This is a genomic window from Micromonospora sp. NPDC005171 (assembly GCF_040608575.1).
Taxonomy (GTDB): domain Bacteria; phylum Actinomycetota; class Actinomycetes; order Mycobacteriales; family Micromonosporaceae; genus Micromonospora.
Genome location: NZ_JBEXIM010000002.1, coordinates 56,367 through 282,624 on the forward strand (window position 1 = coordinate 56,367; position 226,258 = coordinate 282,624).

The following is a 226,258-nucleotide window of genomic DNA, read 5'->3' on the forward strand; positions in this document are numbered from 1 at the left end:
GGTGGGCCCCGACCTGGCGATCGCCGACGCCTACGCCACCGCGCTCTACGCGGCCGGCCCCACCGGCCTGGCGTGGTTCCGGGGCAACTCCGACTATCGCGCACTCTTCGCACACCGTCGCTGAACGGAACGTCGCCGTGGTCGGGCCCGCGATCGGCCCCCACGGTCTCGGCAACGACAGTGGGGGCCGGTCAGCGACGAGTGCGCGTGGCTCGCACAACCGAGGGGTGCGGACCGGTCGGGCCGGACGTCGACCGCGCCACCCGAAGACGGGCCGGCGCCTCGAACTCGGCCAGTGACCGCAGTGCGTACGCTAGCGAATCGACGCAACTCGACGCAAGAGTCTCCACACCGGACCGTCCCGAACGGAGACTGCGACGATCGGCGATTGACCGACGGCGAGGCAGTTTCGACATGGTGAACGGCGGATGGCACGCTATCGGCCGTGAGTTTCGATCTGAGCGTGTGGGCCCTGGAGGACGGGGCGACGCCTGAGGACGTGCGGACAGCGGTCGACGGTTGCCGGCAGGGGCGGCACGTGGACCGCTACCCGGACCCGCGGGTGGTCGGCTTCTACCGGGCGATCACCGCCTCCTATCCGGACCGGCACCCCGGCCCGAACAGCCCGTGGGCGGTGGCGCCGCTGCACGCGGCCCACGACCACGTCGAGCTGAACCTGCACCCGACCTGCGCGGACCAGGTGCTACTGGACATCGAGCGGTTGGCCGGCGAGCACGGGCTGATGCTGTTCGACCCGCAGGACGGCTCGGTCTACCCGCCCCCGGCGCGACTGCCCGGCTGACCGACCGGCGGCACGGATGGGAAATGACGAGGGGCCCGGCGGATCGCCAGGCCCCCCAAGGTATTTGCCGTCTACTACTCGTCGCGCAGGTCGGCGGCGCTGGCCGCGGTGGCGCCGATCGACTCGGCGGCCGAGGTGAGCAGGTCGGCGCCGAGCGCCTGGTCGACGGTGAGCGTCATCAGCGTCTCGCCGCCCGCCTCCCGACGAGCCACCTGCATGGCGGCGATGTTGATGCCCGACTCGCCGAGCAGGGTACCGACAGTGCCGACCACACCGGGCCGGTCGGCGTAGCGCAGGAAGAGCAGGATGCCCTCCGCGCCGATCTCCACGTCGAAGCCGTCCACCTCGGTCAGCTTCAGCACGTCCCGAGCGCCGGAGTGGGTGACCGTGCCGGAGACACTCACCGTCCGGCCGTCCGGCAGCGCGCCGCGCACGGTGACCAGGGTCGGCTGCTCGGCCGTCTCGGCCAGGGTGGACAGGGTGACCTCGACGCCACGCTCGGCGGCCAGGTGCGGGGCGTTGACGTAGGTGACCTGCTCCTCGACCACGGAGCTGAACAGGCCCTTGGTGGCGGCGAGCTTGAGCACCGACACGTCGTGGCTGACGATCTCACCGCGGACCTCGACCGTGACGCTGGCGGCTACCCCACCGGCGACCGCGGTGAACGCCCGGCCCAACTTCTCCGCCAGCGGCAGCAGCGGCCGAACGTCCTCGGCGACCACGCCGCCGGCCTGCACGTTCACCGCGTCCGGGACGAACTCGCCCTGCAACGCCAGCTTGACGCTCTTGGCCACGGCGAGACCGGCCTTGTCCTGCGCCTCGTGGGTGGAGGCGCCCAGGTGCGGGGTGGCCACCACGTTGTCGAAGGCGAACAGCGGCGACGAGGTGCACGGCTCCTTGCTGTACACGTCGACACCGGCGCCGGCGACCCGACCCTCGGCGATCGCGTCCGCGAGCGCCTGCTCGTCGACCAGCCCACCACGGGCGGCGTTGACGATGCGAACGCCGGGCTTGACGATCGCCAGCTCCTTCTCACCGATCAGCCCCACCGTCTCCGGGGTCTTCGGCAGGTGGATGGAGATGAAGTCGCTCTCCCGCAGCAGCTCCTCCAGCCCGACCAGGCGTACGCCGAGCTGCGCCGCACGGGCCGGCTGGATGTACGGGTCGTACGCGATCAGCCGGGTGCCGAACGCGGCGATGCGCTGCGCGAACAGCACCCCGATGCGACCGAGCCCGACCACGCCGACCGTCTTGCCCTGCACCTCGACGCCTGTGTACTTCGACCGCTTCCACTCCCCCGCCTTGAGCGCGGAGCTGGCGCTCGCGGTGTTGCGGGCGACGGCCAGCAGCAGTGCGACGGCCTGCTCGGCGGCGGAGACGATGTTGGAGGTGGGCGCGTTGACGACCATGACGCCCCGCGCGGTGGCGGCCGGCACCTCGACGTTGTCCAGCCCGACGCCGGCCCGGGCGACCACCTTGAGTCGCGGCGCGGCGGCGACGGCCTCGGCGTCGATCTGGGTCGCGCTGCGCACGATGACGGCGTCGGCCTCGGAGAGCGCCGAGAGCAGGGCCGGACGGTCGGTGCCGTCGACGTGACGGACGTCGAAGTCGTGGGCGAGCACCTCGATGGCGGCGGGGGCGAGTTCTTCGGCGATCAGTACGACAGGATTCATCGGTCCTCGTAGAGGTCGTGTTTGCGATCGGCCCGGGCGGCCGGGCGCCGCACTGCGCCCTGCGCTGATCCGTGCCGTGGCCGTCAGGTGCCGGCTGCTGCACCTACAGGCGATCGTAGGGGCCACGCTGGTCGGCGTGTTCCGGTCTTCGGGGTGAGGGCCCTCACACGCCCGGTCGAGCGACGGACATCGGCCGTTCACCGGACCGACACGGTTGCCCGAGCCCGCTACAACCGGAGGCACACCCCTGCGGGAGGATCCGCCCTTGTCGCTCGCCGTGCGCATCACGCTGCTCCGCCAGCTGACCCGCGTCGATCTCGTGCGGTTCGGTCCAAAGCTGGCCGAGGCGTTGGTCACCCGGTCCCATCAGGTGAAAACTCGACGCAGCTTCGTGCCCCGGCGCACCGCCGCCGCGGACGAGGCGGTCGCGCTCTACCGGCGGCTGGTCCAGGACCGGCCGGGCCGGCACGAGGTGGGGCTGGCGCGGGCGCTCGTCGCGCAGGGTTCGGTCCCGGACGACCGCACGGTCGAATCCGCGCTCGCGCAGGCCCGGGAGGCGATCGGGTACGTCGAGAACGCGACCGACCGGGACGGCCTCGTCGTCCTGGCTGCGGCGCAGCTGATGGTGGCCATGCAACTCCGCTCCGACGCACCCCGCGACGCGCTGCCGCTCGCCGACCAGGCCCGGGAGACCTGGCTACGGTGCGCGCCGCTCGGCGCCCGTGAGCGGATGGAGTTGGCCCGGTCCCTCACCGTGCTCGGCTACTGCCGGGCGGTGCTGGGCGACTCGGCCGAGGCGCTCGCCGCCCGGGAGGAGAGGCGGTCGAGTTGTTCCGGCGGCTTCCCCTCTGGACACGGCTGGAGTACATGCCCGCACGACTGGAGGCGATGAGCGGGCTGGCGGACTCCCTCGTCTCCCATCGTCGGTTTGCCGAAGCACTGACGCTGACCACGGGTGCCCGCGAGGACCTGACCTTCATGAGCCGTTGGGAGCCACTGCGGTTCCGGCCGACGCTCGGCAACCTGTTGTTCGTGATCGCCCGGTGCCACCTGGGGCTTCGCGAACAGGACGCGGCCGTGGCGGCGGTCGAGGAAGCCGTCGGGCACTACCGCTGGCTGGCCGAGCGAGACCCCGTTCGGTATCAGCCACGGCTGGTCGTCGCGCTGCGCACGCTCGCCGGCACTCTCAAGGCCCTCGGGCTGTACGAGAAGGCCGCCTGGGCAACCGATGAGGCCGAGGCGATGGAAAGCCGCTGACGGAGGGGCTGCGGCCAGCGGCCGGCGGCCCGCGCCGGGGAGAGCGCGGGATCGCCGGCCGCTGGTGGACCGTTCTGTGTCGAACGGGTCAGGCGGTCTCGGTGATCGGGCGGTCCACCCAGCTCATCATGCCGCGCAGCTTCTTGCCGGTCTCCTCGATCGGGTGCGCCGCACCCTCGGCCTGCCACTTGGTGAAGTTGGGCCGGCCGGCCTCGTCCTCGGCGACCCACTCGCGGGCGAACTCGCCGGACTGGATCTCACCCAGGATCTTGCGCATCTCGTCCTTGACCCGGGAGTCGATGATGCGCGAGCCACGGGAGAGGTCGCCGTACTCGGCGGTGTCGGAGATGCTGTAGCGCATCTTCGCGATGCCGCCCTCGTACATGAGGTCGACGATCAGCTTCAGCTCGTGCAGGCACTCGAAGTAGGCGACCTCCGGGGCGTAGCCCGCCTCGGTGAGCACCTCGAACCCGGTCTGCACCAGCGCCGAGGCGCCGCCGCAGAGCACCGCCTGCTCGCCGAAGAGGTCAGTCTCGGTCTCCTCGGTGAAGGTGGTCTTGATCGCGCCGGCCCGGGTGCCGCCGATCCCCTTGGCGTACGCGAGGGCGAGCGCGAGCGCGTTGCCGCTGGCGTCCTGCTCGACGGCGACGAGACAGGGCACGCCCTTGCCGTCGCTGTACTGGCGGCGGACCAGGTGGCCGGGGCCCTTGGGCGCGACCATCGCGACGTCCACCTCGGCCGGCGGCTTGATCAGGCCGTACCGGATGTTGAAGCCGTGGCCGAAGAAGATCGCCTTGCCGGGGGCGAGGTGCGGGGCGATCGACTCCGCGTAGATCCCGCGCTGGGCGGTGTCCGGTGCGAGCACCATGATCACATCGGCCTCGGCGGCGGCCTGCGCCGGCGTGAGCACCCGCAGGCCCTGCTCCTCAGCCTTCGGACGGCTCTTCGAGCCCTCCGGCAGACCGATCACCACGTCGACGCCGGAGTCACGCAGCGACAGCGCGTGGGCGTGGCCCTGGCTGCCGTACCCGATCACCGCGACCTTCTTGGCCTGGATCAGGCCGAGGTCGGCATCGTCGTCGTAGTACACCTCAACGCTCATGAGAATTTCCCTTTCGTACGACGGCCGGGGCGGCCCGTCGTGATCTGTGCGGATGGATTCCGGGACGGCCCGCAAGGGCCGACCGGCGGCAGGTCAGGCGGCCCGCAGGGCGGGACCGGCGGTGATCGAACGCGAGCCGCGCCCGATGGCCACCAGCCCGGACTGCACCATTTCCTTGATGCCGAAGGACTCGAGGTCGCGCAGGAGCGCGTCGAGCTTGTCCGGGGTGCCGGTGGCCTCGATGGTCAGCGTGTCCGGTGCGACGTCGACCACCCGGGCGCGGAACAGGTTGACGGTCTCCAGCACCTGCGATCGGGCGGACCGGTCGGCGCGAACCTTCACCAGCAGCAACTCCCGGGCAACCGAGACCTGCGGATCCAGCTCAACGATCTTGAGCACGTTGACCAGCTTGTTCAGCTGCTTGGTGACCTGCTCCAACGGCGACGACTCCGCGTTGACCACGATGGTGATCCGGGAGACGTCCGGGTTCTCCGTCTCGCCGACGGCGAGACTGTCGATGTTGAACCCGCGCCGGGAGAACAGGCCGGAGACCCGGGCGAGCACGCCGGGCTTGTTCTCCACCAGCACGGACAGAGTGTGCATCGTCATGCCACGGCCTCGCTTCGCTCGGTCGTGTCACGACCATGAGAAGTGCTGAGATTGCTGATTCGTTCGCTGCGCTCACTCATGCCACGGCCTCGCTTCGCTCGGTCGTGTCACGACCACGGGTAAGACTGAGCCTGCTGGTTCGTTCGCTGCGCTCACTCATCACATGTCATCCTCGTCGAAGGCCGGGCGGACGCCACGGGCGAACATGATCTCGTCGTTGCTGGTGCCGGCGGCGACCATCGGCCAGACCATCGCGTCCTTGCCGACCACGAAGTCGATCACCACGGGCGCGTCGTTGATCTCCATGGCCGCGGCGATGGTCTTGTCCACGTCAGCCGCGGTCTCGCATCGCAGCCCGACGCAGCCCAGGGCCTCGGCGAGCTTGACGAAGTCGGGGATGCGGTGCTTGTGGGTGCCGAGCTCGGTGTTGGAGTAGCGCTCGTTGTAGAACAGGGTCTGCCACTGTCGGACCATGCCGAGATTGCCGTTGTTGATGACGGCGATCTTGACCGGGATGCCCTCCAACGCGCAGGTGGCCAACTCCTGATTGGTCATCTGGAAGCAGCCGTCCCCGTCCACCGCCCAGACCACCGTATCCGGCTTGCCGACCTTGGCGCCCATCGCCGCCGGCACCGCGTAGCCCATCGTGCCGAGGCCGCCGGAATTCAACCAGGTGTACGGCTTCTCGTAGGAGATGAACTGCGACGCCCACATCTGGTGCTGGCCCACCCCGGCCACGAAGATCGCGTCCGGGCCCACGATCTCACCCAGCCGCTTGATCACGTACTGCGGGGACAGGGTCCCGTCGACCGGCTCGTCGTAGCCCAGCGGGTAGCGGTCGCGCAGGTCGTTCAGCTGCGTCCACCAGTCACCGAGGTCGGCGGTGTGCCCCGCCGACCGCTCGGCGGTGACCGCGGTGATCAGCTCGTCGATGACGTGCTTGGCGTCACCGACGATCGGCACGTCCACGTGCCGGTTCTTGCCGATCTCGGCGGGGTCGATGTCCGCGTGCACCACCGCCGCGTCCGGGGCGAACGAGTCCAGTTTGCCGGTGACCCGGTCGTCGAAGCGTGCGCCCAGCGCGACGATCAGGTCAGCTTTCTGCAGGCCGTAGACCGCGGCGACGGTGCCGTGCATGCCGGGCATCCCCAGGTGCTGCTGATGCGAGTCGGGGAACGCGCCGAGCGCCATCAGCGTGGTGACGACCGGGATGCCGGTCAGCTCGGCCAGCCGGCGCAGCCCGTCGGTGGCACCGGCCTTGAGCACCCCGCCACCGACGTAGAGCACCGGACGCCGGGCCGCGGCCATCAACCGCGCCGCCTCCCGGATCTGCTTGCCGTGCGGGTGCAGGGTGGGCCGGTAGCCGGGCAGGTCCAGCGTAGGCGGCCAGGAGAAGGTGGTCGGCGCCTGGAGCACGTCCTTGGGGATGTCGACCAGCACCGGGCCGGGTCGCCCACTGCTGGCCAGGTGGAACGCCTCGGCCAGCACCCGCGGGATCTCCTCGGCGTTCTGCACGAGAAAGTTGTGCTTGGTGATCGGCAGGGTGATGCCCTGGATGTCCGCCTCCTGGAAGGCGTCGGTGCCGATCGACGGGCGGGCCACCTGCCCGGTGATCGCCACCATCGCCACCGAGTCCATGTACGCGTCGGCGATCGGGGTGACCAGGTTCGTCGCACCCGGGCCGGAGGTGGCGATGCAGACGCCGACCTTGCCGGTGGCCTGCGCGTAGCCGGTCGCCGCGTGCCCCGCGCCCTGCTCGTGCCGCACCAGGATGTGCCGGACCGTCGAGTCGTAGAGCGGGTCGTACGCCGGCAGGATCGCCCCGCCCGGAATGCCGAAGACGACGTCGACGTCGAGCGCCTCAAGGGACCGCACGAGCGAGCCGGCCCCGGAGACCTGGGTCGCGGCGGTGGGCCGTACCGCCGGAACGGCCGGGGTGGCCGTGCGCGGGGCGGCCTGGTCGACGTCGAGGGTCGGGTCGGCGGCCGCGCGGGCCCGGCGGGCGGTGTGGGCGAGGGTCTCGGGCGTGGGTCTCGTCATGGCGGTTCTGGCCTTCGGCTGGAGTGGCTGGTGGCTAGTCAAGCGATTGCGACGCGGGCGGGGCCCGCCTCGCCAGGTTCCGATGGCAATAAAAACGGCCCTCGTGCAGATGCACGGGGCCAGCGCACTCTCGGTGAGGGAGAGTGCGCTCAGGTAAGTACTCGCAGCGACCGGTACGACGACATGCGGCTAAGCCTGACGCATCTCACGCGATGAGTCAACTGATCCCACATGTTGGTTAACGGAGGTCGGCGCGTCGGCCGGCGACGCGCCATCCGCAGGTGGGGTGAGCTGCCCGGACCCGCCCGGAACGCGACGTGGCGCGGGCACCGGAGTGGGACGCGCACCGGGTGACGTGGCCGCCTCCAGCATCGCCTCCAGGTGCTCGGCCGGCACCCCCCAGCCGAAGAGCGCGCCCTGGCCGAACCGGCAACCGGCGGCCACCACCGCGGCCAACTCGGTCGGGGTGGTCACCCCCTCGGCGATCACCTCCAGCCCCAACTGGTGGCCCAGTCGCATCACGATGTCGACCATCGGGGCGAACGCCGGGCCGTCCTGGTCGACCGGGCGGACCGGCTCGTGTTCGGCGACCAGACTGTGGTCGATCTTGAGGATGTCGATCGGCAGCCGGCGCAGCTGCCCCAGCGACGAGTAGCCGGCGCCGAAGTCGTCCAACGCGATCCGGACCCCGGTCAACCGCAGCGCGGTGAGCCGCCGGATCAGCTCGTCCAGGTCGGTGGCGACCGCGTGCTCGGTGACCTCCAGCACCAGCCGCTGCGGCGGCACGTGGTGCGCGCGTAGCGCCTCGGCGACCTGGACCACGTACGCCGGGGCGTGCAGCTCGCGCGGGGAGACGTTCACCGACACCCAGACGTCGTGCCCGTCCGCCAACCACCGGGAGAGCTGGTAGCAGGCCTGGTGCAGCACCCAGGCGCCGAGCGGGGCGATCATGCCGCACTCCTCGGCGAGCGGGATGAACTCGTCCGGACGCACGTTGCCCAGCTCAGGATGGTGCCATCGGAGCAGCGCCTCGGCGCCGACCGGCCGCACCGACGGCAGCGACGCCACCGGCTGGAAGGCCAACCGCAGCTCGTCGCGGTCGATCGCCCCGCGCAGCTCGTGCTCCACAGTCGTCCGGCGGCGCAGCAGCTGGTCGTACGCGGCGTCGTACCGCTCGATCCGGTTCTTGCCACGCTGCTTGGCGTAGCGCAGCGCCAGGTCGGCGTGCCGCAGCAGCAGCTCCACGTCCGGCTCGTCGGCCCAGTCGGCCACCCCGATGCTCACCGACAGGAAGACCGGCCCCTCGGGCTGGTCGTATGGCCGGTTGAGCACCCCGAGGAGCCGTTCGGCGACCCGGTCCGCCTCGACCGACCGGCCCTGCATGAGCACGGCGAACTCGTCGCCACCCAGCCGGGCCGCCACGTCGCCGGGGCGCAGGTTGCCGCGCAGCCGCCGGCCCACCTCGGCCAGCACGGCGTCGCCCACGTCGTGGCCGCGCATGTCGTTGACGTTCTTGAAGCCGTCCAGGTCGAGGCCGAGCAGCACGCAGGGGTTGCGGTCCGCGGCGTTCTGGTGCAGCGCTCGGAGCAGCCCGCGCCGGTTGGCCAGCGACGTCAGCGGATCGGTGTGCGCCAGCTCACGGAAGTGCGCCTCCCGCTCGGCCAGGCGGCCCGCGTATCCCCGGACGTCGCGAAGGGTGAGGTACTGCCGTGCCACCAGGGCGAAGCCCTCCACGCTGCCGGCCACGATGCCCGCTGCGGTGAACCGGCCGTCCTGGACGAGGTGGTACATCGCCGAGGCGGCCATGGCCAGCATCGGAGCGATGGCGTACTCACCGTCGCTACCGACCAGGTCCAGGTCGACCTGGCCCGGCCGGTCGGCCTGGTACACCACGAGGGCGACGGTCAGCAGGCCGGCGGCGAGCACCACCGCACCGGTCAGCGCCATGGTCGGCCCGGCCTGGCAGAGCCCGGCGCTGAGACCCAGCCCGCCGCAGGTCACCGCGCTGATGCCGGCGCCCAGCGCGGCCAGCCGTCGACGTGGCGTGACGGCCCGGAAGACGACGATCACGACGAGCCCGGCACCGAGCGCGGCGCTCACCGTGGCCACCAGAATCGCCGGGCAGGCCATCGGGGTGGCGGCACCGAGCAACCGGGTGGGCTCGGAGAAGAGCACCCAACCGACGAACCACAGCGCCGCCGCCATGACCAACCCGTCCAGGGCGAGCCGGGCCGTTCCCGCCACGGTGGCGGCCACCCCGGGCAGCCGGAGCAGACCAGCGGCGAAGGCCAGCCCGGCCACCGCCGTGCCGATCGCCACCGCTGTCGCCCAACCGATGCGCTGCCCCTGCTCGTGCGCCCAGTGGTCGTTCGCGCTGAGCGCGGCGAGCACCCCGGCCAGGAGACTGATCAGGGCCACCCCGGCGGCCGCCGCGAGCAGCACGTGCGCCGGTCGGCGCGGCCCCGTCCGCCGCCGGACGACGACGGTCAGCAGCACAGCGGCCACCGTGGCGACGAGGCCACTGAGCGCCGCGACAGCGACCATGCCCGGTGGAAGATGCACCCTCCAAGAGTGCCGGATGGGCGCACCCCATGGGGGGCTGAGTGTGCATCTGTTGGGACACGGGAGATACCCGGGTGGGCCGGCGGGTCGACGGTGTCATGCTGGTATGCATGCCTGAGCTGCGGTCGAGGACCTCCACACACGGTCGGACGATGGCCGGCGCCCGGGCCCTCTGGCGGGCCACCGGGATGACCGACGACGATTTCGGAAAGCCGATCGTCGCCATCGCCAACAGTTTCACCCAGTTCGTGCCTGGTCACGTACACCTCAAGGACATGGGTGGCCTGGTCGCCGACGCGGTCGCCGAGGCCGGCGGGGTGGGCCGGGAGTTCAACACCATCGCCGTCGACGACGGCATCGCGATGGGCCACGGCGGCATGCTCTACTCGCTGCCCAGCCGTGAGCTGATCGCCGACGCGGTCGAATACATGGTCAACGCGCACTGTGCGGACGCCCTGGTCTGCATCTCCAACTGCGACAAGATCACCCCGGGGATGCTGCTGGCCGCGTTGCGGCTCAACATCCCGACCGTCTTCGTCTCCGGCGGCCCGATGGAGGCCGGCAAGACGATGGCGATCGAGGGCGTCGTGCACAGCAAGATCGACCTGATCGACGCGATGATCGCCTCCTCGAACGAGGCGGTCACCGACGAGCAGCTCGGTGAGATCGAACGCTCCGCCTGCCCGACCTGCGGCTCCTGCTCCGGCATGTTCACCGCCAACTCGATGAACTGCCTCACCGAGGCGATCGGGCTCGCGCTGCCCGGCAACGGTTCGACGCTGGCCACCCACGCCGCCCGCCGGTCACTCTTCGTCGAGGCCGGCCGGACCGTCGTGGAGATCTCCAAGCGGTGGTACGACGGCGACGACGATTCGGTGCTGCCCCGTACCGTCGCCTCCAAGGCCGCCTTCGAGAACGCGGTCGCCCTGGACGTGGCGATGGGCGGCTCCACCAACACGGTGCTGCACCTGCTCGCCGCCGCCCGCGAGGCGGAGATGGACTTCGGCGTCAGCGACATCGACGCGATCTCCCGGCGGGTGCCGTGCCTGGCCAAGGTCGCACCGAACTCGCCGAACTACCACATGGAGGACGTGCACCGGGCCGGCGGCATCCCGGCGATCCTCGGCGAGCTGGACCGGGCCGGGCAGCTCAACCGGGACGTGCACGCCGTGCACTCCCCCTCCCTGGCCCAGTGGCTGACCGACTGGGACGTTCGCGGCGGCTCCGCCACCCCGACGGCGATCGAGCTGTTCCACGCCGCCCCCGGCGGGGTGCGCACCACCGAGCCGTTCTCCACCACCAACCGGTGGTCGTCGCTGGACACCGACGCGGCCGGCGGCTGCATCCGGGACCTCGAGCACGCCTACTCGGCCGACGGCGGGCTGGCCATCCTGCACGGCAACCTGGCCCCCGAGGGCAGCGTGGTGAAGACCGCCGGTGTGCCGGACGACTGCCTGACCTTCCGCGGCCCGGCGAAGGTCTACGAGTCGCAGGACGACGCGGTGACAGCGATCCTCGCCAAGCAGGTGGTCGCCGGGGACGTCGTGGTGATCCGGTACGAGGGGCCCAAGGGCGGCCCCGGCATGCAGGAGATGCTCTACCCCACCTCGTTCCTGAAGGGGCGCGGGCTGGGCCGCTCCTGTGCGCTGCTCACCGACGGCCGTTTCTCCGGTGGCACCTCCGGGCTCTCCATCGGGCACGTCTCCCCCGAGGCGGCCTCCGGCGGGCTGATCGCCCTGGTTCGCGACGGCGATGAGGTCGTCATCGACATCCCGCGCCGGTCGATCGAGCTGAACGTGCCCGCCGAGGAGTTGGAGGCGCGCCGGGTGGCCGAGGAGAAGCGCGACAAGCCGTACACCCCGACCGATCGGCAGCGGCCGGTGTCGGCGGCGCTGCGCGCGTACGCCTCGATGGCCACCTCGGCCAGCGACGGCGCCTACCGCCGCGTCCCGGAGTAATCACCCGCTCCCGCCCGCACCGCCGACATCCGCGATGTCGGGGTATCCCGTCGAACCGGATACCCCGACATCGACGATCGGGCGGCGATCACTGGTGGATCGGCGAAACGCGGTGCCCCCCGATCGACCACGTGGGCTAGCGTGTCGTCGGTCTACTGGGGATCGCCCCAGATTCCTACGGGGGAAGGCGTGTACGTGTCATTTTGGAAGAAGCCGGCTCTGGTGGCGGCCGCGGCGCTCACCGCGTTCGCTGTCTCCGCCTGCGGCGTGACGTCCGACGAGCCGAACCAGCCGAAGCAGCCCAGCGTCCTGGAGCTGCTGGCCAGCGATCTCAAGGGGTCGCTGCTGAAGACGGCCGAGGCCACCGACAAGACCGACTCGGTGACCGTGGCGATGACGGGCACGATGGGCGGCCAGAAGATCTCGATGCAGGGCGTCCTGGACCTGGGCGACCCGCTCAAGGCCGAGATGACGATGACCGACCCGAAGGGCGCCAAGACCACCGTCCGGATGTTCGGTGCGGTGATCTTCGCCGAGATCCCGGCGGAGGGCCGCGCGGCTTCGGGCGGGAAGCGCTGGATGAAGATGGACCTGACCGGTCTGAGCGAGATGGCAGGCACGGGTTTCAGCAAGCAGTTCGAGGACGCCGACCCGGTCACGCAGGTCAAGACGCTGCTCGCCCTGGAGGGCACGACGGTGGTGGGGCAGGAGACGGTGAACGGGGTGCCGACGGTGCACTACACGGTCACCACTCCAGTGGCGACCTACCTCAAGCAGATCGACGCCATGCGCCGTGACGCCACCGAGCAGACGCTGGCCACCCAGGGCGTCAAGGAGCTGACGATCGACCTGTGGGTCGACGAGCAGTACCGGCCGCGTCGGGCCGGCCTGATCATGGGCAAGATGGGCGACATGGTGATCGACTACTCCGACTACGGCAAGGCGGTGACCATCGAGACGCCGCCGCCGGCGGAGACCGCAGACTTCGCCGAGATGCTCAAGGGTCTGAGCACCGCCAGCTGATCAGTTCCGCGTTCGGGCGGGCTCGGCGTCACGCCGGGCCCGCCCGTCCCGTTCCGGTGCTGCCCGGTGCACGTGGCGACTCTCTCGACCGAGCGGCGGCCACGGAGAAGGAATCACCGGCTCAGGACGGCGCCCACGGTCCGTTGACGAACTGGCCGTTGGCGGCGAACGGGCTGACGTTGGGCAGGCACCCGCCCAGGTCGATCGTCTGGGTCATCATGACCGGGGCCGGCCTGCCGCGACCGCCGCACTTCATGTGGGCGAAGCCGAGGAAGTGACCGAACTCGTGATTGATCACGCCGGCGTGGTACTCGTCGATGCTGACCGGGTATCCCGGTGAGCCCTGGAGCCAGCGGCGCAGATTGATCATGATGGTCCTGCCGTACTTGCAGGAGTAGACACCCTCGGTGTCGACGCCGCTCGCGCCGCAGAGTCGGTCCACTGTCCTCGGTGTCGCGAGCCGCACGTCGACGTCGACAGTCGAGGTGCCGACCCGCTGGAACGACCACGACGCCCGGGTCAGGTTCACCGCGGCGTTGGTGACCGGGTGCTGTGCGGACGTGGCCCATCCGTTCGGCGCCGCCAACACCTGCTCGATGCTCGCGGCGAACCGATCCGGCTTCCAGGCGGGGATGTCACCCCAGGCGATGCCCTTCTCCACCGAGACGCTGTAGCGCACCCGCCTCTTGCCCTTGCCGATCACGCGACCGTTGCCGCTGGCGGTGGTGAAGGTGCCGGAGGCCCTGGTGGGGATCTGCGCGTCGGTCGGGATCTTCGGAGTCGGGCTGGAGGTGGGCGTGTCTCTCGGGCTCGGAGCTGAGCCATGCAGACCCGGGTCGGGGGGTGGGGCTTCGGCCTGCCCGGAGGCCGGTGTGGACAGGCCACAGGCGGCGGTCGCCAGCACCACTGCCAACGAGATCGGCACGAGCAGCCGTCCGTTGATCCGCACGTCGAAACCTCCAGGAGCGATCACGGGTCGGTGAGGAACACCGGAAGGCTATGTGACTGCCTGTAAGGAAAATGTCAAGACGATCGGGGCCTGAATGCGGGCCAAACAGCTACATTCCCCGCGCACCGCGCCAAGGCGAGTCACCTTGGGTGACCGCTGCGGCTGGTTTGAGCGAGGTCAGGAGGCGGCTACGACGTGGTCGATCACCAGGTGGGCGGCACCGGTGATGCCGACGTCCTGGCCGGTGGCGACCCGCTCGATGAGCAGGCTCTGGGTGGCCAGCGGGAGGCACCGCTCGTAGAGGGTGGCCCGCATGCTGGCCAGCAGCGGCTCGCAGTCGGCGAGCCGACCGCCGATGGCCACCACCTGCGGGTTGAAGAAGTTGACCACCACGGCCAGGATCTCGCCGACGGCCCGGCCGGCCTGCCGGGCGAGGGCGGTGGCCTGCCGGTCACCGTCGTCGATCAGACGGATCACACCGGTCAGGTCGGAGACCTGCACGCCCTGACCCCGAAGCGCGGTGACCAGCGCGGCGCCGCTGGCCACCGCCTCCAGGCAACCGGCGTTTCCACAGGTGCACGGTGGCGCGGGATCGGCCACCACCCGGCAGTGACTGATGTCCCCGGCCGAACCCTGGGCACCCCTGTGCAACCGTCCACTGGAGATCACACCGGAGCCGATGCCGGTGCCGGCCTTGATGTAGACGGCGTGGTCCAGCTCGGGATGCGCGGTGCGGTGCGCGCCGAGCGCCATCAGGTTGGCGTCGTTGTCCACAATGACCGGCACGTCGACCCGGCCGGCGCAGAACGCGGCGACGTCGAAGCCGTTCCAGCCGGGCATCCGCGACGGGCTGACGATCCGCCCGGTGGCGTGCTGCACCGGACCGGGGATCCCGATGCCGATGCCGCGCAGCGCACCTGTCGCCGAGCCGCCGGGCGAGGCCTCCGGATCGTCGCCCACAAGCGTGGCCACCTCGGCGAGCAGCGCGCCGAGCACCGCCTCCGGGCCGTCCTCGATGCGGACCGGCAGGGTGCGGGCCTGGACCACCCGCCCGGACAGGTCCAGGGTGCCGACGCGGGCGTGATGGGCGCCGAGGTCGACGGCACCGACCACCGCGCCGCCGGTGGGCACCGCGAGCTGGCGCGGCCGGCGTCCACCTCGGGACCGCCCGGCGCCGGTCTCCTCCAGCAACCCCTGGCTGATCAACGCCTCGACCCGCTGGGAAACCGTCGACGGAGACAGCCCGGAGAGCCGGGACAGGTCGGCACGACTGACGGCCGCTCCGGTGGCCACCCAACGCAGCAGCTCCCGAGGGCCGCCCCGGAGGGCCTCGCGTGGCGCGTCGTCAATCGTCACGTCAGCTTCTTAGCACCCGCAGTTTGTTCAAGCAACCGGTTGACTTAGTTTCCTGGCTACCTTTAGATGGCGCTGTTGGTTCGATATGAAGCCGACTTGATTCGACGATCGAAGAAAGTGGGGTCGTCTGGTGGCACCGGAGACGACGGGTGCGGACCGACCGATGGTGTCGGTACGCGGCCTGAACAAGTGGTTCGGTCCGCTGCACGTGCTCAAGGACATCGACCTCACGGTGGCCGCCGGCGAGGTGGTCGTCGTGGTGGGGCCCTCCGGCTCCGGCAAGTCGACACTGTGCCGCTGCCTCAACCGGCTGGAGACCGCCGGGCAGGGCAGCATCGAGATCGACGGTGAGCCACTGCCCGCCGAGGGCCGCGCGCTGGCCCGACTGCGCGCCGACGTCGGCATGGTCTTCCAGTCCTTCAACCTCTTCGGCCACAAGACGGTGCTGGACAACATCACCCTCGGCCCCACCCGGGTCCGCAGGATCGCCCGGCCCGAGGCACGGCAGCAGGCGATGACCCTGCTGGAACGCGTCGGTATCGCCGACAAGGCGAACCACCACCCGGCCCAACTCTCCGGCGGGCAGCAGCAGCGAGCGGCGATCGCCCGCGCGCTGGCGATGCAACCGAAGGTGCTGCTCTTCGACGAGCCGACCTCGGCCCTCGACCCGGAGATGGTCAACGAGGTGCTCGACGTGATGGTCTCCCTCGCTGCCGAGGGGATGACCATGATCGTGGTCACCCACGAGATGGGCTTCGCCCGCCGCGCCGCCGACCGGGTCGTCTTCATGGACGACGGCCGCATCGTCGAATCCGGCGCCCCCGACGACTTCTTCGCAGCTCCGCGCACCGAGCGGGCCCGCGACTTCCTGTCCAAGATCCTCCAGCACTAGCCCCCAACGGGAGGGTGTCATGTCAATCCTCAAGATGAGCTTCACCGGGCGGCGGTCGCTCGCCCTCACCGCCACCGCCGTGGCGGTGGCCCTCGCCGCGACCGGCTGCGGCGGTGACAGCGGCAGCAGCGCACCCACGCTGCCCGGCAACCCCGGCCTGGGCGGCGACGGCGTGGTCGCCCAGTCGGTGTACGACGCCGCCCCGGTCGCCACCGACGCGGACATCCCGGCGGGCTCGACCATGGACGCGATCCGCAAGCGCGGCTACCTGAACATCGGTGGCTCCCTGGACGCGCCGCTGCTCGCCCAGCAGAACCCGGTCAGCGGCACCATCGAGGGCTTCGACGCCGACATGGCGAAGCTGCTCGCGAAGTACATCATCGGCAAGCCCGAGGTGAAGACGACGACCATCGGCACCCAGACCCGGGAGGCCATGCTCCAGGCCAAGTCGGTGGACGCGGTCTTCCAGACGTACACGATCACCCCGCAGCGGGCCACCCAGGTCGCCTTCGCCGGGCCGTACCTCACCTCCGGCCTCGCCGTCGGGGTCCGCAAGGACGACACCTCGATCAAGAGCGTCAAGGACCTCGCCGGCAAGACCGTGATCGTCGGGGCGAACACCCCCGCCGTCACCGCGCTGCCCTCGGCCGCGCCCGGCTCGAAGCAGATCGCCTTCGGCACCGACCCGCAGGCGTTGCAGGCGCTGCTGCAGAAGCGCGGCGACGCGTACGTGCAGGACTTCACACTGCTCGCCTCGGGCGCCAAGGCGAACCCGGGGATGAAGGTGGTCGGCGAGCCGTTCACCACCGAGGCGTACGGCATCGGCCTCAACAAGGAGGACGCGCAGTTCAAGGAGTTCGTCAACAACTGGCTGAAGAAGATCCAGGCCGACGGCACCTGGGCGAAGGTCTGGGAGGGCACCCTCGGCTCGGTGGTGGAGGGTGGCGCGCCCACCCCGCCCGCCCTCGGTTCCGCCGACGGCTCCTGAGCAGTCTCTCCTACCGATGGAAGCCCTCACCGCCCACCTGAGTCAGCTTGGCCACGGCCTGGTCACGACTGTCGAACTGACCGTCGTGACCACCGTCGGCGCGATGCTGCTCGGCATCGTCGTGGCCACCCTGCGGATCGCCCCCGTGCCGCTGCTGCGCGCCATCGGCACCACGTACGTCGAGGTGTTCCAGAACCTGCCGCTGCTGGCGCTGCTGGTGCTCTTCGTGTTCGCGCTGCCGACCATCGGCATCACGTTCCCGCTGTTCACCTCCGCCGCCATCGTCATCGCGGTGTACGAGGGGGCGTACCTGGCCGAGGCGATCCGCGCCGGGATCAACACGGTCGGTGTGGGCCAGGCCGAGGCGGCCCGTGCCATCGGGCTCACCTTCGGCCAGTCCCTGCGGCACGTGATCCTGCCGCAGGGACTCCGGGCGGTGATCCAGCCGATCGGCAACATCTGCATCGCGCTGCTGATGAACACCTCGCTGGCCGCCGCCGTCGGCGTTGTCGAGCTGACCCAGGCGGCCAACAACGTGAACCTGGTCGAGGCCCAACCGATCGCCGTCTTCACCGGCGCGGGCCTCGCCTACATGCTGCTGGCGCTGATCATCGGTCAGGTCACCGGCCTGCTCGAACGAAGGCTGGCGATCGTCCGATGAACAAGACGCAACAGATCCTCTTCGATGAGCCCGGCCCCCGCGCCCAGCGGCGGATCCGGATCGCCACAGTGCTGGGCGCGATCCTCCTGGCCGGCGCCCTGGTCGCGGCCGTCTACCAGTTCGCCAGCCACGGCGAGTTGGCCGCCGCCCGGTGGGAGCCGTTCACCACCTGGCCGATCTGGCGGTACCTGCTCAACGGCCTGTGGGCGACGCTGCGCGCCGCCGCCGCGACCGCAGTGCTCAGCGCCGCGCTCGGGCTGCTGCTGGCGCTCGGTCGGCTGTCGACGCATCGAGCGCTGCGCTGGCTGGCCGGCGCGTACGTGGAGGTCTTCCGGACCGTCCCCACCCTGCTGCTGATCTACGTGACGCTGTTCGCCCTGCCGCAGTACGGGCTGAACTTCCCGCTCTTCTGGAAGCTCGTGGTGCCGCTCGTGGTCTCCAACTCGGCGGCGTTCGCGGAGATCTTCCGGTCCGGCATCCTGGCGCTGGACCGTGGGCAGACCGAAGCCGGCCTCGCGATCGGCCTGCGCCGTGGGCAGGTGATGGCGCTGGTGGTCCTGCCGCAGGCGCTGCTCCAACTCGCCCCGTCCCTGGTCAGCCAGCTGGTCGGGCTGCTCAAGGACACCTCGCTCGGCTTCGTGGTCAGCTACACCGAGCTGCTCTACAGCGGGCAGGTGCTCGCCTCGTACACCCACCTGCTGATCCAGACGTTCCTGGTGGTGGCGCTGATCTACCTCGTGGTCAACGCCTCGCTGTCGAAGTTCGCCCGCGTACTCCAGGCCCGCAACGGCCGCTTCGGCGGCCGGCGCGGACGGCGGACCGCTGAGCTGCCCCCGCCGCTTCTCGAAGGGAACACCCCCCGGTGACCATCTTCCGCTACGCCGAACTGGCCCGGGTCGTGCGCAACGACTTCGTCGAGAGCCGGCACTACGGCAGCGTCGTGGTGCTCGCCCCGGACGGGACTGTCGCCCTCGCCGCCGGTGTGCCCGACGAGCCGGTGCTCCCCCGCTCCACCCTCAAGCCGGTGCAGGCGTTGGCCTGCCGGATCGCGGCCGGCGACGAGCTGACCGGCCCGGCGCTGGCCCTCGCCGCCGGCAGTCACACCGGCGACGACAGGCACGTCGAGGTGGTTCGGGCGATGCTGGCCGGGGCTGGCCTGACCGAGGACGCGCTCGGCTGCCCGGTGGACTGGCCGGAGGACGAACCGACCCGGGACCGGCTGATCCGCGCCGGCGGACAGCGCGACCGGATCCGGATGAACTGCTCCGGCAAGCACGCCGCGATGCTCGTCGCGTGCGTCGCCCAGTCCTGGAGCGTCCACGACTACCTCGACCCCCACCACCCGCTCCAGCGGGAAACCGCCGCGACCGTCGCCCGGCTGGCCGGCACGCCGGTCGCGCACCACGCTGTCGACGGCTGCGGCGCACCGCTGTTCGGCCTGTCGCTGACCGGCCTGGCCCGCACCTTCCAGGCGTTCGTCACCGCGCCCGCCGGAAGCGACGCGGCACTTGTCGCGCAGGCCATGCGCCAACACCCGGAGTACGTCGGCGGCTGGAACGGGCACCCGAACACCGACCTGATGCGGGCGCTGCCCGGTGTCCTCGCCAAGGGCGGGGCGGAGGGCGTGCTCGCGGTGGCCGCACCGGATGGTCACGCGGTCGCGGTGAAGGCGATCGACGGTTCACCCCGAGCCACCACCGCCATCGCCCTCGCCGCCCTCGACGCCGTGGGCGTACCGGTGGGTGGGGCCGACGCGCTGCGCCAGGTGCCGGTGCTCGGCGGCGGCGTACCGGTGGGCGCCGTAACGGCCGTCATCGACTGACCACAGCATCGTCTCGGACCGAAGCGGCATCGCCTCGCACGGAAAAGGAAGAATCATGAACACATTCGAGATCTGCATCGACAGCGTCGAGGGTGCGGTCGCCGCCGAGGAGGCCGGCGCCGACCGGGTGGAGCTGTGCTCCGCGCTCTTCGACGGCGGGCTGACCCCCAGCCTGGGCACCATCGAGACGACAATGCGCGCGGTCAGCCGGATCCGGGTACACGTGATCGTCCGCCCCCGGGCCGGCGACTTCATCTACTCGCCGTTCGAGATCGAGGCCATGGAGCGGGACGTGCGGGCCGCGGTGGCGGCCGGCGCGCACGGCATCGTGATCGGCGCGTTGACCGCCGAGGGTGACGTCGACGTGCCGACCACCCGCCGGCTGATCGCCGCCGCGGGCGACGCCAGCATCACCTTCCACCGGGCGTTCGACATGACCCGCGACCCGCACGCGGCGCTGGAGCAGCTGATCGAGCTGGGCGTGCACCGGGTGCTCACCTCGGGTCAGGAGGTCAGCGTGCTGGAGGGTGCTCCGCTCATCGCCGACCTGGTGCGCCGGGCCGCCGGCCGGATCGTCATCATGCCGGGCGGTGGCATCACCCCGCGCAACATCGCCCGGATCGTCGAGGCGACCGGCGCGGACGAGTACCACTTCGCGGCCCTGGTCAGCTCGGACAGCCCGGCCGTGCACCGCAACCCGGCGCCGCTGATGGGTGGCAGCCTGAACCGGCCCGAGTACGAGCGCTCGGGCACCTCGGGCGCGCTGGTCGGCCAGGTGCTCGCCGCCGCCCGCGCCTGACCGCCGGGTCGCGCCCCCGGGCGTGATGATCGTGCTCGAACATGGAAGTAGTGGCCTCCCCACCGTGGGAGGCCACTACTTCATGGATCGAGCACGATCTTGGGGCGCCAGGTCGTTGACGCAACGCAGCACCGGGCGCGCGGTGAGGGCCCCGGCGTCCAGCAACCCGTCCGCGCGCACGGTGAAGGTCGTCGACTCGCCGGGCAGCAGGGTGACCAGGGCAGCGTCCACAGTGGCGAAGGCGTCGAGGCGGTCGGCGAACAGCGTCAGGTCGCGCAGCACCGTGCGGGCCGTGACCCGGACCCGCTGCCCGCCGTCGAACGGCTCGACCGTCGCGTCCCAGGCCGCCGCCGGCCAGTCCACCTCCCGGTCCTCGGCGAAGAACCACAGCGCGCGTTCCGCGGTGCCACCGGCGTCCGCGACCAGCAACTCGCGCCGGGCGTCGTCCGGCCACGCCAGCTCCGCCGGCAGCGCCAGCACCACCGAGGAGTACGCCGGAACGTCGAGGTCGACCGAGGTCTTCGCCCTCGGCTCCCCGGTCAGCGTGAACCGGGTGATCGCAGCAGGTGCGGTCCACGCCTCGGCGGTCTCGTTGACCGCGACCAGGGCCAGGCCGCCGGCGCGGGGCTGCACGGTGAGCAGTCGGTCGGCGTACGCGTGGCGCAGCGCGTACCACAGGGGTTTGCGGCGGCCGTCGCCGTCCACCGCCGACCAGGAGGTCACCGGCCAGCAGTCGTTGAGCTGCCAGACGATGGTGCCCGCGCAGACGCCCCGGTGGGAGCGGAAGTGTTCCACCCCGAGCTGGATCGCCCGGGCCTGGTTGAGCTGCGTCAGGTAGTGCCAGTCGTCGAAGTCCGCCGGGGCGGGCAGGTGCGCGTCGAGGCCACGCTGGAGTTTGGCGTCACCGCCGGCCGCCTTCTGGTGGTGCGCCATACCCGGCGAGTCGTGCGCCAGCGGTTCGTCACTCAGCGCCCGGCGCAGGGTGGCGTACGCCGGTGGGGCCTGGTAGCCGAACTCGGCCACGAAGCGCGGCACGTACTCCCGGTATTTGGTGTAGTCGTCGGTGTTCCACACGTCCCAGATGTGGGTGGTGCCGTGCGCCGGGTCGTTGGGGTGGATCGCCTCGCTGCCCGACCAGGGGCTGCCCGGCCAGTACGGGCGGGTCGGGTCCAACTCGCCGACGATCCCGGGCAGCACGTCGAGGTAGTAGCCACGTCCCCAGGTGCGCCCGGCGAGCGCCTGCTGCCAGTCCCAGTCGTGCCAGCCCCAGATGTTCTCGTTGTTGCCGGTCCAGAGCACCAGCGACGGGTACGGCGCCAGCCGGGTCACCTGCTCGCGGGCCTCGGCGGCCACCTCGCTGCCGAACGGCTCCTCCTCCGGGTACGCGGCGCAGGCGAAGAGGAAGTCCTGCTGGACGAGGAGACCGCGCTCGTCGGCGAGGTCGTAGAAGTCGGCCGACTCGTACCGGCCGCCGCCCCAGACCCGCAGCAGGTTGATGTTGGCCGCGATCGCCTGGTCGAACCGCTCGGCCAGCCGGGCCCGGGTGATCCGGGTGGGGAACGCGTCGTCCGGGATCCAGTTGACCCCGCGGACGAAGACCGGGACGTCGTTCACCGACAACGCGAACGGGGTGCCGTGCTCGTCGGGTGTGGTGTCCAGGCGGACCGAGCGGAAGCCGATCCGGTGCGACCAGTTGCCCAGTGTGTCGCCGTCCGGGGCGTGCAGTGTCACAGCGATCGGGTGGCGGGTCTGGTCGCCGTACCCCCGGGGCCACCACAGCGCGGGCTCGCGGACGGTGAGGGTCAGCACGGCCGTGCGCTGCCCGGCCGGGACGACCACCTCGGCGCGGACGCCGGCCACGGCGGCGCGGACGGTGAGCGGGACGTCCGCGACCCGCTCGACCTCGACGTGCACCTCGACCCGACCGTCGCGACCGTCCATGGTGACGAGTGGACGGACGGTGGCCAGCCGGGCGGTCGACCAGGCGTGCAGGCTGATCTCCTGCCAGATGCCGGCGGTGACCAGTGTCGGCCCCCAGTCCCAGCCGAAGTTGCAGGCCATCTTGCGGATGAAGTGGAACGGCTCCGGGTAGGCGTTCGGCCGGTCGCCCAGCCGCTCCTGCTGCGCCTCGGCGTAGCGGTACGCGGAGTCGAACGTGACGACCAGGTCGTTGTCCCCGTCGCGCAGCAACGGTCGGACGTCGAACCGGTAGCCGCGGTGCATGTTCGCGGTGCGGCCGACCTCGACACCATTGAGGGTGAGCGTGGCGACGGTGTCCAGGCCGGCGCAGACCAGGTCGACGCGCTCGTCGTCGCCCGCCCGGTGCACGAAGGTGGTCTGGTAGACCCAGTCGGTGCGCCCGATCCAGGCCAGCGACCGCTCGTTGTCATCGAGGTAGGGATCTCCGATCAGCCCGGCGTCGAGCAGATCGGTGTGCACGCAGCCAGGCACTGTCGCCGGCACGGACCGGTCGGCGACCTCCTCGGGCACCTGCGCTCCGGGGGCCGCTCGCACTGTCCAACCGTCGTAGAGTGCCTGTCGGCTCACGATTTTCCCCGCACCTTCTGCATCGAAAGATGCTGACTGAACCGGATAAGCTGAGCCACCGTACGGTTCGGAATCCGGGCTGTCAACGGCCAGGGAGCTAAGGAGCACGCCGGTGAAGCGGCCGACAATCGCCGACGTCGCCCAACGCGCCGGGGTGTCCAAGGGCGCCGTGTCATACGCGCTGAACGGGCAGCCCGGCGTCTCCGAGGCCACCCGGCAGCGCATCCTGGCCATCGCCACCGAGATCGGCTTCAGCCCGAGCAGCGCCGCCCGCGCGCTGTCGGCCGCCGCCGCCGGGGCGATCGGCCTGGCCCTTTGCCGACCCGCCCGGACCCTCGGCGTCGAGCCGTTCTTCATGGCGCTGATCAGTGGCGTCGAGGCCGAGCTTTCCGCCCGCTCGTACGCGCTGACCCTGCAGGTGGTGGCCGACCACGACGCCGAGATCGCTGTCTACCGGCGCTGGTGGGGCGAGCGACGGGTGGACGGGGTGCTCGTCTGCGACCTGCGCACCGACGACCGGCGCATCCCCGCACTGGAGCAGCTGCAACTGCCGGCAGTGGTGATCGGCGGCCCCGGCGGCACCGGTGAGCTGGCGAGTCTCTGGTCCGACGACGCCGCCGCGCTGACCGAGACGGTGGAGTACCTGGTCGCGCTCGGGCACCGGCGCATCGCCCGGGTCGCCGGCCTGCCCGACCTGCGGCACACCGAGATCCGCACCGACGCCTTCGCGGCGGTCCGCCAGCGGCTCGGCCTGGCCGACGCGGTCACCGTGTGGTCCGACTACACCGGCGAGGAGGGCGCCCGGGCCACCCGCCGGTTGCTCAGCTCGGCCCAACGGCCCACCGCTGTCATCTACGACAACGACGTGATGGCCATCGCCGGGCTCTCCGTCGCCCAGGAGATGGGCCTGACCGTGCCGGGCGATCTGTCCATCGTGGCCTGGGACGACTCGCCGTTGTGTCGCCTGGTGCACCCGCCGCTGACCGCGCTGGGCCGGGACATCCCGGCGTACGGGGCGCACGCCGCCCGGCAACTGCTCGCCGTCGTCGCCGGGCAGCCGGCCGGCCGGGTGCAGGACGAGACGCCCCACCTCACCCCGCGCGGCAGCACCGCACCACCCCGGGACAGATGAACCGGTTCAGCGCGACGCTGAGGGAAACTCCTCGAAGTACGCCTCGACCCGCTCGGCCGTCGCTGGACGGGCCAGCGCGAACCCCTGCCCGTACCGGCAACCGCCCCGGCGCGCCCCCTCGACCTGGGTCGACGACTCCAGCTCCTCGGCGACGATCTCGACGCCCAGCCGCTCGCCCACGTTCACCACCACGTCGATCAGCGGTGGCTGCCCGTCCGGTCGGGCGCCCACCAACTCCGGGCCCACCTTCAGCAGATCGATCGGCAGTCGGCGAAGCTGGGCCAGTGAGGCGTGCTCGGCCCGGAAGTCGTCCAACGCGGTGCGGACGCCCAGCGACCGGAGCCCGGCCAGCCGAGCCACCACGGTCGGCAGGTCACCGGCGACCCTCGGCTCGCTCACCTCCACCACCAGCCGCTCCGGCGGCACCCCGTACGCGGCCAGCACTGCCGCGAGCCGCTGGACGAAGTCCGGAGTGGTGAGCTCCCGGGTCGTCACGTTGACCGCCATCCACAGCTCCCGGACGCCCACCGACCAGTCGGACAACTGCCGGCACGCCCGGTCCAGCACCCACCACTCCAACTCACCGACCAGGTCCAGATCCTCGGCGACCGGCAACAACTCGGCCGGGAGCACCGTCCCGAGCACCGGGCTGCGCCAGCGCAACAGCGCCTCCGCGCCCACCGGCTGCCCGTCGGCCAGGTCGACCACCGGCTGGTAGACGAGGTCCAGCTCGCCGCGCGCCACCGCACCGGGCAGCTCGCGCTCCAGGTCGAGCCGACGCACCAGCTGTTCCTCCAGGAACGCGTCGTACCACTCCACCCGGTCCCGGCCCAGCTGCACGGCCCGCCGTCGGGCCAGCTCGGCCTGCCGGAGCACATCCGCCGGCCCGGCGCCGCCCACCTCGGCCAACCCGATGCTCGTCTGCACCCGCAGCATCGCGCCGGCCAGTCGGTAGGGCGGGCTGAGCGCGCTCAACAGTCGGGTGCCCAGCGCGTACGCCAGCACCGGGCCGGCGGCGGTGACCACAGCGAAGCCGCTACCCGTGCAGCCGGCGACCAGATCGTCGGGGGCGATGACCGCCCGGGCCCGATGCACCGCCTCGGCCAGCACGTCCTCCCGGGCTGTCGGGCCGACCCCGTCGGTGCCGTGCAGGTCCACCAACAGCAACGCGCCGGCCGGCGCCGGGACGTCGCCGATCGCGGCCAGGGCGTCCAGCAGGGCAGCCCGGTCGCCGGTGCCGCCGCTCGCCGCCGCCGGTCGCCGGTTGAGGCCCGACCACGCGGAACCGTGATCAGGCGACCAGGTCGGCCCGGCACCCATCGCGGTGGCCGCGCCCTCCGGGACGCCGGGCTCCCGCTCGGGCGGCGGCTCCGGCGCGCCCGGCCATCGTCCCGAGGCCGCCCGGCGGTGCTGCAGCGCCCGACCGGCCGGTCGCCGATGAGCGGCCCGTCGACCGGACGTGGCCGCGTCATTCGCCCGCAGCAGCTCACGCAGCACCAGGGGCGGCACCGCCGCCAGGGCCAACAGCACGCTCGTCCGGTCCGGTGCGCGGCCGGCGCCCAGATGCAGACCCGACGCCAGCAGCAGCACCGCCGCCGGGAGCACCGCCCTCGGCCAGGCCGCGGCGACCGGCTCCGCCGGCTCCGCGTCGTCCGCCGCATCCGCCGCACCGACCGCGACGAGCAACATCCCGAACACCAACGGGGGTACGGCCAGCAGGGCCACCCGCCCGGCCGGCGCGGGCGGCAACGTGGCCAGCAGCACCAGACCACCCACTGTGAGCAGGACGCCGCCCCGGCAGACCGCCGCAGCGGAGCGCCGCCGCGGCCCCGCGAACGCGTTCAGCGCGGCCATGCCCAACCCGCCGAGCGCCAACGCGCAGACCAGCCGAACCGGGACCGGCTGGCCGTTCCTGGGCAGCACCAGCCAGCCGGCGAGGGCTAGGCCGACGGCCGGGCCGGCCGACTCGACCAGCCAACGCAGCCGGGCCGAGGCCGCCGGCTGGGAGCGGCCGGGGAGCCGACACAGACTGGTCGTCGAGAGGACCGCCACGACCAGCGACCCGATCAGCACGGCGGGGGTGTGCCCGATGTCGGCCAGGGGCAGCACGACGGCGGTGAGGCCCGCCGCGACCACCGCCGCGTCGAGCAGCACGCCCACCACACGCGGTGTCGGGTCGGTGCCACGCCTGGTGGCGAGCCGGGAGAGGCGCAGCCCGGCGAGCGTGGCGCCGGCACCGGCGGCCAGCGCGATCACCACCGACGTCGGGACCAGGTCGGCGGCACCGGCAAGGAGGAGCAGCGCCACCGCCATGGACGTGGCGGCCTCGGGTGCCGCACGGCGGGGGACGAGGACGCGGAACGGGTACGCGAGGAGCACGGCGGTCGCCTTCGTGAGGGGGCACGGGGGCGGTGCGGCGGTGCGGGACATCGGACGTTGCGAGTCCGCTACCCACGATTGGCAACGATGGACGGCCGAATTGGTTACTTGCCGGTCACTCAGGGGAGACAACGACCCGTGTCACTGTACGGCGTACCGCACGCTGCTGGCACCGCCCGCCGCGAGCCGAAACGACACGGAGTGGGATCATCGGAGGGTGAGTAAGCCCGACACGGTCCGCTTCCGGTACAACCAAGCCATCCTGGTGGCCGCGATCATCGCCTTCGTCGGCGCCCTGCCGCTGGCCAACGCCTCGGCCTACCTGCTGCCGGTGCTGCTCGTCCCGCTCGCCGTCGCGGTGTGGGCCTGGCGGGCCGGCACCGACGCCGACGCGCGGGAGCTGCGCATCCGGGCACTGGCCGGGCAGCGTCGGATCGACTGGGACCAGGTCCTCGAGCTGACCACCGACCAGCGCGGGCGCGCGGTCGCCCGGCTCGACGACGGCCGCCAGGTCATCCTGCCGGCCGTCCGTGGGGCGGATCTGCCCCGGCTGATCGCGGCAACCGGTCACCCGCTGCCCGACGCTCCGGCGGACGCGCCCGGTCAGTAGCCGTCGACCACCGTGTTGATCAGCGGTTGCCCGGCGGCGAACCGGCGAACCTGATCGCCCACCAGACGGTAGGCCCGGGGCAACAACCCGCGCACCGACCCCGCCACGTGCGGGGTGAGCAGCACGTTCGGCATGACCCAGAGCGGCGAGTCGGCGGGCAGCGGCTCCGGGTCGGTGACGTCCAACGCCGCCATGATCCGGCCGGTGCCCAGCTCGGCGACGAGCGCCTCGGTGTGCGCCACCGGGCCCCGGGCCGCGTTGACCAGCAGCGCCCCGTCCGGCATCGCGGCCAGGAACGCCTTGTCGATCAGGCCACGGGTCTGGTCGGTGAGCGGTACCAGCACCGCCACCACGTCCGCGTCGGGCAGCAGGCGGGGCAGCTCCTCGACCGCGTGCACCCCCTGCTCCGGACGGGCCGTCCTGGCGACCAGGGTGAAGCTCACGTCGAACGGGGCGAGCCGGTCGCGTACCGCGGTGCCGATCGAGCCGGCGCCGACGATGAGCACCCGCTTGCAGGTCAGCTCGTCGGTCGGGGCGTTCCCCGCGTACGCCCAGCGCCGCTCGGCCTGCGCGCGGACGAACGCCGGAAACGCCCGCAGCTGGGTGAGGATCGCTGTGACGACCCACTCGGCGGTGGACGGGTCGTGCACTCCCCGGGCGTCGCAGAGCATCACAGTCGGCGGTGTCCGGCCGGCCCAGGCGTCCGCCCCGGCGGAGAGCAACTGCACCACCGCCAGGTCGGGCAGCTCCCGCAGCACCGCCGTCGCGTCCGAGCCGCCCAGGAACGGCGGCACCCAGAAGCGGACGTCGGCCGGCTCGGACGGCATCCGGTCGGTGTGCTCGAAGACCTCCACCGTCACGTCCGAGGGCAGCTCGCCCAGGAGGTTCACGCCGGCCGGGTGCGGAATCCATACCTTCACGTCCGCCGACGATAGTCCCCGCCGCCGCAGCCGGTGTGGGCACTGCGGTGAACCGGCGTCCCGAGCGGTGGCTGACAACGTCGCGGCGGGCGAGACTCAGCACACCGAGGTTCGACCCGGGCCCTGGCGAGGTATAAGGAAGGGTCGGAGGGCCGTCCACCTCCGCCCGGCAGACAGGTGCACGATGACCGACGGCTCCCCCGCCTCCCCCCGGCGTTCGATCGCGCCACCGATGGCGCTCGGCGACCCAGCGCGGTTGCGCGCGCTCGCCGACACCGGGCTGGACGCCGCCCCGGACGAGGCGTTCGACAGATTCGCCCGGCTGGTCAGTGACCTGCTGGACGTGCCGGTCGCGCTGGTCTCGTTGGTCTCCGCCGACCGGCAGTTCTTCCCGGGCGCGGTCGGGTTGCCGGAGCCCTGGTCGCAGCGCCGGCAGACCCCGCTGAGCCACTCGTTCTGTCAGCACGTGGTGGACATCCAGGTGCCGATGGTGCTGCCGGACGCCCGGCTCTACCCCCGCGTCCGGGACAACCTGGCCATCGACGACCTCGGCGTGGTCGCGTACGCCGGGATGCCGCTGACCGACCTCTCCGGCCGGGTGCTCGGCTCGCTCTGCGCCATGGACAGCAAACCTCGCGCCTGGACTGCCGCGCAGCTACGGACCCTGGCCGATCTGGCCGCCGCCTGCTCGTCGGAGCTGCGACTGCGGATCGCGCTCGACGGCGCACAGGAGGCCCGGCGGCGGGTCGTGCAGGCGCACGAGCGGCTGGAGCTGCTCGCCGGGGTGAGCGAGACGCTGGCCGGCACCCTGGACGTGGGCACCGCGCTGCGCCGGCTCGCCGCCACCATGGTGCCGCTGCTCGCCGACTGGTGCCTGCTCACCCTGATCGGGCCGACCGGCCTGCCTCGCGAGGTGGTCTCGGTGCACCGGGACCCGGCCCGCGCGGCGGACGTCGACCGCTTCGGCGAGCTGCTGCGCACCGGGCTGAGCCCCGAGTCGATCATCCGGGCGGTGCTCCGGACCGGCCAGCCCCGGCTCGGCAGCGTGGCGTCCCTGGCCGACGTGACGCGGGGCACCACCCACCCGGAGATGGCCTCCATCGCCAGCCGGCTGGGCATCGCCTCCTACCTGACAGTGCCGGTGCGGGGCGTCGGCGGCACGGTGCTGGGGGCGATCACCCTCGTCAACGGCGGCCAACGTCAGCAGTTCGACGACCGGGATTTGCTCACCGCTGTCGACATCGGCCGCCGGGCCGGTCAGGCCGTCGGCAACAGCTCGATGTACGGCGAGCAGCGGCACGTCGCCGAGGTGCTGCAACACAGCATGCTGCCCCGGCTGCCGATGGTGGCGGAGCTGGAGTTGGCGGCCCGCTACCAGCCGGCGGCCGACCGGGTGGAGGTGGGCGGTGACTGGTACGACGCCTTCGTGCAACCCGACGGCGACCTGATCGCCGCGATCGGGGACGTGGCCGGGCACGACATCGAGGCGGCGGCGACAATGGGCCAGCTGCGCAACCTGGTACGCGGCAACGCCTTCGGCCGCCCGGACGCGGTCGGGTCACTGATGAGCAACCTGGATGGCGCCATCCGTGGTCTGCGGCTGCCGATCGCCGCCACCGCGACGCTGGTCCGGATCTGCCCGCAGCGCGCCGGTGTGCACGAGGTGACCTGGTCCAACGCCGGGCACCCGCCGGCCCTGGTGGTCCGCGTCGGCGGGGCGGTCGAGGTCCTGGAGGCGACGCCGGAGCCGCTGCTCGGCCTGGCCCGCCCGTCGCCCCGGAGCAGTCGGTCGACGAGCCTGGCCACCGGCGACACCCTGCTGCTCTACACCGACGGGCTGATCGAACGGCGGGACCGCTCCATCGACGAGGGGTTGGCCGAGCTGGTGGGCCGGCTGACCGGCACCGACACGCTGCCCCTCGACGACCTGTGCGACCTGCTGCTCGCCTCGATCCGGCACCGCGAGGACGACACCGCGCTGCTGGCCGTACGGGCCCGGTGAGCGGTCCACCGCGGACCATCGAGCGGGTGCATCGCCACCCGTCGGATCTCGACGGGCCCGGCCGGGCCGCGCGGCGGGCTACCCTGGGCCGGGTGAACGCCCGTCCCCCGTACCCTCGCATCCGCCGCCTCCGGGTGGTCCTCGCGGCGTCCTGCGCGGCGCTGCTGTTCACCGCCGGTTGCAGCTTCGGTGAGCCGGATCCCGACCCGGCTGGCGAACCGCCCAACCTGCCGACCCCGTCCGCGTCGGCGAGCCCCGGCGGCGCCGGCCAGCAGGCGGTGGCGACAGTGCTCGCCAAGGGCCTGCGGGTGCCCTGGGCCATCGCCTTCCTGCCGGACGGCGGCGCGCTGGTCACCGAACGGGACAACGGCCGGATCCTGCAGGTCGGGCCCGAGTCCGGGCCGGACGGGCTGCGGGTCCGCCCGGTGCAGACCATCCCCGACGTGGCCGCGGCGGGCGAGGGCGGCCTGCTCGGCATCGCCGTCTCCCCCGACTACGCCCGAGACCGGACGGTGTTCGTCTACTACACCGCCGAGCAGGACAATCGGGTCGCCCGGCTGCAACTCGGCGGGCAGCCCACCCCGATCCTCACCGGCATCCCCAAGGCCAATGTGCACAACGGCGGCGGGCTGGGCTTCGGCCCGGACAAGCAGCTCTACGTCAGCACGGGCGACGCCGGTCAGCGCCCCCTCTCCCAGGACGTGAAGAGCCTCGGCGGCAAGATCCTGCGGATCACCCCGGACGGCAAGCCCGCCGCCGGCAATCCGTACCCCAACTCCCCGGTCTGGTCCATGGGGCACCGCAACGTCCAGGGTTTCGCCTGGGACGCCGCGAAGCGGATGTACGCCGTCGAGTTCGGCCAGAACACCTGGGACGAGATCAACCAGATCACCAAGGGCGGCAACTACGGCTGGCCGGAGGTCGAGGGTCAGGCCGGCGACAATCGGTTCACCGACCCGATCGCGCAGTGGGCGACATCGGACGCGTCCTGCTCCGGTCTGGCCGCCACGGACCGGCTGCTGGTCACCGGCTGCCTGCGTGGCAAGCGCCTCTGGGTGATGGAGCTGACCGACACCGGCACGCTGCTCGGTCAGCCCAGTGAGCTGCTCACCAACCGCTACGGTCGGCTGCGCGCGGTGGCCGCGGCACCGGACGGGTCGCTCTGGGTGAGCACCTCCAACCATGACGGGCGGGGCAACCCGGCGGGCGACGACGACCGGCTCCTGCGGGTGGTGTTCGCGGGCGGTGACGGCGGACGCAGCTGATTCCGTCACCATCCGCCCAGGTTTACCAAGATCTTTCGACGGGCAGGTCAGACTTTCAGCATGGACGGGCAACGCGACGAGCGGCACGACGACGCCGATGACCGGGACGACCCGGTGACCGGCGACGATCAGTCGCGCCCGGCCGGTTGGCGGGTGGCTGCCGCCGGCCCGCTGCGCCGCCTCGGGTTGATCGTCGCCGTCCTCGCCGTGGCCCTGGGCGGGGCGGTGCTCGGGGTGCTGGCCGGTGGCCAGGTGAGCACCGACATCGGGCCGTTCCGGGCCAACCTCAGCATCTCCCCCGCCCGGGACGGCGGCACCACCGTCGACATCCCGCCGCTCGGCGCGCTGCTGCTGGACAGCCACGACGGGCCGACCCACCTCACCGTCCGGCTGGGCGCGCTCGACCAGGGGCGCACCGAGGCCCTGATCGACGACCCGGCCAGCATCAGCCGGGCCAGCCAGAGCGCCGTGGAGGACGTCCGCTCCGGGGTGATGCGCCTCGGCCTGCGTACCCTCGGCGCGTCGGTGCTGGTCACCCTGATCCTGGCCGGGCTGATCTTCCGCAACGTCCGGCGCACCGCCTGGGCGGGTGGGCTGGCGCTGCTGGTCACCGCCGGCAGCCTCGGCACGGCGGCGGCGACAGTGCGCCCGCAGGCCATCGAGGAACCCCGCTACGAGGGGCTGCTGGTCAACGCGCCGGCCATCGTCGGTGACGCCCGGCGGATCGCCAACGACTACACCAAGTACGCGGAGCAGTTGCAGCGCCTGGTCGGCAACGTCAGCCAGCTCTACACGACCGTCTCGGCGCTTCCGCTGTTGGAGCCGACCCCGGGCACCACGCGGGTGCTGCACGTCTCCGACATGCACCTCAACCCGACCGGCTGGCAACTGATCCGGACGGTCGTGGAGCAGTTCGGCATCGACGTGGTGATCGACACCGGGGACATCACCGACTGGGGCAGCGAACCGGAGGCCTCCTTCGTCGCCTCGATCGGCCTGCTGAAGAAGCCGTACGTCTTCATCCGGGGCAACCACGACTCCGGCAAGACCGCCGCCGCGGTGGCCCGCCAGCCGAACGCGATCGTGTTGAACAACACCACAACGACCGTCGCCGGGCTGACCATCGCCGGCATCGGCGACCCGCGCTTCACCCCGGACAAGAACACCTCCCCGGCCGGCAGCGGGCTGACCCAGCAGGTGGCCGACCAGGTGATCGGTGCCGGCAACCAGCTCGCCACGACGATCCGCAACTCACCGCGACCGGTCAACATCGCTCTCGTGCACGACCCGGCGTCGGCCGGGCCGCTCGCCGGCACCTGCCCGCTGGTGCTGGCCGGGCACACCCACGCCCGGCAGGTCTCCAAGCTGCCGCAGGCACCCGGGCAGCAGCCCACCACGCTGATGGTGGAGGGGTCCACCGGCGGCGCCGGGCTGCGGGGCCTGGAGGGCGAGAAGCCCACCCCGCTGTCGATGAGCGTGCTCTACTTCGACCAGCAGAAGCTGCTCCAGGCGTACGACACGATCACCGTCGGCGGCACCGGGCAGGCCCAGGTGAACCTGGAACGACGCCTGGTGGAGAACCCGACCGGCGGTGTCCCCGCCACGCCCACACCCACGCCGAGCGGCGGCGTCCCCGCCACACCCACGCCCACGCCGACGCCGACCGGCTGAGCCGACGCCCACCAGCGGACCGGCGGGCGCGGCCGGGTCAGCGGAGGGCGATGGCGGCCAGCGCGGCGTTGACGATGCTGCCGGGCAGCAGGTCGTGCAGTTCGTACAGCTCGGCGACGCTGCCGGACTGGCCGAACTCGTCCACGCCGAGCGGCACCGCCGGTGCGCCGACCGCCGAACCGAGCCAGGCCATCGCGTGCGACGCGGCGTCGTGCACTGTCACCACCGGCACCCGATCGGCGAACGCGGACCGCAGCGCGCCCGGCACGCTGGGCACCGTGGCCGTCCGTACGCCCTGGCGCAGGGTGCGCTGCCAGGCCCGGTAGAGCCGGTCCAGCGAAGTCACGTCCACCACGTGCGCGGCGATGCCCTCGTCGGCCAGCTCCGCCGCTGCGGCCAGCACCTCGGGCAGCACCGCGCCCGAGGCGGCCAACTGCACCACCGGGGCGTCGACCAGGTGCGGGTACGCCTGGTGCGCGTCGACCAGCCGGTACGCCCCGGCGACGACCTGCCGGCGCAGCACCGCGTCGCCGAGCCGCGCCCGGGCCGCCTCGAACGGCGCCTGATCCAGCGGTCGGGTGCTCAACCGGAAGTAGTACGCGCCGTCCTCGCCGGGTGCGGCGGTCGCGGCCGGGACCGACCCGCCGGCGATCTGCCCGAGCGCGTCGCAGAGCAGCCAGTCGAGGGTGGCCGCGTACGCCGGCTCGACGAAGGTCACGCCAGGCAGTTCCAGGCCGACCGAGGCGGTGATGGTGGACTGGTGGGCGCCGCCCTCCGGGGCGAGGGTGATGCCGGACGGGGTGCCGGCCACCACGAACCGGGAACCGGAGTAGGTGCCGTACAGGAACGCGTCGAGGCCGCGCAGCACGAACGGGTCGTAGACAGTGCCCACCGGCAGCAGCGGCTGCCCGGACAGGTCCCAGGACAGCCCAAGCTGACCGAGCAGCAGGAACAGGTTCATCTCCGAGATGCCCAGCTCGATGTGCTGCCCGGCGGGGCTCTCCGTCCAGCGCAGCATCCGGTCCTCGGTCCAGGAGCGCTGCTCGGTGGGGGCGAACACCCCGGTCTTGTTGATGAACCCGGCGAGGTTGGTGGAGGTGGCCACGTCCGGGGCGGTGGTGACCAGGTAGCGGCCCACCTCCCGGTCCCGCGCCAGGTCCACCAGCACCCGACCGAAGACCTCCTGGGTGGAGATCGGCTTGTTGGCGCGTACTCCGGTGCTCTCCGGAACGGTGACCCCCAGCGCACGCTCGCGCGGCGCGCGGGACAGCGCCTCCCGGCGGGCGCCGGCCTGGATGCCGGCGGGTGACGCCGGGTCGAGGCGGTCCCACTCGGTCTCCGCGGTCAACCCCTGCGCGGCGCGCAGCGTGTCGACCTGCTCCGGGCTGAGCAGCGCGGAATGGTTGCGCGGATTGCCGGCGATGGGCAACCCCCAACCCTTCACCGTGTACGCGAAGACGACGCTGGGCCGGTCGGTGACCGCGTCGCACTGGGCGTACGCGTCCAGCATCGCCGCCAGGTCGTGCCCGCCCAGGTCGGTGACGAGCGGGCCGAGTTCCTCGTCGGAGACGTCGGCGATCAGCTCGGCGATGCCGGTCGGCGCGCCGTCCAGGAACTGCTTGCGCAGCGTCGGCCCGGTCAGCCCGAACAGCGACTGGTACTGCTCGTTGGGCATCGCGTCGATCCAGTCCCGCAGCGCCTCGCCGCCCGGCCGGGCGTACGCCTCGGCGAGCCGGCGGCCGTACTTGACCTCCACGACGTGCCAGCCGGCCGCCTCGAACTGGCCCCGCCACTGGTTGATCCGGATGCCGGGAACCACCCGGTCCAGCGACTGCCGGTTGAAGTCGACGAGCCACATGACGTTGCCCAGCCCGGTGGTGGCCGGGTCGGCGACCGCCTCCCAGATGTTGCCCTCGTCCAACTCGGCGTCACCGATCAGCGCCACGAACCGGGAGTGCGGGCGGGCCCCGAAGTGCGCGTCCACGTATCGCCGGGTGGCGGCGGCGAAGAGCGGCGCCGCCGCGCCCAGGCCGACCGAACCGGTGGAGAAGTCCACTGCGTCCGGGTCCTTGGTGCGCGACGGGTACGACTGGAGGCCGCCACGGGCCCGCAGCCGGGGCAGATACGAGCGGTCCAGGTTGCCGAGCAGGTACTGGATGGCGTGGAACACCGGGGACGCGTGCGGCTTCACGGCGACCCGGTCCTCGGCGTCCAAATGCGCGAACCAGAGCGCGGTCATCGCGGTGACCAGGGAGGCGCTGGACGCCTGGTGGCCGCCGACCTTCACACCGTCGCCGGTGGCCCGGTCATGGTTGGCGGCGTCCACGATCCGGGTGGCGAGCCAGAGCACCCGCCGCTGGATCTCGTCGAGAACATCGAGGTCGTGCTCGGTCACGGTGGCTCCATCCAGGCGTCGCCGTTGACGCCCTCGCGAGGGGTGCGGGGTGGCCGCGTGGTCGACAGGGGGTGGCGGAAGGCCGCCGCCGGGTTACGGCGACGGCCTGCTCCGGGTGGATCTCAGCCCTGGACGCCGAGGCGCTCCAGGATCAGCTCACGCAGGGTCTTCGCGTCGGCCTGGCCCCGGGTGGTCTTCATGACCGCGCCGACCAGGGCGCCGACAGCAGCGACCTTGCCGCTGCGGATCTTGTCGGCGATGCCGGGGTTCGCGGCGATCGCCTCGTCCACGGCGGCGGTGAGCGCGCCGGTGTCCGAGACGACCTCCAGGCCCCGGCTGGTCATGATCTCGGTGGGCGAACCCTCACCGTCGACCACGCCCTCCAACACCGTGCGGGCCATCTTGTCGTTGAGCTTGCCGGCGTCGACAAGCCCCTGCAGCTCGGCGACCTGGGCGGGCGTGGCACCGATCTCGGCCAGCTCCACGCCGCTCTCGTTGGCCCGGCGGGACAGCTCACCCAGCCACCACTTGCGGGCCGCGGCCGGGGTGGTGCCGGCGGCCACGGTGGCCTCGATCAGCTCGACCGCGCCAGCGTTCAGCACCGACTGCATGTCCAGGTCGGAGAGACCCCACTGCTCCTGGAGCCGACGCCGGTGCACCCGGGGCAGCTCCGGCAGGGCGGCCTTCAGCTCGGCGACCCAGGCCGGGTCCGGGGCGATCGGCACCAGATCCGGCTCGGGGAAGTACCGGTAGTCGGTGGCCGTCTCCTTCGAGCGACCCGGCGTGGTGTCGCCGGTGTCCTCGTGGAAGTGGCGCGTCTCCTGGGTGATCCGGCCGCCCGCGTCCAGCACCGACGCCTGCCGCAGCATCTCCGAGCGGACCGCCCGCTCCACCGACCGCAGCGAGTTGACGTTCTTGGTCTCGGTGCGGGTACCCCACTCCTGACCCGGCAGGTTGAGGGAGGTGTTCACGTCACAGCGCAGCGAACCCTCCTCCATCCGCACGTCCGAGACCCCGAGGGTGCGGATCACGTCGCGCAGCTCGGTGACGTACGCCTTGGCCACGTCGGGCGCGAGCGCACCGGTGCCGGTGATCGGCTTGGTGACGATCTCGACCAGCGGGATGCCGGCCCGGTTGTAGTCGACAAGCGACTCCGTCGCGCCGTGGATGCGGCCGGTGGAGCCGCCGACGTGCAGCGTCTTGCCGGTGTCCTCCTCGAGGTGCACCCGCTCGATCTCGATCCGCACCGTCTCGCCGTTGACCTCGACGTCCAGGTAACCGTCGACGCAGATCGGCTCGTCGTACTGGCTGATCTGGAAGTTCTTCGGCATGTCCGGGTAGAAGTAGTTCTTCCGGGCGAACCGGCACCACTCGGCGATCGAACAGTTCAATGCCAGACCGATCCGGATGATCGCCTCGATGGCCGCCTTGTTGGCCACCGGCAGCGAACCGGGCAGCCCCAGGCACACCGGGCAGACCCGGGTGTTCGGCTCGCCACCGAAGTCGGTCGGGCACCCACAGAACATCTTGGTGTTCGTGCCCAGCTCGACGTGGGTCTCCAGGCCGATCACCGGTTCGAAGCGCGCAACGACCTCGTCGTACGCGGGCAGTGTCGTGGTCATCGGGGCTCCTGCCTCACAGTGCCGGTGGAGTGAACGTGCCGACGGCGGACTCCAACGCGGCGGCGACCCGGTACATCCGGTCGTCGGCCATCGTCGGGGCCATCACCTGCAGACCGACCGGCAGCCCGTCGGAGAGCCCGCAGGGCACCGAGATGCCCGGCCCGCCGTACAGGTTGGTCGGGATGGTGAACAGGTCGGCCAGGTACATCTGGTACGGGTCGGCGGTGCGGGCGCCGATCGGGAAGGCCGTGAACGGGGTGGTCGGCGAGATCAACGCGTCGACCCGCTCGAACGCGGCCGTGAAGTCCCGGGTGATCAGCGTACGGACCTTCTGCGCCTGCCCGTAGTACGCGTCGTAGTAGCCCGACGACAACGCGTACGTGCCGACCATGATGCGGCGCTTGACCTCCGGGCCGAAACCGGCCTCCCGGGTCAGCGACATGACCTCCTCCAGCGACCGGTTGCCGTCGTCGCCGACCCGCAGGCCGAACCGGACGCCGTCGAACCGGGCCAGGTTGGAGGAGCACTCGCTCGGGGCGATCAGGTAGTACGCCGGCAGCGCGTACGCGAACGTCGGGCACGAGATCTCCACGACCTCGGCGCCCATCTTGGTCAGCGCGTCCACCGACTCGCGGAACGCCGCCATGACGCCCGGCTCGGCGCCCTCGCCGACGAACTCGCTGACGATGCCGAGCCGCACGCCGGTCAGGTCACCTGTCGCGCCGAGCTTTGCCGCCGCCACCACGTCCGGCACCGGCTGCGGGATGGAGGTCGAGTCACGCGGGTCGTGCCCGGCGATCACCTGGTGCAGCAGGGCCGCGTCGAGCACGTTGCGGGCGCACGGGCCGGGCGTGTCCAGCGACGACGAGAACGCGACCAGCCCGTAGCGGGAGGTGCCGCCGTAGGTGGGCTTGGCACCCACAGTGCCGGTGACCGCGCCGGGCTGGCGGATCGAGCCGCCGGTGTCCGAGCCGATCGCCAGCGGCGCCTCGTACGCGGCCAGCGCGGCGGCGCTGCCACCACCCGAGCCACCCGGGATCCGGCTCAGGTCCCACGGGTTGTGCGTCGGACCGTACGCGGAGTATTCGGTGGAGGAGCCCATCGCGAACTCGTCCATGTTGGTCTTGCCGAGCATCACCGTGCCGGCCTCCCGCAGCCGCTGCACGATCGTCGCGTCGTACGGCGGGCGCCAACCCTCGAGGATCTTCGACCCCACTGTGGTCGGCACGCCACGGGTGGCGAGCACGTCCTTGACCGCGACCGGCACACCCGCGAGCGGGCCCAACTCCTCGCCGGCGGCCCGGCGCTCGTCCACCGCGCGGGCCGCGGCGAGCGCGCCGTCGGTGTCGACGTGCAGGAAGGCGTGCACCCGCTCGTCGACCGCGGCGATCCGGTCCAGGTGCGCCTGGGTCACCTCGACGGCCGAGGTCTCGCCCCCGGCGACCAGGCTCGCGATCTCCGTCGCGGTCAATCTAGTCAGATCGCTCATGCCGTCACTCCGCTTCGCTCCGCGACGCCATGAGGCACCACCGCGCTGCACTGCTGATTCACTCGCTGGCGCTCGCTCATGAGGCCACATCCTCGGTCAGGATCCGCGGTACGCGGAACCGCTGGTCCTCGGCATCGGGCGCGCCCGACAGCGCTTCCTCCGGGGTCAGGCACGGCGTGACGACGTCCTCGCGGAAGATGTTCGTCAGCGGCACCGAGTGCGAGGTCGGCGGGATGTCCGCGGCGGCGACCTCGCCGACCTGGGCGACCGCCTGGAGGATCACATCGAGCTGGCCGGCGAACGTGTCCAGCTCCTCCTCGGTGACGGCGAGCCGCGACAGGCGCGCCAGGTGCGCGACCTCCTCGCGGGAGATGGCGGCCATCCGTGCCCCCTTCTGAATTCCTGCTGTTCGGGCGGTGTGCCGGCCGCGCGACAGGTGGAGCGTGACACGCGGTGACCGGAGCGAGTCTATTGTTCCGCTCCGGTGCCGCGTCCCCGACTCCCCCTCCGGCGGCCCTCGTGCCGGCTCAGCGGGTGGGGCGGCGAGCGACGTCCGGCTGTGGGAGCCCGCCCGTCGGGCGGACCGGCCGGTACCGGGCCAGCCAGGTCACCAACTCCTCGGCCGGCATCGGCCGGGCGTAGAACCAGCCCTGAGCGGCATCGCAGCCGGCGGCGTGCAGCATCCGCCAGGTCCGCTCGTCCTCGACACCCTCGGCGACCACCCGCAGCCCCAGCGCGCCGGCCAGCTCGATCATCGACCGGACGATCGCCGCGTCGTCGGCGTCGTCGGCCATCCCGAGGACGAACGACCGGTCCACCTTCACCTCGGACAGCGGCAGACGGCGCAGGTGCTGCAGGGAGGAGTAGCCGGTGCCGAAGTCGTCGAGCGAGATGGCCACCCCGATCCGGTGCAGCCGGGAGATGGTGGCCAGCACCCGGCGCGGGTCGGCCATCAACGCGCCCTCGGTGATCTCGACCTGCAGCCGTTCGGCCGGTACCCCGTAGCGGGCCAGCCGGTCGGCGATCTGGTCGGCGATCTCGCCGGTGTGCAGGTCGCGCACGCTCACGTTCAGCGCCGCGCGCAGGCCGACACCGGCCGCCGACCACTTGGCGAGCTGCTCCACCACGTCGTCGACGACACGACGGGTGAGCAGCCGCATCACGGCGCTCTGCTCGGCGACCCGGATGAGTTCCTCCGGGTCGACCATGCCCCGCCGGGGGTGCCGCCACCGCAGCAGCGCCTCGACCCCGACCACCTCGCCGGTCGCGATGGCGATCTGCGGCTGGTAGTACATGGTGATTTCACCGGCGTCGTCGGCCGGCTCCTCGTCGGCGTGCGCCCACCCGGTCGGTTCGACGGGTTGCCCAGGCGTACCCGGCCCGACGTCCCGCCGCGCCCCTGTGCGACCCCTGCCCACAGCGCTCCCGTTCGGGGACCGCCGACCGTTTCCGCCCCCGGCGCGCCTGGCCGGCCCGGAACGGGTGCCGGCGACAGTGGCCCGGGAGTTACGCCCCCGGATCGGGTCGGCTCCGGTGGCGATCCGGTTGATCAGCTCATCGGAGTGCGCCAACTCGGCGTCGGTGCGCCGACGACGGGGCCACCACCGAGCAACTCCCGGCGGTGCCGTGGCGACCGCCGGCGCCGGGTCCGCCGCTGGCGCGGGCCGGCCCGGAGCTGCGGTGGGCAGCGCGGCACCGTCACCGCCGCGCACCTCCGCCGAGGCGACGAGGGGTACGTCGGCCGTCCGCTCGCCTTCGCCAGACGCGACGACGGGTACGTCCGCCGACCGCTCGGCGTCGCTCGGCACGCCGTGCCGGCCGTCCCCGTCCGGCTGCGCGACAACACCCTCGCCTTGCCTCTCGCCCTGGCCCTGACCTGCCGACTCGGTGCCGAACGGCAACTCGGCCGTTGGGGTGGCCTCCAGGACGCGGCGCAGGTCGGCGAGGAGGCCGAGTCGCTCGGCGGAGTTGTGGTCGGACTCCGGGGCGTACACGGCCACCGTGTCGTTGCGGTGCTTGGCGTCGTACATCGCCACGTCGGCGTGGCGCATCAGGGTGGCGAAGTCCTCGCCGTGCTCCGGGAAGAGGGCGATCCCGATCGACCCGCCCACGTCCAACGGCAGCCCGTCGAGCGGCACCGGCTCGGCCAGCGCCTGGACCACCCGGTCGGCCAACTCCCGCGCCTGAGCGACGTCGGTCAGCCCGGTCATCACGATGGCGAACTCGTCACCACCGAGCCGGGCGATCATCTGTGGTCGCGGCTGCACGTCGGTGAGCCGGGCGCTGACCTCGACCAGCAGCCGGTCACCCACGGCGTGCCCGAGGGCGTCGTTGACGTTCTTGAAGCGGTCCAGGTCGATCAGCAGCAGCGCCAACTGCCCGTCGGGTTCACCGCGGGCGGTCCGCTCCGCGTGCAGGTGCACCTGCTCCGCCACCTCCGCCAGCAGGGCCTTGCGGTTGGGCAGCCCGGTCAGCGGGTCGGCGGCGGCGAGGTGCTGCTGTTCGTTCGTCAACCGCGCCATTCGGTAGACGGCGAAGAGCGGCACCAGCACCAGCGGGATCAGCGCGGCGCTGACCCGCGCCGCGGCGACCAGCACCGGGGCGAGCAGCAGCAGTGAGCCGGTGGAGAGCAGTTCGAAGCCGAGACCCTGGCGGACGGTGGGCCACCACCGATCCTTGAAACGCAGCCGTACCGCCCAGCTGACCAAGCCGTAGTTGACGACGAACCAGGCCAGCGCGGCGCCGCCGACGGCGGCCACGTCCGTCCAGTGCAGCCGCCCGCCGGAGAAGATGGTGCCCGAGCCGAGCTGGATCACCCCGTACGCGGCGGCGAGGGCGCACGCGTACTGGCCGACGTTGAAGGCCGTGCGCCAGGCGGCGTGCCCCATCCGCCAGCCGGATACGACCACTCCCACCGCCTGCACCACCACCGCCGGGCCGAGACCCCAACCGAGCAGGATCGCGAAGGTGAAGCAGGTGGACGGGAACACCGCCGACGTCTGCCGACGCCCCGGCGGCACGAACGGGCGCGCGTCGCAGACCACGGCGAGCACGGCCATCGTCCAGAACGCCACCGGCAGCTCGGACAACTCGCCGGGGAGCGTCGCGAGTGGGACGGCAGCGGTCAGCGCGGCGACCGCCAGGATGCTGGCGACGAAGGCAGCGAACGGTGCGACCCGTCCCGCAGGAAGCGAGTTGCGTGGGTCGGCGACCTCCACCACACCTCCCGACCGACCATCGGCGTGCCGGTGCGCGCGCCGTGACCCAATGAAACGCCCTCGCCCCCCAGTTTCCCGGTATGACAGTCACGAATCGGTCGTAGTCGTAATTAAGTTGGTATACGCGGCCAGCCGCCGTGGCCAGCCGCCTGCGGGGTCAGCCGCCCAGCTGAGCGACGTCCCGGGCGGCATCCGGGCCGGCGTCCAGCAGGAGCCGGAACCCGTCCTCGTCGAGCACCGGCACCTTGAGACTGGCGGCCTTGTCGGCCTTCGAGCCGGGGTTGTCCCCCACCACCACGAAGCTGGTCTTCTTGGAGACCGACCCGCTGACCTTGCCGCCCCGGCTCTGCACGGCCTCGGCAGCCTGGTCGCGGGAAAAACCGGCGAGGGTGCCGGTCACCACCACTGTCAACCCCTCCAACGGGCGCGGCCCCTCGTCGACCGCTTCCTCGGCCATCCGTACGCCGGCCTCGGCCCACTTGCGGACCACCTCGCGGTGCCACTCCACCGCGAACCACTCCCGGATGCTGGCGGCGATCGTCGGCCCGACCCCGTCGACGGAGGACAGCTCCTCCTCGGTGGCCGCGTCGATGGCGTCCATCGAGCGGAAGTGCCGGGCGAGGGCCTGCGCCGCGGTCGGGCCGACGTGCCGGATGGAGAGCGCCACCAGCACCCGCCACAGGTCCCGTTCCCGGGCGACCGCGAGATTGTCCAGCAACTTCGTGGCGTTGCTGCCCAGGCTGCCGTCCTTGTTGACGAAGAACGGCGACCGGGACAACTGCTCGGCGTCGAGCTGGAAGAGGTCACCCTCGTCGCTGATGATCTCCGCGTCGAGCAGGGCGGCCGCGCCCTTGTAGCCGAGCACCTCGATGTCGAACGCGCCCCGGCCAGCGAGGTGGAACACCCGCTCCCGCAACTGCGCCGGGCAGCTGCGGGTGTTGGGGCAACGGATGTCGACGTCGCCCTCCTTCGACGGCGCGAGCGGGGTGCCGCAGGCGGGGCAGCTGGTCGGCATGACGAACGGCCGGGCGTCGGCGGGCCGCAGGTCGACCACCGGGCCGAGCACCTCGGGAATCACGTCGCCGGCCTTGCGCAGCACCACCGTGTCGCCGATCAGCACGCCCTTGCGCTCGACCTCGCGGGCGTTGTGCAGGGTGGCGAGCGCGACTGTGGAGCCGGCCACGCGCACCGGCTCGAGCACGGCGAACGGGGTGACCCGGCCGGTGCGCCCCACGTTGACGTCGATGTCGAGCAGCTTGGTGGTGACCTCCTCCGGCGGGTACTTGAAGGCGATCGCCCAGCGCGGGGCCCGACTGGTCGACCCGAGCCGGCCCTGGATGGAGACCGGATCGACCTTTACCACCACGCCGTCGATCTCGTGCTCGACGTCGTGCCGGTGCTCGGCGTAGTAGGCGATGAACTCCGCCACGCCGGCCAGGTCCGGTACGACCCGCCACCGGTCGCTGGTCGGCAACCCCCACGACTTCAGTGCGGCGTACGACTCGGACTGCGCCGTGGGCCGGAACCCCCGACGGGCGCCGATGCCGTGCACCACCAGGCGCAGCGGCCGGGTGGCGGTGATCCGTGGGTCCTTCTGTCGCAGGCTGCCCGCGGCGGCGTTGCGGGGGTTGGCGAAGGGCGCCTTGCCCTGCTCCACCAGACCGGCGTTGAGATCGGCGAACGCGGCGATCGGGAAGTAGATCTCGCCCCGGACCTCCACCAGCTCGGGAATGTCCGGGAATTCGGCGGACGGTGCGAGCTGACTGGGCACGTCCCGGATGCTGCGCACGTTGGCGGTGACGTCCTCGCCGGTGCGCCCGTCGCCCCGGGTGGCGGCCCGGACCAGCCGGCCGTTCTCGTAGGTCAGGTTGATCGCCAGCCCGTCGACCTTCAGCTCGCACAGGTAGGGCACCGGACCGCCCGCGTCCCGTTCGACCCGGTCGGCCCAGGCCGCCAACTCCTCGTCGGCGAAAGCGTTGTCGAGCGAGAGCATCCGTTCGGCATGGGTGACCGGGGTGAAGTCGGTGGAGAACGTGCCGCCCACCCGTTGGGTCGGCGAATCGGGCGTCCGCAGCGCCGGAAACTCCTCCTCCAACGCCTCCAACTCGCGCAACTGCCTGTCGAAATCGGCGTCGGGGATGGTCGGCGCGTCCAGGACGTAGTAGCGGTACTGGTGCTCGGTCAACTCCTGGCTGAGCGCGGCATGCCGCTCCCGGGCCTGCGGCGTCGGCTCAGCCCCGGCCGCCGCCTCCTGCGCCGGGCTGACCTGCTGACCGATCTGTTCCTCGGACACACCGCCACCTTCGGACACGCCTGCGACCTCCCTGATCACGCTACTCCGGCACGGTATCGGGCCGGTGGGACAATCCGCCGCCCGCCCGCGCCCGGAGCGACCTCGCCCTCAGCCGGATCAGTGATCAGTTGATGCTCAATGGTGGTCAACGGGCCGATCCAGCTACCCACCAGCAGGCGCTCAGGGTGACCGTGGCTGGCTCAGCCGCGGTGTAGTTGGCGGGCGGCACGGGCGGCGACGTGCAAGGATCGCCGGACGGCGCGACCGGCGGGTCGCCGGGACGCGGAGGTACGGATGCGCGCGGCACTGCTCTGGGCGGCGGCCATCCTGCTGGCGGTTGCCGCCGGCTGGGCGTGGAACAGTTGGCGGCACCGGGTGGCCAACCGGCGTCCGGAGACCCGGCCAGGTCGGGGTGGCAGCGATGGCCGTCGTTCCGCCCCGCCTCGGCCCCGGGGCGCGGAGCGGCCGTCCACCAAACCGCGCTCACGCGACACCGACCGGCGCGGCGACACCCCGGCGCCCGGTGAGATCTGGTGGGCCGACGTGCCGTACGCCGACGGCACCGGGTCGAAGGTGCGCCCGTGTCTGGTGCTGCGCGCCGACTCCCGGGGCGCCGACGTCTTGAAGATCACGAGCCAGGACAAGAGCGACCGGGACGACCACGTCCGGATCCCCACCCGGGACTGGGACCCTGGCGCGGAGCACGACAGCTACCTCAGCCTCACCGAGCCGATCCGGCTCAGCTCGGCCGCCTTCGCCGACCACGCCGGCCGCTGCGACGCCGACCTGTGGCGGAAGGTGCGCAGCCTGCGCCACCTCCCCACCTCCTGACCGCCCAGGCGCGCGGCCTGCGTCACCTCCGCATCTCCTGACCGCCCTCGACCGCCAGTCGACCGCCCTAGTGGCCACTCACCGGCGACGATGGGTCCCGGCCGTTCCCGCCCTCGAACGCCGCCATGATCGACTCGGGTTCCTGAAAGTCGCGGTGTCCTGAGGCCTCGGACACCCCGGTTTTCATGAACCCGAGTCGATCATGGCTGGCGGGCCGCGCCAAAGACACGCCTGGCCGGCCGGACCAAGACACGCCGGGCCGGCCGCGCCAAGACACGCCTGGCCGGCCGCGCCAACGCACGGCTGGCGGGTCGCGCCGGGTCAGTCCCAGGCCGCGCCGAGCGTGGCCAGCTGGTCCGCGTACTCGATGCGGTCGGCCCACTCGCGCGGCCAGGCGGTCATGCCGACGGCCGCGCCCACGAAGGCCCCGGCCAGGGCGGCGATCGAGTCGGAGTCGCCGGCGGTGGTCGCGCCCCGGGCCAGCGCCGCGACCGGATCGTCGGCGTGCCGTACGGCGCAGAGCAGCGCGGTGGCCAGCGCTTCCTCGGCCACCCAGCCCTCCCCGGTGGCCTGACACGGGTCACCGCCGTCGTCCGGCCGCGTCAGGGTGTTGGTCAGTCGGCCCAGCACCGCCAGGCACTCGTCCCAGCCCTGGACGATGAACTCCTCCGGTGTGCCGAACCCGGCGCGCTGCCAGAGATCACCCAGCCACCGCTCCCGGTAGACCAGGCGCTGGGACAGTGCCCGCTCGGTGAGAACCCCAGGCAGCTCAGCAAGCGTGGCACCCGCGCGCAGCGCGTGAACCGCGTACGCGGTGAGTTCGCTGGCGGCCAGCCCGGTCGGGTGGCCGTGGGTCAGCCCGGCCTGCAACTGGGCCAACCCGGCGAGCGTGTCGACGTCCACGTCGAGCAGGCCGACCGGGGTGACCCGCATGTTGGCCCCGCAGCCCTTCGAGTCGACCACTGTCGCCTCCTGCCAGCGCACCCCACGGCTCAGCTCCGCACAGGCGCGCAGGCAGGTCATCCCCGGGGCACGGTTGTTGTCCGGGCTGACCGCCCAGGCCAGGAAGCGTCGCCGCAGCAGCGGCTCCACCACCTCCGGGGTGAACGACGGCGCCTCGTGCAGCGCCCAACCCACCGCAAGCGCCATCTGCGTGTCATCGGTGACCAGCGCCGGCTCGCCGGCCAGCTCACGCGGACCGGCCGGGCCGTACCGGCGCTCGATCTCGGCGACGGTCAGGAACTCGGTCGGCTTGCCCAGCGCGTCACCGTAGGCGAGGCCGAACAGCGAACCGGAGGCGCGTAGCGCAGAGGTGTGGATCACGGCGGCCATCATGCCCGGCCGCCGCAACCCACAGCGATGTCAGTCCCAGCAGAGGCAGAACGGGTGGCCGGCCGGATCCGCGTAGACCCGGAAACCCTCGCCCTCACCCGGCAGCCGCCGAGCCCCCAGCGCGAGCGCCGCCTTCTCCGCGGCCTCGATGTCGTCCACCGTCACGTCGAGGTGGAACTGTTGTGGGCGCTCCGGATCCGGCCAGGCCGGTGGCCGCAGGTTGAGCGCCCGCTGGAAGGCGAGGCGCGGCTGGTGACCGGGCGGGCCGCCCAGCACCACCCACTCGTCATCGTCGGTGTCTTCCTCGACGAGAGGCAAACCGAGCAGCTCGGCGTAGAACGCCGCCAGCGCCCGCGGATCCGGGCAGTCGATCACCACTGAACGCAGCTGTCCAATCATGACCGCCATCCTGCCCACCGGGTACGACAGGAAACCTCAGTCCTCGGCGAAGCGCCGGCCGGCGTCCCGGCACGCGGCGAGCACCGCCCGCACGTACTCCGGCGTCGCACCGGCGAGACCGCAGGCCGGGGTGACCACCACCTGCTCGGCGAGCTGCCGACGGGGAAAGCCGAGGCGGTCCCAGAGCTGGCGTACCCGGTCGGCGATCTGTACGGACGTCGGCGCGCCACCGGCCGACGGGGGCCGGGTCGGCGCGGCCCCGGCCAACAACCCGAGGCCAGCGTCGATCGCCTCGCCCAGCGGGTCCAGGTCGGTGACGAGGTCCAGGTCGAGGGCGACCGCGACGGCGTCCGTGGAGCGGATCAGCTCCAGCGGCACGTCCGGGGCGCAGCAGTGCACGAGCGTCGGCACGCCGACCGCCTCGACGACAGTGCGCAGCAGGGCGGCGGCGTCCACCGACTCGACAGCCCGGTACGCGCCCAGCCCGCTCTCGGTCGGCACCCGCCCGGCCAGCACGGTCGGCAGTGACGGTTCGTCCAGTTGCAGCAGTACCGACGCCCCGGGCAGCCGGCGGGCGACCGCCGCCACGTGCGCGCGCAGCCCCTCGGCGAGGGAGCCGGTCAGGTCGCGGACCGCACCGGAATCGCGCAACAGTCGACCACCGATCGGCAGCTCCAGGGAGGCGGCCAGCGTGAGCGGCCCGGCGGCCTGCACCTTGATCGGCCCGGCGTACCCCTCGGCCTGCTCGGCGAGCTGGTCCAGGTCGCGTTCCATCAGGTCACGGGCCCGGCGCAGGTCGCGGCCCGGGCGTGGGGCGACCCGCCACCGCCCCGCGTACACCTCGACGGGCAGCTCGACGAGCAACCCGGCGGATCGGCCGATCATGTCCGCTCCGGGTCCACGGGCCGGCAACTCGGGCAGGTGGGGCAGCTCGGGAAGCTCACCGAGGACCACCCGCTGCGCCTCGCCGATGTCGGTGCCGGGCAGCGAACCAATTCCGGTTGCCGCGCCCGCCGGCCAGGGCCACGCCTGATCTGTCACGGGCGAAGGCTATCCCGCGGACACCCCGGCCGTGCGGTCAGCCGGTGATGGTCGCGGAGCCGAGGACGACGTCGCCGGCCGGGTCCGGTCGGTACGCCACCACGGCCTGACCGGCGGCGACGCCGCGTACCGGTCGGCGCAGCTCGGCGTGCAGCCGGTCACCGTCGAGGGCGACGGTCGCCGGCACCACGTCGCCGTGCGCGCGCAACTGCACCTCGCACTCGACCGGCGCGTCCGGACGGGCGCCGCCGGTCCAGACCGGACGTACGGCGTGCACGTCGGACACCTCCAGCGCCTCAGCCGGGCCGACCGTCACCGTGTTGGTCTTCGGGGTGATGGAGAGCACGTAGCGTGGCCGCCCGTCCGGGGCGGGCCGGTCCAGGTGCAGCCCGCGACGCTGCCCCACCGTGTACGCGTACGCGCCGGTGTGACTGCCGACGACCGCGCCGGTGGAGGCGTCCACCACGTCGCCGGGCGCCTCACCGAGCCGGCCGGCGAGGAAGCCGCGGGTGTCCCCGTCGGCGATGAAGCAGATGTCGTGCGAGTCCGGCTTGTCGGCCACGGCCAGGCCACGCTCGGCAGCCTCGGCGCGGACCTGCGCCTTCGTCGAGTCGCCGAGCGGGAAGATCGAGCGGTCGAGCTGTTCACGGGTGAGCACGGCGAGCACGTACGACTGGTCCTTGGCGAGGTCGACGCTGCGCCGCAGAAGCCCGTCCGCGCCGAGGCGGGCGTGGTGCCCGGTCACCACCGCGTCGAAGCCCAGGGCCACCGCCCGATCCAGCACCGCCGCGAACTTGATCTTCTCGTTGCAGCGCAGGCAGGGGTTCGGCGTACGGCCCGCGGCGTACTCGGCGACGAAGTCGTCGACCACGTCCTCGTGGAAGCGGTCGGCCATGTCCCACACATAGAACGGGATGCCGATCACGTCGGCCGCCCGCCGGGCGTCCCGGGAGTCTTCCAGGGTGCAGCAGCCGCGCGCCCCGGTCCGATAGGTCTGTGGGTTGCGGGCCAGCGCCAGGTGCACGCCTGTCACCTCGTGCCCGGCCGCCACCGCCCGCGCCGCCGCCACGGCCGAGTCAACCCCACCTGACATCGCCGCCAGAACCCTCACCGACCCACTCCCCTTCCCGTCCCCACAACCAGCCTACCCACCCGCCCCGCACCCCCTCGCCAGGCCGCAAAGCAACCCCCGTCACCCACGCCGTCGCCCCCGAACAGCGTCGATCATGGACTTGTGGTGGGCAACAAAAGCCACTATTCGCCACCTTTAAGGCACCACAACTCCATGATCGACCACAGGAGGGGCGGGCGCGGGGACGCGGGGACGCGGGGTGGCGGGAGGAGAGGAGCTAGCGGGGGGTACGGAGGGCGGCGGCTCGGCGGGCTCGGTCGACTGCTGCCGGCAGGGCCGCGATGAGGGCGTCGATGTCCGCCTGGGTGCTGGTGTGACCCAGGGTGAAGCGCAGCGAGGAGCGGGCGCGGTCGTCGTCGGCGCCCATCGCGAGCAGCACGTGCGAGGGCTGGGCCACCCCGGCCGAGCAGGCGGAGCCGGTCGAGCAGGCGATCCCCTGCGCGTCGAGCAGGAGCAGCAGCGCGTCGCCCTCACAGCCGGGGAAGGAGAAGTGCGCGTTGCCGGGCAGCCGGTCCGTCGGGTCGCCGTTGTAGATCACCTCGGGCACCGCCTGACGAACCCGCTCGATCAGGTCGTCGCGGAGCGCGGCCACCCGGGCCGCGTACTCCTGCTGGCCCTTCACGGCCGTCTCGACGGCGACCGCGAAGGCGACGATGCCGGCGGTGTCCAGGGTGCCGGAGCGGATGTCGCGTTCCTGGCCGCCGCCGTGCAGCAGCGGCGTGGCCGGAACGTCCCGGGCGAGCAGCAGCGCACCCACGCCGGTCGGGCCGCCCAACTTGTGCCCGGTGACGGTCAGCGCGGCGACTCCGCTGGCCCCGAAGTCGACGGGCACCTGACCGACGGCCTGGATGGCGTCGGTGTGGAAGGGCACACCGTGTTCGGCGGCGACGGCGGCCAGTTCGGCCACCGGCTGGACGGTGCCCACCTCGTTGTTCGCCCACATCGCGGTGACCACGGCCACCTGGTCGGCATGGGCGGCCAGTTCGGCGCGCAGGGTCTGCGGGTCGAGCCGACCGACGGCGTCCACCGGCAGCCAGCCGACCTCGGCGCCCTCGTGCTGGGCCAGCCAGTCGACCGCGTCCAGCACCGCGTGGTGCTCGACGGCGCTGGAGACCACCCGCCGGCGGTCGGGCCCGGCTCCCTCGCGGGCCCAGAAGATGCCCTTGACCGCGAGGTTGTCGCTCTCCGTGCCGCCGCCCGTGAAGATCACCTCAGAGGGCCGGGCGCCCAGCACCGCGGCCACCCGCTCCCGTGACTCTTCGACCCGGCGGCGGGCACGACGGCCCGCCGCGTGCAGGGAGGACGCGTTGCCGACCTCGCGGGCGGTAGCGACGTACGCCTCCAGTGCCTCGTCGAGCATCGGGGTCGTCGCCGCGTGATCCAGGTAAGCCATCGCCGTTCAGCGTACGGCCGACACCTTGGGGACCGGATGCCGGAGGGGACCGCACGCAACGGCCGGGGTGGAACTCCACCCTGACCGGATCCGCGCGGACCCGGTCAGGCGGGCACCGCGGTGACGACGATGTTGTCGCGGTACTTGCGGGCCTTGGCGTCGAACGGCCCACCACAGGTGATCAGGGTCAGCCGCGGCTTGCCGTCGCGGGCGAAGTACCGGTCCAGCGGGAACCTGCTCTTGGCGTACTCCTCCCGGGCGACGACCCGGTAGCGCCGCACCTCGCCGTCACTGCCGGTCGCGGTCACCGTGTCGCCCTGGTCCAGCTCACGCAGCCGGAAGAACGCCCCCTTGCCCTGTTTGGCGCTGTCCACGTGACCGGCGATGACCACCGAGCCGGCCTCCGCCTCCAGGCCGGGGCCGTAGCGGTACCAGCCGATCTGGTCGACGCTCGGCGGCACCTCGAACTCGTTGGTCCGGTCGTTGATGCCGACCGCGTTGACGGTGGCGGTGACGTCGATCTCCGGGATCAGCAGCCGTACCGGCGGGATGATCTTCGGGCCGGCGGGCAGCTCACCGGCGGTCACCGGCACCGACGGGGCGCTGGCGGCGGTCGGAGCGGGGCTGGCCAGCGTGCTCGCCTCCTCGGCTCCCACGGTCCCGGTCGGCTGGTTGGCGCACGCCACCAGAGCGGCGACGGTGAGCGCGGCAACGCCGGCGGCCAGGGCCGCCAGCGCGCCGCGATTGCGCACCGTCACTTGCGGCCAGCGACGCCGAGGACGTCACCCAGGCGACGTTCGTCGCCGCCTGGTTGGGTCGCGACACGTTCGACCCGGCCAAGGGGTCGCTGATCGGTTGGTTGCTCGGCATCGGCCGGCGGAAGGTGATCGACCGGATGCGCGCCTCGGCCCGGGAGACCCGGGTGGTGGAGACGGTCCGACAGCTGCCCGAGCCGGCGCCCACCGAGCCGGACCCGGACCGTGTGGTGGACCGATTGGTGATCGCCGACGAGTTGGCTCGTCTCCCGGACGACCAGCGGCGCATGCTGGAGTTGGCTTTCTACGACGACCTGACACATCAGCAGATAGCCACTGTGACCGGTGTGCCGTTGGGCACCGTGAAGAGTCACATCCGACGCGGCATGGCGAGCTTGAAGCGCAGATGGGAGGTGGACGGTGCAGCACCTGGACCACGACCGGCTGGTATTTCTGGCGCTCGGTGAGAGCGAGGCGGACAACGGGGAGAGCACCCACCTCGGCACCTGCGCGCTCTGCCGTGCGGAGGTGGCGAGCCTTCAGCAGGTGGCGGGGCTCGGCACCGAGACGCAGGGCCTGGCCGATCTGCCCGACCCGCCGGAGCACATCTGGCAGGGCATCGAGGCCCAGGTCAGGGCCGCGGAGGCCGGGCCGTTGCTGACCGAGACCCGTCGACACCGGGTGCCCGAGCAGGCCGACACGACGACGGGCGAGCAGGTGCCGGGCGCGGCGGCCGAGTCGACGGTGACCCGACTGGACCCGGCACGGCGATCCCGCCGGGGTCGTGGCTGGTCCCGGTGGGCGGCCACCGCGGTGACCGCGGCCGCCGCCGCGGCGGTCGGGGTGGTGGGCACCGTCTCGGTGCTCCGACCGGACGACCCGACGCCCACCCCGACGCCGGTGGTGGTGGCGACCGCGCCGCTGGCGGCGTACGGGGCGACACCGCCGGCGGCCAAGGGCGACGCCCGGGTTTTCCAGGGCGGCCAACTACATCTGCATGTGGCGAATCTCCCGAGCGTCCCGGGGTACTACGAGGTCTGGCTCATCAACCCGACGACGATGGAGATGTTCTCGGTCGGCACCCTGGGGGGCGGCTCGGATGCCCTGCTGCCCCTGCCGCCGAATGTCGACCTCAAGAGTTACTCGGTGGTCGACGTCTCCGCCGAGCAGTACGACAACAACACCCGCCACTCCGGCGACAGCCTGCTGAGGGGCACCCTGACGGGCTGATCGGCGGGCCGGCTCAGCTCCCCGGCTCGCCGATCAGCTCCCCACATGGCAGTGGCCGCCCGTGCGAACGGGCGGCCACTGACATGTCGCACTGTCACTTGCGCTTGCGGATCTCCTCGGCGGCCTGCGGGACGATCTTGAACAGGTCGCCCACCACACCGAAGTCGGCCAGCTCGAAGATCGGCGCCTCGCCGTCCTTGTTGACCGCGACGATGGTCTTCGAGGTCTGCATGCCGGCCCGGTGCTGGATGGCACCGGAGATGCCGAGCGCGACGTAGAGCTGCGGGGAGACCGTCTTGCCGGTCTGGCCCACCTGGAACTGGTGCGGGTAGAAGCCGGAGTCGACGGCGGCCCGGGATGCGCCGACGGCGCCGCCGAGCAGGTCGGCCAGCTCCTCGACCAGCTTGAAGTTGTCGGCGTTGCCGACACCGCGACCCCCGGAGACGACCACGCCGGCCTCGGTCAGCTCGGGGCGGGAGCCCTTCTGCTCGGCGACCCGCTCGACGACAGTGGCCAGCTTGTCGGTGTCGGTGACCGACACGGTGAGCTGCTCGATCGCCGGGGTGGCCGCCGCCGGGGCGGGGGTGACCGAGTTGGGTCGGACGGTGACCAGCGGCAGGCCCTTGGTGACCTTGGACTTGACGATCGTGGAGCCGGCGAAGGCGACCTGGGTCGCGGTGCCGTCGGCGTCCAGCCCGAACACGTCGGTCAGAATGCCGTTGTCGAGCTTGACGGCGAGCCGGGCGGCGATCTCCTTGCCCTCCTGGGCCGACGCCAGCAGCACGGCGGCCGGCTGCACCCGCTTGACCAACTCGGCCAGCACTGTCGCCTTGGGGGCCACCAGGTAGCCGTCGATCTCGTCACCCTCGGCGGCGTAGATCTTCTCCGCGCCGTACTCGCCCAGCTTGCCGCTCAGCGCCTCGGCGGTGCCGGCGCCACCGAGCACCACCGCGCTCGGGGTGCCCAGCTCACGCGCGAGGGTGAGCATTTCCAGGGTGACCTTCTTGACGCCGAATTCCTTGGTGGCTTCGACGACGACGAGAACCTCAGACATGTCAGGACCCCCCTCTCACACGAACTTCTCGGTGGCGAGGAACTCGACCAGCTTGACGCCGCCCTCGCCCTCATCAGTGATCTTGGCGCCGCCGGAGCGCGGGGGGCGCTTGGTGTGCTCGACGACGGCGCTGGTGGCCCCGTCGAAGCCCACCTCGTCGGCCGCGACCCCGAGGTCAGCCAGCGAGAGCGTCTGCACCGGCTTCTTCTTGGCGGCCATGATGCCCTTGAAGGAGGGGTAGCGCGGCTCGTTGATGGTGTCCCAGACGGAGACCACGGCCGGGGTGGAGGCGGTGACCACCTCGTAGCCCTCCTCGGTCTGCCGCTCGACGGTCAGCGTCGCGCCGTCGACGGTGAGCTTGCGGGCACCGGTGAGCGCCGCGACGCCCAGCCGCTCGGCGATCATGTGCGGCATGACCTGGACCCGGCCGTCGGTGGACTCTGCGCCGCAGATGACCAGGTCGGCACCGAGCTGACCGAGTGCGGCGGCGAGCACCTTCGAGGTGGCGACGGCGCACGAGCCGTGCAGGGCGTCGTCCAGCACGTGCACGGCCTTGTCCGGGCCCATGGAGAGCGCCTTACGGATCGACTCGGTCGCCCGGTCCGGACCCATGGTCAGGATGGTGACCTCGCCGCCGTGCGCCTCCTTGATCTTCAGGGCCTCCTCGATGGCGTACTCGTCCATCTCATTGATCACGTTGTTCGCCGAACCGCGGTCGACGGTGTTGTCGTCATTGCGCAGGTTGCGGTCCGCGCCCGAATCAGGCACCTGCTTGACGAGTACGACGATGTTCATCGCGCTTCGACGACCCTCCTGTGTGGTGTTGCGATTCGCTCGCCCGGTCTGGGGCGCAGCGTCGCGCGTCGGTCGACGCCAGGTCAACCGCGGGCGGTTGTGCAGTTGCCCACGGGGCAATGTTACCTGCCAGTAGGTTGCGTCCCCGCAGCACTCAGGGTGACACAGCTCACCGACACGTGGCCGGTCAGGCCGGCCCCGTCAACGCGACCCGGATCTGGTCGATGGCCGCCGCCTCGGCGGGCGCCACCCCGTCGTGCGCCCGGGCCACCTGGTCCGCCGCGGCCAACACCAGATCGCGGTACGCGTCGACGTCCCGCGGGGACTTCTCGCGCAGAATCCGCATCGCCCGCCCCAGCGCCGGCAGCACCACCGACTCGATCTCCAGCTGCGAGTCCCGGGGAAGCCGCGGCAGCGGGCCGGTGGTCAACGCCTCCTTGACCGTGCCACTGGCGTCGGCCAGCGCGTCGGACGCGGCGATGCTCTCCCGGATCACCCCCAGGACCCCCGGGTCGGCGTTGGAGACCAGGAAGACAGCACCGAAGGCGCCGGTCTTGAGGGTCAACCGCTCCTCGTCCGTCAACCGCTGCTCCATGATCACGGAGTGTAGACGTACGGGGTGGTGGTGGTGACCGGGACGAGGCCGAGCCGCTGGAGGATGGGCCGACTGTCCTCGGAACAGTCGACCTGCATGAGCGTCCGCCCCCGCTGTTCGGCCAGCCGCGCCCGGTAGTTGACAAGCGCCCGGTAGACGCCCTTCCGCCGCCACTGTGGCAGTGTCGAGCCACCCCACAGCGTGGCGAAGCCGGTGTTCGCCGGGAACCGTACCCAGCCGGCGCTCACCACCGTCCCGCCCGCCTCGGCCACCACCACGGTGATCGAGGTCGGGTCGGCGTCGATCTCCTTGGCCAGCCCCCACACCAGGTGCGAGCGGTCCTCCTGCCAGACCTCCTCCTCCATGGCGGCGATCCGCTCCAGGTCCTCCCGGGCGGTCACCTCACGCAGGCGTACCCCCTCGGGAACGACCGGCAGCGCGGCGGCCAGCGGCGCGACCGGGCCGACCACGACGGTCTCCCGGTCCTCCGGCACGAAGCCGGCGGCGCGCAGGCGGTCCGCCAGGTCCGCCGGTTCGTCGTGTTCGTTGAGCTTCCACTCCGCCGACTCGCTTCGCTCACGGCACAACCGCACCTGCCGGGCGATCAGCTCGTCCAGCGCGTCGCCGGTCAACCCGCCCAGGTCGCGGTAGGTGATGAACCCACCGGCGTCGAGCCCGGAGATCCGGACCAGCGGCCCGTCCCGCTCCACAGTCACCCCGGCCGGCACCGGGTCGGGGATCTCCGGGCGGAGTTGGTTGTCGTAGGCGGCACGCAGCGTCAGAATGTCGAGATCAGTCACCGGCCCAGGCTAAGCGGGATGGGAAGCGGATAATCGGCTCCGTGTGGGAGGCGATCAGACGATGGTTCGACCCGGCCGAGCTGCGTTCGGTCGGTGAACCGCCGGACTACCGGTTCTCCCTGGCCAACGAGCGCACGTTCCTCGCCTGGCTGCGCACCGGGCTGGCGCTGGTCGGCGGCGGGTTGGCCACCGCGCAGTTCCTGCCGCCCCTGCCGATGAGCCACCTGCGGGAGGTGATCGCGGTGGCGCTGCTGCTGCTCGGCGCGGCGGTCGCGATCCGCGCGGTGGACCACTGGGCGCGTACCGAGCGGGCCATCCGGCTCGGTGAGGAACTACCCGCGTCCCGGTTTCCCGCCGTCCTCGCCCTCGCCGTCGGCGTCGGCGCGGTGCTGCTGGTCGTCGCCGTCCTGGTCCGGGCGGTCGGCGGGCCGTGAGCAGCGGACGCGACCCGGGGCTGCAACCGGAGCGGACCCGGCTGGCCTGGCGGCGCACCCTGCTCACGGTGACCGTGGTGACGGTGCTCGCCGTCCGGCTGGCGTTGACGGGCGACCCGACCGGGGCGGTGATCGCCGGCGGCACCGTGCTGGTGTGGGGCGCCCTCCTGGTGCTCTGCTGGCCCCGTGGCACCGGCACCGGTCCGGCCCGCACCGGCGGTCGGACCCTGCCCCTGGTCACGGTGGGCACTGTCGTGCTGGCGCTACTGGGGGTGCTGGTGGTGCTGCGCGGACTGTGGTGACGGGATCGGGTGAGCCATGATGGGTGCATGGCCCGGCTTGGCGTACTTCTCTTCCTGGTGCAGATCGTCCTCGCGGTCTGCGCGCTGATCAGCTGTCTCTCCGCCGAGGAGGGCCAGATCCGTGCCCTGCCCCGGATCGCCTGGGTGCTGATCATCCTGTTCTTCCCGCTGGTCGGCTCGATCGCCTGGTTCGTCGCCGGCCGGGAGCCCAGCTCCGGCGCCCGCAAGGGCTGGCCGGGCGGCACCGGCGGCGCCGAGCGGCAGCGCCCCCGGCCGGTGGCCCCCGACGACGACCCGGAGTTCCTGCGCTCGGTGGAGGAACGCGCCCAGCAGCAGGATCAGGAGCTCTTCCAGCGCTGGGAGGAAGACCTGCGGCGCCGCGAGGACGACCTGCGGCGCCGAGACGGTGAGCCGCCGCGCGAGGGTGACCGCCCGGAGGTGTGAACGCGCCGCCGCCGCCGGCGCTGGGGCGACGGCGGCGGCGGGTGCGACTCAGGCCAGGTTCGACGACCGGGGGTACGCGTCGGTCGGGTCGGTGAGCACGTTCACCAGGTACGGCACTCCGGAGTCGAACGCCCGCTGCAGCGCCGGGCCCAGGTCGGCCGCCTTGGCGACCGTCTCCCCCGCTCCGCCGAGCGCGCTGACCACTGTGTCGTACCGCAGCTCCGGCTGGAGGTCGGCGGCCACGTCGTAGCCGTACATGGCCCGCATCGGGTGCTTCTCCAGCCCCCAGATGCCGTTGTTGCCGACGACGATCACCACCGGCAGCTTCTGGCGGACCAGCGACTCGACGTCCATCAGCGAGAAGCCGGCCGCACCGTCACCCATCAGCACGCAGATCTGCCGGTCCGGGTGGCTGACCCGGGCGCCCATCGCGTAACCCATGCCGGTGCCCAGGCAGCCGTACGGGCCCGGGTCCAGCCAGGTGCCCGGCTGGGCCGGCTCCAGGTACCGCCCGGCGTACGACACGAAGTCGCCGCCGTCGCCGATGGTGATCGCGTCCGGGGCGAGCACCCGACGCAGCTCGCCGTAGATCCGGGCCGGGCGGATCGGGTCGGTCTCGGCGGCCATCTCCGCGGCGTCCCGAGCCTTTGCCGCGTCCTCGGCGACGCGCAGGTCGTCGATCCAGTCGGCGTGGTCGGCCCGGTCACCAGAGTGGTCCGCCAGCGCGGAGAGGATCAGGCGCAGGTCACCGGCGGGGGCGGCGGCCGGCTGCACGTGCGTCGCCCGCTGGCTGGGCGCGTCGACGATGTGCACCACCTTGGCGTCACCGAAGTCACCGAAGCTGAGTCGGAAGTCCAGCGGGGTGCCCACGACCACGACCACGTCGGCGCCGGAGAGCGCGGCCCGGCGGGCCTTGGCGAACGCGAGCGGGTGCTCCGGCGGGAGCGAGCCACGACCCATGCCGTTGGTGAAGACCGGCACCTGCAACGCCTCGGCCGCCTCGCGCAGGGCGGCGACCGCGTCGCCCGCGTACACGTCGGAGCCGGCGATGATGACCGGACGCTGCGCCCCGGCGATGAGCAGCGCGGCGCGGCCGACCTCGTCCGGATCCGGCGCGACCGGGTCGACACCGGTCACGGCGGGCAACTCGGCCTCGGCGACCGAGAAGACCGTCTCCAGCGGAAAGTCGAGGAAGGCCGGGCCGCGGTGCGGGGTGAGCGCGGCGTGCAGCGCCGCACCGACCGCCCGCGGGATGTCGTCGGTGCTGAACACCGTCTCGGCGTACTTGGTGACCGGGGCGACAAGCGGCAGGTGGTCCATCTCCTGGAGGCTGCCGGAGCCCCAGCGGAACGCGGGCGCGCGGCCCCCGAGCACCAGCACCGGCGAGGCGTTGAAGAACGCGCTGGTCATGCCGGAGATGCCGTTGGTGACGCCGGGCCCGGCGGTGAGCACGGCGAGGCCGGGTCGGCGCTGGAGCTTGGCGACCGCCTCGGCGGCGAAGACCGCGGACTGCTCGTGCCGGACGTCGTAGATCGGGAAGTCGGTCTTGTACGCGGCGTCGTACAGCGGGAAGACGTGCCCACCGGACAGCGTGAACATCTCCCGTACGCCATGCGCCCGTAGCGCCGCCAGCGCCAACTCGCCGCCGTGACCCTCGATCCGCTCCGTCATGTCGCTCCCATCGTCCGTGGCCGGGATCACAGGTTACCGACCAGTCACTTGGCCCTTCGACCGTGGCCCCGCCCGGTGGACGTTGCCGAGGTCAGGGGCCGTCGGGCCGGGAAGCGACGGATCAGCGGCCGGTGAAGCCGGGCTTGCGCTTCTCGACGAAGGCCGCCATGCCCTCGCGCCGGTCGTCGGTGGCGAACAGCGCCGCGAAGAGCTGGCTCTCCCAGGCCAGGCCCGAGTTCAGATCCATGTCCAGGCCGCCGTCGACCGCCAGCTTCGCCGCGCGCAGCGCCTGCACGGGCCCGGTGAGGTACGGAGTGATCAGCGCGACGGCCGTGTCGTACACCTCGGCGGCCGGGGCGACCCGGTCGGCGAGACCGATCCGCAGCGCCTCCTGCGCGTCCACCATCCGCCCCGACATGATCAGGTCCTTGGCGCGGGCCGGGCCGACCAGGCGGGCCAGCCGCTGCGTGCCGCCCGCACCCGGGATGATGCCCAGCTTGATCTCCGGCTGGCCGAGCTTGGCGTCCTCGGCGACCACCCGCCAGTCACAGGCCAACGCCAGCTCACAGCCGCCACCGAGGGCGTAACCGGTGATCGCGGCTACCACCGGCTTCGGGATCCGGGCGATCGCGCCGAGCGCGCTGGACAGGTTCGCGGCCCGGTCGGCCATGTCCACGTAGGACATCTCGGCCATCTGCTTGATGTCCGCACCTGCAGCGAAGACCTTCTCCCCGCCGTACACGATGACGGCGCGGACCTCGGGATCGGCGGTGGCCGCCGTGGCGGCGGCGCGCAACTCCTCCTGCACCTGGGTGTTGAGCGCGTTCATCGGCGGCCGCTCCAGCCGGATCGTGCCGATGCCGTCAGTGGTCTCCAGCCGAACGAACTCGCCCACGCTGCCCTCACTTCCTCGTCGAAGTCGCGTGCCAACCTTACGACCCGGCTCGTTTGGGTAAGTAGTGTGGTGTCAGCCCCGTGGGCGGGAGTCCAGCCATGATCACTTATTACGACGACAGGTCGGTGCAGGTCACTTCCACCACCGTTCGCGTCGACGGTCGCAGCTACGCGCTGGCCGACATCACCATGATCTGGCACCGTCGGGGCACCCGTTCCTGGCGGGTGCTGGTGGGGCGGGGCGCGATCGGTGCCGCGCTCGCCGGTCCGCTGGTCGCTGCGGTGCTCGGCATCGGCGTGGCCGTCTGGCTGCACCGCTCCCCCACCGTGACGATCGCGATCGTCGGCGCGTCGGTGCTGGTCGGCCTGGCCGTCGGCCCGGTCGCCGACTTCCTCTTCGAACACCTGGACCGCTCGTACGCGCGGGGCAGCCGGCAACTGGAGATCTGGGCCCGTTGGCGGGGTCAGCCGGTACGGCTGCTGCGCACCGGTGACGCGCTGCGCTTCGGGCAGATCTACCGGGCCGTGCAGCGCGCGGTCGAGCACAGCCATCCGGCCCGCCCGGCCGGCCGCCGATAGCGGCCCACGCTCAGAACCGGATCGGCTCGTCCGGGCAGCAGGTCGAGGCCGCGCAGCAGGCCGTACAGGTCCTGCTCGCCCCAGAACTCGACTATCCGGGCCTGCGCCAACCGCTACATCTTGCAGGCGCTCTGTACGGCCGTGGCCCCGGTGGCGTCCCGCCGGTAGGTCTGCGCGAACGAGACGACAACCCGGTCCTCGGCCGCGAAGAGGTCGACGCAGATCTTGGACACTTACCGTTCGCGCGAACGGTAAGTGTCCAAGATCTGAGCGGACCGCACCGGACGCGCCGGTTGCCTGCCGGTGGTTAGGCTTAGTGATGACCCTCTATTACCGGGACGACGCGGTGCAGGTGACCTCCGAGTCGATCCGGGCGGGCGGTCACGTGATCGCCCTGTCCGACGTGACGTTCGTCTGGCACGCCCGGGGGCAGAAAACCCTGGCCGTACGCGGCCGTGTGCTGGGTCGCGGCGTCCTGGTGCTGCTGCTCTCGCTGCCGCCACTGGTCGCCGTGGTCTGCGTGCTGTCACTGGCGTGGTCCGCGCAGGACCGGGGCAACTGGCAGCTCGCGCTGATCATCCTCGCCGCCTGCGCGGTGGGGGCGTTGGCGCTGACCCCGTTCCTGGAGATCCCGCTCGGCTGGCTGGACCGCTCCTACGAACGCGGCAGCCACGTGCACGAGCTGTGGGTGCAGCACCACGGCCGCGAGGACCTGCTGGTGCGCACCCCGGACGCGCTACGGTTCGGGCAGATCTACCGGGCCGTGCAGCGCGCCGTCGAACAGCAGGGGGACCATCGATGACACCCGCCGCGGCGAGGCCGTCGCGCTGGCCGGGCTGCTCGCCACGGCCGACGTCACCCATCTGGTACGCCCCGGCTTCTACGACCCGATCGTGCCGCGCGCGTTGCCCGGCTCGGCCCGGTTCTGGACGTACGCCAGCGGGGTCGCCGAGCTGGCAGTGGCGGCGGCGGTGGCGCACCCGGCCACCCGACGGGCCGGCGGTCGGGCCGCCGCCGCACTCTTCGTGGCCGTCCTGCCGGCGAACGCCAAGATGGCAGTGGACTGGCGGCACCGCCGCCCGACGAAGCGGGCCATCGCGTACGGCCGGGTGCCGTTGCAGGCGCCGCTGATCTGGTGGGCGCTGCGGGTCGCCGGCGCCGACACCGCCTGTCGACGCGCACGCTGACCGGCGCCGACGGGCGGTTGTGGCACGGCCGACGCACACTTGACCCCATGGCGATTCCCCTCCCCACCCCGTCCGCCGTGGTCGGCTTGACCCGCTCCGCTCTCGACCAGGCGCTCGGCTCGGCCGCCTCGATGGCCGCCGTGCCCGCCCGCGCGTTCGCGGTGCTGGACGGGGTGGAGGCGCTGCTGGCCCGGATCAACGGCGTGGTCGACCGGATCGAGACGACCCTGGACCGGACCGACCAGGTGCTCACCGACGCCGAGGCGGCGGTTCGCGAGGTGGCCGTCATCAGCGCCTCCGCGACCACCGCCATCGACACGGCCACCGAGGTGGCCACCGCCGCCGCCGTGGTCGTCGCCGAGGCCGAACGGGTCTCCCGGGCGGCGGGCACGCTGGTCGCCGAGGCCGAACGGGTCGCGAGCCGCGCCGCCACCACAGTGGGCACCGCGGCGGAGGCCGCCGCCACAGCGGCCGAGCTGCTGGCCGCGTACGAGCCGGCGCTGCGCCGGGCCGCGCCGATGGCCGGGCGGTTCGTCGAGGAGCTGAGTCACGAGGAGATCAGCGCGGCGATCCACCTGATCGACGAGTTGCCCAAGCTCAGGGAACACCTGACGGCGGACATCCTGCCGATCCTGGCCACCCTGGACCGGGTCGGCCCCGACCTGCACGACCTGCTGGACGTGACCCGCGACCTCAAGCTCGCCGTGGCGGGCATCCCCGGGCTGGGCATGCTGCGCCGACGCGGCGAGAAGCTCGCCGACGAGCCCGTCGGCTGAGCCCCTCGCTTGGCTGAGCCCTCGCCCGGCTGCGCTGAGGCTCAGCAGTCGCAGGTGATCGTCGTGCCGGGTGCGGTGAGGTCGTCGACCGGTCGCCGGGTCAGCCCAGCCTCCGTCACCACCGGCAGCCCCTCCCGGGCCCAGTACTCGAACCCGCCGAGCATCTCCTTCACCGGGTAGCCGAGCCGGGCGAACTCCAACGCCGCCCGGGTCGCGCCGTTGCAGCCCGGACCCCAGCAGTAGGTCACCACCGCCGAGCCCGCCGGAATCAGGTCCGCCGCCCGGCCCGCGATCTCGGCGGTGGGCAGGTGCACCGCGCCGGGGAGGTGCCCCTGCGCCCAGGCGGCCGCGCCCCGGGAGTCGACGACCACCAGGCCCGGGGTACGCGCCGACAGGTCGGCGTGCACATCGCTGACGTCGGTCTCGACGCTGAGCCGATTGAGGAAGTAGGCGGCGGCGGTGGCCGGATCGGCCGGCGGAACGGCGAAGGTGAAGGTCATGCACCGATCCTCGCCAGCACGCCACTCAGAGACGAGTGGCGCGAACGACGTCCTGCGCTAACATCCCGCCATGTCGATCCCGGCCACGGCAACCGGCCCGCGCCTGCCGTCAGCGCCCCGACGACCGGTGGCCGCGCACCGGGTCGCCGTCCTCGCGTACGCGGGGATGTCGGTGTTCGAGACCGGCATCGTCACCGAGGTCTTCGGGCTGGCCCGGCCCGAGTTCGACGTCGACTGGTACGACCTGGTGCTCTGCGCCGAGCAGCCGGGGCCGGTGCCGGTGGTCGGCGGAGCCAGCCTGCACACTCCGTACGGTCTGGCCGAGCTGGCGGCGGCGCGGACGGTGATCGTGCCCGGCGTGCCGGACGTGACAGCTGACCCGTCGCCCGAACTGACCACCGCACTCCGCCAGGCGCACCGGCGCGGTGCCCGGATCATGTCGATCTGCTCGGGCGCGTTCGCGCTGGCCGGAGCGGGGCTGCTGGACGGTCGACGGGCCACGACCCACTGGCGGTACGCGGAGCTGCTGGCACGGCGCTACCCTCGGGTCGAGGTGGACCCGGACGTGCTCTACCTCGACGACGGTGACCTGCTCACCAGTGCCGGCAGCGCGGCCGGGCTGGACCTCTGCGTGCACGTGATCCGACGCGACCATGGCGCGGCGATCGCCAACGCGGTCGCCCGACGGCTGGTGATCCCGCCGCACCGCGACGGCGGGCAGGCCCAGTTCGTCGAGGCTCCGGTGCCCACCGACCCGGACGACGACCGGATCGCGGGCAGCATCGACTGGGCGCTCGCCCATCTCGCCGAGCCGCTGACCGTGGCCCAGCTCGCCGGGCGGGCGCACATGTCGTCCCGCACCTACCTGCGCCACTTCGCCCGCGCCACCGGGACCAGCCCGATCCGTTGGCTGGTCGACCAGCGGATCCGGGCCAGCCTGACCCTGCTGGAGGAGACGGACGTCGCGGTCGAGCAGGTCGCCCGCGCGGTGGGCTTCGACACCCCGGTGACCTATCGGCACCACTTCGGCCGGGTCATGCTGACCTCACCGTCGGCGTACCGCCGGGCCTTCCGCACGGACGCGGGTCAACGGGCGTAAACCGCCGACGCGCTCAGTGCCGGCGCAGCGCGGGACGCGCTCAGGCCGGTACGTACAGTTCGTCGATCTCGGCGCGTTGCGGGAGCGCCACCGACGCGCCCAGCTTGCGGACGCAGGCAGCGCCGGCCGCCGACGCCCAGCGCACCGCGTCGACCAGGTCACGCCCCTCGCCCCAGCCGACGGCCAGCGCGGCGGTGAACGCGTCACCGGCGGCGGTGGAGTCGACGACGTCGACCGGTACCGCCGGCACGTGCACCTCGGTGCCGTCCCGGTCGACGTACCAGGCGCCCTCACCGCCGAGAGTGAGCACGGCCCGGGGGGTCAGGTCGAGCAGCGCGCGGGGCTCCTCCCGGCCTCTGCCGACGAGCGCCTGCGCCTCGCCCTCGTTGACGACCAGCAGGTCCACGGCGGCGAGCAGTTCGGGTGGGAGGTCCCGCGCCGGGGCGGCGTTCAGGATGACCCTGGTGCCGGCCTCGCGGGCGGCCACCGCGGCGGCGGTCACGGTCTGCACCGGGATCTCCAGTTGGGCGACCAGGACGTCCGCCGCGCGCACCGTGGCCAGCTCCTCCTCGGTGAGGCCGAGCAGGGCGTCGTTCGCGCCGGGGGTGACCACGATGGCGTTCTCCCCCTGGGCGTTGACCATCACGAGCGCCACGCCGGAAGCGCCGTAGACCACCCGCAGCTGACTGGTGTCCACGCCCGCCGCTGTGATGCGGGCCTTGAGGGTGACGCCGAAGGCGTCCGACCCGATCGCGCCGAGGAAGACACCGGAGGCGCCGGCCCGGACCGCGGCCACTGCCTGGTTGGCGCCCTTGCCGCCGGGCACCATCACGAAGTCGGTGCCGAGCATGGTCTCGCCCTGTCGCGGCAGCGCGGGCGCCATCGCGACCAGGTCCATGTTGGCGCTGCCCACCACGGCGACCCGGGTCTGCGGCACTGTCGTCTCCGCGTGTCCGACGCTCAGGCGGCGCGAGCCGTGAAGCGGTCGCCCGACCGCTCGACCACCAGTGGCAGCCCGAAGGTCTTGGAGAGGTTGTCACCCGTCAGCGTGTCGCCGAGCAGACCCTGGGCGACCACCCCACCCTCGCGCAGCAGCAGCGCGTGGGTGAACCCGGGCGGGATCTCCTCGACGTGATGGGTGACCAGCACCATCGCCGGGGCGTCCGGGTCGTACGCCAGCTCGGCCAGTCGGGCGACCAGGTCTTCCCGGCCACCCAGGTCGAGCCCGGCGGCGGGCTCGTCGAGCAGCAGCAGCTCCGGGTCGGTCATCAGGGCACGGGCGATCTGCACCCGCTTGCGCTCACCCTCGGAGAGGGTGCCGTAGCGGCGTTCGGCGAGGCCACCGACGCCGAGTTGACTCAGCAGTGCCAGCGCCCGCGCCTCGTCGCCACGGTCGTAGTTCTCCCGCCAGCGGCCGACCACCGACCAGGCGGCGGTCACCACCACGTCGCTGACCCGCTCGTCGGCGGGGAGTCGCTCGGCGATCGCGGCGGTGGTGAGCCCGATCCGGGTACGCAGCTCGTTGACGTCGGTGCGGCCGATCCGCTCGCCGAGCACGTGCGCGACACCAGTGGTGGGGTGCAGCCGACCGGCGGCGAGGTTGAGCAGCGTGGTCTTGCCGGCGCCGTTGGAGCCGAGCACGACCCACCGCTCGTCCAGTTCGACGCGCCAGGTCAGGTCCTGCAGGAGGGCGGTGCCAGAGCGGCGTACACCGACGCCGTCGAGGCTGACCACCAGATCCGGGTCCACGAGAGCGGCGGCAGGCGCGGCGCCGGCAGCGCCGGGGATCAGGTCACCAGTCACCGCCCCATCCAACCACGCACCGCTGAGGTGCCCCCCATGGGCGGCACCTCAGCCATAGGGTGAGGCGCCGTGTCGTTGATCACCCAAGCCCGAAGGACGGCCCCATGCCCCGCCGACGTACGGAGCCGCGCGGATGAGCGCGGTCATCGAGATCGAGGGTCTGCGTAAGACCTTCCGCAGCCTGCGCAGCGGCCGACGGGTGGCGGTGGACGGGTTCGACATGCTGGTCGAAGCGGGCCAGGTCCACGGCTTCCTGGGCCCCAACGGCTCGGGGAAGACCACCACGCTGCGGGCCCTGCTCGGGCTGGTACGCGCCGACAGCGGCCGGATGACAGTGCTCGGTGAACCGTCGCCGGAGTTGCTGACCCGGGTGGCCGGCCAGGTCGGCGCCATCGTGGAGAGCCCGCAGTTCTTCGGCAACTTCACCGGCTACCGCACACTGCGGTTGCTGGCCCGCGCGGGTGGAGTGCCGGTCTCGCGGGTCGACGAGGTGCTGGAGCTGGTGGGCCTGGACGACCGGGGCGATGACCGGGTGAAGGGCTACTCGCTGGGCATGAAGCAGCGCCTCGCGGTGGCGTCCGCGCTGCTGAAGGACCCGCGGTTGCTCATCCTGGACGAGCCCGCGAACGGGTTGGATCCGGCGGGCATTCGGGAGATGCGGGATCTGATGCGGTCGTTGGCGGCCAGCGGGGTGACAGTGCTGGTGTCCAGTCACATCCTGGGCGAGATCCAGCTGATCTGCGACCACGTCACGATCATCTCCCGGGGTCGACGGGTCGCGACCGGCCGGGTGGACGAGGTGCTGGCGGGCCATGACCGGCACGAGTTCCTGGTCCGGGTGGCCGAGCCGGAGCGCGCCGTCGAGTTGCTGCACGCGGCCGAGCTGACGGCGGTCGTGGACGGCGACGCGTTGGTGGTGGGCGGGGTGAGCGACCCGTCGGTGGTCAGCCGGGTTCTCGGTGAGCAGGGTCTGTGGGTGGGCGAGTTGACGCCGCTGCGGCCGGATCTGGAGAGCGTCTTCCTGGAGCTGACCGGCGGGTACGAGCATGCGTCGGTGCCCCGGCAGGCCGGCGACTCGTCGCTGCCGCAGGGCGAAGCTGTGATCGACCTCGATCGGGGAGTGGACGCGTGAACCTGGTGCGTGCCGAGTTGGAGCGACTGTCCGCGCGTCGCTTCGTGCAGCTCATGATGGTCCTTCTGGTGTTGGCGTTCGCCGTCACGGCGGCGACCACGATGGCCGGCTCCCACAAGCCGACCGCCAGCGAACTGAACTCGGCGCGGGAGCAGGCCGCCGACGCGCGACGGAGCATGGAGATCACGCATCAGCAGTGCGTGGCCCGCCTGCAGGAAAGGTCGCCGACCGACACGAGCGAGTATTTCGCCGACTGCGCGGACCTCGACCCGATCCGGCAGGACCGGCTGCCGATTCCCGCCGACTATCTGCCGGGTGTGTTCAACTTCGCCGAACAGGCACGACCGCTGCTGTACTTCCTCATCGCGTTCCTGGTGCTCTTCGGGTTCCTGGTCGGCGCCTCCTACATCGGCGCGGACCTGACCTCGGGCGGCGTGGTGAACCTGCTGCTCTGGCGACCGCGCCGGTTGACGGTGCTCGCGGCCAAGTTGGGCACCCTGCTCGGCGCGGTGCTGGTCCTGGCCCTGCTGGCGTCGGTGGCCTACCTCGCCACGTTCTGGGTGATCGGGCAGACCGCCGGGTTGCCGGGTCGACTGGACGACGACTTCTGGCGTTCACTCGGGGCGGTGCACGGGCGTGGCCTGGTGTTGGTGCTGTTGGCCTCCGCCGTGGGCTTCGCGATCGCCACGCTGGGTCGGCACACCTCGGCGGCGCTGGGGGCGGTGGCGGCGTACGCGGTGGTGTGGGAGTTGGGTGGTCGGCTGGTGCTGGAGATCGTGGACGCCCGGCGGCCCGATCGGCTGATGCTGTCCAGCCACATCGGGGCCTGGCTCAGTGGTGGGGCGCGGTTCTTCGACCCCCAGCTCTGCACGGGCAACGCGGGCACCGGCTACTGCGAGGGCTTCTACACCCTGAACTGGCCAACGGCGCTGTTGGTGCTGCTCGTGCTCACCGGCGGGCTGACCGCGGCGGCGTTCGCCGTGTTCCGCCGCCGCGACCTGATCTGAATCGAGGCCGTCGGGTCGCCCCGGTCCGGGCGGCCCGACGGACCGGCCAGGCCGGCGCCCGGCAAGAGCTTGCAAGCTGCGGATGCACGGTGAAATATTCCTTCACATGACCCCCGCAGCGGGCTCAGCCGACGGTGGAGCCGAACACCTCGTCGCGCACCGCGTCCAAGGCGGTGCGCAGCGCGCCGTGCAGGATCGGCTCCTCGGTCAGCCCGGTCGGCACCACTCGCGGTTGGACCAGGGTGATCGCCGCGACCTCCTGCTGCACCCGGTCGGCGAGCGCCGCGCCACCGGCCTGACCCACCTCGCCGGCGAGCACCACCAGCGGTGGGTCCAGGACCACGCAGGTGCTGGCCACGCCGAGCGCGAGCCGACGGGCCAGCTCGTCGAGCATCGGGCCGCCGTCGGCGCCGGCCGCGACGGCCGCGCGGACCGCCTCGGCGGCGTCGGCGTCCGGGTAGCCGTGCTCACGGGCCACCGCGCGCACCGAGTCCGCGCCGACCAACTGCTGGAAGGCCGGCTTGGCGCGACGGGAGACGTCGCGTGGGATGGGCGCGCCGGGCACCGGCAGGTAGCCGATCTCGCCGGCCGCGCCGCTGCTGCCGTGGTGCAACCGCCCGCCCAGCATGATCGCGAGGCCGACGCCGGCGCCCACCCAGACCAGCACGAAGTCCGCCAGCCCTTGCGCGGCGCCGGACTGCGCCTCGGCCACCGCGGCCAGGTTGACGTCGTTCTCGAAGACCACAGGCGTGTGCAGGTCATCCCGCAACGCGGCGAGCAGGCCGCTGTGCCAGCGCGGCAGGTTGAAGGCGAAGGTGATGTCGCCGGTGCCGGGGTCGACCAGGCCCGGCGTGCCGAGCACGATCCGTCGTACGCTGCTCAGCTGCGCCTGGGCGCTGCTCGCCGCCTGCACGACGGCGTTGTGCACCACGCCCACCGGGTCGTCGGTGTCCCGGGTCGACTGCTCCACCCGGCCGATGACCGCGCCGGTGATGTCCGCGCAGGCGGCCACCACCCGGTCCGGCCCGACGTCCACGCCGACCACGTGCGCGCTGCCCGGGCGGACGGCGTAGAGCTGGGCGTTCGGCCCCCGCCCGCCGGCCTGCTCGCCGACGCGCGCGACGAGGCCACGCTCCTCCAACCGCTCGACCAGTTGTGAGGCGGTGACCTTCGACAGGCCGGTCAGCTCGCCGAGTCGAGCCCGGGTCAGCGGGCCGCGTTCGAGGAGCAGTTCCAGCGCGGCACGGTCGTTGAGCGCCCGCAACAGGCGGGGGGTGCCGGGCAGCCGGGTCGCACTCATGACACGTCCTCTAGTTTTAGTAAACTTTGCTAACTGTAAACCGACCTGCGAACGGGTAGCCGTAGCGTAACGGCCACTCGGCGGTGGGACGCTCGGCCGACTCGGCAGGGCCAGGACCACCACCGGTACGACGTTTCGTACCCGCGGGGCACCGAAGGGGGAAGAGCACGTGGGGTTGGATCCAGGACTGCGCCGGCTGGCGCTGGGCACGCTCCTCGCCGCGTACCCGGGACCGGTCCCGCCGGACTGGGCGGTCGACCTTTTGGCCGAAGGGCTGGCCGGGCACACCCTGTTCGGCACCAACGTGCACGACCCCGCGCAGGTGGCGGCGAGCACCGCCGCGTTGCGAGCCGGTCGACCGGACGCGCTGATCGCCATCGACGAGGAGGGTGGCGACGTGACCCGGCTGGCGCACGCCACCGGCAGCCCGTACCCGGGCAATGCCGCCCTGGGGGCGATCGGCGACGTGGCCCTCACCCGACGGGTCTACCAGTCGATCGGCGCGGAGCTGGCCGCGCTCGGCATCACGGTCAACCTCGCCCCCACTGTCGACGTCAACACCGCCGACGACAACCCGGTGATCGGCACCCGGTCCTTCGGCGCGGATCCGGTGCGGGTGGCCGCCCACTCGGCCGCCGCCGTGGCCGGGTTGCAGACCGCCGGCGTGGCCGCCTGCGCCAAGCACTTCCCCGGGCACGGCGCCACCGTCACCGACTCCCACCACGAACTGCCGACTGTGGACGCTCCGCTGGGCCTGCTCCGCCAGCGGGACCTACCGCCGTTCGCGGCCGTCGTCGCCGCCGGGGCGCGCGCCGTGATGACCGCGCACATCCGGGTGCCGGAGCTCACCGGCGCCGACCCGGCCACCTTCAGCCGGGCCGTCCTGGTCGACCTGCTGCGCACCGAGTACGGCTTCACCGGCACCGTCATCACCGACGCGCTGGAGATGAAGGGTGCCGCGGTGGCCGCCGGCGGGGTCGGCCCCGCCGCGGTCCGGGCCCTGGGCGCGGGCGCCGACCTGCTCTGCATCGGCGCGAAGGTCGACGCCGAGTTGGTCGAGCGGGTGGCCGCCGAGATCGTCGACGCGCTCACCGACGGCCGGCTGGCGAGGGCGCGGGTCGAGGAGGCGGCCGGCCGCGCCGCCGACCTCGCCGCCTGGACCCGGGCCGCCGGCGGGTCGCCGGCCACCGAGGACACCGAGCTGGGGTACGCCGCGGCGCGCCGCGCGGTTCGGGTGGAGGGCCTGCTCACCGGCCTGGACCAGCCACTGGTGGTGCAACTGCACACCGAGTCGACGATGGCCGAGGGTCGGGTGCCGTGGGGCCTCGGTCCGCACCTGGCCGGGGTGCCGGAGATCCGGGTGATCGCCACCGAGACCGATCCGGCCACGTTGCGCGGGTTGGCCGGCGAGCGCCCGATCGTGCTGGTCGGGCGACACCTGCACCGGCTGCCCGGCGGCCCGGAGCTGATCGCCGACCTGGCGGCAGCGCACCCGGTGACAGTCGTCGAGATGGGCTGGCCGGCGCAGTGGCGGCCAGCGGGCGTCCGTGCCTTCGTCACCACCTACGGCGCGAGCCACGCCAACGGTCGCGCGGCGGCCGAGGTGCTCGGCCTGGCCGGCTGAGTCACGGCGCCGTCCGGCCGGGCGGAAACGCTCGGCCGGACGGCGCGCATTCAGCGCCGCGCCACAGTGTCCACAGTCACTGGTGACCCCTTCTTGAACATGTTCAACAATCGCCCTAGGCTGATGTCGTCGGTAGTTGAACACGTTCAAGAAGGGCGTCCACATGGACATCAAGGTCTGGATGTACGTGATCTACCTCGCGGTCAGCGTCGGCCTGACCATCTGGGTGGCTCGAGCACTGTCCCGCAACGGGCAGGTCTTCCTGGAGGAGGTGTTCGCCGAGGAACGGCTCGCCCGAGCGGTCAACAGCCTCCTGGTGGTCGGCTTCTATCTGCTCAACCTCGGCTACGTCACGGTGGCGATGAAGCACTCCGACCCGGTGGAATCGACAAGCCAGGCCATGGAGGAGCTGTCTCTCAAAATCGGCTTGGTGCTGCTGGTGCTCGGCGCGCTGCACTTCTTCAACGTCTTCGCACTCGGCCGCTACCGCCGGAACCGACTCCGCCAGTTCGCCACCCACCCCCCGCTCGCCCCGATCGGCCGACTCCCCATGCCGGCCACCCCACCCGGATCGCAGCTGGTCGGCGCATACCCGGCAGGACCCCAGCCAACTGGACCGCAGCCGGCTGGACCGCAGCCGGGCACCGGTCCGACGAGCAACCCACCAACCCGATGACAGTCCCCCCGACCGACGGCCTCGGTCGGCTCCCGGATCCCACCACGCACGCCGGCGGTGGGATCCGGGGGTTCACCGTCCTGTTCGACCCGGCCTGCCCGCTCTGCCGGGCCGCCCGCCGCTGGTTGTCGTCCCGCACCCAGCTCGTACCCCTGGAGTTCGTGCCGGCCGGGTCCGCCGAGGCCCGACGGCGCTTCCCCGGCCTGGACCACGACGCGACGCTGCGCGACCTCACCATCATCGCCGACACCGGCGAGGTGTACGCGGGCGACGGCGCCTGGTTGGCCTGCCTCTGGGCGCTGGCCGACCATCGGTCCACGGCCGAGCGGTTGGCCCGACCGGCCCTACTTCCCCTCGCCCGGCAGACGGTGGCCGCCGCCTCGGCGATCCGGGAGCGGGTCCGCGACCCGCAGGCCGAGCCGACCGACGAACCGGCGGGATACGGTGGCCCCGATGACCGAGCAGCCTGCGCAGACGACCACTGCGGGTGACCCAGCCACCGCCCGAGGCGAGCAGACCCGGCAGCTGATCCGCGACACCGCGATGCGACTGTTCCGCGAACGCGGATACGCCCAGACCACCATGCGGGCGATCGCACAGGAGGCCGGCGTGGCTGTCGGCAACGCCTACTACTACTTCGGCTCCAAGGACCACCTCATCCAGGAGTTCTACGCCCAGTCCCAGGTCGAGCACAGGGCCGCCGCGCAGCCCGTGCTCGATCGGGAGGAGGCGTTCGGCCCCCGGCTCGCCGGGGTGCTGCACGCGGGGATCGACGTGTTGACTCCCTCGCACGGATTCGCGGCGACCTTCTTCAAGACGGCGGCGGAGCCCACCTCCCCGTTGAGCCCCTTCTCGGCGGAGTCATCCGGCCCCCGACAGGCGGCCATCGAGCTCTTCGGCGAGGTGTTGACCGGCTCGACGGCCAAGATCGACGCCGAGCTGCGCCCACAGCTGCCCGAGCTGCTCTGGCTCGCGTACATGGGCGTGATCCTCTACTGGGTGCACGACCGATCGCCGGGCCAGACCAAGACCCGCCAGCTGATCGACGGGGCCGTACCACTGATCGACCGGCTCGTGGCGCTGTCCAGACTTCGGGTCCTCCGCCCGGTGACCCGACAGGTGCTCGACCTCATTCGCACGCTCCGTCACTGACCCCGGGCGGCACCCTCGACCGGGTGAAGAAGCAGGTCAAGTCCACTTTTCGACACTCCGAACCAACAGCTTCAACCTTGCCCCGAGCCGATTAGATACGTAGCGTGATCGACACGTAGCGGCCTCACCCACGGCGGGGTCGTTACATCCGGAACCGGGGCCTGGGGGGAGGTTGCGGACCGTGGATCCGGCCCGGGATCCACGGTCCGCGCCCAATGCCCGCTCAGCGCGGATAGACCCCGTACGCGCGCCAGCCCCGATCCGGGAAGCCGGCCGCATCGGCGACCCGGGCCGAGGCGTGATTGTCCCGCTCGTGCAGGTAGGTGGGCACCGCTCCCTCGTCGAGCACCCGCCGCGCCGCCTGGGCCACCAGTCGGCGGGCAAGGCCCCGCCCTTGGGCGGCCGGCACGGTGCCGACGGCCAGTTCGTGCCCGTACGCGTCGTGTCGTTTGATCCCGGCACCGGCCAGGTAGGCCCCGTTCGAGTCCCGGACCACCAGCACCGGCCGGTCGAAGAGTCGCAGCCACGGCGGCAGCCCACTGGCGGTCGGCTCGGTCCACTCCCCCACGTCGGGCAGCGGCGCGGGTGACAGGCTCCACCGGAAGGAGCCGTCGTGTACGCAGAACTCGGGCCGGCCGACCGCCTCCGGCAGCGCGGCGAGCAACCGAGTCGGCGTACGGCGAATCAACGCGCGAATCGCCGCCACCCGGTCCGGCGCCACGGAGAGCACGGCGCTCTGCCCGGTGTCCACGGCGAGCGCGGGGCGCAGCCGGCCATCCCAGGCCGGTTCGGCCCGCCGCTGCGAAGCGACCACGTGCAGCCCGGGCCCGGCCGGCCACTGGCCGAGCCAGGTGGCCAGGTGCAGGTGCAGCCGCCGGTCGAGCATGCGCACCTCCCCGTCACCCCGACCCGTCGTGGATCACCGTACGCCGGACGGCCGGGCCGGGCGCAGGATACGTCAGGGCCGAGCGGGCCAGGGGTGTGGGAACCAGCCGCACAAATCGACCGTCATATGTATTTCTATATCTGGACACCTTTGTTTGGGACGGTGAACGCATGCCGATTCAGCCGAGCGACCACTACCAGCAGGACCCCGAGCGACTCTGGCAGGCGGTGGAGGCCGTCGGAGGCAATCCGCCCCAGCCGCGCTACCGGAACCCCCGGACGTTCGGCGGGGGCGCCCTGTCGTGGGCCGGGTTGAACAAGCTGCCCGTCGGCAGTTCCAGTCGGCACCGCCTGAACACCCACTGACGCGCCACCGGGTGGGTGGCGGCCGGGGCACCCCCTGAGGTTCGCCCGGGCGACACACCGGAGGAGGTCCAGCGGCGGCTTTCGCACACCTGTCGGGTAATTTCTTGTGGTCCGCCATCCGGCCTACGACAGGAGAAGCTCCGCGCATGGGCAAGAAGACGATCCACGTCTCCGACTTCACCGGCACGGTTCTGCAGCAGGACAACGAGGTGGTCCGCGTCGTCGTGCTGGAGCACCCGGACCTGGTCGCCGGGCCCGTGCAGTTGGACGCCACCCCGGGCGAGGTGGAGAACATCGACGACGCGGCGCTGGACGTGGCAGTGGTGGAAATCCACGACCGGCACGGTGGCGGCGAGCCCCGCCGGGTGGTGTTGACCGCCAGCGAGTTCGACGCGATGGCCACCGACGTGCCGATGGCGCAGCTGTTGAAGACGGCCGAGCGGGTCCGCCCACCCAAGGCCCGCAAGAGCACCGAGAAGATCGACTACGGCACGCTGGAGCACGCCGGAAAGCCACACCGGGGCCGGGTCACCGAGGAGGAGGCCCGGCTGGTGCGCAAGCAGCTCGACGAGGTCAACAAGCGCCTCGCCGACGCGGGCGTACGCCAGATCGACCCGGCCGATCCGGAGCACGCCCTGCGTTACGGCTTTCCTGAGGTCCCCTGACCCCGGGTTCTCACTTCTTCCCGACGGCGGCGGCGAGGGCGGCGGCCAGGTCGCCCTCGACCGTCGCCTTGTCCAGGCCGAGGTTGGTGAGCACGCCGGCGCCGTCCTCCTGCTCGAGCAGGGCGAGCAGGATGTGCTCGGTGCCGATGTAGTTGTGCCCGAGGCGCAGCGCCTCCCGGAAGGTCAGCTCCAACGCCTTCTTGCCCCGCGCGTCGTACGGGATGAGGTCCGGAACCTGCTCCGCCCGCTGTGGAAGGACGGCAGCGACCGCCTCCCGCACCGCCTCGGGCGTGGCACCGCGACCAGCCATCACCCTGGCGGCCAGCCCTTCCGGCTCGGCCAGCAGGCCCAGCACCAGGTGCTCGGGGCCGATCTCGGCGTTGCCGCTGACCCGGGCCTCCTCCTGCGAGGCCATCACCACGTTGCGGGCGCGAGGGGTGAACCTGCCGAACCCGGCGTTGGGGTCGAGCGCGGCCGCGTCGGTCGCCTTCGGCACGAACCGCTTCTGGGCGGCCTGCTTGGTGACCCCCATGCTGCGGCCGATGTCGGTCCAGGAGGCACCCGAGCGCCGGGCCTGGTCGACGAAGTGCCCGATCAGGTGGTCGGCCACCTCGCCGAGGTGGTCGGCGGCGATGACCGCGTCGGTGAGTTGGTCGAGCGCGTCGGTGTGCGCCTTCTTGATCGCCTGGATCAGGTCGTCGAGCTTGATGTTGTTGCTCATCTGGAGAGGATCGGTCATGCGTCAACCATAGGTTGACGCATGAGTTCCGTCAACCCTTAGTTGACGATCCCGGTCAGGCGGCGTACTCCGGTAGGCGCCGGGCCACGGCCGCCGGAGACGGCATGGCGGCGATCTCCTCGGCGACCGCCCGGACCGCGTCGCGCTGCTCGGCGTTGCCATGCTGCGGCAGCAGCCGGTGGGCCTGCTCGGCGATCGCACCCGCGTCCACCTCCCCCGGAAGGAGCCGCAGGGCGACACCTGCGGCGGCGAGCGTGTCGGCGTTGGCGAACTGGTCCGCGCCCTGCGGCAGCATCAACTGCGGTACGCCAGCCGCGAGCGCGCCGAGCGTGGTGCCGCTGCCCCCGTGGTGCACCACCAGGTCGACGAGCGGCAACAACTCCGCCTGCGACACCCACTGGTGGACGCTGACGTGATCGGGGATCTCGCCCAGCTGCTCCAGAGGCACCCGGCCTGCCGCGACCACCACCTCGACGTCAAGCGTCGCCAGACCGGCGATGGCGGTGAGCAGCAGCTCCGGCGTACCGAACGCGGTGCCGAGGGTCAGATAGATCAACGGTCGGGACGTGCGACGGCTCACCCGTTCCGGCAGCGGATCCGGGGCCGAGAAGGCGACCGGTCGCAGCTCGATCCGACGTTCCGTGGCGAGGAAGTCCTTGTCCTGCAGCGAGGGCGGCCAGATGTCCAGGTGCGGCCGGCCGACGACCTCGGCGTTCCTGGTCGGTAGTTCCAGGCCGATGCCCTCGGGAAACATCCGGCCGAACCCGTGCCACAGGCCCGGGATCCCAGCCCGGTGAGCCGCCACGGCCGCCCCCGGCAACCCCCACTCGTGCACCACCAGGTCGGGCCGCAGCCGCGCCAACTCCGGTTCGAGGTCCTCGGCGTACACCTCGTAGAAGGCGTCGCCGGGGCGGAACGGTCGCAGGCCGTGCGCGACGAGCGGCGCGTGCACCTCCGGACCGGCGGCGAAGTGGACCTCGTGCCCGGCCTTCCGGGCGGCGATCGCCAACGGGATCAGCGGATAGGTGTGACCGACGGACGCAAGACTGGCGAACAGCACACGCATGGCGTCGGACCCTACCTGCCACCCGGTGGGCCCGGCCGGGTCAGCCGGCCCGTATACGGTGGGCTCCGGTCGAGCGCGGTCACCGGCGGGAAGGGCGGTCATGCGTCTGCACGTGGGGTGCGCGATGTGGAGTCACCGGTCGTGGCCGGGCCACCGGCTGCCGCCCACCGAGCGCCTGCGGCACTACGCCAGCTGGTGCGACGCAGTGGAGGGCAACACGACGTTCTACGCGACCCCGGCCCGGGACACAGTGGCCTCCTGGGCCGCGCAGACGGATCCGGATTTCCGGTTCGTCCTCAAACTTCCCAAGGTCATCACGCACGAACGCCGGCTCACCGACGTCGACGAACCGCTACGCGCCTTCCTGGACGCCATCGAACCGCTCGGCCCGCGCGCCCACGCCCTCTGGATCCAGCTACCCGGCTCGTTCGCGCCCGCCGACGTCCCGACCCTGGGCCGTTTCCTGGAGCAGCTTCCGCCGTCCCACAGGTACGCGGTGGAGGTCCGCCATCCCGCGTTCTTCACCGACGCCCGCGCGGCCCACCTGCTCGGGGCGACCCTCGCCGCCGCCCGCGCCGAGTGGATCCCCTTCGACACGACCGCCTTCTTCGCGAGCCCGCCGACCAGCGACGCGGAGCGGGACGCCTGGACCAAGAAGCCGCGCGTGCCGCTCCGGGCCCTCGCGCTGACCGACCGGCCGATCGTCCGCTACCTCGGTCGCGACGACCCGACGCGCACGGTCGAGGGGTGGCAGCGGTGGATCGACCTGACCGTCACCTGGCTGGGCGAGGGACGCTCGCCGACGATGTTCATCCACACCCCGGACAACGCCGACGCGCCCGCGCTCGCCCGCCGGTTCCACGACGAGGTAAGGGCACGCGTGCCCGGGCTCGACGCGTTGCCCGAGCCGATCCCGGTCGAGCCGTTGACGCTGTTCTGACCGGACCGGTCAGCCCTGCTGGTCGGCCGTCGGCAGGTCACCGATCAGACCGTGGTTCTCGACTGCCGGGTAGCTGTCCACGCTGTCCCCCGCCACTCGTACTGGCAATGGCGGCGTCTACCCGGGGACCGCCGAAAAATGCGGTCCGCGCCTCGACACGGTCCAGACCTGCCGCTCACTGCGCAAGCAAAGCTTCCGCAATCGTCGATAGCGTCGACACCAACGACATCGACGAGAGGACACCTGATGAGCCTGCGAGGATTCGCCACCCTGAACATCTGGGCGGACGACGTGGAAGCGGCCACGGCGTGGTACGCGGACTTCCTCGGCGTCGAGGCGTACTTCATGCGCCCCGGCCCCGACGGGCGCCCGGCCTACACCGAGTTCCGCATCGGGGACTACCAGGCAGAACTGGGCATCATCGACCGCAGATACGCACCGCCCGGGGCCGCGACGGGGCCTGGCGGCGCGGTCATGCACTGGTACGTCGACGACCTCGACGCGACCGTCGAGCGGCTGCTGGCGATGGGTGCCACGGAGTACCAGCCGATCACTCCGCACGGGGACGAGGGGTTCGTCACCGCGTCGGTGGTCGACCCGTTCGGCAACGTGCTGGGCGTCATGAGGAACCCGCACTACCTCGACGTCCTCGCCTCGCTGAAGGCGACCTGACGGGGGCGCGTTCGACGTTCCCGGCGCAGCCGCGACGGAGATGCCGGGCGGGCTCAGTCCCACTCGTCCGGGTCCGCCACCCGGCGCAACAGGGCTGCCGACTTGTCCGCGTTCAACCCGCTCGCCATCAGCAAATCGTGTGCCGAGGTGCGGAAGTCACCGGCAGCGATCATGCCCGAGTAGCCCAGCCGGTGGGTGTGCGGGCGGGTGTGCTCCGGTGCCGCATCGCCCTGCGCCTTCCCGACCAGCTCAACGGCGATGAGCACCGCGGTGCCGCCGGCCTGGGTGAGCAGCGAACCACCGCCCTTGAGTTGTCGAGGAAGTGACACCCCACGAACCAGGCGGTCGACGCCGCGACGCCGGCCTGCACGGCGAGCAGCCCGAAGAGGCGCAACCGCCAGGCGCGGGCGCGTAGCCGTGCCGCACCCGCTCGCGCAGGCCGGCCCAGATTCGATCGACCCGTGACACCCGGTGCGAGGGCGGGTCGTTGTCGGCTGCCGGCTCCTGCTTGGCGGGCATCCGCGCCGTTTACCCGGCGGAGGCGAACCTATCCGCCGAGTGGGCCGAATGGCGGCGTCCTGTCAGTGGGCCGGGTTCGGAGTGTGCGGGAGTTTGCCGAGCTGGCGCCAGTTCGTCTCGGCGACGTCGACACCGTAGTGCTTGGCGGCGGCGAGGATGTTCTGGAAGGCCAGGTCGCGGTCCTTGTCGGTGACGCCCTGCACCTGATCGAACCGGGCGATGGCGTTGCGGACGTGGCTGGCCTCGGTCATCGGTTCCTTGCGTTTGCCGGGAAACGCGAAGACGGTCTCCGGCAGCTCGCGCTTGTCCTTGTCCGACAGGCCGCCGTGCTTCTCGTGGGGCTTCCAGGTCGAGGTCATCGCCCAGCATTACCCGCTCGCTGTCCGGCGGCACCTCCGAAGCCGACATTTTCCGGACCACCGCCACCGACAAGATCCATATCATGCCGGCCCGGCCGGGTGAGGCCGAAGCCCTTCACTCAACGTCCTTTGTGGAGTGCAAGCATGGCCGGCATGGATATCTATGAGGACTCCCGCACGGTGTCACGCTCCGACCTGGCCGCCTGGCTGCGCCAGCTGGCGAACCAGTTGGAGTCTGATGGTCGGCTCTTCTACGGCGCGGCGGGTGCGCTGACGGTCGCGGACACGGTGCGGTGCGAGTTGGAGATCGAGCGGGAGAACGGGACGGAGGTGTCCGTCGAGATCGAGTTCTCCTGGACCGAGCCCACGCGCGTCAAGGTGGCCGACGAGGAGGAGCCCTCGGAGGACGAGGACGCGGCCGAGCCGGCCGACACCGCGCCGCACGCCGCCTCCTGACGACGTCGGCCGAGCCGACCCGAGCGCGGGTGCGGGCACCGTCCGTCGGATGCCGGCGGACGGTGCCCACGGACGCAGGAAGCCCCGTACTCCTTTGCATCTGAGTACCCGGCCAGGGGCACCCTGGCGGGCTACCCCTCCTTCAGAAACAGCCGGGGCCAGGCCCGTGTCGGCCTGGCCCCGGGGACTTGTCGGTCAGCTACGCAGCGTCCACTGCTGGTTCGTGCCGCCGTTGCAGGACCAGAGGATGACCTTGGTGCCGTTGGCGGTGGCGGCGCCATTGGCGTCGAGGCAGAGCCCGGACTGGGCGTTCGTCACGGTGCCGTTGCTGTTGACGTTCCACTGCTGGTTGAGCCCCCCGTGGCAGTCCCAGATGATGACCGCGGTGCCGTTCGCCGTGCCGGCCCCGGACGCGTCCAGGCACTTGTTGCCGTACACGGTCAGCTGCTTGCTGGCGGTCTGGGTCCACCGCTGGTTGGTGCCGGTGGAGCAGTCCCAGAGCTGGGTCTGAGTGCCGTTCGTGGTCGAGGAGTTCGGCACCTCGACACAGCGCCCGGACTGGCCACCGACGAGTTGTCCGCTGCCCGTCCCGCTGCCACCGCCCTGCTGCTGCCGGACGATCGATGTCGACTCGGCCGACAGGTTGCCCTGTGCGTCGACGACGTAGAGCCGGTACTCGCCCTGAGTGGCCGGCACAGCGATGGACGTGGCGGTGCCGGCGGCCCTGGTCATCGTCGCCCCGGCGGTGAAGGTGGTCGTGCCGTACGGAGCCAACCAGACCGACTTGGTGGCGTCGCCGATGCTCCGGATCGGGATCGACGCGGTGGCACTGGCGACGAAGGTGCTGGCCGGCAGCACATAGTTCGGTGCGGAGAAATTGCTCGCCGGAATGATGTCCCGGTACGCGTCCTCAAGGCCGGAATTCGCGGCGATGGCGTACGCCGCCGCCGGCCAGACGTAGTCGGAGGAGACGAGGATGTCAGCGATCGTGCTGTTCGGCAGATTCTTGTTCGAGACCTTGTTGATCGGGCCGTAGATCTGCGTGATGCTCAGATCGTGCTTCCGCCCGAAGTCGTCTGAATTAATCATCCAGGTGACGTTCTTGTCGATACTCAGCACGTTGTCGCGGAACGTAATGAACGCCGATCCCTCGTCCGGGTGCAGTCCGTACTTGTGCCCCGACGGAACACCCTGGAGATAGTTGTTGGTGATCGTGGTGCCGGGCTGGCTGCCGAGCGTGTAGATGGGAGCCGTGTCACTGAGACGCTGCACAGTGTCGATGATGTGGTTGTAGCTGATGGTGTTGTTTCTCGCCGTCGTGGTCGGTCGGTTCGGCACGATCGAGCCCGACGAGCCGTCGAAGTTCCACCAGCCCCAGCCGAGCGTGATGCCCGACCACGGGGCCTTCTCGATCCGGTTGCGCTGGATGGTGAGGGTGTCGGCGAAGTACGCCGAGATGGGGCTGTGCCCGTTGAACAGGACCGCGCTGTCGTAGAGGTAGTTGTTCTTGATGTCGATGTTCTTCGGCAGCCCCTCGACCGACGCGGAGTACTTCTCCCGGTTGGTCGACGTGCCGTCCCCGATGTAGACGTGCTGGGGATGGCCGACGGTGATGGCGGACCCGGCGATGTCGTTGGTGTGGTTCCCGATCAACTGGGTGCCCTGCACGTCGTTGACCATGTTGATTCCGTCGGCGCCGGTGTGCTCGACCCGGTTGCGTTGCAGCAGGAGGCCGTCGGCGTTCTGGATCTGGATGATGCCGGGGGTGACATCCACGTTGCGGTAGTAGTAGACGTGGAAGTTGCCCTTCGCGTACACCTGCGCTCCGAGATTGCCCTGCTGCGCCTGCTTGAAGGACGAACCGGCGACGTTGAACAGATTCCAGTCCGAGTGCCGCACCGTCAGACCGGAAAAGGTGATGTTGCGGGCATGGCTGGTCGTCGAGGTGCCGGCGACCCGCAGCACTGTGGTGACGTTGTTCGGCGCGTAGACCGTCGCGGTCGACATGTTCTCGGCGCTGGCCTTGTAGTAGTAGACCGTCTTGGTGCCCTTGTCGAAGTAGAACTCACCTGGCGCGTCCAGGAACTCGTAGGCGTTCATGAGTTTGTGGGTGCCGCCGACCTGGGCGTTGCCGTTGAACGCGCCCTGCGCGATGGCCGCGCCTGGTTGCTGGAAGAGGGCGACCCGGTTCGCGCCGTCGGAACTCGTGGTCACCTGGCGGACGCCCACGATGGCAGTGGTCCAGGTGGTTCCCGTCTCGATCTCGATGTCGTCCTGGTTGCGCGGCACGGCCGGGAAGTCGTTCAGGCTGTACTTGGCGCCGTCGCACTGCGAGCCCGACTCCCAGGCCCAGGACGCCTGGTTGGCCGTGATGTTGTACGTCCCGTAACAGCCCGCCGAGCTGATCGTCTTCGACGCCATGTACGCGCGCTTGTCATTGACGTAGAGCGCCCGCAGCTTGTTGGCGCGGTCGAGCGGCGCCTTCCAGATGTTGCCGCTGTGCTGGGCCCACCCGGTCACCTGGACGCCACCGTCAAGGACTGGCTTCTCATTGGGGTAGGCCGCGTAGCTGACCCGGAATCCGTTGGTGCCGGAGTCGCTCGCCCCGAATTCGACAGTGCTGGTCACCGGATAGGTTCCACCACGGAGGAGGACGTTGACGTCTCCGGTCATGTTCGTGTTTATCGTACGAACGACGTCTCGCGCCCGTTGGATCGTCTTGAACGGGGACTGCAGCGTGCCCGGGTTGGCGTCATTACCGTCGGGGGCGACATAGTAGGTCGCCTGAACTGCGGCCGAGGCCGGCAGCTGGTTTGTCAGCACAGCCGGCAGCGTGGCGGCGACAAGCGCCGCCGCCGCCAACAATGACGTTCGAGCGGTGGATATGGCTGACTTCACGTCTGTTCCTCTCACTGGTCGTCGATGTGGTGCCCAAAGTGCGTATCGAGCGACGAGTACGGAACAGCGACGCCACTAAGGGCCGGCGGGGTCTTCCGTCGCCCCGACCGCACTCTTTGTTAACCGCCCCGAAATTCTTACTGGGAGCATAGGTCACACGTCTGACCAATGCAACCGTCAATTGGAGGGCGTCTATACAGAAATGCGCCCGGATCGGGCAGATCAACCACATCGCCCGCACACCCCCGCTGGCGTCGTCCGACGAATCCGCAACGGCGAGCTGACCCTCGCCATCGTTTACGACATCACCGCCGCGCGGCCCCTGGCGACGCCGCCTCGATGCGCCCCCAACGACGCCGCCTCCGCGGGTCCCTCGATCACTGACCACAGGTCCATCGACGACGCCCGAAAGACTCCGGAAGTTTCGGCGGCCTCACGACCCGAGACGGTGCCTCGGCTATGCCCATGTCAGCCGCGCTGCACCCTCGCCAGGCGGCCCAGCGACCCGGTGGCCGCATGAATCACGCATTGACTTACATGGATGTTCTGCTTACGGTCACCAACGAAATACCGAAAGTTTACCGAAAAGTAACCCGGAGGTCCGGCCACCTTCGGCAGGTCGCCACGCAGCGACGGCGGCCTGGCGTCGGTCCGCTCCGGCGGGCGAACCAGGAGGAACCCAGAGATGTCGCAGCTCGTCCTGTTCGCGATCGACATCTGCGCGGTGGCGCTGCTCGTCTTCGGGCTCTACTTCCCGCGACACCGCCGGCGCGATCTGGTCGTCGCCTACCTGGGGGTCAACGTCGGCGTCCTCGCGGTGGCGAGCGCGCTGAGCGCCAGCGACGTCGGTGCCGGGCTCGGGCTGGGGCTGGCGCTGTTCGGGGTGCTCTCCATCATCCGGCTTCGGTCGACGGAGCTCGACCAGCACGAGGTCGCGTACTACTTCTCCGCTCTCGCGCTGGGCATTCTCGGCGCGCTCAGCACCACCTCGATCTGGCTCAGCGGGGGCCTGATGGCGCTCATCGTCGCGGTGATGTTCGTCGGTGATCACCGACGGCTGCTCCGGCACTACCGGCACCAGATCATGGTGCTCGACTCCGCCGTCACCGATCACGTCGCTCTCGTCGCCCAGCTGGAGCAACTGCTCAATGCCCGGGTGCACAACGCCACCGTCCAGCGGCTCGACATGGTCAACGAGACCACAGTGGTCGACGTCCGATACTCGGTCGCCCGCAGTGCGGCGGCAGGCATCAGAAAGCCGTCACGAGCCGGAGCGCTCCGATGATCGCGCCACCGCTGGCGGGGCTGACACCCATCGGACTCGCCGAGGTGATCGACCTGGCGGCGCTGCAGAGCAGGGTGGACCGCAAGTACGTGGTCGCGGTGGACGAGTTGCCGCACCTGCTGGACCAACTGATCCCGTACGCCCGGGTGCTGGACATCGGCGGTGAGCGCACCTTCCGGTACGAATCCGTGTACTTCGACACGCCCTGCCTGGCCAGCTACCACTGCGCCGCGTACCGGCGGCGCAGGCGCTTCAAGGTACGGACCCGGACCTACCTCGACTCGGCCCAGTGCTGGCTGGAAGTGAAGATCAGCGGAGCGCGCGGGCGGGTCACCAAGCACCGACTGCCGTATCTCGCCGAGGACCGCCGCAGCGTCCGGTCCGGACGCGGGTTCGTCGACGATGTGCTCGATCGGGAGTCGATCCTGTCCAACCTCGCGGGCGGCCCGTTCGAGCCGGTGCTGGTCACCAGCTACCGTCGCTCCACTCTGCTGCTGCCGGCGTCCGCGAGCCGGGTCACCATCGACACCGGGCTCACCTGGCAGGACGGCGACCAAACGTTGCGACTGCCCGGCATCGCCGTGGTCGAGACCAAGACCAGCTCGGCCCCGTCACTGGTCGACCGCACTCTGTGGCAGCGCGGGACCCGGCCGGTACGGATCTCGAAGTACGCCACCGGTCTCGCGGCTCTCCGCCTGGACCTTCCAGATGTGCCGTGGCGACGCACGCTACGCCGCCATTTCCGCGCCGACCGCTTCTCGGCGCTCCTGGAGTTGACAGTTCCCACCCGATCAGAACAGGAGGCATCGTGCGCTTGACCACCCGCCACACAGGTCGTCCGGTGGCGGCCCTTCGTGCCGCCGGGATCGCCGCCACCACCGTGTTCCTCGCAGGCCTCCTCGTGGTGTCATCGCCACCGGCCGGCGCGGAACCCGTCGCCGCTACCCAGGTCGCCCAACCCGTCACCGAACTCCTCGCCGGCACTCAGGCCGCCGATGCCGCCGCCGCACCGGCCGCGGCAGACGAGTTGGTCGGCGACATCACCTTCTCAGTGCCCAGCGGCACCTTCCAGGGCGAGGTGGCGGTGACGCTGAGCAGCACGGTCAGCGGCGCCCAGATCCGTTACACCACCAACGGGCAGCCACCCACCGCCCAGTCGTCGCTCTATTCGGGCTCGGCGCTGCGCTTCACCCGCACCACCCAGCTGCGGGCACAGGCGTTCGTCGGCCAGACGCCAACCGGTGCGCCCGGCACCGCCATGTACGCCGCGCAGAACGTCACCACCGCTCACGACCTGCCCGTGGTGCTGATCGACTCGTACGGTGCGGGCCGGCCAGATCGTGAGTACCTCGACGCCACCACCATGATCTTCGAACCGACGGGCGGCGGCACGACATCGTTGGCGGCCGCCCCGACGCTCAGCACCCGAGCGGGATTCCGGCTGCGCGGCAACTCGTCGGCGACATTCGAGAAGACGCCGTTCCGGGTCGAGTTCTGGGACAACGAGAACGACGACGCCGACCACCCGGTGCTGGGCATGCCCGCCGACTCCGACTGGGTGTTGCGCGGCCCGTTCCCCGACAAGGCGCTGATCCGCGAGGCGCTCGTCTACGACCTCGGACGCGAGATGGGGTTGCCCGCTCCGCGCTACAAGTTCGCCGAGTTCTATCTCAACACCGACGCCGCACCAGTGGGTGCCGGCGACTACATGGGCGTCTACATGTTCATGGAGACGATCAAGAACTCCAAGGACCGCCTCGACCTCAAGCAGTTGGACGAGGACGACGTGACCCTGCCGAAGATCCAGGGCGGCTACATCTGGAAGTTCGAGTGGATGGCGGCCGAGGAGCCGACACTGCCGTGCACCGGGCCGGCGGCCACCTGCTGGAACTACCTTGAGGTTGCCGACCCGTCGCCCCTGCAACCGCAGCAACGGGACTGGCTGCGCGGTCACCTCCAGGAGTTCAACGACGTGCTGCACTCGTCGAACTTCGCCGACCCGACCACCGGATACCGCAAGTACATCGACGTCGACTCCTTCATCGACCTCATGATCGTCAACGAGCTGAGCCGGGAGATGGACGCCTACGTCCGCAGCTCGCACTTCTACAAGGACCGGGACAGCAAGATCTTCGCGGGTCCGCTGTGGGACTTCGACCTCAGCTTCGGCGTCGGTGGATTCTTCGCCAACGACCAGGTGTCGGGCTGGCAACACCAGCAGACCCGGCAGCCGTCGGCCAACGACTGGTTCGCCCAGTTGCTGCGCGACCCCGCGTTCGTCAACCAGGCCCGATCGCGCTGGCAGACGCTGCGACGGGGCCTGCTCTCCGACGCCGCGCTCCAGAGCCGGATCAACGCTCTCGCGACCCCGCTGACCAACGCGGCCCAGCGCAACTTCCAACGCTGGCCCAACCTGACGGCACCGACTGTCAGCTTCTTCCGCACCCCGACCTCGCCCACCTGGCAGGGGCAGGTCCAGGTCATGCGGGACTGGATGCTGCGCCGCGCCGCCTGGCTGGACTCCACCGCCGGCTGGGGTGGGTCCGTCACCACGCCGCCACCCACCACCCCACCTCCCACCACGCCACCGCCCACCACCCCGCCGCCCACAACGCCGCCGCCGGCGGCCGGCTGCATCGCGACGTACGCGGTGACCAGCCAGTGGACCGGCGGCTTCCAGGGCGAGGTACGGGTCACCGCGAGAACCTCGGCGATCAGCAACTGGACCGTGACGTGGACCCTCGCCAACGGCCAGAGCGTCACGCAGGCATGGGAACGCGACAGTCACGAGCCAGGGATCCGCGGTCACCGCCCGCAACGTCGCCTACAACGGCGCACTCGGCGCCGGCGCGAGCACCACGTTCGGGTTCCTCGGCTCGTCCACCGGCGCACCCGGCACACCGACGCTGACCTGCGCGGCGAGCTGACCAACCAACGGCCCGGGGCCGGGTCGACGATCGACCCGGCCCCGGGCTCCGGTCACCTGATGGAGAATTCCGCCAGCCGCAGCGGAGAGTCGAACACCAGGTACACGTCGTGGGTGCCGACGACCCGGGCCAACTCGGTGCTCGTGCTGACATACCGGTACTCGTCGCCGGTGCTGGGCACGGTTGCAGTGCCGAGCAGCCGGCCGGTGGGCGACCCCAACCGGATCTGGACGGTGCCGGCATCCGCGCCGGCCTTGGCGACCTTCGCGGTGAAGGTGCGCGCGCCGGCACCCAGCGCCGAACCGTCGAAGGAGATCCACTGACCGGCCGCGGTGGCGCCGACCGCCGTACCGCTGGGCTTCGTCTCGTCGACGAGCCGGACCCCCGCGTACCTGTCGAAGTTCTCCGCCCGGGTGGGCCGGGACAGGTCACGGGCCGGGATCGTCTCGCCGCGGACCCGGACCGCGGCGCGGGCCCGGATGTCCTCGGCGGAGGCCCCGACCATCAGGTCGTACACGGACGACTCGACCACCCAGCGGCTGCGGGTGACGTCCCAGTGCGCCAGGTCCGCGGCGGGCAGGCGCAGGGTCACCGTACGGGTCTGCCCAGGCCCAAGTTTCACCTGCTGGAACGCCTTGAGCTGGCGGATCGGGGTGGTGTCCCGCGAGGTGCGCTGGTGGGTGTAGAGCTGAACGACCTCGGTCCCGGTCCGGCTGCCGACGTTTGTCACGTCGACACTGGCCCTGATGGTGCCGTCGGCCGCGACCGACTGGGCGTCGGCACGCAGCTGGCCGTACCGGAACCGGGTGTACGACAGCCCGTGGCCGAACGGGTAGAGCGGCTTCGCGCGGCTGTACAGGTAGGTCTGCCCGGACGAGATGATGTCGTACTCCAGCAGGTCCGGTGGCAGCTGTGAATCCGAGCGGTACCAGGTCTGGGTGAGCCGGCCAGACGGGTTACGGTCGCCAAAGAGGACATCGGCGACGGCGTGGCCGGTCTCGGCGCCCGCGTGGGTGGTCCAGACAATTGCCGGTACGTGCTCCTGCTCCCACCGGATGGTGACCGGGTAGCTGGTCTGGAGCACGAGCACGGTCCGCGGGTTGGCCCTGGCCACGGCCTTGACCAGCGCCTCCTGGCCGGCGCTCAGCGCCGTCGAGGTCCGGTCGTGGGCCTCGCGGCCGTTGATGAACGGGTTGCTGCCGACCACCAGCACCGCGGTGTCGGCCGCCTTGGCTGCCGCCACGGCCCGGTCGATCCCGCTGCTGATCACCTCGCGACTGAAGTGGGTCGCGGCGGCCGGGGTGGATGCGCCGAGCTTGAGGGCGCCGTCGGCGCCGACCGTCACGTACGTGTCGGGGCCGAACCAGCTCTCCTTGGTCTCGTAGCCGACGTAGCGCAGCACCACGGTTCCGTCGGCCTGCGGCTCCAGCTTGAACTGCTGCTGGACGTACCAGCCGTTCGGCTGCTCGTCGCGGGTGACGAACGGCCCCCAGTTGTAGCCGAGGTAGCGGCCGTTGGCGGCGTTGCGCAGCGTCACCACATCCTGCCCCCAGTCGACCACGTCGAACTGGGCGACGAGCGCCGGGGTCGCGCCGGTCCCGAGGACCGGGTTGGCGTCGGTGGTGCCGGTGGCCGAGACGTACCTGCCGGTCGCCGTGTCCTTCAGCGCGATCCGGTCCGCCCCGTCGAGCCCGCTCACCCTGGCCGAGTTGCCCAGCCGTTCGCGGATGCCGTCGAGCGCCGTCACCTGGTAGGGCAGGTCGCCGCCGTACCAGTCCGAGTAGAGGTTGTCGGCGAGCGGGCCAAGCACCGCCACCTTGCGGGTCCGCGCCGGGTCCAGCGGTAGCGCCTGCCGCTCGTTCTTCAGCAGCACCATCGCCTCGCCGGCGGCCTGCCGGGCCAACCGCTGGTGTTCGGGGCTGTTGATGACGTCGGGGGTGATGGCGCCGTACCGGCCGCCGCCCGGGTCGAACTCACCCAACCGGAATCGGACGTTCAGGATCTCGCGGATCCGGGCGTCGATGTCCCGCTCGGTGAGCAGGCCGGTGGCGAGGGCCTGCTTGATGCCGGTGATGGTCGGCTGCGCGTTGGTGTCGTCGGTGATGAAGCTGTTGAGGCCGGCCTTGATGATCGCGGCGTTGCCCTCGGCCTGGGTCGGGTAGTAGCCCTGGGAGGCGACCAGGTTGTTCGGCGCCCAGGCGTCCGTGACGTTCATCAACGGCTGATCGGTCCAGCCGCGTACCACAGTCGCCAGGTCCGGATCCACAGTGGCCGGACGACCGTTGACCAGGTTGTACGAGGCCATCATCCCGGTCGCGGCGTCGGCGGTGATCGCCGGTTTGAAGGCGGCCCGGTCGTACTCGTTGAGCACCCGAGGCGGCACGTTCGAGGAGGTCACGTCGCGCCGGACCTCGTTGTTGTAGGCCAGGTAGTGCTTGAGGGTCGGGGCGCTCTTCAGGTGGTCCGGGTCACCGCCTGTCATTCCCATGCCGTACGCGGTGGAGATGGCCCCGGTGAGCAGCGGGTCCTCGGAGTAGCCCTCCTCGTTGCGGCCCCACCGGGGGTCGCGCAGCAGGTTGACCACAGGCGCCCAGAGGTTGAGCCCCCAAACCCGGGGGTTCTGCGCGTGGTAGCCGCGCGCCTCGTCGCCGACGGCCGAGCCGACCTGCCGGATCAGGTCGGTGTTCCAGGTGCTCGCCATGCCCACCGGCTGCGGGAAGGCCGTGCCGCGAGCCTTGACGACCGCGCCGTTGTTGTCGATGTCGGTGGACCAGGCCACGCCGTGCAGCGCTTCGGTGCCGGTCTTGAACAGGCCGATGCCCAGCCGGGGAATGGCGGGCTGGTACTGGTGCAGCCACGAGATCTTCTCGTCCTGGGTGAGGCGGCCGAGCAGGTCGTCGACTCGGGCGTTCACGGGTAGGCGGGGATCTCGGAACGGGTAGGTGGGCTCGGCCAGCGCGGTGCCGGGAACGGCCGGTAGGGCTAGCAGGGCAAGCGCGAGCGCGGTGATTCCGCGCCGAAGGCGCCAGTTCCGCATGCGGTTCTCCTCATGTCGTACGAGAGACGCCCAGCGGGCGCCGAGGCCGGCGTGACCAGGCTCGACACCCGGCTGACGGGCCTGAACGACGAATCGTCGAAGCGCTTCGACGACCCGGCCGCGTCACCACGGCCATGATTGTTGTGATCCGCGCAACTATAGATGCGTGCCAATGAGTCGGCAATACCGGCTGGCCCCACCCGGCGTTCGCCGTGCCCGCCCGACCCCAGCCGTCCGCTGCGCGACCAGGTCAGCCTGAAGGTGCCCTGCGAGCCCGCAATCGACTCGTCCAACCTGCCCGGTGACCCGTTGGGCGACTGCCTGATCACCTCCGGGCGCCGGCAACGTGTCGCCTCACACCGCCTCCTCGGTCACCGACCGGCTCGACCGGCTCGCCATGTTCCACACCGCCGCCACCACCCGCGTCACCGCCCTGCGCGACCAACTCGCCCTGGCCGAAGGCTTCGCCGACACGCTCCGCACCACTCGACCACCATCAGGGCCCAGCCGTCTGAACGCCCCCGAATCGGCGGCGTTCCACGAGACAGGGCCTACCGTCGTTGGTATGACCACTGATCCCCAAACGTGGGTGCCCGAGTCGTGCACCCTGCCGAGCGCGCAACGGCCACTGAGGCTGGCCGAATTCGACGACCTGTTCGCCACAGCCCTGCTGCAGCAGGAGCGGCTGTCCCCCACCGAACTGCGGTGGCGTCTCGACCTGGCCGCCGAGGCGACCACCCGGGACCTGACCGCCCGGGAAAGCTCCTGCTGCTCGTTCTTCTCGTTCACCATCGCCGCCGACGCCGGCGCGCTACGCCTCGACGTGCAGGTGCCGGCCGCGCACGTCGATGTCCTCGACGCGCTCGCGCTGCGAGCCGCCGCCCGGATGATGGCGTGAGCGGATCGCGCAGCAGCCGGGTCGCCACCGCAGCCGGCGCGCACCCGGGGCGATCCGCCGCTAGCAGCTCGGCGGGAGCGGCTGCCGACGCTCGACCGGCCCTCCGGCAAGATCGTGGGCGGCGACACCTCGGTACGGTCCACCGATGACCGTCGCCCGCTCCGTCCTGCTGTTCGTCGTCGCCGCCCTGTTCGAGATCGGCGGGGCGTGGCTGGTCTGGCAGGGCTGGCGCGAGCACCGCGGCCTGTGGTGGATCGCCGGCGGAGTCATCGCCCTCGGCGCGTACGGATTCGTCGCCACCTTCCAGCCTGACCCCAACTTCGGGCGGATCCTCGCCGCCTACGGTGGCGTGTTCGTCGCAGGCTCCCTCGCCTGGGGCGTGATCGTCGACAAGTTTCGGCCCGACCGGTGGGACGTCATCGGCGCCGGCATCTGCCTGGTCGGCGTCGCCTTGATCATGTACGCGCCGCGTTCAGCAGGCGGCTCCTGACCTGATTCGCCGACGCGGGTGCCCGCAGCGCCGCTCGCGACAGGCAGCGATGCGGGAGCTTACCTACCGTTCAACACCAGGGGATGGCGCCATCGAGCGCGCCGACCGCAACGCCCGCCGACTCACCTCCCGGGAAGTGGTGGCACTGAGCTGGTCCGGCACCCGTGGCGTGATCAGCCTGGCCGCGATCTTCACCCTGCCGCTGACCACCAACAGCGGCGCACCCTTTCCCGACCGTGACCTCCTGCTGTTCTGCACATTCGTAGTCGTCCTGGTGACACTCGTCGGGCAGGGCCTGACGTTCGCGCCGCTCGTGCGGATGCTGGGCCTGCGCGCCAACGAGACCGACCAGGCCCGGGTACGCAACGAGGCCCGCTCGGCAGCGGTCGAGGCGGCTCTGGCCCGCCTCGACGACGTTGCCGCCGCAGAGCCGGACAGCGCGGTGGCAGTCAACACCACACGTACGCAGCTGCTGGCCCGACTGGCGCGCTACCGCGGACGGCCGGACCTTCTGGAGCAGAGCGACTCATCCGAGATGCCCACCTCACCGGAGTACGAGACGGCACTTCGTGTCCGGCGGACAGCCATCGACGCGCAGCGCGAGGAACTCGTGCGCTGGCGCGACTCCGGCCGGCTGCCGGACGAGGAACTCCGCGTCCTGGAACGCGAACTCGATCACGAGGAGCTGCTGCTCCCGAAGCGGGCCTCCAGCTGACCTGCCGCGACGCCCACTCGCGCGGCGAGCGAAGTGTCGCCGCACAAGTGGTCGCTCCGCTTGTCGCTGCCCACCGAGAGCCAGCGGCATGTCGTCACGGTGTCAACTGGTGCAGGATCACCGGGTCCTTGATCTTCTTGTCTGCGGCCAACAGCAACGCCTTGCTGATGATCTCGCCGAGCCGGCTGTCGCCCTCGAAGGGCAGGAACATCTCCGGCTCCTTCGCCTTCGCCGAGTCGGGGATGATGCACAGGTACCGGTCGTCCGGGGCGATCAGGATGTTGCCCGAGCCGCAGTGGATGCGGTACGTGTGCAGATCACCACGGACTTCGAGGAACCGGTCGGTGAACGTGCACCGGTTGGCGATCGCCAGCCGGGGGATCAGCTCGGCCAGCACCTCCCGGCGAGTCTGGGCGGGCGGGGTGAGGTTGCCGAAGCTGTTCTGCGACCAGTAGTCGCGGTACCGGCCCTGGGGACCACCGTCGTACCAGTTCGGGTCGTTGCCCACCCCGGCCGCGGCCACGAACAGGTCGACGTCGCGCATCACCTCGCTCAGCACGACCGCCGGAACCTCCTCCAGCGGCACCGGCGTGCGTTCCCCCCGGACGAACACCAGTTGGTCGGTCCCCATGGTGTCGAACATCAGGTCGTCGCCCTGGTCTTCGATCCCGGCGATGTTCAGCTCGGCGCGCAGTTCCCAGTCCGGAAGGGCCAGCCAGGGGTTCTGGTAGCTGGCGCCGTCGTTGCGGTGTCGAACGTGCGACCAGCCGCGCCGGGACAGCAGCGCGTTGAGACGGTGCTGGCGCACGATGTGCGCGGCGAACCGGTTGGAGTACGTGCGGGTGGCGCGTTCCGCGTCGGTCAGCAGGTACTGCTCGCGGTGCGCCTGCTTGAACGGCTGGGTGATCGCGTGCCGGGCCAGGAAGTCCCGCCAGGCCAGGACCGCCGCCGAATCGTCGACCGGGTGCCACAGCCGTACCGTGGCGTCGCCGGCCGGCTCGAACACCGTGTCGTCCACGGTCCGCAGGGCGTCGCCGCCCCAGCAGCAGGCGACGCCGTCGACGGTCCAGATCAGCCTCCGGGCCAGGGTCTTGGCCAGCGGGTGGTCCAGGAACCGCTCCCGCCACTGCTCGACGGTCCACGCACGGTCGCGTCGCAGCAGCCCCTCCAGGCGGTCGCGGGTCGCGATCAGCGTGGCACCGATGTCCGCGACTGTCGCCTTCAGCTCCTTCAACTCCTCGCCGTGGTCCTTGCGCACCTGCGCCGGAGGCGCCTTGACCACCTTGCCATCGGAGTTGCGCCACACCACGGCGGCGTCGACGCCGCGCACCTCGACCTCGTACGAGCTGTCACCCAGCTTGTCGGCGAGCGGCAGCCCGAAGCCGGGCAGCGCCATCTCCTCGACGTCCTCACGACCGATGCCGAGCGCCTCGGCGTGCTTGGTCAGGCCCCTCTCGACGATGCGCAGCGTGCTCTTGTAGGTGAGCCGCGACGCCAGCCGCGCCAATTGCGCGAGGGCGGCGGGATGATCGGTGTCGACGAGCGCCGCGACCGCGACATTCGCCAGTTTCGGGCTCGCCGGACCGTGACCGGGAATCTTGCGGGTGGCGCGTTCCGCGATCTGGCCGAGGCTGCGCAGGGTCTCCTCCGACGGCGGCACCATCACCCGCAGCCAGATCAGGCCCCACAGCAGCCCGACGTTGTAGCGGTCGAGCATCCGCGGTGGGACGTCCGCGAGGTGGTTGTTACAACAGGTGGTCATCCTCAGTGGCAGGCTGCGCGCCTGACCCACCAGCGGGAGCCAGTCATCGAGCCGCGCGGCGAACTCGTCGATGCCGACCGCGTCGAGCAGGAGTCGGGCACTCTTCTGCCAGCCGGCCGTCGGCTTGGCCTTGTCCGCGCCGAGTGGGCAGTGGGCGAGCAGTGCGTGCCACGCGGACCGACGCTCCGGCAGCATCGCCTCGATGTCCGCGACGGCGCGGTCGGCCCACTGTTCTCCGACGTTGGGGATCGGCCACATCGTCTCGGCCTCTTCGCCCAGATCGCGCACGTAGCGCTCGACGCGTGTCCGGCGCCAAGCCGCCAGCGCCGCCGGGTGTGAGCGCCCCGCACGGTCCTCTGCCTGGAGGGACTCCCAGGTGAACTGCGTGAGCTGCCAGCTCCAGCCCCCGAATCCCAGCCAAACCTGGCCACCCAGCCGGCCCAGCCAGGCAGCGCCGTCGAGCCCGCCGCCGGAGAGCAGGACACGGACCAGCGTGACCCGCCCGTCGCTGTCCTGCCCGGGCACCGTCAGCGCGTCGAACACCCGCTGGCGGACCTGCACCGGTTGCCCGGCGAGGAGTTGCTCGGCCCGGGTCCACATCTCGCGGCCGGCGCGATCCCATGGAGTTTCGCCGCTGCGCGGACGCCTCGGCAGATTTTCGACAGCCGTCATCGCCGCGGCGGCACGGCGGTCGTGATCCGCGTCGCCGACGGCCAGGTCCGCCACGGCCACAGCGAGCAACTCAGCCCGCCGCGTGGCCTCCGGCAACAGCTCGACCTGCGGCGAAGCCAGCTCGTACGGGCCGCTCGGATCGTTGAGCGCGGCGAGCAGCGCCGGCCCGGTGCCGTCCGGGGCCCAGCCACACACCATGGCCACCCGATTCACGAAGTCCCGCTGGCCATGGTCGTTGAGGGTGTCTCCGCTCCGCTCGCACCATCCGCGGACGGTGTCGACCACGTCGCGCAGTGCCAGCTCCGGGTCGTACGTCCCCATCAGCCACCCACCAGCGGTACCAGCTTGAGGAAGGTGACCCGCGACCCGACGTGCAGGCGGACCTTCTCGTCCAGGGCGGTCACCTGACGGTCGTCGACCAGCACCACGAAGCCGTTACGGCCGAACGCCTCGAGCGTCGCCCGGGCCCGCTCCTCCGGATCGACCTGCCCGCCGGACTCCGCCACCTCCAAGAAGACCCGCCGTCGAATCAGCTCGCTGAGGCGTACCTCTTCCTCAAAGACGTCCAGGGTCCACTCAGGACCACTCGGCGCTCCGGTCACTTCGTCGGCGATTGTGATCATCGGCATGGCGGAGACCGTAGCTCAGACCCCGGACATGCTCTGTGACACGGGAGCGACCAGCACCGCCACCTGGGAACCGAAGCTTCCCGCAGGTAGGGGTTGCAGCGTTGACGGCCCGACGCCGGGCGGCTCGGGCCGGCTCGGGCCGACCTGAGCCGCGAGCCGTCACCAGGGCACCACACCGGCGTCCTCGAAAAATCCGCCGGTGGGACCCTCGTCGGGCAGCGTGGCCAGGCGGATGGCTGTCGCCGCGCCCTCCTGGGGAGTACGCACGCCACGGAAGCCGTTGAGGTCGGTGGCGACGAAGCCCGGGCAGACGCAGTTGATGAGGATGTTCGTGTCTGCCAGTTCCCGGACGTACTGAAGGGTCACCGCGTTCAGGAACGACTTGGAGGGCGCGTAGGCCACAGCGACCGGGCCTGTGGAGGTCTCACCACCGGGGCCGGACTGTCGGGTCAGAGAACCGACACTGCTGGACATGTTCACGATGCGCGGCGAGGCCGACCGCTGGAGCAACGGCAGCATGGCGTTCGTGACCCGGATGACGCCGATGACGTTGGTCTCCACCACCGTGCGGATGACGCCCGGATCGACGCTGCTCGGCTGCTGCTGCCGTCCGCCGGTGATTCCGGCGTTGTTGACCAGGGCATCGAGGCGTCCGGCGCGTTCGGCGATCAGATCGGCTGCGGCGGCGACACTGCGGTCGTCGGTGACATCCAACGGGACACCGAAGGCGTCGACGCCCGATTCCCGCAGCCGGGCCACCGCCGCGTCCCGCCGCGTCTCGTCGCGCGCTCCGACACCCACGCTCCAGCCCAATGCACCCAGGCCTGCCGCAATCTCGTACCCAATGCCTTTGTTGGCCCCGGTGACCAGGACGATCTTCGTGTCACTCATGTCTTCGACTGTGGGTCACGGTCCGCAGACCGTCCAAGACCGCCTCAGTCATGGGCGATACCCTGAAGGTATCGCCGCACCTCCGTTCCGGGCTAGGCTTCACACGTGGAGACACGAGAGCTGCGGTACTTCGTCGCCGTGGCCGAGGAGCTGCATTTCGGCCGAGCGGCGCAACGCCTGGGGATAGCCCAGCCGCCATTGTCGCGGGCGATCAGTCAGCTCGAACGCCGCCTGGGTGCCACGTTGCTGAAGCGTGACAGCCGCTCGGTGACCCTGACCGAAGCCGGCGCGGTCCTGCTGCACGAGGGACGAGCAGCGCTGGACGCTGTGGAAGCTGCCGAACACCGCACCCGCCGCGCGGCTCTCGCCGTCACTGGGCAGGCCAGCGTCGTCCTGGCGACCAAGGCTGGAGCGTCCAGCGAGTTGCTCGCGAAGCTGCTGCACGCCTACGCCGCCGAACCCGGAGCGGTCAACGTCGAGGTGGTGCTCTGTGGCCCCGGCGAACAAGAACGACTGCTGCGGACCGGCCGTGCCGATGTCGCGATCCTTCACCACCCGTTCGACGTCCTGACCGGGTTCGACACCGAGGAACTGCTCACCGAGGGCCAGGTCGCCATCTTCCCGGCCGGCCACCCCCTCACCACCCGCACGAGTTTGCAGCTGAGCGAGGTGACCGAGCTGCCCGACCTGCCTCTACCGCGCTGGCCCGGGAATGACGGCACCTATCCCGACGGCCCAGGCCCTGAGGCACAGAGCCACTCACAACTCTTGCAGCTCACCTCCCTTGGCCGGACCTTGCTCGTCGTGCCTGACTCCGCCCGGTCCCAGCTGAACGATGATCTCGTCGCCGTGCCGATCGTGGACGCGCCGGAGGTCACCACGGTCATCGCCTGGCCCCCGCACAGCCGTTCCCGAGCCGTCGCTGACCTCGTACGAGCCGCACTCCGCCTCTAGCCGCCGGCATCGCACCTCGTCGCGTCGGCGTACGCGAAAAAGGCCCTGACACCTGGCAGATATCTGCCAGGTCAGGGCCTTTATCTTTGGTGCGCCGCCAGGGACTCGAACCCCGAACCTGCGGGTCAACAGCCAGCACCGATGGCTGCTTCCCTGTCCAGGATTGTCACACTAATGCGCATCCGTCCGGATTCAGCCTGGTTGCACCCATAGGCGGCGCCACCCGGCCCAACGAGCTGAACCTGTCCATCAAGAGCTGGCTCGTGCAGGCGTAGTAGGGCGAATTCATGCCGTCGCAGTCGCCGTGCTTGACGGGCTGTCTTGCCTACGGGACCAGCGTTGGTGAACGGTGCGCCGCAACAGCGACCCGTAGCCGGCTCGAATGCTCTACGGGAACGGGACGTTCGGGAGTAGGTCATCGTCGCGTCCGGTCTGGGGTAGCCCGGCAGCAGCGGCGATGGCCTCGACGGCGTCGACCAGGGTGGTGGTCTCCGGTATGACGAGTTCATCGGGCCAACCCAGGACGTCGTGGGCGGCGTACCAGCCACTCATATGCTCGGCGGTGAACTCGTTGACCTGCGGGCGAGTGAGGTGCCGGCGCAGGGTCTCGGCCAGGGACACATCGAGATAGCAGAACAGCGACCGCCCTCGGTGGCTGTCCCGCAGGGAGGTCAGCATGCTTCGGTAGCGGCTGCTGTGCAGGATGCCCTCCAGCACGACGTGATAGCCGTGGTCAAGCGCAAGCCGGACGGTCTGCCCGATCAACGCCGGCGCCGCGCCGCCGGGCTTGTCGCGCTCGCGCAGCAGGATGCGGCGCAGGTAGTCCTGCTCGACCAGGGCGCAGCCCCGGCCGTGCCGGCGTCGTAGCTCGCGGGCGATGCTGCTCTTGCCGGAGCCGGAGTTGCCCCGGATGCAGACGAGGATCGTGTCCGGGCGGCCAGTGGGTTCGGCGAGCACGATGCCTCCTCGGCTTCAGTCGTTGCGCACGGTGAGATTGAGGGCGGCCACGGTCAACTGGGTGAGGTCAGGAAGCTGGTCCTCGCCGAGGGTGACGCCGCGTAGGTTGTCCAGCGGCGTCTTGAGGCCCTGGAGCCGGCTGCCCCGCAGGTCGGTGCCGTCGAGGTGACAGGAGCCCAGTTCCAGACCGCTCAGGTCGCAGGACCGCAGTGCGATGCGAGGTAGTCGGCAGGAGGACCACGCGCCGTTGGTGAACGTGCAGTCGGTGAAGGCGACCGAGCCGGCGGCGGTGACGCGTTGAAAGGTGGCGTAGTCGAAGCGGCAGCCGTCGAACAGGACGTCCTTGAGGCGTACGTCGGTGAGTCTGGTGCCGGTGAACCGGGAACCGGTGATCGCGCAGCGTTCGATGGTGGTGCCGGTCAGGGTCGCGCCGGAGAAGTCGGTGCGGGTGATCTCGCAGCCGTAGAGGCTGCCCGCTTCCCAGGTGCTCTCGCTCACGTCCACGCCGATGATCAGACTGCTGCGGATACGGGCGTCCTCAAGGTGCGAGCCGTGCCACGCTGCGCCCTCGACGAGTGCCTCGGTGAGGCCCCCGGCCAGGTCCGTCGTGGTGTCGAGGTCGTCCGGTTCGAGGTCCGGCAGCAGGACCTTCACGTCGCCGATCGTGGTGGTGCGCATGTGTCCTCAACCTGTGGGGGCGCGGGGTGGGCACGCCACCCGCGCGTCCCGTGGCGCCAGCTACTTTTTCTTGTTCCAGTTGTCCCAGCCGGGTCGACTGTCGAACTTACCCTTGTTATCCCAGGCGGGGCGGTTGTCGAACTTCGCCGCGTCGATCGACGCGACCGCCCGCTGCGGGTCGACGCCGAGGCGAGCGAGTTGCTCGGGTGCGGCGTTGACGAGGACCGCGAAAGCGTTGGTCATGGTGCTTCTCCTTGAGGGGCGAGGTGATCTGCGGCGGCGCGGACGAGGGCCTGTCGGGTGGTCCGGCAGTAGGCGGTCTCATGGGCGGTGAACGTCGCGTGCTCGAAGTAGCGGTTGCCGGCCTGGGCGCCACGGCAGAAGTCGTAGAAGGCGCAGTGGTCGGCACAGCCGTTGAGGGCTGTAATGAACTCGGCGACGTAGCCCAGATTGCCGGCGCCGGCAAGCATGGCGGTGATGGGTTGCTGGAGGACGTTGCCGGCGATGAAGTCGCCGTATCGCGGCTCGCTGATGCCGAGCAGTTCAGGTGAGAGCAGCACCACCTGCCCATCCCAAGAGACGGTCGGGATCGGCTCGTACGGCGCGTGGTCGACGCGTCCGGCGCGGGTGGCGGCGAGATAGTCGGCCAGCCGGTCCACGTCGCGGATCCGCAGCGGGCTGCCGCCGACGCGACGTTCGATAAGGCGCTGCCAGAACCGGTACGCGGCGTCCTCCGACACCGGTGCCCGGTCGGCGCCCTCCTGCTCTTCGATGTTGAAGCCGACCGACTCGCAGCCGGGCAGGCCGGTGAAGAAGTCGATGAGGGCGTCCGCGTGGTCGATGGTTTCCGGGGTGACTACACAGATCACCGAGTACCTCAGCCCTGCTTGGGCCAGGGTCTGTATGCCGCGCAGAGTGCGGGCGTCTGTTGACGTGCCGGCGCGGTCGAGGCGGTTCCGGTTCAGCGCGCCCGGTCCGTCGATGCTGACCCCGACCTCGAACCCGTAAGCGGTGAAGAGCTCGCACCGCTGTCGGTCGATCAGCGTCGCGTTGGTCTGGATCTCGTGACGCACCATCCCCGCGCGTCGCAGTTCCTCGAACGGGGCCAGCAGCTCCCGGAACAGCCCGATGGGTGTGGCGGTGGGTTCGCCCCCGTGCCACACGACGCTCACTTGATGACCGCTGTTCTGCTGGGCGATCGACTCGGCGCAGGCCTGCGCGACCGCGTCGCTCATCAGGCGGAGGGATCTCCTGTCGGGCAGGTAGCAGTAGGTGCAGTCGAGGTTGCAGAAGCTCGTCGGCTGCACGACCAGGGTGTGGAAGCTGCTGGCGACCGCCGGCTGGCCGGTGGCGTTGATGAAGCCGATGCCGTTCACGAGGAGGCCTCTTCGATGCTGGCGGCCGTGGTGGTACTGACGCGGTAGGCGTGGGTGTGGCGTGCGGGCCAGCCGAGGAACCGGTCGAACATGTCGGCGGCGCTGCCCGTGACGCTCGGGTTGAGCCGATGCAGGTCGTCGATCGCGTCGTGCAGGCAGCCGGCCAGGTAGAGGAACAGGCTCACCGGCTCTTCCCGGTACTCGGCAAGGAGCGCGAGCTTCGCCGCCGCAGGGCCATGGCTGCCCGCACCGGCGGCACAGCCACAGCGGGCGCATCGGCAGATGTTCCACCACGGCTGGCGCGGGCCGGTTCGCCGCGAGACGGCGCTGCTGGCCGGTCACCGGCGACCGCCCTCTCGGGCCTGCTGCTCGAACAGCCGACGCCACACGAAGGTGAGCAGCGGAGGATCAGCGCGCCGCACCTGACCCTGTGAGGACGTCCACCTGGGCTCGGGGCGCCGGGACTGGCTGGCCATCGCGTTACGCGAGACGTACACCGTCATGCCTCCACCCCCACCGGGAACGATGAGCGGCGGGCTCGCCGGGGGAATGGCGAGCCCGCCGCCGCATCACGGCGGCTGGGAGCAGGCCGCCGATCACCCACCCACGCAGCCCTCGTGGCGGTACGCAGGCGGGGAGAACGCCGAGACAGTTCGTTCCAGGACGGGCCGAGCCAGCGGCCCAAGCCGTGGTGTGGTGCGCCGCCCATCGATCCCTCCATCTGCAGCTCCCTGTTAGTCATTCCCGACACCGGCATCGACACGCGCTGGTGATCTGGGGTGAACTGAACGTAGGGGCGGTCCGTACGGAGGACCGGGAAAATCCGTACCGGGTCCGGCGGCGTTCTGCGGGCAGGGTGATGGTGTGCGAGGGATGACGGACGACATGACCATCGGCCAGCGCGTCGCCTTCTACCGACGTCGACGAGGCCTCTCCCAAGAGGTGCTAGCCGGTCTGGTCGGCAAGACCCAGGAGTGGTTACGCAAGGTCGAGACGAACCGGGCCGACCTGGACCGGCTGTCGGTCATCCGCGCGATTGCCAAAGCCCTCGACGTGTCCCTCGGCGACCTGATCGGTGCACCGAGCCTGTTCGAGTGGTCGGACGACTCAGGGCGCGAGACCATCCCGGCCTTGAGGGCCGCACTTCACGACTATCGTCACCTCGCGCCGACGCTGGCCAGCAGGTGGGACGTCGAAGCGCCCGCGCTGCGCGAGATCGAGAACGACGTCGCCGAGATCTGGACCGCCTACCAGCACTCGCGGTACGGCACCCTCGCCCGCCGGCTGCCCTACCTCATCCACGACTGCCTCACCGCCACCGAGGCGTACGACGGAGACGATGGCCAGCGCGCGCACGCGATGACCGCCTACGCCCACCAGCTCGCCGCGTTGTTCCTCACCAAGCTCGGCGAAGGTGACCTCGCGTGGACCGCCGCCAGCCGAGGGCTGGCCGCTGCCAACGCCAGCCACGACCACGTCGTCATCGGCTCGCTCAGCCGCTCCGCCGCGCACTCGCTGGCGTCCATCGGCGAATATGCGCAGGCTCGTGGCCTCGCCGCCACGGCGGCGCAGTTCCTGGAATCACGGCTCGCAAAACCCACTCCGCAGTTGCTGTCGGTCTACGGGAGCCTGCACCTCGTCTGCGCGCTGGCCGCCGCTCGGGACGACGACCGCGCCTCGGCCGACACCCACATCGCGGAGGCCGATGCCGCCGCACAGCGGCTCGGTGCTGATGGCAACCACGTGTGGACCGCGTTCGGGCCGACCAACGTGTCGATCCACAAGACGACCGTGGCGATGGAACTCGGCGACGTGCAGCGCGCCAGTGCCATCGGCGCCCCACTCGACACCAGCACCGTGCCCGTCGAGCGGCAGGTTCGGCACGCCATCGAAACCGCCCGAGCCCTTGCCCGGTGGAACCGCATCGACGACGCGCTCACGGCGCTCCTGGACGCCGAGGTCATCGGCCCCGACCAGGTGCGCTACCACCAGCTCTCCCGCGACCTCGTCCGCGACATCCTCACCCGCCCCCGACCACCCCGACTGGCCGTCGAACTCAGCGACCGGATGGGCGTCCGATCGGGAGGACCGCGCTGGTAGCCGGGCTCAAATCAGCCGACTCGTGTAGCCAGCCGCGACCAGACGCTCGAACGCCGCCCGCACCTCGTCCGGCATCTCCTGCGAGATCGCGAACCCGCGCTCCGCGTACACCTCGATCCGCTGCGTGTCGCCCACCAACATGTCCACCACCCGCCGCGGGTCGCCGATGCTGGCCACGTAGTCGTCCAGTTCGAGTGGGTTCGACGCGCACACCACATCAACCTCCGGCCACATCAGCCTGCAGGTGGCGTAGGCCCGACGCTGTTGGTAGGGCCGCGACATGATCAGCACCGACTTCACCGGGATCCGGTGTTCGGTCAGGAGCTGACGCGAGTACTCCAGGTTCTGGGCGGTGTTCGTGGCACGCCGCTCCACGAGAATCGCTTCCGCGGATACGCCCTGCTCGACGGCGTACTCGCGGTAGTGCACTGCTTCTCCACGCGGGAACCGCTCGACGGTCGTTGGGGCGTTCGCGCCGGTGAACACGATCCTTGGGAACAGGCCCTCGTGAAACAAGCGCGTCGCGATGACGGCCACGCCGAGGTCATGACTGCCCAACCCGATCCCCACGTCGCAGGGGCGCAACTCGTGGCGCATGTCGTGGTAGCGCCACAGCGTCTCGACATCCGCCCGGATCGCGTCAGGGATCGCCTCGGCAGGTGCCGCCGCGCTCCGGTTCATCAGCACCTACCAGTGCGGTCCGCGCTGGGTTCCCTCATGCCGCCAGAGTAGGGGTAGCAGGGCACCACGACGCCGCTGACTCCAGCACCACTGCGCTGACCTCGTAAGGACCAGAGTGCTGGCAGTGGCCGAGGCATCGTCACGCGGTGACTGCAGGATCCGACCTCCATAGGCGGCGCCTGCCGTTCTTGCCCGGCTGCCCACCACCGCCAGACGCGAAAAAGGCCCTGACCGGCAAGTATCTGCCAGGTCAGGACCTTTATCTTTGGTGCGCCGCCAGGGACTCGAACCCCGAACCCGCGGATTAAGAGTCCGCTGCTCTGCCAGTTGAGCTAGCGGCGCTCATCGGCAACGGAGAGAACATTAGCACCCCTCCAACGCGGGCTCCAATTCGGTTACCCGGGTCCCCCCTTCGGTCGAGCTTTGCCGGCAAAAGCCCCAAACCGACCACCGCCGCCAAGATCGGGGCGTGGGTTGCGGCGGTGATGCGGCACGATGTCCGCCAGGTACGCGAGAACAGAGGTGGGCATGGCACGGTTCACGCGAGCCGGGGCGGTGGTGGGCGCCCTGACTCTGGTGGCGTCGCTGGCACTGACCGGATGCGGCGGCGACGAGAAGAAGCCGGAATTCGTTGGCGGGGCGTCCTCGGACGTGAGTGCCACCCCCGGTTCGGCCGCACCTTCGACGCCGAGCACACCGAGCGGGCCGTCGCTCACGCTGAGCCCGGCCAACGGCACGAAGAACAGGCCGGTGAGCACGGAGATCAGCGCGAAGCTCCCGGACGGCGGGAAGGTGTCCGCGGTCACCCTGACGGCGGACGGCGGCGGCTCGGTCGAGGGCAAGCTGCGTACCGATGGTTCGTCGTGGGTGCCGTCCGCCCCGCTGAAGTACGGCACCCGCTACACGGCCACGGTGACGGCGAGCGCGTCGGATGGCACGAGCAGCCAGGGCACCAGCAGCTTCACCACGATGGCCAAGCCGAAGTCGACGATCGGGTCGGGCCTGTATCTCTTCGACGACAAGAGTTACGGGGTGGCCATGCCGGTGGTGACCGAGTTCCACCCGGGTATCCCGAAGAAGGACCGGGCGGCGGTGCAGAAGCGGATGTTCGTCCGGACCGACCCGCCGCAGCCGGGCGCGTGGCACTGGGTCAGCAACGGCACGCAGGCCTACTACCGGGCCCCGGAGTACTGGAAGCCGGGCACCACCATCACCGTGCGGATCGCCCTCGCGGGGGTGCCGCTGAGCAACGGCAAGTACGGCGACGTCGACCGCAAGGCCACCGCCAAGATCGGCCGGTCGTTCGAAATGAAGGTCGACAACGCCAACAAGAAGATGACTGTGTACGAGAACGGCGCGGCGGTGCGCACCATTCCGGTGAGCCTGGGCAAGAAGAGCACGCCGTCGTCGAGCGGCACCATGGTCGTGATGGAGAAGAAGGAATCCACGGTCTTCGACACCCGGGACGACCCGGACCCGGCCAACCGCTACGTGACCGACATCCAGTTCGCCCAGCGGCTCACCTGGGGCGGCGAGTACATCCACGCCGCGCCCTGGTCGGAGCACGTGCAGGGGCGGCGGAACGTCTCGCACGGCTGCGTGAACGTGTCGATGGCGAACGCCAAGTGGTTGTTCGACAAGACCCGGATCGGTGACCCGATCACGATCAAGGGCACCGAGCGCAGGATCGTCGCCGGCAACGGTTGGACGGCGTGGAGCCTGAGCTGGTCGGAGTTCATCAAGGGCAGCGCGTTGCCGGTGCCGAGTGGTGGAGCCGGCCCGGCGGTCTGAGCCGTCGGCCTCGTTGCGCCGGCCCGGCCGTTGGCCGGGTCGGCGTACCGTTGCACTCCCGCCGCTCAATGACGGCGCGACGACCCCCAGCCCCCGCACGAAGACGAACCAGGCTCACGAAACGCCGAATAGTAGCAGAATTCGGGCACTATTGATGGCGTGTTTCGGTTCACCCTCGGCAACCGGGGCCGGCTCTGGCGCGTCAGTAGGAGACGATGGGGCAGCGACCACGACTGTGAGGGAATTCATGCGAGCTAGCCAGGACCAGCTGATCAGGCCCGGCGGGCGACGCCGCGTGTTCGCGGCGGGGCTCCTCGCCGTCGCGCTGGCCTTCACCTCGGCCTGCACCGACGGCGACGGCGGAAAGCCGTCCTCGTGGCACGGCGGCGGCGAGAACCCGGCACCGAAGGCCGCGGCGACGATCAGTGAGCCGGCGGCCGACGCCAAGGACGTGCCGGCGTCCACCGGCATCACCTTCACCACGAAGGACGCCGTGGAGACCGCCGTCGAGCTGAAGGACGCCGCGGGCAAGGCTGTCGAGGGTGCCCTCGCCAAGGACGGCAAGTCGTGGCTGCCGGCCGGCGCGCTGGCGTACGGCACGAGCTACACGGCCACCGTGACCGCCAAGGGCGACGACGGACTTCCCGCCACCGCGACAAGCACCTTCACCACCATGGCCAAGCCCGGCAACCAGGTTCGGGTGAGCAGTTTCCTCGGTGACAACCAGGTGGTCGGGGTGGGCATGCCGCTGATCGTGAAGTTCAGCCGGAACATTCCGGAGGACTACCGCGACGACGTGCAGCGCCGGATGACCGTCACCTCGACCCCGGCACAGGAGGGGATCTGGCACTGGGTCAGCCCCACCGAGATCCGGTACCGGCCGAAGGAGTTCTGGAAGCCCAACAGCAAGGTCTCCTACCGGGTGCAGGCAGGCGGCCTGCCGATGGGTGCGGGTTGGTACGGCCGCGCCGACCTCTCCGTGGACGTCAAGATCGGCGCATCGGTGGTCATGACTGTCGACAACAAGACCAAGCGGATGACGGTGACCCGCAACGGCTCCGTGATCAAGACCATCCCGGTCAGCCTGGGCAAGAAGAGCACCCCGTCGTCCAGCGGCACCATGGTCGTGATCGAGAAGCTGCGCAAGACGGTCTTCGACACGTTCGAGGAGCTGGGCCCGGAGGATGGCTACCGCACCAAGATTGACTTCGCGCAGCGCCTCACCTGGGGCGGCGAGTTCATCCACGCGGCCCCCTGGTCCGAGGGTCAGCAGGGCAGCGTGAACGTGTCACACGGTTGCGTGAACGTGTCGATGGCCAACGGCGACTGGCTCTTCAAGAACACCCAGATCGGCGACCCGATCACGGTCAAGGGCACCGAGCGCAAGCTGCAGAACGGCAACGGCTGGACCGACTGGAACATGAGCTGGGACGAGTACGTCAAGGGCAGCGCCCTTCCGTACGAGCCTCCGGCCGACCCGGACGCCGCCACCCCGACCCCGGACGGGTCGGTCACCCCGTCCCCCACGCCGACCGCCTGAACCACCCGACGAAAGCCCCCTCCTCGGAGGGGGCTTTCGCGTAAGCCCCTTTCTCGTCCCACAACGACTCAGGCCCCCTCCGAGGAGGGGGCCTGAGCGGTGAAGCCAACTGGGTGACTGATGGGAATTGAACCCACGACAACCGGGACCACAACCCGGTGCTCTGCCAACTGAGCTACAGCCACCATGCCGCCGTCGCCCGGTCGATCGCTCCGGGCGGGGTGCGGACCAATAATAGCCACACCACAGCCGGGCACGTCCAGCGGGTTGCCGGTCAGCGGGGCAAGGGTCAGAGTTCGGCGGCGATGGCCTTGGCGCTCTCGACATCCGGGCCGGGCAGCGGAACGAAGACAGTGCGCCGGTAGTACTCCAACTCGCGGATGCTCTCCCGGATGTCGGCCAGCGCCCGGTGGGCGAGACCCTTCTGCGGCTGACCGAAGTACACCCGCGGGTACCAGCGGCGGCAGAGTTCCTTGATCGACGACACGTCGATCATCCGGTAGTGCAGGTGCGCGTCGAGGCGGGGCATGTCCCGGGCGATGAAGCCTCGGTCGGTGGCGATCGAGTTGCCGCACAGCGGGGCCGTCCGCGGATCCTTGACGAAGGTGCGGACGTACTCCAGGACCAGGTCCTCGGCCTCGGCGAGTGTGACCGCCGAACGACGGACCTCCTCGGTGAGGCCGGACTTGGCGTGCATGGTCTGCACGATCTCCGGCATCCCCTCCAGTGCCGCCTCGTCGGCGTGGATGACCACGTCGACACCGTCACCCAGCACGTTGAGGTCGGGATCGGTGACCAGTGCCGCAACCTCGATCAGTTTGTCCCTGCCGAGGTCCAACCCAGTCATCTCACAGTCGATCCAGACGAGGAGATCAGCCACCGGGACAGCCTACGCGCAGCCCACGCCCTGCGGCTGCGCGCTCTCGGCCGACCGGCCCGCTAGGGTTTCGGGGTGCCAGCAGAACCCGTCGCACCGCCCGCCGTCACCGAAGACGATCCCGGCGGCCGTACGGTCCGTCGCCTGGTCGCGCTGGTGGCCCTCGGCGCTGTGCTGCCAGCGCTCTACCTGCCCGGCCTCGTGCACAACTTCTTCGACCTCAAGATCTACATGTCCGCGATGGACTGGTGGCGTGTCGGTCACCCGCTCTACGACTACGTTCAACCCGACCGGGTGCAGGGCGAGTTGTACTTCACCTATCCGCCGTTCAGCGCGTTGCTGCTCTGGCCGTTCGGTCTGCTGCGGCTCGGCGCCACCGTGGCGATCTTCACGGCGCTCACCGTGCTGGCCGTTGTGCTGACCACCCGATGGCTGGTGGCGCCGGTGATCGCCCGACACGACCTGCCCCGAACGTTCACCCTGGTCGCCGCCGTTCTGCTGGTGCTGGCGGTGGAGAGCATCCGCGAGACGATCACCTTCGGCCAGATCAACATGCTGCTTGTCGTGCTGATCCTGGCCGATCTGCTGTTCGCGGTGCCACAGGCACGACGCTGGGCCGGGGTGGGCGTGGGGCTGGCGACGGCGCTCAAGCTCTTTCCGGGCATCTTCATCGTGTACCTGCTGGCCACCCGGCGGTGGCGGGCCGCGGCGGTGGCGAGCGCGACAGCCGCTGCGGCGACCCTGCTCGCGGCGGCGATCGCCCCGCGCGACTCGTGGCGGTTCTGGACGCACGAGCTGTGGACCACCGAGCGGGTGGGGCGCACCGACATCGTCGGCAACCAGTCGCTGTTCGGCCTGCTCAGCCGGTTCACCGAGCCGGACAAGCCGGACCGGCTGCTCTGGCTGCTGGTGGTCGCCGTGGTCTCCGTGTACGGGCTGTGGCGGGCCACCCGCGCGGCGCGGGCCGGCGACCCGTTGACCGGCCTGACGTTGACCGGGTTGGTCGGTTCGTTGGCAAGCCCGATCACCTGGACCCACCACATCTACTGGTTCGTGCCCGCGGTGGTGCTGCTCGCCGACGCGGCGTTGAGCGCCGACCGCCCGGACGAGGTGCGCCGGCGCCGGTGGCTGGCCGGGCTCGCACTGGGCATCACCGCCGTGACCATCTACGGCGTGGTGACGTTCCAGGCTTGGGGCGCGGGACCGGTCCGCACGCACGACCCGGTGGACTTCGTCGTGCAGAACACCTACGTGCTGCTCAGCCTGCTGCTGCTGGCGGCGTTGCCGGTGCGGTCGAGACTTAGTGCGGAAAATCGCACCAATTGGACAGACCTCCCGAGTAGCCATCATCGGCGCTAACCTGTCCTCATCTACCTCAAGCGTCGCTCGGGTAGCACCGATCCCCCGGTGAGAGTGGCCCTCCGCGTCGGCAGCGCGGAGGGCCACTCGCCGTTTCACCCCACCGCCACCGGCCGGGCCGTCAGCCGGCGGGACCACCACCGGCTTAGCCGTCACCCGGTGGGACCACCACCGGCCGGGCCGTCATTCGGCGGGACCGCCACCGGCCGGGCCGTGGGCTCGTCCGTGTCGGCCGGCGGCCAGGCGAGACTCAGCGTCACCTCCGGCGGGTGGGGCAGCCGGACCGCCTCGTCCAGGTCGGCGAGGGTGGCGGCGCGCGCGGGGCCGATCGCCGACCGGGACCGTTCCGCCGCTCCGGAGCCGACCGGGGCGAGTTGTCGCACCGGCAACGGCGGGGTCGGGTCGGGTTGCCGAGGACCCAGTCCACTCAGCGAGGTGACCCCGAGCCGGCCGGCGAGCACCGGCACCTGGTCCGGCTCGACCACGAAGATCACTTCGCGCGGGCGCACCGGTCGCAGCAGGAGCAGCACCGCGCCCACCACCAGCAGAACGCCGACGGCCAGCAGACCCCAGGTGGCCGGGCCGGTCCACCCGGCCCGCAACTCCGCGCGCAGGTCCAGGGCCAGGTCGGCACCGCCGTCGGGGCGCATCACCACCAGGCTCATCGGTTCACCGGCCAGGTCGTCCGCACTCCACTCCAACGAGCCGATCCCCTCGCGTACCCAGAAGGGTCGACCCAGAGGCGTGACCGACCCGTCGGCCGTCGGGACGCTCGGGGTGTCGACGGCCGGTCCGGCCGGATCAAGCCGGACCGGCAGCGGGCCCCGGGCCAACGCCACCCGGCGGACCGTGGCGTGTGGCACCGCCTCCAGCCAGCCACGCACCTCGGCGGTGGGCGCCAGTCCGACGAAGGCTGGCCCGTCCGTGGTGCGGGCGTCCACCCGCAGCCGGGTCTGCGCGGAACGCGCGAAGGGCGCCTCCTGTCGCAGCAACCGGTCGAGGTCGGTCACCACGACCGCGTGACCGGGCGTGCGGACCGTCTCGAAGCGGGCGGCGAAGGCTCCGCCGGGGTCGGCGTGTCGGGTCACCAGCCACAGCCCACCACCGACGAACAACGCCGGAATTCCCACGACCAACAGCAGCACACCGGCGATCACCCGCACGAACCGCATCCGCGCCGTCCCCCTTCGTAGCCAAATACCCGGCCGACCTTACCGACGTAGCCCGTCTGATCAGGGGATATCCACGGCACGGTTGGCACCGACTCCGGAAAGCGCGCTGGCCCGCCGGGTGATCCAGCGGGCCAGCGGGTGGGACAGCGGTCAGGACTTGGCGACCGGCTCCCGACGGGTACGCGCGAACGCCAGCCCGCCCAGCGCCAGGCCGGCGAGGCCAGCGACGAGACCGGCCACACCGAGGCCGACGGCGAGCCCGTTGCCGTCGTCGTCATCGTCGTCACCGGGCGAGGCGACGGCAGCGGCCGGCGTGGCGGAAACCGCCGGCGCCGCCGCGGCGGCCAGGGTGAGCACCGGCGCCGGGTGCTCCGGCTCCTCGGCGCCCGGTGCCGGCTCGTCGATCCACCGCGAGATGTTGCCGTCCGAGTAGGTCTGCAGGGTCTTGAAGACCATCGAGTCGACCTGCGGCAGCGGCCCCAACGAGACCGGGAACTCCTGGAACTGACCCGGCTTCACACCCGCGTCACCGGAGGCCGTCCAGGTGATCTTGGAAACCGCTTCGGTGAGCTGACTGCCGTGCACCTCGATCGGCGGATCCACCTTGCGCTTCTCCGTGGCGACCGTCCAGCCGGGCACCGGCATCGTCGACACCGAACCGACCGGCGCGTTCTCCGGGAGCACCACCTCGAGCTTGACGGTCGACGCGCTGTCGCTCTCGTTCGGCACCCGGAACGCCACCCGGGCGTAGCCGCCCTGGGTCGCCTCCTTCGGGTTCACCGTGACGTGCGCGGACGCTGGTCCGGCGAAGCCGAGCACAGCGGTGGCGGCGGCGGTGAACGCCAGGGCGGCAGCGGCGGTTGCGGTACGCCGGAATCGGGTCATGGGTTTCGCGAACCTCTCTAACGGATGGGCACGGTGGCGGTCACCGTGGCCTGGTCGATGTCGGTCGTTCGGGCGGTGATCTTCAGTTGCCACTCGCCTGCGGTCGGCAGGCTGATGTCGCCGTAGGCGTGACTGTCCGTCAACCGCAGCAACGGCACCTCGATCGGCTCGATCCCTGCCGAGGGCAGCGCGACGGTCGCCTTCCACTCCGCGACCAGCAGTGGCTGGTTGTCCTTGCCGTACGCGTACAGGTGCACCGAGTTGTTGCCCCGCTCGGCCGGGCTCACCTCGACCTCGACGGACAGCAGCGGGCTGGACAGCCTGGTGCTGAAGAGGCCGGCCTCGGCCCCGGCGGAGGGGCTGGCCGCGGCGGTGCGGGCGGGCGTGGTCTGCACGAGGGTGGCGGATACGGCCAGCACCACGACGGTGACGGCCAGCTCCACCAGGACCGCCCGGCGCACCGGCACCGGGCGTTGCGCCGCGACGCGGCTGCGCACCAACTGCCGGGAGTACGCGGCCACGGCGATGACCAACGCGAACAGCCCGATCTTGGCGAGCAGCAGGCGCCCGTACGTGGTGTCGAAGAGCGCCCGCGGGGTGGCCACCTCGATCAGCGCCTGGACGGTGCCGGCCAGCAGCAGCGCCGAGACGGCGAGCGCCGCCCAGCGCGACCAGATCGGCAGGATCGCCCCCAGCTCCCGCTCGTCGGCCTGGCGCAGCAGGTAGACGGCGAGCATGAGCAGACCGCCCAGCCAGACCGCCATGCTGCCCAGGTGGACCGCGTCGACCACCACCGAGACCGCCGGCGCCGGGGAGGCCGCCGGGTGCCCGGCCAGCGGCCAGGTCAGCAGGGCGGCGCCGCCGAGAATGGCCAGGATGATCGCGTCCGCGCGGCCGGCGGGCCGGGCCAGCAGCGGTCGGAGCAGGAAGACGGATGCCGCCAGCAGGCCGAGCCGGACCAGGTGCGCGGCACCGAAGGCGCTGCCGAAGACACTGCCGAACCCCTCGCCGGTGACGTCGAAGAGACCCCCACCGGCCGTGTAGGGCACCTGCAACCACAGGTCGGCGACTGTGGCGAAGGCCACCAGACCGAGGCCGGTCCAGGCCAGCCGGGTCGGCCCCCGCCGGGAGAGCCGTCGCGGCCAGAGCGCGGCGAGCACCAGCGCCGGCCCGACCAGCAGCACCAGGCCGGCGTAGCCGAGGAAGCGGGCCACCTTCACCGCCGTGCCCACCACCGGGTTGGCGCGGCTGTCCGTGCCGGAGTCGACGGGTGGCGTCGAGGGTGCGCCGACCGAGTAGGTGAACGCCCCGGAGACCGGGTGGCTGTCGGCGGAGATCACCCGAAAGCTGACCAGGTAGGTGCCGCGGGCGCCGGCCGGGTCCACCGGGATGGTCACGACCGTGCCGCTGAACGACGGTTCGCCCCGGTCGGCCCGGGAGCCGTCCGGCGCGATGACCCGGATCTTGCCGGGCACCTTGCGGACCGACTCGCTGAACGTGAGGACCACCTCGGACGGCCCGCTCGGCACGATGGATGCGGCGGCCGGACTGCTGCTCGCCAGCACCGCGTGGGCGCTGGCGGAGGTGGCTGGCGCGATCAACAAGGCGACGACGGTGACCAGGAGGCCGGCGGCTGCGGCCAGCCGGGCGGCCCAGCGGCGGGGGGCGACAGTCATGCCGGCCATGGTCGCCGATCGGTGTCCCGTTCGGCGACCCGCGGGGGGTGGGCGCGTCGGTGGTCGCACGTCATGAACTGGTAGTCGGGCCGGGGTGGGGAAAAGTTCCCGACGTGGCGCAGACCATCCAAGGGCCGAACGACCCTGACGCCCCACCGGGTGCCGCGTAACCTGGTGTGTCGTGATCCCTGTCCCGCGTGACTCCGGTGCCGCCTCCCCGGCGGAGCCGGCCGACGAGGTCGCCCGGGACCCGGCAACCGAGTGGGCGCTGACCGCCCGCGACGGTGATCCCACCGCCCAGGCGGCGTTCGTCCGGCTGACCCAGGCCGAGGTGTGGCGGTTCGCCGCCGCCCTGGTCGACCCGGACAGCGCCGACGACCTGACCCAGGAAACGTACCTGCGGGCGTTTCGGGCCCTGCCCGCGTTCGAGGGGCGCTCCAGCGCCCGCACCTGGCTGCTCGGCATCGCCCGGCGGGCCTGCGCCGACCACCTGCGCACAGTCGTCAGGCGTCGGCGACTCGACGAGCGCCTGACGGCGAACGCGTACACCGACCGACCGCACCCGGACCCGGCCGGACAGTTCGGCGCCGCCGACCTGGTCCGCCGCCTCGGTCCCGAGCGGCGGTCCGCGTTCGTGCTCACCCAACTGCTCGGCCTGTCGTACGCCGAGGCCGCCGCCGTCGAGGGGGTGCCGGTGGGCACCATCCGTTCCCGGGTCGCCCGGGCCCGTAACGACCTGGTCGAGGCGGTCGGCGACGCCCTGACCGGCTGAACCCGGAACTTCCGGCGCGGACGGGACGACAAATGAGCGTGACACCTTCCACCCGGGGCGGCCGTTGGCCAGTGGCCCGACCCTGGCTCGGCATCGCGGCCCGACTCGGCCTCGCCGCCGTCTGGCTGGTCGCCGGGGCGTCGAAGGTCAGCGACCTCGCCGCCTCAGGGCGGGCGGTGAACGCGTACCAGGTGCTGCCGTACGACGTGGCGACAGTGGTCGGCGCGGCCCTGCCCTTCGTCGAGCTGGCGTTGGGCGTGCTGCTGCTGCTCGGGCTGGCCACCCGGCTCGTCGCCGGCGTCTCCGCCGCGCTGCTGGTGGTCTTCATCGCGGGGATCACCTCGGCCTGGACGCGTGGGCTGGCCATCGACTGCGGCTGCTTCGGCAGCGGCGGGCAGCTGGCAGCGGGGCAGGCCCCCAGTTACCTCCCGGAGATCCTCCGAGACCTGGGATTCTTGGTTCTGGCCGGATTTCTGCTGATCTGGCCGCGTACGCCGGTATCGGTGGACGGGTGGTTGTCCGGCGAACCCGTTGTGGAGGACGAGGATGAGTAGTCGCAAGGGGCAGCGGGACGCCGCCCGGGTGGTCCGCGAGCAGTTGGCCCGCGAGCGGCGCCGCCGCCGCACGATCTGGGTCTCCGCCGCCGCGGTCGTCGTCCTGGTCATCGCCGGCGTCGCCGGCTGGGTCGTCTGGTCCAACCAGCGCTCCGACGACTTCACCACCCCACCCGGCGCCAACGCGGCCGGCACCGGCATCGTCACCGGCGGTGGCCCGGTCACCATCGACGTCTACGAGGACTTCCTCTGCCCGGCCTGCAAACAGTTCGAGCAGACCAGCGGGTCGACGCTCGAACAGTTGGTGGCCGAGAACAAGGCGAAAGTGGTCTACCACCCGGTCGCGTACCTCAACCGTTTCTCCACCACCGAGTACTCCACCCGCTCCTCGGCCGCCTCCGGCTGCGCCGCGGCGGGCGGCAAGTACCACGAGTACGCCAAGGCGCTCTTCGCCCAGCAACCGCCGGAGGGCAGCGCCGGGCTCACCGACGACAAGCTCATCGACATCGGCACCAGCGTGGGCCTCGACCGGGGCTCCTTCGGCACCTGCGTGAAGGACCAGACGTACCGGACGTGGACCGAACACGTCACCGACGACGCCAGCCGGAGCAACGTCACCGGCACGCCGACCGTCAAGATCAACGGTCAGCCCCTTGAGAACCCCACCCCGGACGCGCTCACCGCAGCCGTGGCGGCGGCCGGCAAGTGATCCGTACCCTGCTGGGCCGAGCCGGCCTGATCGCCGCCGCAGCTGGCCTGGTGACAGTGATCAGCGCGACGCCCGCCGCCGCGCACGGCGCGGACGCGCCGGACGGCACCGACTACCGCACCCGGGCCACCGGTGTCGCACCGGCGCGGCCAGGGCTTGAGGTACGCGTCATCGAGGCGGGCGCCCGACTGGAGCTGACCAACCGCACCGGCCGCACCATTGAGGTCATCGGCTACTCCGGCGAGCCGTACCTGCGCGTCGGCCCGGACGGAGTCTTCGAGAACAGCCACTCCCCCGCCACGTACCTGAACCGCACCATCGCCGGGGACACCGCGCTCCCCGCCGAAGCCGACCCGGCCGCCGCACCGTCCTGGCAGCGGATCGCCGACGGCAGCACCGCGCGGTGGCACGACCAACGCGCGCTGTGGCAGGAGTCGGCACCACCGGCCGCGGTACGCGCCGCACCGGACCGCGAGCACCGGGTCCGGGACTGGACCATCCCGCTGCGCGACGGCAACGACCCGGTGGTGATCGGCGGCACGCTGGACTGGGTGCCGCCACCCGACGCGTACACCTGGTGGGCGGTGACCATCGTGGGGCTGCTCGCGGTGGGCGCGCTCGGCCTGTTCGCCGCCACCGCCCCGGCCGGCGCCCGCGCGCTCTCCGCGCTGGGCGTGTTGCTGATCGTCGGCGGCGCGCTGGCCGTCGGGTACCCGGTGGGACGGGAGTTGGACGCGGGCGCTCAGGGATTGGGCGGAGTGCTGGTCGGGCTGCTGTCCGGGCAGATCTGGTCCCTGCTCACCGGCGTCGGCGCGATCGCCGCCGGTTGGTACGCGTTGAGTCGCCGCCCGGGTGCGGACTTCGTGGTCGCGCTGGCCGGGGCGTGCCTGGCGCTCTTCGCCGGAGCGGCGAACGCCGCCGTGTTCGCCCGCGCCATCGCCCCGGTGCCCTGGTCACCCGCGGTCGCCCGGGTCATGGTGGCGCTCTTCCTGATCACCGGCGCCGGCGCGACAGCCGCCGGCATCTTGCGCCTGCACGCCGCGTCCCGCACCACCGCGGCGGCACCACGGGTCGAGGCTGCCGAGAGTGGGTCTACGGCTGCGGGGTGAAGCCGTAGGGCAGTTCCAGGCGGTGTCTTGCCAGCAGGGGGGCGTCGTTGAGCAGGGTGTGGGTGGGGGCGTCGGCGACGATCCGGCCGTTGTCCAGGATCACCGAGCGCTCGCACAGCTCCGCCGCGTACGGCAGGTCGTGCGTGACCATCAGCAGGGTCACCGGCAGACCGCGCAGGATCTCGGCGAGCTCACGACGCGCCGCCGGGTCCAGGTTCGACGACGGCTCGTCGAGCACCAGGATCTCCGGGTGCATGGCGAGCACTGTGGCCACCGCCACCCGGCGGCGCTGCCCGAACGACAGGTGTTGCGGGGCCCGCTCCCGGTGCTCACTCATCCCCACCGCGGCGAGCGCCTCGTCCACCCGGGCGGCCAGCTCGGCCCCCCGCAGACCCAGGTTCGCCGGCCCGAACGCGACGTCCTCCGCCACAGTGGGCAGGAACAACTGATCGTCCGGGTCCTGGAAGACGATGCCCACCCGACGGCGTACCTCGGCCAGGATGGGCCGATCCGGTGTGACAGTCAGCCCGCCGACGCTCACGCTGCCCTCGGTCGGGGTGAGGATGCCGTTGAGGTGCAGCACCAGCGTGGTCTTGCCGGCGCCATTGGGCCCGAGCAGCGCCACCCGGTCGCCACGCGGCACGCTCAGGTCGACCCCCCGCAGGGCGACGTGCCCGTCCGGGTACGCGTAACGAACGCCCCGAACGTCCAGCGAGACAGCGGTCTGCACGACACCGATCATGACAGCACGACGGCGGTGGCGGCGATGGAGGCCGCCAGCACCGGCACGGTCGCCGCGACCAGCCACTGACCGGCGCTCGCCGCACCCTCGCCCTGCCACACGGCGGGCATCCGCCCGGTGTAACCCCGCGACAGCATCGCCAGATAGACCCGCTCGCCGCGCTCGAAGGCACGCAGGAACAACGCCCCGATCCCGGCGGCGAAGCCGCGCAACTGCCACAGGAAGCGCGGATCGTCGCCCCGGGAGATCCGGGCCACCCGCATCCGCCGCGCCTCGCCGACCAGCACGTCGAGGTAGCGCAGCATGAACGTGGCGATCTGGGTGAGCACCTGCGGGCAGTGCAGCCGGTCCAACCCCACGATCAGGTCGCGGGTGGTGGTGGTCGCGGCGAGCAGCAGCGACACGAGCACCCCCAGGGTGCCCTTCGCCAGGATGTTCCACGCGCCGTGCAGCCCGTCCTCGGACAGCCGCAGGCCCAGCACCTCGACGCGGTCGCCGCTGCCCAGGAACGGCAGGGCGACGGCGAACAGCACGAACGGCAGCTCGATCAACGCTCGGCTGAGCAACCACCGTGGCCCCACCCGGGCCAGCGCCGCCACCACCGCCACCAGCACGGCGTACGCGCCGAAGGCCCAGAACGCCTCGCGCGGAGTGGCCACCACGGCGATGGTGAAGACCACCATCGCCACGACCTTCACCTCGGGCGGGAGGCGGTGCACCGGCGAGTCCAACTCGCGGTACAGCACGTGCCCGTGACCGGCCCCCATCCGCGTACCCCCGCTCAGCTGGCCGCGTCGGCGCGGCGCCGGACGTCGCCGGACGTCACCGGGTCGCCCTCGGGCGTGGCACCGTCGGCGGGCGTCGACGCCGCGGCACCGTCGGTCGGCGTGCTGCCCCGACGGCGCAGCAGCCAGAACCCGCCGGCCCCGATCGCGAAGGTGACCAGCACCCCGAGCACCCCGGAGAGGCCGGTGGAGACGAAGCTGTTCCGCACGCCCTTCACGCCGTAGTCGGCGAGTGGACTGTCGGCCAACTCGTGGTCGCGGGCCTGCTGGGCCGGGCAACTCCCACCGACGATGTTGTCGTCGGCGTCGACGGTGCAGCCCTTGAGCAGGGAAGAGTCCAACCCGTCCGGGTGGGACGAGGCGTAGTTGCTCACCACACCGGCGAGCAGCAGTGCGACCAGCAGGCCGCCAGCCAGGAAGGCCCAGGATCGGTTCTTCATCGGACACCTCCGGCGACCGGGACGGCGGGGACGGCGGGCGCGCGCAGGGAACGCAGCGCGTACACCAGGTCGGGGCGCACCTTCGCGACGGTGAGCACCGTGGTCGCGGTGATCAGGCCCTCACCGATGCCGATCAGCAGGTGGACGCCGGCCATCGTGCCGGCCAGCCCGGCCAGGTTGCCGCCCAGGTCGGTGGTGCCCCCGAGCCAGTACTGCACGACGAAGCCCTGCGACGCGACGACCACGCTGAGCATCGCGGCGACGAAGGCGGTCACGGCCAGCCCGGCCCGCGTGCGGGGCAGCACCCGCAACAGCAGCGCGATCAGCGCGTACGCCGCGGCGGTGCCGAGCAACGCCATGTTCGTGATGTTGAGGCCGAGCATCGCCACGCCGCCGTCACCGAAGATCAGTGCCTGCACGACAAGCACCACGGCCACGCAGAGCGCGCCGACCCACGGGCCGACGAGCATGGCGGCGAGCGCGCCACCGAGCAGGTGGCCACTGACGCCGGCGGTGAAGATCGGGAAGTTGAGCATCTGGACGGCGAAGATGAACGCCGCCACCAGGCCGGCCATCGGGGCCAGCCGGTCGTCCAGGTCGCGCCGGCCGCGCAGGACGCAGGCGGTGAGCGCGGCAAGAGCGAGCGCAGCGAAGATCGCTGCCACGGGACCGTCGATGATCCCGTTCGAGATGTGCATCGCCAGTGTCTCCACGCGACCTCCAACGCGTCAGCGGGCCCGACCGGGCCGGCGTGGGTCAGCCTATTTCCCAATCATCGTTGTTGCCAGAGTCTGGCAACAACGCATGGGCTTGATCACTCCAGGCCGGTCTCCGCCGGCTCGGCTACCGAAGGTCGACTCGGCTTTCCTGATACCGGGGTGTCCGCAGCTGGTGGATGCCCCGATTTGCAGAACCACGAGTTGACCTTCACGCGCCGACGCGCCGCACCCGCCAACGGGCCCACGCGACGCAGCCGCCGACGGGCCCACGCGTCGCACCTGCCGACAGGCCCACGCGCTGACGCGCACACGCGCCGCACCCGCCGACGCGGCTCGCCGGCGGCGGCGCCCGCCGGCTCGGCGGTAGGGTCGGGCCATGACCTCGCCCGACCGCCTCTCCCCCGGTGACCCCGCGCCCGAGTTCACCCTCGCCACCGACACCGGCGACCAGCTCTCCCTCGCCGACCTACGAGGTCGCAAGGTCGTCCTGTACGCCTACCCGGCCGCGATGACCCCCGGCTGCACCAAGCAGGCCTGCGACTTCCGCGACTCGCTCGCATCACTCCAGGCCGCCGGTTACGAGGTCGTCGGCATGTCCCCGGACAAGCCGGAGAAGCTGGCGAAGTTCCGCGAACGCGACGCGATCACCTTCCCGCTGGTGTCGGACCCGGACAAGGCGGTGCTGACCGCCTACGGCGCGTACGGCGAGAAGCAGTTGTACGGCAAGACCGTCACCGGCGTGATCCGCTCGACGTTCGTGATCGACGCCGACGGCAAGGTCGAACGGGCGCTCTACAACGTCAAGGCCACCGGGCACGTCGCCAAGCTCCGCCGCGACCTCGGCCTGGACTGACCTGTCGTACCGGTTCGCTACGGTCCGTCAGTGGTTCGATACAAGTACACACCCGAGGCGCTCGCCGCAGCTGCCGCCGCCGCTCGCAACGTCACCGAGGTGATGCGGTTGCTCGGCGTACGCGTCAGCGGCGGCTCGCATGCGCACATCAGCCGGCAGCTCAAGAGGTTCGGCATCGACACGTCGCACTTCACTGGTCAAGCACACAATCGAGGCGTGCGTTGGCGTCGGATGTCCCCCACAGAGTTGCTGGTGGTGCTGCCGGCCGGTTCTCGCCGAATCCCGGGGATCCGCCTCAAACGCGCCTTGGCGACAATCGGCCTGCCCGAGACCTGCGAGGTGTGCGGCACCGGGTCAACGTGGCAGGGCGCCAGACTGACGCTGCACGTTGACCACATCAACGGCGACTTTCTCGACAACCGGCCGCGCAACCTTCGCCTGCTCTGCCCTAACTGCCACAGCCAGACCTCCACATACGCTGGTCAGCGACGGCCTGCACTCGTGGAGCCTGAGGTGGTCTACGATCCTGATGCGGTTACTCCGACCGGCTTTCCCATAGGCAGGCGACTGCCGCATCGACCGGAGTGGCCGTGGACGCTGGTGGAGTACAGCTTCAAGGGGCCGTAGCCCAACGGCAGGAGGCATGCGGTTTAGGTCCGCACCAGTGCGGGTTCGAATCCCGTCGGCCCCACATCGCCATTGAGTGACGACGGATCCTGGCTCGGCCAGAGCCAGGATCGGTTGTCGGGCGCGTCACTGTCGCGGGTCACGGGCCTGGTCGTCGGGTCAGGATGGCGAGCGTGAGTCCGCGCTTCTTCCTCGACCCCGACCTGACCCCGCAGCTGCGTGCCGAGATCGTCGACCTCTGGGTCGACGTCAGCAACGCCGGCGGCGCGGTCGGCTTCGTGCCACCGGTCACCGCAGCCGACGTGCACGTGATCGCCGATCCGACCTTCGCCGGTATCGCCGACGGACCGGACCGGCTGCTGGTCGCCTACTCCGGGGACCGGCTGGGGGCCATGTTGATCTTCAGTGACAACCGGTTCCCGCTCAAGGCGCACTGGTGTCTGGTGAAGCGGGTGATGGTCCACCCGGACACCCAGGGCACCGGCTTCGGGTCGGCGCTGATGGTGGAGGCTGCCCGGCTGGGCAGGGCGTTCGGCCACGAGGCGTTGCACGTCACGGTGCGTGACGGGCTGGGGTTGGACAAGTTCTACGGTCGCCTCGGGTACCGGGAGATCGGCCGGCTGCCGGGCGCGTTGCGGGTGGCCCCCGATGACGACCGGGACGAGATTCTGATGTGGCTCGATCTGACGGTGGCGGACTGAGCGGCTCGATCTGACGGTGGCCTACTGAGCGGTCAGCCCGCGCACCACCGTGCGTTCGCCCGGGCCGAGCTGGTGGTCGGCGGGTCGGTGGCCGGCGCGCTGGTCCTCGCCACCTCTACCGGGCGACGAGTTGGCGTGACGGTGGGTCGGTTGCCCGGTGGCCGGGTCGACGCGGACGGCCGTCGAGTGCCCGCCCCGGCGCCCGGTGCGTACATCCGGACGGTGCTGTTCTGCACCTGACCCGGCGCCATCCGAATGCCTCCGACGGTGGCCCGGTTGCCGTACACGTCGGTGACCCGGACGTTGAACGGGCCCGGCCCGGCACCGGAGGCGATCAGCCAGTAGTTGTAGTCCTGCCGGGCGGCCGACTGCCAGGGGTCGCTGTCACGCTGCCGGACCTCGACGGACCGCAACGGGTTGCCGTGATTGCCGATGCGGACGGCGAACCACCACTGCGACGCGCCCTCCTTGATCCGGAAGGTGAGTGGGCCGGGCAGCGGCGGGTTGACCACCGCGCGGTAGGTGACCGGGACGAGGCCCTGGACCGGGTCGGCGATCCGGGCGAATGCCTCTCGGGACAGGTCGAGGTGGCCGGGCTCGCACTCCGGGCACTGGTCCATGATGAGCACCCGGACGGTGCCCTTCGGGCCGACGACGTCGAGGAATCCGCCGCAGGCGGCACCGGCGGAGTATTCCGTCGGACCGAGCGCGACGTAGAGCCGGTTGGGCGGGGCAGCCGGGTTCGAGCAGTTGCCGCCGGCGCCCTTGGAGTCGTAGAAGGTGGCCTTGCCGGTGTGTGTGGCGTTGCCGGTGGGCGGCGCGCCGGCGAGCGTCCGACCGGCGGCGCAGGCCGGGGTGGAGCCGGAGCGCAGGGTGAGGGTGAGCCCGAGCGTCGCCGCGAGGACTGTGACGCCGGTGGCGACCAGCCAGGGCTTGGCGCCGGACGGCGGCGCGGGCCGGTCCTCCGGAGGATGGTCCAGGTCGATGTTGATGTCGACAGCGCTTCCGTCCGTCACGACGGCGATGCTGCCGGACCCGGACGCGTACCGACAAGCGGGCTAAGCCAAAGCTAAGACAGCATCGACGGACGGTGACCGCTGGGTGCTAATTGCCTGTCGGTGGAGCGGTCAGGGCGCGATGACGATCGGGGCGTCCACGGCCAGGGGGCCACTGTCGAGCGGCACCAGGTTCAGTCCGAAGAGGAGTTTCTGCTTGACGTTGCGGTGCCGTCCGAGGGTGCGCAGTGGCTCCTTCGTGCGTACCCCGGTTTCCTGGTCGGTGGTGGTCACCACGCAGCGGTCGCACGGCCCGGCGGCCCGGAACAGCCGGTCTCCGATGCGTAGCGACCGACCGGCCCAGCCGTCCTCGGCCCAGGCCGGCGCACCGCTGACCACCAGGTTGGGTCGGAACCGGGTCATCGGCACCGGCTCCTCCCCGACTTCGGCCAACCAGTCGTTGAGGCCGTCGAGGGAGGCGGCGTTGGCCAACAGCACCGGGTAGGCGTCGGCGAAAGTGACCTGGTCACCGGTGTCGTGTTCGCGGGTCCCGGCGGCCAGGTGGCGAGTTGGCTGGGCCAGCCAGACCAGCCGGACCGGTCGGCCGAGCAGGGCGCCGAGCCAGTCGTCGGCCGCTGGGCCGGCCGGCAGCGCGGGCACCGGGAACGTGCGGCTGCGGAAGGTTCGCACTGCGACCGGTTCACCGCCGGCCGGCTCCGGCACGTCGAGGTCGGGTTGCCCGTCGGCGCGCAGCGTGAGACCCCCGGGGCGCACTGCGGCGTGCAGGCCGACGAGCCGGGTCGTTTCCCGCTGTGTGACGCCGACGCCGTCGGCGTCCACGACCATCCAGCGCCGGTCGCCGGCCAGGCCCCACTGGTGCACGAACGCGCCGTCGTGGTTGAGCCGGTGACAACCCTTGACGGGGTACGTGTGAATCGAGGTCAGCCGCACCCGGCTACCATGCCACGCCGATCCCGTCGCCCGGGTACCAGTGGTTGGCCGGGCTCTCCCGGTAGGCGAGGAACCGCCGGCCGGTGCGTTCGGCGTGCTCGGCGAGCACGTTGGTGCTTGTGACGTTGTCGGTCAGCAGGATCGCGCCGGGGGCCAGCTTGGGCTGCACGGCGTCGAACTCGCGCTTCTCGTGGGCACGACTGTGGTCGCTGTCGTGCAGGAACAGGTCGACCGGGCGGTCCAGCGCCCCGATCGAGGCGATGGAGTCGCCGATCACCAGGTCGACGACCTCCGACCATGGTGCGACCTGGGCGAGGTAGCCGGCCTCCGGGTTGATGTCCAGCGAGGTGACCCGGCCCGGGTGCCCCTCCTGCGCGTTGCGCAGCAGGGCGGACGCGAGGACACAGGTGCCCAACCCCTTGTCCACGCCGGTTTCCACCACGTGCGCGGGGTGGGTGGCTCGGACGATCGCGTACCAGCCGACGCGTCGGGCGTAGCGGACCTTCTTGTCGGCGAGGCCACGGCGGGCTGCTGTGGCGCTGGCCTGCTCGATGTGGTGGCGCAGCACGTCGTCGGACTCGATTTCGGCGACGTAGCCACGGGCCCGCTGGACCGGGATGTCGCAGACGACGCTGACGAACCAGGTCAGGTGGTGGCGGCTGAGCGTGGTCAGTTCGTAGGTGTAGTTGTGATGCTCACGGGAGGTGACCAGCCACCGGGCCGAGGCGCGCAGCACCTTGGCGTCGTGGCGGGCGACCCGGGCGAGCCGCTTGGGGAATGCGGCGACCGGTGCGAGTGGGGTACGAGCGATGGCTCGGCGCAGCTGCGTGGCGTCCACCGCTGCTTCATATCAGGTTCAGGCATTCGTTCGTGGAAAAAGCCTTTTGGCCAGGATGTACAGCCGAATGGGCCGGACGGGGGTACATGTCTGTAACCCGAAATCAGTAGCATCGCGGCATGCAGTATCGCCAGGAGTACGTGGAACCCCAGACCCAGTTCTTTGACCCGCAGTCGCAGCCTGAGCCGACTGAGGCGCCCCGATCGCGGCGTCGCCGCCCCCGGTGGCAGAAGGTCGCCCTGATCACCTTTCTGGTGATGGCGTTGCTCGGCGGTGGTGGTCTCATCGCAGGCGGGCTCTACTTCCGCTCGATCAATTCCGGGATCGACCGGGTCGACGCGTTCGCTGACGTACCCGAAGAGGGTCGTCCGCAGGCGGCGGCCAAGGGCGCTCTCAACATGCTGATTCTGGGCAGTGACTCCCGTGATCCGGAGGGCACGACCGGCTCGCGTACCGACAGCATCATCCTGGCCCACATCCCGAAGGACCGATCCAGCGCTCAGCTCGTCTCGATCCCCCGCGACACCTGGGTGCCGGTGCCGCGTTCCAAGGACGGCAACAACGGCGGCCGGGATGCCAAGATCAACGCAGCCTACGCCTGGGGTGGCGTGCCGTTGATGGTGCAGACAGTGGAGAAGTTCACCGACGTCCGGATCGATCACGTCATGATCATTGACTTTGCCGGATTCGTCGAGATCATCGACGCACTGGGTGGTGTCGATATCGACGCGGAGAAGTCATTCACCTCGATCCACCCGCCGTTCCGCAACTTCAAGCAGGGCGTGCAACGGATGGACGGCGAGGCTGCGCTGGACTACTCGCGGCAGCGTAAGCAGTTCGCCGACGGCGACTTCGCCCGCATCCGACACCAGCAGCAGGTCATCAGGGCAATCATGGACAAGGCGGCCTCCGGCGGCATCCTCACCAACCCGAGCCGGCTCAACTCGTTCGTCAAGGCCTCATCCAGCGCGGTCTCGGTGGACGAGAAGATGTCCCTGCTGGACATGGCGACCGACCTGCGCAACCTCCGCGGTGGCAACATGACCTTCCTGACCAGCCCGACGAAGGGCACCGGCCGGGTCGGCAGCGAGAGCGTGGTCTTCGCCAACACCGAGAAGGCCAAGTCGTTCTACGGCGCGGTCCGACGCGACGCAGTGCCGGAGATTCTGGCCGCCGGGAAGTAGGGCATCCAATTGTCCATCCGGCTCTGGCGGCGCAGCTGAGCGGCTCATATCCTGCGATCGCCCGAAGGCGCGACATGTACGGCCAAGGGTAGTCACGGGGAGGAATCGATCATGTCACGCCATTCGGCGGTCAGTTATTCGAGCACGCCTGACGGAGCCGCGCAGCAGCCGCTGCTGCCGCAGCAAAAGGCGGCGTCACAACAGGCGGCTCCACAACGGGCGGCAGCAGAGGACGAGCCGGCGCACGACATGCCAACTGTCGCCGCGATGCCGCGCGTCGAACGGCCCGACCCGGCGGTCAAGGCAGCGATGGTCCCCGGTCTCGACACGACTGCGGTGCTGCCCTACGCCAGCTCCAGGGCCTCGACCGGCACTCGTTTCCTGCGCGCCTGGATGATGACGGCCCCCGTCGATGTCGTGGCGCTGCTGACTCCGCTGCTGCTGACCCAGAACTACTGGCGCGGGACGCTGGCAAACGCCGCCCTCACGGTGGCGATCTTCGCGGCGGGTGGGCTCTACCGTGCCCGCCGGCACGTCAGCATCCTCGACGAACTGCCGATCCTCTCCGGGCGTCTGCTGGCTTCGGCCGCGGTGGTGGCCATCATCGCGGCCGAGCGGCACGCCTCGGTGGAGTACGTGACCAGCTTCATGCGCGGCGTCGCGCTCTCGGCGGCGTTGGTGATCGCTGGTCGTGCGATCAGCCGGAAGTTCACAATCGTGGCGCGGCGGCGACGGTGGGTGGAGCACAACGCCATCATCATCGGCAGCGGTCCGATCGGCGTGGAGCTGGCCCGGCTGCTGAGGCGCTACCCCCAGTACGGTCTGCGCTTCGTCGGTTGCGTCGACGCGGCGTCCCGTCAGGACTCCGGTGCGGTTCCGCTGCTCGGCACCCTCGACAACGTCGAACAACTGGTCCGGCTGCTGAACTGCGACGTCCTGGTCATCGCCGACCCGGACTGCACGGAGTCCACCCTGATCGCGACACTGCTCCAGCCCAACACCTCGCGCTGTGACCTCTGGGTGGTGCCGAGGCTGTGGGGGTCCCGGTCCCAGGCCGGATACCCCGACCACATCGGTGCCATCCCGATCGCCAAGATCGGCGACACCACCCTGTCCGGGCCGCGCTGGGCCATCAAGCGGGCCTCCGACGTCCTCGTCGCCACGCTGGCGCTCATCCTGCTGAGCCCGGTGCTGCTGCTCTGCGCCATCGCCACGTTCATCGACGGTGGTCGCGGCATCTTCTTCTACCAGGAGCGGATCGGCCGGTACGGCAAGCCATTCAACGTCATCAAGTTCCGGTCGATGCGCCCGGTGGACGAGCAGGAGTCACAGACCAACTGGTCCATCGCGCACGACCGGCGGGTCGGCCCGATCGGGCGGTTCATGCGCCGCACGTCCCTGGACGAGCTGCCGCAGCTGTGGAACATCGTGCGCGGTGAGATGAGCGTGGTCGGGCCCCGACCGGAGCGGCCGCACTTCGTGGAGAAGTTCTCGGCCGAGTACCCGAACTACGCCATGCGCCACCGGGTGCCCGTCGGCCTCACCGGGCTCGCGCAGGTCAGTGGCCTCCGCGGCGACACCCCAATCTCCGACCGGGCGAGGTTCGACAACTACTACATCGAGAACTGGTCGCTCTGGCTCGACGTCAAGGTGGTGCTCCGGACGGTCGCGGAGGTCTTCCGCGGTGGTGGTCGCTGACGGTCACGGCCGGCCGGCCGTGACCGTCAGTTGCTGACGAGGAACGGCAGCATCTTCGGCTGGTACCCGCCGCCGACGTAGCGCGCCGGATCGGCCTGCAACACCGAGGCCAGCAGCGTGCCGACGACGTCGCGGAAATCCGTCGTCGCCTTGAGGTCACCGTCGTCCAGGTCGGTCAGGCTCGGCTGCTCCCCGTAGAGCCCGCCGGCGACCTGGGAACCCAGCACGAGGACAGGGCCGGCGGTTCCGTGGTCGGTGCCGTCAGAGGCATTCGCCCGGACCCGCCGGCCGAACTCGCTGTAGACGACAGTGGTGACCTGTCGACCCGCCTCGGTGCGCGACAGCCGGCCAGCGAAGCTGGTCAGCGCCTGGTCGAGCTGACGCAGCAGGAACTCGTGGCCGAGCCGCTCCGAGGCGTGCGTGTCGAAGCCACCAAGGCTCACCGAATAGACCCGGGTAGGGACCCCGGCCTCGACACATTGCGCCACCCGCGACAGCTGCGCGGAGAGGACGTTCGACCCACCCGTACTCGTGGCGGGGCTTTCCGGTTGGACGGTGACCTCCGGCGCGGCGCTGGCGGCTTCGGCATCCCGGATGAGCTGGTCGATGTTGATGAGGTTGGCGTACGCGTCAGCGGCCCTCGCCTGCAGCTCCGACTCGTTCGGCTCCCTGCGCCCCAGCACGCCGATCATGTCGGCGGTGACTCCGGGCGGCAGCTTGAGGCCACCGATGCTCACGCAGGCCCCGGTACGGGTCTCTCCGGCGAGGAGGGGCGGGAGCATGGGCTCGAAGCTGACCGCGGCCTCGGGCGCGGCCTTGGTGCCGTCCAACCATCGACCCACCCACCCGGAGCTGGTCGGGCCGCTGGGCGAAGCGGTCTGCCAGATGTCCATGGAGCGGAAGTGACTGCGATCCGGTTTCGGATAGCCGGCTCCGAGGACGACCGCCAACCGTTGCTCGCCCCACAACGAACTCAAGCCCTTGAGCATCGGGTTCAACCCCAGCGCGCCGTCGAGGCGAAGCACCCGCTCCGGTTCGTAGGCCAGCTCGGGCCGGGCCGCGTAGTAGGCCGAGTTCGCGTACGGGACGATCGTGTTGAGGCCGTCGTTGCCGCCGTAGAGCGTGACGATGACCAGCTTGGACGTCTTCCGGTGGTCTTCGCGGCCGGACGCCTCACTGGCGGTCCGCAGCAGACCTCCCAGGCTCAATTTTGCCGCACCGGCGACGAGGGCGCTGCCGCCGGCAACGCCCGAGGCCAGCAGGAATCTACGCCGGGTCACTGCATCCATGTCACGTCACCAGGTATTCCGGGCTCGCCAACCCGATGGTCAACAGCCGCTGCGGGTCGGTGGTGGCCTTCAGGACCGAGTACGTCCTGTTGGTCCAGGTCTCGATGGTGAGCACGTGCGCCACGTCCTCCGGGGTCAGCCGTTGGGCCGGCACCAACTGGGCGAGCCGACCGGCAAGGTTCAGGCGGGCCTGCGCGGCCCCAACGGTCAGCCAGTCCGCACCGGCCGGCCACCCCTCGACGCTCGGCGGCGCGAACGGCAACTGGCCCAGCCGCTCCAGACCGTTGAGGACGTAGGTCGACATCTCATCAGACAGTTCCCCTGGCCGCAGCCCCAGATGCCGCATCGCGCCGACGAACCACTCGGTCGGCTGCTTCACCAGCCTGCCGGCGCTGGCGCGGAACGCCTCGTCCTCGAAGAGTTTCCGCAGCATCGACATCGAGTTGGGAAAGACGGCCACCATGGCGTTCCGGGTGGACTTCGGAATCGGGTCGGTCGACGAGGCGTAGCGGAACCACAGCCGCTCGGCGATGAAGGCCGCGCACTGGTCCTGCTTGAGGAGGAAATCGACGAGCGAGTGGGCGTTGAAGTTCCTCGTCTCACCGAGGATCGTCTTCGCTCCGTTGTCGTGCCAGGCGGGGTTGAAGTAACTGCGGGCGCCGTCGTAGTCGATCCGCCAGCCGGTCAGCGCACGACCCGCGGCCTTCACGTCCCGCTCGGAGTATCGGCCGATACCGAGCATGAAGAGTTCCATCAACTCGCGGCCGAGGTTCTCGTTGGGGGCGGTCCGCGTGTTGCTTTCGCCATCGAGCCAGAAGACCAGGGCCGGATCCGTGATCATCTTGTGTGCCATCACGGCGAAGTCGAGTGAGCTGCGCAGATTCCGGTGCTGCAACAGCATCAGTTGTGGCCGCATCACCTTCCGCACCGAGGTGGCCCAGTGTCCGTGCCAGAAGAACCACAGCTTCTCGCGGGTCTGGTGATCGGCCACCGTGAGGCGGTCCAGCCACCACTGGGTGATCCGCTGCGTCTGCTCCCAACGCTCCTCGCTCGCCTTGGCGCGCTGAGCGGCGGTCGGGTTCGACAGCCCGGAGAAAGGGTCCGGGCCCAGAACAGGCATGGGAGCCAGCGAGGCTCCCACGTCCGGCGCTGTCGGCGCCGTGAGAGCGGCGACTGTCGCTTCGTACCCTGCCTTCTTCGCCGCGGCCAACTCAGCGGCGGTGGGGCCGAAACCGGCGCGGCGCAGTAGCAACGCGAGATCGTCGGCCATGTCAGCAAATGTATGCGACGTCGATGACACGGTCGAGCCACGGGTCTGATTTCCACCCATACCTCGCGGAGCCCGCGGTGGTGTGGGTGAGGGCCGGCCCTACTCGGTGACGGTCGAACCGCCGCGCGCCCCGAGCAGCACCGCTCGACCGGTCTCGAACGTGTAGGTCTGCCGCACCTCGTAGTGCTGCCGGATGTACTTGATTTTCCAACCAGGGGCGGTGAGGGGGTCCTGGGACGCCCCGTAGACGCCAGCGGCCGGACCGATGAGCCAGATGCGGTCGGCCTTGGCCAGCCTGCCCTGGATGTCGATGAACTCGGTCGCCTCCAGCGTCCCGTTGCTGGCCGCCGTCTGCTTCATCAGGATGTCCGGCGGCTGGACCGCCGGCGCCCAATCCAACTCGCTCAGGTAGTGCGTGAGCGTTGGCCGCATCGACCAGGCGAAGTCGGTGTAGACGACGACGTCACCGCTGGCCACGTTGTCGTGGATGGCAGCGGCCATGGCGCGAGTGTCCGGCGCGTCGTGCGTCTGTCGGACCGACTTCTGCACCGGCAGCGAGAGGAGCACCAACGCTGCCACGACCGCCACCGCGCGGGCGACCCACGGCAGCACGGCCACCGCACGCGGGCGCGAGGTGGTGACGGTCGCCGCCGCCAGCACCGCAACCGGCGCGAGCAGGAAGATGCCGTACCGCGGCACCCACACCGGTGCGATCAGCGAGGCCCCGATGACCACGACGACCGGCACCGTGCTGAGGACGACCAACTCGACGTAGCGGCGGGTCGGCACGGCGAAGTAGGCAGCGGCGGCGAGCAGCACCAGCAGGTAACCCACAACCGGGCTGAAGGCCACGTCACCGGGCAACGCGCCGACCGTCTTCCAGGTCGGTGTCTGCACCCAGTGCAGCTGGGAGTAGCGCTGGCTGCGGCCCAGCCAGATGAGCGGTGACACGACCACCAGAGCGGCAGCTATCGCCGGAACCGCCCGCCACAGCCGGCGATCCCGCTCCGGCCACCACGCCAGCGCCAGGATCACCACGTGTGCGGCCAGCACGGAGAGCGCGACCAGGTGGAAGACCCCGGTGAGCGCCAGACAGAGCCCGTACCCCGCCCACCGCCACCAGGAGGGGGACGCCACGGCCGTGAGCAGCAGCAGGGACGAGAGCGTCGCGAAGAGGAAGGCGAACGCGTACGGCCGGGCCGTGTGGGCGAAGAACAGCAGGCTGGGGATCGCCGAGCAGATGATGCCGGCCAGGATTCCGGCCGCCGGCCCGGCCACCCGCCGACCGATCTCGGCGGTCACGCCGGCGCCGAGAGCCATCGCCAGGAGCGAGGGCAGGCGCAGGACCACATCGGACTCGCCGAAGACCGTGACCAGCACGTGGAGCACCAGGTAGAAGGGCGTGATGACCGCGTCCTTGTAGCTGGCCAGCTCGAGCAGCTCGCCGAACGACCGGGTCGCCGCGGAAAGCGTCGCGCCCTCGTCCCAGTCGAGCGGAACACTGGTCAACGAATAACCGGCAACCACCAGCATCACGGCAAAACCGATGCCGAAGGGAGCCACATCGTTCTTTCCGGCGCGCACCAATTCTCCCACCCGTGATGTTGCGTGGAGACTAGCCGACAGGCCGCTCGTGCCCGCAGGCGCAGGCTCGCAATTGCTCGACGGCAAAGTGTCGAGGTAATGAATTGGTGGCGACGTTCCGGACCGTTGTCGCCCCGATCAACGGAGCTTCGGCGCGATCGGCCGGCGGATCGGCGGTCGGCCGGGCGGCGCGATGCTGACCTCGGGGCTGGTGAGCCGGGTCAGGCCCGCGTAGTCGCCATTGAAGACGTTCTTGCTGTAGTTGCCGGGCTGGGACGAATCGCCCGGCGCGTACTGCCAGATGGTCTCGGTGGCCCAGCCGGCGGGCAACGGCGGCCGGGTCGTGGTGTAGCCGGCGATGTCCAACAGGAGACCGCCGAAGGAGGCGTCGCTGTTGGTGCACGGGTTCCAGAAGTTGGTGTTCGTGTAGATCATCATCGGTCGACCGATACGTGCCTTGACCTGGTTGGTGAAGACCCGCACCCAGTTGGTCAACTCCGTCGGGGTCAGCCCGTAGCAGGTCGGGGCGCCGGCCCAGTACGGCCACTCGAAGTCGAGCATCGGCACCAGCGTGCGGGAGTCCTTCGCCCACCTCATGTTGTCGATGAAGTAGTTGGCCTCACCCACCGGGTCGCGTCCGTCCGGGCGGGCGAAGTGGTACGCGCCGACGAAGAGGCCCGCCGCCTTCGCCGCCGTGTAGTCACCGTTGAAGAAGGGATTGAGGTAGTCGTTTCCCTCGGTGGCCTTGATGTAGACGAACTTGTTTCCCTCGGCCACCACCCCGCCCCAGTTGATCGGCCCGAGGTTGTGGTCGTGGCTGGACACGTCGATGCCCTGGATGGTGTAGCCGGCAGGCGGGTTGGCCGGCGCGGACACCGTGCTCTGCCGGACCGCCGGAGTGCCGCCGGCGAGGGCTCGACCACCCCCGTCGGGGGACGCCGCCGCGCCCGCCGCCGGCGGGGTGCCGAGCAGGTTGACCGCCAGCGCCGAGGCGACCAGCACCGGAATCCATTTCCGTGACATGAGTGTCCCGAATCTCCTTGCTCAGGAGCCGACGTCTCGCGGTTCGTCAGCGAACGTCGACATCGCGCGGACCGGCGGATGAACCGGTGCGAAAGTACGATCGCACTTTACGCAAGTGAGGGCGCTTCGCGCTGCCCCGCCCGACTGAAGTGAATGGAGTCGATCCGGAGCATCGGCCCGCCGATGCGTTCACCATCAATCAGTCCGAACGGCTGAGCCATCGATGGCACGGGTCAACGAAGATGGTCTGCGTCTCTGCCGAAAGGCGGGGACTTTCAAGTGCGTCCGTTTAGGACGCTGACCCCACGGGGAGTCTCACGTGTTCCAACTTCGCCGAGCTGGTCGCTCGGTCACGGCAGGGCTCGCCCTCGCCGTAGTCGCAGCCGCAACGATCTCCAGTGGCGGTGCCGCGTACGCCGCGCCGTCGGACGGGCAGAAGCTGCCGCGGGCCCTCAAGTCCGCCGACAAGGGCGCCATCAAGGACAGCTACATCGTGGTCCTGAAGGACACCAAGGCCGACCCGGCCGCCGTCGACGCCAGCGCCAAGGCTCTCACCAAGCAGTTCGGCGGCGCCGTCTCCCACACGTACAACCGCTCGATCCGGGGCTTCGCCGCACGGATGAACGAGGCACAGGCCAAGAAGCTGGCCACCAACTCCTCGGTTGCGTACGTGGAGCCGAACCGCAAGGTGTCGAAGAGCGACACCCAGCTCAACACGCCGTCGTGGGGCCTGGACCGCCTGGACCAGATCTTCGCGCCGTTGAACAAGCGCTACACCTATCCGAACACGGCGAGCAACGTGCACGCCTACGTCATCGACACCGGCATCCGCATCAGCCACCAGGAGTTCGGTGGGCGGGCCAGCAACGGGTACGACTTCGTCGACAACGACACTGTCGCGAACGACTGCAATGGGCACGGCACGCACGTCGCCGGCACCATCGGGGGCACCAACTACGGTGTGGCCAAGGCCGTCAAGCTGGTCGGCGTGCGGGTGCTCGACTGCGAGGGCAACGGCACCTACGCCGACGTGCTGGCCGGCATCGACTGGGTCACCGCCAACGCGGTGAAGCCGGCCGTCGCCAACATGAGCCTCGGTGGCGGCGCCGACGACGCGGTCGACGCCGCGGTGGAGGCCTCCATCGCCTCCGGCGTCTCGTACTCCGTTGCCGCTGGCAACGACGCCGACGATGCCTGCCTTCAGTCGCCCGCCCGGGCGGCCTCGGCGATCACTGTGGGAGCGACCGACGAGGTCGACTTCCGGGCGTACTTCTCCAACTACGGCCAGTGCGTGGACATCCACGCGCCGGGCCACAACATCCCGTCGTCGGTGGCCAGCAGCGACACGGCGATCGACAGGTACAGCGGCACCTCGATGGCGAGCCCGCACGTCGCGGGCGCCGCGGCGCTCGCGCTGTCGGCGAACCCGACCTGGACGCCCCTTCAGGTGCGTAACAACCTCGTCTACGGCGGCACCCGCCGGGTCGTCCGCAACACGGCGTTCACCGGCACGAGCGACGTGATGCTGCGCATCGGCACCACCGCCGTTCCGCAGGTCACCGGCCTGCGCGCACTGGTCAACGGCAAGACCGTCACGGTGGGAACGGGCGGCACCCAGCCGCTGAAGGCCAGCCAGGCTCCGAGCCAGATCGGTGATCTGGAGAAGTTCACCATCGTGAGCGCGGGCACCGGTTACATCGCGTTCTCGTCCTGGGCGAACGGCAAGTACGTCAGCGCCACCTCCGGCGGCGCCGGCTCACTGATCGCCAACGCCAGCGCCATCACCGACGCGGAGCGGTTCCAGGTGGTGATGCAGGGTGACGGCACGACCACCCTGATCGCCAAGGTGAACGGCAAGTACGTCACTGTGCCGTCGGGTGGGGCCAGCCCGCTGGTCGCCAGCTCGACGACTGTCGGTACGGCCGAGAAGTTCATCTGGGCGTCGCCGGCGGCGGTCGTCGTCCTGAACTCGGTGAAGAACAGCCGGATCGTGACCGCGCCGAGCGCCACGTCGCCGGTGATCGCCAACGGCACGACTGTCGGTAACCCCCAGAAGTTCGACATGCTCGACCTGGGAGATGACGCCATCGCGCTGCGGTCGCACACCAACTGGCGCTACGTCACCAGCGCGGTCAACAGCAGCGGCAACCCGACCGCGTTGATCGCCAACTCCACCACGCTCGGCACGCCGCAGTCGTTCTGGCTCTATCACTGGGGCGACGGCACCATCGGGCTGCAGTCGCAGACCAGTTACAACATGGTGGTGGCACCGAGCACCACCTCGCCGCTGATCGCCAGCTACGACCCCTCCTCTGAGGCCCCGTGGCCGACGGCGGCGGACTTCACCCACGTCGTTCAGACCGTGGGCTAAGCACCAGCGCCTGACCGTCGCGTCCTGACGCGACAAACCCAGAACGGGCCGTCGAGACGGATGTCTCGACGGCCCCTTCGCATTACCTGGCTCGGCTCAGCGGCCGGGTCCGGCGTCCACCCCTGATCGCCTGGAGAGCGAGGCGTAGGCCGCCTGTAGCTGCTGGCGGACCGCCGCCGAGCTGTGGTGTGCCACGACCCACTCCCGCCCGTTGACGGCCATCCGCTCGGCGGTCTCCGGCGAGGACAACAGCGCCGCGACCTTCGCGATCCACCCGGCGCTGTCGTCGGCGACGCTGACGTGCACACCGTCCTGCACGCCGGCGCGGTCGGCCACCATGCTGGTCGTCACGCTCGGCACTCCGGCGGACATGGCCTGGATGAGCTTCAGCTGCACCCCGGTACCCCGGAAGATCGGCGCGATGGCGACCGCCGCGTCCGAGTAGTAGGGCTCGACCGCTGGCGCGTTGGCGTGCAGCTCGATGCCGTTACCGACCAGCGCCTGGACCGCCTTCGGCGGGTCCGTGCCGACGATCCGCAGCCGGGCGTCCGGGACCGCGTCGCGAATACCCTGCCAGCACTCGCGCACGAACCACATGAGGCCGTTGACGTTCGCCTCGTAGCTGAGTCGACCGACGAACAGGACGGTCGGTGCGATCGGGCCCTGCTGCCGCTGCACGGAAAAGTCGCAAGGGCTCCGAACCAGGTAGGTGTTGGGCCGCTCCTGGCCGGGCAGGGACGGCGCCGAGAGCATCAGCGGCACCCCCTTGCGGACCAGCTCGTCCTCCCGCGCCCGCATCCGGCTCCCCTCCACCCGACCCAACGCCCGCCAGGCGAGGTTGGGCCCGTGGGAGGCCAACTGCTCGTAGTACTCGCTGCGGAACTCGTCCAGGTCGACGATGACCGGCGTGTCACCGCAGGCCTCGACCAGGTGGACGGTGCGGAAGACGTTGAGGTGCACCACGTCGGGCTGGAACTCGTCCAACTGCTGCCGCAGGGCGTCGGTGAGCGCCTTCGGGCTCGCGTACCCCGTCTGGAGGGAGACACCGGTGCCGAGCGCACGCGCCGAGCGCAGCATGGAACCGGCGAACGGGTTGGCGACGAGCGTCCGGTCCTTGACCGGCAGTTGCTCGGCCAGCTGCACCTCCTTGTCATCGTGCGTCAGCGCGAGGAAGCGGACATCGTGCTCGGCGGCGAGCATCTCCAGGATCACCAGGCTTCGTGGGCGGACCGATGCCGGGATCCAGGGCGCTACAAACAAAATCTTCAAATCGGCAGCCTCCTTAGGGCGGACGCGAGGAGTCGCTGGGCTCGCGTGCCGTGCTTCGCGAAATAGACCTGCATGCCGGCCCGGTACAGGTTGTTCTTGCCGACCGCAGCGGTGCTGGTGCTCTCCTTGTGCTCGGCGACGCTCGTCCCGACCGACACGACACCCCAGCCACCGGCGGAGAGCCGGGTGCAGAGGTCGACGTCCTCGAAGTAGAGGAAGAAATCCCTGTCGAAACCGCCGATGGCCCGGAAGGCATCGCCTCGGACGAGCATGCAGAAGCCCGACACCCACGCGGCCTCGCGCACCTGACCGGTCGGCTCGACGTCGAGATACTCGAGCATCTTGATCTTTTTCCGCAACGGCCCCACCCGCGCCAGCGACCGCTTCAGACCGCTGGGCACGAGGTCGTCGATCCGGAGGGCGGCCAGCCACTCCTTCGCCATGCTCGGCGCCGGCCCCGCCGAGATGCCGTACCGCCCGTCGGGGTATCGCATCAGCGGCGCGACCACCCCCAGCTTCGGGTCGGCCCGCAGCGTCTCGGCGAGGTGCGCGAAGGACTCGGCGGTGATGTGGCAGTCGGGATTGAGCAGGAAGTAGGCGTCAGCGTCGGGGACGGTCTCCGCGGCGGCGTTGATGGCCTTGCCGAATCCGACGTTCGGCAGCGAGATGACCTGGTAGCCGAAGGATTTCGCGACCTCGACGCTGTCGTCGGTGGAGGAGTTGTCAACGACCACCACGTGGTCGATCGGCAGGGCACCCAGGCAGCCCAGGCTGAGGGGAAGCTCCTTGGCCGAGTTGTAGGAGACGATGATGGCTGCGATTTTCACTGTCGACCCGCAATCGCGTAGGCGTCGAGGTAGGAGCGGACCGTGTCGTCCCACCGGAACGTCCGCTCGATGTGTGCGCGGGCACGCCGACCACGCTGCGCGGCGTCCTCCGGTGATTCGACGGCGGTCCGGACGGCCGCCGCGATCTCGTCCGCCGTGGACGCGACGAACAACATCGACGCGTCACCCCGGACCGATTCGGCAGGGCCGCTGGACGTGATGACCGGGCAGCCGAGGGCCATGGCGTGTGCCACCTTCATCAGCACGCCGCCACCCACGATCGACGGCACGACGACGGCGTGGGCGCCGAGCATCTCCGACTGGAAGTCGGGCACCGCACCGGTCACCACCACCCGGCTGTCGTTCTCGCCGAGACCGATCACGTCAGGGGTGGGATCCGCCCCGACGATCCTGAGCTCGGCGTCCGGCAGGCTCCGCCACACGATCGGCATCACCTCGCGGGCCAGAAGCTCGGCGACGAGGACGTTGGCCCGTCGCCACATCGCCCCGGCGAACACCAGCCGCGGCCGGTCGGTCACCGGCGGCGGCGACCAGGACCGCTCCCCCACGTGGATGCCCGGCCGGGCGAGGACGGTGTTGGGGTTGTACTCCTTGGCCACCGCGAAGTCGGCGTCGGACAGGGTGATGACCGCCGCCGCCTGCCGGATCGCCGCCCGCTCGAACCGGCGCGTGCGCACCAGCTCGGCGAGGCGGTACGGCCGTTCCAGGCCGGACGACGCCCGGTACGACTCCAGCATGACCTTCTCGGTGATGTCGTGCAGACCCAGCACCGAGGCCCGGCTGAGCCCGACGACCTCGGCGGACTGCAGGTACTCCGCGTGCACCACGTCGGGCTGGATCCTGCGGATCAGCTCGGCAGCCTCCTGGGTCGCCTCCCGTGGCCACGCCTGGCGCAGCCAGGCTGGCTCGACCCGGAGACGGTCCAGGTGGCTCGGACGCGCGACGACGTCGGACGGCAGCAACGTGTACTTCAGGTCGTCCCGCCCGGACGAGGCGGTGTTCCCCGGTGAGTACACGAAGAGGTCGACCTGTTCGGCCAGCCGCGGCGTGAGCTGCACGATCGTGTCGGCCGCGGCATGGTTGTGCTGGCCGTTGGGCGCGAATGGGGTGAGCAGCAGGACGCGCATCAGTCCAGCCGCTTCAGCAGCGTCGTGACGAATCCCTGCGCGACGCGCCCCTGGGCCGCGACCCGGCCGGCGGCCTGCCGGAACTCCTCGGTCGCCGCAGCCGCCTGGGTGGCCGTCCGGTAGAGGGTGTCGGCGTCGACGTCCGGCGGCACCACGTACTCGCTGAGCCCAAGATCGACGAAGGCGTCCTGGACCTTCCGCTCGTAGGCGATGGCCACGGTGGGAACGCCGATCGCCACGGCCAGAAGGGCCGCGTGCAGGCGGGTGCCGAGGACGAGCTGATTCGTCGAGAGCGCCTGCAACCAGGTACGGAGCGCCCCGGCGAGCGGTTGACTGCCGTCCAACGGGGTCGGGTCCAGGGCCAGCAGGTCCCGGAACGCCCGCTCGTAGATGACCCGGTCGTCCTCGCCGTGCGCTCCCCGGCCGAACGCCATCGGAAGGAAGGTGCCCGACCATCCCTCCTGCCGCAGCCGGGCGGCACAACCGGAGGTCGCCGCCAGCAGCGGGCCCTCCAACTCGGGTGCGAGCGGCCGCATCGACAACGCGAAGCGCCGCCCGGCGCCGACCGGCTCCAGGTCGGGCAGCGGCAGGGTGTACGCCATGTCGCCGATGACCTCGGCACTGGAGCCGAAGTGCGACGCGGTCCGCTCGTCGCGCACCCCGACGCCGACACACGAGGCGCCGATGACCCGGAGCAACTGACGGCCGAACGGCGTTCCGCCCTCGCGAACGCCGACGCCGACAGTGGCGACGGGCGTCCCGGCAATCTTGGCCATCGCGATGATCCGGGCGAACATCGGCAGGGTGCCGGGCCAGGACAGGTTGGGCGAACGCTCCTGGAAGACCGTTCCCGGGCCGAGGAGCAGCAGGTCACACGACTTGATCGACCGTTGGACCGCGACCTGACGCTCGGAGGCGCCACGAGCCCGCAGCACGGGCATGTTCTCCGTGTCCACGCCGTGCAGTTCGGCGACCCGGTCCGGGTTGGGGCAGAAGACCACGAACGTCGCGTTCTCCTTGACCGCGCGGACGCAGGTAATGAGCGAGTGGAGGAGGATCTCGTCTCCGAGATTGTCCGATCCGAACCACCCGACTATTCCGACCCTCACATGTCCTCCGTCGTCGCGGCCTGCAGTTGACCTGCGGCCCTCCGTTGAGCCAACAATTTGGCGGTAGCCAGAACGAGAATGACGCCGCCCAGGATGAAGGACGCCAGGGCGGGTTCTAGGACGGCCAGCAGTACGGCGAGCGCGCCGACCGCCGCCGCCACGATCACGAACGAGATCACGACCGGACGTACCAGTTCCTTTATCCGCAGGAACCAGAGCAGTGACCCTGCCACGACCAGCTCGTTCAGCACCATCGCCGTTGCGGACCCAAAGGCGCCGTACGTGCCGTCGAGTGCGACATTCAGCCCGACGCTGCCGCAGATGCTCAACGCCAGCACGATCAGCCGGCTGGAGGCGCGGCCCTGGGAGAGCAGAATGGCGGACAGGCCGAAGTTGCCGAATCGTAGAACGAGGAAGAAGGTCAGCACCATGGCCAGCGTCGGAATGTTGCCGGCGTGGTCACCGAACAACACCGCGGTGCCGATCGGGATGCCGATGAACATGACGCCGGCGGCGGCCTGGCCCGCGAGCCCGAAGAACCGGAAGATCGTGAGCGGGTCGTTCGACTGGGCGGCCCCGGACGCCTGGCGCGGCGCGGCGTAGGCGAGCGCGCCGACGCCCATGGACGCCGCGACCTGGACCACCGGTCCGACGATCGCCGCCGCCGACACGTACTCGCCGACTTCCGCGGCTGCGACGAAGAACGCGAGGACGAACACGTCGCCGCGGAAGTAGAAGAGACCGAAGAGGTCGGCGGCGAAGTACGGCAGGGCCTGCCGGACGTGCTGGACCGCACGGATACCCCGGGAGTCACGCAGCGCCGGCAGGATGCGCACGATGAGGAACGCCGCAGCGGACCGGAGGACGGCCGCGATCGACATGTAGACGGCAGCGTCGCCGAGGGTCAGCCCGTCCAGCATCCACACGTCGACCGCGCACGCGCCGACCAGCAGGAGACCGGCGGACACGTTCGTGAGCGGCTCGGCCCAGGCCGAGGGCGTACCTCGGATGAGGACCCACGCCGTCTCGTTCCACTGCTCCAGCAGGCTGGCCACGAAGATCAGGAAGAAGGCGAACTGCGCCTCCGGGGGAAGGACCGCGCCGATCAGGGGGTACGCGACGGCAGCCGCCACCATCAGCGCGGCGAAGCGCCCACAGTGGATCCGGGCGACCACCGGCGGTGACACAGTTCCCGCAGCGGCCTCCCTGGTGAGGTAGGTCGGCAGGCCGAGGGAGAGCGCGGCGGCGGTGAAGGACGCGATGAGCGTGGCGAGACCGTAGAAGCCGACCGCCTCGGTGCCGGCGCCCCTGGTCAGAAACGCCATCACCACCAGGGTGGTGGACCGGGTGGCCAGGGTGGAGATGCCCAGCAGGCCCGACACGATGGTCAGGGAGGGTCGCCGTCGCTCCGGCGTGGTGACCTCAGTCGCGACCATAGCCACTCTCCACCCGTACGTATCGCGACCTGGCGTAGAAGTAGCCAGCGACCAGCGCGAACATCAGGAAGTACGGTCCCTGCATCAGTCCCCATCCCGTCATGCCGATCAGGACGAGGCCCGGCAGCGCGCTGACCAGAACCCGGGGCGCCAGTTCGGCGGTCCGCACCCGGAACACGGAGTGGATGGCCGTCGTCGCGGTCATCGCGAACGGCAGCCAGAGCAGCAGCGCGCCGATGATGCCCAGCTCCGCGGCGCTGAGCAACAGCACGTTGTGCACGGGCACGCCGCTGGCGGTGAGGGCATCGGAGGCGCCGGCGATGGCCACGTAGCTGTTGGGGCCCACCCCCGCCCACGGGTGCTCCCGGATCACGTCGAAGGCGACCTGGAGCAGGTGCTGACGGTCGCCACCCTCGGGGTCGGCGGTGAACCGCTCGATCAGCCACGGCACCGACACCAGACCGAGCAGGCCGGTGATCCCGATGACGACGAAGTACTTCTTCTGCCAGCGCCCGGTCACGAACTCGAGCACCACCAGGATGAGGATCATCGAGACCACGGCGGCGAGGACCGAGCGGCTCTGGGTGAGGGAGACGCCGAGGAAGACGACGCCGAGCGTAGTCCAGGCCACCCACCGTTGCCGCGCCGTCTTCTGCGGCAGTGTCAACGCGCACATCCCGCAGAAGAACAGCAGCTTCGCCAGTTCACCGGGATGGCTGGTCAGACCGGTGGCGCGTCCGAGCACGTCGAGCGCCTGTTGGCCGGCGATGCGGCGCAGCGGAAAGCCGATGACCGCCATCATGATCGCGAAGAGCTGCAACCACGCCACCGCCGCGAAGGCCCAGAGCAGGACGGAGTTCCTCCGGTCGGCACGTTCGGCGGTGACCCCGACGGCGTACACGATCGCCACCAGGCTGAAGTGCACCAGGCCGCTCACGGTGCGCAGGGACGAGTCCCAGGCGAGCACGGCGAACAGGAGCATCCAGCCGAGGAACGGCACCCACGGGAAGAAGGCACGGGCGAGTTGGCGCCGCGTCTGGATCCCGATCACGACCACGGCCGCCGCGATGGCGATCGTGTACGTGTACAGCATCGGCGTGCCGGTGGCCACGCCGCTGTAGATCACCACCTCGGACGGGGCGAGGGCGATCGGCGCCAGACCGAGTGACGCCACGAGCACTGCCAACACGGCGACGATGCGTTGATCCGGATCGGATCGGAGGCCGTCGACGAGCGCCCGACCGGCCGAGGTCAGCTGCGTGTGCAGGCCCGGAGCCCGGTGGCGGCCCGACGAGTGCGGCCCGGACGCCTCGTCGGCGGGGCCCCCGACCGGACCTGCGGCGGGGCTCGCAGTCGGGCCAGCGGGCGGACCAGCAGCCGGACCAGCGGGCGGACCCGCAGTCGGACCAGCGGGCGGGCCGACCTTCCGCTGGGCCAACACCTCAGCGGGGTTCAGCCGTGTCGTCGGGGCATGGCTCGGATCATCCTGGGGATGACCATCGCCGACGCCGGGCAACATGACGATCTCCGTATCAGCGTTGGCCAACCAGTCACCGCCGGGGCTGCGCTGGTCATGCGGGGGTCTGCTCACGCCTTGCGGCCAGAACATTGAAGTGGAACTCCGGAACCGGTGAAGATCGGTTCGGGCGAAGCCATGCTTCGGGCGCTCATCATAGGGGTGGTGCCGACAACGTACACATGGCCGGGCATGGCTGACTTTCGGGTAAGCGGGAAACTAGTTAGCCGGCACCGTTGATACGTCTTCTCGACGGCCGAAACATCTGACATGTCGGTCAGAAGCGCGCGTTGTCACGCACGGAGTTGACCACTCGGCGAATATCATTTATATACGCTGACGGGCCGGTCATCCGCAGCACCAACTGGCGGTCGATGGCACCATCCGGCGAGGAACGCCAGAATGCGACAAGAACAATGCCGTACCTTTCGGCGCCATTCAGCTTAACGGTCTCGGCCAAAACGACATACTGCCCGGCGCTGCGCCATTGCAGCCCCCACGCCTCCTCGGCCTTGCGCAGAGCGACCCGTTGCTCCTCTTTGCAATCGCGGCACTCGCGGACGATCAACTCGCCGCCGACCTCCGAGTTGTCCCCGATCGAGGCGCCGCAGTTGTATTCGACCTGCCCCTCGGCACGGCTGCCCGGGGTGCAGTCCCAGTTGGCCGGCGCCAGGAACTTGATGCCCAGGCCGTCCGGGTCGAGCGTGCGTACCGCCCCGCCCCCGACGAAGGCCGGCCACCTGGGCCAGTCGCCCGGTCGGGGCGGCTCCAGGCCCGGCTGCTGTGGCGGGCTGGTCGGCAACGAGGCCGTTGCGCCGGACTCGGCCACCGCGGTGGGGGCGGGGCTCGCCGTCGTGGGCTCGGACGGCCCCCCGAAGCTGCGCCACGCGACCGCACTCCCACCACCGACGAGCACCACCACCAGGGCGGCGATCCCGACCCAGAGCCCGGTACGGCTCTTGCGGGGCGCAGAGGGACGAATCCGTTGGGTCGGTGAACTGAACGGGTCGTGCGGCGGCGGCACGGCGAAGGTGTCGGGGCTCGGCCCGCTGACCGGGGAAATGTGCGCGGCCGGCGGTGACGAGGTGACCGGCCCGGGCGAGGTGGGTACGCCGGAGACGGAGTGCGGGGCCGCGGAGACCAACTGGCCGGGGATCGGGCCGGACTGCACCGCCCAGGGGGCCTGCGGACCGCCGGAAACGGGCTGCGGCGGACCCGACGCCGGCGGCGCGGACACCGACGGCGGCGCGGAGACGGAAGGCGGCGCGGAGACCGACGGCGGCGCTGACACCGAAGGCGGCGCGGACGTCGGTGGGGCCACCGTCGGGGCGGGGGTGTAGTCGACACCGAGGGCCCGGAACAGTTTCTCGGCGCCGGGGCCCGCCTCGGCCGGGTAGGCCACCCAGGGCGCGGCGGCGGAGAAGTCGGCGTACGTGTAGGGCATCGGATCGGCCGACCGGGCCAGCAGGTCGGCGGCCCCGGCGAACGCCTCACGCCAGCCGGGTGTGGCGGCCACGGCGGCGTCGAGCACCGCAACGGTGACGAATCGGCCGTGCTCGTCGATCGCGGCCCATGCTTTCCCCACCGGAGACCCGCCGAGCGCGTGGGTGTACCTGTAGGGGCCTTCCGGCTGCATGCGCACTCCTCCGTTGAACCGCCGTGCGGATAGTACCGACCGTCGGCCAACCCGGCCTGCCCCGCCCGGGGCGGCCGGCGAGGGCCACTGCCGCTTGCCAGTGAAAGTTCTCATGCATAGAGTCGGCCCATGAATGAAGCAGTTGTCGAGGCACCCGCTGACCGGGTGCTCGACCTGTTCCAGGGGGTGCGGCTCACCCCCACACAGCGCCGGATCGCGCACTGTCTGGTGCAGCACGCCCCCACCGTGGCCTACCTGTCCGCCGCCGAGGTCGCCGAGTTGGCCGGCGTCAGCCAGCCATCGGTCACCCGGTTCGCCGTCGCGCTCGGCCACGACGGCTACCCGGCGCTGCGCCGCCGCCTGCGCGACCTGACCACCGCGACGCCAGGTGGAGCGACGGACGCCGGCAACGAACTCCAGCAGGCGGTACGCGCCGAAATGGACAACCTGGACCGACTGGCCGGTCAGCTCGCCGACCGGGACCGGATCGCTGAGACCGGGCGGCTGCTCGCCGCAAGTCGCCCACTGCCGGTGCTGGGCCTGCGCGCCGCTGCGCCACTGGCCGCGTACTTCGCCTACTTCGCGGCCAAGGTGCACCCGGACGTACGGGTCCTCGACGACGGCGGCAGCCTGCTCACCGACCGACTGGAGCAGGCCGCCGAGGCCGGCGCGTCAGCCGTGCTGGCCTTCGTGCTGCCCCGCTACCCCCGGGAGACCCTGGACGCGCTGCGCGACGCCCGCCGCGCCGGGTTGACAGTGGTGGCGATCACCGACTCGCCGGTCAGCCCGGCCACCGAGCACGCCGACGTGGTGCTCGCCGCCGCTGTCGGCGCGCAGCTCGTCTTCGACCTGCACACCGCCCCGATGACCCTGGCCATGGTGCTGTTGCAGGCGATCTGCGATGCCGCGCCGGCCGACACCCAACGCCGACTGGAGGCGTTCGAAGCCTCCGCGGCCCGCCGACAGTTGTTCCTCGGTTGACCGGAGGAGAACCAGAGATGACCCAGCCCATTCGTGCCGCACGGGGCAGCCAGCTCACCACCCGCGGGTGGCAGCAGGAGGCCGCCCTGCGGATGTTGATGAACAACCTCGACCCCGAGGTGGCCGAACGCCCCGACGACCTGGTGGTCTACGGCGGCACCGGCAAGGCGGCACGGGACTGGCCGTCGTACCACGCGTTGGTCCGCACGCTCACCGACCTGCGCGAGGACGAGACGATGCTCGTGCAGTCGGGCCGCCCGGTCGGGGTCATGCGCACGCACGAGTGGGCGCCTCGGGTGCTGCTGGCCAACTCGAACCTGGTCGGCGACTGGGCGACCTGGCCGGAGTTCCGCCGCCTCGAACAGCTCGGCCTGACCATGTACGGGCAGATGACCGCCGGTTCGTGGATCTACATAGGAACGCAGGGCATCCTCCAGGGCACCTACGAGACGTTCGCGGCGGTCGCCGCCAAGAGGTTCGACAGCACCCTGGCCGGCACGCTGACGCTTACCGCCGGCTGCGGCGGGATGGGCGGCGCGCAGCCCCTCGCGGTCACCATGAACGGCGGCGTGTGCCTGATCGTGGACGTGGACCGCACCCGGCTCGACCGTCGGGTGCACGACCGCTACCTGGATGAGGTCGCCGACTCCCTGGACGACGCGATCGCCCGGGTCCGCGCGGCGAAGCGGGACCGCCGGGCACTGAGCGTCGGCGTGGTCGGCAATGCCGCCGAGGTCTTCCCGGAGCTGCTGAGCCGGGGGGTCGAGATCGACATCGTGACCGACCAGACCAGCGCACACGACCCACTGGCGTACCTGCCGGTGGGGGTGGAGCTGGCCGAGGCCCGGGACTACGCCGCCGCGAAGCCGGCCGAGTTCACCGATCGGGCCCGCGCGTCGATGGCGAAGCACGTCGAGGCGATGGTCGGCTTCCTCGACGCCGGCGCCGAGGTGTTCGACTACGGCAACTCGATCCGGGGTGAGGCGCAGCTCGGCGGCTACCAGCGCGCCTTCGACTTCCCGGGCTTCGTGCCCGCGTACATCCGGCCGTTGTTCTGTGAGGGTAGGGGTCCGTTCCGGTGGGCGGCGCTCTCCGGTGACCCGGCGGACATCGCTGCCACCGACCGGGCCATCCTCGACCTGTTCCCGGAGAACGAGTCGCTGGCCCGTTGGATCAAGCTGGCCGGTGAGCGGGTCGCATTCCAGGGCCTGCCGGCCCGGATCTGCTGGCTCGGCCAGGGCGAACGGGACCGGGCCGGCGTGCGGTTCAACGACATGGTCGCCTCCGGTGAACTCTCCGCCCCGGTGGTGATCGGCCGCGACCACCTGGACACCGGCAGCGTCGCGAGCCCGTACCGGGAGACCGAGGGGATGGCCGACGGCTCCGACGCCATCGCCGACTGGCCGCTGCTCAACGCCCTGGTCAACACGGCCAGTGGCGCTTCGTGGGTGTCCATCCACCACGGCGGCGGCGTGGGCATCGGCCGGTCGATTCACGCCGGGCAGGTGTGCGTGGCCGACGGCACCGCCCTCGCCGGTCAGAAGATCGAGCGGGTGCTCACCAACGACCCGGCGATGGGCGTCATCAGGCACGTCGACGCCGGCTACGAGAGCGCCCGCGAGGTCGCCGACCGCACCGGGGTCCGGGTGCCCATGACGGAAGGGGGACCCGCGTGAGCGCGAGGAGTGCAGCGCAGCGGAGCCCCGCAGTCGCGAACAACAGAGGTGCCGCGTGAGCGACGACCTCTCCGCCCGGTTCCGGGCGCTGTGGGACGAGATCGCGGCGGTCGGGCGGGACGCCGACAGCGGCGGGTATCTGCGGTACGCGTTGACCGAGCCGGAGCGGGAGCTGCGCGCCTGGTTCCGCGCGCAGGCCGAGCACCGTGCCATGCCGGTCACCGAGGACGGCAACGGCAACCTCTTCGCCCACTGGGGTGACCCCGAGGCGTCCGACGCGGTGCTCACCGGCAGCCACTTCGACTCGGTGCCGCACGGCGGGGCGTACGACGGGCCGCTCGGCATCGTCAGCGCGTTCCTCGCCGTGGACGAGCTGCGCGCCGCCGGCGTCACCCCGGACCGGCCGCTGGTGCTCGGTGCCTTCGTCGAGGAGGAGGGGGCTCGCTTCGGCGTACCGTGTCTGGGGTCGCGGCTGCTCACCGGGGCGCTGTCGGCCGAACGCGCGGCCGGCCTGCGCGACGCGGCAGGGGTGAGCTTCGCCGAGGCGCTCGGCGACCGGCCGGCGGGCGCCCGCCCGGAACTGCTGGGCCGGTTCGGCGCGTTCGTCGAGTTGCACGTCGAGCAGGGCCGTGCGCTCGTCGACACGGGCGCGCCGGTCGCGGTGGCCAGCGCGATCTGGCCGCACGGCCGGTGGCGTTTCGACGTCGTCGGCGAGGGCAACCACGCGGGTACCACCCGGATGGCCGACCGCCGCGACCCGATGCTGACCTACGCGTTCACGGTGCTGGCCGCCAACAAGGAGGCCCGGCTGCGCGGCGCGCACGCCACAGTGGGCCGGGTCGCCGTCGAACCGAACGCCACGAACGCGATCCCGTCGAAGGTGACCGGCTGGCTGGACGCCCGCGCCGCCGATCCGGAGACGCTGACCGGGCTTGTCGACGCGGTGCGCGGCAAGCTCGCCGAGCGGGCCCGACGCGATGGTACGACGGTGACGGTCACCGAGGAATCGGCCACCCCGGTGGTCGCCTTCGACGGCGGGCTGGCCGACCGACTGGCCGTGCTGCTCGACGCGCCGGTGCTGCCCACCGGCGCGGGGCACGACGCCGGGGTGCTCGCCGCCTATCTGCCCACCGCGATGCTCTTCGTGCGCAACCCGACAGGGGTGTCGCACTCCCCCGCCGAGGCCGCCACCGACGACGACTGCGCCGCCGGGGTGCGGGCGCTGGCCCGGGTGCTCCAGGAGCTGACATGCCTGTGACACCGACCCGCTGGCTTGCCGAGTACGCGTGGCTGCCGGAACACGCCGAACCCACGCCCGACGTGCTCATCGAGGTCGAGGGTGGCCGGATCAGCGCGCTCACGCCGCTGGTCGGGGCCGGCGGACCGGCCGCCGGGGTCGAGGTGCTCAGGGACGCCACCCGGCTGCCCGGCCTGACCCTCCCCGGTCTGGCCAACGCGCACTCGCACGCTTTCCACCGGGCGCTGCGCGGGCGTACCCACGGCGGGCGGGGTGACTTCTGGACCTGGCGGGACCAGATGTACGCCGTCGCGGACCGGCTGGACCCGGACACCTACCTCGCCCTGGCCCGAGCCGTCTACGCCGAGATGGCGCTGGCCGGGATCACCTGCGTGGGCGAGTTTCACTACCTGCACCACCGGCCGGACGGTGGCGCGTACGACGACCCGAACGCGATGGGCGAGGCGCTCGTGGAGGCCGCCGTGCACGCCGGGATCCGACTCACACTGCTGGACACCTGCTACCTGACCTCCAGCGTGGACGGTCGACCCCTCGCCGGGCCGCAGCGCCGCTTCGGCGACGGTGACGCCGGCCGCTGGGCCGAGCGGGCGGCGGCGTTCCAGCCGGCCGACTCACACGCCCGGGTCGGCGCGGCCGTGCACTCGGTGCGGGCCGTCCCGGCCGATCAGTTGCGCACGGTCGCCGACTGGGCCCGCGAGCGGCAGGCGCCGCTGCACGTGCACCTCTCCGAGCAGCCCGCCGAGAACGACGAGTGCCGGGCCGTGCACGGGCGCACGCCCACCGCGCTGCTCGCCGAGCACGGCGTCCTCGGGCCGGGCGCCACCGCCGTACACGCCACCCACCCCACCAGCGCCGACCTGACGCTGCTCGGTGACAGCCGGACCGGGGTGTGCCTCTGCCCGACCACCGAACGGGACCTCGCCGACGGCATCGGCCCGGCCCGGCGGATGGCCGACGCGGGCGTCCGGTTGAGCCTCGGCAGCGACAGCCACGCCGTGATCGACCTGTTCGAGGAGGCCCGGGCGGTGGAGCTGGACGAGCGGCTGCGGACCCGCCGACGCGGCCACTTCGCGCCGCTCGACCTGCTGAACGCGGCCAGCGTCGCCGGGCACGCCGCGCTGGGCTGGCACGACGCCGGGAGGATCGCGGTGGGCGCCCGCGCCGACCTGGTGACGGTACGCCTGGACAGCGCCCGCACCGCAGGGGTGCCGCCGGTGGGCGCATTCTTCGCTGCCGGCGCGGCGGACGTCGAGCAGGTAGTGGTGGACGGCCGGGTGGTGGTGGCCGAGGGCCGACACCTGACCGTCGACGTGCCGGCCGAGCTGTCAGCGGCCATCGAGGCGGTGACGCCACGGTGAGCGCGAGGAGTGAGCCGACTTTGCGAGCCCCGTGGTCGCGAACGGAAGAGGGCACCGCATGAGTGGCAGCCTGCTGGTCGACAACATCGGGGAGCTGGTCACCAACGGTGCCGGCGAGGGCCCGCTCGGCATCCGCCGCAACGCCGCCGTGCTGGTCGAGGCGGGCCGGGTGGTCTGGGTCGGGCCGTCCGCGTACGCGCCGGCCGCCGACCATCACATCGACGCCGGCGGGGCCGCCGTGCTGCCCGGTTTCGTGGACAGCCACGCCCACCTGGTCTTCGCCGGGGATCGGGCCGCCGAGTTCGCCGCCCGGATGGCCGGTCAGCCCTACACCGGCGGCGGCATCCGGACCACTGTCGGCGCGACCCGGGCCGCCACCGACGACGAGCTGCGGGTCACCGTGCGGCGGCTGCGCGCGGAGGCGCTGCGCCAGGGCACCACGACCATGGAGATCAAGAGTGGGTACGGCCTGACCGTCGCCGACGAGGCCCGCTCGCTGCGGATCGCCGCCGAGACCAGCACCGAGACCACCTTCCTGGGCGCGCACGTGGTGCCCGCCGAGTACGCCGACCGCCCGGACGACTACGTCGGGTTGGTCTGCGGGCCGATGCTGGCCGCCGCCGCTCCGCACGCGAAGTGGATCGACGTGTTCTGCGAGCGGGGCGCATTCGACGTGGACCACGCCCGCGCCATCCTGGCCTGCGGTCAGGCCGCCGGGCTGGGTGTACGGCTGCACGCCAACCAGCTCGGCCCCGGCCCCGGGGTGCAGTTGGGCGTGGAGCTGGACGCGGCCAGCGTCGACCACTGCACCCACCTGAGCGACGCCGACGTGGCCGCGCTGGCTGACACGGCCCACAGCGACGGGTCGGGCACCCGGACGGTGGCGACCCTGCTGCCCGGCGCGGAGTTCTCCACCCGCTCGCCCTACCCGGACGCGCGCCGGCTGCTCGACGCCGGGGTCACAGTGGCGCTGGCGACGGACTGCAACCCCGGCTCGTCGTACACCTCGTCGATGCCGTTCTGCGTGGCCCTCGCGGTCCGCGAGATGCGGATGACCCCGGCCGAGGCGGTCTGGGCCGCCACCGCCGGCGGCGCACGGGCGTTGCGCCGCGACGACATCGGTGTCCTCACCCCCGGCGCGCGGGCCGACCTCGTCGTCCTCGACGCGCCGTCACACCTGCACCTGGCCTACCGGCCCGGTGTCCCCCTGATCCGCCAGGTAATACGCAACGGAGTACCGCAATGACGAACGTGACCATCCAGCCCACCGGGATCACCGCCGACGACGTGCTCGCGGTGGCCCGCGGCACCGCCACGGTCGTCCTCGCCCCGGCCACCATCGACGCGATGGCGACCAGCCGGGCCATCGTGGACGGCATCGAGTCGTCGGGCCGTCCCGTCTACGGGGTCTCCACCGGGTTCGGCGCGTTGGCCAACACCTTCATCGCACCGGAGCGGCGGGCCGAACTGCAACACGCGCTGATCCGCTCGCACGCCGCCGGGGTGGGCGCCCCGATGCCGCGTGAGGTGGTCCGGGCCATGATGCTGCTGCGGGTCCGTTCCCTCGCCCTGGGCCGTTCCGGGGTCCGGCCGCTGGTCGCGGAGGCCCTGGTCGACCTGCTCAACCACGACATCACCCCGTGGGTGCCGGAGCACGGCTCGCTGGGCGCCTCCGGCGACCTCGCGCCGCTGGCGCACTGCGCGTTGGTGCTGCTCGGCGAGGGTTGGGTGCTCGGCCCGGCCGGTGAGCGGCAGGACGCGGCCGACGCGTTGACCGCCGCCGGGCTCAAGCCGATCGAGCTGGCCGCCAAGGAGGGGCTGGCGCTGATCAACGGGACCGACGGCATGCTCGGCATGCTGCTGCTGGCCATCCACGACGCGGCGCACCTGTTCGCCATGGCGGATGTGACTGCCGCGCTGGCCATCGAGGCGATGCTCGGCTCGGAGCGGCCGTTCCTGCCCGAGCTGCACGCGATCCGGCCGCACCCCGGTCAGGCGGCGTCGGCGGCGAACATCCACCGGCTGTTGCAGGACTCCCGGGTGATGGACTCGCACCGCGACGACCTGGCGCACGCCGTGCAGGACGCGTACTCGATGCGCTGCGCGCCGCAGGTGGCCGGCGCCGCCCGGGACACCCTGGACTTCGTCCGCACGGTCGCGGCCCGGGAGCTGGTGTCCGTTGTGGACAACCCGGTGGTGCTGCCGGACGGCCGGGTCGAGTCGACCGGCAACTTCCACGGCGCGCCGCTCGGCTTCGCCGCGGACTTCCTCGCCATCGCCGCCGCCGAGGTGGGTGCGATCGCCGAGCGGCGGGTGGACCGGCTGCTCGACGTCACCCGCTCCCGGGAGCTGCCGGCGTTCCTCTCCCCCGACGCCGGGGTCAACTCCGGGCTGATGATCGCCCAGTACACGGCGGCCGGGATCGTCGCCGAGAACCGTCGGCTGGCCGCCCCCGCCTCGGTGGACTCGCTGCCCACCAGCGGCATGCAGGAGGACCACGTCTCGATGGGCTGGGCGGCGACCAAGAAGCTGCGGACCGTGCTGGACAACCTGACCAGCCTGCTCGCGGTGGAGCTGCTGGCCGGCGTACGCGGCCTTCAGCTGCGCGCCCCGCTGGAGCCGTCCCCTGCCGGCCGGGCAGCCGTCGCCGCACTCGGTGCGGCAGCCGGCGAGCCCGGCCCCGACGTGTTCCTCGCCCCGGTGATGGAGGCGGCCCGCGCCGTCGTCGCCGGGCCGGAGTTGCGCGCCGCCATCGAACGAGAGGTCGGCCCGCTGGGCTGATCTCCGTCGGGTCGCTGTCGTCCGCCGCGGGTCAGGCGGCGGGCGGCAGCACCTTCTCGCCCGTCAGGCGGCGGGCGGCAGCACCTTGGCGACCAGCTTCGCCAGCTCGCGCAGCGCCTTGCCACGGTGGCTGATCGCGTCCTTCTCGGCGGGCGTCAGCTCGGCGTTGGTCCGGTCCTGCCCGTCGCCCAGGAAGATCGGGTCGTAGCCGAACCCGCCGTCGCCGCGCGGCGCGCGCAGCACCCGCCCGGACTGCCGGCCGTCGACGAGGTGCTCCTTGCCACCGGGCAGCACCAACGCCACAGTGCAGACGAACGAGGCGGCCCGCTGCTCGTCCGGCACGTCGGCGATCTGGTCCAGCACCAGCTGAAGGTTGGCCCGGTCGTCCCCGTGCTGGCCGGACCAGCGGGCGCTGAACACCCCCGGCATGCCGTTGAGCGCGTCGACCGCGAGCCCGGAGTCGTCGGCGATGGTGGGCAGCCCGCTCTGCCGGCAACCCTCCCGCGCCTTGATCAACGCGTTCTCGCCGAAGGTCAGGCCGGTCTCCGGCAGCTCCGCGTACTGCTCGACGTCGTCCAGCCCGAGCAGGGCGATCCGGTGCGCGCCGAGCGCGCCGTCCAGGATCCGCTGAAGCTCGACCAGCTTCTTCCGGTTACGGGTGGCGAGCAGGACCTTGTTCATGCTGAATCACCTTCGTTCGCGACTGCGGGGCTCGCAAGCTCACTCCTCGCGCTCACCGCGACACCTTTGTTCGCGACTGCGGGGCTCGCAAGCTCACTCCTCGCGCTCACCGCGACACCTCTGTTCGCGACTGCGGGGCTCGCAAGCTCACTTTCCGCGCTCACGCGAGTGCCTTCCGCTGGGCTTCGGCCAGATCCGCGCAGCCGGCAACGGCCAGGTCGAGCAGGGCGTCGAGCTGATCGCGGGCGAACACGCCCGCCTCGCCGGTGCCCTGCACCTCGACGAAGTCGCCCGCGCCGGTGCACACCACGTTCATGTCCACCTCGGCGGCGACGTCCTCCTCGTAGCAGAGGTCGAGCCGGGCCTCCCCCGCGATGATCCCCACGCTGACCGCGGACACCGAGCGGTGCATCACCTTCTCCGGCTTGCCGGCCAACGACTTCCGGGCGGCAAGCCAGCCCACCGCGTCGTGCAACGCGACGTACGCACCGGTGATCGCGGCCGTGCGGGTGCCGCCGTCGGCCTGGAGCACGTCGCAGTCGAGCACGATCGAGTTCTCGCCGAGCGCCTTGAGGTCGATGCTGGCCCGCAGGCTACGGCCGATCAGCCGGGAGATCTCGTGGGTACGGCCACCGACCCGGCCCTTGACGCTCTCCCGGTCGGAGCGGGTGTTGGTGGCCCGGGGCAGCATCGCGTACTCGGCGGTCACCCAGCCGAGCCCGGAGCCCTTGCGCCAGCGGGGCACCCCCTCGGTGACGCTTGCCGTGCAGAGCACCCGGGTGCCGCCGAACTCGACGAGCACCGAGCCCTCCGGATGGGTGCTCCAGCCACGGGTCACTGTCACCGGTCGAAGTTGAGAGGGCCCTCGCCCGTCAGGTCGCGCCATCCCTGCACCCTATGCGGTGCGGCGATCCACCTCGCTCGGGGTGCCCCGGAGAACGTCCGCGCCGTGCACACCGAGGAACCCGGCCACCGCGGCCGGCCAGCCGAACTCCTCGGCCCGCGCCCGGGCGGCCCGCCGCCGCTGCGTCTCCGGCCGGGCCGCCAGGCGGCGCACCGCCGCCGCCATCGACACCCCCGAGCCGTACGCCGCCAGCCCGGCCTCGCCGACCACCTCGGGCAGCGCGCTGGCCGCGTTGACCATCACCGGGGTGCCGCAGGCCAGCGCCTCCAGGCCGGCGAGACCGAAGGTCTCCACCGGGCCCGGCGCCAGCACCACGTCCGCGCTGGCCAGCAGCGCGGCCACCGCGGCGCGGTCCGGCAGGAAGCCGGTGAAGGTGACCGGCAGCCCGGCCGCCCGCCGGGCCAGCGCGCCGCGCAACGGGCCGTCGCCGGCCATCACCAGCACCGCCGGTACGCCCGCCCGGCGCAGCTCGGCGAGGGTCTGCACCGCCAACTCCGGCCGCTTCTCCGGTGACAGCCGGGCGCAGTGCACCAACAGCAGTTCGGTGGCATCGGCGTACCCCTCGCGTAGCCGCGGGTCCGCCCGGCGTGGGGAGAAGGTGTCCAGGTCCACCCCGAGCGGCACCAGGTGCACGTTGTCGGCGCCGATCCGGTCGAACTCCTCGGCAGCCCACCTGGTCGTACAGATGATCCGGTCGTACGCCCGACTGGTCGCCCGGTTGAGCCGGTCCGCGATCGGCCGGCGCACCGCGTCCGGCACCCCCCACTGGCCGAGCAGCCCGGTCAGCGACTCGTGCGACACCATCACCGACGGCACCCCGTGCGCCCGCGCCCACCGGCCCGTCCAGCGCAGTGACGACCGGTCGGAAACCTCCAACCGGTCCGGTGCCAGGTCGGTGAGGAGCCGGGCCAACCGGCGTCGGCCGGCCAGCAGCCGGTAGCCACCACTGCCCGGCATCTCCGGCCCGGGCACTGTGACCAGCCGCCCCCACGGGTACCGCTGGTCGGCGGCCCGCTGACCGGGTATCACCAGCACCGGATCGTGCCCGGCCGCCCGGTAGCCCGCTCCGAGGTGCCGCAGCGCGGTGCGCAGGCCGCCGGAGCGTTCCGTCACGAAGTTGGCGACCCGTACGATCCGCAGCCCGTTGGTAGCCCCGGTCACGAGGCGACCGGCAGGCCGACGGTGGCCGCAACGGCGCGTACCGCGCGGTAGTGCCCGATCAGCTCGTCGCCGACCGCCGCCCAGCTGCGGCGACTGACCGCGACCCGGGCGGCCAGGCCGTAGGCCCGCCGCCGGTCGGCGTCGCCGGTCAACTCGGCCACCGCCGCGGCGAGCGCGTCGCCGTCGTTCGGTGGCACCAGCAGCCCGGTCACACCCTGGTCGACCAGGTCGACCGGCCCGCCGCTGGCCGGCGCCACGACCGGCACCCCGGAAGCCAGCGCCTCCTGGATGGTCTGTCCGAAGGTTTCGTGTGGCCCGGTGTGCACGAACAGGTCCAGGCTGGCGTAGAGCCGCGCCAGGTCCTCGCCCTGCTGCACGCCCAGGAAGGTCACCCCGGGCAGTTCGCGGGCCAACTGGCGGTGGGACGGGCCGTCGCCGGCCACCACCACCCGCACCCCGGGCAGTCGGGACGTCGCCGCCAGCAACTCCACCCGCTTCTCCGGGGCGAGCCGACCGACGTAGCCGACCAGCAGCTCACCGCCGGGCGCCAGCCGGTCCCGCAACGCCGCACACCGCTTGGCCGGATCGAAGCGAACGGCGTCCACACCGCGCCGCCACAGCCAGATCCGCTGCACCCCGTTCGCGATCAGGTCGGCGGCGGCCCGGGTGGAGGGGGCGAGGGTGCGCTGCGCCGAATTGTGGATCTCGCGGATCCGCCGCCAGGCCGCCGCCTCACCCCAACTCACCCGGTACGCCCGGGCGTACGCCGCCACATCGGTCTGGTAGACGGCCACCATGGGCAGCCCGTTCCGGCTGGCCAGCGTGGCCGCCCGGGCGCCCAGGACGAACGGACTGGCCAGGTGCACCACGTCCGGCTCGGCCGAGAGCAGCGCCCCGGCCAGTCGGGCGTTCGTCGGTACGCCCAGCCGGAAGCCCTGGTAGCGGGGCAGCGGCACGCTCGGAATGCGCACCACCGGGTACGGCAGCCGGTCGATGCCCTGCCGGCCGCCGGACGGGGCGGGCGCGATGACCACCGGCTCATGGCCGCGATCGAGCAGGTGCTCCGCCGTCCGCACCACGGAGTGCGCGACGCCGTTCACGTCCGGTGGGAACGACTCAGTCACGATGGCGATCCGCATGCCCACACCGTGCGGGTGCCACGGGTGCGCCAGACGACGGTCCGCTGACCGGCCGGCGAACAGTACGGCACAACCCCGCGGCCCGGCCTCACGAACCGGGACCCGGTGCGTCAGACGTCGTAGCTGGCGCCGGGGCGGACCACCTCGAGCGGCCCGGCGTACGCGGAGGCGGCCGATTCCAGCGTGTGCGCCTCGCTGCCCCAGGCGGGCACCAGGTGGGTGAGCAGCAGCCTGCCCACAGCGGCCTTGGTCGCCGCCTCACCGGCCTCCCGACCGGTCAGGTGCAGATCCGGCGGATTGTCCACGCCGTCGAGGTAACTGGCCTCGCAGAGGAACACGTCGGCGTTCTGGGCCAGTCGCAGCAACGCCTCACAGGGCGCGGTGTCCGACGAGTAGCACAGTGAACGGCCGTCGTGCTCCAGCCGCACGCCGTACGTCTCGACGGGATGGTTGACCCGGTCGACGGTGACGGTGAACGGGCCGATCGGGAAGGTGCCCGGCTGCAGCGCGTAGAACTGGTACACGTCCTCCACCGAACCGTCGTCGCCGTACGCGGCGCTGAGCCGGTCCGGCGCGCCGGCGGGCGCGTACACCGGCAGCGGCGGGTACGGGCCGTCCGGGGCGTACCGGCGCACCACCACGTACAGCACGGCGTCGAACATGTGGTCGCAGTGCAGGTGGGTCAGCAGGATGGCGTCCGGGGCGTGCAACCCCGCGTACCGCTGGAGGCTGGACAGCGACCCGGAACCGAAGTCGACCAGAAGACGGAAGCCGTCGGCCTCCACGAGATAGGCCGAGCAGGGGGATTCAGGGCCAGGAAAACTGCCGGCGCTTCCCAGAACGGTCAGTCGCATCGAGTGGTCTCGCTGTCACTATCAGTAGCACCCGTGCCGGCGATAGTCCCGGCCATGATCTCTACCGACGCGTACGCCACGCTGCGCAGCCTACGCTGGCGCACCCGGCAGCAAGAATCATCCAACGGAAGTTGTCACGAACGTGACACCCACTCGCGGTACGCCGGGCAGCGAACGGGCCGTCGACGGATGTCGACGGCCCGTAGTCGGCAGACCAAAATCGGTCAGGCCCAGAGCTGCCCCTCCAGGGCGTCCTCGGCATCGGCGAGCGTGCCGCCGTACGCGCCGGTGGACAGGTACTTCCAGCCGCCGTCGCAGACCACGAACGCCACATCGGCCCGCCGGCCGTCGCGCACCGCCTCGTGCGCCACCGCCAGCGCGGCATGCAGGATGGCGCCTGTGGAGAACCCGGCGAAGATGCCCTCCACCTCCACCAGTTGACGGGTGCGCAGCACCGCGTCCCGGGTGCCGACCGAGAAGCGGCGGGAGAGCACCGAAGCGTCGTAGAGCTCCGGAACGTACCCCTCGTCGATGTTGCGCAGGCCGTAGACCACCTCGCCGTAGCGCGGCTCGGCGGCCACCACCTGAATGCCCTCGACCTTTTCCCGCAGGTAACGCCCGGTGCCCATCAGGGTGCCGGTGGTGCCCAGCCCGGCCACGAAGTGCGTGATGCTGGGCAGGTCGTGCAGCAGCTCCGGCCCGGTCGTCTCGTAGTGCGCCCGCGCGTTCGCCTCGTTGCCGTACTGGTAGAGCATCACCCAGTCGGGGTGCTCGGCGGCGATCTGCTTGGCGGTGGCGACCGCCTGGTTGGAACCGCCCGCCGCCGGCGAGAAGATGATCTCGGCCCCGTACATCCGGAGCAACTGGACCCGCTCGGTGGAGACGTTCTCCGGCATCACGCAGACCAGCCGGTAGCCGCGCAACTTGGCGACCATCGCCAACGAGATGCCGGTGTTGCCACTCGTCGGTTCGAGGATGGTGTCACCCGTGCGGAGCCGGCCAGCCTCCTCCGCCGCCCGGACCATGAACAGCGCCGCGCGGTCCTTGATGCTGCCGGTGGGGTTGCGGTCCTCCAGCTTGGCCCAGAGCCGCACCGGAGGAGCCCCGTCGGGCACCGTCGGGGAGAGTCGGGGCAGGCCGACCAGCGGCGTGCCCCCACAGGCGTCGAGCAGGCTGTCGTACCGCGCCATGGCGGCCGACCTCAGCGAGCCGCGACGGCGTCGCGGGCGGCGCTGTGCGAGCTGATCGCCGCTGCCGCGGCGCTGTGCGAGCTGATCGCCGCTGCCGCGGCGAAGCCGAACGCGCCGCCGGCCACTGCCGGCAGGATGGTGACGCTGTCGCCGTCGGAGAGCTTCGCGTCCAGCGCACCGAGGAAGCGGACGTCCTCGTCGTTGACGTAGACGTTGACGAAACGGTGCAACGTGCCCGCGTCGGTGATCAGCCGGCCGCGCAGACCGCCGTGCCGGGAATCCAGGTCGGTGAGCAGATCGGCGAGCGTGTCGCCGGTGCCGTCGACGACCTTGGCGCCGCCGGTGTAGCTGCGCAGGATGGTGGGGATGCGAACCTCAATGGCCATGATGTCGAACTCCTCGATCGGGTGTGCCTACGGTGACGGGACGAGACGGCTGCGGCGCTGACGGATCAGCGGCCGGAACACTCGTAATCGACCGTCGCCGGGCTCTGCCCGAACATGTAGGACTGGACGGCGTGCGGGTCGACACCCGCCTCCACGACCTGAACCGGCTCCTCGGTGACCACGCCGTCGACGATCCGGAACGACCGGATCTCCTCCGAGTCGGGCTCACGGGTCGAGACGAGCAGGTAGTGCGCCCCCGGCTCACCGGCGAAGGAGACATCCGTCCGCGACGGGTACGCCTCGGTGGCGGTGTGCGAGTGGTAGATGACGACGGGCTCCTCGTCCCGGTCGTCCATCTCCCGCCACACGCGCAGGTGCTCCATCGAGTCGAACTCGTAGAAGGTCATCGACCGCGCGGCATTGTCCATCGGGATGTGCCGGGTCGGGGTGTCGCTGCCGACGGGACCGGCGACCACGCCGCACGCCTCGTCGGGGTGATCCCGGCGCGCGTGGGCGACGATCGCGTCGATGATCGACCGGTCGATGCTCAGCACGTGCACCAGCCTAACGCCTGCCGGGCGCGTGCCGAAGTGGTGCCGGTCACCCCTAGTCGATCAAGGCGTTGAGCAGCGACTCCTGTAGATACCCGAGATAGGCGTAGACCGAAAGCTGGAACACCCGGCTGGAACCCGGGTCCTCGGCGACCGCGTCGTCCAGCTCCTCGCCCAGATCCGTGCCGTCCTTGATCTCCAGGCGGACGCCCATCGCGAGCCGGGCGTCGTTCAGCGCCCGCAACCACGCCTCGGCGGCCTCGGCGTCCAGCCGCACCTCGCCACCGGCGTCGTCCGGCAACGCGGCCAGGATCGCCCCCGCCTGATCGATCTTCGCGGTCTTCAGGTCGCCCTCGGTGTAGCGGCGGAATTCAGCGGTGCCCGGAGCGTCCTGCGGGTAGACCGCCGGAAAGAGCCGACCGACGACCGGGTCGGTGTGGTCGAAACCATCGGTGAGCAGGCCCACCACCTCGGAGGCCACCTTGCGCAGCACCCGCACCTCGTCGACGGCGAAGACGGCGACGTAGCGACCGGCCTGGCGATGGAACATGCTCATGATCTGTCCACCGTCGCCCACAGCCCGTACGCGTGCAGCTGCGACGCGTCGTGCTCCATCCGCTCCCGGGCACCTGTGGAGACCACGGCACGCCCCTTGTGGTGCACGTCCAGCATCAGCTGTTCGGCCCTCTCCCGGCTGTAGCCGAAAAGCTTCTGGAAAACCCAGGTCACGTACGTCATCAGATTGACCGGGTCGTCCCACACGATCGTCACCCACTGCCGGTCGGACGCCGGCACCTCGTCAGTGTCCGGCGTCTCGACCGGTACAACCTGCGGAGCCGCCATGCCCCCCATCGTGCCACCGGTTTCCCGGAACCGAGGAACCGGAACGCCGGCCCGGCGCGGATCACCCGCCCCGGGCACTCCCGACCCGCCCCGGACGCCATCGGAGGTGGGGTCCGACCCGGACCCGGACCAACCGGTGGGCGCGCCGTCAGGCGAGCAGAATGCCGTGATCGACTGCATCGGAGAGCACCACGCCCAGCGAGAGGCGGATCACCTCGAACCGTCGGGAGATCTCCCTGGACAACCCCAACTCGACCTCGCGCACCGCCCGTTGGGACCAGGCCCGCGCCGCGCTGTGGTCGGCGTTGCCGGGCGTACGCCACTGCTGCCAGCACCCGCCGGAAAGCGCCACCGCGACCGGCGGGAGCATCTCGTCACGGGACGCCGCCGGATAGCTGGCGGCAGCGTCGATCGCCTCCGCGCCGGTCAACTCGGCCACGCCGGCGGTACTGGTGATCAACAGCACCTTGTCCAATTCGTGGCCGGGCCGGTGATCGGCCAGTCCGTACCGCACGGCCCGGGCGATCCGGCGTCGCACGCCTTCGGCCGGTGGCGCGGCGAGCACCCGGGACGCGACGTCGGTCACGATGCCGCGCACCGCATGGTCGCACTGCGCGGTTGCCAACAGCGACAACGCCGCCATCTCCTGGTCGAGGAGATCCGGTAGGCCGGCACAGCCGACTCCGAACACGATCTCCTGAACGGCCCGCAGGTGGATGTTCGCCAACTCCAGGGCGAGGTGCTGACGGATGCGCTGAGCGCACGAGCGGGCGTGGCGGTCGAGCCGTTCGGACCAGTCACCCGGATCGGCGGCCACGGCGACGCGACCCTGCTGGCCCGGCAGGACCGGTGGGTCGACGCTGGCCCGCTGCAACCCTTCACGCGACGCCCAACCCACGAGCGCTCGCCGCAGGTCGGCGGCGGTGTCGGCGTCGTCGACCGGGAACCACCGCGCACCGGCCAGCGCCGGCACCGCGGCCAGGAGCGCCGCCCGATGCGCCTCCACCGTCACCGCGACCGCATCCACCTCGGTCTGCGCACCCCCGACCGGCGGGACGGACGCCCCCGCGCCCTCCGTAGTCGCCGTGCCGTCAGCCAGCGGAGCCCAACCCGCCGCACCGGGTGTGACCGCGAAGACGACCTCCACCGAGGTCGAGGCGACTTCGGCGAGCAGGTTCAACTCGGCGGCGGTGAAAGCCTGGTCGGCGGCGATCACGAAGAGCAGACCGCCGGCTCGGCCCACCGCTTCGAGCAGCACCCGGGTGCCGGACACGCCGAGGGTGGCGGTGTCCGGGACGTCGATCAGGGTGAAGTGCCGCAGCAGTGGCTCGGGCACGCTCAGCTCGACACGCCGGGGCGGGCGGGCCAACGCCGGACCGGCGGCGTCCCGGTCCGCGCCGTACGAGTGCGGCTGGCGGTAGCCGGGAACGAACGCCGCCCGGGTGGGCACCTTGGCGTCGCGCACCACCAACCAACTGCCGGCCGGCACGGTCAGCATGACCGGGTCGAGCCCGAGCAGGGTGGCGAGCACGGCCCGCCGTTCGGCACCGGCCGGACCGACGGCGACCACACCCAGCGGCTCGTTCGGGGCGGCGCCGGACACGCCGACCCGGGTGGGGAGCGGGCCGCAGGTGGGCAGGTCGGTTGGGCCGGTCATGTCGTCCGGCGAGTCGACCGAGGGGAGAGGGCCCTGCTTCATCAGGTGCCTCCCGTTGCAGGTGACCGAGGGTCCGATCGCGAGAATTCCGGTGCGTCAACCCGGATGTCGGAAGACTACGGGCGGGCTGGCGACCGGGCGGAACACCTCGAATACTCACCGGTAATTGTGCGGTTACTCAACTTCGCACGGTGACGGTGCGGGCGCGGACGGATTCCGGTCGATATGCTGCGCGGATGAGTCGATGGGAGTTCGTCGGCCGCACGGATGAGCTCAACCGCCTGCTGGAGGCGGTGACCGGTGAGGCCGGCCGCGGGCTCTTCTTCAGCGGCAGCGCTGGCATCGGCAAGAGTCGGTTACTGCGCGAGGGTGTGGGCGCGTTGCCCACCGACCGGTTCGCGATCTGGTCCATCGCCGCCAGCGCCACCACCGCGGCGCTGCCGTTCGGCGGGCTGGTCCAGGTCCTCCCCGCCGAGCAGCCCCAGGGTCTCTCCCCCGCCGGCGTCCTGCGCTGGGCGCTCAACGTGCTGCAACAGCAGGCGGCCGGCCGACGGATCGTGCTCGCCATCGACGACGCCCACCTGCTCGATCCACCCTCGGCCGCACTGGTGCACCTGGTCGCCCGCGCCGAGAACGCCACAGTGGTCGGCACCCTGCGCGACGGCGAGCAGATCCCGCTGCCGATCCGCGCACTCTGGACCGACGACCTGGTCGAACACGTCGAGCTGACCCCGATGCCGCAGGCGGAGACCACTGACCTGCTGGCGTCGATCCTGGGCGGCCCGGTCGACCCCGGCTCCGCCGACCGGCTCGGCCGACTGTCGTCCGGCAACCCGCTGCTGCTGCGCGAGCTGGTGCACGCCGCCAACGGCAGCGCGGAGTTGAAGCAGACCTACGGGATCTGGAAGTGGACCGGGCGGTTGGAGCTGGCGCCCAACCTGACCGACCTCATCGACACCCGGGTGGGGAAGCTCACCGACGGCGTCCGCGCGGTCGTCGAGCTGGTCGCGTTCGGCGAACCACTCGGCCTGCATCTGCTCCGGCAGGCCGCCGATCAGGCAGACGTCGAGACCGCCGAGGAGCGCGGACTGATCACCGTGGACCAGCACGACCGGCGCACGAACGTTCGGCTCGCCCACCCGCTCTACGGCGAGGTGATGCGCCGTCGCTGTCCGGTCAGCCGCACCCGCCGGCTTCAGGCACACCTCGCCGAGCTGCTTGAGCAGGTCGGCAAGCGCCGCCGCGACGACCTGCTGCGGGTGGCCGTCTGGCGACTCGATTCGGGCACCGCACAAGACGCGGCCCTGCTGCTGGAGGCCGCCGTGCAGGCGTTCACCCGCTACGACGTACCGCTGGCGACCCGGTTGGCGCGGGCCGCGCTGAGCGCCGACGGCGGCTACGACGCCGCGGAGCTGCTGGCCACCATCCTGATGTTCGCGGACCGGCCCGAAGAGGCGATCGACGTCCTCGACGCGGTGACGCCCGAGCCCGGCGACGAACGACGACTCTGCCGCTGGTTGACCGTGCGGGGCATGGTCAGCTACTGGGGGGTTGAGCCGGGAGTCCACTGTGGAGGAGATCGCGGGTCGCGTCGAGCAGCTCAGCGACTCCGCCGACCGGGCCCGGGTGCACGCCTTCGAGGCGATCATGCGCCTGCACCGACTGGACACGGCCGCCGCGGTGCGGCTCAGCCAACGCGTCCTCGACCGGCCGGCGGCCGGCGTCGCCGCCCGCGAACTGGCCCGCTCCACCATCGCGTACGTCCAGGCCGCACAGGGCGAGCTGACCCGCAGCGGTACGGCGATCGCCCAGGTGCACTCGGCAGCGGCCAACTGGCGTACCGACATGCCGTACCTCCAACTGGCCCTGGAGTTGGCCCGAGGCACCCGGCTCATGCTCACCGGCGACCTGGCCGGAATCGACGCGATCGTCGCCGACGAGTTCGCCGACCTCGCCGGGGAGGGTGACTTCCGCCTCGGCACCGGTTATCTGGCCATCCTCCAGGCGTACTCGCTCCGGCTGCGCGGGCAGAGCGGCGCGGCCATGCGGACTTCCCTGAGTGCCTGCGCGGTGCTGGCCACGAGTCGGGTCTACGCCGGTCTGGCCCAGGCCGAACGCGCCCAGGCGGCGGCGCTGCGCGGTGACGCCGCGCAGGCGGTTGCGGCGATGGCCGAAGCCGACCGCACCCACGCGCCGGGGATGGCGGTGCTCTATCCGTGGCTGGAGCAGGCCCGGGGCGCGTCGCTCGCCGCGTCGGGCGACCTGTCGGGCGCCGTCAAACACCTCGGCGACCTGGTGGACCGGCTGCGTTCGGACGGCTTCGCCGGGCACGAGGTGCACGTCCTGCACGACCTCGTCCGACTGGACCAGGCCGGCATGGCGGTCGGGCCCACCTGCTCCGACGGCGGCCGGCGCACCGTCGCGCAGCGCCTCGCCGAGCTCTCCGAGCGGGTCGACGGGGCGCTCCCGCCGCTGTTGGCCCGGCACGCCCGCGCCGCGGTCAGCGACTCCCCCACCGATCTGCTCGCGGTCGCCGACGACTACGCGGCCCTGGAGTTGACCGTATACGCCGCCGAGGCCACCTCCCAGGCGGTCCAGCGGTTGCGCCGGCAGCACTCGGCTGCTGCCAACGACGCCCGGGAGCGGCTCGCCGGGTTGCTCGGGCGTTGTGACCTGATCCGGACGCCGGCGCTCCAGGCCGGCGCGCCAGTGCTCACCGAGCGGGAGTGGCAGGTGGCCCGCCTCGCCGCGCACGGTGCCTCCAGTCGGGCCATCGCCGAACGGCTCTACCTCTCGGCGCGCACTGTGGAAAACCACCTCCAGCGGATCTACGCCAAGCTCGGCGTCACCGGCCGGGCCGAGCTGTGGGCGGCGTTACGTTCGATCCCGGGCCACGACGGCGGCGACGCGAGCTGAACCTTAGGCTGGGCCGGTGAGCATCCACCGCCCCGCGCTCCTGACCGACCACTACGAGCTGACCATGGTCAGCGCGGCACTGAAGGACGGCACCGCTGACCGTCGGTGTGTCTTCGAGGTGTTCAGCCGCCGGCTGCCGAGCGGCCGCCGGTACGGCGTGGTGGCCGGCACGACCCGGCTGATCGAGCTGATCCGCGACTTCCGGTTCGACCCCACCGAGATCGAGTTCCTGCTGCGGACCGGGGTGGTCGACGAGACGGCGGCGGCCTGGCTGACCGACTACCGCTTCACCGGCGACGTCGACGGGTATGCCGAGGGTGAGCTGTTCTTCCCTGGTTCTCCGATCCTCACCGTCTCCGGCGGCTTCGCCGAGTGTGTGGTGCTGGAGACGCTGGCGCTGTCCGTGCTCAACCACGACAGTGCAGTGGCCGCCGCGGCGGCCCGGATGGTGACCGCGGCGCGGGGCCGGGCACTGATCGAGATGGGGTCGCGTCGGGCGCACGAGGAGGCGGCGGTGGCTGCGGCGCGGGCCGCGTACCTGGCCGGGTTCCGGTTCACGTCCAACCTCGCCGCCGGGGCGCGCTACGGCATCCCGACGGCGGGCACCGCGGCGCACGCGTTCACACTGCTGCACGACGACGAGCGGGCGGCGTTCGCCTCGCAGGTCGCCACGCTGGGCAAGGACACCACGCTGCTGGTCGACACGTACGACATCAGCCAGGGCATCCGCAACGCGATAGCGGTGGCCGGGCCGGAACTGCGGGCGGTACGGATCGACTCCGGCGACCTCGCGGTGATCGCTCAACAGTCCCGGGAGCTGCTCGATTCGCTGGGCGCCACCGAGACCAAGATCATCGTTTCCGGTGACCTGGACGAGTACGCGATCGCCGCACTGGCCGCCGAACCGGTGGACATGTACGGCGCCGGCACGGCAGTGGTCACCGGCTCCGGGGCACCGACCGCCGGGCTGGTCTACAAGCTGGTCGAGGTCGAGGGTCGGCCGGTCGTGAAGCGCTCCGAGCACAAGGCGACCATCGGTGGCCGGAAGGTCGCGGTCCGCCGGCACAAGCCGACCGGGACCGCCACCGAGGAGGTCATCGTCCCCCAGGGTGTTCCGGACCGGCAGCCCAACGACCGCCTGCTCCAGCGGTCGTACGTGGTGGCCGGTGAGCCGGTGTCGCTGCCCACCCTCGACGAGTCACGGGAGCACCTGCGGGAGTGTCTGATCTCCATTCCGTGGGAGGGGCTGAAGCTCTCGGCCGGCGACCCGGCCGTGCCGGTCACCGTCGTACCCGCTGGCTGAGGCTTACCCGAGCGCCACCGACCGTACGGAGAGAGGAAATCCCGATGGCAAATGCGCTGATCATCGTGGACGTGCAGAACGACTTCTGCGAGGGCGGCTCGCTGGCCGTCGCCGGCGGCGCGGGGGTGGCCGCCGGCATCTCCCGGTTGCTCGCCGCCGAGCCGGACCGGTGGGCGCACGTTGTCGCCACCAAGGACTACCACGTCGACCCGGGTGCCCACTTCGGCGATCCGCCGGACTTCGTGGAGTCCTGGCCCCGGCACTGCGTGGTCGGCACCAGCGGTTCGGAGTTCCACCCCGAACTGGACACCGCCCGGGTCGAGGCGATCTTCCACAAGGGCGAGCACGCCGCGGCGTACTCCGGTTTCGAGGGGCACGCCGACGATGGCGAGTGCCTGGCCGACTGGCTGCGCCGCCACGACGTGGACCGGGTCGACGTGGTCGGCATCGCCACTGACCACTGCGTCCGGGCGACCGCACTGGACGCCGCCCGGGAGGGCTTCGCCACCACCGTGCTGCTCGAGTTGACCGCCGCCGTCGCCCCGGCGACCACCGACGTGGCGCTGCGCGCGATGGACAGCGCCGGGGTGGTCATGCACGGCCAGCCTGTGATCAGGGCCGCATGAGGCGCTAATTGGTTGGCCAAGGGGCCGCCGCCGGTCGAGGATGTCGCCGGAGGTACGGACCCACGTGAACATGAAGCCTTACCGGCGGGCGCTCGCCCTGCCCGGCCTGCGGTCGCTGCTGGTGGTCGCCGTCCTCGCCCGAATCCCGCTCACCGCGACCGGGGTGACGCTGACCTTCCACGTCGTGCTCGACCTCGACCGGGGGTACGGGGCCGCCGGCCTGGTGGGCGCGGCCGTCACCGTTGGCGCGGCGATCGGCGGGCCGCTGCTCGGCCGGCTCGTGGACCGGCGTGGACTGCGTCCGGTTCTGGTGCTCACCGCCATCGCCGAGGCGATCTTCTGGTCCACCGCGCCCACACTGCCGTACCCAGTGCTGCTGCCGGCCGCGTTCGTGGCCGGTTCGCTGGCCCTGCCCATCTTCTCGGTGGTCCGCCAGTCGATCGCCGCGCTGGTCCCCGAGGACCAGCGCCGCCCGGCCTACGCGCTGGACTCGATGTCGGTGGAGCTGTCCTTCATGATCGGCCCGGCGTTGGCGGTGGCCCTGGTCACAGCGATCTCCGCGCAGACCACCATGTATCTGGTCGGCGGCGGCATCGTCGCCGCCGGTATCGCCCTGTGGGTGGTGAACCCGCCGATCCGTGCCGCGACCGAACCCGCCGGCCCACCGCGCCGGATACCGCGCCGGGAGTGGCTGACGCCCCGGCTGCTCGCCGTGCTGGCGCTCAGCACCGCCGCGACCCTGGTGCTCGGCGGCACCGACGTGGCCGTGGTCGCCGTCTTGCGGGCCAGCGGAGAGGTCGGCTGGACCGGCGCGGTGCTGGCCATCTGGGCTGTCGCGTCGCTGGCCGGCGGCTTCGCCTACGGGGCCGTGCACCGCTCGTTCTCACCGCTGGCACTGACCGCCGCGCTGGCCGTGTGCACCATCCCGGTGGGGCTGGGCGGTGCGCACTGGTGGCTGCTGTGCCTGGCGCTGATCCCCGCCGGCGCGCTCTGCGCACCGACCATCGCGGCCGGCTCGGACGCGGTCAGCCGCCTGGTTCCGGGCGAGGTGCGCGGTGAGGCGATGGGTCTGCACGGCTCCGCGGTCACCGTCGGCATCGCGATCGGCGCGCCACTCGCCGGTGCGGTGATCGACGCCAGCGCGCCACTCTGGGGCTTCGTGGTGACCGGAGCGCTCGGCGCGCTGGTCACCCTGGTGGTGCTCCCGATCGAGCTGCGTCGCCGCCGCAACGCCGATGCGGCCACCGCGCCGTCGGTCGAGGCCGACCTCACTCCCGCCGCTCGCTGACGGCCTCGCCCACGCAACGGAGCTGACCACCTCGACCGCCGACAGACGGCACACATGCTCAGAACGGGTATACCTGTGAGGCCTATTTGTGCCTCACAGGTATACCGCTCATCAGCACTTCCATCACCCGGGGCTCCGGCCACGCAGGTGCGGCGCATGGCCTCGGGGTCAGCACCGTCGGCGCCACCGCCGCCACCACCTGCGGCGGGGGCCGGAGCCATCCGCGCCAGACGCGAGACGGTGGGCTGGACATGGCGACGGGCGCCGCTCCCGGTGTCCCGGGGGCGGCGCCCGTCGTACTGCTGAGCTTGAGCGTCAGTGCCTGTCGGCGTCGCTCGCGGTGTCCTCGCGGTAGCTGGCCCCGCCGTCCGACTCGCTGGTGAGCGGCTTGGCGCCACCCTCCGGCGGGCCGGCCAGGCTCTGGCCACCGGCGGCCAACTCCGGGAACTTCGCGTCGAACGCCGGCCGCTCGGAGCGGATCCGGGGCATCTTGTCGAAGTTGCGCAGCGGCGGCGGGCTGCTGGTCGCCCACTCCAGCGAGTTGCCGTGACCCCAGGGGTCGTTCACCTCGACCACCGGGCCGGTCTTGTACGACTTCCAGCAGTTGTAGATGAACGGCAGCGTGGAGATACCGGTGATGAACGCGCCGATCGTGGAGATCGTGTTCAGCGTGGTGAAGCCGTCGCCGGGCAGGTAGTCGGCGTACCGACGGGGCATGCCCTCGTTGCCGAGCCAGTGCTGCACCAGGAACGTGGTGTGGAAGCCGATCATGGTGAGCCAGAAGTGCACCTTGCCCAGGCGCTCGTCGAGCATCCGGCCGAACATCTTCGGGAACCAGAAGTAGATGCCCGCGAAGACCGCGAACACGATGGTGCCGAAGAGCACGTAGTGGAAGTGCGCCACCACGAAGTACGAGTCCGACACGTGGAAGTCGATCGGCGGGCTGGCCAGCAGCACACCGGTGAGACCACCGAAGAGGAAGGTGACCAGGAAGCCGACCGCCCAGAGCATGGGCGTTTCGAAGCTGATCTGGCCCCGCCACATGGTGCCGATCCAGTTGAAGAACTTCATACCGGTCGGCACGGCGATCAGGTAGCTCAGGAAGCTGAAGAACGGCAGCAGCACCTGGCCGGTGGCGAACATGTGATGCGCCCAGACGCTCATGGAGAGCGCGGCGATCGCGACGGTCGCGGCGACCAGACCCTTGTAGCCGAAGATCGGCTTGCGGGAGAAGACCGGGATAACCTCGCTGATGATGCCGAAGAACGGCAGCGCCACGATGTAGACCTCGGGGTGCCCGAAGAACCAGAACAGGTGCTGCCAGAGCATTGGCCCACCGGTTGCCGGGTCGTACACGTGCGCGCCGAGGATGCGGTCCGCGGCGAGCGCGAAGAGCGCGGCGGCCAGCAGCGGGAAGACCAGGATCACCAGGAGGCTGGTGACCAGGATGTTCCACGTGAAGATCGGCATCCGGAACATGGTCATGCCGGGCGCGCGCAGGGTCAGCACCGTGGTGATCATGTTCACGGCGCCGAGGATGGTGCCCAGGCCGGAGATGGCCAGACCCATGATCCACATGTTGGCGCCGACGCCGGGCGAGTGCTCGACGCTGCTCAGCGGCGCGTACGCGAACCAGCCGAAGTCGGCGGCGCCACCCGGGGTGATGAACCCGGCGGTCGCCATCGTGCCGCCGAACAGGTACAGCCAGTAGGCGAAGCTGTTCAGCCGGGGGAAGGAGACGTCGGGCGCGCCGATCTGGATCGGCACGATGTAGTTCGCGAAGGCGAACACGATCGGCGTCGCGAAGAACAGCAACATGATCGTGCCGTGCATGGTGAAGAGCTGGTTGTACTGCTCGGGCGACAGGAACTGCAGCCCGGGTCGAGCCAGCTCAGCCCGCATGACCAGGGCCATCAGGCCACCGATCATGAAGAACGCGAACGCGGTGATCATGTACATGATCCCGATCTGCTTCGCGTCCGTGGTTCGCAGCAGCCGCGCGATGGCCGACCCCTTGACCGGCTCCCGGACCGGCCAGGGCCGGGTCACGACCGGCTTGGGTGCGACGGTGGTCACGAGTGGCCTCCGGTTCTCGGTTGTCCCGCTCGGCACACGCTGGTTATCGGCGGGCCGTCATCCGCAAGGAGGATAGTCCCCGGCAGGTCGCAGCGCCGCGTGGGGTGGCGTGACACGATCTACAACGGGGCTACAGCGGACCGAGCAGGAGCCGGTAGTGCTCCCCGAAGATCCGGTCGCCGCGTCCGCGCAGCAGCGGGTCGCGCAGCGCCGGCGGCACGTCCCTGGTCCGGTTGCGGTCCCGGGTCCGGTCCCGCACCCATCGGGTACGGGGACGGCGACGGCTTTCGTACGCCACGAGCGCCGCCTCCACGCTGTTGGCGGCGCGCAGTGACTCGGCCAGCACCACGGCGTCCTCCAACGCCATGGCCGCACCCTGCGACAGCGTCGGCGCGGTGGCGTGCGCGGCGTCGCCGACCAGCAGGACGCGCCCCCGGTGCCAGCGGCCCAGCTCCACCTCGTCGGTGATCCCGACGTGCACCTCGTCGAGCGCCGCCAGGACCTCGGGCACCGGGCCGCGGTAGTCGGCGAAGAGCTCCCGCAGCCGCGCGAGGGGGTCGGCGGGCTCCTCGGTGCCGGCCTCGTCGGCGTAGAGGTGCAGCCGCCCGGCGCCGATCGGCACCATCAGGAACCCGGAGCGCTGGCCGAGCAGTGCGGTCCATTCGGTGACCGGTGGGCCGTCACGCAGCACGGCCCGGTAGACCACCTGCCCGACCGGGCGCGGCGGCCCACCGAGCGCGGCGAGCGCACGGACCGAGGAGCGTGGCCCGTCGGCACCGATGACCAGGTCGTACTCGGTGGTGGTGCCGTCGGTGAAGGTGACGCCGACGGCGCCCGGGAGCAGGTCCAGGGTGCGGACCTCGGCGCCGTGCCGGACGGCGCCGCCGGCGCCGCTGAGCAGCACCCGGTGCAGGTCGGCCCGGGGCAGCGCCCGGCACTCGCCGACGCCGGCCCACAGGGCGTCGAGGTCGACCTCGCAGAGCTGCGAGCCTGCAGCGTCGAAGAACCGCTGCCGGTGGATCACCTGCCCGGTCGGTCGGACCGGGTCGTGCAGGTCGAGTCGGTGCAGTGCACGGGCGGCGTTGCCGGGCAGGTAGAGGCCGGTCTCGGTGGACTCCCCCGGCGGCAGTTTGTCGGTGACGTCCGGCCGGAAGCCCGCCAGGCGCAGCGCCCGGGCCACGGCCAGGCCGGCGATGCCCGCGCCGACGACGAGGATGCGCAGGGGGGAGCCACCCATGGTGGTGTACGCCTCCGGAGGGGGAGCGGAACGCGTTGGAGGCAACACGCTACTCGGAGCTATTGCCCCACACCAGGCCCCAATCGGCCGTCTCGGTGGCGCCCGTCGTTGGTTCGCGGCGCTTGGCTGGCTGTCGGGTGACAGCCATCCGGCGGGGGCGTGGCAATCCTCACAATTCGCCAGTTTGACGCATGCAGTTGCGCCTTAGTTTCAAGCATGTAAATGTGTCGTTGAGCGTGGGAGCGCTCCCGCACCACCCCACCACATCCGGCGCCCGGCACGCGCCGAGTCAAGGAGCGTCATGAAACGTCAACTTCGGGCCCTGGCCGCCGCCGGGCTCCTCCTCACCAGCTCACTGGTGGCCGTGGCTCTCGGCGGCACCGCCTCCGCCGACACCCTGATCTGTGAGCAGTACGGCTCGACCACCATCCAGGGCCGCTACGTGGTGCAGAACAACCGTTGGGGCACCACCGCCCAGCAGTGCATCAACGTCACCAACAACGGCTTCGAGATCACCACGCTGAACGGCAGCAGCCCCACCAACGGCGCGCCCACTGCGTACCCCTCGGTGTTCTTCGGTTGTCACTACACCAACTGCTCCCCCGGCACGAACCTGCCGATCCAGGTGAGCCAGATCAGCAGCGCCACCAGCAGCATCTCCTACCGCTACGTCAGCGGCGCCACCTACAACGCGTCGTACGACATCTGGCTGGACCCGTCGCCGAAGAAGGACGGGGTGAACCAGATGGAGATCATGATCTGGCTCAACCGGCAGGGCCCGATCCAGCCCATCGGCTCGGTTGTCGGCACCACCAACATCGCTGGCCGCACCTGGGAGGTCTGGCGGGGCAGCAACGGCTCCAACAACGTCATCTCCTACGTCGCGCCGTCGGCGATCTCCAGCCTGACCTTCAGCGTGCTGGACTTCATCAACGACACCCGCAATCGGGGCGCGATCACCAACTCCTGGTACCTGACCAGCATCCAGGCCGGCTTCGAGCCGTGGCAGGGCGGCGTCGGCCTCGCGGTGACCTCGTTCTCGGCAAACGTCAACGGCGGCGGCAACCCGACCACCCCGCCGCCCACCACCCCGCCGCCGGGCGGTGGCGCGAGCTGCGCGGTGAAGTACACGGCGAACTCGTGGAACAACGGTTTCACCGCCGACGTGCAGATCACCAACACCGGCTCCAGCGCGATCAACGGCTGGACGCTCACCTACAGCCTGCCCGGCGGTCAGCAGGTCACCAGCGCCTGGAACGCCACGGTGAGCCAGAGCGGGTCGACGGTGACCGCCCGCAACGTCAGCCACAACGGGTCGCTCGCACCCGGCGGCACGGCCAGCTTCGGCTACCAGGGCACCCTGAGCGGGTCGTACTCGTCTCCGACCAGCTTCTCGCTCAACGGGGCGAACTGCTCCCGCACCTGAACTGTCGTGGGGGCGTGACCACGCGGTCGCGCCCCCACCATTCAGGAAATCCACTCGAGATCCTCGAAGTCGGGGACCGTGAGGGCGGGTTGGGACCGTGCCGACGACGGCCAGTGCCCGCCAGTTTCATGAGCCCTTCTCACTCACCGCACTCCGGTAGCCGAGAGCTTCACGCAGGAGTGCAAGGATCGTGGCGCAGAAGGGGTCTTCTGTCGGGACGGCCGCCGCAACGGCCGGCCGCGCGTCGAACGGCACCACAACGGGCGTGTCCACTCCGCGCGTCAGAATGATCCGAAGAACCGGTCCCACCAGTAAGGCTCCCCAGAACCGTGAAAGCGCAGGTGAGCAACTCCGTCATAGCGGTTCGTCAGAAGTTCTTCCGGAACCACGAGGCACCCTGATCCGACAAGAGCCTGCCTGATCTTCTCGAGGTCACTCGGGTCAAGTTCACCTTCGGCGCATGCATCATCGGTGCCCAGGAAGGCGCCGGGGTTGTCGGCGGCGACCATGGCCAACGGCTTGAACTTGCTCACCAGGACAACGATCCGGGTCCCGCAGACCGTAGATGCCCCCGGCACTTCGATTCGCCCGTACTGAGCGGAGTCTGGGATGTCCTGCTCAACTCCGCAACTCGTCGCGAAGAGAGAATCAATGTCCGCAGCGAGGACGCTGAGTGTGGCCGCAAGCTCGGTGCTGCGGTAGCCGGTGGGAAACTCCAGCCCGTCGGGGTCATCCAGGCGACGCAACACCGCCAGCAGGTTCGCATCTCTCTCCACGATCCTCCTGCCCGAGCGTCGTCGCTCGCCTTCACCCGCCCAATGGGGAATTCACTAGCGTCCAGGAATCGCCAGGGCCGGCGAACAAGGTTTCGCCGGTCGCGAGTTGCAGAGACCAGTGCTCATCATCGCCGTCGGTGCCGGTGCAGGCGAACAACAGTAGCCTCAGCCCTGCGAAGCTCAGGGTCAGGTCGAGGTGTCGGGAGACCTCGACGGACTCCAGCCGCCTGCCGTCCAGCTCGGTGACCGTCCGCCCAATGTGATCGCGATCATCTTCGCAGGCGGCGAGGAAGTCTGTCTCGGTGTCCAACCTCCATGCCGCCATGTCGACGAACAGCAAGGACCGGCCCAACTCGACAGTTATCCAACTTCCACCGAGGGGGCTCAGACGAGCCTCTCGCACGACGGACCCCTCAAGCTGCGTCAGCAGCCCCTGCACCTGCCGCCGGTCAGCTTGAGTGAGCGCCACCGGTTCCAGACTCCCGCCAACTCCAGGAAGCCCCTGGACCGATATCCACTATTCGCCCGGCCGGTGATCGCAGCGACCACTGCTGCCAGCCGCCAGGGCCGGATCTGGCGGTCACCGGAAAGACGCGCAGCCGGCAGCCGTCGAAGGCGAAAGTCGTGTCGAGGCTCGGTGCCTCCACCTGCACCGCACGGAGAACCTTGCCGTCGACGATCGCAACAGCCCGCCGCAGAACGTCTCCGTCGTCACCGGCGCCGACCACCACGTCTGATTCGGACTCGATTCGCCAGGCGATGGAGTAGACCCGGACATTCCATCGATACGCCCGTGCCTCATCGAGGAGGCTGAACAGCAGGCTGTCTCCGTCGCGCAGTTGTGCGCCCTGAGCGGTCAATCCGCTCAGGGCGCTCAACTCGGCGACCAGGCCTTGGACGTCAGGCACTCCTCGGACACCCCCACCCTGCCGAGATCCACTCGGGATCCTTGAAGTCGGGGCATCCTCGCACGTGGGACACCCCAACTTCCGGGAAGCCGAGTCGATCAAGCCGCGGCGGGCGCGTCGGGGTCAGACGCGGGTGAGGCGGACGGCGTCGGCGACGATCAGACCGGTGGCGTTGCTCCACCGGCTCACCGCCACCCGGTTGGCGTCCCCGGCCGGCAGTGTGAACGTGCCGAGGGACCGCCACTGCCCGCCGGTGGCCCGCTGGTCGACGACGACCGTCCGGTTGCCGGTGGTCGTGGCGACGATGTACGGGGCCGCACCGTTGTATCCGGAGGTCGCCGGCCACCAGGCGTCGACCCGGTAGTTGGCGGTGGCCGGGACGTTGAACTTGTACCAGGCGGCGTCACTGGCCGCGACCGGCTCCGCGTACCGGTAGTCGGCGCCGTACCGCTGCGCCGAGTACGTCGACACACCCCAGTTGGCGCTGGCGGTGAATCGGCCGGCGGTGGTGTTGTCCACGATGGAGGACCACGCCGGTGGGTTCCCGCCGGACATCTTCGCGGCCACGTCGGCGCGCATGACGTTCAGGTCGATGAACGACGGGTCGATCTTGCCGGTGGTGCTGGTCTCCCGGTGGCCTCGGGCGTAGCTGCTGTCCCGGCCGAGCCGGGTGAGCACGGCGGCGGTGGCGGCGAGCGACGCGTTGTACTGCGCGGCGGTCATTTCCTGGTTGACGCCGTTGTAGTCGATCTCCCACCCGATCATCAGGGTGTTGCCGTCCCCGGCCGGGATCGGTCCGCTGCCGCCGCTGACTCCGGCGTGGTTGCACCGGCCGGCGGAGATGACGTGGAAGACACCGTTGTAGTCGACGAGCGCCTGGCACAGCGGGCCCGGCAGGTCGGACCGGCCGTTGATGCAGATGCCGAGCGCCGGGTGCGGGTTGCTGGCGCTGGAGGTCGAGGCGGTGTGGTGCCAGAGCACTCCGATGGGGTCGAACGAGCCGGGCCGCATCCGGTTGAGCCAGTCGCCCTCGACCACCACCTGGACCCCGGCTGCGCGCAGCACGTCCACCAGCCAGGGAATCGTCGCCATCAGGCGTCCTGAAGCAGGTCGGCGAGGCACTCGGCCTTCGGCGCGGCGTTCGCCCCGACGGGTCGGGCGACGACGGTCAGCGCCGCGACCACCAGGGCGGGAATGCCGAGCACCCCACGGCGGCGCAGACGGATGGACGGGGTTCGGACCATGGCGATCCTCCAGCGACGACGGGTACGAACGGATCGACGAACGTGATGACGGGCACGCTATACCGTCACGTACGTCGATGTCGATACCCTTCAATGCCGGGTCGCCGGCTGAAGGAAACCGCCGAATCAGACCTCGCCGAGCGCGTCGATGTCGCGCATCTCCTCGGCCGTGAGCGAGAAGTGGAAGACGTCGAAGTTGGCGGTGATCCGCTCCGGCGTCACCGACTTCGGGATCACCACGATCTCGTGGTCGATGTGCCAACGCAGCACCACCTGCGCCGGGGAGACACCGTGCGCCGCGGCGATCCTGGTCAGCACCGGGTCACTGAGGTCGCTGGTCTTGAACGGGCTGTATCCCTCCAGCACCACGCCCCGGTCCCGGTGCTCGGCGTGCCGCTGCCTGTCGTACAGCGACGGGCTCCACCGGATCTGGTTGACCGCCGGGTTCTCCTCGGTGGACTGGATCAGCTCGTCGATCTCCGCGGTGCTGTAGTTGCTCACCCCGACCGCCCGGGCCAGGTTCTCGTCCCGGGCGGCGAGCAGTTCGCGCCAGAGCGGGATGCTGTCCCCCGGCGACGACGGAGGCCAGTGGATCAGCCAGAGGTCGACGAACTCGACGCCGAGCGCCTCCAGGCTGGCCTCCAGCGTCGCGCGCTCCCGGCCCACCCGGTCCGGTGGGAGCTTGGTGGTGATGAAGAGGTCCTCCCGGCGCAGCCCGCTCTCGCGCACCGCCCGGCCGACCTCCCGCTCGTTGCCGTAGACAGTGGCGGTGTCGAGGTGCCGGTAGCCGGTGTCGAGCGCGGCCAGCACGGCGTCGTAACCGGCCTGGCCGGTGGCCTGCCAGGTGCCGAAGCCGAGCAGAGGCATCCGCACGTCACCGGGAAGTAGGGCGGTGGGCTGGTCGGTGAGGTCCATGAGGTCCGTTCTACCCCGCCGCGCCCCCAACCGCCGAGCGAACCGGACACTCCGGCGTCCAGCGCACCGGTCCGGTTTGCCGGAGAATGCGGGTGTGACCGACCGGCTGGAGGAGTACCGGCGACGGCGGGACGCGGCCCGCACACCCGAGCCGGTGCCGGCGGAGCGCCCCCCGCCGGCCGGCCCGGACGCCGACGCCGCCCGCTTCGTCATCCAGCAGCACCACGCCCGCAGCCTGCACTGGGACCTGCGCCTGGAGCGCGAGGGGGTGCTCGCGTCCTGGGCGGTGCCACGCGGGCTGCCGCGCGATCCGGGTCGCAACCACCTCGCCGTGCACACCGAGGACCACCCGATGGAGTATCTCGACTTCGCCGGCGAGATCCCCGCCGGTGAGTACGGCGGCGGTCGGATGCTGATCCACGACCGGGGCACCTACCGCTGCGAGAAGTGGCGCGACGACGAGGTGATCGTGACGCTCTCCGGTGAGCGGACCGCCGGCCGCTACGTCCTCTTCGCCACCGGCGGGCGGGACTGGATGGTCCGCCGCACCGACCCGGCGCCGCCGGGCTGGACAGCGATGCCGGATGTGCTCCGCCCGATGCACGCCACGCCCGCTGCCGGGCTCCCCCGGGACCGGGCCGCGTGGGGGTACGAGCTGCGCTGGGACGGTGTCCGGGCGATGGCGTACGTCTCCGGTGGGCGCTTGCGGCTGCTCTCCGAGACCGACGAGGAGATCACCGGCGGGTATCCGTGGCTGCGCGCGATGGCCGAGGCGCTCGCGCCCACCGAGGCGGTGCTCGACGGTGTGCTGGTCCGCATCGACGGTGCCGGGCGGGTCCGCCCGGTCCGCCCGGCCACCGGCAGCCGGGTCCCGGCCGGCGCCCAGTACCTGATCGTCGACCTGCTCTGGTTGGAGGGCGTGAGCAGCGTCGGCGTGCCGTACGCGCAACGCCGGGAGCTGCTCGATGGGCTGGTCTTGGCCGGTACGCACTGGCAGACTCCGCCGTGGTTCCCGGGCGCGGGCGACGAGGCCCTGCGTGCCGGGCAGGAACAGGGCCTGCCGGGCGTGCTGGCCAAGCGACTGGACTCGGTCTACCAGCCGGGGCGGCGCAGCCGGCACTGGCTGAGCATCGACGCGATGTGACGGCGAGGAGCGACGTGTACCTGACCCACCTGGACTGCCCGCGCTGCGGCAAGGAGTACGCCGCCGACCGGTTACAGAACCTCTGCGAGTGTGGGTCGCCGCTGCTGGCCCGCTACGACCTGCCGGCCGTGGCGACGGCGGTCACCCCGGAACGTTTTCCGCTGCGCCCGGCTGACCTGTGGCGGTACCGGGAGTTGCTGCCGGTCGCCGACCCTCGGCACGTCACCACGCTGGGCGAGGGCTGGACGCCGCTGCTGCGCGTCCCGGCATACGGCACCGAGATCGGCATCGCGGACCTGATGGTCAAGGACGAGGGACTGATCCCGACCGGTTCGTTCAAGGCCCGGGGCGCGGCGGTCGGGGTGAGCCGGGCCCGCGAGCTGGGCGTCGAGCGGATCGCGATGCCCACAAACGGCAACGCCGGGTCGGCCTGGGCAACCTACGCCGCGCGGGCCGGGATGGGCGCGACGATCGTCATGCCGCTGGCTGCGCCGAGCATCTGCCGGCGCGAGTGTGTCGCCGCCGGTGCCGACCTGCGCCTGGTCGACGGGTTGATCGGCGACGCCGGTCGGCGGGTGGCCGAGCTGATCGCGGACTCGAACGGGGCGATCTTCGACGCTGGCACGCTGCGTGAGCCCTACCGGTTGGAGGGCAAGAAGACGATGGGGTACGAGATCGTCGAGCAGCTCGGCTGGCAGGCGCCCGATGTGATCATCTATCCGACCGGCGGCGGGGTCGGCCTGATCGGCATTCACAAGGCGCTGCACGAGCTGCGCGAGCTGGGTTGGATCGGCGACAAGCTGCCCCGGCTGGTGGCGGTGCAGTCCACCGGCTGCGCGCCGATCGTGCGGGCGTTCGCCGCCGGTGAGGATCGGGCGCAGCCGTGGGCGGACGCGCACACAGTGGCGTTCGGCATCACCGTGCCAGCCCCGCTCGGCGACGAGTTGATCCTGGCTGCGCTGCGGGAGTCCTCCGGCACGGCCGTCGCCGTCGACGACGCGGACATCCTGGCCGACCTGCGGGACTTCGCCGCCCGGGAAGGGCTGCTGCTCTGCCCGGAGGGGGCGGCCTGCCTCACGGCGGCACGGCAACTGCGCGCCGGCGGGTGGATCCGGGCCGGCGAGCGGGTGGTGGTGCTCAACACCGGCGCTGGGCTGAAGTATCCGGACACCGTCGACGTCTCCGGCGTACCCCTGATGGGGTGAACTGGCGGCACCCCGCGGACCGGGCGGTCCGCGGGGTGCCGTCGGGCCGGTCTACTGGTAGGTGATGTCCGAGGGCGAGTAGAGGCAGTTGACGCCGTCGGCGCCCTCGCCGATCTCGGTCGGCTCGCTGCCCTTTGGCACGCCCTTGTACTTCACGCAGATCGAGGTCTCCCGGTCCGGGTCGCCGACGATGGTGATCCGGCTGAACCGGGCGGTGTCGCCCCAGTTGGTGTTGATGCCGGCGATCGCGTCGGTGTTGCGGACGATCACGTTGTCGATCACCACGTGCCGCTGGTACGACGTGGAGCAGTTGCCGCAGGCGCGGTAGAGCTTGCCGGCGTTCTCCACCCGGAAGTTCTTGATGTAGACGGTTCCCGAGCCGTTGTGCTGGAAGACCTTGTCACTGGCGGAGCGGGCCCCGCCGCCGTCGACTGTGTACGTGGTGCCGCCGCGGAAGGTCGCCGCGTCCTCGCCGACGTCCTCCCACCAGACGTTGATCAGGGTGCAGTTGCCCTCGCAGTGCACGCCGTCGCCGGCCGGGGCACCGATGATCACGTTGCGCAGGGTGGCGCCGGCGGCCAGTTCGAACATCGGGTCCTGGCTCTCGCTCTGCCCGCCGTCACCGATGCCGTAGTAGCGCTTGAGCCCACCGTCGAACGTGCCGGAGACCGGGATCGTGGCGTCCACCTTCTGGCTGCCGGTGGGCGTCGGCCAGCCGGCCGGCGGAGTGGTCGGTGGCGGAGTGGTGGGCGGCGGCGTGGTGGGCGGCGGCGTGGTCGTCGGTGGCGGCGTGGTGGGGGTGCCGCCGCCGGACGAGTCGACCACCACGTCGTCGAAGCCACCGCTGGCGTACGCGGTGACCAGGCCGATCCGGCCCGCGCCGACCAGGCTGTTGCTGCCGGCCGCGATCTGGGTGCCGTTGACGAAGCCACGGATGGTGCTGCCGCTGGTCTCGATGCGCACTGTGTACCAGGTGCCGGCACCGATGCCCAGCGAGGCAGAACCGATCGCGGTGACGGAGCTGCCGTTGACCGCCTGGAGTTCGGCCCGGCCGGAGCCGAGCAGGGCCAGCCGGTACATCTTGGTGCTGCTGGTGGAGCGGGCGGCGAGCCCGACCAGGGCGCTGGACGAGCCGAAGCTCGTCGGCCTGACCCGGGCCTGCACTGAGTAGTTGGTCCAACTGGTCTGGCCGGCGAACTGCCGGGCCAGCTCGCTGTCGGCGTTGGACTGGTTGAGCACGCCCGAGCCGTCGACGGTCCAGCTGCCGCCGGACTTGGACCAGCCGGAGGTGTCGCCGTCGGTGAAGTCGTCGCTGAAGACGGTGGCCGCAAAGGCCGAGGTCATGCCGGCGGCGAGGGCCGCCACGGTCACCCCGGCACCCACCGCCAGCAGGAGTGGTCGGCGGCCGGTGAGTTGTCGTTTCTGCACAGGTGTCCTCCTTGACGCATGTGGTGGTGATCCCTCGGCGGCCGCACCGAGACGTGTCGGCACGGCGTGCTGCGCTGAACGGGATCGGTGTGCGCCCCCGCCGGACGCCCGGATCCGAAGCGGGGTGAAGCGGGATCAAAGCCCTGGGGAAAGGGCTTTCCAGCTCCTTCGAGGCTAGGACTGCCCAAGCATCAGCGTCAATGCCTGGCGCTTGCAGGTCTGTTGCAGGATTCCGACCGGGACGACACGCCCAACGATCAGTAGCTGTCCGGCCGGGTGATCCGCCAGGCCGCGTTGATCAGCCCGATGTGCGAGAGCGCCTGCGGCATGTTGCCGAGCTGCATCCCGGTGGCCAGATCGATCTGCTCGCTGAACAGCCCCACGTCGTTGGCGTGCCCGACGACCCGCTCGAAGAGCGCCTCGGCGCGCTGCTGCTCGCCCGTCATGACCAGGCACTCCACCAGCCAGAACGAGCACAGCAGGAATCCGGCCGGGTCGGCCGTCCAGCGCCGCATCAACCCGTCCTCGGTGCCCAGCTCGCGCTCGACCATCTCGATGGTCGAGCGCATCCGCGGGTCGGTGGCCGGAAGGAAGTGCGTGACCGGCAGGGCGAGCACTGAGGCGTCCAACTCCGCCGATCCGAACGAGCCGGTGAACGCCCCGAGCCGCTCGTTCCACCCCTCGCGCAGCACGGCGTCGCGGATCTCGTCGCGGACCGTCGCCCAGCGAGCCGGGTCGGCCCGATCGCCGAGCCGGTCGGCGAGACCCACCGCGCGGTCCATGGCGAGCCAGCAGGCCACCTTGGACGAAACGTAGTGGCGCTCGTCCTCCCGGGTCTCCCAGATGCCCCGGTCCGGCAGGCGCCACGTCGCGGCCACCTGCTCGGTCAACCCGAGCACCATCTCCCGCAACTCGTCCTCGAACGTCGCGCCGAGGTAGTCGCGCAGCCGCCACACCGCCGACATCACCTCCCCCGGCACGTCGAGCTGCCGCTGCCGCCAGGCGTCGTTGCCGATCCGCACGGGCCGACTGTCGCGGTAGCCGCGCAGGTGGTCGCAGTGATGCTCGGAGATGTCGCGCTCGCCCTCCAGCCCGAAGAGCACCGGCACGGGCTCATCGCCGAACCGGCCGATCGACCGGGTCGCCCAGGCGAACAGCCGGGACGTCTCGTCGGGGCAGGCCGCCACCCAGAGCGCCCGCATCGTCAACGAGAAGTCCCGCAGCCAGGAGTAGCGGTAGTCGTAGTTCCGGTTGCCACCGATCTGCTCCGGCAGCGAGGAGGTCAGCGCGGCGGCGACCGCGCCACTGCGGGCGTACGTGAGGCCGGTCAGGACCGTCGAGCTGTGTTTGACGAGTTCGGGGTAGCGGCCGGAGTACCCGTGCGTCTCCCGGAACGCCTGCCACGCCTGCGTCGTCTCGGCGAGAGCGGTCAACGGGTCCACCTGGGCCGGCGGGTCACCGTACGCCTCGCCGAACGCGACGTCCATCCCGACCACCTGACCGGCGGAGATCTCGAACTCGTGGGTCACCCGGTCCTTGCCCGCCCGCAGGTGCAGACCCCCGGCACGCAACACCAGCACCATGGGGCCGGCGCCCGCCAGCACCCCGCCGTCCGGCTGCTCATGCAGGTACGGCGTGAGCAGGCCGTACTCCGGACGGGGCGCGAAGTCCAACGCCATCCGCACCCGCCCGGAAAGCCCCCGGACCACCCGGATCAGCACTGCGGGTGAATTCTTGCCCAGCTCGTGCGCACGGGCGCCGACCTCGGCGGCAAGGGCGTCGATGACCGCCACGCTGCCGTGCGGAGTGTGGTGCACCGTCCGCAGCACCAACGTGTCCGGCAGGTAAGCACGCTCCACCCGGTGACCCGGGCCGCCGACCCCTACCGGCGCCAGCCGAAAGTGGCCAGCTCCCGGGTCGAGCAACCGCGCGAAGGCGGACACCCCGTCGAACCGGTGCGGGCACCACCAGTCGATCGAGCCGTCCTTGCCGACCAACGCCCCCGAACGGGAGTCCGAAAGGAACCCGTAGTCGGAGATCGGCGGCTGCTGCTCCACCCGCCGGGGGTACCCGCATCGGCCCCGATCAGGCCGCCGCCAGCGGATCACTCAGTCGGTGGCTCGTCCTCGCCCGCCGCCTCGGCCGCGTCGGCCTCCTCCTTGGTCTTGTGAACGGCCTTGTCGGCGTGCTCCGGCGGCCCGTAGACCGTGTACAGCACCAGCGGGTTGGGGCCGGTGTTGACGAAGTTGTGCTTGGTGCCGGCCGGCACCACGACCAGGTCGCCCGCGACGACCTTCCGCTTGGCGCCGGCGACCCGCGCCTCGCCGACGCCGCTGACGAAGGTGAGGATCTGGTCGATGTCCTCGTGCACCTCCTCGCCGATCTCACCGTCGGCGGGGATGGTCATGATGACCAGTTGGGTGTGCTCACCGGTCCACAGCACCCGCCGGAAATCCGGGCTCTTCTCGGCGACAGTCGCGATAGTGAAATGCTCCATGCCACGCTCATACCCCGTCCGGCGGCGCGCCACGCCGGGACTGGCGAATGGTGGAATTCCCCACGGTCGGAGGGTTTGGATCCGCGCGAACCGGGGATCGACACGCTGACCGGCACGAACAGCCGGTCGAGCCAGGTCCCCGCCGACGTACCGCCGAACGGCTGCGGTGGTGGGAGACGGCCAGAGCACGGCGACGTTCCGACCACTGTCGAAACGGCGCCGTGCGCTCTGGCATGTCGAGGGGCTTCCTCGCCCGACTCAGCGGTGCAGCCAGGTGAGCAGGTCGGGTGGGGCCAGGGCCGCGACCCGTTCCTGGTAGCGGGATCGCGCGGCCTCGTCCAGCAGGTCGCGTCCCTGGCCCGAGCCTCCCCGACGAAAGAACGACCTGCTGTCACGCAGCACGCCGAGCGTGTCCGGTGCGAGCCGGTCGGCGCGCTCCCGCATGCGATCGAAGGTGGCCGCCTCGACGAGTTCGGGCCAGCGCGCGGCGGGGACCGCGACGCCCCACCGGTCGGCGAGCCGGCGCATCTCACCGCCCAGATCGGCCAACAGGTCGTCGTAGTGCACCAGCTCGACGTTCGGCTCGTGCCGACGGGCCCACGCGTCGCTGAGGTGCATCAGCACCCCGGGCAGCGAATCCAGCTCGGCGCGGGGGTCGGCCTCCCGGTCGATCCAGCTCAGCAACCACTCCCGCACCGCAGGCCGCTCTCCGGGTGGCCCGGCCGGGGCGGGTCGGCCGGTCAACTCGGCGATGCGTGCCCGGTCCAGGTTGGCGGCCTGGTGGTAGAGGGAGACCGCCATGTCCAGCGGGTGCCGGGCCACCACCACGTAGTGCACCCGAGGGTCGAGCGGCACCCCGTCCAGCGGGGTGTGCGTCTTGATGAACCGCCGGTGCGGCTGCGCGGCCAGCCGGTCGTACACCGTGTCCTGCGGCTCGCCCAACCAGTCCAGCCAGGGTGACAGCACGGTCAGCGGTGCCGGCAACTCCGGGGTGCCCAGCACCAGGAGCGCACAGATCATCTGCATCCAGGTGGTGCCGCTCTTGGACCGGGTGCTGATCACGATGTCGCCGTCGCGAAACGGAAAGCCGGTCCACCGCGCGCTGTCCTCTTCGTCCGACCGGTAACGGTGGATTGGCGTGAGCATCGGGGGATGGTAGTCGCCGAACCGACAGCGCAGCAGCCGAATTCCGGCTTACATCCCTGGGGGATGCGCGTATGCGTGGCTAGATTGAAATATGGCGCCCGCCCACGGGGGCCGGGCGGCGGCACCGGTCTACCGCCCCATCCTCGCCAGCCGACGAGGCGAGCTTGAGGCCCTGAGCCACCTCGACCCCTCCCACACCACACTTGTCGCCCCGATCCTGGAGATCGGGGCGATCGATCGGTCCATGATGGACGCGGTTCGCCGGTTGCCGGCCGGGCTGCTGCCCGCCGTCGACGTCAGCGCGCTACCCGACATCCCCGAGGCGGAGCTGACCCGCTGGGGCGTACCCGTGGTGCCGGTCATCGGGCTCACCGAGAGCGACCACCGGCTGGTCGCGCACGGCGCGGCGGCGCGGGCCCACGGCCGGCGTGCGCTCATCCGGCTGCGGGCCGGCCAGGACCGGGCCGGGCCGGACGCGAGCACCACCGCGGTGGAACGGATCTGGCGGTCCACCGACCTCGCCCCGGAGGAGTGCGACCTGCTGGTGGACGCGGGGGACGTCTGCTGCCCGGCGGACGTGCGGACCGCCGAGCCCCGGGTGCGCCACCTGCTGGACTGGGCGCGCCGACACGCCTGGCGGTCGGTGACGGTGGCGGCGGGCGGCATGCCGCCGACGCTGTCCCGGTTGCCCACCGACGAGCCGGTCCAACTGGACCGTTGGGACTGGCAACTGTGGCGACGGCTGACCGACGCCGGGGTCGACTACGGCGACTACGGCGTCCACCCGGCTGGGCCGGGCACCGGCGACCCCGGTGACCGGTTACCGACCGTGCGATACACCGACGACGGCAGTTGGTGGGTCTACCGCTGGGCGCGACGCGGTGGCCGGGGCGACGACCGTTTCGCCGACCTGTGTCGCACGCTCGTGTCGGCACCTCACTGGCCGACCACCGGGGCAGCGTTCTCCTGGGGTGACCATGAGCTGCTACGCCGGGCCCGCAGGGGGGCCGGCGCCGGCTCGGCCGCCAACTGGGCGGCCTGGAGCACCTCGCACCACCTGGCCCATGTGCTCGCCACCCTGCTGCATCCGGCCGCCGACGGCGCGCCGAGGTGGCACCCCGGGCAGGGTCCGCCGCAGCGGGGGCGACCGCGGTGAGGGTCGGGTCTATTGCTTCTCGGTGAAACCGAACTGGATGATGCCCTCGTCGTCGACGGTGGCGTCCACCGACGCGTCGCCGAGCAGTTCGGCGGCGTCCTCGTCCAGGAAGATCCGGGCGCCCTGGTTGTCGACCACCCGATCGCCCTGCACCGGTTCGGGCACCAACTCGACGGTGAGCGAACCGGCCTCGGTGTCGGCGGCGATTCGCACCCCGCCGTCCTGGGCGACGTCCTGTTGGTTGGCGAGGTCACGAATGACGAGCACGGCGTTATCGGTCATGGTGAGCATTGATGGAACTCCTCGTGGATTCTCGGCTCGCGGTCGGATACCGCGCGGACCGGACAACCGGCCCGCGTACGAGCACACGTGGGAGGCGACAGAGGGGCGAACGGTCGTCGCCGTCGCATCGGATCGGGGCAGCTGACGGCCCCGTCACTCCCACCGTGCCCGCTGGCGGACCATCCGTCAAATAGAGCCAGGTCAGTGGAGAACGGCGGCCGGGGCCAGCCAGGCGCGAATCTCGTTGACCGCCGCGCGGCCGGCCCGGTTGGCCCCGATCGTGCTGGCCGAGGGGCCGTACCCGACCAGGTGAATCCGCGCGTCGGCGAGCACCCGGGTGCCGTCCATCGTGATACCGCCGCCCGGCGCGCGCAGCCCCAGCGGGGCGAGATGGTCGATGGCCGCCCGGAAGCCGGTGCACCAGAGGATCACGTCCGCCGGCACGAACCGCCCGTCCGTCCAGGCCACCCCGTCGGGCGTGATCCGGTCGAACATGGGTAGCCGGTCGAGGACGCCGCGCTCGCGCAGTCGGCGCACCTCGGGGGTGACCGGCAGCCCGGTCACGCCCACCACGCTGCCCGGCGGTCGTCCGGCCCGGACCGCCTCGTCCACCCGGGCCACCGCGGCGCGGCCGAGTTCCGGGCCGAACTCCACGTCGTTGAACGTCGGCGGCCGGCGGGTCACCCAGGTGGTGGCCGCCGCAACGGTGGAGACCTCGCCGAGCAGTTGCACGGCCGAGGTGCCACCACCCACCACCACCACGCGAAGTCCGGCGAACTCGGCCGGCCCTCGGTAGTCGGCGGTGTGCAGCTGCCGCCCCCGGAACGTCGACCGACCCGGGTAGTGCGGCCAGAACGGCCTGGTCCAGGTGCCGGTGGCGTTGATCAGAGCCCGGGCGGTCCAGGTGCCCCGGTCGGTGTGCACATCCAGCCGGCCGTCGGGGCGGGAGCGCACCGCCCGGACCCGTACCGGCCGCCGTACCGGCAGGTCGAAGGCCTTCTCGTACGCGGCGAAGTAGGCGCTGACCTGCTCGGAAGCCGGGCGCTGGGGCTCGGTGGGCGGGAGCGGCAGCCCGGGCAGGTCGTGGCAGCCGTGCACCCGGTCGAAGACGAGCGTCGGCCAGCGGTGCTGCCAGGCGCCGCCGGGCCCGTTGTCGGCGTCGAGGATGACGAAGCCGCTGCCGGGCGCGAAGCCGGTGCGGTGCAGGTGATAACCGGCGCTCAGGCCGGCCTGGCCGGCGCCGATCACCACCACGTCCGCGGAGTGGGTGTCCACGTGCGCTACAACGCCGCCGATGTCGCCGCTGTGCCCGTCTTCGACCGTCGCGCCGATCACAGGCGGCCATTCCGACTTCGACGACCTCACCTGCACATACGCTGAGTGAATGAGCGACTTCCGTCGGTACGCGGCCGAATTCCTCGGCACCCTGCTGCTCGTGTTCTTCGGCGTGGGCAGCGCCGTCGCCGCACGGGTGCAGGGCGGCGTGGTGGTGGTGGCGCTGGCCTTCGGTTTCGTGATGGTGGCCCTCGTCTACACGATCGGCCCCCTCTCCGGCAGCCACGTCAACCCGGCGGTGACGCTCGGTGTGCTGCTCTCCGGAAAGATCTCGCTGGTCGGAGCGGTGGCCTACTGGATCGCGCAGTTCGTCGGGGCGACCGTCGCGGGCTTCGTGCTCTGGGCGCTGACCCGTTGGGGTGACGTGGCGGACCAGACCGGGGCGCTGGGCACGAACGGTTACGGCGCGCACATCAACAGGGGTGGCGCGGCCGTGCTGGAAATCGTCCTGACCTTCCTCTTCGTGCTGGTCGTGCTGGTGGTGACAAGTCGGAGCGAGAATCCGGGCACCGCAGGGCTGGCCATCGGGTTGGCCCTCGCCGTGACCCAACTGGTGGGTGTGACGCTGACCGGCGCGGCGGTCAACCCGGCCCGGGCGTTCGGCCCGGCGGTCTTCGAGGGCGGCGTGGCCCTGCGGCAGCTCTGGGTGTTCATCGTCTTCCCGCTGCTCGGCGGGGCGCTTGCCGCGCTGGTCGCGCCGATGGTCATGGGGGCGCAGCGGCACTACTGGGGTGGTCACGAAAAATCGGTCGGCGGCCCGAAATAGCACAGACGGCAATATCTTTCGCCGGAAGCCCTTCTCCGGCGAATATCTCCGTGGCAGCATCAGCGGATGCATCGCCGTCACTTTCCCCGGGCCCTCGCGCTGCTCGCGCTGGTCGCCACCGCGGCCACCGCCGGCGCGCCCGGTGCCACGGCTGAGTCGCCCACCCCCGCGACGACCCACCTGCGCGCCACCATCGACACGATCCTCGCCGACACCCGGCTGACCGGCGCGCAGGCGTCGGTGGTCGTGGTCGACACCGGCACGGGACAGACGCTCTACGACCGCAACGGTGACCGCCGGCTGGTGCCGGCATCCAACACCAAGCTGCTGACCTCGACCGCGGCCCTTGAGCTGCTCGGCCCGGGCCACCGCTTCAGCACGGACGTACGCGCCAGCGGCAAGCGCCGGGCGGGCCTGCTCTCCGGCAACCTCTATCTGCAGGGCGGGGGCGACCCGACAATGCTCGCCGCCGACTACGACGCGCTCGCCGCGAAGGTCGCCGCCGACGGCGTCCGAGTGGTCACCGGAAACCTGGTCGCCGACGACACCCGCTACGACAGCACCCGACTCGGCCCCGACTGGACCTGGGACGACGAGCCCTACTACTACGCCGCCCAGGTCTCCGCGTTGACCGTCGCCCCGGACACCGACTACGACGCGGGCACCCTGATCGTGCACGCCGCACCGGCCGACCGGGCCGGCGCCCCGCCGGTGGTCACCACCACCCCCGCCACCGGGTACGTCCGCGTCGACAACCGCGCCCAGACGGTCAGCGACGGCGAGACCTCGATCTCGATCGAGCGCGAGCACGGCGGCAACACAGTCGTGGTGACCGGCCAGATCGCCGTCGGCGACGAGCCGGCCAGCGACTGGGTCACCGTCTGGGAACCCACCGGCTACGCGGCCGACGTGTTCCGGGCGGCGCTGCACCGACACGGCGTCCGGGTGCTCGGCCGGACCGTTCTCGGCCAGCCCACCCCGGAGACGGCCCAGTCGGTGGCGCGCCACGACTCGATGAGCCTGGGTGAGCTGATGACGCCGTTCCTCAAGCTGTCCAACAACGGGCACGCCGAGGTGTTGACCAAGGAGATCGGTCGGGTGCTCTCCGGCTCGGGCACCTGGACGGCCGGGCTCACCGCGATCAGCGAGTACGTCGCCGACACCGGAATGGACACCGGGCGACTGCGACAGCGTGACGGCTCGGGGTTGTCCCGCCGTAACCTGATCCCGGCGGCGGAGTTCGTCGACCTGCTGAGCGCCGTCCGCGCCGAACCGTGGTTCGCGACCTGGTACGCGGCGCTGCCGATCGCCGGCCAGCCTGAGCGGTTCGTCGGTGGCACCCTGCGCAGCCGGATGGCCGGCACCCCGGCTGCGGGCAACGTGCACGCCAAGACCGGCAGCCTGACCGGTGTCTCCGGGCTCTCCGGCTACGTCACCAGCGCCGATGGTCGACTGCTGGCGTTCTCCATCCTGCTGAACAACTACCTGACGGCGTCGGTGAAGCCGCTGGAGGACCAGATCGCCGTGGCGCTGGCCGGTTTCCGCGAGGGTGAGGCATCGACGGCACGGGTCGCCACGCCGACGGTGCCGGCGACGCCGCGTACCCCTGAGGGCGTCGAGTGTTCCTGGGTCAAACCGATCACCTGCTGAGCGGCGGCCGGGAGGCGCGCACGCGCCTCCCGGCCCGGCGAGCGCTCAGGCCGGACGGTCCGGTGGGGGGACCACCGCCGTCGGGTCACCACGCTCGATGAGCGCGGCGATCTCAGCGGCCCGCAGCCCGCGCAGCGCCAGCACCCGGGTGCCCCAGCGGTGCAGGCGGCACGGGTGCGGGCTGGCATCGTTGCGGCAGACCACACCACCGGACCACCGTCGAGGGGCGTGCACCACCACCGCCCGTACGGCGAACTGGGTGTCCTCGCCCGTCACGTACGGCGGGAGGGGAATGTCGCGAAGAACCTCCCCGGACGCTTCAGCGGTGCCGGACGAAGCGGCACGACGGACGCGGTGGGCGGTGCTGCTACTCATCTCCGCTGCCTCCACACTGGATCGTCGGATGGGGACAGCAGAAAGTTACGACGCGTTCGACGGTCCGCGACGGACAAACTGTCCCGCCGCCCGCTCGCGCGGCGACCGGTCAGTCAGTCAGCGCACCGTCACGGCCTGGAGGCCGACGTTGCCGCAGTGCGGTGTGAAGACCTTCTCGACGGTCCACTTCAGCAGCAGTTTGGCGCCCTTCGGCAGTGTGAAGCGGATGGTGAACTGGGCACTCTGACTGGTGTAGGGATCTTCCAGCCGAGCGGTGCGGGCCGGCCCGCCAGTGGACAACCGCGCCTCCAGTCGCCCCCGAGCCATCCAGATGCCGCCGTAGAGCTGGACGGTGCGCGGCTCGCCGCTGCCGGCGACGGCGAGGTTGAACCCGTTTCCGGCGCCGCAGGTGTAGACGCCGTTGGAGCTGCCGTTCCTGGATCGCTCCGGCGTGCCGTCGGACCAACGCACGTACTCCTGGTTGCCGTCCCAACCGACCCGGCTTCCGACGCCACCCCCGTCGATGATCTCGCCGGAGCCGGAGCGCTTGCGGTTCGTCGACCTGCCGCCGCGCTCCCCCCAGTGCACCCAGTCCCGGGTGCCCACGGCGGTGAGGTCGACGGCGGCGGGCATCTCCCCCCGGCTCACCGACAGCGCCAGCGAACCGGGCTTGGCCGGCGGCGGGGCAGGTGCGCTGGTCGACGGCGTCGGGTCCGGCGAGGGCGGGCGCTGGCGCGGACGCAGACCGGGCGTCGCTGGCCCGGCCTCGCCGGTGCGCCCGTCGGCAGCCGGGAGACCGGGGGAACGGGCGGCCCCGGCGGGCCTGCCGCCCGGACCCGCCTGGGCGTCGTCCGGCTCGGGACCGGACCGGGTGCCGAGGTATGAGACCAACACCACCAGGCAGGCGAGTACGGCGGCACCCTCCACCGCCCAGCGTCGCCGCTGCCGGGCCCGGCGCAACACGCTCCGGGTCACCCCGGCGGTGATGGCACGCGGACGGTGCCTCGGCGGCGCGTCGCCAGCCTTCGAACCAGCCCGCGTGCGGTCTTCGTCCGCCACCGACCCCTCCAACTCCACCGCCCGGCCGTTCTGGACCGCCGCGGACCACACCGTCCACTGTGGGCCGATTCACGTTTACCCGGGCGTGGACGACACGCTAGATCCGGACTGCCGGACGTGTCCACCCCACAACGGGACGCTGTCGGACAACCCGGTCCGCTCGGACTGACACTCCGGCAAACCACGAGCGCCTTTCGCGTCAGCCGATCCGGAATCCGAGCAACTGCGCGACGACCACTGCCTGCTCGACGTCGATGATGGCACCGGCCCGTTCGACGACCATCGGGTCGAGCGCGGTGAGGTCGCTGCCCCGCAGGTCGGCGCCGCCGAGCCGGACGTTTGTCAGCTGCGCTCCGGAAAGATCGACACCGGTGACCGTAGCACCGGTGAGGTTGGCCCTCGTGAGGTCCACCTCCCGCATGCGCACCCCGGTCAGCCGAACGCCGCGCAGGTCGGCACCGGGCAGCGCCGCGAAGGACCAGTCACCGCCGTCCACCGTCAACGGACGCAGATCGCACTCGCTGAAGGTGCTGCCGACCAGCTTGCAGCCGGTGAACTCGGCCTCGAAGAAGTTGCACCGCCGAAAGACGCAACGGGTGAAGGCGGAGTCGACATGTCGCGAGGCGTTGAACGCCACGTTGCCGAACGTGCAGCCGGTGAAGACCGCGCCTCTGCTCACCGCCTCGGTCAGGTCCACTCCGAAGAACTCGCAACCCACGAAGTGCCGGTCGGTCAACTCCTCGCCGTACCAGTCCTCGTCGCGGAAGGTCACGTCCTCGGTCAACTCCGGCATCCGGCCAGGCTAGTGGGCGCCTTCGACAGCGGACGGCAGGCAGGCCCCTTCCGGTGTCGGCGTACCGGCGAGTAGGTTCGGCGGCGTGAGTGTGGCTCGGAGCAAGGACCCGGATCAGATCGGTTTCGACCCGGTGCGGCTGGCGCGGATCGACGAGCACTTCGGTCGGTACGTCGACGACGGCCGGCTGGCCGGCTGGCAGGTGGTGGTCACCCGGCACGGCGAGGTGGCGCACTCCTCGACGTACGGGCTGCGCGACCGGGAGTCGGGCGCACCGGTCGAGGACGACACCCTCTGGCGGATCTACTCGATGACCAAGCCGGTCACCTCGGTCGCGGCGATGATGCTGTGGGAGGAGGGTCGGTTCGAGCTGACCGACGAGATCAGCCGCTGGCTGCCCGAGTTCGCCGACCTGCGGGTCTACTCCAAGGGGTCGGCGCTCAAGCCGTACACGGTGCCGGCGGTCGAGCCGATCCGGGTCTGGCACCTGCTCACCCACACGGCCGGCCTGACGTACGGCTTCATGCAGACCTCGGTGGTCGACGGGCTCTACCGGGCCGCCGGCTACGACCTGTACCCGCCGGCGGACGTCGACCTGGCCAGCGCCTGCGCGGCCTTCGGCGAGTTGCCGCTTTTGTTCCAGCCCGGCTCGGCGTGGGGCTACTCCGTCGCCACCGACGTGCTCGGCCGACTCGTCGAGGTGATCTCCGGGCAGAGCCTCGACGCGTTCTTCGCCGACCGGATCTTCGGCCCGCTGGGCATGACCGACACCCGCTGGTGGGTGGAGGGCGACGAGGCCGACCGGCTGGCCGCGCTCTACGTCCCGGAACCGCGCAGTGGCCGGGCCGTCCGCCACGACAGCCTCGGGTCGCTCGCGTTCAGCAAGCCGGCGCTGCTCTCCGGCGGTGGCGGGTTGATCTCCAGCGCCGCCGACTACCACCGCTTCACGTCGATGCTGCTGCGCGGCGGCGAACTGGACGGCGTCCGGCTGCTCGGGCCGCGCACGGTGCGCTTCATGACCCGCAACCACCTGCCGGGTGGTCAGGACCTGGGCGCCCTGTCCACCGGCGGCTTCGCCGAGAGCACCCTGGACGGGATCGGCTTCGGCCTCGGCTTCGCTGTGGTCGACGACCCGATCCCCAGCCGGGTGCCGAGCAGCGTCGGCGAGTACTACTGGGGCGGGGTGGCCAGCACCGCGTTCTGGGTCGACCCGGCCGAGGAGATCACCGCGCTGCTGTTCACGCAGCTGATGCCGTCGAGCACCTACCCGCTCCGCTCCCAGCTGCGCCAACTCGTCTACGCCGCCCTGGTCGACTGACGGGATCGTCGTTCCGCCGACGGGCAGCCGGCCCAGTCCCTAGCCTGAGCTGGTGAGCACCATCGTCGTGTTTGGCGCGGGCGGCACCGCCGGTTCGCGGGTCGTTGCCGAGGCGGTCGACCGGGGGCACCGGGTGATCGCCGCGGTCCGCCGCCCGGAGGCCACCTCGTACCTGCCGGCCGGGGCGCGGACGGTCACCGGCGACGCGACCAGCGAGCGGAGTGTCCGGGAGCTGGCGCCGGACGCCGACGCGCTGGTCGTGGCAATCGGCGGCGGCGAGCGCGAGCTGTGGCGCAACGCGGCGGAGAACCTGGTGACCACGCTGCGCGGGATGCCTGCCGCACCGCGGGTCATCCACCTGGGCGGCGGGTCCACCCTGCTCACCCCGGGCGGCACCCGCATTCTCGACGAGCCGGACTTCCCGGCGGAGTACCGGGAGTCGGCGCTGGGCCAGGCGGACGCGCTGGACTACTACCGCACCGCCGCCGACGGGGTGAGCTGGACGTATGTTTCGCCACCCCCGCTGGAGTTCCACCCCGGCGCGCGCACCGGGCACTACCGCACCGGCACCGACCAGCCGGTCACCGATGCTCAGGGCCGCTCGGTGCTCACCTATGAGGACCTGGCGGTGGCGATCATCGACGAGATCGAGCAGCCACGACACCAGAACGCCCGCTTCACCGCCGCGTACTGACCCGGGTGCGGGCCAGCCGTGGTCAGTCGGCGAGGCGGGCCGGGAACCCGCCGGTGGCGATCGGACCCCAGGCGTCGATGGTGACCCGGATCAGCGACTTGCCCTGGCGCACCATCGCCGCCCGGTAGTCGTCCCAGTCCGGGTGCTCCCCGGAGATGCTGCGGAAGTACTCGACCAGCGGCTCCAGCGCCTCGGGTAGGTCGAGCACCTCGGCGGTGCCGTCGATCTGCACCCAGGGGCCGTTCCAGTCGTCGCTGAGCACGCAGGCCGAGACCCGGGGGTCGCGGCGGAGGTTGCTCACCTTGGCCCGCTCGGGGTAGGTGGAGACGACCAGCCGCCCCTGCCCGTCGACCCCGGCGGAGACCGGGGAGGACTGCGGGCGCCCGTCCGCCCGGGTGGTCATCAGCAGGACGCGGTGTCGCGGCCGGACGAAGTCGAGCAGGCCGTCCCGGTCGACCCGGGTGTTCCTTGCGATGCTGCGTGCCATTCCCCGTTCCTACCAGGGCGCCGGCGCAGCGGTGGCGGCGGGTCAGCGGGGTCGGGCCGCGGCGCGGTGCACCGTCTGGGTGGGCACCCGGGGGCGACCGGACGGACGCCAGGCCCGACCGTTGGCGTAGATCACCCGGAAACCGAGGTACGACGCGAGCGGCGCCCAGTGAGCGGAGCCCATCCGCAGCTCGGCGGCGTTGTGTCGCTGGCCGTTGGCGAGCACGTCGAGCAGGACGGTTTCGAAGGCCGCCGATTCGACCCAGTCGACTTCCCGGGTGAAACCGCAGATCAGCGCGGCTCCGGTGACCTCCAGGAACTCGCGCAGCACCGCATCCGAGGCGCGCAGCACCGAGCAACTGCCGAAATAGAGTCGGCGACCCTCCGCGCGGCCGGCCATCAGGTCAGCCACCTCGTTCAACTCCACCGACTGCCAGTCGGTGAGGCAGAGTCGGCTCGGCTCGCCGTGCATGGCGAAGAAGCCGACCCGGTGGTCCGCGTACTGCTTGAGCAGCCAACGGTCCAGGAAGTAGAACAGCTCGTCGCGGGTGGCCGCGTCCTTGTGGATGAAGCGGATCTTGCCCAGCCGCTCCAACAGCTCCAGGGTGGGCAGCACCGAGCCCCGCTCGTTGAGGTCACGGTGCCACTGACCTTCGACACAGAAGACGCCACCCCGTGCCACGCGCACCTCCGCCAGTCCGCCGCCCGCTGATGACGTTACCGGCCGCCATTACCCCGGGAACATCACCCTCGGTGTGGCAGATTGCGACGTTCGGTGTGCTTGGCCACGAAAGGGCTGATCGGCGGGAAGTGGCTGTTTCGCAAATCAGCTGAATTCCCAGCCAATACCCAGGGACAGCAGTTTGTGAGCACGATTCTCGTTAATCCCCTCCAACCGCACGGATCAGTGTCAGGGTGGAAATCACGGGACTTCTCGGTCGATGTCCCGGTGCCACCCCATTCGCTCTCCTATCGGGAGGACTTCTGTGCGCGTAAACACCTTGAAGCGTGCCGCCGTCGCATTCGCCCTGGCACTGCCCGGGGCCGCAATCGCCACGGTGGTCGCCGCACCGGCGGCGCACGCGGACGGCTGTTACACCTGGAACCGCACCCTGAGCCAGGGGCGCTCCGGCAACGACGTCCGCCAGTTGCAGATCCGGGTCGCCGGTTGGGCCGGCTACCGGGACATCGTGGAGAACGACGGCCGCTACGGGCCGAAGACCGCCGCCGCGGTCAAGCGGTTCCAGCAGGCGTACGGGCTGCGCGCCGACGGCATCGCCGGCCCGCAGACCTTCGCCAAGCTGTACCAACTCCAGGACAACGACTGCACGCCCGCGCACTTCAGCTACAGCGAGCTGGACAACGGGTGCGGCGGAAGCGGGTGGAGCGGCGGCCCGCTGTCGGCGAACCAGACCAAGCAGAACGCGCTGCGCACCATGTGGAAGCTGGAGGCGCTGCGTAAGGGCCTCGGCGACAAGCCGCTCAACGTGTCCAGTGGTTTCCGCAGTCGCGCCTGCAACAACCAGGTCGGTGGCGCGTCCGACAGCCAACACCTGTACGGCAACGCGGCCGACGTGACCTCACGGACGTCCTCGCTGTGCCAGGTCGCCCGCAACGCCCGCAACAACGGCTTCAGTGGTCTCTACGGGCCGGGCTACCCCGACCACGACGACCACGTGCACGTCGACTCGCGTCGGGAGAACAACAGCGACCGCAGCTCGAACACGACGAGCTGGTCCGCCCCGGACTGCGGGATCGGCAACTGAGCCATCCGCCCAGAGCGACGTCGGTCCGACGCGGAGGGGGAATCTCCGCGCCGGGCCGACGTCGTGTCGCCCCGGGGCTGGTGGGCGGAGGGGGTGGCGCGCTCAGCTCGCCCGGGGCCAGCGCGGCGCGGTGACGGGGGGAGTCACCGGCCGGCCAGCAGCGGTGGGCCGTACCCCCTGGGGGACGACCCGCGCGGCCTGTTGCCGCGACGGCCCGGTAGCCGTGAACGGGAAGGGCACGTGCACGAACGGATTACCGTGCCGGATCAACGCCTCGATCTGCCGCTCGTTGAGCCCGTGTGTCTCCAACACCCGGCGCCCCCAGCGGTGCAGGCGGCACGGGTAGGAGGCGCCGTCGTTGCGGCACAGCGGCCCGGTGGGCCACTCCTCGGCGGTGTGCACGACCACCGCCCGGACCGCGAGCCGGACATCCTCCGGGGTCAGCGGTGCCGGCATTGGCACCTCACCCAGTACCAGGTCGATGGGATCCGTCGACTGCTCACCAACTCGCACGGCAGGCCTCCCGCAGTTCGGCAGCGGTACGGCGGACCCACCGCACCGACATCCTCGGCCATGAGTACGGCGGACACCGTACGAAAGTTCAATTCCGGTACCCGGTAAGCAGATCCTCCGCCGACAACACGCGGATGCCGTCGACGGCGGTGCCGCTGCGCGACACGGCAACGACCGGCACCGACTCGTCGGCGCCGGGGAGCCGCGACCGGTGCAGGAGGAGCCGGCCCAGGTCATGCGCGTCAAAGGGCCGGTTCTCCTGCCACTTGACCGATCCGACGAAGCAGATGCGCCCAGCGACGGGCGCACGGTCGACGCCGACAATGTCGATCTCCGGGTCGTTGGTCCGGGTCCAGTAGCCGCCGATCATCGCGGCCTCCGCCGGCAGATGGTCACTGGGCAACCGCCGCAACGCCTCCCGGACGACAGGTTCGATGGCCCGCCCCCGCCAGGACGCCCAGGACCGGTCGATCCGGTCCAGGGTCAGATCGCCCCGCCCTCGCTCGATCTCCGGGAGGTGCGGCCCCAGGAACGACAGCCAGAAGCGCAGGTACGGGTCGGCCACCGCGTACCGAGTTTCCCGCGACGGCTTGGTCGACAAGGGAACGGTGACCTCCACGGCCCGCTTCTGTGTCAGCAGGCGCAGGGCGCGGTTCAGGGACGCCTGCGGAAGATCCCCCGCCGCACGGGAGATCAGCGAGAAAGTACGTTCGCCTGAGCCGATGGCCCGCAGCACCAGACCCGCCTGGGACTGGGGCGGGAATTCCGCCGCGAGTGCCCGCTCGCCGCTGACCAGCAGGGCAGAGGTTGGATCTCGTACCGCATCGGTGAGGTACTCGTGGACGGACGCACCGGTCGGCCACTCGTCGAGGATCAGCGGCAGACCGCCGGACACCAGGTAGGCGTCGAACGCATCCGCGGCGGACAGGCCGAGCATGTCGCTGACGTCGGCCGGGCTGAGCGGCGGAATGACCATCTCCGTGGCTCGCTGGTGGAACGGCCGGCCGTAGTCGTTGAGGGCTTCCATCATGGCCAGGTCCGACCCGACACAGATCAGCAGGACCGGCCGCCGGGACAACTCGCGATCGAAGACCTTCTGCAGCGTTCCTTCGAAGCCCGGGTCGCTCGCGATGAGGTACGGCATCTCGTCCAGGACGACGACACTCGGCCGGTCGGACGGCAGCGCGGCGGCGAGCAGGGTAAGCGCGGCGTCCCAGGTTTGTGGTCGCTGCTCACGCAGAATCTGTGCGCCTGGCAGCGTCGAGGCGGCGGCCTCCTCCACGAAGAGGTCGAGGTCGGCTGCGACGGTCGGCTGCGCGGAGGCGGTGAAGAAGAGGTACGGCACATCGGCCCGATCGACGAACTCCTCGACCAGTCGGGACTTGCCTACCCGTCGGCGACCTCGCATGAGCAGGGCCCGACCTGGCCGACCAGCACGGCCACCCCGTTGCACCCGAGAGAGCATGCCGTCCAGGAGGTGGAGCTCACGGTCTCGCCCGACAAAGTCATCCACTATCACTCCTGACACTGCCAAATTTGGAACAACCAAAAATGAGTGTAACTTAGCCGGGTCACCTGCCCGATCATTTGGTGCCGGCGAAACCGACCGTCAGACCAGGCCGGCGTCGTGCACGAGCAGCGCCACCTGGACCCGGTTGTTCAGCTCCAGTCGGGTCAGCAGCCGGGAGACGTACGCCTTCACCGTTGCCACGCTCATGAACAACTCCCCCGCGATCTCCGCGTTGGTACGGCCGCGCCCCAGCGCGACCGCCACCTGCCGCTCCCGCTCACTGAGCCCGTTGAGCAGCCGAAGCGCCCGTTCGCGGCGCGGGTCCGGGCCGACCGGGCCGGGGGCGGCGGCGGTCACGTGGGCGATCAACGTCCGGGTCACCGTCGGGGAGAGCGTCGCCTCGCCCGCCGCGACCCGGCGTACGGCGCGCACGATCTCCGCCGGTGGGGTGTCCTTGAGCAGGAAACCGGCCGCCCCGGCACGAAGCGCCCGCAGCACCTGCTCGTCGGCGTCGAAGGTGGTCAGCACCAGCACCTCCGGCGGGTGCGGCTGGGCACGCAGCGCCTCGGTGGCGGTCAGCCCGTCGACCCGGGGCATCCGGATGTCCATCAGCACCACGTCCGGGGCGTACGCGGCGACAGCCGCCGGCACTTCGCCACCGTCGGCCGCCTCGCCGACCACGGCCAGGTCCGGCAGACCGCCGAGGATCATCGAGAGCCCGGCCCGGACCAACGCGTCGTCGTCCACGATCAGCACACGCACCGGCGTCCCGGCGGCGTTGGTCGCGCCCGGTGCACCGGCGGCGTTGGCAGGGTTGGTCACGCCGGCCACGGCAGCCAGGCGGCCAGCCGGAAGTCACCGCTGTCGTCCCGACCGTAGGCGAGCCGCCCGCCGGCCAGGGTGACCCGTTCGCTGATGCCGACCAGGCCGGTGCCGGCACCTGGCAGTGTGCCGCCGGCCGGTGCGCCGACCGGCCACCGGTTGCCGATCGCCACGGTCAGCCCGGCGCCCGGCCCGCCGGCCACGTCAACGGTGACGGCCGCGCCGGCCGCGTGCTTGCGGGCGTTGGTCAGCCCCTCCTGCACGATCCGGTAGGCGGCCCGGCCCAGCGCCGCCGGCACCTCCCCCGGGCTGGTGACGCTGTCGCTGACGTTCACCCGCACCCCGGCCGACCGCGACTCGGCGATCAGGGCCGGCAGGTCGCCGAGGGTGGGCTGCGGCGGCTCGGGGGCGTCGCCGGCACCGTCGTCCTCGGCGCGGAGCACCCCGATCACCTCGCGCAGGTCCTGCAGGGCGGCGTGCGCGCTGCCCCGGATCACCCCAGCGGCCCGGGCCACCTCGTCGGCCGGCGCGTCCGGGCGGAATTCCAGCGCACCCGCGTGCAGGCTGAGCAGGGAGATCCGGTGGGCCAGCACGTCGTGCATCTCCCGGGCGATCCGGGTGCGTTCGAGGTGGCGGGCCTGCGTGACCCGAAGCTGCTGCTCCGCCTCGGCCCGCTCGGCCCGCTCGCGTAGCGACACGATCAACTGCCGCCGGGCCCGGACGAACATCCCCCAGGCCAGCACGGCGAGGCTGAGCACCACACCCCAGGACACGGTGGCCCAGTACGGCATGCTCGGGTCCGGGCGTGTCCAACTGAAGACCAGGTTGGTGACGAGACCCGCACCGGTGACCGCGATCGCGATGGCGGTCCGCCGGTGCACCACCACAGTGAAGTAGAAGATCAACAGCGGGATGGCGGCGGCCATCGAGAACAAGGTGAGCGGTGTCGTCGCCACCACCAGCCCGAGTGGCCATCGGCGGCGCAACCAGAGCAGCCCGCAGCAGACCAGCCCGATCACAGCGTCGGCGCCGGTCATCCAGTCGTGCGGGAGCGGGGCCGCCATCGCCGGGTCGGGCGACAGGGCATCGGCAGTGGCGAACAGCACCCAGACCACGGAGACCAGGAACGCGAGGCTGTCCACGATCCAGTCGCGGGTGGTGCGGCGCGGACGCGTACGCCCACTGTCGGCCGGCACCACCAGCTCCCCTGGCAGCAGCCAGGGGTGCTCCGGGACGGCGAGGCTGGTCACGACGCCATGCTAGGCAGCCGACCGGCGACACGACCAGCTACCAAAGTCGAGACCCGCCGGTCGACCAAGGTCGACGCGGCACCTACCGGTGGCCGCAGCGGATGGCCGGACGGCGCGGGCAGGCTCGACGACATGATCACCGTAGAGAACCTCACCAAGCGATACGGGCCACACCCGGCAGTGGACGACGTGTCGTTCCAGTGCGAGCCGGGCACCGTCACCGGCTTCCTCGGCCCCAACGGCGCCGGCAAGTCGACGACCATGCGGATGATCTGCGGGCTGACCGCGCCGACCGCCGGTCGCGCCACCATCTCCGGGCACCCGTACCAGCATCTGCCCAACCCAGGGCGGGAGGTCGGGGTGCTGCTGGACGCCTCCGCCCAGCACGCCGGGCGCACCGGCCGCGAGGCGTTGACGCTGTCCGCGTACACGATGGGTCTGGACCGGCGCGAGGTCGCCGCGAAGCTCGACCTGGTCGGGTTGAACGCGGTGGCCGCGAAGCGTCGGGTACGGGCGTACTCGTTGGGCATGCGCCAACGGCTCGGGCTGGCGCACGCGCTGCTCGGCGACCCCCGGGTGCTGATCCTCGACGAGCCGGCCAACGGCCTGGACCCGGAGGGGATCTTCTGGATGCGCGGCCTGCTGCGCGACTTCGCCGACCGGGGCGGCACCGTGCTGCTCTCCTCCCACCTGCTGCGCGAGGTGGAGGCGGTCGCGGACCGGCTGGTGGTGATCGGGGGCGGCCGGATCGTGGCCCAGGGCGACAAGAACGAGCTGCTGGCCGGTGGCGGCACCGTGGTCCGGGCCCGCGACGACGCGGCGCTGCGGCGGGCGCTGGAGTTGGCCAACCTGACCGCCGTCGACAGCTCGGAGGGGCTGCTCGTGCAGGCCGACGCCGAGGCGGTGGGCCAAGCCGCCGCCGAGGCCAGCGTCGCGCTGGCCGAGCTGCGCCCCGCCAGCGGCGGTGGCCTCGAACAACTCTTCCTCACCCTGACCGCCGGCGAATCGACCAAGGAGGCCGTCCGATGACCACCACCACCGCGCCCGCCGCCGGCGCCGTCGCGCCCCGGCACCACACCCCGGTCCGCCGACCGTCGCTGCTCCGGCTCACCGGCGTGGAGCTGCGCAAGCTGGTCGACACCCGGGCCGGTCGCTGGCTGCTGATCACCATCGGCCTGGCCACCGCGGCGATCGTCACCCTGCAACTGATCTACGCGAAGGACGCCGACCAGACGTTCCTCAACTTCTTCGTTCCGTCGCTGCTGCCGGTGTCGGTGCTGCTGCCGGTGCTGGGCATCCTGTCGATCACCAGCGAGTGGTCGCAGCGCACCGCCCTCACCACGTACGCCCTGGTGCCCCGCCGGGAGCGGGTGGTCGCCGCGAAGCTGCTCGCCGTGATGCTCACCGCGCTCGCCTCGGTGCTGACCAGCCTGGCCGTCGCCGCCGCGGGAACGCTTGTGGCGTCCGCCACCGGCGGTGCGGGCACCTGGCAGTTCGACTGGTCGCTGGTCCTGAACGCGGCGGTCCTCCAGGTCACCAGCGTGTTGATGGGCGCCGCGTTCGGTCTGCTGCTGCTCAACCCGCCGCTGGCGATCGTCGGCTACCTGCTGCTGCCCACCCTGTGGGGCGTGCTCGGCGAGATGGTCAGGCCGCTGCGTGGCCCGTCCGAATGGTTGGACACCAGCAAGACCATGGAACCGTTGTTCAGCAGCGACGCCGTCACCGGCGAGCAGTGGGGGCGGATAGTGGTGTCCCTGCTGGTCTGGATGGTCCTCCCGCTGGCCGCCGGTCTGTTCCGGACGCTGCGCCGCGAGGTGTCCTGACCATGGAGATGGCCAGCTACCGTCCGCGCACCGTGGTCAGCGGCGGCCCCCTGGAGCTGGCGGTCCTCTGGGGTGGCTTCCCGCTGCTCGGGGCGGGCGCCGGATGGCTCCTCGCGGCGGCGACGGGCTGGCTCGCCCGGCTGCCCTGGGTGCCGTTCGGCGACCTGATCGAGTGGCTGGACCGGCTGCCCGAGCCGCAGGCCACCGCCGGCACCATCGCGGTGGGCGTGCTGGCCGGCCTGGTCATCGCCGGGATCGGCACCGCCGAACGGCTGATCGTCACCGTCGACGCGGCGCAGGTCCAGCTGCGCCGCTCCGACCAGAACCGGACCGTCGCGCGGGTCGACACCCGGGTGGTCTTCCTCGCCGACAAGCACCTGGTGCTGCTCGACGCCGACGGCGCAGAACTGGTCCGGGAGTCCACGGATCTGCCGGCCGCTCAACTGGCGGCGGCGTTCCGGGAGCACGGTTGGGGTTGGGCGGACGACGACCCGCACCGGTCGGCGTACCGGCTGTGGGTTCCGGACCTGCCCGGGTTGCCGGCCGGCGCGGATGCGCTGCTGCGTGCCCGGGAACGGGCCATCCAACGGGACCGCCGCGACGACGCCCGGGAGTTGCGCCGCGAGCTGGGCCAGATCGGGGTGGTGCTGCGCGACGAGGGCAAGCGGCAGTACTGGCGGTCGACCACCCGGGCCCTCGCCCCCGGGCCGGAGCAGCCGACTTCGGCCGAGCGGGAGGCGGACGGGCGGTAGCGTCTGTCCCAGCAGACAGTGGGAGCCGCGCGATGACCGAACAGCAGCCGTACCGGGTGGTGTCCCGACACCCCGGCTTCGAGCTGCGTCGGTACCCCGCTCACCTGGTGGCCGAGATGCAGATCCAGGCGTCCTTCACCCGGGCGCCGATCGAGGCGTTCCGGCCGCTGGCCGCGTACATCGGTGGCGCCAATCGGGCCCGGCACCCGATCGGCTCCGCCGCGCCGACGACAGCGGTGGACAGCGGCTCGGAAAAAATCGCCATGACCGTGCCGGTGGTGCAGATCGAGGGCGAGTGGCCGGGCGCGTATCTGATCCAGTTCGTCATGCCGGCCACCTTCACCACCGCCACACTGCCCGAGCCGGTGGACGCCCGGGTACGGATCCGCGCGGTTCCGGCGCGGCTCGCGGCGGCGATGCGGTTCTCCGGGCGGTGGACGGAACAGGCGTTCAGCCAGCGGGCCACAATGCTCGGCCGGTCGGTGACCGCGGCCGGCCTGCAACCCACCGGCGCCATCCGGTACGCGCGCTTCGACCCGCCGTGGAAGCCGTGGTTCCTGCGCCGCAACGAGGTGGTGCTGCCGGTCGTCGAGTAGCTACCTGAGCTGCCGACGGTCCTCGACGCTGGGCCGCGCCAGCAGCAGTGCCATTCCCAGCCCGGCGATCAGCCCGGCCAGGGAGAGCAGCAGATCGGAGTCGGCGGAGTTGATCGGGCTGTTGCCGGCCAACTCGGTGAACGTCGGGCCGATCGGCAGCGTGAAAATCATGGTGATGCCGGTGGCCACCAGGAACAGCAGCGGGCCCACCAGTGCGATGAGCGCGGCCAGGGCGTGGTGCCGCCAGATCGGCCGGCCGCCCGGCCAGTCCCAGGCCAGCAGGGTGACCCCGGTGAGCAGCACCGCCCCGAGAGCGGCCTCCGGCAGGAGTCGTTCGCCGGGCGCGACGGCACGGACCAGCCCCACGCCGATCACTGCCGCCACGATCAGGCCGGCCGCGAGGCCGACCCGAGCCCGGGTCCGCGCCGGAGCCGCCGCCAACGCCGCGCCGACAGCCAGTGCCACCAGCAGCGCCCCGGTGGCCAGGGCGCCCTGGTTCAGCTCCGGCTCCCGGTCGGTCGGTGACTCCATGCCGGCCGCCACAAGCGTCAGCACCCCGGCCACGCAGGCCACGCCGGTCAGCACGCGGCGGTCGGCCGCCGACGGCGTGCCGCGCCCCCGTGCCGACCGCGTACCAGGATCCGACGCCGACGGCGTGCCACGCTCCCACCAGAACAGGATCGCCGCGACCACGCCGAGCACGGCGCAGCCGGCGACGGCCAGCAGCACCGTCGCGTCGACGCCGATCGGATCGGCCCGGTCGATCGCCACGTCGGCGGCGACCCAGCAGCCACCCAGCACCACCGCCGGGCCGCTCCACCGCACGTGCCCCCGCCCGGCCAGCACCAACCCGAGCGGCACCGCCATGATCGCCAGGAACCGCAGGTCGCGCGCCCAGTAGGCGTTGTTGCCCGGCAGGTGCTCCGACCACGGGCCGAGCGGTTCGGTCAGCGGTTGCCACCTGGTCATGCCGTACGCCCAGAGCACGACGGCGGCGGCGGAGAGGAGCAGCCCGACCGGGCGCGCGGATCGCATCCATGGACGGTAGCGGCCCTACCGCCCGAGCGGGGGGCGCGGTCATCCGACGAGGCCGACCGGTGACCTCGCGGGACGATGGCGCAGCAGCCGCCACGTCGGCAGCACACTGGACAGCACCGCGAGCAGCAGGCACAGCCCCACCACCCCGGCGACCACCGGCCACGGCACCACCAGGTCGACGGGGGCGCCGACCTGCTCGGCGAGGCCCGCACTGATGCTGAGCAGACCGACGAACGCGACAGCCCCACCCAGCAGCGCGCCGATCAGGACCACCAGGGCGGACTCGGCGGTGACCAGCCAGATGACCTGCCGTCGGGTCGCCCCGGCCAGCCGGATCAGCCGCAGGTCCGCGGCGCGACCGGCGGCGGCCAGCAGCAGGGTGTTGGCCACCGCGATGGCCCCGTAACCGGCGGACACCCCGATCAGCAGCAGGGTGAAGAGCCAGACGAGGCGGTCCTCGGCGGCGTCCGCCTCGGCCGCCCAGCCCGGGACGTCGAGGATCCGCGCGCCGACCGGCGGATCGATCCGGTCCCGGACGTACACGGTGGACGTCAGCGCCGACGGGTCGTGCGCCCGCACCACGGCCCGGCGCACGAGCAGGTCGCCGGGGATCGAGGTGTCGGTGACCACTGCGACGACGCGCAACGACACCGACGTCCCGTCGGCGAAGACCACCGGGTACGGCTCGGACGGCAGCCGGTTCGCCGAGGCGGTGACCACCACCGTGTCGTCGCCCTTCAGGTCGTTGAGCGAGCCGGCGACGACGCTGAGCACCCGGTTCGCGGCGGCGAAGCCCTCCGGATCCACGCCGAGCGCAGTCATCGGCCGGTCCTGCGGCGACGTTGCGGGGTCGGTGCGGTAGACGGTGGTCGGCAACAGGGCGGTGCCGCCGGTCGCGGCGACGGCCCGGTCGGACAGGCCGGGTGCGCGGTCCGGCACGACGATCCAGCCGGCGTTCACGTTGTCCGCCCGACCTGCCGCATACGCGGCGGTGGTGGTGCGCACCATCCCGGACACCAGCACCGCGAAGGCGACAGTGAGCAGCACCGGCGCGGCGACGGCTGCGGTCCGCCGGGTCGCGGTCAACGCCCCGCCCCGGACCAGCATCCCGACCGCGCCACCGGGCCGACGCACCGGAGAACGCAGCAGCCGTACCAGCGGCCCGACCACCACCGGGGCAAGCACCGTGGCGCCGGCCACCAGCGCCATCACCGCGTAGAGCGCGTACTGCGCCCCCACCCGAGCCTCGTCGGCGGTCGCCGTGCCAAGACTGAGCGCGACTCCCGCCGCGAGGAGCAGCGCCCCGGTTACGGCCCGCAGCCGTCCGATCGGTCGCTGTTCCACAGCGGCATCGCGTAACGCCTCCAACGGGCGGACCCGCGCCGCCCGGCGGGACGCCGACCAGACGGCCAGCAACGCGATCACCGGCCCGGCGGTGAGCGAGACCGCGACCGGCCAGAGTTCGTAGCGGACCCGGAAGGTCGACGGCTCGTAGCCGACGTCGACGAGCAGCCGGCCCAGCAACGGGGCGAGCGCCGCGCCGACCAGCAGGCCGATCAGCCCCGCGGAGACGCCGACGGCGAGCGCCTCGGCGTACACCATGCGGCGGACCTGACGTCCGGTGGCGCCGACGGCGCGCAGCAGGCCCAGCTCACGGCGGCGCTGCGCGATGGTGAACGCGAAGGTGGAGGCGACCACGAACACCGTGACGAAGCCGGCGAGGGCCGCCGTGGCGGTGAGCACCTGCATACCGATCCACCGGGTGCGGGCGTCGCCACGCGGCTCCAGCGCACCGCGAGCGGCGCCGGTGAGCACTCGTCCGTCGCCGGCGACGACTCCGCGAGCCGCCGTGGCGACCCGCTCGGGGTCGGCCCCCGGCGCGAGCACCAACCCGATGGCCCGTACGCCGGGCGCGAGCGCGGCGGCGACATCGTCCGCGACATGGACACCCGGCCCGTCGACCAGACCGGTGACGGTGTAGGACTCCGGGCCGGCGGCGGTCAGCAGGGTGACCGGCGCGCCGGCGCGCAGCCCGAGCGCGCTGTCGACGACCACCTCGCCCGGCCGGCGGGGTGGATCGCCGGCCGTGAGGCGCAGCCCACCCAACTGGGCACTGGACCAGCCGTGCCCCTGATAGGCGTCCTCCCGCCGGGTGTCGGCCGCCGCGGGTCGGCCGTCGACGAGCGGCTGCGCGTAGAAGGTACGGTCCGGCACCGCCGCCACCACGTCCGGCAGACCGGCCAGCCTGCCGACGAACTCCGCGGCCGCGCTGGCGGACCAGGGCCGGGTCGGCACGAACTCGTCAGCGGACGCACCCGCCTCGGGGCTCTGCACCACGACCGCCGCCCGTGCCAGCCGGTCCGGCACCTGCGGACGGCCGGAAGCGAGCAGCAGTGTGGCCGCCGCGACCAGTGTGACCCCGATGGCGACTGCCACGAACGCGCTGGCCGACCGCCGGACGCTCAGCACGACGACTCCGCGACGGTTTCCCGCTCGGCGATCCGGGCGGCGACGGCAGCGGCGGTGATCGGGCCGGTCAGCTCGTCGACGACGCGGCCGTCGGCCAGCAGAAGGACCCGATCGGCGTACGCGGCGGCGGCCGGATCGTGGGTCACCATCACGACTGTCTGGCCGTGGTCGTCGACGAGCGCCCGGAGCAGCCGAAGCACCTGCCGGGAGGACGCGCTGTCCAACGCACCGGTCGGTTCGTCGGCGAACACCACCGCCGGACGGGTGATCAACGCTCGGGCCACGGCGACGCGCTGCTGCTCGCCGCCGGACAGCTCACTCGGCCGGTGCCCGGCCCGGTCGGCGAGGCCGACCGCGTCGAGGGCGGCGGCGACGTCCCGGGCCGGCGGGCGGCGGCGGGCAAGCCGCGACGGCAACTCGACGTTCTGCGCGGCGGTCAGCGTGGACACCAGGTTGAACGCCTGGAACACGAAGCCGATCCGGTCCCGCCGCAGCCGGGTCAGCTCGTCCTCACCGAGGTCGTTGAGGCGAATGCCGTCGATCGTGACGATCCCCTCGGTCGGGCGGTCCATCCCCGCCGCGCAGTGCAGCAGTGTGGACTTTCCCGAGCCCGACGGGCCCATCACCGCCGTGAACGTGCCGCTCGCGAAGCCGGTGGTCACGCCGTCGAGCGCCGTCACCCGCCGGGTTCCGGTGCCGTACACCGCGCGCAGCCCCGTCAGGGTCACCGTGTGTGTGGTCATGACCGTTACGGTGCCGAACGCCAGTGGTGCGGCGCGTCGAGCCGGAGCGGGCACTTTCCGGCCCTCCCCCGGGTGGAGTCGGCGGCCGGCAACCGCCGGTACGTCGTCCTGCGGGATGACCACCCGCAGGCTGACGCGGCCGGCGCAGCCGCCCGTTACCGTTCGACGCGTGACCGCTCTCCTGCTGACCCGACGGATGCGGCCGGTGGACCTGTACAGAGTGGACGCCCTGCTGGCGGTGGCCGTCGGTGGGCTGCTCTGCCCGTACGCGGCACTGGAGTCGCCGCTGCACGGCGGCGTACGCGAGCCGCTCTGGGCGTCGGTGCTGGTCGGGCTGGCCCTCGGGCTGCCGTTGGCCGTCCGGCGTCGGTGGCCGATGGCGGTGGCCGTCGTGATCAGCTCGATCGCCACCGTCGCCCTGATCAGCGGTGTGATACCCAACTTCGCGGCCGCCGCGCCGGCGTTCGCCATCGGCCTGTCCTTCTACACGGTGGCCGTGGCGACGCCCACCCGCCGGTCGATGCTCTGCGCCGCCGGTTGTCTCGCACTGGTGAGCGTCGCCCTGGTGCTGACCGCAGGTGACCTCTGGTCGCGGACCGGGGCTGTCGTCTACGCCGCCGTCATGGTCGCACCGGCCTGGGTGATAGGTTGGCTGATCCGGGAGCGACGCGCCCTCGCCAGCCGGCAGAGTGACCAGCTGGTCCGTCAGGCCGCCACCGAGGAGCGGTTGCGGGTGGCGCGCGAGCTGCATGACGTGGTGGCGCACACGCTGAGCCTGATCGTGGTGAAGGCGGCAGTCGCCAACCATGTCGCTGAGGCCGATCCGCGCGAGGCGGGCGCCGCGCTCCGGGTCATCGAGCAGACCGGCCGGACCGCGCTCACCGACGTACGTCGGGTGCTCGGCATGCTGCGCGAGGACAGCCCGTACGCGCCGACGCCAGGGCTGGACGAGCTGCCGGTCCTCGCCCGGCAGGCGGCGATCGGCGGCGTCGACGTGCAGCTCGACGTGCGGCGGGAGGATCCGGCCGGCGCGGTCCCGGAGTCGGTGGGCCTGGCGGTGTACCGGATCGTGCAGGAAGCGGTGACGAACGTGGTGAAGCATGCGGCACCGGCCGCCTGCCGGGCCACTGTGACGGTCCGGCCCGACGAGGTGCGGGTGGAGGTGACCGACGACGGCCAGCGGCCGATCCTGCTCGGCACGGAGGGGCACGGGTTGGTCGGCATGCGGGAACGGGTGGCGTTGCACGGCGGGCAGTTCCGCGCCGGCCCACGCTCCGGCGGTGGCTTCGCGGTGACGGCCAGCCTCCCCTACCGGGTGGCCGCGTGATCCGCGTGCTGATCGCCGACGACCAGGCGTTGCTGCGTGGCAGTTTCCAGCTGCTGGTCGACCTCAGCCCGGACTGCACCACAGTCGGTGAGGCGGGCACCGGCGCGCAGGCTGTCGCACTGACCGAGCAGCACCGGCCGGATGTGGTCCTGATGGACGTCCGGATGCCGGAGATGGACGGCATCGAGGCGACCCGGCGGATCTGCGCCGACCCGGCGACGGCCGGCACCCGGGTCATCATCCTGACCACGTTCGACCTCGACGAGTACGTCTACGGGGCGCTGCGCGCCGGAGCGAGCGGGTTCCTGCTCAAGGACACCCCACCGGCGGACCTGCTGACCGGGATCCGGGTGGTCGCCGCCGGGGAGGGGCTGCTCGCGCCGACGGTGACCCGCCGGCTGATCGACGAGTTCGCCAGGCAGCCGGAGCCGACCCGGCCGCTGCCCCGCCAGCTCGACGGGGTGACCGATCGGGAACGGGAGGTGCTCGCGCTGATCGCCCGGGGCCTGTCCAACGCGGAGCTGGCCGCGCACCTCAACCTGAGCCAGGCCACCGTCAAGACGCACGTCGGGCGGCTGCTGACCAAGCTGGCGGTACGCGACCGGGCGCAACTGGTCATCGTGGCGTACGAGACGGGTCTGGTGAGGCCGGGCGGCCTACGCTGAGCGGGTTGCCCGCACCCGAGGAGGAGCCATGACCCGGTACGTCGCCCTGCTGCGCGGGGTCAACGTCGGCACCACCCGGCTGGCGATGGCCGACCTGCGCCGGATCGTCACCGACCTCGGCCACGAGGACGTCAAGACGTACCTGCAGAGCGGCAACGTGGCCTTCGGCAGCACGGTGCGCGACGCGGAGAAGCTGGCCGCCGGGATCGCGCGGGCGCTCACCGACGAGCTGGCATTGACAGTGCCGGTGCTGGTGCGCAGCGGCCGGGAGTTGGCGGCGATCGCCGGCGGCAACCCGTACGCCGACCGATCGGACGACCCGACGCGACTGCTGGTGGCCTTCCTCGCCACCGCACCGAAGAAGTCCGCTGTGGACGCCCTCACCGTGCCCGGCGGCGAGAACGTGTCGTTCACGGTGACCGGCCGGGAGGTGTTCCTGCACTACGTCGACGGCGGTTACGGGCGGTCGAAGTTCACGAACGCCTACCTGGAGAAGAAGCTCGGCGTGGTGGCCACCTCCCGCAACTGGAAGTCGGTGCTTGCCCTGGCGGAGCTGACCGCCTCCTGACCTCAGGTGGGGGCCGCGGCTCGGCGACCCCCACCGGAGCTGGTCAGAAGTGGTACGCGGTCTCGTACTCGGGCACCAGCACCCGGCTGCGCGGCGAGATCCGGCGCACCGCAGCGATCATCTCGTTCAGCCGGGTGCGGTCGGTCGGGGCAACCGGCGGCGGGTTCTGCAACACCGTCTCGAAGTTGTCGTAGTGCACCGGCACCACGACCTTCGGGTAGTCGAGGCCGGCCAGCAGCCGGGGCAGGTAGTCGCCGGTGGTGGTGGCGTTCTGCATGGCCACCATCGCCACGTCCGGCGCGAGGCCGGTGAGGTTCCGTTCGGCGACGTCGCTGGCCCCGGTGAAGTAGACCGAGGGGCCACTGTCGACCCGCATCAGGTAGCCCAGCGTGTCGCCCTCCGGCAGGTCCGCGATGGTGGCCGGCTGCGGCGGCGGGGTCACCCGCACGCCGGGGAAGGCCACCGAGTACGACGGGTTGCGGCTGTGCAGTGAGCCGACCACCTCGACGCTGTGGTCGCCGAGGTCCAGCACCTCCCCACCCTTCACGGCGCTGAGCTGCGTCGACGGCAACCCGTAGGCCAACCCCAGGTGGTACGCGGTGAGCGTGCCGAACACCCGCGCGCCGGTGCGTTTGGCGATGTACGGCACGTCCATGAAGTGGTCCCAGTGGGTGTGCGTGACAAGCACCGTCATGGCCCTGTCGACGCGCGGGTCGATCACGTCGGTGCGCACAGTCAACCGGGTGTCCGTCCGGAAGGCGCCGGTGAACAGTCCGGTGTCGATCCGGCTGAGGAACGGGTCGACGAGGACGGTGCGGTCGCCGATGTCGACGCGCCAGCCGGCCGTACCCCACCAGCGGAAGCTGACCGCCCCCTTGCGGCGGGCGGTCGGCGTGGGCGCGGCGGCCGAGGGCGTGGCCTGGGCCGGGGTGGCGACGCCGGCGGCGAGGCCACCGGCGGAGGCCAGTGCGGTGGTGGCGGCGGCGTCGCGCAGGAAGCGGCGACGGTCGAGACTGGGCATGCGGATCTACTCCCCGTGGTCGGGCGATGTGTCGACCACGAGCAAATCAGCGGCACCCGAGCGCGGTCCAAGATCAAGGGCAGTCGGCTACGATACGTAGGCGGATATCAAGCCTGCTCGGCGGGGGTGCGGCGACGCTCGGAGGTGCGCGAAATCAGTCGCCGCGCAGCGCCTCCACGGCCGTCCGGGCGGCCTCCCCCATCGCCAGGTCCACGTCGATGCGGCGCGGGGTCAACTCCTCGGCGCGGGCGAAGACGGCTATCGCGTACCGCCCGCCGTCGGGGTAGTCGGCGACGCCGGCCTCCAGGTGGAACCCGGGCAGGGTGCCGGTCTTTCCGGAGACCCGGACCCCGGGCGGGAAACCGGCGGCCAGCCGGGTCCAGAAGATCTGCCGGGCCATCCAGGCGCGCACCATCGCGCAGGCCGCCGCCGGCCCGGCCTCGTCCCGCCAGATCAGCGTGAGCAGCCGGGTGATCTCCCGGGCGGTGCTGGACGTGGTGTGCGCGGGGTCGAAGACCCGCATGGCCCGGACCCGGTCCGCCGGCAGCGTGGGGAAGATCCGGGCGAACTCCGCCTCGGTCCGCGCGCCCACGTCGGCGAGCATCGTCTCGACCAGGTCCCGAGGACCACCGAGGACGCGGGTACGGCTCAGCCCCAGCTCGACGGCGAGCATCGGCAGCAGGTCCGGGCCGACCCGGCGCAGCAGCAGGTCGGCGGCCGTGTTGTCGGTGACCGACATGGCGAAGTACGCGAGATCGCGCAGCGACACCTCGGCGTCGTCGGCGCAGCCGGCCAGACCCCACCCGCCGAGCCGGTCGGCGGCGGTGACCAGGACCCGCTCGGTCGGATCCAGCTGACCGGCATCGACCTGCCGGGCGAACTCCAACACCAACAGGATCTTGAAGATCGAGGCGATCACCACCTGCTCGTCGGCCCGCACCCCGACCTCCCGAAGACCGCCACCCGGTCCGCCGCCCTCGACGGCGCGCAGGTCGACGGCGTCCAGGTCGACGACGTGCAGGCTGGCCGTCACCCCGACGGCGGCGAAGATGGCCCCGATGCGTTCCTCCACGTCCACGCCAGCACGGTATCCAGCGCCGCCGTGCCGGCGCTGGCGTAGGGTCCCGGCCGTGGACCTGCTCCGGCACCTGCGGCACTTCGTGGTGGTCGCACACGAACTGCACTTCGGGCGGGCCGCGGAGCTGCTCGGGATGGCCCAGCCGCCGCTGAGTCAGTCGATCCAACGGCTGGAACGGGAGCTGACTGTCGAGCTGTTCGACAGGTCCCGCCGCCAGGTACGCCTCACCACCGCCGGTGAGCTGCTGCTCGGCGAGGCGGAGGAACTGCTTGCCGGCGAGGGTCGGCTCCGCAGCCTGATGGGGCAGATCCGCGCCGGTGAGCTGGGTGTACTCCGGGCCGGCGTGCCACCGGAGACGCCCGCCGTGACGTTGCGCTCGCTGCTGGACGGGCTCAGCGCCCGGGCGCCCGGCCTAGACGTGGAGCTGCACGAGCTGACCACCGCCGAACAGGTGCGGATGCTCGCCGAGCGGACCCTGGACGTGGGGCTCGTGCACCACCCGGTGGCGGCGGACGGGCTGCGCTTCGGCGCCCCTGTCGACGTACCCCTCGGGGTGCTGCTGCCGCGGACCTCGCCGCTGGCCCGCGGCCGCGAGGTGACGCTCGCGGCGCTGACCGGTCTGGATCTGGTGGCCGCGCCCCGCGCCACCGCCCCCGGCTGGCACGACCACCTGCTGGCGGTATGTCGACAACACGGTTGGCGCCCGGCCCGGGTGCGCCCGGCCCGCAATCCGGAGTTCCTGTGCGGGCTGGTGCTCGCGGGAGGCGGGGTGGCGGTGGAACCGGCGGCGGTGGCCCGCCGGGAACCCCGGATGGCCTGGCGGCCGATCACCGACGCGCCGCTGGCGAAACGCACCTCAGCGGCCTGGCCGGACCGGTCGGCGCACCCCGCTGCGGCGATGTTCGGCCAACTCGCCGCGGAGGTGCTGGCCGACGCCGAGCCCACCGCGCCAGCGCCGCCCGCGACGTCGGTGCCGGCGGCACGGCCGTGGCCGGTGCTGTTCGACACGACCGGGTGAACCGATCGGCCGTTGTGTTCGTCACCCCCGGTTGGGCGGTGAATCGTCCACCCACCCGGGTATGGATGACAGGAAACGAAGACGCGAAGGAGCCGCAGTGGCAATCACGATTCCCGACATCAGCCTGAACGACGGCACCACCATTCCGCAGCTCGGCTTCGGGGTGTTCCAGATCGAGCCGAAGGACACCGTCGCGGCGGTGACCACCGCCCTGGAGGTGGGCTACCGGCACATCGACACCGCCGAGATGTACGGCAACGAGGCCGAGGTCGGCGAGGCGGTACGCGTGTCCGACCTCGACCGGAGCTCGGTCTACGTGACCAGCAAGCTGAGCAACGCCTTCCACCGCCCCGACGACGCCCGCAGGGCGTTCGACTCGACGCTGGCGGCGCTGAAGATGGACTACATCGACCTGTTCCTGATCCACTGGCCGCTGCCCACCCTGTACGACGGCGACTACGTCTCGACCTGGAAGGTGCTGGAGGAGTTCCAGCGCGACGGCCGGGCCCGCTCGATCGGCGTGTCCAACTTCCAGGTGTCGCACCTGGAGCGGCTGGCCGCCGAGGCGAGCGTCGTGCCGGCGGTCAACCAGATCGAGGCGCACCCGTACTTCGGCAACGACGAGGTCCGCGCCTACGGCCGTGGCCACAACATCCTCACCGAGGCGTGGTCGCCGATCGCGCAGGGCAAGGTGCTCGACGACCCGACGGTGGTCGACATCGCCGAGCAGCTCGACCGGACCCCGGCGCAGGTGGTGCTCCGCTGGCACGTGCAGCGCGGCGACATCATCTTCCCGAAGTCGACCACGCCGAAGCGGATCGAGGAGAACACCCAGATCTTCGACTTCGAGTTGGACGACGCGGCGATGGAGCGGATCACCGCGCTGGACAAGGGCGAGGCCGGCCGGCAGGGCCCGAACCCGGACACCTTCGCCTACCTGCCCAACTGACCTGGTCCGCCGAGGGGCGGGCGCCGCCGCGGTGGCGCCCGCCCCTCCCCCCGGGTGGCGACCCCCCTGGTCAGACGCGGCCCACGGAGTCCTGGTTCTGCAGCACCAGCCACCGGCCGTGCTGGTAGGTGTAGCTGACCCCGATCAGCAGCGGCACCCTGGTGCCGGTGGCCGGCACCGCGTAGACGGAGTCGAACAGCACGAACCCGGTCCGGCAGCCCACCACGGTCTGCTTCGCCACGCTGAAGGACTGGGTCCACGAGTCGTCGGCGAAGAACCCGCGCAACCAGTCCACTGTGGCCGTTTTGCCGTCGAGCACCTCACCGTCGGAGGCGAAGACGGAGGTGACGTCGGGGTGCAGCAGCGCGGCGAAGCCGTCCAGGTCGCGCCGTTCGGTGGTCTCCACGTACGCGCGGACGGCGCGGTCGAAGGCGCGCTCGCAGCCGCGGGCCGCAGCGTCGCCGGTTGTCGTGTCGGCCGGGCCCGGAGTGGCGGCCGACACCGCGGCAGGAGCCGCTGCCAGCAGGCCGGCGGTGAGCCCGAGCAGGGCGATCGTGCGGCCGAGCCGGCCGGCGGGACGGGCGGAGGCAGGTGGGCGCATCGGTTCTCCTCAGGACGAGTGGTTGTGCCGTCGCAGCCAACCTGACCCGCCGCGCCACCGACCAGTGATTCGAGCCAGCTCGAATGCTGACCACACATCGACGTCCCCGCTTGTACGATCCGCGCTGTGATGGTCGCGCATCTGGACGGTTCGAGCCTTGCCCGGCTCCGGTTGGCGATCTCGCCGGCGTCGGAGGTGACGTCCTGGCTGCGGGCCACGCTGTCGCGCTTCGGGCACCCGGTGCACGGCGATCCCGGTCCGGCCGCCCGCGCCGCGCTGCGGCACCCCGACGTGGCCCTTGTCGCAGAGCTGATGACGCCGCCCGGCCGGCTCGGCTACACGCCGGACCTGCTCACGCCGAAGCCGCCGCTGGGCCCACTCGACACGGCCTTCGACCAGCAGTTGGCGGCCACGGCGGCGACGCCCGCCGACGAGGTGGCGGCGCAGGTGAACGAGCGGTTCCCGGCGGGCGGAATGCCGGCCCGGGTCCGCGCGGCGGTCGAGGACGGCACCCTGGCCCGGCGGGTCACCGACGGGCTGCGTCACTTCTGGCAGGCCGCGCTCGGCGAGCAGTGGCCGGCGGTGCGGGCCACGCTGGAGGCAGAGCTGGCCGTACGGGCCACCGCGATGGCCACCGCAGGAGTGGGCAGCATGCTCAACAGCCTGCACCCAAAGGTCGGCTGGACCGGCAGTTCGCTGACCATCGACAGCTCGTACCGGATCACCACAGCGCTGACCGGCGCGGAGCTGGTGCTCGCGCCGTCGGCGCTGGCCTGGCCTCAACTCTCCACGCAGCTCTGCGACGAGGGCAACGCCGTGCTGGTCTACCCGATCGGCGCCGGGCCGACGGACCAGCGCCGGGCGCATCGGCTCGGTGACCTGGTCGGTGCGAGCCGGGCGGCGATCCTGGCGGACCTGGACGTCCCCCGGTCCACCGGGCAGCTCAGTGAGCGACACCGGTTGGCGCCGGCCACCGTCTCCTACCACCTGGGGGTGCTGCTGCGCTCCGGCCTGGTGGTGCGCACCAGGGAGCGGCACAGCGTGCTCTACCGGCGGTCCGACCACGGGGACGGGCTGGTCGGCTGCTGGCCAGGTCAGGGCGCGACGCGCTCGGCGATCCGGTGGAACACCGCCTGGGTCGGCGAGTCGGGCTCGGGGACGTAGACGATCAGCCGCTGCTCCGTCTCCGGCACCAGCAACACCCGGCACTCGAACTCCAACGACCCCAGGCGGGGATGCGGCACCCGCTTGATCACGGGACGGCGCTCCTCCACCTCGTGCTCGGCCCAGAGCTGGGCGAACCGCGGCGACATGCCGAGCAGCTCGGTGACCAGATCACGGATCGCCGGGTCGGCCGGGTAGCGGCCGTAGGCGGCCCGCAGGTCCGCCACCGTGCTGTGCACGAAGCGGCGGGCGTCGGCATCGGTCCAATGGCCCTCGGTGACCGGCTGCCGGAACGTCCAGCGGATCATGTTGCGCTCCGCGTCCGGCACGGCCGCGAGATCCCCCAGGAAGTACGTGGCCATGCGGTTCCAGGCCAGCACGTGGTACGCGGCGTCGACGAGGTACGCCGGGGTCTCGGTCATCGCGTCGAGCAGGTGCCGCAGCCCGGGAGTCACCTCCCGGCTCGGGCCGACGGTCGGCGGCGGGTTCTCCCCGGCGATCCGGAACAGGTACTCGCGCTCGTCCCGACTCAACATCAGCGCCCGGGCCATCGACGCGAGCACCTGCCGGGACGGGTGCGGCCCACGGCCCTGCTCCAGCCGGATGTAGTAGTCGATCGACATCCCGGCGAGCTGGGCGACCTCCTGCCGGCGCAGCCCGGGGGTGCGCCGGCGTTCGCCCTCGGGCAGCCCGACCTCGGCAGGGCGCAGCCGGGCGCGGCGGATCCGCAGGAACGCCGCCAGTTCGTCACGCCGCAGGCCGCCGCTCGTCATGCCCCCAGCATGCCCCGACCCGGGCCGGCCAGGGTGGTACCACCGGTCCCAGCCTCGGCCCGGCTCTCCCCGGACGCCGTCGGCACGGACACGCTCGACGGCATGACGAACATGATCGCCCTGATCACCGGGGCCAACAAGGGAATCGGCTTCGCCACCGCCCGGCAGCTCGGCGCCCTGGGGATGACAGTGCTGGTGGGCGCCCGGGACGCCGAGCGAGGTCGGGCAGCCGAGCGGGAACTGCGCGACGGCGGCGCGGACGCGGTGTTCGTGCCGCTCGACGTCACCGACGCCGAGTCGGTGACCGCTGCCGCGAAGTGGGTGGAGGCGGAGTACGGCCGGCTGGACGTGCTGGTCAACAACGCCGGCATCATCCTCGCCGACGGTGCGCGGGGGCTGCCCAGCGAGACGACTGTGGCGACGATGCGCCGGCTGTACGAGACGAACGTCTTCGGGGTGGTGGCGGTCACCAACGCGCTGCTGCCGCTGCTGCGCCGGGCACCGGCCGCCCGGATCGTCAACGTCTCCAGCGAGGTCGGCTCGATCGCGGTGATGACCGACCCGAACGGCGCGCTGTTCGAGTTGACCTCCGTGCCGTACCCGTCGTCGAAGGCGGCGCTGAACATGCTCACCGCGATGTACGCCAAGGAACTGCGGGACACCCCGATCACTGTGAACGCGGCGAACCCGGGCTACTGCGCCACCGACCTGAACGGCAACAGCGGCTTCCGCACCGCCGAGCAGGGCGCCGAGGTGAGCGTGCACCTGGCGACCCTGCCGGCCGACGGGCCGAACGGGCTGCTCTGGGGCTTCCAGATGGACGGCGGCGGTGGGTACGGCGTGCTGCCCTGGTGACGATGAGCGCTTGACCTGGAGTGCGCTCCAGCCGGCACTGTGACCTGTGCGCCCACCGGTAGGGCGCACGAGAGGAGACCCCCATGCGGTACCGCACCATCGGCGCCGACCCGGCGACCCGGCGCGAGGTCAGCGTGCTCAGCCTCGGCGCGATGCTCTTCGGCAGCGCCACCGACGAGGCCACCTCGTACGCGATCCTCGACCGGTACGTCGAAGCCGGCGGCACGTTCATCGACACATCGGACAATTACGCGTTCTGGGTGGACGGCGGGCAGGGCGGGCAGAGCGAGGAGTTGCTCGGCCGGTGGCGGCGCAGCCGGGGCGTCGGTGCCGAGATCGTCATCGCCACGAAGCTGGGCGCCCGACCGCTGGCCCCGGGGACCAGCTACCTGGACAACGCCGAGGGCCTCTCGGCCAAGGTGATCCGCGAGTCGGCGGAGCGCAGCCGGGAACGGCTCGGGGTGGAGCGGCTGGACCTGCTCTACGCGCACATCGAGGACCGGACCGTGCCGCTCCAGGGAACCGTGGAGGGCTTCGCCGAGCTGGTCGCCGAGGGCACTGTGGGTCTGCTGGGCGCCAGCAACCACCGGGCCTGGCGGGTGGAGCGGGCCCGCGCGTTGGCCGCCGCCGCCGGCCTGCCCGGGTACGAGGTGCTCCAGTACCACCGCAGCTACCTGCCGAACCGCACCGACATGGTCAGCGAGCTGGACCCGGACGGCGAGCCGGGCGGCGTCAGCGGTGACCTGCTCAGCTATCTGCGTGCCGAGCCCGAGCTGACCCTGGTGGCGTACTCGCCGCTGCTCAAGGGGGCCTTCACGCGGGCGGACAAGCCGCTCAGCGCCGCGTACGACCTGCCGAGCGCGCCCCGACGACTGGCCGCGCTGCGGGAGGTGGCCGGGCAGACCGGCGCGACGGTCAACCAGGTGGTGCTCGCCTGGTTGCTTGGCGGCGACCTGCCGTCCATTCCGCTGGTGGGCGCCTCCTCGGTGGCGCAACTGGAGGAGAGCCTGGCAGCGGTCGATCTGGAGCTGACCGCCGAGCAACGGCACCGCCTCGACACCACCTGGTGACAGTCACCAGCCGCCCCGCCGACCTCAACTCCCGGTCGGTGGGGCGGTCAGGTCGAGCTGCCAGTCGTTGGCGCGGATCAGCTGCCCCGGCGGGTATTCGAAACCGGTCTCACCCAGCAGCGTGAAGCCCGCCTTGCGGCACACCGCGTTCGAGGCGGGATTGTCGACCGAGGGGTAGGCGTGGGCGTAGCGCCGGTCCCCTCGGGCGCGGGCGACGTCCACCACCGCGCGCACCGCCGCCGTGGCCAGCCCCTGCCCCCGGTACGTGGGCAGCACCGCCCAGCCCAGCTCGTACACCTGTTGCTCGCGCCACTCGCGGCCCCAGTAGCCGACGCTGCCCGCCCGTGCCCCGTCCGGCAGCACCAGCGTGAACATGCAGCCCTGCCCGGTGTCGGCGAAGTGCACGTACCGGTCGTGCCTTGCGAGCACCTGCTCGTCGGTCTCCGGGCCGCCAGTGTGCTTACGGGTCTCCGGTGAGTTGAGCTGCCGCAGCAGGTCGAGGTCGTCCTCGTGCCACGGCTCGATGCGTACCTGTGCCATCCCGCTTCCCCGTTCGTCGACCCCCAGTCAAGCCGATCCCACCGACATTTCGCCTCGAACCCCGCCCGCTAGATCGGATCTAGCGGGCGCGTGTCGTCACCTCGCGCCTTCAATGTGGAAGGGGGTGGCCATGACACAGTTGCGGATCGCCGTGATCGTCGGCAGCACCCGGGAGGGACGGGTCGGCGACCGGCTCGCCCACTGGTTCGTCGAGCAGGCCGCCCGGCACGACGACCTGGCGGTGACGGTCGTTGACCTGACCGAGTACGACTTCCCGGCCTCCTACCCCGCCGAGCCGACCGCGTCCATCCGGGCGTTCGTCCGCGAGGTGGGCCGGGCGGACGCGTTCGTCGTGGTCACCCCGGAGTACAACCACAGCTTCCCGGCACCCCTGAAAGAAGCCATCGACTACGCGTACGACGAGTGGCAGGCCAAACCGGTCGGCTTCGTGTCGTACGGCTGCCGGTCCATTGGACTGCACGCGGTCGACCAGCTACGTACCGTCTTCACCGCCCTGCACGCGACGACGGTCCGCGACGTCGTCGGGATCGACCTGCTCGCCGGCGAGCCGACCGCCCAGTGCACCGACGAGCTGCAACGCGACGTCGGCGTCCTGCTCGACCAGCTGCGCTGGTGGGGTCTGGCACTGCGCGACGGCCGGGCGGCACGGCCCTACGTCTCCTGAACACGCCCACCACGAAAGGTAAGGATCATGAGTAGACGCACCACCGGTCTGGCCATCGAGGCCGAAGGGCTCACCCGCTCGTTCGGGGACACCCGGGCGCTGGCCGGCATCGACCTCCAGGTGCCCGCCGGCACCGTCTACGGCCTGCTCGGCCCGAACGGCGCGGGCAAGACCACCGCGGTCCGGGTGCTCGCCACGTTGCTGCGACCCGACGGCGGCTCGGCCCGGGTCTTCGGGCACGACGTGGTCACCGAGGCCGACAAGGTCCGTTCCCGGGTCAGCCTCACCGGCCAGTACGCCTCCGTCGACGAGGACCTGACCGGTACGGAGAACCTGGTGCTCCTCGCCCGCCTGCTCGGCCTGCGCAAGCCGGCCGCACGGGAGCGCGCGGCGGCCCTGCTGGCCGCGTTCGGGCTGACCGAGGCGAGCGACCGCCAGGTGAAGAAGTACTCGGGTGGGATGCGGCGACGCATCGACATCGCCGCCAGCATCGTCAACACCCCGGATTTGCTCTTCCTCGACGAGCCGACGACAGGTCTCGACCCGCGCAGCCGCAACCAGGTGTGGGAGATCGTCCGGGCGGTGGTGTCGCACGGCACGACGGTGCTGCTGACCACCCAGTACCTCGACGAGGCCGACCAGCTCGCCGGGCGGATCGCGGTCGTCGACCACGGCCGGGTGATCGCGGAGGGCACCCCGGGTGAGTTGAAGTCGTCGATCGGCTCCGGCACCGTCCACCTGCGACTGCGCGACCCCGCGCAGCGCCCCGATGCGGAGCGGGTACTCCGCGAGGCGCTCGGCGTGCCGGTGCAGCTCGCCGCCGACCCGATGGCGTTGACCGCCCGCGTCGGCGAGGCCGGCACCGACCTCGACGCCAGCGCCCAGGCCGCTCGCGTGCTCAGCGACCTGGCCCGCGCCGGCATCGTGGTCGACAACTTCTCCCTCGGTCAGCCCAGCCTGGACGAGGTCTTCCTGGCCCTGACCGACCACCCCGCCGTGCCGACCGACGAGCGCGACGACGAGCTGGAGGCAGCCCGATGAGCGACACCACGACCACCACGACCGAACGGGCGCCGACCGTCTACGTCCCGTCCGCCGAGGCGCTGGCGACCGTGCTCGCGCCCGGTGCCCGACCGCCCCGGCCGAGCGCGCTGGGCGCGTCGCTCACCTTCGGCTGGCGGGCCATGCTGAAGATCAAGCACGTGCCGGAGCAGCTCTTCGACGTGACCGCGTTCCCGATCATCATGGTGCTGATGTTCACGTACCTGTTCGGTGGCGCCCTCGCCGGCAGCCCGCGTGAATACCTGCAGTTCTTTCTGCCCGGCATCATGGTGACCAGCGTCGTCATGATCACCATGTACACCGGCGTCGGCCTCAACGCCGACATCGAGAAGGGCATCTTCGACCGGTTCCGGACGCTGCCCGTCTGGCGTCCGTCCGCCCTGGTCGGCATGATCTTCGGCGACATGCTGCGCTACATCCTCGCCGCCGTGGTGATCCTGGGCCTCGGGCTGGTGCTCGGGTTCCGGCCCGAAGGCGGGGTGATCGGTGCGGCCGCCGGGATCGGGCTGCTGGTGGTCTTCTCGTTCGCGTTCTCCTGGGTGTGGACGTTCTTGGGGCTGGTCCTGCGCAGCGAGAAGTCGGTGATGGGGGTCAGCATGATGGTGCTGTTCCCGCTGACGTTCCTGAGCAACGTCTTCGTCGAGCCGAGCACCATGCCCGGCTGGCTCCAGGCGTTCGTGAAGGTCAACCCGGTGACGCAGCTGGTGGCCGCCATCCGGGGAGCGATGAGCGGCGAGTCGGACCCGTCGGCCACGATGTGGCTGCTGCTCTGGAGCGCCGGCTTCGTCCTCGTCTTCGGCACCCTGACCATGTACAAGTACAACCGCCGCTGACCCTGGTTCGAACGACGGGCGCCGCCACGGCCGTGGCGGCGCCCGTCCGTTGTCGGCGTGTCGGTCGACGGTCAGACGACCGCCGGTACGTCGACTCGTGTGACGCCGCGCAGGTGGACGACGTCCCGGCTGGGTGGCGCGCCGAACTGGCGGCGGTATTCACGGCTGAACTGGGACGCGCTCTCGTAACCGACGCGGCTGCCCACCCCGGTGATGTCGTTGGGGTGGGTGGCGAGAAGCAGCCGGGCCTCCTGCAACCGGATCTGCTTCTGGAACTGGATCGGGCTCATCGCGGTCACCGCCTGGAAGTTGCGGTAGAACGCCGACACGCTCATCCCGGACAGCCGGGCCAGATCCTCCACCCGGAACGCCTCCGCGTAGTGGTCGCGGATCCACCGCACCGCGCGGGCGATGTGGCTGAGGCTGCTGTCGGCCAGGCCGAGCTGCCGGACCGCGGCACCCTGCTCCCCGCTGAGCAACAGCCAGAGAATCTCCCTTTTGATCAGGGGCGCGAGCACCGTGACGTCCCGGGGCCGGTCCAGCAGCCGAAGCAGTCGGACCACCGCGTCGCCGAGCTCGTCGGGAGCGTCGCTGACCACCATCCCTGACGGTGCCCCGCCCGGCAGGGACGGGAGGTCGCCCGGCGCCGCCTGCAACAGCAACTCCGCGATCGTGGCCGGGTGCAGCAGCAGCCCGAACCCCAGAGCCGGTAAGTGAGCACTGGCCTGGGTGAAACGGCCGGTGACCGGCAGATCCACCGACGCCACAAGGTACTGGCCGGCCCGGTACTCATACACGCGATCGCCCAGCGCCATCTGTTTCGCGCCCTGCGCGATGAGCGCGAGCACCGTGCCCGACATCGAGGTGGTCGGAGCGGTTCGCTGGTCGACCTTCGAGATCAGCACACCGTCGATGGCGGTGGACATGTCCGGGCGCGCGTGGCGGGCCAGCAACGCCCGAAGCTCATCGAGGTACACGGGGCAATTCAAGCAGATGACCGATGCTCGCCGCAACGAGAGGATCAGACAAGTACAGGAGAGCATCGGTCTAACGTTTTCGCTGGTGGCGGTGCTCTCATTGAAGTGTCAGTTTTCCGAGATCGCAGCAAGAGCGCGACGATTAGGAGTCACTTCGATGACCGTTCACCACGGTTTCCAAGCCACCATGACCGCTCAGCCGGGCAAGGCAGACGAGCTGATCAAGCTGTTGCTCGACGCGCCGTCCCTGCCCCACCCCGACTGCGTCGTCTTCCTCGTGGCCCGCTCGGCCGCCGACCGTGACGTCGTCCACGTGATCGAGGGCTGGACCAGCGCCGAGGCGCACAGCGCGTTCTTCGCCGGGGAGCAGGCGCAGGCCCTGGTCGCGAAGCTTCAGCCGCTGCTGGCTGGCGACTCGACGTACACCGACGCGGTGCCGGTGGGCGGCAAGGCCACCTTCTGAGCCAGCGACCACACCCCGCCACCCCGACCCGTACCAGCGAAAGGATCCTGATGAACCTCCCCCGACCGGGCATCGACCCCGAGTTGCTCGTACCCCTGACCGAGTTGCCGCACATGCCACCCCTCGGCCCCGAGGTGATCGAGCAGCTACGCCACTTCCCGCAACCGTCGATCGAGACCCAGCTGGACGGCCGCGCGATCTCCCGGCGCGAGGTCGCCGTGCCCGCCAGCGACGGAGTTCCGATCCCGCTGTCCATCTTCAGCCCCACCGACCGTGCCGCCGGGGCGCCCTGCGTGTACTGGATCCACGGCGGCGGGATGATGTGGGGCGACCGCTTCTCGAACATCGACATCCCGCTGGAATGGCTCGACCGGTTCGGTGCCGTCGTGATCTCCGTCGACTACCGGCTGGCCCCGGAAGCCACCGGTACGACCCTGGTTGACGACTGCTACCAGGGCCTGCTCTGGGTGGCCGAGAACGCCGCTGACCTCGGCATCGACCCGGCCCGCATCGTCGTGGCCGGTGCCAGCGCCGGAGGTGGCCTGGCCGCAGGAGTCACTCTGATGGCTCGCGACCTCGGCGGCCCGGCCATCGCCGCCCAATTGTTGTCGTGCCCCATGCTCGACCATCGCAACAGCAGCACCTCCAGCCTCCAGTACAGCGGGCTGGACGGCGTGTGGACCCGGGAGATGAACGAATTCGGGTGGCGCAGTGTCCTCGGCGATCACACCGGCGAGAACGTCTCCGCGTACGTCTCACCCGCCCTGGCTGACGACCTGTCCAACCTGCCGACGACCTACATCGACGCCGGGACGGCCGAGGTGTTCCGCGACGAGGACGTCACCTACGCGACCCGGATCTGGGCCGCCGGCGGCCAGGCCGAGCTGCACGTGTGGGCTGGCGGCTTCCACGGATTCTCGGCGCTGTTCCCGCACGTTCGCGTCTCCGACGCGGCACGGCGCACCCAGGCCGACTGGCTCGCCCGAGTTCTGGAACCCGGCCCTGACCTCAAGGACTGAACCCGACCCATGGCCGGCGCTGACCAGCCGGCGCGCCGGCCATGGGTTCAGAGCCGCCAGGGCGGCGGCTCGGGCGGCAGGTAACGACAGGTGCTGCCGGTGGAGACGGACTCGCGCAGGTGGCCGGCCAGTGCCGGGTGTCTGTCGTCGAGCTTGCGTAGCGTGTCGCGGATTCGCGCGGTCACCGTTTTGCGGGCCCGCTCGGCCTCGTCGCCCAGGCGGCGGCTCCGGCCGGCGAGGCCCGCCGCGGCACGCAACTCGTCGAGCAGGGCGCTCCGCTCAACGTCCAATGCGGACACCTTGCGATGGTCGTCGCGTGCGGCGGCCCGGTCGATCTCCTCGTCGAGGCGTGCCAGGTGCCGCCGGTAGCGGGCCTTCGCCTCGTCATCGAGGATCGGATCACCACCCATCCGCCGGGCGGCGACCAGCTCCGGGCCGGCGGACGGGTCGAGCAACTCCACCGCCGGCACGTCGCTGCCCGGCGTACTCAACAGCAGGTGCAGGTCGTGCAGACCCTTGGCGTCGGGCAGATGCACCACGACACCGGCGTACGCGAGTTGCCAGACCGGCCCGTCGCGCCGAAATTCGTACCCCTCGCCGGCTGGCGGGACCGCCGTGGCCTGGCCGGGCACGGCAGCCTGGCCTGACCCGGCGTTGGCCGGCCCGACGCTCTGACCCGACGCGGAAAGCTGGCTCGACCCGGGAAGGCGGCCTGGCCCGGTGAGCTGGCCTGGCCCGGTGAGCTGGCCTGGCCCGGCTGCTGCGGCCGGCGCGATAGCCTGACCCGGCGCGACGGCCTGGCGTGCGGTGGTGGTCTGCTCGGCCGCGTCGGTGGGGGCGGGTTCGGCGACCCGGTGCAGCACCTGCGTCATACCGAGAGCCGCTGCCTGCTGCGCGGTGGTGGCGCGCAGTGCGGCCAGCGTCGCGGCGTCGCCCGGGTGGCCCCGGCCGGCGAGGGCGTTCACGAGACCGGCACGGGCGATGAGCGACCAGGTACGGGAGCCCAGCCGGTCGGCGGAGTCACGGGCGGCGGTGAAACCGGCGATGGCGTCGTCCCAGCGTTCCTGAGCGCAGTCGATCAGCCCCAACCAGTGGTCGACGGGGCCGCTGATGTCGCAGCCGAAGAGCCCGACCATCCATTCGCCACTGTGCGGGGCGAGCGCGGCCCGCGCGGCGTCGCAGCGCTGCGGGTCGGCGGACGCGGCGGCGGCCTGCGCGCGGAGCCGGAGCCAGAGCGGCGACACCGGGCGCGGGTAGCGGATGGCGGCGGCCTCGATGCCGGCGGTCAGCCGGACCGCCGTCTCGCCGTCGCCCCGCTCCGCCGCGGTGATCGCCCGCAGCAACTCCTGATAGGGGTAGTCGATTGGGGCCAGCGCGTCCAGCACGGCCTCGGCCTCGGCGAACCGACCCTGGAGCAGCAACCGGGACCAGCGGAGGTGATGGCCCATGAACCCGAACTCGGCGTGGCTCGGGTCGGTCTGGTCGTCGAGGACGGCGAACCGCTCGTCGGCCTCCGCGAAGTCACCCCGGAAAGCCGCGATGATCCCGCTGTCGATGGCGGCCGCGATGCGGTGCCGGGTTGCGTCGCCGTGCCGGTCCACGCTGACGAAGGTGGTGAACTCCTCGTTGAAGTGCGGGTCGCCCAGCTCCAGCAGCGCCACCCAGCGCAACGAGGTGGCCCACAGCTCGGTCTGCCGGTCTCCGGTCCGGCGGGCCACCTCCCGGATCTCGGCGGTCAGCGCGGCGCGGGCCGTCGCGGTGCCCAGCCCCCAGGTGGTGTCGTGGCGGGCCCAGAGGCTGAAGGTGAGCGCCTCGTCGTCCTGCCCTCGACGGGCGATCGTCTCGGTGGCGGTGATCAGGTCGGCGACCAGCGCGCCGACCGACGCGTCGGGGGCTGGTTCGCCAATCAGTTTCCGGTACGCGTCGCGCACCAATTCCGCCGCGTCGATCGGGTGAGCGATCTCCACCTGACGGGCCCGGTTCACGATCAGGGCGACGCGGGCCAGCAACACCGGGTCGTCGAGCGTGCGAGCCAGCGCACCGGCCTCGGCGAGCAGTGCCGCGGCCTCCTCCTGGCCGGCGTGGTGATATTGCGCCTCGCCGAATTCGACGAGGATCCGCACGCGTTGCTCCGGGTCCTCGACGACCTCCAGCGCCCGACGGAAGTGCACCGACGCCTCGTCGGCGGCCAGCCGGACGAACGCGTCCCGTCCGGCGGCGACCAGCAGCGTGGCCACTCGCGCACGGTCGAGTGCGGGCCCGGCGAGGTAGGCGTGGCGGGCGAGGTCGGCCGGGATCAGCTGATCGGTGAGCTCCCGCAGGTCGTCGACCGCCCGGACGACGGCGCCGTGCCGCGCCTGCCGCTCGTCGTGGGACAGCCCGTCGTAGAGGGTCTCCCGGACCAGGTCGTGAGCGAAGGCGAACCGGCCGCCGCCCCGCGCGACCACCAGCCGGGCGGTCACCGCACGGTCGAGCAGCCGGTCGACCTGCGCCACCGGGGCGGCACCGCAGGCCGCCAGGACCTGACGGTGGAACTCGCGGCCCAGCACGGCCGCGACGGTGAGCGCCTCGACCACGGCCGGCGGCAACTGGGCCAGGCGGCGGCGCACCGCTTCCCGTACGCCGGGTGCGATGGTGCCGGCCGCGTCGTCGGCGTGCCACAGCCGGGCGGTCTGCTCGATGAAGAACGGGTTGCCCCCGGTGCGCCGGTGCACCTCGTCGACGAGGTCGTCGTCGGGTTCCCGCCCAGCGGTGCGTGCCATCAGCGCGGCCACCTCGTTGCGGGCGAGACCGGTGAGGGTGATGGTGGTGGCCTTCGCGACCAGTGGCATCAGTAGGGGGCGCAGCCGGTGCTCGCCCGACTCGACCTCGGCGTCGCGGTAGGTGCCGACCAGCAGCAACCGCTCGAACCAGGTGTGCTGGGCGGCGAAGCTCAGCAACCGCAGTGAGGCCGGGTCGGCCCAGTGCAGGTCGTCGAGGACGACCATGACCGGCCGCTGCTGGGAGACCGCGACCAGCGCGGCGGTCACCGCGTCGTACAGCGCGAACGCCTCCTGGTCGGCGCTGTCCGTGTCGACGCCGGCCCAGCTGGTGAGCCGCTCGGCCTGCTGCTTGCTGGTGTCGGTCTCGCCGAGCAGTGCCGCGAGGGCCGGCTCGGCGTCCGGCCGCGCCACCGCCCAGTCGTCGACGGATCGACGCAGGCCGCGCAGCACCTGCACCCACGGCCAGTAGCCGGGGGCGCTGTCGGAATCCCAGCAGGCGGCGCCCAGCACCAGCGCGCCGCGTTGCCGGGCGTCGCGGGCTGCCGACGTGACGAGGGTAGTCTTGCCGATGCCCGGCTCGCCGGTCACCAGGACGAGGCCACCGTGGCTGGTGGTGGCACGATCCAACTCGGCGCGGAGCAGGCCCGCGGGATGATCCCGCCCGATGATGGCGTCGCCGCGCCGCGCGTCCATGGTTTCCAGACGGTACTGCAACCATCCGACAGCGCGAGCGAGTTAGCCGTCCAGCCTCCTCTCCTGGCCTCGGGAAGCGCAGGCGTTGACCGGGCGCTTTCGAGCTGATGTCGCCCCCTACCTGTCCCTAACATTCCCTATCTGTGTAGGATAGGGAACGATGATGGAGGACATGTACTCAGTTGAGCAGGTCGCTGACCGGCTCGGCCTGCACGTGCGGACGGTGCGCGGCTACATCCGCTCGGGCCGACTCCGGGCGGTGCGGATCGGCAAGCAGTACCGGATCGCCGCCGGCGATCTCGACACCCTCACCGGGCAGACTCCGGCCACCACCCCCACCAGGGGCCAGGCGGAGGTGTCGAGCATCGTGCAGGTCGACGGCGTCGACAGAGCCGCCGCCGACCGGCTCGGCACGCTCGTGCTCACCAGCGCCAACACCGGCCACGACCAGGCCAACCCACTGCGGGTGCAGACGGTGTACGACGAGCACCGTCACCGCATGAAGATCATCATCCTGGGTGACCCGGCCGCCACCGCCGAGTTGCTGCACCTGCTCGACGCCGTGCTCAACGCCGACAACGGTCTACTCGACCGGGAGGTCCACGATGCCTGACGAAATCCAGGAACGCGCCGGAGTGCCGGTGCTGGTCTGTGACCCCGACGGCCCGCCACTGGCCACCGAGCAGGACGCGCTGGACCTGATCGGCGCGGCGTTCCTCGGCGCCCAGGTGGTCGCCGTGCCCGCCAACCGGCTCGACGAACGCTTCTTCTCACTGGGCACCCGCTTCGCCGGCGACGTGATGCAGAAGTTCGTCAACTACCGGCTGCGACTGGCCGTCGTCGGCGACATCTCGGCGCAGCTCGCGGAGAGTTCCGCGTTGCGCGCGCTGGTGCACGAGTCGAACCAGGGCGGGCACATCTGGTTCCTCCCCGACCTGGACGCGCTGGACGCCCGGCTGCGCGCCACCGGATAGCCACCTCACCTGTCGAGCGCGACCGCCATCTCCACCGCGTCCGGCTCCACTCCCCTGACCCGAGCCTGCTCGGCCGCCCAGCGCAGGTAGGCCAGCCACTCCTCGGATGACCACCCATTGCGGCGGCCGACACCCGCCTCGGCCGGGAGTTGGCTGGCCACGACACGGTCGAGGATCAAAGGCTGCACACCGCCCACCCCACGCCGGTAACCGGCGAAGTAGAGAACCTTCGTGAACAGGCCCGGCCCCAACCACGGCAGACGAGCGTGATCGGGGTCGCGAAAGCGGCGGTAGGCCGTAGACAGCGCGGCCTCCTCGGGCGCTGGCGTGGACACCTCTTCCAGCGCGTACGCCAGGCGTTTGCCGTCCGGGTCGGCGTCGAGCGACCTGGCGGCGCGCCACGGGCCGTACCCGATGGGTCCGTAGGCCCAGACCAGCACGGCCGTCAGCAGTTGCCGTGGGCTCGCGGACCCCGCCCGGTAGGCGTCGGCCACCGCGAAGATGTCGTGCCGCCAGAGCTGACCGCTCGCTGGCAGGGAATCGGGCCACACCTCCGGTGGTAGCCCCGCCCGCCAGCGGTCGACGTTGACGGTGACCGGGGCTCGCTCGCCCGGCAACACCACACCTTTGGTCGTCTGCATGGTCGCCTCCCTCGGAGCGCGCGCTCGCGGAACTCCGTGGTTCGGACGCTAGGGCTGGGCGCTTCCACCTGCCGCCCGCCGACGGCAAATCGCGGTATCGACTGCGGGGGCGCCTGTCTTCCGGGCAGCCAGCATCCGGCGGGGTCGTGACCGTCGCACTGTTGACCTACGGTGCTCCCGTGCTTCCCCGAAACGCGAAGATCCTCGATCAGGTCCGCGCCGAGGCGACATCCCCGCTGCCGACGTGGAGGTTGGGGGCCAACCCCTCGGGCTGGTCCGGCTACGACGGGCCGGTGCGCGGTGGTGGGCCACCCGACCATGGTGACTGGGTGGTGCTGGCCGAGTTCCACGGCGGCAGACAGGGCGGCGCGAGCATCCACTGGGTGATCCAGCGTGCCGACCTGAAGGAGCGACGCTTCGACCAGGCCAGCGTCCTCGTCTACTGGAATCCGTGACTCCGCTCGCTCCCGTGAGCGTCGAGGGCTCAGGACTAGCCGCACAGTGACCGGGTACGCGCGATCCATGGGTAGCCACAAGCAGAACAAACACGACAGCGGCGGCGAGTCGGCGCGAGGCCGGCGACATTCGGGCAGCGGCGCTCCGGGCCGCCAGGGCTCGCCCGTGGAGCACTCACCCGACCAACGGCACCGCCGTACCGCGACCGGCCCGGCCGGCACCGAACGCGACCTGGGCCGGGCCAAGGTCTCGGGCGACGGGCGGATCC

213 protein-coding genes, 4 tRNA genes and 6 pseudogenes (2 of these 223 only partly in view) are annotated in these 226,258 nt (G+C 71.3%); 104 read left to right on the plus strand and 119 right to left on the minus strand.

Annotation, left to right across the window (positions count from 1 at the left end):
• Both ABZU74_RS04165 and ABZU74_RS04170 read left to right on the plus strand, forming a co-directional pair.
• On the plus strand, positions 1–124 hold the 3' portion of the coding sequence (locus ABZU74_RS04165; protein WP_355418346.1) for an FAD:protein FMN transferase. The gene continues 719 nt to the left of window position 1, outside the view; 124 of the gene's 843 nt are visible here — the last part of the coding sequence; its start codon lies off the left edge, out of view; its stop codon occupies positions 122–124.
• Positions 125–445: 321 nt separating this feature from the next.
• On the plus strand, positions 446–802 hold the full coding sequence (locus ABZU74_RS04170) for a hypothetical protein (protein ID WP_355418348.1): 357 nt from the start codon (positions 446–448) through the stop codon (positions 800–802).
• Between the two features lie 74 nt (positions 803–876).
• Here ABZU74_RS04170 and serA read toward each other — a convergent pair whose 3' ends face one another.
• Complete coding sequence (gene serA, locus ABZU74_RS04175; protein WP_355418350.1) at positions 877–2,475, minus strand: phosphoglycerate dehydrogenase; 1,599 nt, start codon at positions 2,473–2,475, stop codon at positions 877–879.
• A 265-nt stretch (positions 2,476–2,740) separates the two neighbouring features.
• On the opposite strand from serA, the gene ABZU74_RS04180 reads away from it, so the two are divergent.
• Together ABZU74_RS04180 and ABZU74_RS04185 are read left to right on the plus strand one after the other, a co-directional pair.
• Positions 2,741–3,367, plus strand: a complete 627-nt coding sequence (locus ABZU74_RS04180) for a hypothetical protein (protein WP_355418352.1) — start codon at positions 2,741–2,743, stop codon at positions 3,365–3,367.
• A complete protein-coding gene (locus tag ABZU74_RS04185; protein WP_355418354.1) occupies positions 3,364–3,732 on the plus strand; it encodes a hypothetical protein in 369 nt (122 codons plus the stop codon). Before ABZU74_RS04180 ends, ABZU74_RS04185 begins: the two co-directional genes overlap by 4 nt.
• Positions 3,733–3,820: 88 nt before the next feature.
• Here ABZU74_RS04185 and ilvC read toward each other — a convergent pair whose 3' ends face one another.
• The 4 genes from ilvC to ABZU74_RS04205 all read right to left on the minus strand — a co-directional run bounded on the left by ilvC (position 3,821) and on the right by ABZU74_RS04205 (position 10,045).
• Positions 3,821–4,834, minus strand: a complete 1,014-nt coding sequence (gene ilvC / locus ABZU74_RS04190; protein WP_355418356.1) for a ketol-acid reductoisomerase — start codon at positions 4,832–4,834, stop codon at positions 3,821–3,823.
• Between the two features lie 93 nt (positions 4,835–4,927).
• Positions 4,928–5,443 (minus strand): acetolactate synthase small subunit, encoded by a 516-nt coding sequence (ilvN, locus tag ABZU74_RS04195; protein WP_124815780.1) that lies wholly within the window; start codon positions 5,441–5,443, stop codon positions 4,928–4,930.
• Between the two features lie 159 nt (positions 5,444–5,602).
• Complete coding sequence (locus ABZU74_RS04200) at positions 5,603–7,483, minus strand: acetolactate synthase large subunit (protein WP_355418358.1); 1,881 nt, start codon at positions 7,481–7,483, stop codon at positions 5,603–5,605.
• 189 nt (positions 7,484–7,672) lie between these two features.
• Positions 7,673–10,045, minus strand: a complete 2,373-nt coding sequence (locus ABZU74_RS04205; RefSeq protein WP_355418360.1) for an EAL domain-containing protein — start codon at positions 10,043–10,045, stop codon at positions 7,673–7,675.
• Between the two features lie 110 nt (positions 10,046–10,155).
• Here ABZU74_RS04205 and ilvD point away from each other — a divergent pair, with 110 nt between their 5' ends.
• Both ilvD and ABZU74_RS04215 read left to right on the plus strand, forming a co-directional pair.
• Positions 10,156–12,003 carry a dihydroxy-acid dehydratase gene (gene ilvD, locus ABZU74_RS04210; protein ID WP_355418362.1) on the plus strand — a complete coding sequence of 616 codons (1,848 nt, stop codon included), beginning with the start codon at positions 10,156–10,158 and terminating at the stop codon, positions 12,001–12,003.
• A 195-nt stretch (positions 12,004–12,198) separates the two neighbouring features.
• Positions 12,199–13,026: a hypothetical protein gene (locus ABZU74_RS04215; RefSeq protein ID WP_355418364.1), complete on the plus strand. Its 828-nt coding sequence runs from the start codon at positions 12,199–12,201 to the stop codon at positions 13,024–13,026.
• Between the two features lie 121 nt (positions 13,027–13,147).
• Here ABZU74_RS04215 and ABZU74_RS04220 read toward each other — a convergent pair whose 3' ends face one another.
• Together ABZU74_RS04220 and ABZU74_RS04225 are read right to left on the minus strand one after the other, a co-directional pair.
• A complete protein-coding gene (locus tag ABZU74_RS04220) occupies positions 13,148–13,975 on the minus strand; it encodes a DUF3152 domain-containing protein (protein ID WP_355418366.1) in 828 nt (275 codons plus the stop codon).
• A gap of 177 nt (positions 13,976–14,152) precedes the next feature.
• Entirely contained in the window at positions 14,153–15,331 is a 1,179-nt protein-coding gene (locus ABZU74_RS04225; protein WP_355418368.1) for an ROK family transcriptional regulator, read from the minus strand.
• Between the two features lie 163 nt (positions 15,332–15,494).
• Between ABZU74_RS04225 and ABZU74_RS04230 the strand changes: the two genes are divergently transcribed.
• The 6 genes from ABZU74_RS04230 to ABZU74_RS04255 are packed head-to-tail and all read left to right on the plus strand — an operon-like array spanning position 15,495 to position 20,493.
• Positions 15,495–16,223: an amino acid ABC transporter ATP-binding protein gene (locus ABZU74_RS04230; protein ID WP_124815798.1), complete on the plus strand. Its 729-nt coding sequence runs from the start codon at positions 15,495–15,497 to the stop codon at positions 16,221–16,223.
• 19 nt (positions 16,224–16,242) lie between these two features.
• Entirely contained in the window at positions 16,243–17,211 is a 969-nt protein-coding gene (locus ABZU74_RS04235) for a glutamate ABC transporter substrate-binding protein (protein WP_355418370.1), read from the plus strand.
• A 16-nt stretch (positions 17,212–17,227) separates the two neighbouring features.
• The gene (locus tag ABZU74_RS04240) at positions 17,228–17,872 is read left to right on the plus strand and encodes an amino acid ABC transporter permease (RefSeq protein ID WP_355418372.1); all 645 of its coding nucleotides are present in this window, start codon (positions 17,228–17,230) and stop codon (positions 17,870–17,872) included.
• Positions 17,869–18,738: an amino acid ABC transporter permease gene (locus tag ABZU74_RS04245; protein WP_355418374.1), complete on the plus strand. Its 870-nt coding sequence runs from the start codon at positions 17,869–17,871 to the stop codon at positions 18,736–18,738. The genes ABZU74_RS04240 and ABZU74_RS04245 overlap by 4 nt, the downstream gene beginning before the upstream one ends.
• A complete protein-coding gene (locus ABZU74_RS04250) occupies positions 18,735–19,694 on the plus strand; it encodes an asparaginase (protein WP_355418376.1) in 960 nt (319 codons plus the stop codon). The genes ABZU74_RS04245 and ABZU74_RS04250 overlap by 4 nt, the downstream gene beginning before the upstream one ends.
• Before the next feature lie 55 nt (positions 19,695–19,749).
• Positions 19,750–20,493: a copper homeostasis protein CutC gene (locus ABZU74_RS04255; RefSeq protein ID WP_355418378.1), complete on the plus strand. Its 744-nt coding sequence runs from the start codon at positions 19,750–19,752 to the stop codon at positions 20,491–20,493.
• A gap of 75 nt (positions 20,494–20,568) precedes the next feature.
• Here ABZU74_RS04255 and ABZU74_RS04260 read toward each other — a convergent pair whose 3' ends face one another.
• Positions 20,569–23,040 carry a glycoside hydrolase family 2 protein gene (locus tag ABZU74_RS04260; protein ID WP_355418380.1) on the minus strand — a complete coding sequence of 824 codons (2,472 nt, stop codon included), beginning with the start codon at positions 23,038–23,040 and terminating at the stop codon, positions 20,569–20,571.
• A 112-nt stretch (positions 23,041–23,152) separates the two neighbouring features.
• Here ABZU74_RS04260 and ABZU74_RS04265 point away from each other — a divergent pair, with 112 nt between their 5' ends.
• On the plus strand, positions 23,153–24,172 hold the full coding sequence (locus tag ABZU74_RS04265; protein WP_355418382.1) for a LacI family DNA-binding transcriptional regulator: 1,020 nt from the start codon (positions 23,153–23,155) through the stop codon (positions 24,170–24,172).
• A 6-nt stretch (positions 24,173–24,178) separates the two neighbouring features.
• Here the strand turns inward: ABZU74_RS04265 and ABZU74_RS04270 are convergent, their stop codons facing one another.
• A complete protein-coding gene (locus ABZU74_RS04270) occupies positions 24,179–26,551 on the minus strand; it encodes a GGDEF domain-containing phosphodiesterase (RefSeq protein ID WP_355418384.1) in 2,373 nt (790 codons plus the stop codon).
• Positions 26,552–26,768: 217 nt separating this feature from the next.
• On the opposite strand from ABZU74_RS04270, the gene ABZU74_RS04275 reads away from it, so the two are divergent.
• Positions 26,769–27,161, plus strand: coding sequence for a PH domain-containing protein (locus tag ABZU74_RS04275; protein ID WP_355418386.1), 393 nt, complete (start codon positions 26,769–26,771; stop codon positions 27,159–27,161).
• On the opposite strand, the gene ABZU74_RS04280 is transcribed toward ABZU74_RS04275, so the two are convergent.
• Positions 27,155–28,081, minus strand: coding sequence for a 2-hydroxyacid dehydrogenase (locus ABZU74_RS04280; protein ID WP_355418388.1), 927 nt, complete (start codon positions 28,079–28,081; stop codon positions 27,155–27,157). The genes ABZU74_RS04275 and ABZU74_RS04280 overlap by 7 nt on opposite strands.
• A gap of 184 nt (positions 28,082–28,265) precedes the next feature.
• On the opposite strand from ABZU74_RS04280, the gene ABZU74_RS04285 reads away from it, so the two are divergent.
• The 3 genes from ABZU74_RS04285 (at position 28,266) to ABZU74_RS04295 (ending at position 33,019) form a co-directional block, all read left to right on the plus strand.
• Positions 28,266–30,083 (plus strand): GAF domain-containing SpoIIE family protein phosphatase, encoded by a 1,818-nt coding sequence (locus ABZU74_RS04285; protein WP_355418390.1) that lies wholly within the window; start codon positions 28,266–28,268, stop codon positions 30,081–30,083.
• A 92-nt stretch (positions 30,084–30,175) separates the two neighbouring features.
• Positions 30,176–31,348, plus strand: a complete 1,173-nt coding sequence (locus ABZU74_RS04290; protein WP_355418392.1) for a PQQ-dependent sugar dehydrogenase — start codon at positions 30,176–30,178, stop codon at positions 31,346–31,348.
• Positions 31,349–31,408: 60 nt separating this feature from the next.
• Entirely contained in the window at positions 31,409–33,019 is a 1,611-nt protein-coding gene (locus ABZU74_RS04295) for a metallophosphoesterase (RefSeq protein WP_355418394.1), read from the plus strand.
• A gap of 37 nt (positions 33,020–33,056) precedes the next feature.
• Here ABZU74_RS04295 and ABZU74_RS04300 read toward each other — a convergent pair whose 3' ends face one another.
• The 6 genes from ABZU74_RS04300 to ligA form a co-directional block, all read right to left on the minus strand.
• On the minus strand, positions 33,057–35,414 hold the full coding sequence (locus ABZU74_RS04300; RefSeq protein ID WP_355418396.1) for a pyruvate dehydrogenase: 2,358 nt from the start codon (positions 35,412–35,414) through the stop codon (positions 33,057–33,059).
• Positions 35,415–35,536: 122 nt separating this feature from the next.
• Positions 35,537–37,036, minus strand: coding sequence for an Asp-tRNA(Asn)/Glu-tRNA(Gln) amidotransferase subunit GatB (gatB, locus tag ABZU74_RS04305; RefSeq protein WP_355418398.1), 1,500 nt, complete (start codon positions 37,034–37,036; stop codon positions 35,537–35,539).
• 13 nt (positions 37,037–37,049) lie between these two features.
• Positions 37,050–38,525 (minus strand): Asp-tRNA(Asn)/Glu-tRNA(Gln) amidotransferase subunit GatA, encoded by a 1,476-nt coding sequence (gatA, locus tag ABZU74_RS04310; RefSeq protein ID WP_355418400.1) that lies wholly within the window; start codon positions 38,523–38,525, stop codon positions 37,050–37,052.
• 76 nt (positions 38,526–38,601) lie between these two features.
• Entirely contained in the window at positions 38,602–38,907 is a 306-nt protein-coding gene (gatC, locus tag ABZU74_RS04315) for an Asp-tRNA(Asn)/Glu-tRNA(Gln) amidotransferase subunit GatC (protein WP_091393256.1), read from the minus strand.
• Between the two features lie 145 nt (positions 38,908–39,052).
• Positions 39,053–41,743, minus strand: coding sequence for an EAL domain-containing protein (locus tag ABZU74_RS04320; protein ID WP_355418402.1), 2,691 nt, complete (start codon positions 41,741–41,743; stop codon positions 39,053–39,055).
• A gap of 157 nt (positions 41,744–41,900) precedes the next feature.
• Positions 41,901–44,036: an NAD-dependent DNA ligase LigA gene (gene ligA, locus ABZU74_RS04325; protein WP_355418404.1), complete on the minus strand. Its 2,136-nt coding sequence runs from the start codon at positions 44,034–44,036 to the stop codon at positions 41,901–41,903.
• 294 nt (positions 44,037–44,330) lie between these two features.
• Here ligA and ABZU74_RS04330 point away from each other — a divergent pair, with 294 nt between their 5' ends.
• Positions 44,331–44,867 carry a type II toxin-antitoxin system PemK/MazF family toxin gene (locus tag ABZU74_RS04330; protein ID WP_355418406.1) on the plus strand — a complete coding sequence of 179 codons (537 nt, stop codon included), beginning with the start codon at positions 44,331–44,333 and terminating at the stop codon, positions 44,865–44,867.
• 321 nt (positions 44,868–45,188) lie between these two features.
• On the opposite strand, the gene ABZU74_RS04335 is transcribed toward ABZU74_RS04330, so the two are convergent.
• The 6 genes from ABZU74_RS04335 to ABZU74_RS04360 form a co-directional block, all read right to left on the minus strand.
• Positions 45,189–46,202, minus strand: coding sequence for an ADP-ribosylglycohydrolase family protein (locus tag ABZU74_RS04335; protein WP_355418408.1), 1,014 nt, complete (start codon positions 46,200–46,202; stop codon positions 45,189–45,191).
• A 27-nt stretch (positions 46,203–46,229) separates the two neighbouring features.
• Positions 46,230–46,598: a VOC family protein gene (locus ABZU74_RS04340; RefSeq protein ID WP_355418410.1), complete on the minus strand. Its 369-nt coding sequence runs from the start codon at positions 46,596–46,598 to the stop codon at positions 46,230–46,232.
• 36 nt (positions 46,599–46,634) lie between these two features.
• On the minus strand, positions 46,635–47,639 hold the full coding sequence (locus ABZU74_RS04345; RefSeq protein ID WP_355418412.1) for a methionine synthase: 1,005 nt from the start codon (positions 47,637–47,639) through the stop codon (positions 46,635–46,637).
• Between the two features lie 37 nt (positions 47,640–47,676).
• Positions 47,677–48,750: a tRNA 2-thiouridine(34) synthase MnmA gene (gene mnmA / locus ABZU74_RS04350; protein ID WP_355418414.1), complete on the minus strand. Its 1,074-nt coding sequence runs from the start codon at positions 48,748–48,750 to the stop codon at positions 47,677–47,679.
• 238 nt (positions 48,751–48,988) lie between these two features.
• Positions 48,989–50,164 carry a cysteine desulfurase family protein gene (locus tag ABZU74_RS04355; protein WP_355418416.1) on the minus strand — a complete coding sequence of 392 codons (1,176 nt, stop codon included), beginning with the start codon at positions 50,162–50,164 and terminating at the stop codon, positions 48,989–48,991.
• Positions 50,165–50,268: 104 nt separating this feature from the next.
• On the minus strand, positions 50,269–50,922 hold the full coding sequence (locus ABZU74_RS04360; RefSeq protein ID WP_355418418.1) for a class F sortase: 654 nt from the start codon (positions 50,920–50,922) through the stop codon (positions 50,269–50,271).
• A gap of 8 nt (positions 50,923–50,930) precedes the next feature.
• Between ABZU74_RS04360 and ABZU74_RS04365 the strand changes: the two are divergent.
• Positions 50,931–51,386: pseudogene (locus ABZU74_RS04365) on the plus strand (RNA polymerase sigma factor); the annotation flags it as partial.
• Positions 51,340–52,149, plus strand: coding sequence for an anti-sigma factor (locus tag ABZU74_RS04370; protein WP_355418420.1), 810 nt, complete (start codon positions 51,340–51,342; stop codon positions 52,147–52,149). The pseudogene ABZU74_RS04365 and the gene ABZU74_RS04370, both read left to right, overlap by 47 nt.
• 94 nt (positions 52,150–52,243) lie before the next feature.
• Here the strand turns inward: ABZU74_RS04370 and ABZU74_RS04375 are convergent, their stop codons facing one another.
• The 4 genes from ABZU74_RS04375 to ABZU74_RS04390 all read right to left on the minus strand — a co-directional run bounded on the left by ABZU74_RS04375 (position 52,244) and on the right by ABZU74_RS04390 (position 55,393).
• Positions 52,244–53,203, minus strand: coding sequence for an electron transfer flavoprotein subunit alpha/FixB family protein (locus ABZU74_RS04375; protein WP_355418422.1), 960 nt, complete (start codon positions 53,201–53,203; stop codon positions 52,244–52,246).
• A 15-nt stretch (positions 53,204–53,218) separates the two neighbouring features.
• On the minus strand, positions 53,219–53,998 hold the full coding sequence (locus ABZU74_RS04380; RefSeq protein WP_210865189.1) for an electron transfer flavoprotein subunit beta/FixA family protein: 780 nt from the start codon (positions 53,996–53,998) through the stop codon (positions 53,219–53,221).
• Positions 53,999–54,185: 187 nt separating this feature from the next.
• On the minus strand, positions 54,186–54,599 hold the full coding sequence (locus ABZU74_RS04385; RefSeq protein WP_355418424.1) for a hypothetical protein: 414 nt from the start codon (positions 54,597–54,599) through the stop codon (positions 54,186–54,188).
• Positions 54,596–55,393: a GNAT family N-acetyltransferase gene (locus tag ABZU74_RS04390; RefSeq protein WP_355418426.1), complete on the minus strand. Its 798-nt coding sequence runs from the start codon at positions 55,391–55,393 to the stop codon at positions 54,596–54,598. Before ABZU74_RS04390 ends, ABZU74_RS04385 begins: the two co-directional genes overlap by 4 nt.
• Positions 55,394–55,434: 41 nt before the next feature.
• On the opposite strand from ABZU74_RS04390, the gene ABZU74_RS04395 reads away from it, so the two are divergent.
• From ABZU74_RS04395 to ABZU74_RS04405, 3 genes are read left to right on the plus strand one after another with little or no spacing between them, the layout of a single operon-like run.
• A complete protein-coding gene (locus ABZU74_RS04395) occupies positions 55,435–55,827 on the plus strand; it encodes a DUF202 domain-containing protein (protein WP_355418428.1) in 393 nt (130 codons plus the stop codon).
• Positions 55,824–56,129 carry a DUF202 domain-containing protein gene (locus ABZU74_RS04400; RefSeq protein WP_355418430.1) on the plus strand — a complete coding sequence of 102 codons (306 nt, stop codon included), beginning with the start codon at positions 55,824–55,826 and terminating at the stop codon, positions 56,127–56,129. Before ABZU74_RS04395 ends, ABZU74_RS04400 begins: the two co-directional genes overlap by 4 nt.
• 27 nt (positions 56,130–56,156) lie before the next feature.
• Positions 56,157–56,573, plus strand: a complete 417-nt coding sequence (locus tag ABZU74_RS04405; RefSeq protein ID WP_355418432.1) for a PLD nuclease N-terminal domain-containing protein — start codon at positions 56,157–56,159, stop codon at positions 56,571–56,573.
• Positions 56,574–56,621: 48 nt separating this feature from the next.
• Here ABZU74_RS04405 and ABZU74_RS04410 read toward each other — a convergent pair whose 3' ends face one another.
• Together ABZU74_RS04410 and ABZU74_RS04415 are read right to left on the minus strand one after the other, a co-directional pair.
• Positions 56,622–58,244: an acetolactate synthase gene (locus ABZU74_RS04410; protein ID WP_355418434.1), complete on the minus strand. Its 1,623-nt coding sequence runs from the start codon at positions 58,242–58,244 to the stop codon at positions 56,622–56,624.
• A gap of 121 nt (positions 58,245–58,365) precedes the next feature.
• Positions 58,366–59,139 (minus strand): enoyl-CoA hydratase-related protein, encoded by a 774-nt coding sequence (locus ABZU74_RS04415; RefSeq protein ID WP_112604422.1) that lies wholly within the window; start codon positions 59,137–59,139, stop codon positions 58,366–58,368.
• Between the two features lie 98 nt (positions 59,140–59,237).
• Between ABZU74_RS04415 and ABZU74_RS04420 the strand changes: the two genes are divergently transcribed.
• The 4 genes from ABZU74_RS04420 (at position 59,238) to ABZU74_RS04435 (ending at position 61,680) form a co-directional block, all read left to right on the plus strand.
• Complete coding sequence (locus tag ABZU74_RS04420) at positions 59,238–59,717, plus strand: DUF6232 family protein (RefSeq protein WP_355418436.1); 480 nt, start codon at positions 59,238–59,240, stop codon at positions 59,715–59,717.
• Between the two features lie 319 nt (positions 59,718–60,036).
• A complete protein-coding gene (locus tag ABZU74_RS04425) occupies positions 60,037–60,519 on the plus strand; it encodes a DUF6232 family protein (RefSeq protein ID WP_282306720.1) in 483 nt (160 codons plus the stop codon).
• 91 nt (positions 60,520–60,610) lie between these two features.
• Positions 60,611–60,904, plus strand: a complete 294-nt coding sequence (locus tag ABZU74_RS04430) for a hypothetical protein (RefSeq protein ID WP_355418438.1) — start codon at positions 60,611–60,613, stop codon at positions 60,902–60,904.
• A 47-nt stretch (positions 60,905–60,951) separates the two neighbouring features.
• Positions 60,952–61,680, plus strand: coding sequence for a hypothetical protein (locus tag ABZU74_RS04435; RefSeq protein ID WP_355418440.1), 729 nt, complete (start codon positions 60,952–60,954; stop codon positions 61,678–61,680).
• 41 nt (positions 61,681–61,721) lie between these two features.
• Here ABZU74_RS04435 and ABZU74_RS04440 read toward each other — a convergent pair whose 3' ends face one another.
• Positions 61,722–62,180 (minus strand): rhodanese-like domain-containing protein, encoded by a 459-nt coding sequence (locus ABZU74_RS04440; protein ID WP_355418442.1) that lies wholly within the window; start codon positions 62,178–62,180, stop codon positions 61,722–61,724.
• Positions 62,181–62,250: 70 nt separating this feature from the next.
• Here ABZU74_RS04440 and ftrA point away from each other — a divergent pair, with 70 nt between their 5' ends.
• Positions 62,251–63,279 carry a transcriptional regulator FtrA gene (gene ftrA, locus ABZU74_RS04445; RefSeq protein WP_355418444.1) on the plus strand — a complete coding sequence of 343 codons (1,029 nt, stop codon included), beginning with the start codon at positions 62,251–62,253 and terminating at the stop codon, positions 63,277–63,279.
• Between the two features lie 40 nt (positions 63,280–63,319).
• On the opposite strand, the gene ABZU74_RS04450 is transcribed toward ftrA, so the two are convergent.
• Both ABZU74_RS04450 and ABZU74_RS04455 read right to left on the minus strand, forming a co-directional pair.
• Positions 63,320–64,216: a ribokinase gene (locus ABZU74_RS04450; protein WP_355418446.1), complete on the minus strand. Its 897-nt coding sequence runs from the start codon at positions 64,214–64,216 to the stop codon at positions 63,320–63,322.
• Between the two features lie 23 nt (positions 64,217–64,239).
• Positions 64,240–65,082, minus strand: a complete 843-nt coding sequence (locus ABZU74_RS04455) for an ABC transporter ATP-binding protein (protein ID WP_355418448.1) — start codon at positions 65,080–65,082, stop codon at positions 64,240–64,242.
• A 133-nt stretch (positions 65,083–65,215) separates the two neighbouring features.
• On the opposite strand from ABZU74_RS04455, the gene ABZU74_RS04460 reads away from it, so the two are divergent.
• Positions 65,216–66,214 (plus strand): ATP-binding cassette domain-containing protein, encoded by a 999-nt coding sequence (locus ABZU74_RS04460; protein WP_355418450.1) that lies wholly within the window; start codon positions 65,216–65,218, stop codon positions 66,212–66,214.
• On the plus strand, positions 66,211–67,221 hold the full coding sequence (locus ABZU74_RS04465; RefSeq protein WP_355418452.1) for an ABC transporter permease subunit: 1,011 nt from the start codon (positions 66,211–66,213) through the stop codon (positions 67,219–67,221). Before ABZU74_RS04460 ends, ABZU74_RS04465 begins: the two co-directional genes overlap by 4 nt.
• 124 nt (positions 67,222–67,345) lie before the next feature.
• Here the strand turns inward: ABZU74_RS04465 and ABZU74_RS04470 are convergent, their stop codons facing one another.
• On the minus strand, positions 67,346–68,521 hold the full coding sequence (locus ABZU74_RS04470; RefSeq protein WP_355418454.1) for an ROK family transcriptional regulator: 1,176 nt from the start codon (positions 68,519–68,521) through the stop codon (positions 67,346–67,348).
• Positions 68,522–68,690: 169 nt separating this feature from the next.
• Here ABZU74_RS04470 and ABZU74_RS04475 point away from each other — a divergent pair, with 169 nt between their 5' ends.
• The 4 genes from ABZU74_RS04475 (at position 68,691) to ABZU74_RS04490 (ending at position 71,973) form a co-directional block, all read left to right on the plus strand.
• Positions 68,691–70,145, plus strand: coding sequence for a glycoside hydrolase family 3 N-terminal domain-containing protein (locus ABZU74_RS04475; protein WP_355418456.1), 1,455 nt, complete (start codon positions 68,691–68,693; stop codon positions 70,143–70,145).
• Between the two features lie 136 nt (positions 70,146–70,281).
• Complete coding sequence (locus tag ABZU74_RS04480) at positions 70,282–70,821, plus strand: hypothetical protein (RefSeq protein ID WP_355418458.1); 540 nt, start codon at positions 70,282–70,284, stop codon at positions 70,819–70,821.
• Positions 70,818–71,312 carry a DCC1-like thiol-disulfide oxidoreductase family protein gene (locus ABZU74_RS04485; RefSeq protein ID WP_355418460.1) on the plus strand — a complete coding sequence of 165 codons (495 nt, stop codon included), beginning with the start codon at positions 70,818–70,820 and terminating at the stop codon, positions 71,310–71,312. Before ABZU74_RS04480 ends, ABZU74_RS04485 begins: the two co-directional genes overlap by 4 nt.
• The gene (locus ABZU74_RS04490; protein WP_355418462.1) at positions 71,275–71,973 is read left to right on the plus strand and encodes a TetR family transcriptional regulator; all 699 of its coding nucleotides are present in this window, start codon (positions 71,275–71,277) and stop codon (positions 71,971–71,973) included. The genes ABZU74_RS04485 and ABZU74_RS04490 overlap by 38 nt, the downstream gene beginning before the upstream one ends.
• Positions 71,974–72,196: 223 nt before the next feature.
• Here ABZU74_RS04490 and ABZU74_RS04495 read toward each other — a convergent pair whose 3' ends face one another.
• Positions 72,197–72,859, minus strand: coding sequence for a GNAT family N-acetyltransferase (locus ABZU74_RS04495; protein WP_355418464.1), 663 nt, complete (start codon positions 72,857–72,859; stop codon positions 72,197–72,199).
• Between the two features lie 170 nt (positions 72,860–73,029).
• Here ABZU74_RS04495 and ABZU74_RS04500 point away from each other — a divergent pair, with 170 nt between their 5' ends.
• Both ABZU74_RS04500 and ABZU74_RS04505 read left to right on the plus strand, forming a co-directional pair.
• The gene (locus ABZU74_RS04500; protein ID WP_355418466.1) at positions 73,030–73,224 is read left to right on the plus strand and encodes a DNA repair protein; all 195 of its coding nucleotides are present in this window, start codon (positions 73,030–73,032) and stop codon (positions 73,222–73,224) included.
• A gap of 146 nt (positions 73,225–73,370) precedes the next feature.
• The gene (locus ABZU74_RS04505) at positions 73,371–73,889 is read left to right on the plus strand and encodes a hypothetical protein (RefSeq protein ID WP_355418468.1); all 519 of its coding nucleotides are present in this window, start codon (positions 73,371–73,373) and stop codon (positions 73,887–73,889) included.
• 10 nt (positions 73,890–73,899) lie between these two features.
• Here ABZU74_RS04505 and ABZU74_RS04510 read toward each other — a convergent pair whose 3' ends face one another.
• Both ABZU74_RS04510 and ABZU74_RS04515 read right to left on the minus strand, forming a co-directional pair.
• Positions 73,900–74,628, minus strand: a complete 729-nt coding sequence (locus ABZU74_RS04510; protein WP_355418470.1) for a Clp protease N-terminal domain-containing protein — start codon at positions 74,626–74,628, stop codon at positions 73,900–73,902.
• Between the two features lie 55 nt (positions 74,629–74,683).
• A complete protein-coding gene (locus ABZU74_RS04515; RefSeq protein WP_355418472.1) occupies positions 74,684–75,694 on the minus strand; it encodes a glycosyltransferase in 1,011 nt (336 codons plus the stop codon).
• Between the two features lie 124 nt (positions 75,695–75,818).
• Here ABZU74_RS04515 and ABZU74_RS04520 point away from each other — a divergent pair, with 124 nt between their 5' ends.
• Positions 75,819–76,634, plus strand: coding sequence for a DUF72 domain-containing protein (locus tag ABZU74_RS04520; protein WP_355419129.1), 816 nt, complete (start codon positions 75,819–75,821; stop codon positions 76,632–76,634).
• Between the two features lie 246 nt (positions 76,635–76,880).
• Positions 76,881–77,306: a VOC family protein gene (locus tag ABZU74_RS04525; RefSeq protein WP_355418474.1), complete on the plus strand. Its 426-nt coding sequence runs from the start codon at positions 76,881–76,883 to the stop codon at positions 77,304–77,306.
• A gap of 53 nt (positions 77,307–77,359) precedes the next feature.
• Here the strand turns inward: ABZU74_RS04525 and ABZU74_RS04530 are convergent, their stop codons facing one another.
• The gene (locus ABZU74_RS04530; protein ID WP_355418476.1) at positions 77,360–77,635 is read right to left on the minus strand and encodes a hypothetical protein; all 276 of its coding nucleotides are present in this window, start codon (positions 77,633–77,635) and stop codon (positions 77,360–77,362) included.
• 252 nt (positions 77,636–77,887) lie between these two features.
• Positions 77,888–78,184 carry a DUF6582 domain-containing protein gene (locus tag ABZU74_RS04535; protein WP_355418478.1) on the minus strand — a complete coding sequence of 99 codons (297 nt, stop codon included), beginning with the start codon at positions 78,182–78,184 and terminating at the stop codon, positions 77,888–77,890.
• 153 nt (positions 78,185–78,337) lie between these two features.
• Here ABZU74_RS04535 and ABZU74_RS04540 point away from each other — a divergent pair, with 153 nt between their 5' ends.
• Positions 78,338–78,640 (plus strand): amphi-Trp domain-containing protein, encoded by a 303-nt coding sequence (locus ABZU74_RS04540; RefSeq protein WP_355418480.1) that lies wholly within the window; start codon positions 78,338–78,340, stop codon positions 78,638–78,640.
• 195 nt (positions 78,641–78,835) lie between these two features.
• Here ABZU74_RS04540 and ABZU74_RS04545 read toward each other — a convergent pair whose 3' ends face one another.
• A complete protein-coding gene (locus tag ABZU74_RS04545) occupies positions 78,836–81,538 on the minus strand; it encodes an RICIN domain-containing protein (RefSeq protein ID WP_355418482.1) in 2,703 nt (900 codons plus the stop codon).
• A 685-nt stretch (positions 81,539–82,223) separates the two neighbouring features.
• Here ABZU74_RS04545 and ABZU74_RS04550 point away from each other — a divergent pair.
• The 4 genes and pseudogenes from ABZU74_RS04550 to ABZU74_RS04565 all read left to right on the plus strand — a co-directional run.
• The gene (locus tag ABZU74_RS04550; protein WP_355418484.1) at positions 82,224–82,823 is read left to right on the plus strand and encodes a DUF4956 domain-containing protein; all 600 of its coding nucleotides are present in this window, start codon (positions 82,224–82,226) and stop codon (positions 82,821–82,823) included.
• Positions 82,820–83,641, plus strand: a complete 822-nt coding sequence (locus ABZU74_RS04555; protein WP_355418486.1) for a polyphosphate polymerase domain-containing protein — start codon at positions 82,820–82,822, stop codon at positions 83,639–83,641. The genes ABZU74_RS04550 and ABZU74_RS04555 overlap by 4 nt, the downstream gene beginning before the upstream one ends.
• A 266-nt stretch (positions 83,642–83,907) precedes the next feature.
• A pseudogene (locus ABZU74_RS04560) lies at positions 83,908–85,281 on the plus strand (CotH kinase family protein); the annotation flags it as partial.
• A 90-nt stretch (positions 85,282–85,371) separates the two neighbouring features.
• A pseudogene (locus ABZU74_RS04565) lies at positions 85,372–85,750 on the plus strand (cellulose binding domain-containing protein); the annotation flags it as partial.
• A 52-nt stretch (positions 85,751–85,802) separates the two neighbouring features.
• Here ABZU74_RS04565 and ABZU74_RS04570 read toward each other — a convergent pair.
• Entirely contained in the window at positions 85,803–88,787 is a 2,985-nt protein-coding gene (locus ABZU74_RS04570) for a glycoside hydrolase family 3 C-terminal domain-containing protein (RefSeq protein WP_355418488.1), read from the minus strand.
• A 382-nt stretch (positions 88,788–89,169) separates the two neighbouring features.
• Here ABZU74_RS04570 and ABZU74_RS04575 point away from each other — a divergent pair.
• The 4 genes and pseudogenes from ABZU74_RS04575 to ABZU74_RS04590 all read left to right on the plus strand — a co-directional run.
• Positions 89,170–89,302, plus strand: a pseudogene (locus ABZU74_RS04575) (MerR family transcriptional regulator); the annotation flags it as partial.
• 50 nt (positions 89,303–89,352) lie between these two features.
• Positions 89,353–89,685, plus strand: a complete 333-nt coding sequence (locus tag ABZU74_RS04580; RefSeq protein ID WP_355418490.1) for a hypothetical protein — start codon at positions 89,353–89,355, stop codon at positions 89,683–89,685.
• A 145-nt stretch (positions 89,686–89,830) separates the two neighbouring features.
• The gene (locus tag ABZU74_RS04585) at positions 89,831–90,175 is read left to right on the plus strand and encodes a YnfA family protein (protein ID WP_355418492.1); all 345 of its coding nucleotides are present in this window, start codon (positions 89,831–89,833) and stop codon (positions 90,173–90,175) included.
• A 49-nt stretch (positions 90,176–90,224) separates the two neighbouring features.
• Positions 90,225–90,890: a cation:proton antiporter gene (locus tag ABZU74_RS04590; RefSeq protein WP_355418494.1), complete on the plus strand. Its 666-nt coding sequence runs from the start codon at positions 90,225–90,227 to the stop codon at positions 90,888–90,890.
• A 94-nt stretch (positions 90,891–90,984) separates the two neighbouring features.
• Here ABZU74_RS04590 and ABZU74_RS04595 read toward each other — a convergent pair whose 3' ends face one another.
• The 3 genes from ABZU74_RS04595 to ABZU74_RS04605 all read right to left on the minus strand — a co-directional run bounded on the left by ABZU74_RS04595 (position 90,985) and on the right by ABZU74_RS04605 (position 94,844).
• Positions 90,985–93,645 carry a DUF4132 domain-containing protein gene (locus tag ABZU74_RS04595; protein ID WP_355418496.1) on the minus strand — a complete coding sequence of 887 codons (2,661 nt, stop codon included), beginning with the start codon at positions 93,643–93,645 and terminating at the stop codon, positions 90,985–90,987.
• Positions 93,645–93,953 carry a hypothetical protein gene (locus ABZU74_RS04600; RefSeq protein ID WP_355418498.1) on the minus strand — a complete coding sequence of 103 codons (309 nt, stop codon included), beginning with the start codon at positions 93,951–93,953 and terminating at the stop codon, positions 93,645–93,647. The genes ABZU74_RS04595 and ABZU74_RS04600 overlap by 1 nt, the downstream gene beginning before the upstream one ends.
• 159 nt (positions 93,954–94,112) lie before the next feature.
• Entirely contained in the window at positions 94,113–94,844 is a 732-nt protein-coding gene (locus tag ABZU74_RS04605; RefSeq protein ID WP_355418500.1) for an SDR family oxidoreductase, read from the minus strand.
• 105 nt (positions 94,845–94,949) lie between these two features.
• On the opposite strand from ABZU74_RS04605, the gene ABZU74_RS04610 reads away from it, so the two are divergent.
• Complete coding sequence (locus tag ABZU74_RS04610; protein ID WP_355418502.1) at positions 94,950–95,798, plus strand: LysR family transcriptional regulator; 849 nt, start codon at positions 94,950–94,952, stop codon at positions 95,796–95,798.
• An 87-nt stretch (positions 95,799–95,885) separates the two neighbouring features.
• Here ABZU74_RS04610 and ABZU74_RS04615 read toward each other — a convergent pair.
• The 7 genes and pseudogenes from ABZU74_RS04615 to amcA (ABZU74_RS04645) all read right to left on the minus strand — a co-directional run bounded on the left by ABZU74_RS04615 (position 95,886) and on the right by amcA (ABZU74_RS04645) (position 99,312).
• Positions 95,886–96,018: transfer RNA gene (locus tag ABZU74_RS04615), tRNA-Asn, on the minus strand.
• 167 nt (positions 96,019–96,185) lie between these two features.
• Positions 96,186–96,755: a kinase gene (locus ABZU74_RS04620; protein ID WP_355418504.1), complete on the minus strand. Its 570-nt coding sequence runs from the start codon at positions 96,753–96,755 to the stop codon at positions 96,186–96,188.
• Between the two features lie 15 nt (positions 96,756–96,770).
• Positions 96,771–97,433, minus strand: a complete 663-nt coding sequence (locus ABZU74_RS04625; protein WP_355418506.1) for a pentapeptide repeat-containing protein — start codon at positions 97,431–97,433, stop codon at positions 96,771–96,773.
• Between the two features lie 60 nt (positions 97,434–97,493).
• Complete coding sequence (amcA, locus tag ABZU74_RS04630; RefSeq protein WP_355418508.1) at positions 97,494–97,676, minus strand: multiple cyclophane-containing RiPP AmcA; 183 nt, start codon at positions 97,674–97,676, stop codon at positions 97,494–97,496.
• Positions 97,673–98,809: a cyclophane-forming radical SAM peptide maturase AmcB gene (gene amcB / locus ABZU74_RS04635; protein ID WP_355418510.1), complete on the minus strand. Its 1,137-nt coding sequence runs from the start codon at positions 98,807–98,809 to the stop codon at positions 97,673–97,675. Before amcB ends, amcA (ABZU74_RS04630) begins: the two co-directional genes overlap by 4 nt.
• Positions 98,806–99,151, minus strand: a pseudogene (locus ABZU74_RS04640) (hypothetical protein). Before ABZU74_RS04640 ends, amcB begins: the two are co-directional and overlap by 4 nt.
• Positions 99,148–99,312 carry a multiple cyclophane-containing RiPP AmcA gene (gene amcA, locus ABZU74_RS04645; RefSeq protein ID WP_327031735.1) on the minus strand — a complete coding sequence of 55 codons (165 nt, stop codon included), beginning with the start codon at positions 99,310–99,312 and terminating at the stop codon, positions 99,148–99,150. The pseudogene ABZU74_RS04640 and the gene amcA (ABZU74_RS04645) overlap by 4 nt, the downstream one beginning before the upstream one ends.
• 370 nt (positions 99,313–99,682) lie before the next feature.
• Between amcA (ABZU74_RS04645) and ABZU74_RS04650 the strand changes: the two genes are divergently transcribed.
• Positions 99,683–100,909, plus strand: a complete 1,227-nt coding sequence (locus ABZU74_RS04650) for a helix-turn-helix transcriptional regulator (protein ID WP_355418512.1) — start codon at positions 99,683–99,685, stop codon at positions 100,907–100,909.
• Between the two features lie 6 nt (positions 100,910–100,915).
• Here ABZU74_RS04650 and ABZU74_RS04655 read toward each other — a convergent pair whose 3' ends face one another.
• Together ABZU74_RS04655 and ABZU74_RS04660 are read right to left on the minus strand one after the other, a co-directional pair.
• Positions 100,916–101,596, minus strand: a complete 681-nt coding sequence (locus tag ABZU74_RS04655) for a YdcF family protein (RefSeq protein WP_355418514.1) — start codon at positions 101,594–101,596, stop codon at positions 100,916–100,918.
• Between the two features lie 260 nt (positions 101,597–101,856).
• Positions 101,857–101,932: transfer RNA gene (locus ABZU74_RS04660), tRNA-Lys, on the minus strand.
• A 186-nt stretch (positions 101,933–102,118) separates the two neighbouring features.
• Here ABZU74_RS04660 and ABZU74_RS04665 point away from each other — a divergent pair.
• Both ABZU74_RS04665 and ABZU74_RS04670 read left to right on the plus strand, forming a co-directional pair.
• Positions 102,119–103,381, plus strand: a complete 1,263-nt coding sequence (locus tag ABZU74_RS04665) for an Ig-like domain-containing protein (RefSeq protein WP_355418516.1) — start codon at positions 102,119–102,121, stop codon at positions 103,379–103,381.
• A 247-nt stretch (positions 103,382–103,628) separates the two neighbouring features.
• Positions 103,629–104,921 carry an Ig-like domain-containing protein gene (locus tag ABZU74_RS04670; protein WP_355418518.1) on the plus strand — a complete coding sequence of 431 codons (1,293 nt, stop codon included), beginning with the start codon at positions 103,629–103,631 and terminating at the stop codon, positions 104,919–104,921.
• Between the two features lie 112 nt (positions 104,922–105,033).
• On the opposite strand, the gene ABZU74_RS04675 is transcribed toward ABZU74_RS04670, so the two are convergent.
• Positions 105,034–105,106 (minus strand) — tRNA-His (locus ABZU74_RS04675).
• A gap of 104 nt (positions 105,107–105,210) precedes the next feature.
• Entirely contained in the window at positions 105,211–105,801 is a 591-nt protein-coding gene (gene orn / locus ABZU74_RS04680) for an oligoribonuclease (RefSeq protein ID WP_355418520.1), read from the minus strand.
• Between the two features lie 72 nt (positions 105,802–105,873).
• Here orn and ABZU74_RS04685 point away from each other — a divergent pair, with 72 nt between their 5' ends.
• Positions 105,874–107,157 (plus strand): glycosyltransferase 87 family protein, encoded by a 1,284-nt coding sequence (locus ABZU74_RS04685; protein WP_355418522.1) that lies wholly within the window; start codon positions 105,874–105,876, stop codon positions 107,155–107,157.
• A 416-nt stretch (positions 107,158–107,573) separates the two neighbouring features.
• On the opposite strand, the pseudogene ABZU74_RS04690 reads toward ABZU74_RS04685, so the two are convergent.
• The 3 genes and pseudogenes from ABZU74_RS04690 to ABZU74_RS04700 form a co-directional block, all read right to left on the minus strand.
• Positions 107,574–107,792 (minus strand): annotated as a pseudogene (locus ABZU74_RS04690) (hypothetical protein); the annotation flags it as partial.
• A gap of 687 nt (positions 107,793–108,479) precedes the next feature.
• Positions 108,480–109,214: a YcnI family protein gene (locus tag ABZU74_RS04695; protein ID WP_355418524.1), complete on the minus strand. Its 735-nt coding sequence runs from the start codon at positions 109,212–109,214 to the stop codon at positions 108,480–108,482.
• A 17-nt stretch (positions 109,215–109,231) separates the two neighbouring features.
• Complete coding sequence (locus ABZU74_RS04700; protein ID WP_355418526.1) at positions 109,232–110,899, minus strand: copper resistance protein CopC; 1,668 nt, start codon at positions 110,897–110,899, stop codon at positions 109,232–109,234.
• A gap of 172 nt (positions 110,900–111,071) precedes the next feature.
• Between ABZU74_RS04700 and ABZU74_RS04705 the strand changes: the two genes are divergently transcribed.
• Genes ABZU74_RS04705 through ABZU74_RS04720 form a run of 4 tightly spaced genes read left to right on the plus strand, consistent with a single transcriptional unit; the run spans position 111,072 to position 114,034 of the window.
• Positions 111,072–111,662, plus strand: coding sequence for a sigma-70 family RNA polymerase sigma factor (locus tag ABZU74_RS04705; protein WP_355418528.1), 591 nt, complete (start codon positions 111,072–111,074; stop codon positions 111,660–111,662).
• A 32-nt stretch (positions 111,663–111,694) separates the two neighbouring features.
• Entirely contained in the window at positions 111,695–112,216 is a 522-nt protein-coding gene (locus ABZU74_RS04710) for a MauE/DoxX family redox-associated membrane protein (RefSeq protein WP_355418530.1), read from the plus strand.
• A complete protein-coding gene (locus tag ABZU74_RS04715; protein ID WP_355418532.1) occupies positions 112,209–112,925 on the plus strand; it encodes a thioredoxin domain-containing protein in 717 nt (238 codons plus the stop codon). Before ABZU74_RS04710 ends, ABZU74_RS04715 begins: the two co-directional genes overlap by 8 nt.
• On the plus strand, positions 112,922–114,034 hold the full coding sequence (locus tag ABZU74_RS04720) for a hypothetical protein (protein ID WP_355418534.1): 1,113 nt from the start codon (positions 112,922–112,924) through the stop codon (positions 114,032–114,034). Before ABZU74_RS04715 ends, ABZU74_RS04720 begins: the two co-directional genes overlap by 4 nt.
• On the opposite strand, the gene ABZU74_RS04725 is transcribed toward ABZU74_RS04720, so the two are convergent.
• Genes ABZU74_RS04725 through ABZU74_RS04740 form a run of 4 tightly spaced genes read right to left on the minus strand, consistent with a single transcriptional unit; the run spans position 114,018 to position 116,714 of the window.
• The gene (locus ABZU74_RS04725; RefSeq protein ID WP_355418536.1) at positions 114,018–114,776 is read right to left on the minus strand and encodes an ABC transporter ATP-binding protein; all 759 of its coding nucleotides are present in this window, start codon (positions 114,774–114,776) and stop codon (positions 114,018–114,020) included. The genes ABZU74_RS04720 and ABZU74_RS04725 overlap by 17 nt on opposite strands.
• Entirely contained in the window at positions 114,773–115,543 is a 771-nt protein-coding gene (cbiQ, locus tag ABZU74_RS04730) for a cobalt ECF transporter T component CbiQ (protein ID WP_355418538.1), read from the minus strand. Before cbiQ ends, ABZU74_RS04725 begins: the two co-directional genes overlap by 4 nt.
• Positions 115,544–115,557: 14 nt before the next feature.
• Positions 115,558–116,001, minus strand: coding sequence for a PDGLE domain-containing protein (locus ABZU74_RS04735; protein WP_355418540.1), 444 nt, complete (start codon positions 115,999–116,001; stop codon positions 115,558–115,560).
• Complete coding sequence (locus tag ABZU74_RS04740; protein ID WP_355418542.1) at positions 115,998–116,714, minus strand: energy-coupling factor ABC transporter permease; 717 nt, start codon at positions 116,712–116,714, stop codon at positions 115,998–116,000. The genes ABZU74_RS04735 and ABZU74_RS04740 overlap by 4 nt, the downstream gene beginning before the upstream one ends.
• 382 nt (positions 116,715–117,096) lie before the next feature.
• On the opposite strand from ABZU74_RS04740, the gene bcp reads away from it, so the two are divergent.
• From bcp to ABZU74_RS04760, 4 genes are all read left to right on the plus strand, one after another.
• Entirely contained in the window at positions 117,097–117,573 is a 477-nt protein-coding gene (gene bcp, locus ABZU74_RS04745) for a thioredoxin-dependent thiol peroxidase (RefSeq protein ID WP_355418544.1), read from the plus strand.
• 30 nt (positions 117,574–117,603) lie between these two features.
• A complete protein-coding gene (locus tag ABZU74_RS04750; RefSeq protein ID WP_355418546.1) occupies positions 117,604–118,200 on the plus strand; it encodes an HNH endonuclease in 597 nt (198 codons plus the stop codon).
• Positions 118,191–118,264 (plus strand) — tRNA-Leu (locus tag ABZU74_RS04755). The genes ABZU74_RS04750 and ABZU74_RS04755 overlap by 10 nt, the downstream gene beginning before the upstream one ends.
• Positions 118,265–118,373: 109 nt before the next feature.
• On the plus strand, positions 118,374–118,901 hold the full coding sequence (locus ABZU74_RS04760; RefSeq protein ID WP_355418547.1) for a GNAT family N-acetyltransferase: 528 nt from the start codon (positions 118,374–118,376) through the stop codon (positions 118,899–118,901).
• 32 nt (positions 118,902–118,933) lie between these two features.
• On the opposite strand, the gene ABZU74_RS04765 is transcribed toward ABZU74_RS04760, so the two are convergent.
• The 3 genes from ABZU74_RS04765 to ABZU74_RS04775 form a co-directional block, all read right to left on the minus strand.
• Positions 118,934–119,917, minus strand: coding sequence for an expansin EXLX1 family cellulose-binding protein (locus tag ABZU74_RS04765; RefSeq protein WP_355418549.1), 984 nt, complete (start codon positions 119,915–119,917; stop codon positions 118,934–118,936).
• Between the two features lie 111 nt (positions 119,918–120,028).
• Entirely contained in the window at positions 120,029–120,847 is an 819-nt protein-coding gene (locus tag ABZU74_RS04770) for an MOSC N-terminal beta barrel domain-containing protein (RefSeq protein ID WP_355418551.1), read from the minus strand.
• 4 nt (positions 120,848–120,851) lie between these two features.
• Positions 120,852–121,685: a class I SAM-dependent methyltransferase gene (locus ABZU74_RS04775; protein WP_355418553.1), complete on the minus strand. Its 834-nt coding sequence runs from the start codon at positions 121,683–121,685 to the stop codon at positions 120,852–120,854.
• A gap of 257 nt (positions 121,686–121,942) precedes the next feature.
• Between ABZU74_RS04775 and ABZU74_RS04780 the strand changes: the two genes are divergently transcribed.
• Positions 121,943–122,869: an LCP family protein gene (locus tag ABZU74_RS04780; protein WP_355419131.1), complete on the plus strand. Its 927-nt coding sequence runs from the start codon at positions 121,943–121,945 to the stop codon at positions 122,867–122,869.
• Between the two features lie 267 nt (positions 122,870–123,136).
• Positions 123,137–124,567, plus strand: a complete 1,431-nt coding sequence (locus ABZU74_RS04785) for a sugar transferase (protein ID WP_355418555.1) — start codon at positions 123,137–123,139, stop codon at positions 124,565–124,567.
• A gap of 26 nt (positions 124,568–124,593) precedes the next feature.
• Here the strand turns inward: ABZU74_RS04785 and ABZU74_RS04790 are convergent, their stop codons facing one another.
• From ABZU74_RS04790 to ABZU74_RS04805, 4 genes are all read right to left on the minus strand, one after another.
• Positions 124,594–125,856, minus strand: coding sequence for a DUF1501 domain-containing protein (locus tag ABZU74_RS04790; protein WP_355418557.1), 1,263 nt, complete (start codon positions 125,854–125,856; stop codon positions 124,594–124,596).
• Between the two features lies 1 nt (position 125,857).
• The gene (locus tag ABZU74_RS04795; protein ID WP_355418559.1) at positions 125,858–127,156 is read right to left on the minus strand and encodes a DUF1800 family protein; all 1,299 of its coding nucleotides are present in this window, start codon (positions 127,154–127,156) and stop codon (positions 125,858–125,860) included.
• A 69-nt stretch (positions 127,157–127,225) separates the two neighbouring features.
• Complete coding sequence (locus ABZU74_RS04800) at positions 127,226–128,710, minus strand: glycosyltransferase family 39 protein (RefSeq protein WP_355418561.1); 1,485 nt, start codon at positions 128,708–128,710, stop codon at positions 127,226–127,228.
• A 138-nt stretch (positions 128,711–128,848) separates the two neighbouring features.
• Positions 128,849–129,733, minus strand: coding sequence for a GH25 family lysozyme (locus ABZU74_RS04805; RefSeq protein WP_355418563.1), 885 nt, complete (start codon positions 129,731–129,733; stop codon positions 128,849–128,851).
• Positions 129,734–130,052: 319 nt separating this feature from the next.
• Here ABZU74_RS04805 and ABZU74_RS04810 point away from each other — a divergent pair, with 319 nt between their 5' ends.
• A complete protein-coding gene (locus ABZU74_RS04810; RefSeq protein ID WP_355418565.1) occupies positions 130,053–132,104 on the plus strand; it encodes a S8 family serine peptidase in 2,052 nt (683 codons plus the stop codon).
• A 96-nt stretch (positions 132,105–132,200) separates the two neighbouring features.
• Here ABZU74_RS04810 and ABZU74_RS04815 read toward each other — a convergent pair whose 3' ends face one another.
• The 7 genes from ABZU74_RS04815 to ABZU74_RS04845 form a co-directional block, all read right to left on the minus strand.
• Entirely contained in the window at positions 132,201–133,373 is a 1,173-nt protein-coding gene (locus ABZU74_RS04815; protein WP_355418567.1) for a glycosyltransferase family 4 protein, read from the minus strand.
• Positions 133,370–134,200 (minus strand): glycosyltransferase family 2 protein, encoded by an 831-nt coding sequence (locus ABZU74_RS04820; RefSeq protein ID WP_355418569.1) that lies wholly within the window; start codon positions 134,198–134,200, stop codon positions 133,370–133,372. The genes ABZU74_RS04815 and ABZU74_RS04820 overlap by 4 nt, the downstream gene beginning before the upstream one ends.
• On the minus strand, positions 134,197–135,348 hold the full coding sequence (locus tag ABZU74_RS04825; RefSeq protein ID WP_355418571.1) for a glycosyltransferase: 1,152 nt from the start codon (positions 135,346–135,348) through the stop codon (positions 134,197–134,199). Before ABZU74_RS04825 ends, ABZU74_RS04820 begins: the two co-directional genes overlap by 4 nt.
• The gene (locus ABZU74_RS04830) at positions 135,348–136,457 is read right to left on the minus strand and encodes a polysaccharide pyruvyl transferase family protein (RefSeq protein ID WP_355418573.1); all 1,110 of its coding nucleotides are present in this window, start codon (positions 136,455–136,457) and stop codon (positions 135,348–135,350) included. Before ABZU74_RS04830 ends, ABZU74_RS04825 begins: the two co-directional genes overlap by 1 nt.
• Positions 136,454–137,893, minus strand: a complete 1,440-nt coding sequence (locus tag ABZU74_RS04835) for a hypothetical protein (RefSeq protein ID WP_355418574.1) — start codon at positions 137,891–137,893, stop codon at positions 136,454–136,456. Before ABZU74_RS04835 ends, ABZU74_RS04830 begins: the two co-directional genes overlap by 4 nt.
• Positions 137,880–139,073, minus strand: coding sequence for an O-antigen ligase family protein (locus ABZU74_RS04840; RefSeq protein ID WP_355419133.1), 1,194 nt, complete (start codon positions 139,071–139,073; stop codon positions 137,880–137,882). Before ABZU74_RS04840 ends, ABZU74_RS04835 begins: the two co-directional genes overlap by 14 nt.
• A 613-nt stretch (positions 139,074–139,686) precedes the next feature.
• Positions 139,687–141,045: a hypothetical protein gene (locus ABZU74_RS04845; RefSeq protein WP_355418576.1), complete on the minus strand. Its 1,359-nt coding sequence runs from the start codon at positions 141,043–141,045 to the stop codon at positions 139,687–139,689.
• A 129-nt stretch (positions 141,046–141,174) separates the two neighbouring features.
• On the opposite strand from ABZU74_RS04845, the gene ABZU74_RS04850 reads away from it, so the two are divergent.
• From ABZU74_RS04850 to hutH, 6 genes are read left to right on the plus strand one after another with little or no spacing between them, the layout of a single operon-like run.
• Positions 141,175–142,026: a MurR/RpiR family transcriptional regulator gene (locus ABZU74_RS04850; RefSeq protein ID WP_355418578.1), complete on the plus strand. Its 852-nt coding sequence runs from the start codon at positions 141,175–141,177 to the stop codon at positions 142,024–142,026.
• 17 nt (positions 142,027–142,043) lie between these two features.
• Positions 142,044–143,702 carry a urocanate hydratase gene (gene hutU / locus ABZU74_RS04855; protein ID WP_355418580.1) on the plus strand — a complete coding sequence of 553 codons (1,659 nt, stop codon included), beginning with the start codon at positions 142,044–142,046 and terminating at the stop codon, positions 143,700–143,702.
• A 55-nt stretch (positions 143,703–143,757) separates the two neighbouring features.
• Positions 143,758–144,960: an allantoate amidohydrolase gene (locus ABZU74_RS04860; protein ID WP_355418582.1), complete on the plus strand. Its 1,203-nt coding sequence runs from the start codon at positions 143,758–143,760 to the stop codon at positions 144,958–144,960.
• Positions 144,951–146,318 (plus strand): formimidoylglutamate deiminase, encoded by a 1,368-nt coding sequence (locus tag ABZU74_RS04865; protein WP_355418584.1) that lies wholly within the window; start codon positions 144,951–144,953, stop codon positions 146,316–146,318. Before ABZU74_RS04860 ends, ABZU74_RS04865 begins: the two co-directional genes overlap by 10 nt.
• Positions 146,319–146,376: 58 nt before the next feature.
• Positions 146,377–147,564 carry an imidazolonepropionase gene (hutI, locus tag ABZU74_RS04870; RefSeq protein WP_355418586.1) on the plus strand — a complete coding sequence of 396 codons (1,188 nt, stop codon included), beginning with the start codon at positions 146,377–146,379 and terminating at the stop codon, positions 147,562–147,564.
• Entirely contained in the window at positions 147,561–149,099 is a 1,539-nt protein-coding gene (gene hutH, locus ABZU74_RS04875; RefSeq protein ID WP_355418588.1) for a histidine ammonia-lyase, read from the plus strand. The genes hutI and hutH overlap by 4 nt, the downstream gene beginning before the upstream one ends.
• A 63-nt stretch (positions 149,100–149,162) precedes the next feature.
• Here the strand turns inward: hutH and rdgB are convergent, their stop codons facing one another.
• The 11 genes from rdgB to ABZU74_RS04930 all read right to left on the minus strand — a co-directional run bounded on the left by rdgB (position 149,163) and on the right by ABZU74_RS04930 (position 158,507).
• Positions 149,163–149,780: an RdgB/HAM1 family non-canonical purine NTP pyrophosphatase gene (gene rdgB, locus ABZU74_RS04880; RefSeq protein ID WP_355418590.1), complete on the minus strand. Its 618-nt coding sequence runs from the start codon at positions 149,778–149,780 to the stop codon at positions 149,163–149,165.
• Between the two features lie 160 nt (positions 149,781–149,940).
• Positions 149,941–150,666: a ribonuclease PH gene (gene rph, locus ABZU74_RS04885; RefSeq protein WP_355418592.1), complete on the minus strand. Its 726-nt coding sequence runs from the start codon at positions 150,664–150,666 to the stop codon at positions 149,941–149,943.
• A gap of 9 nt (positions 150,667–150,675) precedes the next feature.
• On the minus strand, positions 150,676–151,845 hold the full coding sequence (locus tag ABZU74_RS04890; protein ID WP_355418594.1) for a glycosyltransferase: 1,170 nt from the start codon (positions 151,843–151,845) through the stop codon (positions 150,676–150,678).
• Positions 151,842–152,984, minus strand: coding sequence for a glycosyltransferase family 1 protein (locus ABZU74_RS04895; RefSeq protein ID WP_355418596.1), 1,143 nt, complete (start codon positions 152,982–152,984; stop codon positions 151,842–151,844). The genes ABZU74_RS04890 and ABZU74_RS04895 overlap by 4 nt, the downstream gene beginning before the upstream one ends.
• A gap of 110 nt (positions 152,985–153,094) precedes the next feature.
• Positions 153,095–153,838: an MBL fold metallo-hydrolase gene (locus ABZU74_RS04900; RefSeq protein WP_355418597.1), complete on the minus strand. Its 744-nt coding sequence runs from the start codon at positions 153,836–153,838 to the stop codon at positions 153,095–153,097.
• A 224-nt stretch (positions 153,839–154,062) separates the two neighbouring features.
• Positions 154,063–155,028 (minus strand): cysteine synthase, encoded by a 966-nt coding sequence (locus ABZU74_RS04905; protein ID WP_355418599.1) that lies wholly within the window; start codon positions 155,026–155,028, stop codon positions 154,063–154,065.
• Positions 155,029–155,039: 11 nt separating this feature from the next.
• Positions 155,040–155,414, minus strand: a complete 375-nt coding sequence (locus ABZU74_RS04910) for a MoaD/ThiS family protein (RefSeq protein WP_355418601.1) — start codon at positions 155,412–155,414, stop codon at positions 155,040–155,042.
• Between the two features lie 65 nt (positions 155,415–155,479).
• Positions 155,480–155,968 (minus strand): M67 family metallopeptidase, encoded by a 489-nt coding sequence (locus ABZU74_RS04915; protein ID WP_088991173.1) that lies wholly within the window; start codon positions 155,966–155,968, stop codon positions 155,480–155,482.
• A gap of 52 nt (positions 155,969–156,020) precedes the next feature.
• On the minus strand, positions 156,021–156,521 hold the full coding sequence (locus tag ABZU74_RS04920) for a DUF2017 domain-containing protein (protein WP_196921330.1): 501 nt from the start codon (positions 156,519–156,521) through the stop codon (positions 156,021–156,023).
• Positions 156,518–156,808, minus strand: coding sequence for an ATP-dependent Clp protease adapter ClpS (gene clpS, locus ABZU74_RS04925; RefSeq protein WP_030331276.1), 291 nt, complete (start codon positions 156,806–156,808; stop codon positions 156,518–156,520). The genes ABZU74_RS04920 and clpS overlap by 4 nt, the downstream gene beginning before the upstream one ends.
• Positions 156,809–156,956: 148 nt before the next feature.
• Positions 156,957–158,507: a hypothetical protein gene (locus ABZU74_RS04930; protein WP_355418604.1), complete on the minus strand. Its 1,551-nt coding sequence runs from the start codon at positions 158,505–158,507 to the stop codon at positions 156,957–156,959.
• Between the two features lie 194 nt (positions 158,508–158,701).
• Between ABZU74_RS04930 and ABZU74_RS04935 the strand changes: the two genes are divergently transcribed.
• The 5 genes from ABZU74_RS04935 to ABZU74_RS04955 all read left to right on the plus strand — a co-directional run bounded on the left by ABZU74_RS04935 (position 158,702) and on the right by ABZU74_RS04955 (position 164,598).
• Positions 158,702–160,432 carry an AAA family ATPase gene (locus tag ABZU74_RS04935; protein ID WP_355418606.1) on the plus strand — a complete coding sequence of 577 codons (1,731 nt, stop codon included), beginning with the start codon at positions 158,702–158,704 and terminating at the stop codon, positions 160,430–160,432.
• A gap of 409 nt (positions 160,433–160,841) precedes the next feature.
• Positions 160,842–161,381, plus strand: a complete 540-nt coding sequence (locus ABZU74_RS04940; RefSeq protein ID WP_355419135.1) for a LuxR C-terminal-related transcriptional regulator — start codon at positions 160,842–160,844, stop codon at positions 161,379–161,381.
• A gap of 16 nt (positions 161,382–161,397) precedes the next feature.
• Positions 161,398–162,684 (plus strand): nicotinate phosphoribosyltransferase, encoded by a 1,287-nt coding sequence (locus tag ABZU74_RS04945; RefSeq protein ID WP_355418608.1) that lies wholly within the window; start codon positions 161,398–161,400, stop codon positions 162,682–162,684.
• 44 nt (positions 162,685–162,728) lie between these two features.
• Positions 162,729–163,310, plus strand: a complete 582-nt coding sequence (locus ABZU74_RS04950; protein WP_355418610.1) for an isochorismatase family protein — start codon at positions 162,729–162,731, stop codon at positions 163,308–163,310.
• A gap of 40 nt (positions 163,311–163,350) precedes the next feature.
• Entirely contained in the window at positions 163,351–164,598 is a 1,248-nt protein-coding gene (locus tag ABZU74_RS04955) for an MFS transporter (protein ID WP_355418612.1), read from the plus strand.
• Between the two features lie 315 nt (positions 164,599–164,913).
• Here the strand turns inward: ABZU74_RS04955 and ctaD are convergent, their stop codons facing one another.
• On the minus strand, positions 164,914–166,674 hold the full coding sequence (gene ctaD, locus ABZU74_RS04960; RefSeq protein WP_355418614.1) for a cytochrome c oxidase subunit I: 1,761 nt from the start codon (positions 166,672–166,674) through the stop codon (positions 164,914–164,916).
• A 130-nt stretch (positions 166,675–166,804) separates the two neighbouring features.
• Complete coding sequence (locus tag ABZU74_RS04965) at positions 166,805–167,911, minus strand: FAD-dependent monooxygenase (protein WP_355418616.1); 1,107 nt, start codon at positions 167,909–167,911, stop codon at positions 166,805–166,807.
• A gap of 301 nt (positions 167,912–168,212) precedes the next feature.
• On the opposite strand from ABZU74_RS04965, the gene ABZU74_RS04970 reads away from it, so the two are divergent.
• Complete coding sequence (locus tag ABZU74_RS04970) at positions 168,213–169,337, plus strand: cellulose binding domain-containing protein (protein WP_355418618.1); 1,125 nt, start codon at positions 168,213–168,215, stop codon at positions 169,335–169,337.
• Between the two features lie 281 nt (positions 169,338–169,618).
• Here ABZU74_RS04970 and ABZU74_RS04975 read toward each other — a convergent pair whose 3' ends face one another.
• The 6 genes from ABZU74_RS04975 to ABZU74_RS05000 form a co-directional block, all read right to left on the minus strand.
• Positions 169,619–170,113: a hypothetical protein gene (locus ABZU74_RS04975; protein WP_355418620.1), complete on the minus strand. Its 495-nt coding sequence runs from the start codon at positions 170,111–170,113 to the stop codon at positions 169,619–169,621.
• A gap of 31 nt (positions 170,114–170,144) precedes the next feature.
• Positions 170,145–170,453 carry a hypothetical protein gene (locus ABZU74_RS04980; RefSeq protein ID WP_355418622.1) on the minus strand — a complete coding sequence of 103 codons (309 nt, stop codon included), beginning with the start codon at positions 170,451–170,453 and terminating at the stop codon, positions 170,145–170,147.
• A 109-nt stretch (positions 170,454–170,562) separates the two neighbouring features.
• Positions 170,563–170,991 (minus strand): hypothetical protein, encoded by a 429-nt coding sequence (locus ABZU74_RS04985; RefSeq protein ID WP_355418624.1) that lies wholly within the window; start codon positions 170,989–170,991, stop codon positions 170,563–170,565.
• Positions 170,992–171,144: 153 nt separating this feature from the next.
• A complete protein-coding gene (locus ABZU74_RS04990; protein ID WP_355418626.1) occupies positions 171,145–172,113 on the minus strand; it encodes an N-acetylmuramoyl-L-alanine amidase in 969 nt (322 codons plus the stop codon).
• Positions 172,113–172,265, minus strand: a complete 153-nt coding sequence (locus ABZU74_RS04995; RefSeq protein WP_355418628.1) for a hypothetical protein — start codon at positions 172,263–172,265, stop codon at positions 172,113–172,115. The genes ABZU74_RS04990 and ABZU74_RS04995 overlap by 1 nt, the downstream gene beginning before the upstream one ends.
• 126 nt (positions 172,266–172,391) lie before the next feature.
• A complete protein-coding gene (locus ABZU74_RS05000) occupies positions 172,392–173,180 on the minus strand; it encodes an aldo/keto reductase (protein WP_355418630.1) in 789 nt (262 codons plus the stop codon).
• A gap of 94 nt (positions 173,181–173,274) precedes the next feature.
• On the opposite strand from ABZU74_RS05000, the gene ABZU74_RS05005 reads away from it, so the two are divergent.
• Both ABZU74_RS05005 and ABZU74_RS05010 read left to right on the plus strand, forming a co-directional pair.
• Entirely contained in the window at positions 173,275–174,324 is a 1,050-nt protein-coding gene (locus ABZU74_RS05005; protein ID WP_355418631.1) for a DNA polymerase ligase N-terminal domain-containing protein, read from the plus strand.
• 14 nt (positions 174,325–174,338) lie between these two features.
• A complete protein-coding gene (locus ABZU74_RS05010) occupies positions 174,339–175,529 on the plus strand; it encodes a threonine synthase (protein ID WP_355418633.1) in 1,191 nt (396 codons plus the stop codon).
• Positions 175,530–175,580: 51 nt separating this feature from the next.
• Here ABZU74_RS05010 and ABZU74_RS05015 read toward each other — a convergent pair whose 3' ends face one another.
• The 4 genes from ABZU74_RS05015 to ABZU74_RS05030 all read right to left on the minus strand — a co-directional run bounded on the left by ABZU74_RS05015 (position 175,581) and on the right by ABZU74_RS05030 (position 180,600).
• A complete protein-coding gene (locus ABZU74_RS05015; RefSeq protein WP_355418635.1) occupies positions 175,581–176,957 on the minus strand; it encodes a pectate lyase in 1,377 nt (458 codons plus the stop codon).
• 257 nt (positions 176,958–177,214) lie between these two features.
• Positions 177,215–179,014 carry a glycoside hydrolase family 15 protein gene (locus ABZU74_RS05020; protein WP_355418637.1) on the minus strand — a complete coding sequence of 600 codons (1,800 nt, stop codon included), beginning with the start codon at positions 179,012–179,014 and terminating at the stop codon, positions 177,215–177,217.
• Between the two features lie 47 nt (positions 179,015–179,061).
• Positions 179,062–179,454, minus strand: coding sequence for a cupin domain-containing protein (locus ABZU74_RS05025; protein ID WP_091397116.1), 393 nt, complete (start codon positions 179,452–179,454; stop codon positions 179,062–179,064).
• 258 nt (positions 179,455–179,712) lie between these two features.
• A complete protein-coding gene (locus tag ABZU74_RS05030) occupies positions 179,713–180,600 on the minus strand; it encodes a sulfotransferase domain-containing protein (protein ID WP_355418639.1) in 888 nt (295 codons plus the stop codon).
• 91 nt (positions 180,601–180,691) lie between these two features.
• On the opposite strand from ABZU74_RS05030, the gene ABZU74_RS05035 reads away from it, so the two are divergent.
• Positions 180,692–181,756, plus strand: a complete 1,065-nt coding sequence (locus ABZU74_RS05035; protein ID WP_355418641.1) for a hypothetical protein — start codon at positions 180,692–180,694, stop codon at positions 181,754–181,756.
• A gap of 9 nt (positions 181,757–181,765) precedes the next feature.
• Here ABZU74_RS05035 and ABZU74_RS05040 read toward each other — a convergent pair whose 3' ends face one another.
• Both ABZU74_RS05040 and ABZU74_RS05045 read right to left on the minus strand, forming a co-directional pair.
• Positions 181,766–182,047: an adhesin gene (locus ABZU74_RS05040; RefSeq protein ID WP_091393621.1), complete on the minus strand. Its 282-nt coding sequence runs from the start codon at positions 182,045–182,047 to the stop codon at positions 181,766–181,768.
• Between the two features lie 192 nt (positions 182,048–182,239).
• Positions 182,240–183,403 carry an NAD(P)-binding domain-containing protein gene (locus ABZU74_RS05045; RefSeq protein ID WP_355418643.1) on the minus strand — a complete coding sequence of 388 codons (1,164 nt, stop codon included), beginning with the start codon at positions 183,401–183,403 and terminating at the stop codon, positions 182,240–182,242.
• A 19-nt stretch (positions 183,404–183,422) separates the two neighbouring features.
• Between ABZU74_RS05045 and ABZU74_RS05050 the strand changes: the two genes are divergently transcribed.
• Both ABZU74_RS05050 and dacB read left to right on the plus strand, forming a co-directional pair.
• Complete coding sequence (locus ABZU74_RS05050; RefSeq protein WP_355418645.1) at positions 183,423–184,139, plus strand: aquaporin; 717 nt, start codon at positions 183,423–183,425, stop codon at positions 184,137–184,139.
• A 66-nt stretch (positions 184,140–184,205) separates the two neighbouring features.
• Positions 184,206–185,789 carry a D-alanyl-D-alanine carboxypeptidase/D-alanyl-D-alanine-endopeptidase gene (dacB, locus tag ABZU74_RS05055; RefSeq protein WP_355418647.1) on the plus strand — a complete coding sequence of 528 codons (1,584 nt, stop codon included), beginning with the start codon at positions 184,206–184,208 and terminating at the stop codon, positions 185,787–185,789.
• Positions 185,790–185,834: 45 nt separating this feature from the next.
• On the opposite strand, the gene ABZU74_RS05060 is transcribed toward dacB, so the two are convergent.
• From ABZU74_RS05060 to ABZU74_RS05070, 3 genes are all read right to left on the minus strand, one after another.
• A complete protein-coding gene (locus ABZU74_RS05060) occupies positions 185,835–186,164 on the minus strand; it encodes a hypothetical protein (protein WP_355418649.1) in 330 nt (109 codons plus the stop codon).
• A gap of 117 nt (positions 186,165–186,281) precedes the next feature.
• Positions 186,282–187,223, minus strand: a complete 942-nt coding sequence (locus ABZU74_RS05065; protein ID WP_355418651.1) for a hypothetical protein — start codon at positions 187,221–187,223, stop codon at positions 186,282–186,284.
• A 199-nt stretch (positions 187,224–187,422) separates the two neighbouring features.
• Complete coding sequence (locus ABZU74_RS05070; RefSeq protein WP_355418653.1) at positions 187,423–188,016, minus strand: pentapeptide repeat-containing protein; 594 nt, start codon at positions 188,014–188,016, stop codon at positions 187,423–187,425.
• Between the two features lie 85 nt (positions 188,017–188,101).
• Here ABZU74_RS05070 and ABZU74_RS05075 point away from each other — a divergent pair, with 85 nt between their 5' ends.
• Entirely contained in the window at positions 188,102–189,334 is a 1,233-nt protein-coding gene (locus tag ABZU74_RS05075) for a serine hydrolase domain-containing protein (protein ID WP_355418655.1), read from the plus strand.
• Between the two features lie 52 nt (positions 189,335–189,386).
• Positions 189,387–190,028 carry an NAD(P)H-binding protein gene (locus tag ABZU74_RS05080; RefSeq protein WP_355418657.1) on the plus strand — a complete coding sequence of 214 codons (642 nt, stop codon included), beginning with the start codon at positions 189,387–189,389 and terminating at the stop codon, positions 190,026–190,028.
• A gap of 22 nt (positions 190,029–190,050) precedes the next feature.
• Here the strand turns inward: ABZU74_RS05080 and ABZU74_RS05085 are convergent, their stop codons facing one another.
• Together ABZU74_RS05085 and ABZU74_RS05090 are read right to left on the minus strand one after the other, a co-directional pair.
• Positions 190,051–190,515 carry a PPOX class F420-dependent oxidoreductase gene (locus tag ABZU74_RS05085; RefSeq protein ID WP_355418659.1) on the minus strand — a complete coding sequence of 155 codons (465 nt, stop codon included), beginning with the start codon at positions 190,513–190,515 and terminating at the stop codon, positions 190,051–190,053.
• Between the two features lie 42 nt (positions 190,516–190,557).
• Positions 190,558–191,196 (minus strand): hypothetical protein, encoded by a 639-nt coding sequence (locus ABZU74_RS05090; protein WP_355418661.1) that lies wholly within the window; start codon positions 191,194–191,196, stop codon positions 190,558–190,560.
• Between the two features lie 304 nt (positions 191,197–191,500).
• Here ABZU74_RS05090 and ABZU74_RS05095 point away from each other — a divergent pair, with 304 nt between their 5' ends.
• Entirely contained in the window at positions 191,501–192,280 is a 780-nt protein-coding gene (locus tag ABZU74_RS05095; RefSeq protein ID WP_355418663.1) for a D-Ala-D-Ala carboxypeptidase family metallohydrolase, read from the plus strand.
• A gap of 102 nt (positions 192,281–192,382) precedes the next feature.
• On the opposite strand, the gene ABZU74_RS05100 is transcribed toward ABZU74_RS05095, so the two are convergent.
• From ABZU74_RS05100 to ABZU74_RS05115, 4 genes are all read right to left on the minus strand, one after another.
• Positions 192,383–192,793 carry a hypothetical protein gene (locus ABZU74_RS05100; RefSeq protein WP_355418665.1) on the minus strand — a complete coding sequence of 137 codons (411 nt, stop codon included), beginning with the start codon at positions 192,791–192,793 and terminating at the stop codon, positions 192,383–192,385.
• An 88-nt stretch (positions 192,794–192,881) separates the two neighbouring features.
• A complete protein-coding gene (locus ABZU74_RS05105) occupies positions 192,882–194,306 on the minus strand; it encodes a DUF234 domain-containing protein (RefSeq protein ID WP_355418667.1) in 1,425 nt (474 codons plus the stop codon).
• 96 nt (positions 194,307–194,402) lie between these two features.
• Positions 194,403–195,125, minus strand: a complete 723-nt coding sequence (locus ABZU74_RS05110) for a response regulator transcription factor (RefSeq protein ID WP_355418669.1) — start codon at positions 195,123–195,125, stop codon at positions 194,403–194,405.
• A complete protein-coding gene (locus ABZU74_RS05115) occupies positions 195,122–196,375 on the minus strand; it encodes a histidine kinase (protein WP_355418671.1) in 1,254 nt (417 codons plus the stop codon). The genes ABZU74_RS05110 and ABZU74_RS05115 overlap by 4 nt, the downstream gene beginning before the upstream one ends.
• A 132-nt stretch (positions 196,376–196,507) precedes the next feature.
• Here ABZU74_RS05115 and ABZU74_RS05120 point away from each other — a divergent pair, with 132 nt between their 5' ends.
• From ABZU74_RS05120 to ABZU74_RS05135, 4 genes are read left to right on the plus strand one after another with little or no spacing between them, the layout of a single operon-like run.
• A complete protein-coding gene (locus ABZU74_RS05120) occupies positions 196,508–197,404 on the plus strand; it encodes an ATP-binding cassette domain-containing protein (protein WP_355418673.1) in 897 nt (298 codons plus the stop codon).
• Positions 197,401–198,198, plus strand: a complete 798-nt coding sequence (locus ABZU74_RS05125; RefSeq protein ID WP_355418675.1) for an ABC transporter permease — start codon at positions 197,401–197,403, stop codon at positions 198,196–198,198. Before ABZU74_RS05120 ends, ABZU74_RS05125 begins: the two co-directional genes overlap by 4 nt.
• A gap of 2 nt (positions 198,199–198,200) precedes the next feature.
• Positions 198,201–198,950, plus strand: a complete 750-nt coding sequence (locus tag ABZU74_RS05130; protein WP_355418677.1) for a hypothetical protein — start codon at positions 198,201–198,203, stop codon at positions 198,948–198,950.
• Positions 198,951–198,982: 32 nt separating this feature from the next.
• Positions 198,983–199,546 (plus strand): heme-binding protein, encoded by a 564-nt coding sequence (locus tag ABZU74_RS05135; RefSeq protein WP_355418679.1) that lies wholly within the window; start codon positions 198,983–198,985, stop codon positions 199,544–199,546.
• Here ABZU74_RS05135 and ABZU74_RS05140 read toward each other — a convergent pair whose 3' ends face one another.
• Genes ABZU74_RS05140 through ABZU74_RS05150 form a run of 3 tightly spaced genes read right to left on the minus strand, consistent with a single transcriptional unit; the run spans position 199,547 to position 203,796 of the window.
• Positions 199,547–200,581: a hypothetical protein gene (locus ABZU74_RS05140; RefSeq protein WP_355418681.1), complete on the minus strand. Its 1,035-nt coding sequence runs from the start codon at positions 200,579–200,581 to the stop codon at positions 199,547–199,549.
• A gap of 42 nt (positions 200,582–200,623) precedes the next feature.
• A complete protein-coding gene (locus tag ABZU74_RS05145; RefSeq protein WP_355418683.1) occupies positions 200,624–203,053 on the minus strand; it encodes an ABC transporter permease in 2,430 nt (809 codons plus the stop codon).
• On the minus strand, positions 203,047–203,796 hold the full coding sequence (locus tag ABZU74_RS05150) for an ABC transporter ATP-binding protein (RefSeq protein WP_355418685.1): 750 nt from the start codon (positions 203,794–203,796) through the stop codon (positions 203,047–203,049). Before ABZU74_RS05150 ends, ABZU74_RS05145 begins: the two co-directional genes overlap by 7 nt.
• 169 nt (positions 203,797–203,965) lie before the next feature.
• Here ABZU74_RS05150 and ABZU74_RS05155 point away from each other — a divergent pair, with 169 nt between their 5' ends.
• Genes ABZU74_RS05155 through ABZU74_RS05165 form a run of 3 tightly spaced genes read left to right on the plus strand, consistent with a single transcriptional unit; the run spans position 203,966 to position 206,356 of the window.
• A complete protein-coding gene (locus ABZU74_RS05155) occupies positions 203,966–205,123 on the plus strand; it encodes a sensor histidine kinase (RefSeq protein ID WP_355418687.1) in 1,158 nt (385 codons plus the stop codon).
• The gene (locus tag ABZU74_RS05160) at positions 205,120–205,788 is read left to right on the plus strand and encodes a response regulator transcription factor (RefSeq protein WP_355418689.1); all 669 of its coding nucleotides are present in this window, start codon (positions 205,120–205,122) and stop codon (positions 205,786–205,788) included. The genes ABZU74_RS05155 and ABZU74_RS05160 overlap by 4 nt, the downstream gene beginning before the upstream one ends.
• A 28-nt stretch (positions 205,789–205,816) precedes the next feature.
• Positions 205,817–206,356 (plus strand): DUF1697 domain-containing protein, encoded by a 540-nt coding sequence (locus tag ABZU74_RS05165; RefSeq protein WP_355418691.1) that lies wholly within the window; start codon positions 205,817–205,819, stop codon positions 206,354–206,356.
• Between the two features lie 43 nt (positions 206,357–206,399).
• Here the strand turns inward: ABZU74_RS05165 and ABZU74_RS05170 are convergent, their stop codons facing one another.
• Together ABZU74_RS05170 and ABZU74_RS05175 are read right to left on the minus strand one after the other, a co-directional pair.
• Positions 206,400–207,377, minus strand: a complete 978-nt coding sequence (locus tag ABZU74_RS05170) for an MBL fold metallo-hydrolase (protein WP_355418693.1) — start codon at positions 207,375–207,377, stop codon at positions 206,400–206,402.
• Positions 207,378–207,531: 154 nt separating this feature from the next.
• Positions 207,532–208,455 (minus strand): serine hydrolase, encoded by a 924-nt coding sequence (locus ABZU74_RS05175; RefSeq protein ID WP_355418695.1) that lies wholly within the window; start codon positions 208,453–208,455, stop codon positions 207,532–207,534.
• A gap of 52 nt (positions 208,456–208,507) precedes the next feature.
• Here ABZU74_RS05175 and ABZU74_RS05180 point away from each other — a divergent pair, with 52 nt between their 5' ends.
• Complete coding sequence (locus ABZU74_RS05180) at positions 208,508–209,473, plus strand: LysR family transcriptional regulator (RefSeq protein WP_355418697.1); 966 nt, start codon at positions 208,508–208,510, stop codon at positions 209,471–209,473.
• Positions 209,474–209,570: 97 nt separating this feature from the next.
• Entirely contained in the window at positions 209,571–210,422 is an 852-nt protein-coding gene (locus tag ABZU74_RS05185; protein WP_355418699.1) for an aldo/keto reductase, read from the plus strand.
• Between the two features lie 70 nt (positions 210,423–210,492).
• Here ABZU74_RS05185 and ABZU74_RS05190 read toward each other — a convergent pair whose 3' ends face one another.
• The gene (locus ABZU74_RS05190; RefSeq protein ID WP_355418701.1) at positions 210,493–211,023 is read right to left on the minus strand and encodes a nuclear transport factor 2 family protein; all 531 of its coding nucleotides are present in this window, start codon (positions 211,021–211,023) and stop codon (positions 210,493–210,495) included.
• A gap of 129 nt (positions 211,024–211,152) precedes the next feature.
• Here ABZU74_RS05190 and ABZU74_RS05195 point away from each other — a divergent pair, with 129 nt between their 5' ends.
• Positions 211,153–212,187 (plus strand): DUF5937 family protein, encoded by a 1,035-nt coding sequence (locus ABZU74_RS05195; RefSeq protein WP_355419137.1) that lies wholly within the window; start codon positions 211,153–211,155, stop codon positions 212,185–212,187.
• On the opposite strand, the gene ABZU74_RS05200 is transcribed toward ABZU74_RS05195, so the two are convergent.
• Positions 212,118–212,960, minus strand: coding sequence for a helix-turn-helix transcriptional regulator (locus tag ABZU74_RS05200; protein ID WP_355418703.1), 843 nt, complete (start codon positions 212,958–212,960; stop codon positions 212,118–212,120). The genes ABZU74_RS05195 and ABZU74_RS05200 overlap by 70 nt on opposite strands.
• A 102-nt stretch (positions 212,961–213,062) precedes the next feature.
• Here ABZU74_RS05200 and ABZU74_RS05205 point away from each other — a divergent pair, with 102 nt between their 5' ends.
• Both ABZU74_RS05205 and ABZU74_RS05210 read left to right on the plus strand, forming a co-directional pair.
• Positions 213,063–213,815, plus strand: coding sequence for an SDR family oxidoreductase (locus tag ABZU74_RS05205; RefSeq protein ID WP_355418705.1), 753 nt, complete (start codon positions 213,063–213,065; stop codon positions 213,813–213,815).
• A gap of 83 nt (positions 213,816–213,898) precedes the next feature.
• The gene (locus ABZU74_RS05210) at positions 213,899–214,885 is read left to right on the plus strand and encodes an aldo/keto reductase (RefSeq protein WP_355418707.1); all 987 of its coding nucleotides are present in this window, start codon (positions 213,899–213,901) and stop codon (positions 214,883–214,885) included.
• Positions 214,886–214,909: 24 nt separating this feature from the next.
• Here ABZU74_RS05210 and ABZU74_RS05215 read toward each other — a convergent pair whose 3' ends face one another.
• Entirely contained in the window at positions 214,910–215,425 is a 516-nt protein-coding gene (locus ABZU74_RS05215; protein ID WP_355418709.1) for a GNAT family N-acetyltransferase, read from the minus strand.
• A gap of 130 nt (positions 215,426–215,555) precedes the next feature.
• On the opposite strand from ABZU74_RS05215, the gene ABZU74_RS05220 reads away from it, so the two are divergent.
• Genes ABZU74_RS05220 through ABZU74_RS05230 form a run of 3 tightly spaced genes read left to right on the plus strand, consistent with a single transcriptional unit; the run spans position 215,556 to position 218,005 of the window.
• Entirely contained in the window at positions 215,556–216,110 is a 555-nt protein-coding gene (locus ABZU74_RS05220) for an NAD(P)H-dependent oxidoreductase (RefSeq protein ID WP_355418711.1), read from the plus strand.
• Between the two features lie 27 nt (positions 216,111–216,137).
• The gene (locus ABZU74_RS05225) at positions 216,138–217,151 is read left to right on the plus strand and encodes an ATP-binding cassette domain-containing protein (protein ID WP_355418713.1); all 1,014 of its coding nucleotides are present in this window, start codon (positions 216,138–216,140) and stop codon (positions 217,149–217,151) included.
• Positions 217,148–218,005 carry an ABC transporter permease gene (locus ABZU74_RS05230; protein WP_355418715.1) on the plus strand — a complete coding sequence of 286 codons (858 nt, stop codon included), beginning with the start codon at positions 217,148–217,150 and terminating at the stop codon, positions 218,003–218,005. The genes ABZU74_RS05225 and ABZU74_RS05230 overlap by 4 nt, the downstream gene beginning before the upstream one ends.
• A 71-nt stretch (positions 218,006–218,076) precedes the next feature.
• On the opposite strand, the gene ABZU74_RS05235 is transcribed toward ABZU74_RS05230, so the two are convergent.
• Positions 218,077–218,982: an AraC family transcriptional regulator gene (locus tag ABZU74_RS05235; RefSeq protein ID WP_355418717.1), complete on the minus strand. Its 906-nt coding sequence runs from the start codon at positions 218,980–218,982 to the stop codon at positions 218,077–218,079.
• Between the two features lie 157 nt (positions 218,983–219,139).
• Here ABZU74_RS05235 and ABZU74_RS05240 point away from each other — a divergent pair, with 157 nt between their 5' ends.
• Positions 219,140–219,445: an antibiotic biosynthesis monooxygenase gene (locus ABZU74_RS05240; RefSeq protein WP_355418719.1), complete on the plus strand. Its 306-nt coding sequence runs from the start codon at positions 219,140–219,142 to the stop codon at positions 219,443–219,445.
• Positions 219,446–219,495: 50 nt separating this feature from the next.
• Complete coding sequence (locus tag ABZU74_RS05245; protein ID WP_355418721.1) at positions 219,496–220,464, plus strand: alpha/beta hydrolase; 969 nt, start codon at positions 219,496–219,498, stop codon at positions 220,462–220,464.
• A 47-nt stretch (positions 220,465–220,511) separates the two neighbouring features.
• Here the strand turns inward: ABZU74_RS05245 and ABZU74_RS05250 are convergent, their stop codons facing one another.
• Positions 220,512–223,919 (minus strand): AAA family ATPase, encoded by a 3,408-nt coding sequence (locus tag ABZU74_RS05250; protein WP_355418723.1) that lies wholly within the window; start codon positions 223,917–223,919, stop codon positions 220,512–220,514.
• A 172-nt stretch (positions 223,920–224,091) separates the two neighbouring features.
• Here ABZU74_RS05250 and ABZU74_RS05255 point away from each other — a divergent pair, with 172 nt between their 5' ends.
• Together ABZU74_RS05255 and ABZU74_RS05260 are read left to right on the plus strand one after the other, a co-directional pair.
• The gene (locus ABZU74_RS05255; protein WP_355418725.1) at positions 224,092–224,532 is read left to right on the plus strand and encodes a helix-turn-helix domain-containing protein; all 441 of its coding nucleotides are present in this window, start codon (positions 224,092–224,094) and stop codon (positions 224,530–224,532) included.
• Positions 224,525–224,893, plus strand: a complete 369-nt coding sequence (locus ABZU74_RS05260; RefSeq protein ID WP_355418727.1) for a DUF4180 domain-containing protein — start codon at positions 224,525–224,527, stop codon at positions 224,891–224,893. Before ABZU74_RS05255 ends, ABZU74_RS05260 begins: the two co-directional genes overlap by 8 nt.
• A gap of 5 nt (positions 224,894–224,898) precedes the next feature.
• Here ABZU74_RS05260 and ABZU74_RS05265 read toward each other — a convergent pair whose 3' ends face one another.
• A complete protein-coding gene (locus ABZU74_RS05265; protein WP_355418729.1) occupies positions 224,899–225,534 on the minus strand; it encodes a hypothetical protein in 636 nt (211 codons plus the stop codon).
• A 179-nt stretch (positions 225,535–225,713) separates the two neighbouring features.
• Here ABZU74_RS05265 and ABZU74_RS05270 point away from each other — a divergent pair, with 179 nt between their 5' ends.
• Both ABZU74_RS05270 and ABZU74_RS05275 read left to right on the plus strand, forming a co-directional pair.
• Complete coding sequence (locus tag ABZU74_RS05270) at positions 225,714–225,989, plus strand: hypothetical protein (RefSeq protein ID WP_355418731.1); 276 nt, start codon at positions 225,714–225,716, stop codon at positions 225,987–225,989.
• 67 nt (positions 225,990–226,056) lie between these two features.
• On the plus strand, positions 226,057–226,258 hold the 5' portion of the coding sequence (locus ABZU74_RS05275; protein ID WP_030331398.1) for a hypothetical protein. The gene runs 20 nt beyond the window's last position; the window shows 202 of its 222 coding nt (coding positions 1–202); its start codon is at positions 226,057–226,059; its stop codon lies off the right edge, out of view.

Coding starts and splice junctions, on each gene's coding strand:
- hutI (WP_355418586.1), top strand. CDS start 146,377: ATGAGTGGCAGCCTGCTGGTCGACAACATCGGGGAGCTGGTCACCAAC.
- ABZU74_RS04595 (WP_355418496.1), bottom strand. CDS start 93,645: ATGGGGACGTACGACCCGGAGCTGGCACTGCGCGACGTGGTCGACACC.
- ABZU74_RS04550 (WP_355418484.1), top strand. CDS start 82,224: ATGTCGCAGCTCGTCCTGTTCGCGATCGACATCTGCGCGGTGGCGCTG.
- ilvD (WP_355418362.1), top strand. CDS start 10,156: ATGCCTGAGCTGCGGTCGAGGACCTCCACACACGGTCGGACGATGGCC.
- amcA (WP_327031735.1), bottom strand. CDS start 99,312: ATGACGGTGTACGTCTCGCGTAACGCGATGGCCAGCCAGTCCCGGCGC.
- ABZU74_RS04900 (WP_355418597.1), bottom strand. CDS start 153,838: ATGCGACTGACCGTTCTGGGAAGCGCCGGCAGTTTTCCTGGCCCTGAA.
- ABZU74_RS05050 (WP_355418645.1), top strand. CDS start 183,423: ATGAGCGACTTCCGTCGGTACGCGGCCGAATTCCTCGGCACCCTGCTG.
- rdgB (WP_355418590.1), bottom strand. CDS start 149,780: ATGAACAAGGTCCTGCTCGCCACCCGTAACCGGAAGAAGCTGGTCGAG.
- ABZU74_RS04380 (WP_210865189.1), bottom strand. CDS start 53,998: ATGAACATCGTCGTACTCGTCAAGCAGGTGCCTGATTCGGGCGCGGAC.
- gatC (WP_091393256.1), bottom strand. CDS start 38,907: ATGGCCGCCATCTCCCGCGAGGAGGTCGCGCACCTGGCGCGCCTGTCG.
- ABZU74_RS04410 (WP_355418434.1), bottom strand. CDS start 58,244: ATGACGGAGCGGATCGAGGGTCACGGCGGCGAGTTGGCGCTGGCGGCG.
- ABZU74_RS04585 (WP_355418492.1), top strand. CDS start 89,831: ATGACCGTCGCCCGCTCCGTCCTGCTGTTCGTCGTCGCCGCCCTGTTC.
- cbiQ (WP_355418538.1), bottom strand. CDS start 115,543: ATGGGGGCCGGTCACGGGCACGTGCTGTACCGCGAGTTGGACTCGCCG.
- ABZU74_RS05060 (WP_355418649.1), bottom strand. CDS start 186,164: ATGAGTAGCAGCACCGCCCACCGCGTCCGTCGTGCCGCTTCGTCCGGC.
- ABZU74_RS04600 (WP_355418498.1), bottom strand. CDS start 93,953: ATGCCGATGATCACAATCGCCGACGAAGTGACCGGAGCGCCGAGTGGT.
- ABZU74_RS04245 (WP_355418374.1), top strand. CDS start 17,869: ATGAACAAGACGCAACAGATCCTCTTCGATGAGCCCGGCCCCCGCGCC.
- ABZU74_RS04425 (WP_282306720.1), top strand. CDS start 60,037: ATGACCCTCTATTACCGGGACGACGCGGTGCAGGTGACCTCCGAGTCG.
- ABZU74_RS04955 (WP_355418612.1), top strand. CDS start 163,351: ATGTCGCCGGAGGTACGGACCCACGTGAACATGAAGCCTTACCGGCGG.
- ABZU74_RS04905 (WP_355418599.1), bottom strand. CDS start 155,028: ATGGCGCGGTACGACAGCCTGCTCGACGCCTGTGGGGGCACGCCGCTG.
- ABZU74_RS05230 (WP_355418715.1), top strand. CDS start 217,148: ATGAGCGACACCACGACCACCACGACCGAACGGGCGCCGACCGTCTAC.
- ABZU74_RS05195 (WP_355419137.1), top strand. CDS start 211,153: ATGGTCGCGCATCTGGACGGTTCGAGCCTTGCCCGGCTCCGGTTGGCG.
- ABZU74_RS04515 (WP_355418472.1), bottom strand. CDS start 75,694: ATGCGTGTGCTGTTCGCCAGTCTTGCGTCCGTCGGTCACACCTATCCG.
- ABZU74_RS05170 (WP_355418693.1), bottom strand. CDS start 207,377: ATGCCCAGTCTCGACCGTCGCCGCTTCCTGCGCGACGCCGCCGCCACC.
- ftrA (WP_355418444.1), top strand. CDS start 62,251: ATGTCGATCCCGGCCACGGCAACCGGCCCGCGCCTGCCGTCAGCGCCC.
- ABZU74_RS04940 (WP_355419135.1), top strand. CDS start 160,842: ATGGCGGTCGGGCCCACCTGCTCCGACGGCGGCCGGCGCACCGTCGCG.
- ABZU74_RS04200 (WP_355418358.1), bottom strand. CDS start 7,483: ATGACGAGACCCACGCCCGAGACCCTCGCCCACACCGCCCGCCGGGCC.
- ABZU74_RS04670 (WP_355418518.1), top strand. CDS start 103,629: ATGCGAGCTAGCCAGGACCAGCTGATCAGGCCCGGCGGGCGACGCCGC.
- ABZU74_RS04735 (WP_355418540.1), bottom strand. CDS start 116,001: ATGAAGAACCGATCCTGGGCCTTCCTGGCTGGCGGCCTGCTGGTCGCA.
- ABZU74_RS04335 (WP_355418408.1), bottom strand. CDS start 46,202: ATGATGGCCGCCGTGATCCACACCTCTGCGCTACGCGCCTCCGGTTCG.
- ABZU74_RS04825 (WP_355418571.1), bottom strand. CDS start 135,348: ATGCGCGTCCTGCTGCTCACCCCATTCGCGCCCAACGGCCAGCACAAC.
- ABZU74_RS04700 (WP_355418526.1), bottom strand. CDS start 110,899: ATGGCCGGCATGACTGTCGCCCCCCGCCGCTGGGCCGCCCGGCTGGCC.
- ABZU74_RS05165 (WP_355418691.1), top strand. CDS start 205,817: ATGACCCGGTACGTCGCCCTGCTGCGCGGGGTCAACGTCGGCACCACC.
- ABZU74_RS05130 (WP_355418677.1), top strand. CDS start 198,201: ATGGAGATGGCCAGCTACCGTCCGCGCACCGTGGTCAGCGGCGGCCCC.
- ilvC (WP_355418356.1), bottom strand. CDS start 4,834: ATGAGCGTTGAGGTGTACTACGACGACGATGCCGACCTCGGCCTGATC.
- ABZU74_RS04805 (WP_355418563.1), bottom strand. CDS start 129,733: ATGTCACGGAAATGGATTCCGGTGCTGGTCGCCTCGGCGCTGGCGGTC.
- ABZU74_RS04780 (WP_355419131.1), top strand. CDS start 121,943: ATGGCGTTGCTCGGCGGTGGTGGTCTCATCGCAGGCGGGCTCTACTTC.
- hutU (WP_355418580.1), top strand. CDS start 142,044: ATGACCCAGCCCATTCGTGCCGCACGGGGCAGCCAGCTCACCACCCGC.
- ABZU74_RS04935 (WP_355418606.1), top strand. CDS start 158,702: ATGAGTCGATGGGAGTTCGTCGGCCGCACGGATGAGCTCAACCGCCTG.
- ABZU74_RS04910 (WP_355418601.1), bottom strand. CDS start 155,414: ATGGCCATTGAGGTTCGCATCCCCACCATCCTGCGCAGCTACACCGGC.
- ABZU74_RS05215 (WP_355418709.1), bottom strand. CDS start 215,425: ATGGCACAGGTACGCATCGAGCCGTGGCACGAGGACGACCTCGACCTG.
- ABZU74_RS04295 (WP_355418394.1), top strand. CDS start 31,409: ATGGACGGGCAACGCGACGAGCGGCACGACGACGCCGATGACCGGGAC.
- bcp (WP_355418544.1), top strand. CDS start 117,097: ATGACCTCGCCCGACCGCCTCTCCCCCGGTGACCCCGCGCCCGAGTTC.
- ABZU74_RS04510 (WP_355418470.1), bottom strand. CDS start 74,628: ATGACCGATCCTCTCCAGATGAGCAACAACATCAAGCTCGACGACCTG.
- ABZU74_RS05250 (WP_355418723.1), bottom strand. CDS start 223,919: ATGGACGCGCGGCGCGGCGACGCCATCATCGGGCGGGATCATCCCGCG.
- ABZU74_RS04930 (WP_355418604.1), bottom strand. CDS start 158,507: ATGAAGCAGGGCCCTCTCCCCTCGGTCGACTCGCCGGACGACATGACC.
- ABZU74_RS05205 (WP_355418705.1), top strand. CDS start 213,063: ATGACGAACATGATCGCCCTGATCACCGGGGCCAACAAGGGAATCGGC.
- ABZU74_RS04330 (WP_355418406.1), top strand. CDS start 44,331: ATGCGCGCGGCACTGCTCTGGGCGGCGGCCATCCTGCTGGCGGTTGCC.
- serA (WP_355418350.1), bottom strand. CDS start 2,475: ATGAATCCTGTCGTACTGATCGCCGAAGAACTCGCCCCCGCCGCCATC.
- ABZU74_RS04435 (WP_355418440.1), top strand. CDS start 60,952: ATGGCGATTCCCCTCCCCACCCCGTCCGCCGTGGTCGGCTTGACCCGC.
- ABZU74_RS05085 (WP_355418659.1), bottom strand. CDS start 190,515: ATGGCACGCAGCATCGCAAGGAACACCCGGGTCGACCGGGACGGCCTG.
- ABZU74_RS05135 (WP_355418679.1), top strand. CDS start 198,983: ATGACCGAACAGCAGCCGTACCGGGTGGTGTCCCGACACCCCGGCTTC.
- ABZU74_RS04590 (WP_355418494.1), top strand. CDS start 90,225: ATGCGGGAGCTTACCTACCGTTCAACACCAGGGGATGGCGCCATCGAG.
- ilvN (WP_124815780.1), bottom strand. CDS start 5,443: ATGACGATGCACACTCTGTCCGTGCTGGTGGAGAACAAGCCCGGCGTG.
- ABZU74_RS04255 (WP_355418378.1), top strand. CDS start 19,750: ATGAACACATTCGAGATCTGCATCGACAGCGTCGAGGGTGCGGTCGCC.
- ABZU74_RS04570 (WP_355418488.1), bottom strand. CDS start 88,787: ATGCGGAACTGGCGCCTTCGGCGCGGAATCACCGCGCTCGCGCTTGCC.
- ABZU74_RS04665 (WP_355418516.1), top strand. CDS start 102,119: ATGGCACGGTTCACGCGAGCCGGGGCGGTGGTGGGCGCCCTGACTCTG.
- ABZU74_RS04500 (WP_355418466.1), top strand. CDS start 73,030: ATGCCGATTCAGCCGAGCGACCACTACCAGCAGGACCCCGAGCGACTC.
- ABZU74_RS04340 (WP_355418410.1), bottom strand. CDS start 46,598: ATGATTGGACAGCTGCGTTCAGTGGTGATCGACTGCCCGGATCCGCGG.
- ABZU74_RS04230 (WP_124815798.1), top strand. CDS start 15,495: ATGGTGTCGGTACGCGGCCTGAACAAGTGGTTCGGTCCGCTGCACGTG.
- ABZU74_RS04835 (WP_355418574.1), bottom strand. CDS start 137,893: ATGGTCGCGACTGAGGTCACCACGCCGGAGCGACGGCGACCCTCCCTG.
- ABZU74_RS05190 (WP_355418701.1), bottom strand. CDS start 211,023: ATGCGCCCACCTGCCTCCGCCCGTCCCGCCGGCCGGCTCGGCCGCACG.
- ABZU74_RS04240 (WP_355418372.1), top strand. CDS start 17,228: ATGGAAGCCCTCACCGCCCACCTGAGTCAGCTTGGCCACGGCCTGGTC.
- ABZU74_RS04790 (WP_355418557.1), bottom strand. CDS start 125,856: ATGGATGCAGTGACCCGGCGTAGATTCCTGCTGGCCTCGGGCGTTGCC.
- ABZU74_RS05225 (WP_355418713.1), top strand. CDS start 216,138: ATGAGTAGACGCACCACCGGTCTGGCCATCGAGGCCGAAGGGCTCACC.
- ABZU74_RS04845 (WP_355418576.1), bottom strand. CDS start 141,045: ATGCAGCCGGAAGGCCCCTACAGGTACACCCACGCGCTCGGCGGGTCT.
- ABZU74_RS05210 (WP_355418707.1), top strand. CDS start 213,899: ATGCGGTACCGCACCATCGGCGCCGACCCGGCGACCCGGCGCGAGGTC.
- ABZU74_RS05000 (WP_355418630.1), bottom strand. CDS start 173,180: ATGGACCTCACCGACCAGCCCACCGCCCTACTTCCCGGTGACGTGCGG.
- ABZU74_RS04490 (WP_355418462.1), top strand. CDS start 71,275: ATGACCGAGCAGCCTGCGCAGACGACCACTGCGGGTGACCCAGCCACC.
- ABZU74_RS05030 (WP_355418639.1), bottom strand. CDS start 180,600: ATGCTCACGCCAATCCACCGTTACCGGTCGGACGAAGAGGACAGCGCG.
- ABZU74_RS05070 (WP_355418653.1), bottom strand. CDS start 188,016: ATGCCGGAGTTGACCGAGGACGTGACCTTCCGCGACGAGGACTGGTAC.
- ABZU74_RS04710 (WP_355418530.1), top strand. CDS start 111,695: ATGAGCGTGACACCTTCCACCCGGGGCGGCCGTTGGCCAGTGGCCCGA.
- ABZU74_RS05240 (WP_355418719.1), top strand. CDS start 219,140: ATGACCGTTCACCACGGTTTCCAAGCCACCATGACCGCTCAGCCGGGC.
- ABZU74_RS05220 (WP_355418711.1), top strand. CDS start 215,556: ATGACACAGTTGCGGATCGCCGTGATCGTCGGCAGCACCCGGGAGGGA.
- ABZU74_RS04470 (WP_355418454.1), bottom strand. CDS start 68,521: ATGAGTGCGACCCGGCTGCCCGGCACCCCCCGCCTGTTGCGGGCGCTC.
- clpS (WP_030331276.1), bottom strand. CDS start 156,808: ATGGCGGCTCCGCAGGTTGTACCGGTCGAGACGCCGGACACTGACGAG.
- ABZU74_RS04355 (WP_355418416.1), bottom strand. CDS start 50,164: ATGGCTTACCTGGATCACGCGGCGACGACCCCGATGCTCGACGAGGCA.
- ABZU74_RS04525 (WP_355418474.1), top strand. CDS start 76,881: ATGAGCCTGCGAGGATTCGCCACCCTGAACATCTGGGCGGACGACGTG.
- ABZU74_RS05040 (WP_091393621.1), bottom strand. CDS start 182,047: ATGCTCACCATGACCGATAACGCCGTGCTCGTCATTCGTGACCTCGCC.
- ABZU74_RS05125 (WP_355418675.1), top strand. CDS start 197,401: ATGACCACCACCACCGCGCCCGCCGCCGGCGCCGTCGCGCCCCGGCAC.
- ABZU74_RS05035 (WP_355418641.1), top strand. CDS start 180,692: ATGGCGCCCGCCCACGGGGGCCGGGCGGCGGCACCGGTCTACCGCCCC.
- ABZU74_RS04725 (WP_355418536.1), bottom strand. CDS start 114,776: ATGATCGGTGTCGTGCAGACCGCTGTCTCGCTGGACGTTCGGGGCGTT.
- ABZU74_RS05200 (WP_355418703.1), bottom strand. CDS start 212,960: ATGACGAGCGGCGGCCTGCGGCGTGACGAACTGGCGGCGTTCCTGCGG.
- ABZU74_RS05150 (WP_355418685.1), bottom strand. CDS start 203,796: ATGACCACACACACGGTGACCCTGACGGGGCTGCGCGCGGTGTACGGC.
- ABZU74_RS04580 (WP_355418490.1), top strand. CDS start 89,353: ATGACCACTGATCCCCAAACGTGGGTGCCCGAGTCGTGCACCCTGCCG.
- dacB (WP_355418647.1), top strand. CDS start 184,206: ATGCATCGCCGTCACTTTCCCCGGGCCCTCGCGCTGCTCGCGCTGGTC.
- ABZU74_RS04540 (WP_355418480.1), top strand. CDS start 78,338: ATGGATATCTATGAGGACTCCCGCACGGTGTCACGCTCCGACCTGGCC.
- ABZU74_RS05025 (WP_091397116.1), bottom strand. CDS start 179,454: ATGGAGCATTTCACTATCGCGACTGTCGCCGAGAAGAGCCCGGATTTC.
- ABZU74_RS04495 (WP_355418464.1), bottom strand. CDS start 72,859: ATGCTCGACCGGCGGCTGCACCTGCACCTGGCCACCTGGCTCGGCCAG.
- ABZU74_RS04535 (WP_355418478.1), bottom strand. CDS start 78,184: ATGACCTCGACCTGGAAGCCCCACGAGAAGCACGGCGGCCTGTCGGAC.
- ABZU74_RS04970 (WP_355418618.1), top strand. CDS start 168,213: ATGAAACGTCAACTTCGGGCCCTGGCCGCCGCCGGGCTCCTCCTCACC.
- gatA (WP_355418400.1), bottom strand. CDS start 38,525: ATGAGCGATCTGACTAGATTGACCGCGACGGAGATCGCGAGCCTGGTC.
- ABZU74_RS04850 (WP_355418578.1), top strand. CDS start 141,175: ATGAATGAAGCAGTTGTCGAGGCACCCGCTGACCGGGTGCTCGACCTG.
- ABZU74_RS04375 (WP_355418422.1), bottom strand. CDS start 53,203: ATGTCTGAGGTTCTCGTCGTCGTCGAAGCCACCAAGGAATTCGGCGTC.
- ABZU74_RS04605 (WP_355418500.1), bottom strand. CDS start 94,844: ATGAGTGACACGAAGATCGTCCTGGTCACCGGGGCCAACAAAGGCATT.
- ABZU74_RS05120 (WP_355418673.1), top strand. CDS start 196,508: ATGATCACCGTAGAGAACCTCACCAAGCGATACGGGCCACACCCGGCA.
- ABZU74_RS05260 (WP_355418727.1), top strand. CDS start 224,525: ATGCCTGACGAAATCCAGGAACGCGCCGGAGTGCCGGTGCTGGTCTGT.
- ABZU74_RS04285 (WP_355418390.1), top strand. CDS start 28,266: ATGACCGACGGCTCCCCCGCCTCCCCCCGGCGTTCGATCGCGCCACCG.
- ABZU74_RS05265 (WP_355418729.1), bottom strand. CDS start 225,534: ATGCAGACGACCAAAGGTGTGGTGTTGCCGGGCGAGCGAGCCCCGGTC.
- ABZU74_RS05140 (WP_355418681.1), bottom strand. CDS start 200,581: ATGCGATCCGCGCGCCCGGTCGGGCTGCTCCTCTCCGCCGCCGCCGTC.
- ABZU74_RS04625 (WP_355418506.1), bottom strand. CDS start 97,433: ATGCGCACCACCACGATCGGCGACGTGAAGGTCCTGCTGCCGGACCTC.
- ABZU74_RS05255 (WP_355418725.1), top strand. CDS start 224,092: ATGTACTCAGTTGAGCAGGTCGCTGACCGGCTCGGCCTGCACGTGCGG.
- hutH (WP_355418588.1), top strand. CDS start 147,561: ATGACGAACGTGACCATCCAGCCCACCGGGATCACCGCCGACGACGTG.
- ABZU74_RS04555 (WP_355418486.1), top strand. CDS start 82,820: ATGATCGCGCCACCGCTGGCGGGGCTGACACCCATCGGACTCGCCGAG.
- ABZU74_RS04895 (WP_355418596.1), bottom strand. CDS start 152,984: ATGCGGATCGCCATCGTGACTGAGTCGTTCCCACCGGACGTGAACGGC.
- ABZU74_RS04965 (WP_355418616.1), bottom strand. CDS start 167,911: ATGGGTGGCTCCCCCCTGCGCATCCTCGTCGTCGGCGCGGGCATCGCC.
- ABZU74_RS04650 (WP_355418512.1), top strand. CDS start 99,683: ATGACGGACGACATGACCATCGGCCAGCGCGTCGCCTTCTACCGACGT.
- ABZU74_RS04865 (WP_355418584.1), top strand. CDS start 144,951: ATGCCTGTGACACCGACCCGCTGGCTTGCCGAGTACGCGTGGCTGCCG.
- rph (WP_355418592.1), bottom strand. CDS start 150,666: ATGGCGCGACCTGACGGGCGAGGGCCCTCTCAACTTCGACCGGTGACA.
- ABZU74_RS04440 (WP_355418442.1), bottom strand. CDS start 62,180: ATGACCTTCACCTTCGCCGTTCCGCCGGCCGATCCGGCCACCGCCGCC.
- ABZU74_RS04420 (WP_355418436.1), top strand. CDS start 59,238: ATGATCACTTATTACGACGACAGGTCGGTGCAGGTCACTTCCACCACC.
- ABZU74_RS04950 (WP_355418610.1), top strand. CDS start 162,729: ATGGCAAATGCGCTGATCATCGTGGACGTGCAGAACGACTTCTGCGAG.
- ABZU74_RS04405 (WP_355418432.1), top strand. CDS start 56,157: ATGGCCCGGCTTGGCGTACTTCTCTTCCTGGTGCAGATCGTCCTCGCG.
- ABZU74_RS04715 (WP_355418532.1), top strand. CDS start 112,209: ATGAGTAGTCGCAAGGGGCAGCGGGACGCCGCCCGGGTGGTCCGCGAG.
- ABZU74_RS05245 (WP_355418721.1), top strand. CDS start 219,496: ATGAACCTCCCCCGACCGGGCATCGACCCCGAGTTGCTCGTACCCCTG.
- ABZU74_RS04460 (WP_355418450.1), top strand. CDS start 65,216: ATGAGCGCGGTCATCGAGATCGAGGGTCTGCGTAAGACCTTCCGCAGC.
- ABZU74_RS04920 (WP_196921330.1), bottom strand. CDS start 156,521: ATGAGCATGTTCCATCGCCAGGCCGGTCGCTACGTCGCCGTCTTCGCC.
- ABZU74_RS04485 (WP_355418460.1), top strand. CDS start 70,818: ATGACAGTCCCCCCGACCGACGGCCTCGGTCGGCTCCCGGATCCCACC.
- ABZU74_RS04185 (WP_355418354.1), top strand. CDS start 3,364: ATGAGCGGGCTGGCGGACTCCCTCGTCTCCCATCGTCGGTTTGCCGAA.
- ABZU74_RS04505 (WP_355418468.1), top strand. CDS start 73,371: ATGGGCAAGAAGACGATCCACGTCTCCGACTTCACCGGCACGGTTCTG.
- ABZU74_RS04990 (WP_355418626.1), bottom strand. CDS start 172,113: ATGGCGACGATTCCCTGGCTGGTGGACGTGCTGCGCGCAGCCGGGGTC.
- ABZU74_RS04995 (WP_355418628.1), bottom strand. CDS start 172,265: ATGGTCCGAACCCCGTCCATCCGTCTGCGCCGCCGTGGGGTGCTCGGC.
- ABZU74_RS04695 (WP_355418524.1), bottom strand. CDS start 109,214: ATGACCCGATTCCGGCGTACCGCAACCGCCGCTGCCGCCCTGGCGTTC.
- gatB (WP_355418398.1), bottom strand. CDS start 37,036: ATGACCACGACACTGCCCGCGTACGACGAGGTCGTTGCGCGCTTCGAA.
- ABZU74_RS04520 (WP_355419129.1), top strand. CDS start 75,819: ATGTGGAGTCACCGGTCGTGGCCGGGCCACCGGCTGCCGCCCACCGAG.
- ABZU74_RS04235 (WP_355418370.1), top strand. CDS start 16,243: ATGTCAATCCTCAAGATGAGCTTCACCGGGCGGCGGTCGCTCGCCCTC.
- amcA (WP_355418508.1), bottom strand. CDS start 97,676: ATGACCAACGCTTTCGCGGTCCTCGTCAACGCCGCACCCGAGCAACTC.
- ABZU74_RS04785 (WP_355418555.1), top strand. CDS start 123,137: ATGCCGCGCGTCGAACGGCCCGACCCGGCGGTCAAGGCAGCGATGGTC.